This is a genomic window from Catellatospora chokoriensis (assembly GCF_011297315.1).
Taxonomy (GTDB): Bacteria; Actinomycetota; Actinomycetes; order Mycobacteriales; family Micromonosporaceae; genus Catellatospora; species Catellatospora citrea.
Map to the genome: position 1 here is coordinate 115,343 of NZ_JAAOTI010000005.1, position 225,444 is coordinate 340,786.

208 protein-coding genes (1 of these 208 running past the window's edge) are annotated in these 225,444 nt (G+C 70.0%); 106 read left to right on the plus strand and 102 right to left on the minus strand.

All coding sequences use genetic code 11. From position 1 onward, the window contains the following. Window positions 1-305: the 3' portion of a GbsR/MarR family transcriptional regulator gene (locus HAV39_RS09740; protein WP_191838836.1), read on the plus strand. Its footprint begins 169 nt before the window's first position; only the last 305 of its 474 coding nucleotides appear in the window; its start codon lies off the left edge, out of view; the stop codon is at window positions 303-305. A gap of 14 nt (window positions 306-319) precedes the next feature. Here HAV39_RS09740 and HAV39_RS09745 read toward each other — a convergent pair whose 3' ends face one another. Beyond that, window positions 320-922 (minus strand): class I SAM-dependent methyltransferase, encoded by a 603-nt coding sequence (locus HAV39_RS09745; protein ID WP_191838837.1) that lies wholly within the window; start codon window positions 920-922, stop codon window positions 320-322. Between the two features lie 160 nt (window positions 923-1,082). Between HAV39_RS09745 and HAV39_RS09750 the strand changes: the two genes are divergently transcribed. Continuing rightward, the gene (locus tag HAV39_RS09750) at window positions 1,083-2,171 is read left to right on the plus strand and encodes a mandelate racemase/muconate lactonizing enzyme family protein (protein ID WP_191838838.1); all 1,089 of its coding nucleotides are present in this window, start codon (window positions 1,083-1,085) and stop codon (window positions 2,169-2,171) included. Window positions 2,172-2,181: 10 nt separating this feature from the next. Here the strand turns inward: HAV39_RS09750 and HAV39_RS09755 are convergent, their stop codons facing one another. The 6 genes from HAV39_RS09755 to HAV39_RS09780 all read right to left on the minus strand — a co-directional run bounded on the left by HAV39_RS09755 (window position 2,182) and on the right by HAV39_RS09780 (window position 8,023). Next, on the minus strand, window positions 2,182-4,683 hold the full coding sequence (locus tag HAV39_RS09755) for a M48 family metalloprotease (protein WP_239120713.1): 2,502 nt from the start codon (window positions 4,681-4,683) through the stop codon (window positions 2,182-2,184). Then, complete coding sequence (locus HAV39_RS09760; RefSeq protein WP_191838840.1) at window positions 4,683-5,165, minus strand: hypothetical protein; 483 nt, start codon at window positions 5,163-5,165, stop codon at window positions 4,683-4,685. Before HAV39_RS09760 ends, HAV39_RS09755 begins: the two co-directional genes overlap by 1 nt. Then, window positions 5,162-5,782 (minus strand): hypothetical protein, encoded by a 621-nt coding sequence (locus HAV39_RS09765; protein ID WP_191838841.1) that lies wholly within the window; start codon window positions 5,780-5,782, stop codon window positions 5,162-5,164. Before HAV39_RS09765 ends, HAV39_RS09760 begins: the two co-directional genes overlap by 4 nt. Before the next feature lie 118 nt (window positions 5,783-5,900). After that, a complete protein-coding gene (locus HAV39_RS09770) occupies window positions 5,901-6,581 on the minus strand; it encodes a DUF4166 domain-containing protein (RefSeq protein ID WP_191838842.1) in 681 nt (226 codons plus the stop codon). Next, window positions 6,578-7,138, minus strand: coding sequence for an SRPBCC family protein (locus HAV39_RS09775; RefSeq protein ID WP_191838843.1), 561 nt, complete (start codon window positions 7,136-7,138; stop codon window positions 6,578-6,580). The genes HAV39_RS09770 and HAV39_RS09775 overlap by 4 nt, the downstream gene beginning before the upstream one ends. A gap of 84 nt (window positions 7,139-7,222) precedes the next feature. Continuing rightward, window positions 7,223-8,023 carry a helix-turn-helix transcriptional regulator gene (locus HAV39_RS09780; protein ID WP_191838844.1) on the minus strand — a complete coding sequence of 267 codons (801 nt, stop codon included), beginning with the start codon at window positions 8,021-8,023 and terminating at the stop codon, window positions 7,223-7,225. A 42-nt stretch (window positions 8,024-8,065) separates the two neighbouring features. Between HAV39_RS09780 and HAV39_RS09785 the strand changes: the two genes are divergently transcribed. Beyond that, window positions 8,066-8,635, plus strand: a complete 570-nt coding sequence (locus HAV39_RS09785; protein ID WP_191838845.1) for a TIGR03086 family metal-binding protein — start codon at window positions 8,066-8,068, stop codon at window positions 8,633-8,635. Between the two features lie 52 nt (window positions 8,636-8,687). Here the strand turns inward: HAV39_RS09785 and HAV39_RS09790 are convergent, their stop codons facing one another. Next, entirely contained in the window at window positions 8,688-10,760 is a 2,073-nt protein-coding gene (locus HAV39_RS09790) for an NPCBM/NEW2 domain-containing protein (protein WP_191838846.1), read from the minus strand. Between the two features lie 220 nt (window positions 10,761-10,980). Between HAV39_RS09790 and HAV39_RS09795 the strand changes: the two genes are divergently transcribed. Both HAV39_RS09795 and HAV39_RS09800 read left to right on the plus strand, forming a co-directional pair. Continuing rightward, entirely contained in the window at window positions 10,981-11,670 is a 690-nt protein-coding gene (locus tag HAV39_RS09795; protein ID WP_191838847.1) for a response regulator transcription factor, read from the plus strand. Between the two features lie 64 nt (window positions 11,671-11,734). Further along, window positions 11,735-13,372, plus strand: a complete 1,638-nt coding sequence (locus HAV39_RS09800) for a sensor histidine kinase (protein ID WP_191838848.1) — start codon at window positions 11,735-11,737, stop codon at window positions 13,370-13,372. A gap of 6 nt (window positions 13,373-13,378) precedes the next feature. Here the strand turns inward: HAV39_RS09800 and HAV39_RS09805 are convergent, their stop codons facing one another. Continuing rightward, entirely contained in the window at window positions 13,379-13,885 is a 507-nt protein-coding gene (locus tag HAV39_RS09805; RefSeq protein WP_191838849.1) for an NUDIX domain-containing protein, read from the minus strand. A gap of 111 nt (window positions 13,886-13,996) precedes the next feature. On the opposite strand from HAV39_RS09805, the gene HAV39_RS09810 reads away from it, so the two are divergent. Beyond that, window positions 13,997-14,890: a DUF3152 domain-containing protein gene (locus HAV39_RS09810; protein WP_239120709.1), complete on the plus strand. Its 894-nt coding sequence runs from the start codon at window positions 13,997-13,999 to the stop codon at window positions 14,888-14,890. A 95-nt stretch (window positions 14,891-14,985) separates the two neighbouring features. Further along, window positions 14,986-16,320 carry a serine hydrolase domain-containing protein gene (locus HAV39_RS09815; RefSeq protein ID WP_203736363.1) on the plus strand — a complete coding sequence of 445 codons (1,335 nt, stop codon included), beginning with the start codon at window positions 14,986-14,988 and terminating at the stop codon, window positions 16,318-16,320. A 13-nt stretch (window positions 16,321-16,333) separates the two neighbouring features. Here HAV39_RS09815 and HAV39_RS09820 read toward each other — a convergent pair whose 3' ends face one another. Both HAV39_RS09820 and HAV39_RS09825 read right to left on the minus strand, forming a co-directional pair. Continuing rightward, window positions 16,334-16,714: a hypothetical protein gene (locus HAV39_RS09820; RefSeq protein ID WP_191838850.1), complete on the minus strand. Its 381-nt coding sequence runs from the start codon at window positions 16,712-16,714 to the stop codon at window positions 16,334-16,336. Window positions 16,715-16,757: 43 nt separating this feature from the next. Further along, window positions 16,758-17,786 carry a LacI family DNA-binding transcriptional regulator gene (locus HAV39_RS09825; RefSeq protein WP_120315197.1) on the minus strand — a complete coding sequence of 343 codons (1,029 nt, stop codon included), beginning with the start codon at window positions 17,784-17,786 and terminating at the stop codon, window positions 16,758-16,760. Window positions 17,787-17,975: 189 nt separating this feature from the next. On the opposite strand from HAV39_RS09825, the gene HAV39_RS09830 reads away from it, so the two are divergent. The 5 genes from HAV39_RS09830 to HAV39_RS09850 all read left to right on the plus strand — a co-directional run bounded on the left by HAV39_RS09830 (window position 17,976) and on the right by HAV39_RS09850 (window position 26,508). After that, entirely contained in the window at window positions 17,976-19,871 is a 1,896-nt protein-coding gene (locus HAV39_RS09830) for a glycoside hydrolase family 127 protein (protein ID WP_239120708.1), read from the plus strand. Between the two features lie 67 nt (window positions 19,872-19,938). After that, entirely contained in the window at window positions 19,939-21,228 is a 1,290-nt protein-coding gene (locus HAV39_RS09835) for an ABC transporter substrate-binding protein (protein WP_203736362.1), read from the plus strand. 69 nt (window positions 21,229-21,297) lie between these two features. Next, window positions 21,298-22,257 (plus strand): carbohydrate ABC transporter permease, encoded by a 960-nt coding sequence (locus tag HAV39_RS09840; RefSeq protein WP_191838853.1) that lies wholly within the window; start codon window positions 21,298-21,300, stop codon window positions 22,255-22,257. An 11-nt stretch (window positions 22,258-22,268) separates the two neighbouring features. Continuing rightward, on the plus strand, window positions 22,269-23,078 hold the full coding sequence (locus tag HAV39_RS09845; RefSeq protein WP_191838854.1) for a carbohydrate ABC transporter permease: 810 nt from the start codon (window positions 22,269-22,271) through the stop codon (window positions 23,076-23,078). A 124-nt stretch (window positions 23,079-23,202) separates the two neighbouring features. Further along, a complete protein-coding gene (locus tag HAV39_RS09850) occupies window positions 23,203-26,508 on the plus strand; it encodes a discoidin domain-containing protein (protein WP_239120707.1) in 3,306 nt (1,101 codons plus the stop codon). 69 nt (window positions 26,509-26,577) lie between these two features. On the opposite strand, the gene HAV39_RS09855 is transcribed toward HAV39_RS09850, so the two are convergent. Together HAV39_RS09855 and HAV39_RS09860 are read right to left on the minus strand one after the other, a co-directional pair. Further along, complete coding sequence (locus HAV39_RS09855) at window positions 26,578-27,750, minus strand: serine hydrolase domain-containing protein (RefSeq protein ID WP_203736361.1); 1,173 nt, start codon at window positions 27,748-27,750, stop codon at window positions 26,578-26,580. A gap of 294 nt (window positions 27,751-28,044) precedes the next feature. Next, window positions 28,045-28,251 (minus strand): hypothetical protein, encoded by a 207-nt coding sequence (locus tag HAV39_RS09860; protein ID WP_191838856.1) that lies wholly within the window; start codon window positions 28,249-28,251, stop codon window positions 28,045-28,047. A 209-nt stretch (window positions 28,252-28,460) separates the two neighbouring features. Between HAV39_RS09860 and HAV39_RS09865 the strand changes: the two genes are divergently transcribed. The 3 genes from HAV39_RS09865 to HAV39_RS09875 all read left to right on the plus strand — a co-directional run bounded on the left by HAV39_RS09865 (window position 28,461) and on the right by HAV39_RS09875 (window position 32,049). Next, a complete protein-coding gene (locus tag HAV39_RS09865; protein ID WP_120315191.1) occupies window positions 28,461-29,666 on the plus strand; it encodes a helix-turn-helix domain-containing protein in 1,206 nt (401 codons plus the stop codon). Then, on the plus strand, window positions 29,663-30,409 hold the full coding sequence (locus HAV39_RS09870; RefSeq protein WP_191838857.1) for a TIR domain-containing protein: 747 nt from the start codon (window positions 29,663-29,665) through the stop codon (window positions 30,407-30,409). Before HAV39_RS09865 ends, HAV39_RS09870 begins: the two co-directional genes overlap by 4 nt. Before the next feature lie 176 nt (window positions 30,410-30,585). After that, window positions 30,586-32,049 (plus strand): hypothetical protein, encoded by a 1,464-nt coding sequence (locus HAV39_RS09875; protein WP_120315190.1) that lies wholly within the window; start codon window positions 30,586-30,588, stop codon window positions 32,047-32,049. A 304-nt stretch (window positions 32,050-32,353) separates the two neighbouring features. On the opposite strand, the gene HAV39_RS09880 is transcribed toward HAV39_RS09875, so the two are convergent. The 3 genes from HAV39_RS09880 to HAV39_RS09890 form a co-directional block, all read right to left on the minus strand. After that, entirely contained in the window at window positions 32,354-32,884 is a 531-nt protein-coding gene (locus tag HAV39_RS09880; protein WP_191838858.1) for a GNAT family N-acetyltransferase, read from the minus strand. 44 nt (window positions 32,885-32,928) lie between these two features. Then, the gene (locus HAV39_RS09885) at window positions 32,929-33,972 is read right to left on the minus strand and encodes a serine hydrolase domain-containing protein (protein WP_191838859.1); all 1,044 of its coding nucleotides are present in this window, start codon (window positions 33,970-33,972) and stop codon (window positions 32,929-32,931) included. 92 nt (window positions 33,973-34,064) lie between these two features. Further along, window positions 34,065-34,793, minus strand: a complete 729-nt coding sequence (locus tag HAV39_RS09890) for a hypothetical protein (RefSeq protein WP_239120706.1) — start codon at window positions 34,791-34,793, stop codon at window positions 34,065-34,067. A 189-nt stretch (window positions 34,794-34,982) separates the two neighbouring features. On the opposite strand from HAV39_RS09890, the gene HAV39_RS09895 reads away from it, so the two are divergent. From HAV39_RS09895 to dinB, 3 genes are all read left to right on the plus strand, one after another. Next, the gene (locus HAV39_RS09895) at window positions 34,983-35,537 is read left to right on the plus strand and encodes a TIGR03086 family metal-binding protein (RefSeq protein WP_191838860.1); all 555 of its coding nucleotides are present in this window, start codon (window positions 34,983-34,985) and stop codon (window positions 35,535-35,537) included. Window positions 35,538-35,647: 110 nt separating this feature from the next. Further along, window positions 35,648-36,013, plus strand: coding sequence for a nuclear transport factor 2 family protein (locus tag HAV39_RS09900; RefSeq protein ID WP_191838861.1), 366 nt, complete (start codon window positions 35,648-35,650; stop codon window positions 36,011-36,013). Window positions 36,014-36,063: 50 nt separating this feature from the next. After that, the gene (dinB, locus tag HAV39_RS09905) at window positions 36,064-37,254 is read left to right on the plus strand and encodes a DNA polymerase IV (protein WP_191838862.1); all 1,191 of its coding nucleotides are present in this window, start codon (window positions 36,064-36,066) and stop codon (window positions 37,252-37,254) included. Between the two features lie 38 nt (window positions 37,255-37,292). On the opposite strand, the gene HAV39_RS09910 is transcribed toward dinB, so the two are convergent. The 4 genes from HAV39_RS09910 to HAV39_RS09925 form a co-directional block, all read right to left on the minus strand. Then, window positions 37,293-37,910, minus strand: coding sequence for an MBL fold metallo-hydrolase (locus tag HAV39_RS09910; RefSeq protein WP_191838863.1), 618 nt, complete (start codon window positions 37,908-37,910; stop codon window positions 37,293-37,295). A 2-nt stretch (window positions 37,911-37,912) separates the two neighbouring features. Continuing rightward, window positions 37,913-38,278, minus strand: coding sequence for a VOC family protein (locus tag HAV39_RS09915; protein WP_191838864.1), 366 nt, complete (start codon window positions 38,276-38,278; stop codon window positions 37,913-37,915). 74 nt (window positions 38,279-38,352) lie between these two features. Continuing rightward, entirely contained in the window at window positions 38,353-39,888 is a 1,536-nt protein-coding gene (locus HAV39_RS09920) for an ankyrin repeat domain-containing protein (protein ID WP_191838865.1), read from the minus strand. A 326-nt stretch (window positions 39,889-40,214) separates the two neighbouring features. Continuing rightward, complete coding sequence (locus tag HAV39_RS09925) at window positions 40,215-41,129, minus strand: AraC family transcriptional regulator (protein WP_191838866.1); 915 nt, start codon at window positions 41,127-41,129, stop codon at window positions 40,215-40,217. A gap of 143 nt (window positions 41,130-41,272) precedes the next feature. Between HAV39_RS09925 and HAV39_RS09930 the strand changes: the two genes are divergently transcribed. Together HAV39_RS09930 and lpdA are read left to right on the plus strand one after the other, a co-directional pair. Further along, a complete protein-coding gene (locus HAV39_RS09930) occupies window positions 41,273-41,683 on the plus strand; it encodes an organic hydroperoxide resistance protein (protein ID WP_191838867.1) in 411 nt (136 codons plus the stop codon). 280 nt (window positions 41,684-41,963) lie between these two features. Next, on the plus strand, window positions 41,964-43,361 hold the full coding sequence (gene lpdA, locus HAV39_RS09935; protein WP_191838868.1) for a dihydrolipoyl dehydrogenase: 1,398 nt from the start codon (window positions 41,964-41,966) through the stop codon (window positions 43,359-43,361). Window positions 43,362-43,462: 101 nt separating this feature from the next. On the opposite strand, the gene HAV39_RS09940 is transcribed toward lpdA, so the two are convergent. Next, window positions 43,463-44,632 (minus strand): alpha/beta hydrolase, encoded by a 1,170-nt coding sequence (locus HAV39_RS09940; protein ID WP_191838869.1) that lies wholly within the window; start codon window positions 44,630-44,632, stop codon window positions 43,463-43,465. A 243-nt stretch (window positions 44,633-44,875) separates the two neighbouring features. Here HAV39_RS09940 and HAV39_RS09945 point away from each other — a divergent pair, with 243 nt between their 5' ends. Next, window positions 44,876-45,787, plus strand: coding sequence for a LysR family transcriptional regulator (locus HAV39_RS09945; protein WP_191838870.1), 912 nt, complete (start codon window positions 44,876-44,878; stop codon window positions 45,785-45,787). 100 nt (window positions 45,788-45,887) lie between these two features. Here the strand turns inward: HAV39_RS09945 and HAV39_RS09950 are convergent, their stop codons facing one another. Continuing rightward, window positions 45,888-46,421 carry a hypothetical protein gene (locus HAV39_RS09950; protein ID WP_191838871.1) on the minus strand — a complete coding sequence of 178 codons (534 nt, stop codon included), beginning with the start codon at window positions 46,419-46,421 and terminating at the stop codon, window positions 45,888-45,890. Continuing rightward, entirely contained in the window at window positions 46,418-46,789 is a 372-nt protein-coding gene (locus HAV39_RS09955) for a hypothetical protein (protein WP_191838872.1), read from the minus strand. The genes HAV39_RS09950 and HAV39_RS09955 overlap by 4 nt, the downstream gene beginning before the upstream one ends. A 287-nt stretch (window positions 46,790-47,076) precedes the next feature. Between HAV39_RS09955 and HAV39_RS09960 the strand changes: the two genes are divergently transcribed. The 3 genes from HAV39_RS09960 (at window position 47,077) to HAV39_RS09970 (ending at window position 49,885) form a co-directional block, all read left to right on the plus strand. Continuing rightward, window positions 47,077-47,421, plus strand: a complete 345-nt coding sequence (locus HAV39_RS09960) for an ArsR/SmtB family transcription factor (RefSeq protein WP_191838873.1) — start codon at window positions 47,077-47,079, stop codon at window positions 47,419-47,421. A gap of 80 nt (window positions 47,422-47,501) precedes the next feature. After that, the gene (locus tag HAV39_RS09965; protein ID WP_191839032.1) at window positions 47,502-49,130 is read left to right on the plus strand and encodes a SulP family inorganic anion transporter; all 1,629 of its coding nucleotides are present in this window, start codon (window positions 47,502-47,504) and stop codon (window positions 49,128-49,130) included. Window positions 49,131-49,540: 410 nt separating this feature from the next. Beyond that, window positions 49,541-49,885: an ArsR/SmtB family transcription factor gene (locus HAV39_RS09970; RefSeq protein ID WP_191838874.1), complete on the plus strand. Its 345-nt coding sequence runs from the start codon at window positions 49,541-49,543 to the stop codon at window positions 49,883-49,885. 200 nt (window positions 49,886-50,085) lie between these two features. On the opposite strand, the gene HAV39_RS09975 is transcribed toward HAV39_RS09970, so the two are convergent. The 6 genes from HAV39_RS09975 to HAV39_RS10000 all read right to left on the minus strand — a co-directional run bounded on the left by HAV39_RS09975 (window position 50,086) and on the right by HAV39_RS10000 (window position 55,656). Beyond that, window positions 50,086-50,730 carry a hypothetical protein gene (locus HAV39_RS09975; protein WP_191838875.1) on the minus strand — a complete coding sequence of 215 codons (645 nt, stop codon included), beginning with the start codon at window positions 50,728-50,730 and terminating at the stop codon, window positions 50,086-50,088. Window positions 50,731-51,251: 521 nt separating this feature from the next. Beyond that, window positions 51,252-52,262, minus strand: a complete 1,011-nt coding sequence (locus tag HAV39_RS09980) for a zinc-dependent alcohol dehydrogenase (protein ID WP_191838876.1) — start codon at window positions 52,260-52,262, stop codon at window positions 51,252-51,254. 186 nt (window positions 52,263-52,448) lie between these two features. After that, window positions 52,449-53,090 carry a response regulator gene (locus HAV39_RS09985; RefSeq protein ID WP_191838877.1) on the minus strand — a complete coding sequence of 214 codons (642 nt, stop codon included), beginning with the start codon at window positions 53,088-53,090 and terminating at the stop codon, window positions 52,449-52,451. Between the two features lie 41 nt (window positions 53,091-53,131). Then, a complete protein-coding gene (locus HAV39_RS09990) occupies window positions 53,132-54,136 on the minus strand; it encodes an Acg family FMN-binding oxidoreductase (RefSeq protein WP_191838878.1) in 1,005 nt (334 codons plus the stop codon). Between the two features lie 197 nt (window positions 54,137-54,333). Then, complete coding sequence (locus HAV39_RS09995; protein ID WP_191839033.1) at window positions 54,334-55,323, minus strand: Acg family FMN-binding oxidoreductase; 990 nt, start codon at window positions 55,321-55,323, stop codon at window positions 54,334-54,336. 132 nt (window positions 55,324-55,455) lie between these two features. Beyond that, complete coding sequence (locus HAV39_RS10000) at window positions 55,456-55,656, minus strand: universal stress protein (protein WP_191838879.1); 201 nt, start codon at window positions 55,654-55,656, stop codon at window positions 55,456-55,458. A 6-nt stretch (window positions 55,657-55,662) separates the two neighbouring features. Here HAV39_RS10000 and HAV39_RS10005 point away from each other — a divergent pair, with 6 nt between their 5' ends. Then, on the plus strand, window positions 55,663-57,342 hold the full coding sequence (locus tag HAV39_RS10005; protein ID WP_191838880.1) for a sensor histidine kinase: 1,680 nt from the start codon (window positions 55,663-55,665) through the stop codon (window positions 57,340-57,342). Here HAV39_RS10005 and HAV39_RS10010 read toward each other — a convergent pair. Continuing rightward, entirely contained in the window at window positions 57,339-57,980 is a 642-nt protein-coding gene (locus HAV39_RS10010; protein ID WP_191838881.1) for a response regulator, read from the minus strand. The two genes, HAV39_RS10005 and HAV39_RS10010, sit on opposite strands and share 4 nt — an antisense overlap. Before the next feature lie 133 nt (window positions 57,981-58,113). Between HAV39_RS10010 and HAV39_RS10015 the strand changes: the two genes are divergently transcribed. The 13 genes from HAV39_RS10015 to HAV39_RS10070 all read left to right on the plus strand — a co-directional run bounded on the left by HAV39_RS10015 (window position 58,114) and on the right by HAV39_RS10070 (window position 67,971). Beyond that, window positions 58,114-59,091, plus strand: a complete 978-nt coding sequence (locus HAV39_RS10015) for an Acg family FMN-binding oxidoreductase (protein WP_191838882.1) — start codon at window positions 58,114-58,116, stop codon at window positions 59,089-59,091. A gap of 14 nt (window positions 59,092-59,105) precedes the next feature. Next, window positions 59,106-60,044: a universal stress protein gene (locus HAV39_RS10020; protein WP_191838883.1), complete on the plus strand. Its 939-nt coding sequence runs from the start codon at window positions 59,106-59,108 to the stop codon at window positions 60,042-60,044. Window positions 60,045-60,066: 22 nt separating this feature from the next. Then, entirely contained in the window at window positions 60,067-60,534 is a 468-nt protein-coding gene (locus HAV39_RS42195) for a CBS domain-containing protein (protein ID WP_203736730.1), read from the plus strand. Further along, on the plus strand, window positions 60,431-61,921 hold the full coding sequence (locus HAV39_RS10025; protein WP_203736731.1) for a histidinol-phosphatase: 1,491 nt from the start codon (window positions 60,431-60,433) through the stop codon (window positions 61,919-61,921). The genes HAV39_RS42195 and HAV39_RS10025 overlap by 104 nt, the downstream gene beginning before the upstream one ends. Window positions 61,922-62,044: 123 nt before the next feature. Next, entirely contained in the window at window positions 62,045-62,395 is a 351-nt protein-coding gene (locus tag HAV39_RS10030; protein ID WP_191838885.1) for a hypothetical protein, read from the plus strand. After that, window positions 62,392-62,826 carry a MerR family transcriptional regulator gene (locus HAV39_RS10035; protein WP_203736732.1) on the plus strand — a complete coding sequence of 145 codons (435 nt, stop codon included), beginning with the start codon at window positions 62,392-62,394 and terminating at the stop codon, window positions 62,824-62,826. The genes HAV39_RS10030 and HAV39_RS10035 overlap by 4 nt, the downstream gene beginning before the upstream one ends. Further along, complete coding sequence (locus tag HAV39_RS10040; protein WP_191838886.1) at window positions 62,823-63,089, plus strand: hypothetical protein; 267 nt, start codon at window positions 62,823-62,825, stop codon at window positions 63,087-63,089. The genes HAV39_RS10035 and HAV39_RS10040 overlap by 4 nt, the downstream gene beginning before the upstream one ends. A gap of 19 nt (window positions 63,090-63,108) precedes the next feature. Further along, window positions 63,109-63,447 (plus strand): YnfA family protein, encoded by a 339-nt coding sequence (locus HAV39_RS10045; protein ID WP_191838887.1) that lies wholly within the window; start codon window positions 63,109-63,111, stop codon window positions 63,445-63,447. A gap of 42 nt (window positions 63,448-63,489) precedes the next feature. Then, window positions 63,490-64,215: a hypothetical protein gene (locus HAV39_RS10050; protein WP_191838888.1), complete on the plus strand. Its 726-nt coding sequence runs from the start codon at window positions 63,490-63,492 to the stop codon at window positions 64,213-64,215. A 95-nt stretch (window positions 64,216-64,310) separates the two neighbouring features. Further along, the gene (locus tag HAV39_RS10055; protein WP_191838889.1) at window positions 64,311-64,718 is read left to right on the plus strand and encodes a Rossmann-fold NAD(P)-binding domain-containing protein; all 408 of its coding nucleotides are present in this window, start codon (window positions 64,311-64,313) and stop codon (window positions 64,716-64,718) included. A 202-nt stretch (window positions 64,719-64,920) separates the two neighbouring features. Then, window positions 64,921-66,234 (plus strand): diaminopimelate decarboxylase family protein, encoded by a 1,314-nt coding sequence (locus HAV39_RS10060; RefSeq protein WP_191838890.1) that lies wholly within the window; start codon window positions 64,921-64,923, stop codon window positions 66,232-66,234. A gap of 130 nt (window positions 66,235-66,364) precedes the next feature. Beyond that, entirely contained in the window at window positions 66,365-66,721 is a 357-nt protein-coding gene (locus tag HAV39_RS10065; protein WP_191838891.1) for a YciI family protein, read from the plus strand. Further along, a complete protein-coding gene (locus HAV39_RS10070) occupies window positions 66,718-67,971 on the plus strand; it encodes an RNA polymerase sigma factor (protein ID WP_191838892.1) in 1,254 nt (417 codons plus the stop codon). The genes HAV39_RS10065 and HAV39_RS10070 overlap by 4 nt, the downstream gene beginning before the upstream one ends. Window positions 67,972-68,008: 37 nt before the next feature. Here the strand turns inward: HAV39_RS10070 and HAV39_RS10075 are convergent, their stop codons facing one another. The 3 genes from HAV39_RS10075 to HAV39_RS10085 form a co-directional block, all read right to left on the minus strand. After that, window positions 68,009-68,710 carry a maleylpyruvate isomerase N-terminal domain-containing protein gene (locus tag HAV39_RS10075; RefSeq protein ID WP_191838893.1) on the minus strand — a complete coding sequence of 234 codons (702 nt, stop codon included), beginning with the start codon at window positions 68,708-68,710 and terminating at the stop codon, window positions 68,009-68,011. A gap of 10 nt (window positions 68,711-68,720) precedes the next feature. Then, window positions 68,721-70,658: a hypothetical protein gene (locus tag HAV39_RS10080; protein WP_191838894.1), complete on the minus strand. Its 1,938-nt coding sequence runs from the start codon at window positions 70,656-70,658 to the stop codon at window positions 68,721-68,723. A 396-nt stretch (window positions 70,659-71,054) separates the two neighbouring features. Further along, window positions 71,055-72,449, minus strand: a complete 1,395-nt coding sequence (locus tag HAV39_RS10085) for a selenium-binding protein SBP56-related protein (RefSeq protein ID WP_191838895.1) — start codon at window positions 72,447-72,449, stop codon at window positions 71,055-71,057. Between the two features lie 197 nt (window positions 72,450-72,646). Here HAV39_RS10085 and HAV39_RS10090 point away from each other — a divergent pair, with 197 nt between their 5' ends. Further along, window positions 72,647-72,937 (plus strand): hypothetical protein, encoded by a 291-nt coding sequence (locus HAV39_RS10090; RefSeq protein WP_191838896.1) that lies wholly within the window; start codon window positions 72,647-72,649, stop codon window positions 72,935-72,937. A gap of 13 nt (window positions 72,938-72,950) precedes the next feature. Here HAV39_RS10090 and HAV39_RS10095 read toward each other — a convergent pair whose 3' ends face one another. After that, on the minus strand, window positions 72,951-74,414 hold the full coding sequence (locus HAV39_RS10095; protein ID WP_191838897.1) for a M81 family metallopeptidase: 1,464 nt from the start codon (window positions 74,412-74,414) through the stop codon (window positions 72,951-72,953). 126 nt (window positions 74,415-74,540) lie between these two features. On the opposite strand from HAV39_RS10095, the gene HAV39_RS10100 reads away from it, so the two are divergent. Further along, window positions 74,541-75,239 (plus strand): copper homeostasis protein CutC, encoded by a 699-nt coding sequence (locus HAV39_RS10100; RefSeq protein ID WP_191838898.1) that lies wholly within the window; start codon window positions 74,541-74,543, stop codon window positions 75,237-75,239. A 3-nt stretch (window positions 75,240-75,242) separates the two neighbouring features. Here HAV39_RS10100 and HAV39_RS10105 read toward each other — a convergent pair whose 3' ends face one another. Continuing rightward, window positions 75,243-76,208, minus strand: a complete 966-nt coding sequence (locus HAV39_RS10105; protein ID WP_191838899.1) for a helix-turn-helix transcriptional regulator — start codon at window positions 76,206-76,208, stop codon at window positions 75,243-75,245. Between the two features lie 64 nt (window positions 76,209-76,272). Between HAV39_RS10105 and HAV39_RS10110 the strand changes: the two genes are divergently transcribed. The 3 genes from HAV39_RS10110 to HAV39_RS10120 are packed head-to-tail and all read left to right on the plus strand — an operon-like array spanning window position 76,273 to window position 78,608. Beyond that, window positions 76,273-76,734, plus strand: a complete 462-nt coding sequence (locus tag HAV39_RS10110) for a hypothetical protein (RefSeq protein ID WP_191838900.1) — start codon at window positions 76,273-76,275, stop codon at window positions 76,732-76,734. A 39-nt stretch (window positions 76,735-76,773) separates the two neighbouring features. Next, window positions 76,774-77,925, plus strand: coding sequence for a sensor histidine kinase (locus tag HAV39_RS10115; protein ID WP_191838901.1), 1,152 nt, complete (start codon window positions 76,774-76,776; stop codon window positions 77,923-77,925). Further along, entirely contained in the window at window positions 77,922-78,608 is a 687-nt protein-coding gene (locus HAV39_RS10120; protein WP_275413927.1) for a response regulator, read from the plus strand. The genes HAV39_RS10115 and HAV39_RS10120 overlap by 4 nt, the downstream gene beginning before the upstream one ends. Here HAV39_RS10120 and HAV39_RS10125 read toward each other — a convergent pair. The 7 genes from HAV39_RS10125 to HAV39_RS10155 all read right to left on the minus strand — a co-directional run bounded on the left by HAV39_RS10125 (window position 78,605) and on the right by HAV39_RS10155 (window position 87,887). Continuing rightward, entirely contained in the window at window positions 78,605-81,154 is a 2,550-nt protein-coding gene (locus tag HAV39_RS10125) for an ABC transporter permease (RefSeq protein WP_191838902.1), read from the minus strand. The genes HAV39_RS10120 and HAV39_RS10125 overlap by 4 nt on opposite strands. A gap of 3 nt (window positions 81,155-81,157) precedes the next feature. After that, window positions 81,158-81,916 (minus strand): ABC transporter ATP-binding protein, encoded by a 759-nt coding sequence (locus tag HAV39_RS10130; RefSeq protein WP_191838903.1) that lies wholly within the window; start codon window positions 81,914-81,916, stop codon window positions 81,158-81,160. A gap of 85 nt (window positions 81,917-82,001) precedes the next feature. Then, window positions 82,002-82,865 (minus strand): sugar phosphate isomerase/epimerase family protein, encoded by an 864-nt coding sequence (locus HAV39_RS10135; RefSeq protein WP_191838904.1) that lies wholly within the window; start codon window positions 82,863-82,865, stop codon window positions 82,002-82,004. A gap of 72 nt (window positions 82,866-82,937) precedes the next feature. Further along, the gene (locus tag HAV39_RS10140; RefSeq protein WP_191838905.1) at window positions 82,938-84,122 is read right to left on the minus strand and encodes a substrate-binding domain-containing protein; all 1,185 of its coding nucleotides are present in this window, start codon (window positions 84,120-84,122) and stop codon (window positions 82,938-82,940) included. 44 nt (window positions 84,123-84,166) lie between these two features. After that, window positions 84,167-85,180: an ABC transporter permease gene (locus HAV39_RS10145; protein ID WP_191838906.1), complete on the minus strand. Its 1,014-nt coding sequence runs from the start codon at window positions 85,178-85,180 to the stop codon at window positions 84,167-84,169. Window positions 85,181-85,235: 55 nt separating this feature from the next. After that, a complete protein-coding gene (locus HAV39_RS10150; protein ID WP_239120582.1) occupies window positions 85,236-86,237 on the minus strand; it encodes an ABC transporter permease in 1,002 nt (333 codons plus the stop codon). Between the two features lie 132 nt (window positions 86,238-86,369). Then, window positions 86,370-87,887 (minus strand): sugar ABC transporter ATP-binding protein, encoded by a 1,518-nt coding sequence (locus HAV39_RS10155; protein ID WP_239120583.1) that lies wholly within the window; start codon window positions 87,885-87,887, stop codon window positions 86,370-86,372. Between the two features lie 452 nt (window positions 87,888-88,339). Here HAV39_RS10155 and HAV39_RS10160 point away from each other — a divergent pair, with 452 nt between their 5' ends. After that, window positions 88,340-91,900, plus strand: coding sequence for a ThuA domain-containing protein (locus HAV39_RS10160; protein WP_191838907.1), 3,561 nt, complete (start codon window positions 88,340-88,342; stop codon window positions 91,898-91,900). An 82-nt stretch (window positions 91,901-91,982) separates the two neighbouring features. Here the strand turns inward: HAV39_RS10160 and HAV39_RS10165 are convergent, their stop codons facing one another. After that, window positions 91,983-93,245 (minus strand): AI-2E family transporter, encoded by a 1,263-nt coding sequence (locus HAV39_RS10165; protein ID WP_191838908.1) that lies wholly within the window; start codon window positions 93,243-93,245, stop codon window positions 91,983-91,985. 243 nt (window positions 93,246-93,488) lie between these two features. Between HAV39_RS10165 and HAV39_RS10170 the strand changes: the two genes are divergently transcribed. Both HAV39_RS10170 and HAV39_RS10175 read left to right on the plus strand, forming a co-directional pair. Next, a complete protein-coding gene (locus HAV39_RS10170) occupies window positions 93,489-93,644 on the plus strand; it encodes a hypothetical protein (protein WP_155389146.1) in 156 nt (51 codons plus the stop codon). A 92-nt stretch (window positions 93,645-93,736) separates the two neighbouring features. Beyond that, window positions 93,737-94,273, plus strand: coding sequence for an alpha/beta fold hydrolase (locus HAV39_RS10175; RefSeq protein ID WP_191838909.1), 537 nt, complete (start codon window positions 93,737-93,739; stop codon window positions 94,271-94,273). Between the two features lie 54 nt (window positions 94,274-94,327). On the opposite strand, the gene HAV39_RS10180 is transcribed toward HAV39_RS10175, so the two are convergent. Further along, a complete protein-coding gene (locus HAV39_RS10180) occupies window positions 94,328-95,080 on the minus strand; it encodes a class I SAM-dependent DNA methyltransferase (RefSeq protein WP_191838910.1) in 753 nt (250 codons plus the stop codon). Window positions 95,081-95,121: 41 nt separating this feature from the next. Next, on the minus strand, window positions 95,122-95,598 hold the full coding sequence (locus HAV39_RS10185) for a nuclear transport factor 2 family protein (protein WP_191838911.1): 477 nt from the start codon (window positions 95,596-95,598) through the stop codon (window positions 95,122-95,124). 200 nt (window positions 95,599-95,798) lie between these two features. Between HAV39_RS10185 and HAV39_RS10190 the strand changes: the two genes are divergently transcribed. After that, the gene (locus HAV39_RS10190) at window positions 95,799-97,088 is read left to right on the plus strand and encodes an aldehyde dehydrogenase family protein (RefSeq protein ID WP_239120584.1); all 1,290 of its coding nucleotides are present in this window, start codon (window positions 95,799-95,801) and stop codon (window positions 97,086-97,088) included. Between the two features lie 87 nt (window positions 97,089-97,175). On the opposite strand, the gene HAV39_RS10195 is transcribed toward HAV39_RS10190, so the two are convergent. Continuing rightward, the gene (locus HAV39_RS10195; protein ID WP_191838913.1) at window positions 97,176-97,697 is read right to left on the minus strand and encodes a GNAT family N-acetyltransferase; all 522 of its coding nucleotides are present in this window, start codon (window positions 97,695-97,697) and stop codon (window positions 97,176-97,178) included. A gap of 308 nt (window positions 97,698-98,005) precedes the next feature. Beyond that, complete coding sequence (locus HAV39_RS10200) at window positions 98,006-100,486, minus strand: DUF7617 domain-containing protein (protein WP_191838914.1); 2,481 nt, start codon at window positions 100,484-100,486, stop codon at window positions 98,006-98,008. A gap of 226 nt (window positions 100,487-100,712) precedes the next feature. Here HAV39_RS10200 and HAV39_RS10205 point away from each other — a divergent pair, with 226 nt between their 5' ends. Further along, on the plus strand, window positions 100,713-101,420 hold the full coding sequence (locus tag HAV39_RS10205) for a sulfotransferase-like domain-containing protein (protein ID WP_191838915.1): 708 nt from the start codon (window positions 100,713-100,715) through the stop codon (window positions 101,418-101,420). A gap of 21 nt (window positions 101,421-101,441) precedes the next feature. On the opposite strand, the gene HAV39_RS10210 is transcribed toward HAV39_RS10205, so the two are convergent. Further along, on the minus strand, window positions 101,442-102,341 hold the full coding sequence (locus HAV39_RS10210; RefSeq protein WP_191838916.1) for an aminotransferase class IV: 900 nt from the start codon (window positions 102,339-102,341) through the stop codon (window positions 101,442-101,444). Between the two features lie 71 nt (window positions 102,342-102,412). Beyond that, complete coding sequence (locus HAV39_RS10215; RefSeq protein WP_191838917.1) at window positions 102,413-102,904, minus strand: hemerythrin domain-containing protein; 492 nt, start codon at window positions 102,902-102,904, stop codon at window positions 102,413-102,415. A gap of 232 nt (window positions 102,905-103,136) precedes the next feature. Here HAV39_RS10215 and HAV39_RS10220 point away from each other — a divergent pair, with 232 nt between their 5' ends. Both HAV39_RS10220 and HAV39_RS10225 read left to right on the plus strand, forming a co-directional pair. Then, the gene (locus tag HAV39_RS10220; protein ID WP_191838918.1) at window positions 103,137-103,808 is read left to right on the plus strand and encodes an acetoacetate decarboxylase family protein; all 672 of its coding nucleotides are present in this window, start codon (window positions 103,137-103,139) and stop codon (window positions 103,806-103,808) included. Window positions 103,809-103,903: 95 nt separating this feature from the next. Continuing rightward, on the plus strand, window positions 103,904-105,553 hold the full coding sequence (locus tag HAV39_RS10225) for a sugar ABC transporter substrate-binding protein (protein WP_191838919.1): 1,650 nt from the start codon (window positions 103,904-103,906) through the stop codon (window positions 105,551-105,553). A gap of 6 nt (window positions 105,554-105,559) precedes the next feature. On the opposite strand, the gene HAV39_RS10230 is transcribed toward HAV39_RS10225, so the two are convergent. Beyond that, entirely contained in the window at window positions 105,560-107,368 is a 1,809-nt protein-coding gene (locus HAV39_RS10230) for an SIR2 family protein (RefSeq protein WP_191838920.1), read from the minus strand. A 230-nt stretch (window positions 107,369-107,598) separates the two neighbouring features. Between HAV39_RS10230 and HAV39_RS10235 the strand changes: the two genes are divergently transcribed. The 3 genes from HAV39_RS10235 (at window position 107,599) to HAV39_RS10245 (ending at window position 110,179) form a co-directional block, all read left to right on the plus strand. Continuing rightward, window positions 107,599-108,573, plus strand: a complete 975-nt coding sequence (locus tag HAV39_RS10235; protein ID WP_191838921.1) for a cation diffusion facilitator family transporter — start codon at window positions 107,599-107,601, stop codon at window positions 108,571-108,573. Window positions 108,574-108,628: 55 nt separating this feature from the next. Further along, window positions 108,629-108,967, plus strand: coding sequence for an ArsR/SmtB family transcription factor (locus tag HAV39_RS10240; protein ID WP_373311762.1), 339 nt, complete (start codon window positions 108,629-108,631; stop codon window positions 108,965-108,967). A gap of 213 nt (window positions 108,968-109,180) precedes the next feature. After that, window positions 109,181-110,179 (plus strand): Acg family FMN-binding oxidoreductase, encoded by a 999-nt coding sequence (locus tag HAV39_RS10245; protein WP_191838923.1) that lies wholly within the window; start codon window positions 109,181-109,183, stop codon window positions 110,177-110,179. Between the two features lie 23 nt (window positions 110,180-110,202). Here the strand turns inward: HAV39_RS10245 and HAV39_RS10250 are convergent, their stop codons facing one another. The 9 genes from HAV39_RS10250 to HAV39_RS10290 all read right to left on the minus strand — a co-directional run bounded on the left by HAV39_RS10250 (window position 110,203) and on the right by HAV39_RS10290 (window position 117,406). Beyond that, entirely contained in the window at window positions 110,203-110,469 is a 267-nt protein-coding gene (locus HAV39_RS10250) for a hypothetical protein (protein WP_191838924.1), read from the minus strand. A 129-nt stretch (window positions 110,470-110,598) separates the two neighbouring features. Continuing rightward, window positions 110,599-111,453 (minus strand): hypothetical protein, encoded by an 855-nt coding sequence (locus tag HAV39_RS10255; RefSeq protein ID WP_239120585.1) that lies wholly within the window; start codon window positions 111,451-111,453, stop codon window positions 110,599-110,601. A 23-nt stretch (window positions 111,454-111,476) separates the two neighbouring features. Next, a complete protein-coding gene (locus HAV39_RS10260; RefSeq protein ID WP_191838925.1) occupies window positions 111,477-113,432 on the minus strand; it encodes a recombinase family protein in 1,956 nt (651 codons plus the stop codon). Beyond that, the gene (locus tag HAV39_RS10265) at window positions 113,405-113,587 is read right to left on the minus strand and encodes a hypothetical protein (protein WP_191838926.1); all 183 of its coding nucleotides are present in this window, start codon (window positions 113,585-113,587) and stop codon (window positions 113,405-113,407) included. The genes HAV39_RS10260 and HAV39_RS10265 overlap by 28 nt, the downstream gene beginning before the upstream one ends. Before the next feature lie 468 nt (window positions 113,588-114,055). Continuing rightward, window positions 114,056-114,811 (minus strand): hypothetical protein, encoded by a 756-nt coding sequence (locus tag HAV39_RS10270; protein ID WP_191838927.1) that lies wholly within the window; start codon window positions 114,809-114,811, stop codon window positions 114,056-114,058. 126 nt (window positions 114,812-114,937) lie between these two features. Next, on the minus strand, window positions 114,938-115,159 hold the full coding sequence (locus HAV39_RS10275; RefSeq protein WP_191838928.1) for a hypothetical protein: 222 nt from the start codon (window positions 115,157-115,159) through the stop codon (window positions 114,938-114,940). A gap of 346 nt (window positions 115,160-115,505) precedes the next feature. After that, window positions 115,506-116,363: a hypothetical protein gene (locus tag HAV39_RS42595; protein ID WP_239120586.1), complete on the minus strand. Its 858-nt coding sequence runs from the start codon at window positions 116,361-116,363 to the stop codon at window positions 115,506-115,508. Further along, window positions 116,351-116,968, minus strand: a complete 618-nt coding sequence (locus tag HAV39_RS10285) for a hypothetical protein (protein WP_191838929.1) — start codon at window positions 116,966-116,968, stop codon at window positions 116,351-116,353. The genes HAV39_RS42595 and HAV39_RS10285 overlap by 13 nt, the downstream gene beginning before the upstream one ends. A gap of 48 nt (window positions 116,969-117,016) precedes the next feature. Next, the gene (locus HAV39_RS10290) at window positions 117,017-117,406 is read right to left on the minus strand and encodes a hypothetical protein (RefSeq protein WP_191838930.1); all 390 of its coding nucleotides are present in this window, start codon (window positions 117,404-117,406) and stop codon (window positions 117,017-117,019) included. Window positions 117,407-117,757: 351 nt separating this feature from the next. On the opposite strand from HAV39_RS10290, the gene HAV39_RS10295 reads away from it, so the two are divergent. The 11 genes from HAV39_RS10295 to HAV39_RS10345 all read left to right on the plus strand — a co-directional run bounded on the left by HAV39_RS10295 (window position 117,758) and on the right by HAV39_RS10345 (window position 126,787). Then, window positions 117,758-118,345: an SAF domain-containing protein gene (locus HAV39_RS10295; protein ID WP_191838931.1), complete on the plus strand. Its 588-nt coding sequence runs from the start codon at window positions 117,758-117,760 to the stop codon at window positions 118,343-118,345. After that, a complete protein-coding gene (locus HAV39_RS10300) occupies window positions 118,342-119,073 on the plus strand; it encodes a CpaE/TadZ family protein (protein ID WP_191838932.1) in 732 nt (243 codons plus the stop codon). The genes HAV39_RS10295 and HAV39_RS10300 overlap by 4 nt, the downstream gene beginning before the upstream one ends. Further along, on the plus strand, window positions 119,070-120,368 hold the full coding sequence (locus HAV39_RS10305; RefSeq protein WP_308440875.1) for a TadA family conjugal transfer-associated ATPase: 1,299 nt from the start codon (window positions 119,070-119,072) through the stop codon (window positions 120,366-120,368). Before HAV39_RS10300 ends, HAV39_RS10305 begins: the two co-directional genes overlap by 4 nt. A 2-nt stretch (window positions 120,369-120,370) precedes the next feature. After that, complete coding sequence (locus tag HAV39_RS10310) at window positions 120,371-121,192, plus strand: type II secretion system F family protein (RefSeq protein WP_191838933.1); 822 nt, start codon at window positions 120,371-120,373, stop codon at window positions 121,190-121,192. Beyond that, on the plus strand, window positions 121,189-122,094 hold the full coding sequence (locus HAV39_RS10315; protein WP_191838934.1) for a type II secretion system F family protein: 906 nt from the start codon (window positions 121,189-121,191) through the stop codon (window positions 122,092-122,094). The genes HAV39_RS10310 and HAV39_RS10315 overlap by 4 nt, the downstream gene beginning before the upstream one ends. Before the next feature lie 18 nt (window positions 122,095-122,112). Beyond that, on the plus strand, window positions 122,113-122,301 hold the full coding sequence (locus HAV39_RS10320; protein WP_191838935.1) for a hypothetical protein: 189 nt from the start codon (window positions 122,113-122,115) through the stop codon (window positions 122,299-122,301). A gap of 7 nt (window positions 122,302-122,308) precedes the next feature. Further along, the gene (locus HAV39_RS43245; RefSeq protein ID WP_191838936.1) at window positions 122,309-122,689 is read left to right on the plus strand and encodes a TadE/TadG family type IV pilus assembly protein; all 381 of its coding nucleotides are present in this window, start codon (window positions 122,309-122,311) and stop codon (window positions 122,687-122,689) included. Beyond that, on the plus strand, window positions 122,689-123,108 hold the full coding sequence (locus tag HAV39_RS10330) for a pilus assembly protein (RefSeq protein ID WP_191838937.1): 420 nt from the start codon (window positions 122,689-122,691) through the stop codon (window positions 123,106-123,108). Before HAV39_RS43245 ends, HAV39_RS10330 begins: the two co-directional genes overlap by 1 nt. Then, window positions 123,105-123,518, plus strand: coding sequence for a pilus assembly protein TadG-related protein (locus tag HAV39_RS10335; protein WP_191838938.1), 414 nt, complete (start codon window positions 123,105-123,107; stop codon window positions 123,516-123,518). Before HAV39_RS10330 ends, HAV39_RS10335 begins: the two co-directional genes overlap by 4 nt. Window positions 123,519-123,530: 12 nt before the next feature. Next, window positions 123,531-126,089, plus strand: coding sequence for an AfsR/SARP family transcriptional regulator (locus HAV39_RS10340; RefSeq protein WP_191838939.1), 2,559 nt, complete (start codon window positions 123,531-123,533; stop codon window positions 126,087-126,089). 299 nt (window positions 126,090-126,388) lie between these two features. Continuing rightward, the gene (locus HAV39_RS10345; RefSeq protein WP_191838940.1) at window positions 126,389-126,787 is read left to right on the plus strand and encodes a prepilin peptidase; all 399 of its coding nucleotides are present in this window, start codon (window positions 126,389-126,391) and stop codon (window positions 126,785-126,787) included. A 23-nt stretch (window positions 126,788-126,810) separates the two neighbouring features. Here HAV39_RS10345 and HAV39_RS10350 read toward each other — a convergent pair whose 3' ends face one another. The 5 genes from HAV39_RS10350 to HAV39_RS10370 form a co-directional block, all read right to left on the minus strand. Further along, the gene (locus tag HAV39_RS10350; protein ID WP_191838941.1) at window positions 126,811-128,886 is read right to left on the minus strand and encodes an AIPR family protein; all 2,076 of its coding nucleotides are present in this window, start codon (window positions 128,884-128,886) and stop codon (window positions 126,811-126,813) included. Between the two features lie 902 nt (window positions 128,887-129,788). Next, window positions 129,789-132,638 (minus strand): HsdM family class I SAM-dependent methyltransferase, encoded by a 2,850-nt coding sequence (locus tag HAV39_RS10355; RefSeq protein ID WP_191838942.1) that lies wholly within the window; start codon window positions 132,636-132,638, stop codon window positions 129,789-129,791. Window positions 132,639-133,247: 609 nt separating this feature from the next. After that, window positions 133,248-134,309 (minus strand): hypothetical protein, encoded by a 1,062-nt coding sequence (locus HAV39_RS42605; protein WP_239120587.1) that lies wholly within the window; start codon window positions 134,307-134,309, stop codon window positions 133,248-133,250. Window positions 134,310-134,479: 170 nt separating this feature from the next. Then, window positions 134,480-134,752, minus strand: coding sequence for a hypothetical protein (locus HAV39_RS10365; protein ID WP_191838943.1), 273 nt, complete (start codon window positions 134,750-134,752; stop codon window positions 134,480-134,482). 313 nt (window positions 134,753-135,065) lie between these two features. Further along, window positions 135,066-135,536, minus strand: a complete 471-nt coding sequence (locus tag HAV39_RS10370; RefSeq protein WP_191838944.1) for a hypothetical protein — start codon at window positions 135,534-135,536, stop codon at window positions 135,066-135,068. A gap of 242 nt (window positions 135,537-135,778) precedes the next feature. On the opposite strand from HAV39_RS10370, the gene HAV39_RS10375 reads away from it, so the two are divergent. Next, entirely contained in the window at window positions 135,779-136,630 is an 852-nt protein-coding gene (locus HAV39_RS10375; RefSeq protein ID WP_191838945.1) for a hypothetical protein, read from the plus strand. 200 nt (window positions 136,631-136,830) lie between these two features. Here HAV39_RS10375 and HAV39_RS10380 read toward each other — a convergent pair whose 3' ends face one another. The 13 genes from HAV39_RS10380 to HAV39_RS10440 all read right to left on the minus strand — a co-directional run bounded on the left by HAV39_RS10380 (window position 136,831) and on the right by HAV39_RS10440 (window position 152,039). Further along, on the minus strand, window positions 136,831-137,841 hold the full coding sequence (locus HAV39_RS10380; protein WP_191838946.1) for a C40 family peptidase: 1,011 nt from the start codon (window positions 137,839-137,841) through the stop codon (window positions 136,831-136,833). 141 nt (window positions 137,842-137,982) lie between these two features. Beyond that, window positions 137,983-139,143, minus strand: coding sequence for a MarR family transcriptional regulator (locus tag HAV39_RS10385; protein WP_191838947.1), 1,161 nt, complete (start codon window positions 139,141-139,143; stop codon window positions 137,983-137,985). A gap of 114 nt (window positions 139,144-139,257) precedes the next feature. Continuing rightward, complete coding sequence (locus HAV39_RS10390) at window positions 139,258-139,863, minus strand: hypothetical protein (RefSeq protein WP_191838948.1); 606 nt, start codon at window positions 139,861-139,863, stop codon at window positions 139,258-139,260. Further along, window positions 139,860-140,609, minus strand: coding sequence for a hypothetical protein (locus HAV39_RS10395; protein ID WP_191838949.1), 750 nt, complete (start codon window positions 140,607-140,609; stop codon window positions 139,860-139,862). The genes HAV39_RS10390 and HAV39_RS10395 overlap by 4 nt, the downstream gene beginning before the upstream one ends. 98 nt (window positions 140,610-140,707) lie before the next feature. Then, on the minus strand, window positions 140,708-141,415 hold the full coding sequence (locus HAV39_RS10400; RefSeq protein ID WP_191838950.1) for a hypothetical protein: 708 nt from the start codon (window positions 141,413-141,415) through the stop codon (window positions 140,708-140,710). A 240-nt stretch (window positions 141,416-141,655) separates the two neighbouring features. After that, window positions 141,656-142,549 (minus strand): replication-relaxation family protein, encoded by an 894-nt coding sequence (locus HAV39_RS10405; protein WP_191838951.1) that lies wholly within the window; start codon window positions 142,547-142,549, stop codon window positions 141,656-141,658. Between the two features lie 185 nt (window positions 142,550-142,734). Then, the gene (locus HAV39_RS10410) at window positions 142,735-145,185 is read right to left on the minus strand and encodes an ATP-binding protein (protein WP_191838952.1); all 2,451 of its coding nucleotides are present in this window, start codon (window positions 145,183-145,185) and stop codon (window positions 142,735-142,737) included. A 1-nt stretch (window position 145,186) separates the two neighbouring features. Then, entirely contained in the window at window positions 145,187-146,932 is a 1,746-nt protein-coding gene (locus HAV39_RS10415; RefSeq protein WP_191838953.1) for a VirB4 family type IV secretion system protein, read from the minus strand. Next, a complete protein-coding gene (locus HAV39_RS10420) occupies window positions 146,929-147,816 on the minus strand; it encodes a PrgI family protein (protein ID WP_191838954.1) in 888 nt (295 codons plus the stop codon). The genes HAV39_RS10415 and HAV39_RS10420 overlap by 4 nt, the downstream gene beginning before the upstream one ends. Before the next feature lie 61 nt (window positions 147,817-147,877). Then, window positions 147,878-148,756: a hypothetical protein gene (locus tag HAV39_RS10425; RefSeq protein ID WP_191838955.1), complete on the minus strand. Its 879-nt coding sequence runs from the start codon at window positions 148,754-148,756 to the stop codon at window positions 147,878-147,880. A 1-nt stretch (window position 148,757) separates the two neighbouring features. Then, on the minus strand, window positions 148,758-149,066 hold the full coding sequence (locus HAV39_RS10430; RefSeq protein WP_191838956.1) for a pilin: 309 nt from the start codon (window positions 149,064-149,066) through the stop codon (window positions 148,758-148,760). Window positions 149,067-149,256: 190 nt separating this feature from the next. Then, complete coding sequence (locus tag HAV39_RS10435; RefSeq protein ID WP_191838957.1) at window positions 149,257-150,093, minus strand: hypothetical protein; 837 nt, start codon at window positions 150,091-150,093, stop codon at window positions 149,257-149,259. A gap of 293 nt (window positions 150,094-150,386) precedes the next feature. After that, window positions 150,387-152,039 carry a hypothetical protein gene (locus HAV39_RS10440; RefSeq protein WP_191838958.1) on the minus strand — a complete coding sequence of 551 codons (1,653 nt, stop codon included), beginning with the start codon at window positions 152,037-152,039 and terminating at the stop codon, window positions 150,387-150,389. A gap of 299 nt (window positions 152,040-152,338) precedes the next feature. On the opposite strand from HAV39_RS10440, the gene HAV39_RS10445 reads away from it, so the two are divergent. The 13 genes from HAV39_RS10445 to HAV39_RS10505 all read left to right on the plus strand — a co-directional run bounded on the left by HAV39_RS10445 (window position 152,339) and on the right by HAV39_RS10505 (window position 163,328). Continuing rightward, window positions 152,339-152,923, plus strand: coding sequence for a hypothetical protein (locus HAV39_RS10445; protein WP_239120588.1), 585 nt, complete (start codon window positions 152,339-152,341; stop codon window positions 152,921-152,923). Next, a complete protein-coding gene (locus tag HAV39_RS10450) occupies window positions 152,920-153,765 on the plus strand; it encodes a TRM11 family SAM-dependent methyltransferase (RefSeq protein WP_191838959.1) in 846 nt (281 codons plus the stop codon). The genes HAV39_RS10445 and HAV39_RS10450 overlap by 4 nt, the downstream gene beginning before the upstream one ends. A gap of 561 nt (window positions 153,766-154,326) precedes the next feature. After that, window positions 154,327-154,566 carry a hypothetical protein gene (locus HAV39_RS10455; protein ID WP_191838960.1) on the plus strand — a complete coding sequence of 80 codons (240 nt, stop codon included), beginning with the start codon at window positions 154,327-154,329 and terminating at the stop codon, window positions 154,564-154,566. 96 nt (window positions 154,567-154,662) lie between these two features. Beyond that, window positions 154,663-155,844 carry a hypothetical protein gene (locus HAV39_RS10460; protein ID WP_191838961.1) on the plus strand — a complete coding sequence of 394 codons (1,182 nt, stop codon included), beginning with the start codon at window positions 154,663-154,665 and terminating at the stop codon, window positions 155,842-155,844. Window positions 155,845-155,941: 97 nt separating this feature from the next. Then, window positions 155,942-156,583 carry a hypothetical protein gene (locus tag HAV39_RS10465; RefSeq protein ID WP_191838962.1) on the plus strand — a complete coding sequence of 214 codons (642 nt, stop codon included), beginning with the start codon at window positions 155,942-155,944 and terminating at the stop codon, window positions 156,581-156,583. Next, window positions 156,531-157,865, plus strand: coding sequence for a hypothetical protein (locus HAV39_RS10470; protein ID WP_191838963.1), 1,335 nt, complete (start codon window positions 156,531-156,533; stop codon window positions 157,863-157,865). The genes HAV39_RS10465 and HAV39_RS10470 overlap by 53 nt, the downstream gene beginning before the upstream one ends. 84 nt (window positions 157,866-157,949) lie before the next feature. Next, window positions 157,950-158,402 carry a hypothetical protein gene (locus tag HAV39_RS10475; protein ID WP_191838964.1) on the plus strand — a complete coding sequence of 151 codons (453 nt, stop codon included), beginning with the start codon at window positions 157,950-157,952 and terminating at the stop codon, window positions 158,400-158,402. Window positions 158,403-158,460: 58 nt separating this feature from the next. Continuing rightward, window positions 158,461-159,450, plus strand: coding sequence for a hypothetical protein (locus tag HAV39_RS10480; RefSeq protein WP_191838965.1), 990 nt, complete (start codon window positions 158,461-158,463; stop codon window positions 159,448-159,450). Continuing rightward, the gene (locus HAV39_RS10485) at window positions 159,447-159,959 is read left to right on the plus strand and encodes a hypothetical protein (RefSeq protein WP_191838966.1); all 513 of its coding nucleotides are present in this window, start codon (window positions 159,447-159,449) and stop codon (window positions 159,957-159,959) included. Before HAV39_RS10480 ends, HAV39_RS10485 begins: the two co-directional genes overlap by 4 nt. 164 nt (window positions 159,960-160,123) lie before the next feature. Further along, the gene (locus tag HAV39_RS10490; RefSeq protein WP_191838967.1) at window positions 160,124-160,684 is read left to right on the plus strand and encodes a hypothetical protein; all 561 of its coding nucleotides are present in this window, start codon (window positions 160,124-160,126) and stop codon (window positions 160,682-160,684) included. Beyond that, window positions 160,681-161,205, plus strand: a complete 525-nt coding sequence (locus tag HAV39_RS10495) for a hypothetical protein (RefSeq protein ID WP_191838968.1) — start codon at window positions 160,681-160,683, stop codon at window positions 161,203-161,205. Before HAV39_RS10490 ends, HAV39_RS10495 begins: the two co-directional genes overlap by 4 nt. A gap of 144 nt (window positions 161,206-161,349) precedes the next feature. Then, entirely contained in the window at window positions 161,350-162,045 is a 696-nt protein-coding gene (locus tag HAV39_RS10500; protein WP_191838969.1) for a GGDEF domain-containing protein, read from the plus strand. A gap of 8 nt (window positions 162,046-162,053) precedes the next feature. Then, window positions 162,054-163,328 carry a hypothetical protein gene (locus HAV39_RS10505; RefSeq protein ID WP_191838970.1) on the plus strand — a complete coding sequence of 425 codons (1,275 nt, stop codon included), beginning with the start codon at window positions 162,054-162,056 and terminating at the stop codon, window positions 163,326-163,328. A 157-nt stretch (window positions 163,329-163,485) separates the two neighbouring features. Here the strand turns inward: HAV39_RS10505 and HAV39_RS10510 are convergent, their stop codons facing one another. Continuing rightward, window positions 163,486-163,962 (minus strand): hypothetical protein, encoded by a 477-nt coding sequence (locus HAV39_RS10510; protein WP_191838971.1) that lies wholly within the window; start codon window positions 163,960-163,962, stop codon window positions 163,486-163,488. Between the two features lie 492 nt (window positions 163,963-164,454). Between HAV39_RS10510 and HAV39_RS10515 the strand changes: the two genes are divergently transcribed. Beyond that, the gene (locus HAV39_RS10515) at window positions 164,455-165,264 is read left to right on the plus strand and encodes a helix-turn-helix domain-containing protein (RefSeq protein ID WP_191838972.1); all 810 of its coding nucleotides are present in this window, start codon (window positions 164,455-164,457) and stop codon (window positions 165,262-165,264) included. A gap of 49 nt (window positions 165,265-165,313) precedes the next feature. Here the strand turns inward: HAV39_RS10515 and HAV39_RS10520 are convergent, their stop codons facing one another. Then, complete coding sequence (locus HAV39_RS10520; protein ID WP_191838973.1) at window positions 165,314-165,805, minus strand: hypothetical protein; 492 nt, start codon at window positions 165,803-165,805, stop codon at window positions 165,314-165,316. A gap of 177 nt (window positions 165,806-165,982) precedes the next feature. Between HAV39_RS10520 and HAV39_RS10525 the strand changes: the two genes are divergently transcribed. The 6 genes from HAV39_RS10525 (at window position 165,983) to HAV39_RS10550 (ending at window position 172,730) form a co-directional block, all read left to right on the plus strand. Continuing rightward, window positions 165,983-167,143, plus strand: coding sequence for a PLP-dependent aminotransferase family protein (locus tag HAV39_RS10525; RefSeq protein ID WP_191838974.1), 1,161 nt, complete (start codon window positions 165,983-165,985; stop codon window positions 167,141-167,143). Window positions 167,144-167,361: 218 nt separating this feature from the next. Then, window positions 167,362-168,636 (plus strand): hypothetical protein, encoded by a 1,275-nt coding sequence (locus HAV39_RS10530; protein ID WP_191838975.1) that lies wholly within the window; start codon window positions 167,362-167,364, stop codon window positions 168,634-168,636. Further along, a complete protein-coding gene (locus HAV39_RS10535) occupies window positions 168,633-169,850 on the plus strand; it encodes an MFS transporter (RefSeq protein WP_191838976.1) in 1,218 nt (405 codons plus the stop codon). The genes HAV39_RS10530 and HAV39_RS10535 overlap by 4 nt, the downstream gene beginning before the upstream one ends. 43 nt (window positions 169,851-169,893) lie before the next feature. Next, on the plus strand, window positions 169,894-170,076 hold the full coding sequence (locus HAV39_RS10540; RefSeq protein ID WP_191838977.1) for a hypothetical protein: 183 nt from the start codon (window positions 169,894-169,896) through the stop codon (window positions 170,074-170,076). Window positions 170,077-170,192: 116 nt separating this feature from the next. Next, window positions 170,193-170,651: a peptidoglycan-binding domain-containing protein gene (locus tag HAV39_RS10545; RefSeq protein ID WP_191838978.1), complete on the plus strand. Its 459-nt coding sequence runs from the start codon at window positions 170,193-170,195 to the stop codon at window positions 170,649-170,651. 213 nt (window positions 170,652-170,864) lie between these two features. Then, window positions 170,865-172,730: an amidohydrolase gene (locus tag HAV39_RS10550; protein ID WP_191838979.1), complete on the plus strand. Its 1,866-nt coding sequence runs from the start codon at window positions 170,865-170,867 to the stop codon at window positions 172,728-172,730. A gap of 129 nt (window positions 172,731-172,859) precedes the next feature. Here HAV39_RS10550 and HAV39_RS10555 read toward each other — a convergent pair whose 3' ends face one another. From HAV39_RS10555 to HAV39_RS10575, 5 genes are all read right to left on the minus strand, one after another. Further along, entirely contained in the window at window positions 172,860-173,384 is a 525-nt protein-coding gene (locus HAV39_RS10555; RefSeq protein ID WP_191838980.1) for a hypothetical protein, read from the minus strand. After that, window positions 173,384-173,674, minus strand: a complete 291-nt coding sequence (locus HAV39_RS10560; protein ID WP_191838981.1) for a hypothetical protein — start codon at window positions 173,672-173,674, stop codon at window positions 173,384-173,386. Before HAV39_RS10560 ends, HAV39_RS10555 begins: the two co-directional genes overlap by 1 nt. A gap of 454 nt (window positions 173,675-174,128) precedes the next feature. After that, window positions 174,129-175,322 carry a pyridoxal-dependent decarboxylase gene (locus tag HAV39_RS10565; RefSeq protein WP_191838982.1) on the minus strand — a complete coding sequence of 398 codons (1,194 nt, stop codon included), beginning with the start codon at window positions 175,320-175,322 and terminating at the stop codon, window positions 174,129-174,131. Continuing rightward, window positions 175,319-175,987 carry a hypothetical protein gene (locus tag HAV39_RS10570; RefSeq protein ID WP_191838983.1) on the minus strand — a complete coding sequence of 223 codons (669 nt, stop codon included), beginning with the start codon at window positions 175,985-175,987 and terminating at the stop codon, window positions 175,319-175,321. Before HAV39_RS10570 ends, HAV39_RS10565 begins: the two co-directional genes overlap by 4 nt. A 112-nt stretch (window positions 175,988-176,099) precedes the next feature. Beyond that, window positions 176,100-177,554 carry an APC family permease gene (locus HAV39_RS10575; protein ID WP_191838984.1) on the minus strand — a complete coding sequence of 485 codons (1,455 nt, stop codon included), beginning with the start codon at window positions 177,552-177,554 and terminating at the stop codon, window positions 176,100-176,102. Between the two features lie 619 nt (window positions 177,555-178,173). On the opposite strand from HAV39_RS10575, the gene HAV39_RS10580 reads away from it, so the two are divergent. From HAV39_RS10580 to HAV39_RS10595, 4 genes are all read left to right on the plus strand, one after another. Continuing rightward, a complete protein-coding gene (locus tag HAV39_RS10580) occupies window positions 178,174-178,311 on the plus strand; it encodes a hypothetical protein (protein WP_191838985.1) in 138 nt (45 codons plus the stop codon). A gap of 260 nt (window positions 178,312-178,571) precedes the next feature. After that, a complete protein-coding gene (locus tag HAV39_RS10585; RefSeq protein WP_191838986.1) occupies window positions 178,572-181,496 on the plus strand; it encodes an orotidine 5'-phosphate decarboxylase / HUMPS family protein in 2,925 nt (974 codons plus the stop codon). Next, window positions 181,493-181,969: a GNAT family N-acetyltransferase gene (locus tag HAV39_RS10590; protein ID WP_191838987.1), complete on the plus strand. Its 477-nt coding sequence runs from the start codon at window positions 181,493-181,495 to the stop codon at window positions 181,967-181,969. Before HAV39_RS10585 ends, HAV39_RS10590 begins: the two co-directional genes overlap by 4 nt. 410 nt (window positions 181,970-182,379) lie before the next feature. Continuing rightward, window positions 182,380-182,679 (plus strand): helix-turn-helix domain-containing protein, encoded by a 300-nt coding sequence (locus tag HAV39_RS10595; protein ID WP_223124406.1) that lies wholly within the window; start codon window positions 182,380-182,382, stop codon window positions 182,677-182,679. A gap of 40 nt (window positions 182,680-182,719) precedes the next feature. Here the strand turns inward: HAV39_RS10595 and HAV39_RS10600 are convergent, their stop codons facing one another. From HAV39_RS10600 to HAV39_RS10615, 4 genes are all read right to left on the minus strand, one after another. Next, on the minus strand, window positions 182,720-183,859 hold the full coding sequence (locus HAV39_RS10600; protein WP_191838988.1) for an alkaline phosphatase family protein: 1,140 nt from the start codon (window positions 183,857-183,859) through the stop codon (window positions 182,720-182,722). Window positions 183,860-183,910: 51 nt separating this feature from the next. After that, window positions 183,911-186,568 (minus strand): alanine--tRNA ligase, encoded by a 2,658-nt coding sequence (gene alaS / locus HAV39_RS10605; protein ID WP_191838989.1) that lies wholly within the window; start codon window positions 186,566-186,568, stop codon window positions 183,911-183,913. A gap of 362 nt (window positions 186,569-186,930) precedes the next feature. Then, entirely contained in the window at window positions 186,931-187,806 is an 876-nt protein-coding gene (locus tag HAV39_RS10610; RefSeq protein WP_191838990.1) for a hypothetical protein, read from the minus strand. After that, window positions 187,803-188,609, minus strand: coding sequence for an aspartyl/asparaginyl beta-hydroxylase domain-containing protein (locus HAV39_RS10615; RefSeq protein ID WP_203736253.1), 807 nt, complete (start codon window positions 188,607-188,609; stop codon window positions 187,803-187,805). The genes HAV39_RS10610 and HAV39_RS10615 overlap by 4 nt, the downstream gene beginning before the upstream one ends. A gap of 339 nt (window positions 188,610-188,948) precedes the next feature. Here HAV39_RS10615 and HAV39_RS10620 point away from each other — a divergent pair, with 339 nt between their 5' ends. Beyond that, window positions 188,949-189,776: a hypothetical protein gene (locus HAV39_RS10620; protein WP_191838991.1), complete on the plus strand. Its 828-nt coding sequence runs from the start codon at window positions 188,949-188,951 to the stop codon at window positions 189,774-189,776. Between the two features lie 10 nt (window positions 189,777-189,786). After that, the gene (locus HAV39_RS10625) at window positions 189,787-190,533 is read left to right on the plus strand and encodes an MOSC domain-containing protein (RefSeq protein WP_191838992.1); all 747 of its coding nucleotides are present in this window, start codon (window positions 189,787-189,789) and stop codon (window positions 190,531-190,533) included. 626 nt (window positions 190,534-191,159) lie between these two features. Here HAV39_RS10625 and HAV39_RS10630 read toward each other — a convergent pair. From HAV39_RS10630 to HAV39_RS10645, 4 genes are all read right to left on the minus strand, one after another. Next, window positions 191,160-192,275 (minus strand): patatin-like phospholipase family protein, encoded by a 1,116-nt coding sequence (locus HAV39_RS10630; protein ID WP_191838993.1) that lies wholly within the window; start codon window positions 192,273-192,275, stop codon window positions 191,160-191,162. Next, the gene (locus tag HAV39_RS10635) at window positions 192,272-194,803 is read right to left on the minus strand and encodes an anti-phage 6A-MBL system cap2_3 protein (RefSeq protein WP_191838994.1); all 2,532 of its coding nucleotides are present in this window, start codon (window positions 194,801-194,803) and stop codon (window positions 192,272-192,274) included. Before HAV39_RS10635 ends, HAV39_RS10630 begins: the two co-directional genes overlap by 4 nt. Beyond that, window positions 194,800-196,098 carry an anti-phage 6A-MBL system MBL-fold protein gene (locus tag HAV39_RS10640; RefSeq protein WP_191838995.1) on the minus strand — a complete coding sequence of 433 codons (1,299 nt, stop codon included), beginning with the start codon at window positions 196,096-196,098 and terminating at the stop codon, window positions 194,800-194,802. The genes HAV39_RS10635 and HAV39_RS10640 overlap by 4 nt, the downstream gene beginning before the upstream one ends. A gap of 621 nt (window positions 196,099-196,719) precedes the next feature. Next, complete coding sequence (locus HAV39_RS10645; protein ID WP_191838996.1) at window positions 196,720-198,549, minus strand: choice-of-anchor B family protein; 1,830 nt, start codon at window positions 198,547-198,549, stop codon at window positions 196,720-196,722. A 262-nt stretch (window positions 198,550-198,811) separates the two neighbouring features. Between HAV39_RS10645 and HAV39_RS10650 the strand changes: the two genes are divergently transcribed. The 5 genes from HAV39_RS10650 to HAV39_RS10670 all read left to right on the plus strand — a co-directional run bounded on the left by HAV39_RS10650 (window position 198,812) and on the right by HAV39_RS10670 (window position 207,266). Then, a complete protein-coding gene (locus HAV39_RS10650) occupies window positions 198,812-203,089 on the plus strand; it encodes a bifunctional nitrate reductase/sulfite reductase flavoprotein subunit alpha (protein ID WP_191838997.1) in 4,278 nt (1,425 codons plus the stop codon). Window positions 203,090-203,170: 81 nt separating this feature from the next. Next, entirely contained in the window at window positions 203,171-203,815 is a 645-nt protein-coding gene (locus HAV39_RS10655) for a pyridoxine/pyridoxamine 5'-phosphate oxidase (RefSeq protein ID WP_191838998.1), read from the plus strand. Window positions 203,816-203,923: 108 nt separating this feature from the next. Next, complete coding sequence (locus HAV39_RS10660) at window positions 203,924-204,595, plus strand: maleylpyruvate isomerase family mycothiol-dependent enzyme (protein WP_191838999.1); 672 nt, start codon at window positions 203,924-203,926, stop codon at window positions 204,593-204,595. A gap of 29 nt (window positions 204,596-204,624) precedes the next feature. Then, on the plus strand, window positions 204,625-205,137 hold the full coding sequence (locus HAV39_RS10665; RefSeq protein ID WP_191839000.1) for a methylated-DNA--[protein]-cysteine S-methyltransferase: 513 nt from the start codon (window positions 204,625-204,627) through the stop codon (window positions 205,135-205,137). A gap of 227 nt (window positions 205,138-205,364) precedes the next feature. Then, window positions 205,365-207,266 carry a sensor domain-containing diguanylate cyclase gene (locus tag HAV39_RS10670; RefSeq protein ID WP_191839001.1) on the plus strand — a complete coding sequence of 634 codons (1,902 nt, stop codon included), beginning with the start codon at window positions 205,365-205,367 and terminating at the stop codon, window positions 207,264-207,266. Window positions 207,267-207,276: 10 nt separating this feature from the next. Here HAV39_RS10670 and HAV39_RS10675 read toward each other — a convergent pair whose 3' ends face one another. Next, window positions 207,277-207,714: a general stress protein gene (locus tag HAV39_RS10675; RefSeq protein WP_191839045.1), complete on the minus strand. Its 438-nt coding sequence runs from the start codon at window positions 207,712-207,714 to the stop codon at window positions 207,277-207,279. Window positions 207,715-207,957: 243 nt separating this feature from the next. On the opposite strand from HAV39_RS10675, the gene ykgO reads away from it, so the two are divergent. Then, complete coding sequence (gene ykgO, locus HAV39_RS10680) at window positions 207,958-208,080, plus strand: type B 50S ribosomal protein L36 (RefSeq protein WP_120315119.1); 123 nt, start codon at window positions 207,958-207,960, stop codon at window positions 208,078-208,080. Between the two features lie 124 nt (window positions 208,081-208,204). Continuing rightward, the gene (gene uvrA, locus HAV39_RS10685; protein ID WP_191839002.1) at window positions 208,205-210,736 is read left to right on the plus strand and encodes an excinuclease ABC subunit UvrA; all 2,532 of its coding nucleotides are present in this window, start codon (window positions 208,205-208,207) and stop codon (window positions 210,734-210,736) included. Window positions 210,737-210,800: 64 nt separating this feature from the next. Here the strand turns inward: uvrA and HAV39_RS10690 are convergent, their stop codons facing one another. Next, window positions 210,801-211,694, minus strand: coding sequence for a hemerythrin domain-containing protein (locus HAV39_RS10690; RefSeq protein WP_191839003.1), 894 nt, complete (start codon window positions 211,692-211,694; stop codon window positions 210,801-210,803). A 197-nt stretch (window positions 211,695-211,891) separates the two neighbouring features. Here HAV39_RS10690 and HAV39_RS10695 point away from each other — a divergent pair, with 197 nt between their 5' ends. The 3 genes from HAV39_RS10695 to HAV39_RS10705 all read left to right on the plus strand — a co-directional run bounded on the left by HAV39_RS10695 (window position 211,892) and on the right by HAV39_RS10705 (window position 215,075). Further along, on the plus strand, window positions 211,892-212,161 hold the full coding sequence (locus HAV39_RS10695; RefSeq protein ID WP_191839004.1) for a GlsB/YeaQ/YmgE family stress response membrane protein: 270 nt from the start codon (window positions 211,892-211,894) through the stop codon (window positions 212,159-212,161). A gap of 121 nt (window positions 212,162-212,282) precedes the next feature. Further along, window positions 212,283-212,753, plus strand: coding sequence for a YdeI/OmpD-associated family protein (locus tag HAV39_RS10700; protein ID WP_239120589.1), 471 nt, complete (start codon window positions 212,283-212,285; stop codon window positions 212,751-212,753). 138 nt (window positions 212,754-212,891) lie between these two features. Next, window positions 212,892-215,075, plus strand: a complete 2,184-nt coding sequence (locus HAV39_RS10705; RefSeq protein ID WP_191839006.1) for a COG1361 S-layer family protein — start codon at window positions 212,892-212,894, stop codon at window positions 215,073-215,075. A 24-nt stretch (window positions 215,076-215,099) separates the two neighbouring features. Here HAV39_RS10705 and HAV39_RS10710 read toward each other — a convergent pair whose 3' ends face one another. From HAV39_RS10710 to HAV39_RS10725, 4 genes are all read right to left on the minus strand, one after another. Continuing rightward, window positions 215,100-216,368 carry a WD40 repeat domain-containing protein gene (locus HAV39_RS10710; RefSeq protein ID WP_191839007.1) on the minus strand — a complete coding sequence of 423 codons (1,269 nt, stop codon included), beginning with the start codon at window positions 216,366-216,368 and terminating at the stop codon, window positions 215,100-215,102. Between the two features lie 59 nt (window positions 216,369-216,427). After that, window positions 216,428-217,057, minus strand: coding sequence for a cysteine hydrolase family protein (locus HAV39_RS10715; protein ID WP_191839008.1), 630 nt, complete (start codon window positions 217,055-217,057; stop codon window positions 216,428-216,430). A gap of 13 nt (window positions 217,058-217,070) precedes the next feature. Further along, a complete protein-coding gene (locus HAV39_RS10720) occupies window positions 217,071-217,832 on the minus strand; it encodes an SDR family NAD(P)-dependent oxidoreductase (protein ID WP_191839009.1) in 762 nt (253 codons plus the stop codon). An 82-nt stretch (window positions 217,833-217,914) separates the two neighbouring features. Further along, a complete protein-coding gene (locus HAV39_RS10725; protein ID WP_191839010.1) occupies window positions 217,915-218,670 on the minus strand; it encodes an SDR family oxidoreductase in 756 nt (251 codons plus the stop codon). A gap of 93 nt (window positions 218,671-218,763) precedes the next feature. Here HAV39_RS10725 and HAV39_RS10730 point away from each other — a divergent pair, with 93 nt between their 5' ends. Next, the gene (locus HAV39_RS10730; RefSeq protein ID WP_191839046.1) at window positions 218,764-219,246 is read left to right on the plus strand and encodes an RrF2 family transcriptional regulator; all 483 of its coding nucleotides are present in this window, start codon (window positions 218,764-218,766) and stop codon (window positions 219,244-219,246) included. A 50-nt stretch (window positions 219,247-219,296) separates the two neighbouring features. Here the strand turns inward: HAV39_RS10730 and HAV39_RS10735 are convergent, their stop codons facing one another. Further along, the gene (locus HAV39_RS10735; RefSeq protein ID WP_191839011.1) at window positions 219,297-219,926 is read right to left on the minus strand and encodes a hypothetical protein; all 630 of its coding nucleotides are present in this window, start codon (window positions 219,924-219,926) and stop codon (window positions 219,297-219,299) included. A 212-nt stretch (window positions 219,927-220,138) separates the two neighbouring features. Between HAV39_RS10735 and HAV39_RS10740 the strand changes: the two genes are divergently transcribed. Continuing rightward, window positions 220,139-220,912: a GNAT family N-acetyltransferase gene (locus HAV39_RS10740; protein WP_191839012.1), complete on the plus strand. Its 774-nt coding sequence runs from the start codon at window positions 220,139-220,141 to the stop codon at window positions 220,910-220,912. A gap of 22 nt (window positions 220,913-220,934) precedes the next feature. Here HAV39_RS10740 and HAV39_RS10745 read toward each other — a convergent pair whose 3' ends face one another. Next, the gene (locus HAV39_RS10745; protein ID WP_191839013.1) at window positions 220,935-221,684 is read right to left on the minus strand and encodes a MerR family transcriptional regulator; all 750 of its coding nucleotides are present in this window, start codon (window positions 221,682-221,684) and stop codon (window positions 220,935-220,937) included. 177 nt (window positions 221,685-221,861) lie between these two features. On the opposite strand from HAV39_RS10745, the gene HAV39_RS10750 reads away from it, so the two are divergent. Beyond that, a complete protein-coding gene (locus HAV39_RS10750; RefSeq protein WP_191839014.1) occupies window positions 221,862-222,224 on the plus strand; it encodes a hypothetical protein in 363 nt (120 codons plus the stop codon). A gap of 280 nt (window positions 222,225-222,504) precedes the next feature. Here HAV39_RS10750 and HAV39_RS10755 read toward each other — a convergent pair whose 3' ends face one another. Next, on the minus strand, window positions 222,505-223,059 hold the full coding sequence (locus HAV39_RS10755) for an XRE family transcriptional regulator (RefSeq protein WP_191839015.1): 555 nt from the start codon (window positions 223,057-223,059) through the stop codon (window positions 222,505-222,507). A gap of 258 nt (window positions 223,060-223,317) precedes the next feature. Between HAV39_RS10755 and HAV39_RS10760 the strand changes: the two genes are divergently transcribed. Beyond that, on the plus strand, window positions 223,318-223,506 hold the full coding sequence (locus tag HAV39_RS10760) for a hypothetical protein (protein WP_191839016.1): 189 nt from the start codon (window positions 223,318-223,320) through the stop codon (window positions 223,504-223,506). Further along, window positions 223,503-223,736 (plus strand): hypothetical protein, encoded by a 234-nt coding sequence (locus tag HAV39_RS10765; protein WP_191839017.1) that lies wholly within the window; start codon window positions 223,503-223,505, stop codon window positions 223,734-223,736. Before HAV39_RS10760 ends, HAV39_RS10765 begins: the two co-directional genes overlap by 4 nt. Window positions 223,737-223,790: 54 nt before the next feature. On the opposite strand, the gene HAV39_RS10770 is transcribed toward HAV39_RS10765, so the two are convergent. Beyond that, complete coding sequence (locus tag HAV39_RS10770) at window positions 223,791-225,224, minus strand: tetratricopeptide repeat protein (protein ID WP_223124407.1); 1,434 nt, start codon at window positions 225,222-225,224, stop codon at window positions 223,791-223,793. Between the last annotated feature and the right edge of the window lie 220 nt (window positions 225,225-225,444).

The following is a 225,444-nucleotide window of genomic DNA, read 5'->3' on the forward strand; positions in this document are numbered from 1 at the left end:
CTGCCGCCGCCTCCGAGGCCGTGCGCTACCTGGTCCAGGTCGGACTGGTGCTGCGGGAGCCGGTGCCCGGTTCCCGCAGCACCCGCTACCGCGCGGTCGGCAACTCCTGGTACATGGCCAGCGTCGCCAAGGGCGGCGTCTACAAGCAGGTGGCCGACGTGATGGGCGAGGGTGTCGCGGCGGTCGGCGCGGCCACCGCGGCCGGCGCCCGCATCACGGAGATGACGGAGTTCTTCCTGTTCCTGCAGGAGGAGATCGCCGCCCTGGTCGAGAAGTGGCAGGCCAAGCGGGCCGGCACGGCCTGAGCCGACCGGGCGGGTCAGGCAGGCCGGCGCAGCACCGTCACCGCGAAGTCGGCGTCCTCGCGCCACGGCCGCAGGTCCCACGTCGCGAAGCGGTGCTCCAGGACCAGCCCGGCGCCGGCGGCGTGGGCGTCGAAGTCGGACAGGTCGTAGCCGCGCCCGGTGCCGAAGCCGACCACCACCGGGCCGTCGGGCCGCACATGCGCGGCGACCTGGCACAGCACCTCGGCCTCGGTGTCCGGGGCGAGGTAGAGCATGACGTTGCCGGCCAGGATCGCGGCGTCGAACAGCCGGGGCTGCCCGTGCGCGCGCAGGTCGAGTTCGGTGAGGTCGCCGACGACCCACTCGATGTCCGGGAAGTCCTGGCGGGCCGCCTCGATCAGGGTCGCGTCGGCGTCGACGCCGAGCACGGTGTGGCCGCGTTCGGCCAGCGCGGCCCCGACCCGCCCGCTGCCACAGCCCGCGTCGAGCACCGTGGAGCCGGGCGCGATCATCGCATCGAGCGTCCGCGCCTCACCCGCGAGGTCATGACCCGCCGCCGCCATCTGCCGGAACCGGTCTGCCATCCGCTGCGCGTGCCCGCTCGCGGTCTCGGTCACCCACCGCGTCTGCCGTCCCATGCCCGCCCCCACTCCATCCGTCCTGCCCAGCCTCCCACCCCCGCTCTGCCCCGCGTCCTGCGGGCAGGCCGCCCCCTTGACAGCCGTGATCATCGTGCGCAGCATGGCGGAGTCCCACCCGGAGTCTCCGGCCCGTACGCGGGCAAGAGGGCGGCATCGCATGAGCACGATCACGCACGCGCAGGCTTACCTGGTCGACGTCGAGGTGGAGACGGTACGCACCGACGCGGTGCAGGCGTTCCTCAAGCAGGAGACGGTGTTCGTCGAGATCGCGACCGCCGACGGCGGCTCGGGCACCGGTTATACGTACACCATCGGCACCGGCGGCACCGCCGTCCTGGCGATGCTGCGCGACCACCTGCTGCCGCGCCTGCTCGGCGCCGACGCGCGCCGGGTCGAGGCGGTCTGGCACGACCTGTTCGCCGCCACCCGCGCGACCACGGTCGGCGCGATCACCTCGCTGGCGCTGGCGGCGGCCGACACCGCGCTGTGGGACTGGCGGTGCCGCTCGGCGGGCCTGCCGCTGTGGGTGATGGCCGGTGGCGCGAAGGACCGCATCCCGCTCTACGACACCGAGGGCGGCTGGCTGCACCTGTCCACTGACGAGCTGGTCGACGGCGCGAAACGGTCGCAGGCGGCGGGCCTGCCCGGCGTGAAGATCAAGATTGGGAAGCCTTCGGCGGCCGAGGACGTCGAGCGCGTCGCCGCGCTGCGCGCCGCGGTGGGCCCGGCGTTCGACGTGATGGTCGACGCGAACCAGTCGCTGACCGGGGCCGAGGCCGTCCGGCGGGCCCGCCTGCTCGAACCGTACGACCTGGCCTGGCTGGAGGAGCCACTGCCCGCCGACGACGTCGCCGGGCACGAGGCGCTGGCACGGTCGACCTCGATCCCCGTGGCCGTGGGCGAATCGCTGTACTCCGTCGGCCAGTTCCGGGAGTACCTGCAGCGCCAGGCCGCCGGCATCGTGCAGGTCGACGTCGCCCGCGTCGGCGGCATCACGCCGTGGCTCAAGGTCGCCCACCTGGCCGAGGCGTTCAACGTCGCGGTGTGCCCGCACTTCCTGATGGAGCTGCACGTCAGCCTGTGCTGCGCGGTGCCCGCCAGCCGCTACCTCGAACACATCCCGCAGCTGCGCGCGATCACCCGGGAGCCGATGGCCGTCGTCGACGGTCACGCCGTCGCGCCGAGCACTCCTGGCCTCGGCATCAGCTGGGACCGCGACCAGATCGACAACCGCAGGGTTGCCTGACGGCCCCGCATCACGACGCGGCCGACTTGCCCCTGCGGGTCTCGTACACGCGCTCGGCGGCCGCGACGATGACGCAGTAGTCGCCGATGGCCCGGTTGGCGCGATGGTTGCGGGGCAGATCCATGGCGCGGAGCGCGCGCATCGCCTCACCGCCCAGCGCCCGCAGCACGGCGTCGTCGGAGGACGCCGCGGTGACCGCCCCGGTGGACAGCCGGGACAGCCAGACGGTGTTCAGCTCGGTCAGGCCCACCCCGTAGGAGAGGTTGGCGCTGTACGCGCAGGCGGTCGGCCGGGTGATGCTGCCCGGCCGGATCGCCGCCGCGTACCGGTCCAGCTCGGCGACCTGGGCGTCGTCGAGCCTGGTGAACGAGTCGGTGCTCGCGACGAACGTCCCGGTGCCGGTCCACACGAGCGTGGCGACCGACAGCAGCGCGGGCAGCAGCGCCACGGCGACCAGCGCCGGGTGCCGCCGGCACGGCTCGTCGGTGCGGGTGCGCCGGTGCACCACCAGCGCGCCCGCGGCGGCACCCAGCGCGGCCAGCGCCGTCGTCACGGACGCGAGCGCGAGGATCGCCCCGCCGAACCCGTTGAGCTGCGGCGTCGGCACCCGGGACAGGCACTGTGGCAGGACGCCCGCCGGGCAGCCCAGCACGGCCAGGTGGGCGAGCTGCTCGACGACCAGCAACGGCGCGGCGGTCAGCGCGGCCGCCCCCGCCAGCACGGCCGCCTCGCCGACCCGCCGCCGGCCGCCCCGCCACAGTCCGAGCACGAGTCCGCAGGCCGCGGTGGCCGCGGCCGACCCCGCCCCCAGCACGAGGAACGCGGTCCACCACTGCCCGTCCCGGAGCAGGCCGGTGAGGTAGGCGTGCAGGGGCAGCAGCACCGCCGGGAAACCGGCCACGATGAGCGCGACCCCGGTGAGCCAGGCGCGCCAGGTGCCGCGGGTGGTGCGCAGCAGCCCGGCGAGCGGGTAGAGGCAGCCCCACGCGACGCAGGCGGCCAGCACGGGGTTCAGCACCGCGGTGCCCACCGCGATGCCGAGCGTCGGCCAGGTCGGATAGGACGACGACAGCATCGCCAGCGCCATGAACCAGGTGGACGCCCAGAGTCCGAACACGGCCGCCGACGCGGTCACCCCGAACGCGGCCGAGCGTCCCGGGCGTGGCGTGCTGCGCAGTCGGCTGTACGCGCTGAGCACCACCCAGCGCAGGTAGACCTGGCACAGCACGAGCAGGGCCAGCGCGGTGACCGCGCCGAACAGCGGCTCCGCGCCGGCGACCATCGCCCAGCTGCCCACCTCCGGCATGGCCGGCACGGCCACCTGCCCGGCCAGCACGCCGGCGGTCAGCGCGAGCGCGGCCCGCCACGTCGCCGGCGCGCGGTCGGCCTGCTCGGCCAGCGCGTGCTGGACCGCCCGCCAGGCCGACCCGGCCAGTGCCGCCGCCGCGCACGCGCCCAGGACCAGTCCCACCACCCAGTCCCGGACGAAGGTCGTGCCGGGCAGGACGTTGCCGAGCAGAAAGGACAGCAGCGGGTACGCGTAGCCGAGCAGCAGGCCCGCGCCGAGCGCCTCCCCGGCGCCGACCCGGAACAGCACCGGCTCGCCCCGCAGCGCCGCGACTCGGTCCGGGCCGTCGGGGTGGTTGGACACCAGTCGCCACCAGCGTCGGGGCCGGCCGGCGAGGGCCGCTTCGAGGCTCTCGGGGTCGCCGGTGGCGGCCGTCGCACGGGCGTCGGCGTAGTACTCGCGGGCGCGCAGCACCGCGGTCCGGGCCAGCCACAGCACCAGCAGGAACAGCCCGACGCGCCACCACACCTCGGTGATCATCTTGGGTTCCACGATCGCGTAGAGCAGCGCCGGCAGCGCCGCCGCGAGCAGGAACGCCCACCACAGGGCCAGGGTGAGGTAGGTGATGTCGATGTCGCGGTTGCGCACGTGCGCGAGCTCGTGGAACAGCACCCCGCGCAGGGCGCGCGGGTCGCGTGCGCCCCGGGCCAGCAGCCCGGCGTCCAGCAGCAGCCGGTACCGGCCCAGCCGCCCGTAGGCGCGCGCGCCGGTCGTCGGGCGCAGCGTGGCCACGTCGACGCGCACCGGCTGCCCGGCCTCGGCGAGCACCTCCCGGATCCGGTCGGCGGCCGGGGCGCCGCCCAGCGCGGCGAGCGGGACCACCGGCCCGCGGCGGACCAGCCACGGGGTCGCCAGGTAAGCCGCCACGGCGACGGCCAGCAGCAGCGCCACCATCAGCGCGACCCGTCCCACGGCCGACAGGTACGCCTCGTTGACGCAGTCGCCGAAGCGTTCGGTCAGCACCGTCTCGTCCACGGCCGGCACGCTGCGGCGGGCGTCGTTGACGCAGCCGACCCGGTCCACCGCGAGCGGGCCGCGGAACCGCCCGCCGGCCATCCCGGCGGGCCACAGGTAGACCAGCACCGAGCCGACGACGGTGCTGAGCATCAGCAGCGCGAACCTGGCCCCGGTGGCGCTGGGCAGCGCGAACGGATCCGGCCGCATCACGCCGGCCGGGTCAGTCGCGCCGCGATCAGGTTGGCCACCCGCTGTGCCCGTTCCGGATCCACCTTCGACTCGACGGCGAGCTGATACGCCAGCCGGCCGACCTCGGCCGCGTCCACGCTGGACAGCTGGGGCAGCGGCGTGTCGGCGCCCTGCGCGGCGACCCGGCCGGCCAGCTGCCGCCTCAGCTTGCGCCGCTGCCACCAGCCGGTGGTCCGGCTGGTGATCCCGGCGGCGAGGACCTCGCAGGTGACCCCGTTGAGGATGGTCAGGATCAGGGCGCTGAGCAGGGCGGCACCGGTCGCGGCGTCGAACCCGACCGGGTCGTCGCCGGTGCTGCCCGCCAGCACGGACCGCACCGCGCGGTCCCGGCCGGTCGCACTGCCGAAGAATCCCGCCGACACCACGCCGAGCAGGTCGGCCTCCTCCGGCGCGATCTCGTCGAGGATCGAGCGGGTGGCGTCGTGGATGGTGGAAGTCATGTGATCCCTTCGGCACGGGCGACGGCGGCACGGACCGCGGTCGTGGTGACAGCGGTGTCGAGCTGGTAGAACGCGTTGTGGGCGAGCAGGATCAGCAGCCCGCCCCGGCGCACCAGGACCTGGTCGGACAGGAACGGCGGGTAGCCGTCGGCGGTGGTGGTGAACCTGGTCGCGACGGTCTCGTCGCCGAGGCCGGTGATCGAACCGGCGGTGACCCGGGTCGTCAGCAACGTGCCGTTCATGTCCCGCAGCGTGTACGACGGGCACTGGTCGGTGAAGCGGCGCGCCGCCAGCATCAGCGCGGTGGCGTCGGCGACGCTGAGCCGGGTCAGCGTGGTGTGTACGAAGGGTCCGGCCTCGCCACGCCGGAACTGGGTGACCGCGTCGGGTTCCGGGGGGTCGAAGTCGCCGGCGCAGCCGGTTTCCCCGCTGGTCGGCTGTTCGAAGTAGTCGAAGTGGACGAACCCGGCGGGCAGGTCCGCTGCGGTGAGCAGCGCGGCCTGCAGCGGTCCGGCGGCGGGGGAGGCGACCGAGGTCGACGGCGTGGGCAGTGGCACCAGGTCGGGGATCTCCTGCGGCATGCAGCCGGACAGCAGCACGCAGCAAAGCAGTGACACGCGGAGACGAGGCCACTTCACCCAGTAGTTATAGGTCGACGCCGAAGGGTTCGGCACCCCCCGAACCGGTCGTCGTGGATGTTCACCCGGCGCGGCGATGGCGGCCGTGTCGCAGCGGTCAGTACCGGGCCTGCTCGCGGTAGGGCTTGACCGAGGCGGGCACGGGGGTGGCCTCGGTGTCGACGTAGCGCACGGTGAACGCGCCGGTGTAGCCGAACACCGGCCCGAACCACGGGTTGACCACCCGCACGTCGATCCGGAAGACGTCTGCCGCGTCGTCGTACCGCTCGTGGACCTCGGCGACCGCGGTGGCGGCCGGGGGCAGGGCCGTGTCGACGCCGGGGGCGCGCAAGCGCATCTGCCCGCTGCGCAGGTGCAGCCCGCCCTGCTCGTCGACGCGCAGGTGCAGGTCGGCGGCGATGTGCTGGTGGGTGCCGAGGTAGTCGACGATGACCTCGCGGTGCGGGTCCCAGACCATGGTGGCGTCGAACCGGCGGCGTCGCCGCGGCAGTTCGAAGGTGCGCACGAAGGTGAGCGTCTCGCGGCCGTACGAGTCGGGGTAGGCGTAGTTCTCGATGGTGAAGGGCACGTTGCGGCCCTGCTCCGGGAACATGATGTTGCGCATGGTGCCCAGCGCGAGGAACGGCCGGGTGTACGCCGGCCCGCGCCAGATGCGGTCCATGACGCCGTGGCCGACGCAGCCGCGCCGGTCGGTGCTGGTGAAGCCGAAGCGCTCGCGCAGGCGCGGGTGCAGGCGGTCGAAGTCGGCGCCGAGCGCGGTGTGGAACAGGGAGTTCACAGTGTCTCCAGCAGGGAAGGGGCGCGGCCGGCGATCCGGTCGGGCGGGGTACGCAGGCAGCGGCGGGCCGACGGCGCGCCCCAGCGCGGGAGCAGTCGCAGCGGCGAGCGCCGGGGTGGCACGGCGTCCTCCAGCCAGATGCGCAGGCGGTCGAAGGACCAGGCGGTGGCCCAGCCCATGAGCGGCCGCACGATCCGGTCGAGCAGGGGCCAGCGCGGGGTGTAGTCGTATCCGGTCAGGAAGCGCACCCCGGTGGGGGTGGGCACGTAGCGCCAGTAGCCGGAGCCGGTCATCAGCGGGGAGTGGAAGCGCAGCGCGGAGGTGCGGGTGCCGTCCGGGCGGGTGTGCTCGCCGGCGGTCACGCCCTCGCCCGCGACGGTGAGGCCGGGGGCGAGCCGGGTCGCGTAGCGGAAGCGCTGCGGGTAGGTGCCGGGGACGTAGTCGATGGTGGTGAACCGGGCGTCCCAGCGCTGGTGCAGGGCCGGGTCCTGGGTGAACTGCCACACCGTGTCGAGGTCGGCCCTGATGTGCACCTCGATGTAAAGCCCGCGTCCCATCGGTCCAACCTCCCTCTTGAGCGGTCGCTCAAACAGACTGTACGGCTGTTTGAGCGACCGCTCAAGAGGCGATTTCGGGCAGGTTCAGCGCAGCGAAGCCGCGTACGCGGCGGGCGACACCCCGATCGCGGCCGTGACCTCGCGGACCAGGTGCGCCTGGTCGCTGTAACCCAGCTCCGCGGCGACCGCCGCCCAGTCGACCTCGCCCTCGGCCAGCTCGATCGCCCCGTGCACCCGGTAACGCAGGATCACCTGCTTCGGTCCGATGCCGACGTACTGCGTGAACAGCCGTTGCAGCGAGCGCGCCGACATGGCGGCCTCCCGCGCCAGGTCCTCGACGCGGCGCAGCCCGCGGTCCTGCCGTACGCGGTCCACCAGCCGCATCGCGAGCCGCACGGACTCGTCCGGTTCCGGACGCAGGCCAAGCAGCAGCTCGTCGAACACCGCGGCCGCTGCCGGGTCGTCGGCCGCGGCGGTGAGCCGGTCCCCGGGGTCGGCGACCGGCAGCACCTGCGCCAGCGGCACCCGCCGACCGGTCAGCTCCGCGGGGGAGCGGCCCGAGAACGCCCGGAACGCGCCCGGCCGGAACTGCACGCCGCGCACCCAGCCCCGCTCCGCGAGCTTGATCGAGAACAGTTCCCGGGTGACGCCGGACACCTCCGCCGTCACCGGGTCGGCGGCGGTCGGGCGCAGCACGACGAGGTTCACCGCCGGGTGCCCGATGACGTGCTGCTCGTACGGCTGGTCCAGGTCCCAGTCGATGAACCAGTAGTGCTCGACCAGGTCCGCCAGCCCGGCCGCGGGCGCGAGCCGCCGGAACCGCACCTGCCGCAGCAGGCCGGCGGGGTCGACGATGCCCCGGGTGTCCCGGCGTGGCTGTCGCATTTGTTCAAGACCTTCCGAAGCGCCGCTGGTTAGCGTGGGCCCATGACCACGATCTCGAAACTACTGCGGGAATCCGCAGACGTCGCCCTGCCCGTGCTCCAGGGCATCACCGACGAGCAGCTCAGCGCCGTCACCCCGTGTGCCGAGTTCCGGGTCGGCGATCTGGTCAACCACCTGTTCCAGGTCGTCGTCAACTTCCAGGGCCTGGCCCGCCGCGAGGCGGCCGACTTCTCCGGCACGCCCGACGTGCTCGGCACGGACTGGCGCGCCCGCTTCGCGGCGGAGACGGACCAGCTCATCACGGCCTGGTCGGCCGAGTCGGCGCTGGAGGGCGTCTCGCCCGGCATGGGCCTGCCGCAGCCCACCGTGGGCCGCATGGCGCTGCTCGACCTGACGCTGCACCCGTGGGATCTGGCCGTGGCGACCGGGCAGCCGTATGCGCCGAGCCCGGCCGCGGTCGAGGAACTGCTGGTGATGGTCGACGAGATGGGGCCGATGGCCCGGGAGTGGAAGGTCTTCGGTGAGCCCGTGCCGACGGCTCCCGACGCGGACTCCTTCACGCGCCTGCTCGGCAAGACGGGCCGCGAACCCGGCTGGCAGCGGGCCGGGTGACGACCGGCGGCCGCATCCGGGCGGGTCACCACCCGGATGCGGCCGTGCGGGTTCAGCAAATGGCGGTCAGGGCCGCCCAGTTGGCGCGGTCGTTGTAGCCGCCGTCCCCGGCGTCGCCGACGACGAGGTCGAGCACCCTTACCCCGGTCAGGTCGACCGTGATCTGACGGGTGTCGTCACGGGTCAGCAGGCCGCTGTCGTACAGCGTCCGGCCGTCGCCGACCACCTGGAACGTCGACGTGGCGCCCTCGGGTCCGACGTTGCGCACCGCGTCGTCGAGGCCGATGGTCGCGGTCAGCCCGGTGCACCGGCCGCCGACGTAGTAGCGGATCGTCGACGGCGTGGCCACGCCGATGCCGGTCGGGTACACCGTGCCGAGCATGCTGATCGGCGACCAGCCGCCGACGCTCAGGTCGACGGTCGGGCTCATCCAGCCGCTGGTGGCGCTGATCCAGGTGTGGTGCGACAGGACGACCGAGCCGGTCGGCGGCGCGGGCGCCACCACGACCGGGGTGCCGGTCACCTGCTGCTGGCGCCCGTGCCCGAGTACGTCGTACGACGAGGTGGCGGTCAGCGTGCCGCCCCCGGGCGCGGCCGTGGCGGGCAGCGTCACCGTGAAGGCGAACGTCGCGGTGCGGCCCGGTGCCAGCAGCAGCGGGGCCTGGCCGAGTTCGCGCACCGTCCAGCCGGCGGGACCGGCCAGCTTCGCCTTGGGCAGCATCGCGGGCAGCAGCCCGTCGTTGCGGACCAGCACCTCGACCCGGGCCTGGTCGCCACCGGCGAGCACCGGCGCGGCCCCGGCCGGCAGTGCCACCGCGTTGACCTGGGTGACCTGCGGGAAGCCGGCGGTCACGTGCGGCACGCCGGGCAGGCCGCGGGCCGGGGCGACCCGGAGCAGTGCCGCGCCGTGCGCGGGCACCGCCGCGCTGAGCGTGCCCGCGCTCTCGGTGTCCTGGCCGGTCCACGCGTTGCGGACGGTGAACCGCGAGCCGGCCAGGCCGGTGGCGGCGGCCTGCGCGGTCAGCGTCTGCGCGAGGTCGCCGCGGTTGAGCAGCACGACGGCCCGGTCACCGTTGGCCAGGCGCTTGACCCAGGTCTCCGTGGTGCCCGCCGGTCCGATGCGGACGGCCTGCACGGCGGCCCGGTCCTGGTTGATCGCGAGCACGTCGCGGTTGGTCAGGATGTCGACCGAGGTCTGGCTGAGCTTGCGGACGTCGCTGCCGACGACCAGCGGCGCGGCGGCCGCCGCCCACAGCGTCATCTGGGTGCGGAACTCCTCGTCGGACATGCCGAGTCCGGGCGCCAGGTAGTCGGGGTCGTTGTAGTGGCCGGGACCGGTCGCCTCGGGGTGCCGGGCGTTGGCGTCGTAGTTGCGCAGCACGTCCTTGAACTTGATGTCACCGACGAAGCCCACATCGGTGTACGTGCGCCAGGACTGCGCGATGCCCGGCGCGTAGCTCCAGGAGTAGGTGGACTGCTGCTCCTCGGGGTAGTTGCCCCAGTCCGGCGAGGTCACCGGGTTGCACAGGTTGAAGATGATCGGCCGTCCGCTGGCGTTGTCGCGCAGCGCCGCGGCGAACTCGGTGTAGACCGTCTTCGGGTCCAGGTTCGCGGCGATGCCGCAGAGGAAGTCCACCTTGACCGCGTCGAACTTCCAGGCCGCGAACTGGTCGGCGTCGCGCTGGTAGTAGCCGCCGCCGCTGCCGAGCCCGCACTTGCCCGGGATGTACGGCCCGGCGTCGGTGTAGATGCCGGCCTTCAGGCCCTTGGCGTGGATGTAGTCCACGAGCGGCTGCAGCCCGTCGGGGAACCGGGTCCGGTCGGCCTGCAGGTCGCCCGCGGCGGTCCGCGGCTGCGGGTCCTGCCAGCCGCCGTCGAGCCACACGATGTCGTAACCGGCCCGGGCGAGCCCGCGGTCGACCAGCGCGTCGGCGACCTCGCGCACCGACTGTTCGGCGAAGTCGCCGCCGAGGCCGAAGTAGGTGTTCCAGCCCTGGTAAGGGGTGGGGCTGAGGAGTTCCTGGCGGGGCCGGGCGGGCGCGGGGGTGGTGGCGGCGGCCGGCGGCGGCGCGATCAGCAGGCCGGTGGCCAGGCAGAGCAAACCGGTGAGCACACGTCGTTTCACATCGGATTCCTTGCTGCGAAAGGGGTTTCCACGATCTTGTGGTCTGTTACGCGCGTGTGTCAAGAATAATTCATAATTTATGTACGAAGCCGTGGTGCATGCGCCATCCCGTGAAGAACCGATGAAGGACCGATGCGAGCGCGATGAAGGGCGCGACCACGCCGATGCCCCCGTGCTGACCAGCGGCTAAGGTCGGTAACTCGCAGAACGGGAGGCCGCAGTGAGCGCGCGGGTGCTGATCGCCGAGGACGACCCCAAGCAGGCCCACCTGCTCCGCGTCTACCTCGAACGGGAGGGCCACAGCGTGCAGGTCGTCGGCGACGGCCTCGCCGCCCTGGAACGCTGCCGGGCGTACCGGCCCGACCTGGTCGTGCTCGACGTCATGATGCCGACCCTCGGCGGCCTCGACGTGTGCCGGATCCTGCGGGCCGAGTCCGACGTGGCGATCCTGCTGCTCACCGCACGCAGCACCGAGGACGACATCCTCGTCGGCCTCGACCTCGGCGCGGACGACTACGTCACCAAGCCGTTCAGCCCCCGGCAGCTCGCCGCCCGGGTGCGGGCGCTGCTGCGCCGGACCCGCCCCGGCACCGCCAAGGAGGAGATCCTGCGCGTCGGCGACCTGGAGATTGACGAAGGGCGGTTCGAGGTCCGGGTCGGCGGCCGGCTCGTCGCGCTCACCGCCAAGGAGTTCGGCATCCTCGCCGCGCTGGCCGCCGCCCCCGGCCGGGTGTTCTCCCGGGCGCAGATCATCGACCGGGCGTTCGGCTTCGACAACCACGTCGAGGAGCGCACCGTCGACGCGCACGTGATGAACCTGCGCCGCAAGATCGAGGACGACCCGGCCGAGGCCCGTTACGTGCAGACCGTCTACGGCCGCGGCTACCGGCTGGCCGAGCAGCCGGGATGAGCGAGCGCAGGTCGCGAATCAGCGGACTCGACGATGCCGCCGACGAGCGCAGCGAGGAGAAGGCATGAGCTTCCGACTGCGGGTCGTCGCACTGGTCATGTTCATCGCGGTGACGGCCACCGCGGCCACCGCCTGGCTCACCCTCCAGCAGGCGTCGCGCGAGTTCGACCGCACGGTCAGCGCGAGCGCCGAACAGCAGGCGCTGATCACCACCGGACTGGCCGACTTCGCCCGCACCCGCGGCGGCTGGGACGGCGTCGCCGAGCGGGTGCGCGAACTGTCCCTGCAGACCGGCCAGCGCATCCAGGTCACCACCGTCTCCGGCGCGGTCGTCGCCGACTCCGACACCCTCGCCGGGACCGCGGCACGTGGGGTCACCGGCCCTGCACTGCTCGTCGACCCGCGCCCGACCTGGCAGCCGCTGCCCAAGAACGACACGTCCATCGGCTCCAAGACCGTGCTGCTGGCGTCGTGGGAATACCGGATCGGCCTGCACCTGGCGTCCTGCCTGGCCAAGGCGGGCATCGGGGTGCGCCTGGCCGACGACCGGCTGGGCATCCCGGTGCCTGTACCCGTGACGTACAGCGCCCAGTCGAAGGCCTGCGAGGTCGAGTCACGCGCCCAGGTCACCCTGGACCGCGATCCGGCGTTCGAGCACGAACTGCAGGCCTGCGACGCGAACCGGTCCGGCCAGACCGTCCCGTGCCTGCAGGACGCGTTCTCGCGGGCCGTCGGCGCGTACGCGCCCGCGCAGATGCGGGTGTACGTCGGTGCGGCCGAGCAGCCGCGGCCCCGCCTGCCGGTGAAGTCCATCGTGCTGACGGCCGTCGTCGTCGCGCTCACCGCGGTCGGTGCGTCCTGGCTGCTCAGCCGCCGGGTGCTGCGTCCCATCGGCGCGCTGACCGCGGCCTCGGCGCAGGTCGGCGACGGCAGGCTCACCGAACGCGTGCCGGTGCGCGGCCACGACGAGCTCGCCGGGCTGGCCCGCTCGTTCAACCGCATGGCCGACTCCCTGCAACGCAGCGAGGAACTGCAACGCCGCATGATCTCCGACGTGGCGCACGAGCTGCGCACACCCCTGGCCAATCTGCGCGGTTACCTGGAGGCGCTCAAGGACGGCGTGCTGCCGCCGAGCCCGGAGCTGTTCGAGTCCCTGCACGACGAGGCCGTGCTGCAGCAGCGCATCGTCGACGACCTGCAGGACCTCGCACTGGCCGAGGCGGGCGCGCTGACATACCAGCAGACCCGGCTCGACCTGGGCGAACTCGTAGCCACCTGCAAGACGGCCCATGCCGCGCTCGCGCACACGTCCGGGGTGGCCCTGACGGTCGAGAGCACCGGACCGCGCTGGGTGCACGCGGACCCCGACCGGCTGCGCCAGGTGATCGGCAACCTCGTCCGCAACGCGGTTGCCGCCACCGCGGCCGGCGGCACGATCACCCTCACCGTCGCCGCCGACGGGGACCGTCACGTCGTGCGCGTCGCCGACACCGGCAGCGGCATCGCCGAGGCGGACCTGCCGTTCCTGTTCGACCGGCTCTGGCGGGCCGACCGCGCCCGCGGCAGGGCGGGGCAGGGCACCGGCTCCGGCCTCGGCCTGTCCATCGCGCGGCAGATCGTCGCCGACCACGGCGGGACCATCGACGTCGTCAGCGTGCTGGGCGTCGGCACGACCTTCACCATCTGGCTGCCCGCCGCCTGATGCCGGTCACAGCCCCATCGGTATGGGCTGCCGGGGCGGACCATCTGCGAGCAGCGCGGCCAGCGCGGCGGGCAGAGCCCGTGGCGCGAACACGTCGGTACCCCGGTACTGCGCGAGTTCCTGCTGCGTCCACCAGCGGAAACCGGTGATGTGCTCCCCGGCGAGCTCGTCGTCGGTCCACGTGCCGCGCGGCGCGAACGACGTCGTGCGTACCAGGAAGATGTCGTTGAGGACGCCGTCGTAGCCGTCGAAGTGGCCGGCCCGGACCACCTCCTGATGCCACACGTGTGGCGGATCGGCGGGCAGGGCCAGCCCGATCTCCTCGGCGAGTTCGCGCCGGAGCGCGGCCAGCAGAGTCTCGCCAGGCTCGACGCCGCCGCCCGGAGTGCCCCAGACCACGAGCAGGCCTTCCGGATCGTCGAAGGCGAACCGGCAGAGCAGCACCCGGTCCTGCTCGTCCAGCACGAGAGCACGCACACCGGCCCGAAGCCGGGGGGAGGCGGGCGACAGCATGGCCACGAACCTACCGCCGATCACGCGGGCGCGCGGTCCGCCGAGACCACGGCACGGCGGGCGCACTGAATTTTCACAAGTTCTTGATCGCCCGCTGCCTACCGTCCCCCGGTGCCGAACGTTACGCAGCCCGCCCTCACCGGGGCCGTTTCCGATGTCGTGGTCCGCCAGGGCCGGTCGGCGCGATCAGGCCCCGTCGAGCCGAAGCGTCGCCGACCCCATGGCTGGATCGCGCTGGTGTGCCTGGCGGTCGGAGCCGTGCTGGTCGGGCTCGCACTGCTCCGGGGAGCCGCCGACGCTGTCGCCGGGGCGCATCTGGTGCCGGGTGGTGTGACGACGCCGTCGCCGGTGCCGTCCGCTCCGGCGACGGCGAGTCCGTCGGCGTCGCCGCTACCGGTCTACCAGCTGCCCGGAGACTTCCCGGCTTCCGGGCCCGGCACGTGGCGGTACGCGACCGGCATGGGCGGCGTGCTCGGCGGCTCGGGCGGGCTGCGGCGGTTCCGCGTCGCAGCCGAGACGAACCTCGCCGGGGCCGAACTCGCCGAGTTCACCCGCATGGTCGACCTGACCCTCGGTGACCCGCGCAGCTGGATCGGCGGTCAGCGCCGCCTGCAGCGGGTGCCCGCGGGCTCGGCGTACGACTTCACGATCTACCTGGCCACCGGCGAGACCACCCGCAAGCTGTGCGCCACGGGCGGGATGGACACCAGGCTCGACGGCGTCTCGTACACGTCGTGCCGCCTGCCGGGCCGCGTCGTGATCAACTTCAACCGGTGGCGGCTGTCCGTGCCCGACTACGTCGAGGGCCACGTCGAGCTGGCGTTGTACCGCAGATATGTCATCAACCACGAGGTCGGCCACGAACTCGGTCGCAACCACGAGCGATGCCCCGGCCGCGGCAGGCCCGCCCCGGTGATGCAGCAGCAGACGTACGGCCTGCAGGGTTGCCGCGCCAATCCCTGGCCCTACCTCGACGGCAAGCGCTACGCGGGCCCACCGATGTGAAGCCAAGCTGGTAAAATTGCCCCGATATTTGCGATTCTTCGACCTGGCCGTCACCGCTGGGTGCTCGGCTCCCGGGCAGAGGCTGTGAAACGCCGATGATGAAGATCTCCTGGGCGAAGGACGGGTTCGCGGCGCGTCTGGCGGAACTTCGCCGCCGGGTCACGCGCCCCGTCGGCTTCGCCGGACTCGCGGCCTGTGCCGCGTTCCTTCTCACGGGCTGCTCGGTGGCATCCACCGTCCCGAGCACGGCCGCCGTCGCGCCCGGCGCGGGCTCCGTGCCGGGGCGGCTGCCGATCGACCAGGCCGCACTTCAGGCCGCGGTGGAGACGGCCGCCGACCAGATGATGGTGCCCGGGGCACTGGTCCTGGTGCGTACGCCGCAGGGGACCTACCGCGCGGTCGTCGGCACCACCGAGCTGGGCGCGCAGACACCGCCGGCCGGCGACACGCACTTCCGGATCGCCTCGAACACCAAGACCATGACGGCCGCGCTGATCGTGCTGCTCGCCCAGGACGGCAAGCTGAAGTTCAGCGACCCGGTGTCGAAGTACGTGCCGGGCGTGCCCAACGGCGAGCACATCACCCTCGCCGACCTGCTGAAGATGCGCAGCGGGCTCTACGGCTACACAGGCGCACCGGAGATGGCCGCGGCCATGGACGCCGACCTGGCGAAGGTCTGGACCCCGCAGGAGGTGCTGGACATCGCGTTCAAGCGGCCGCCGAACTTCGCGCCGAACACCGACTACGAGTACAGCAACACCAACTACGCGCTGCTGGGCCTGGTCGCCGAGAAGGTGGGCGGGCGGCCGCTCGCCGAGCAGTTCACCGACCGGCTGTACGCCCCACTGGGCCTGCGGCAGACGTCCCTGCCCGCCGCCACCGACGACACGCTCCCGCAGCCGTTCTCGCGCGGCTACATGTACGGCGGGACCGCGTACGCCCTGGTCGACGATCCGTACCCGGCCGACATGCAAGCCGCGATCCGCGCCGGGACGCTCAAGCCCATCGACTACACCAACCAGAACCCGTCCTACGCGACCGCGGCAGGTGGCGCCATCTCGACCGCCGACGACCTGGCCAAGTGGATCGACGGGCTGGTCTCGGGCAAGGTCCTCAACGCCGACTTCCAGCAGCAGTGGCGCGACAGCCTGCAAGCAGAGGACCCGGCCACACCCGACGGCCAGCAGTACGGGTACGGCATCTCCTACCAGCGGTTCGCGCCGAACGCCGCGATGTACTACCACGGCGGCGAGCTGCCCGGCTTCAACTCGTTCATGGGCCACGACGTCGACAACGACGTGACGGTGGTGATCTGGACGAACCTGACCGTCTCACCCGAGGGCAAGACCACCGCGCAGGCCCTGCTCCCGATCGTCCTCGACGAGATCTACGGCCTTGACCTGGTGCCCGCGCCCACTCCGACCCGCTGACGCGGTGGCCGGGTCAGGACTCGTGACGCGCGTGCCGGCCCGCGCTTTCGGGTGCGGGCGGCAGCGATTCGGGCTCGGTGTAACCGAATGCCCGCTCGGCGAGCATCTGGCCGAACACGCCGTTGAGGCCGCCGCAGTCGCGGCACTGGAAGTTCTCGTCGAGCCGCGGCCCGCCGCAGTGGTCGCAGTATCCCTGGTCACGGGGGTCGTGGTAGTCCTGCAGCGCCAGCCTGAGCGCCTGGACGACGGGCTCGCTCAGCATGAGGCGGGACTCGCGGCCGTCGACCCGCACCGTCAGCTCCGTGCCCGCGGGCGCGTGCGGATCGAGCGCGTGAATCCGCGCCACGAACCCGTTGATCTCGCCCAGGATGTCCTTCGGCTGCTCAGTCGCCATGGCATCGACCGTACGACATCTACGTGCATGAGTCGGTGGTGCGTCAGCCCTGCTGGGGGAGGGGGCCGGTGGATTCGCGGACGACGAGGCGGCAGGGCTGGCGGATGACGCCGGAGGACGGGGTGCCGTCGAGGGCGGCGAACAGGTGCATGACCGCGGTCGCGCCGAGCTGTTCCAGGTTGAGGTCGACCGTGGTCAGCGGGGGTCGGCAGTCGGCGGCCATCTCCTCCCAGTTGTCGTAGCCGATGATGGCGACGTCGTCGGGGATCCGGCAGCCGTGCTCCTGCAATGCCTGGGCGGCGCCGGCGGCGATCTGGTCGTTGCCGCAGAAGATCGCGTCGATCTCCGGGTGGGCGGTGATCAGCATGCGGGCGGCGTGACGCCCCCAGCGCTGGGACCATTCCCCGTACAGCGGCTCGCCGCCGACCAGCTCCAATCCGGACTCGGCCAGCACGGCCTGCAGGCCGGTGACGCGGTCGCGGGCGGCGCGGTAGCTCTGCGGCCCGGTGATGTGCGCGATGTTGCGCCGGCGCAGGCTGATCAGGTGTTCCATGGCGAGCCGGCCGCCGCCCTCGTCGTCGGCGAGCACGCTCAGGTCGGCGGGGTCGGTGGACTGGCCGTACACGTACACGACCGGGACCGGGATGTCGCGGCTGAGCGAGGGGCGCAGGTCGTTGCTGTCGCCGAGGATGATGAACCCGTCGACCTGCCGCGCGAGCAGGGTGCGGATGTAGTGCTGGCGGCGGATGGCGTCGCCGCGGGCGTCGCACAGCAGCACCGACATCTGCTCGTTGCCGAGAGCGTTTTCGGCGCCGAGCAGGATGGGGATCGAGAAGCGGCCGCCGAGTTCGTCGGTGAGCAGGCCGATGGTGCGGGTGCGGCCGGAGATGAGCCCGCGGGCCAGCACGTTGGGCTGGAAGCTGAGCTGGTTGGCGGCCTGCAGCACGCGCAGCCGGGTGTCGGGCGCGACCTCGCCGCGCGCGTTGAGTGCCTTGGAGGCGGTCGCCACGGACACCCCCGCCAGCCGTGCCACGTCGGTGAGTGTCACCGACGTCGATCGCCGCCTGCCCACGGAAAGCCTTTCGCTCGTTTTTCGACAACGTGTCGGAGCTTAACCACGCGAGCGTTGCTGTGTATAGCCCCGTCCACGTTATCGAGATGTAACACGACGACCATCTTGCCGAAAAGGTTTTCGGGATTCATGGTTGCTCCAACGCGGAAGTGACCGCGGTCACGAGAGTTGTTGGAGGCGGAGATGACGGTGGCGGCGCGAACCGCCGACCTCACCGGAGGTCGGCCCGTGGTGCCGTCGCGAGGAGTCCTGCGACCGCTGGGCCTGAGCGAGGTTCGGATCACGGGGGGCTTCTGGGCGCAGCGGCAGGCGACCAACGGGCGGGCGACGCTCGACCACGGTCGCGAATGGATGGACAAGCTCGGCTGGACCGGCAACTTCACCGCTGAAGTGGGCCACGGCAGCGCCGAGCGGCGCGGTCGCGAGTTCTCCGACTCCGAGGTGTACAAGCTGATCGAGGCGATGTCGTGGGAGACCGGCCGGCAGGCCGACCCGGCCCGCGACGCCGAGATCACCGAGCTGACCGCGATGATCGCGAGCGCACAGGCCGAGGACGGCTACCTGCACACCGCGTTCGGCCGGTCCGGCCAGCGCGCCCGCTACGGCGACCTGGCCTGGGGGCACGAGCTCTACTGCGCCGGGCACCTGCTGCAGGCGTCGGTGGCGCGGGCGCGTACCAGCGGCGACGACGCGCTGCTCAACGTGGCCCGGCGGGTCGCCGACCACGTGTGCGAGGAGTTCGGGCCGGCCGGCCGCGACGCGGTCTGCGGGCACCCGGAGATCGAGCCGGGTCTGGTCGAGCTGTTCCGGGCGACGGGGGAGCAGCGCTACCTGGACCAGGCGGCGCTGTTCGTGGCCCGGCGCGGCCGGCGCACCCTGCCGCGGCACGAGTTCGGCTGGGCCTACTTCAGCGACGACATCCCGGTGCGCGAGGCGAAGGTGCTGCGCGGCCACGCCGTGCGGGCGCTCTACCTCGCCGCCGGGGTCGTCGACCTGGCCGTGGAGACCGGGGACGACGAGCTGCTGGAGACGGTCGCGGCGCAGTTCGACCGGACCCTGGCCCGGCGCACCTACCTGACCGGCGGCATGGGCTCGCGGCATCTCGACGAGGCGTTCAGCGACGACTTCGTGCTGCCCGCCGACCGGGCTTACTCGGAGACCTGCGCCGGCATCGCGGCGATCATGGTGGCGTGGCGGCTGATGCTGGCCACCGGCCAGGAGCGCTACGCCGACGTCATCGAACGCATCCTGTACAACGTCGTGGCCACCGCGATCGGCGACGACGGGCGGTCCTTCTTCTACGCCCACACGCTGCACCAGCGGTCGCTGACCCCGGTGCTGCCCGGTGACGTGGAGCAGCTCGGCTTCGGCGGCGGCCCCCGCGCGCCGTGGTTCGAGGTCTCCTGCTGCCTGGCCAACACGGCCCGGATGCTGGCCAGCCTGTCCACGTACGTGGCCTCGGCCGACGACGACGGGTTGCGCGTGCACCAGTACGCCGACGCAGACCTCGACACAACGCTGGCCGACGGGCGGCGGGTCGGGCTGCGCATGCGCACCGGCTACCCGGACGACGGCACGGTCGGCATCGAGGTGACCGCGGCCGAGCCCGGCCCGTGGACGCTAGCGCTGCGGCTGCCCTCGTGGGCGGCGGGTGCGACCGTCACCGTCAACGGGCAGCCGCAGCCGGTGTCGGGAGACCGGGCGGTGCTGCGCCGGGACTTCGCCGTCGGCGACCGGATCGTGCTCGCGCTGCCGATGCGGCCCCGGTTCACCCGCCCCGACCCGCGCATCGACGCGGTCAGAGGCTGCGTGGCGGTGGAGCAGGGGCCGGTCGTGCTGTGCGCGGAGTCGGTCGGCGGCGCGCTCGACCTGGACAGCCTGCGGGTCGACGCGGGCACCGACCCGGCCGCCGACGGCGGCGTCACGGTCCGCGGGCTGACCGAGGAGCTGCCCGAACGGCAGTGGCCCTATGCCGACGCGGGACCCGTCGGTCAGCGCACCACCCGGGACGTGCCACTGGTCCCGTACCACCGCTGGGCCCGCAGCGGACCCTCCACGATGCGGGTCTGGCTGCCCACCACCTGATCCATCACGGACGCACCACCGCACCTCCGCTCCACTGCTCATCTACATACCGATGGAAGGAGAGATTGTGAGATCTAGAGGACTTCGGGCACTCGCCGTCACGGCGGCGGCCCTGCTGGTGACCGCTGTCGCCGCGTGCGGCGGGGACGACCCGGAGGCTCCGGGCGCCTCGGGCACCGCGGGCGTCGACGACGGCGCGCAGCTGACGCTGTGGACCCGTGCGGCCACCGAGTCGGTGTCCAAGGCGTACGCCGAGGCGTACAACGCCAAGCACAAGAACAAGGTGACCGTCACCTCCTACCCGAACGAGGAGTACCCGGCGAAGCTGGCCTCCGCGGCCGGCGCGAAGGCGCTGCCCGACCTGTTCGGCGCGGACGTGGTGTTCGCGGCGCAGTACGCCTCGCAGGGACTGTGGACCGACCTGACCGAGCGCCTGGCGGCCAGCGGCCTGAAGGACAAGGTGTCGCCCGGGCACCTCAACGCCGGCACCTGGGAGGGCAAGAACTACGCCGTCCCGCACACCGTCGACATGTCGGTGATGCTCTACAACAAGGACCTCTACACCAAGGCCGGCCTGGACCCGGAGAAGGGCCCGACGTCGCTGAAGGAGTTCGCCGAGCACGCCCGCAAGATCGACAAGCTGGGCGGCGACGTGAACGGCACCTACTTCGGCGGCAACTGCGGCGGCTGCGTCGAGTTCACCTTCTGGCCCTCGGTCTGGGGCGCGGGCGGCGACGTGCTCGACGCCAAGGGCGAGAACGCCAAGGTCGACTCCAAGGAGATGTCCGACGTCTTCGCGCTCTACCGGGCGCTGTACGACGAGGGCGTGGCGGCTCCGGCGTCCAAGGACGAGGCTGGTCCGACCTGGCTCGGCGCGCTGCAGAGTGGCAAGATCGGCATCGCCCCCGGGCCGTCGGTGTGGCTGGGCCTCATCGAGGAGAAGGGCGTGAAGATGGGCGTCGCGCCGATCAGCGGGCCCGACGGCGGCGACTCCACCTTCATCGGCGGTGACGCCATCGGCGTCGGCGCGACCAGCACCAAGGCCGCCCAGGCCTGGGACTTCCTGCTCTGGACGATGTCCGAGGAGGCCCAGGTCGAGGTCATCGCCAAGGGCAAGGGTGTGCCGATCCGCACCGACCTGGCGTCGAACAAGTACTCCTCGGCCGACCCACGCATCGTGCTCATCAACAGCCTGGTCGCCAAGGGCAAGACGCCGTACGCGAAGAACTTCAACGCCTCCTTCAACGACCCGCAGAGCCCCTGGCTGCAGACGGTCCGCGGAGCGCTGTTCGGTGACGCCGCCAAGTCCCTGACCGACGGCAACACCGCGATCACCAAGTCCCTCCAGCAAGGCTGACCCGACCCGGCCCGGCCGCCGCACCCCCACGGGCGGCCGGGCCACCCTCGACACCGACCCGGAGAAGCGATGTCCACGCTCACGCCGTCCCGCAGCGGACCGGCACGCCCGCTGCCCGCGCCGGAGGCGCCCCGGCCGCCCCGGCGGTTCCGGCGCAGCGCCGCCCGCAGCCGCGCCGCGCTCGGGGCCCTCTACGCGACGCCCACCGCGGTCATGGTCGGCCTGTTCTTCCTGGTGCCGCTGGTGCTGGTCGGCTGGATGTCGCTGCACAAGTGGCCGCTGCTCGGCGCGCCGACGATGAACATGCCGGGCAACTACACCCGCATCGCCGACAACGAGCTGGTCGCCTCCGCGGTCTGGTTCACGGTCAAGTACACGGTGCTGATGACGGTGCTGCTGTTCGCGGTCGCGTTCGGGCTGGCCCTGCTGGTGCAGCAGCGCCGGCGCGGGGTCGGCTTCCTGCGCACGGCGTTCCTGCTGCCCATGGCCGTCGGCTTCGCCAGCGCCTCGCTGCTGTTCCTGGGCCTGCTGTCCGACGAGATCGGCCCGATCAGCGACCTGCTCCGCAAGCTCGGCGTGATCGACGGCTACGTCTCCTGGACCAGCGGCAGCTCCGAGTCCGCGCTCGGCTCGGCGATGGTGCTGGTGCTGTGGCGCTTCGCCGGGTTCAACATGCTGATCCTGCTCACCGGCCTGCAGGCGATCCCGCTGGAGGTGTACGAGGCGGCCCGCATCGACGGCGCGAGCCGCTGGCAGACCTTCCGCCGGGTCACCATCCCGCTCATGCGGCCCACCATCGCGCTGGTCCTCACCATGATGATCACCGGTTCGCTGCTGGCCTTCGACCAGTTCTGGATCCTCACCCGCGGCGGCCCGGACAACAGCACCACGTCGCTGGTGATGGTGATCTACCGGGAGGCGTTCATCCGCCTCGACCTCGGCTCCGCCGCCGCCATCTCGGTCGCGCTGCTGGCCGTGCTCGTCGTCTTCAACGTCATCCAGCTCGGCGTGCTGCGCCGGCGCTCCTAGGAGAGGCAATCATGACCAGGTCATCCCTTGCGGGCCGGTGGAGCTATTACGTCACCGGCACGGCGCTGGCGATCCTGTTCCTGTCGCCCCTGCTGTGGAGCGGCTGGGCGTCGCTGCGCACCGGCACCGGCTTCGGGCTGGAGAACTACGACCGGCTGTTCACCTCGGACAACGGCATCCGCGTGCACCACGTGGTCAACAGCCTCACCGTCAGCGCGCTGACGGTGGCGGGCACGCTGCTGGTGGCCACGCTGGGCGGGTATGCCTTCGGCCGGTTCCGCTTCCCCGGCCGGGACCTGCTGTTCCTGCTCACCCTGGCGATCCTGATGGTGCCCTACGCGACCATCCTCATCGCCCTGTACGTCCTGCTCGGCTGGATCGGCCTGCAGGACAGCCTGATCGGCCTGAGCCTGGTGCTGATCATGTTCCAGCTGCCGTTCTCCATCTTCATGATGCGCAACTCGTTCGAGGCCGTGCCCCGCGAGCTCGAAGAGTCGGCGCAGGTCGACGGCTGCAACAGCGTGTCCACCCTGCTCCGGATCATGCTGCCCGCGGTGAAGCCCGGCCTGGTCACCGTCGGCCTGTTCGCGTTCCTGACCTCGTGGAGCGAGTTCTTCGCCCCGCTGATCCTGCTGAACTCCACGGACCGGTTCACGACCACCCTCGCCGTGGTCAACATGCGCACCGCCAGCCACGGCTCCATCGACTACGCCGCGCTGGAGGCGGGGGTGGTCTTCATGGCCGTGCCCTGCCTCCTGCTGTTCGCCTTCATGCAGCGCAGCTACGTACGGGGGTTCACCTCCGGCGCGCTGAAGGGCTGACCAGCGACGAAGACCCCCGGCCGCGCCCGCACCGCCTACCCGGCGGGCGCGGCCGGGTCACCGACCTCTCACCGCCGAACACTCACCGCGTCCCACAACCGTCCCCCATGTGGAGGTGAACACCATGCCACTGCTTTCGCGCCACCGGCGCCGAAGCCTGGCACTCGGCCTGTCCGCAGTACTGGCCACCGGAGTGATCGCCGTACAGGCGAACAACCCGGCGATGGCGGCACAGACCATCGGCTTCCCCACGTTCAGCGGCCCGGCGATCCCCGCCCCGCCGGTCGCCTACACCAGCGGCAACATGATGCAGGCCATCTACGACGCGGAGTCGGGCGGCACCGACTTCTGGATGGACCGGCTGCTGGCCCGCCCCGGCAACGACCCGGCCGGCACCTGGCTGATGACCCGCGGCCGGGCCCTGTACATGAAGACGCACACCCCGGGCACGCTCGGCTTCGCCGGGCAGGCCGCCTACTGGGAGAGCATCAACAACAGCAACGCGTACACCATCGCGGTCACCCCCGGCACGTTCACCGAGCAGGTGGGCTCCCGCTGGCAGGCGCCCAGCCACTGGAAGAGCGTGCACACCAGCGGCTCGATCACCATCAACCAGACGAAGTTCATCACCGACAACAACGTCGCGGTGACGAACCTGTCCATCACCAACGGCGGCAGCAGTTCCACCACGCTGCAGCTGCGGGCGACGTCGCCGTTCGCCACCTCCGGCAGCGGCAGCGAGCTGACCGGCCAGGTCAACGCCTACAACAACCTGACCACGCTGTATCCGCGCATCACCGGTGACGGCTTCACCGTCTCCAGCGGCGGCCTCAACCGCTCGGTGACCATCGCGGCGGGCGCGACGGTGACCGCCAAGGTGGTCATGGGTTTCGTCACCAACGAGATCCCGGCGTCGCTGACGGAGTACAACACCTACGCGGGGTACAGCAACGCCACGGCGTTCGCGACCCACGTGCGGGCGTACAACCTGTGGTGGGCGCAGAACCTGCCCTACATCGACGTCGCCGAGCCGGCGATCAAGAAGAACATCTACTACCGCTGGTGGCTGATGCGCTTCAACAACCTCGACGCCGACATCCCCGGGCAGAACTTCCAGTTCCCGACGTCGACCGAGGGTGTGCTGGGCTACAACAACGCCATCGTGCTGACCCAGCCGATGCACATCGACGACCTGAAGTACCTGCGCAACCCGATCTACGCGTACGGCAACGTGCTGTCGACCGGGCAGGTCTCCAAGGGCGGGCGCTTCCTGGACAACCCGGGCGACCCGGAGAACTGGTCCAACAGCTACACCCAGTACATCGCCGAGGCGGCGTGGAAGGCCTACCAGATCTACGGCGGCCAGCCGGCGATCGCGGGCAACATCGCCAAGTACGCCGAGGGCGACGTCAAGGGCCAGCTGGCGTTCTACGACACCAACAACAACGGGCTCATCGAGTACGACTGGGGCGCGCTGACCGGCAACGACGCCGACGCGGTGTCGTTCCACTACCGCTCGGGCCGGATGGACCGGGCCGAGTCGGCCTACCAGTACTCGGGGGCGCTCGCCGCGGCGCAGGCCTACGACGCGATCGGCAACACCACCAAGGCCGCCGAGATGCGCACCCTGGCCACCCGGATCCAGAACGCGATCACCAGCGTGCTGTGGAACTCCAGCCGGCAGCTGTTCGAGCACCGGTACCCGGACGGGACCTTCAACCCCTGGAAGGAGATCAACAACTACTACCCGTTCGCGGTCGGCGCGATCCCGAACACCGCCACCTACCGTGAGGCGCTGCGCCTGTACGACAACCCGGCGCAGTACCCGATCTTCCCGTTCTACACGGCCAACCAGGTGGACAAGGCGGCCGCGGCCGCGCAGGGCCAGCCCGGCTCGAACAACTTCTCCACCATCAACTCCACGGTGCAGTTCCGGCTCTACTCCTCGGTGCTGCGCAACTACCCGAACGCGTGGATGAACGCGCAGGACTACAAGAAGCTGCTGTACTGGAACGCCTGGGCGCAGTACCCCAACGGCAACACCCAGTACCCGGACGCCAACGAGTTCTGGGCCGACTGGAACGGCAGCTCGATCACGTACCGCTCCTGGATCCACCACAACATCCTCGGGTCCAGCAACTGGACCGTGATCGAGGACGTGGCCGGCCTGCGGCCGCGCAACGACAACAAGGTGGAGCTCTCGCCGATCAACATCGGCTGGACCCACTTCGCGATCAACAACCTGCGCTACCGCAACGCCGACCTGTCGATCGTCTGGGACGACCCGGCCGACGGCGTGGTCCGCTACACGGGCATCCCGCAGGGCTACTCCATCTTCATCAACGGCAACCGCGTCGCCACGGTCAACAGCCTGGTTCCGTTCACCTGGGACCCGGCGACCGGCGCGGTCACCACGAGCGGCACCGTCGCCTTCAACACCGCGGTGTCGGGCCTGCAGGCCCCGACCCAGGTGGTGCAGACCGAGGCGCGGCTCACCGACATCATGGCCAAGGCCGGCGTCGACCTGACCGCCAACCTCACCAACCTGGCCACCGGCGCGACCGTGTCGGCGTCCTACAGCGGCTCCGGTGCGGGCACCGGCGGCGCGGTCGACGGCTTCCCGATCAACGAGCCCTTCTGGGGCGCGGGCGGCTCGCCGAACGCGCAGGACTGGTACGAGGTCAACTTCGGCACCGCGCGGACGCTGAACGAGGTGCGGCTGTACTTCAAGGACAGCCGGCCGCAGTCGGCCACCTACCGCGCGCCGTCGTCGTACAACATCCAGTACCTCAACGGCAGCACCTGGACGAACGTCGCCAGCCAGGTCAAGTCTCCGGCCGCGCCACGGGCCAACTACAACCTGGTCACCTTCCCGGCGATCAGCGCGCAGCGGGTACGCGTGCTGGCCACCAACGCCTCCGGCGCGAAGACCGGTCTCACCGAGATCAAGATCTTCAACCGTGGCGGCGTCCAGCCGCCGGACCCGCCGGTGTCGACCAACCTGGCCCTGTCGGGTTCGCCGGTCTGCTCCTACACGTCCTCGTGGGAGAGCTGCGCGGCGATCAACAACGGTGACGAGCCGACCAGCTCCAACTACGGCGGCACCAACCAGGGCAACCGCTGGGGCACCTGGCCCGAGACGGGCACCCAGTGGGCCGAGGTGCAGTGGTCCTCGGCGCAGTCGGTGAAGCAGGCGCAGGTCTACTTCTTCGACGACGAGGGCGGCATCGACATGCCCTCGACCTGGAAGCTGCAGTACTGGAACGGCAGCGCGTACGTGGACGTGCCCGGCGCGAGCGCGTACACGCTGACGAAGAACGCGTACAACACGGTGAACTTCACCTCGGTCAGCACCACCAGACTCCGGGTGTCGCTCACCGCGACCGGCACGGCCTCCCTCGGCCTCCTCGAGGTCAAGGCCTTCGCCTGAGCAAAGGAAGGGCACCTTCACATCGCCATGCGATGTAGAAGGTGCCCTTCCCCTCATCCGGGCTGCGTTTCACCTGGTCGGGCTGGGTGCCGGGTGCGGGGAGGGCGCGGTCGGCAGGTTGAGGCCCGCGTACACCTGGTTGAGGACCGTCGGCACCAATGCGATGGCCGTCTTCTGGCCGCCCGGGTCGATGGTCAGGTTCGTCCAGATCACCATCGTCACGTCGTTGGCCAGGTCATGGGCCATGAACGAGTTGAAGCCCGGCAGCTCGCCGCCATGGAAATGCAGCGCCACGTTCGGCGCGATCGGCTGGTAAGCGATGCCGTACCCGTATTGCTGCCCAAGGGCCCCGGCGTCCGGGTTCTCGGCTTGGAGGCTCCCCAGCCACCGCTGCTGCATGTCGGCGTCGAGGACCTTGCCGGTGGCCAGCGACTTGATCCAGGTGGCGAGGTTCTCGGCGGTGGAGATCGCTGCGCCTGCGGCGCCTGCGTACGACGGATTCTGGTTGGTGTAGTCGATCGGCGCCGACGTGCCGTCCCGCATGGCGGCCTGCATGTCCGCCGGGTACGGCTCGTCGGTCATCGCGTGGGCCGAGCCGCCGTAGAGGTAACCGTGCGAGCCGGGGGCCGGGATGGCGGTGTCCTCGGGTGCGGGCAGCGAAGTCTGGTCCAGCCCGAGCGGGGCGTACAGCCGCTCCTGGAACTGCCTGCCCAGCGGCGCACCGCCGACCTTCTCCGCGACCAGGCCGAGCAGGAGGTAGTTGGTGTTGTTGTAGTCGTACTCCGTGCCCGGTGCGGAGTTCGGCGGGTGCCGGAACGCGAGGGCCAGCAACTCCTGCGGCGTCCACGCCTTCGCCGGGTCGGCGTCCATGGTCGCCGAGAGCTCCGGCGCGTCCGTGTAGTTGTACAGGCCGCTGCGCATCTTCAGCAGCTGCTCGATGGTGATGTTCGCGCCGTCGGGCACGTCCGGCACGTACGCGGAGATCGGGTCGCTGAGCTTGAGCCTGCCCTCCTGGGCCAGCTGCAGGACCGTCGCCGCGGTCATGGTCTTGGTGTTGGAGCCGATCCGGAAGTGCGTGCCCGTGGCGGGCGGCGTCTGCGCGCCCCGCTGCAGGGTGCCGGACAGCACGGCGTGGCTGCCCTGCGGTGTGCAGACCAGCACCACCGCCCCGGGGACCAGCATCTGCTTGACGGCGGTGTCCACGGCGGCCTGCAGGGAGGCCTGGTCGATCTGCTTCAGCACGGATCCGTTCGGTGGCGGTGTGGCCCCCGCGACGGGTGGGGCGCATGCCTGTGCGACCGGCGCGACGGCCGGAGGGGCCGCGTGCGCCACACCCGGCGACACGGCCGCCACAGACCAGCTCACCACCAGCACCGCCGCGCACGCCCGAGAACGTCTCAACATCGCCATCACGGCCCTCGTCGTGGACTCCGTGCCGGATACGCCGGTCGTGTCTGACCCGTCGACGGCACGTCAACCCATCGTAGTTCCGGACGTCGGCTCGTTTCTCCTGGTCACGGCATTGATGCGGGAAGTTCAACCGTCTCGGCGGCGTACCGCGGCCTGGCGTTTGTGCTCGTGGCACAGCGCGGCCGTCGGCTGGCCGCAGTTGCCGCACCAGGTGAGCGGCACGTCGTCGGCGGGCATGGTCGCCTTGCGGCGCCGGTGTGCCAACCACAGGCCGGTCAGGACGCCGAGGGCCAGGCCCGCGATCGCTCCGGCGAACGTGTCCAGCGCCGACATGGTCCGTCCTCCGTTCGCCGTCGTGGTGCCGGGACGGATGAAGCGCGAGCCATGGCGTCACGGCACCGGGTGCCGGGTGTGCGCGCCGCGGGCGCGTACACCGGCCCTGCCTCCCACCGTATTGAGGTTCACCGTTGTGGGTGGCACCATTTGGCACCGCGGGCTCTAATCTGGAGTCGACGCCCTTCGCCCACCTCGTAGGACACGCGATGAAGTCACCCGAACGCCCCTCACCCGAGCCGATCGGCGACAAGATCAGACGACTGCGCGACATCCGCGGCTACTCGGTGCGGCACGCGGCGGCACTGGCGGGGATCTCCCACACCCAGTGGGGGCGCATCGAGAAAGGGCAGCGCAGCGCCGACAACAGGTTCCAGCTGGCCGACATCGCGCAGGCGCTCAAGGTCTCGCTGTCCGACCTGACCGGCGCGGCCGGTCTGGTGGCGGGGGACTACGCGCACACCCGCACCGCCGTCGCGCAGACGATGCAGGCCGTGATCGAGGCCGACCTCGAAGATCCGCCGCTGGCCGAGGCGGTGCCGATGGACCTGCTCACCCAGCGCCTGGAACTGGCGCAGAGCCTGCGCTTCAAGTGCGACTACACCGGCGCCTCGACCGTGCTGCCGGAGTTGTTGAAAGGCCTGCACGCGGCGTCGTTCGGGCAGGATCGCACGCCGGCCCTGCGGGGCCTGGTCCTGGCGCAGGAGACGGCGTCGTTCGTGGTGCGTTACCTGGGCGACCCGGCCAGTGCGGTCATGATCGCCGACCGGAGCCGGCAGGCCGCGGCGGCGCTCGGCGATCCGGTGATCATGGGCCTGTCCGCGTGGACGCAGGCGCACGCCGCCGCCGGCTGCGGCCTGTACCCGCGGGCGCAGCGCATCGCCGACCGGGCGGTCGCGGACCTGGAGCGGGCCGCCGGCCTGCCGGACGCGCGGGAGATGCTCGGCCAGTTGCTGATGGTCGCCGCGTTCACCCGGTATGCGCAGGGCGACGTCGGCGGGGCCGCGAGCGCCGTCGCCGAGGCGGAGCGCCTGGCCGAGCTGACCGGGCAGAGCGCCGCGCTGGGGCTGAACTTCGGCCCGACGAACATCAGGTTCTGGCAGGTCAACATGGACGCCGACGGCGCGGACCCGGGCCGGGCCGTCCAGATCGCCCGCGGCGTGAACCCGAACGACGTGCCCGTCGTGTCCCGGCAGGCCGGGTTCCACATCGACGTGGCGCGGGCACTGGCCAACACCGGCCAGGACCAGGCCGCCATCCGCCAGTTCCTGATGGCCGAGCGCATCGCGCCGCAGCGGGTCCGCATGTCGCCGATCGTGCAGGAGACCGCGCGGGGCATGCTGGAGCGGGCACGCCGCGGCACCGGCTGGGTGGAACTGCGGGGCCTGTGCGAGCGGGTCGGCGTCGGCCTGTGACGGCGCCGCAGGTCACCGTCGTGTACGCGGGCGAGGAACCGCCCGCCGGCTGGCACGCGTCGGTCTTCGTGGCGGGCCCCATGCCGCGCGATCCCGACACGCCGTCGTGGCGGCCCGAGGCGTTGCGACTGATCGCGCGATGCTGGTCCGTCGACGGCTCGCTGGCGGTGTTCGTGCCGGAGCCGCGCGACCGCCACCGTCCCCCGGTGGGTTACGTGCACCAGCTGTGGGAGGACCGGTGGATGTCGGTCGTCGACGCGATCCTGTTCTGGGTGCCCCGCGAGCTGCCCGGCACCCCCGGCCTGACCACCAACGTCGAGTTCGGCCGGTACGAGGGCAGCGGCCGGGTGGTGCTGGGCATGCCGCCGCACGCGCAGAGCGTCCGCTACCTGCGGCACTTCGCCGACCTGCACGAGGCGCCGGTGGCGGACACCCTGCCGGAGACGGTGTCGGCCACGCTCGATCTCGTGGGGTGCGGGTCGTGGCGGGAGGCGGGCACCCGGGACGTGCCGCTGCTCGTGTGGCGCACCTCGGCGTTCCAGACCTGGTGGAGTGCCCTGTCGGCGCGTGGCGAGGAGCTGCGCCGGGCGCGGGTGCGCTGGACCTCGGGTTCCGGCGCGGTCTCGTGGGTGGTGGACGCGACGGTCGCGGATCGGGCCGGTGTTGTCGAGCTGCGACGGGTGATGTGCCTGGACGGCTCCAGCGGTCCGGCCACCGCCGTGGTTCAGGTGACGGCTGCCTGACCCGGTCGCGGCCCCTGGCCGGGGCTGCGCATCGCGACTCGTCGACTTGTTCGCGCCGAAATGCCGTATCCGCCGGACAGGGAGTGTTCAGGCCGTTACCGTTTGGGCATAATGTCCCACTTTGGCGGTTGCTGTTCTCTGTGAGGCGCACCATGCACGTATCTCGGCTTCGTCCCATGCTGCTCGCCGGCGTCCTGCTGGCCGGCGGCTGCACCGCGGCCTTCAACGCCGACGCCAAGGCGGCGTCCCGCACGGTCATGCCGGCCGAGCTGACCACAGTCGTGGCCGGCGCCACCGGCGCGGAGCTCGCGGTCCAGGCCAGCCGCTCCCTGTTCAGCCATGCGCCGGCGGTCATCCTCGTCGGGGAGCAGGACGCGCCGAGCATGGCCCGCGCCGACTCCGCCGCTGTCGAACTCGGCGTGCCCGTCCTGCTCACCGCCGCGGCGGACGGCACGGCGGCCGCGGTGCGCGAGGAGCTGGGCCGCCTCGCGCCCAAGACCCTGATCCCGATCGGCGACGCGGCCACCGGCTGGGCCAAGGACCACGCGACCGAAGGCCAGGCGGTCAAGCCGTTCCAGGGCTCCGGGCTGCCGCGGCTGGGCTCCGTGGCCCCGCTCGACCAGCTGGTCGTGCTGACCCTCGACCGGGCGGACGCCGCCGCGGCCACCGCCACCGCCAAGGCGAGCCGCGCCCAGGTGCTCGTGCTCAAGGACCCCGACCCGCGCGCCGACGACGAGGTGATCAAAGCGCTCACCGGACGTCCGGCCGCGCACGTGATGGCCCTCGGCAGCGCCTTCGGCCCCGCCGAACGGCTCCGCAACCGGATCGCCACCGCCGCCACCGGCACGCTGCTGCCCGGCGGCCGCCAGGTGGTGTACCCCAACCGCCGCCTGATCGCCCTCTACGGCCACCCGGGCGACTCCGGTCTCGGCTCGCTCGGCGAGCAGGGCGTCGAAGCCGCGGTCAAGCGCGCCCGCAAGGTCGCCGGCCAGTACGCCGAGATCGACAAGGGCCTAGTCGTGCCCGCCTTCGAGATCATCACCACGGTGGCGTCCAGCGACCCGGGACCCGACGGCGACTTCTCCAACGAGTCGACGGTCGACCATCTGCGCCCCTGGGTCGACGCCGCCGGCGCCGCGGGCATCTACGTCCTGCTCGACCTGCAGCCCGGCCGCACCGACTTCCTCACCCAGGCCAAGCGGTACGAGGAACTGCTCGTGCAGCCGCACGTCGGGCTCGCGCTCGACCCGGAATGGCGGCTTTCGCCCGGCCAGCGCCACATGGTGCAGATCGGCTCGGTCGGCTCCAGTGAGATCAACAAGACGGCGGCCTGGCTCGCGGAGCTCACCCGCAGCCGCCACCTGCCGCAGAAGATCCTGATGCTGCACCAGTTCCGGACCGACATGATCACCAGCCGGCAGAGTATCGACACGAACTTCGACGAGCTGGCCGTGGTCATCCACGCCGACGGCTTCGGCTCGGCGAGCGAGAAGATGGCGACCTGGGACAACGTCCGCGCCGAGGCGCCGAACCAGGTCTGGTGGGGCTGGAAGAACTTCTACGACGAGGACAAGCCGACGTTCTCACCGAAGCAGACCATCGCCATCGAGCCGTCCCCGGTGTTCGTCTCGTACCAGTAGCGGCCAAGGCCGTCGTGGAGCGACGCCGCCCCTGTCGTCTCGACGGGGGCGGCATCGCCGTTTCACCGCGACCCGGGCTGGAACGGCCTTGTCACCTGCCCGGAGCCGACTGCCACAGCGCGGTGGTGCGGGGCCGGATGAACGCCCTGTCCCGGGTGGCCAGGCGGTCACGTGGCCAGCAGGTCGGCGGTGCTGTCCGGGCGCGGGGGCAGGACCAGGAAGTCGGCGGTCGGCTCGGCGATGGTCATGGCGCACGATTCTCGCGATCAGCCGTGCGGCCGTCGCGCGATCATCTTCGGCGCGGTCAGCGGGGGAGCTTCTCGAAGAGTTCGTTCGAGGTGTCGTAGTACCGCGTCGTGCGGCCGACGTGGGTCATGCCGAGCCGCCGGCAGACGGCCTGTGAGGCGTGGTTGCCGGGAGCCGTGACGGCGAGGACCCTCGGCACACCCCGGCTGAGCGCGTCGTCCAGGACGGCCCGCGCGGCTTCGGTGGCGTAGCCGTGCCCCCAGGCGTCCGGGTGCAGATGCCAGCCGATCTCGATGTCGGCGGGCTCCGCTCGGGCCTTGCCCGCCGACACCGGAATCGGCTTGAGCAGGAGGTTGCCGACCAGCCGGCCCTCCGCGGCCGTCGTCATGGCCCAGATGCCGTGGATCGGGTGGTCGAGGGCACGGCGGCGAGCGATCGAGGCGAGGGCGTCGGCGCGGGTGCGCATGGCCGTCGGCCGCGCGCCCAGGAAGCGGACCACCTCCCAGCGCGACTCCAGGTCGAGGAGGAAGTCGGCGTCGTCGTCCTGCCAGGGGCGGAGCAGGAGCCGGTCGCTCGTGATGGTGCGCACGCGACCGAATGTAGGCGATGTCGAGCGGGCCGGCCGTCCCGTCGTCAGGCGTGATCGTCGAAGACGAACTCGAAATGCCGCAGGACCTGCTCCGTGGTCGGGGACCGGCCGCTGTCGGTCGTCAGCGAGACGGTGAGCTGCCGAGACGCGTCGGGGGAGTGGAACGAGAACGTGTCGTAGCCGAAGAACCCGCCGTGCTTTCCCCAGACGGCCGTGCCGCCCGGCAGGTGGACCCGGACGAGCCCGAGCCCGCTGTCCGTCGACGGCGTCACCCAGGGTGTCGGCGTGAGCATCTCCCGCAGCTCTGCCCGGCCGAGCAGCTCGCCGCGCAGCAGGCCGGCGAAGAACAGGTTGACGTCGCGTGCCGTCGAGACGATGCCGCCCGCCGCCCAGGCCGTGGAGCGGTCGAAGACGCTGACGTCGACCGGCCCGCCGGTGCCGGGCAGGTAGCCGTGCGCGTGCGGGTCGGGCAGGTGCGGGTCGTCGTCGCGTACGACGGTGCCGGTCAGCTGCAACGGCGCCAGGATCCGCGTCGCGACGTGCTCGGCGTACGGCAGACCGGTAGCGCGCTCGATGATCATGCCGGCCAGGATGTAGCCGGTGTTGTTGTAGGCGATGGCCGTGCCGGCCGGGAACCGCGCCCCCCGGCGTTCGGCGAGGGCGACCGTCTCCTCCGGACGGACCCGCAGGTTCCGCCGCGACAGCACCACGTCGACGTCCAGTTCCCCGGCCACGGCCCAGGCGTCGGTGTAGTTGTACAACCCGGCCGTGTGCATCAGCAGGTGACGGACGGTGACAGCGTCCCCGTCGGCGAGCATGCCCGGCAGCCACCGTGCGACGGTGTCGTCGAGGCGCAACGTGCCGTCACCCGCCAGCTGAAGCACGGCGGCGGCCGTGAACGTCTTGGTGACGCTGCCGATCCGGAAGTGGCCGGCCGGGTCGACGGGGATGTCGGTGCCCCATGCGGACACGCCGCTGGACAGCGCCACCTCGCCGGCCTCGTCGCGTGCGTCCGCCAGCGCGCCCACCGCCCACTCGGCCACGATCGCGTCGAGGGTCGTCTGCAGTCGAGCCGCGGAGATACGCATGACCCACACTAGGCGCGGGCGTTCTCAGCCAGAACGCGGGCTGCCCGCCCGTGATCGTCGACGGCGAGACGACGGTCCCTCGGCGACGGCGTTCACAGGACGGCGACGGTGAGCCAGTCGGCGGAGCGCGCCTTGTAGCCCAGCCGCGTGGTGAGCCCCTCGACGATCGCGGCGACGTGTCCTGCGCCGTAGACCACCGCGACCTCGATGGGCTCGTCGCCGCGCTCCTCGTGCAGGCGGTAGAGAGCTGCCAGGAGCCTGTCGTCACGAGTGCCGGCGAAGGCCGCGTCGACCTCGGGCGGCAACGCGTCCGCCCGGTCCTCTTCCTCCGGCGACGGCAGATCGTTGACCTCCATCGACTTCGACCAGATCACCCGGGTCCCGCCGAACAGGCGCACCAGCACGACGACCGGCAGGACGCACCACACCGCCAAGCGGTGGCGGAGGGGCACCTTGTGCCAATCGTCGGCGAACTCTTCGGTGGTGACGTCGGGGTTGATCACCGGCACGTCCAGCACCCGATAGTCGATGGCCTGCTTCACCAGCTTCATCCGCCGGTTGAAACGCAGCGCGGTGTAGCTGAGCGTCAGCGCGCCCAGCAGCGGGGAACGCCGCCGCCCGTTGCCCCGGATCCCCTCGGCCAACACGACGTCGGCCTTGCCGAGCCGCGCGGTGACCGCCTCGTAGAACGCCGGCTCGGCCATGTGAACCATGGAGTAGATGACGAACTGCAACGGAGATTCGCGGTGCCGCAGCCGGATCACTGCAGACCGGACCCAGAACTCCGTCACCTCGATGATCTGCATACGGCTGTCGGGCATCCTTCCTGTGGATCAGGGCCGTCATGGTGGCAGCCGCTGTCCACCGTCACCGGCCAGGGCGACCGCCGTTCGTGCATGCGTCGAGGTGTCCCAGCCCCGCAGTAGCCTGTCAACGGCCTGACCGCACCGAGCGGCGAAGCCGGGTCCCGCACGTGCGAGATCGGCCGGCCGAGCCGAAGGAGCTTTGTCATGATCGGTCCCGCTGAGGAACACCGCCGCACCGCCGAGGTGTTCACCGCGCGCGTGCGCGGCGTCGCCTCCGGCGACTGGGATCGTCCGGCGCCGTGCGAAGGCTGGGTCGCCCGTGACGTGGTGGGCCACCTGGTCGAGTGGTTCCCCGGTTTCCTGCGGGCGGGTGCGGGCGTCGACCTGCCCAAGGGTCCGTCCGTCGCGGAGGATCCGGTCGCCGCCTGGACTGTCCACAGCGACGGCGTGCAGGCCTTGCTCGACGACCCCGCCACGGCGGAGAAGGTCCTCAGCAACCCGAACATCGGTGACATGCCGCTGGACCAGGCGGTCGCGATGTTCTACACCACCGACGTCTTCCTGCACACGTGGGATCTCGCCCGGGCCACCGGCCAGGACGAGCGCCTCGACGCCGAGCGGTGCGCCATGCTGCTGGAGGGGATGCTGCCGATGGACGCGGTGCTGCGTTCCAGCGGGCACTACGGCCCGCGGGTCGAGGTCCCCGACGACGCCGACCCGCAGACGCGCCTGCTCGCCTTCATCGGCCGCACTCCCTGACCTACGCGGTTCCGGGGCGGGCCGCCGGGGCCGTGTCGGCGGCGGTCGGGTGGTCGTCGGGCGCGTAGGCTGCGCCGGGCGGGACACGTGTCGATCAGGAGGGCGTAGCCATGTCGCGGAACCGGCAGACGGTGGAGACCTATCTCGAGGGCTTCCGCAAGAACGACCACGCGCAGATCCTGTCGTGCCTCACCGATGACATCGAGTGGACCGTCTACGGGGCGTTCCACCTCACCGGCAAGCAGGCGTACGACGAGGCCATCGACGGTCCCGCGTTCGTCGAGCCGCCGCAGCTGGAGATCGTCCGTTTGGTCGAGCAGGACGACGTGGTCATGGCCGAGCTGACCGGTTCGGTGCTGCGCCCCGACGGCACCACGATGCGCATGTCCATGGCGGAGGTCTTCGTCATGCGTGACGGTCTGATCGCCGAGCGGCGAGCCTGGGTGATCGAGCTGAGGGAGAACGACTACCGCTGAGCTGCGGGTGCCGATTCCCTTTCTCGTACAGGCGTACTAAACTGCTGGTCGTGACCAACTCGGCGACGATCCTGCACGCGGATCTCGACTCGTTCTACGCATCCGTGGAACAGCGGGACGCCCCGCGGTTGCGGGGCCGTCCCGTGATCGTCGGCGCCGGGGTGGTGCTGGCCGCCAGTTACGAGGCCAAGGCATACGGGGTGCGCACCGCGATGAGCGTGCGCGCCGCCCGCGACCGGTGCCCGCAGGCGATCGTGGTGCCACCGCGGATGTCGGCGTACACCGAGGCCAGCCGGGCGGTGTTCGAGGTCTTCGACGACACCACGCCGATCGTCGAGCCGCTCTCCATCGACGAGGCGTTCCTCGACGTCGGCGGCCTGCACCGGATCGCCGGCACGCCCGTGGCGATCGCGGCCCGGCTGCGCGGGGACGTCCTCGAACGGGTCGGGCTGCCGATCACCGTCGGGGTGGCGCGCACCAAGTTCCTGGCCAAGGTCGCCAGCCGGGTCGCGAAGCCCGACGGCCTGCTCGCCGTCGAACCCGCCGACGAGCTGACGTTCCTGCACCGGCTGCCGGTCGAGGTGCTGTGGGGCGTCGGCGAGGTGACCTCCGGCAAGCTGCACCAGCGCGGCATCCGCACCGTCGGGCAGGTGGCCCGGCTGGGCGAGGCCGCGCTGGTGTCGATGCTCGGCCAGGGCGCGGGTCGCCACCTGCACGCCCTCGCCCACAACCTTGACCCGCGACCGGTCGTCACCGGCCGCCGCCGCGCGTCGATGGGCGCGCAGCGGGCGCTGGGCCGCGGCCCGCACACGGTCGAGTTCCTGGAGGCCGCGCTCGCCGGGCTGGTCGAGCGGGTCACCCGCCGAATGCGCAGCGCGCAGCGGCCCGGCCGCACCGTGGTGCTGCGCCTGCGGTTCGCCGACTACACCCGGGCGACGCGGTCGTCGACCCTGGCCAAGGCGACGTCGCAGACCCAGGCGGTCCTGGACACCGCCCGGGCGCTGCTAGCGACCGCGTCGCCGCTGGTGGCCGAGCGCGGCCTGACGCTGATCGGCGTCTCGGTGGGCAACCTGGACCGGACCGGTCACGTCCAGCCCGAACTGCCCTTCGACGACCTGCCCCGCGACGCGCTGGACACCGCGGTCGACGCGGTGCGCCGCCGGTTCGGCACCACCTCCCTGCAGCGCGGCACGCTGCTGGGCACCGACACCGGCCTGGTCATGCCGATGCTGCCGGACTGAACCCGCCTCACCGGGATGCCCGGCCGGGCCGGAGCGCCCTACAGGGTGACGGTGTCGCCCAGCGGGATGCGCGCGTAGCCGATGCCCTCCTCGTCGCCCAGCCAGGCGTCGAACTGGTGGAGTCCGAGGTCGTTGAGCACGCCGTCGTGGATCGGGAACGAGCGGCGCGGCCGGACGGCCCGGGCGAACCGGATCGCGTCGCCGATCTTCAGCCACGGCCCTGCTGCTGGGATGAGCAGCGTCTCGACCGGCTCGGACGGCACGAACAGCGAGTCGCCGGGGTGGTAGACGCCGTCGACGACGAAGCCGACATTCGGGCAGCCGGGCAGGCCGTCGATGATCTCGGCATGCTCGCCGCCGACCGCGCGCACCGTGAACCCGGCCGTGGTGAAGACGTCGCCGGGGGAGACCGCCCGCACGCCGTCGCCCAGTTCCGCGGCCAACGCGGGGTGGGTGTGGACGGTGAGTTCGGGGTTGCGCTCGCGGACCGCCCGGAGCAGGTCGAGGTCCACGTGGTCGGCGTGTTCGTGGGTGACGAGCACCGCTGCCACGCCGTCGAAGGACACCGGCTCGGAGTAGACGCCCGGGTCGATCACGAGGGCGCCGTCGCCGTTGTCGATGCGTACACAGGCATGGCCGTATTTGGTGAGGCGCATCGTCAGAACCCCCGCTCGGCCTGCGAGCGCAGCACGCAGAACTCGTTGCCCTCCGGGTCGGCGAGCACCGCCCAGCCCGTGCCGTCCGCGTTGCGGTGGTCGGCGGCCATCGTCGCGCCCAGGGCCAGCACCCGTTCGACCTCGACGTCGCGAGGCGTGTCGGACTGCAGGCAGAGGTGCAGGCGGTTCTTGACCGACTTGGGCTCGGGGACCCGCTGGAAGTACACGGTCTGGTCCGACGGGAGGTCGAACGCGGCCTCGTGGCCGTCGTCGAACGCGACCTCGCTGTCGAAGACCTGCGCCCACCAGCGCGCGAGGGCGCCGGGATCGGCGGCGTCGAAGGTGACGTTCCTGATGATCGTCGTCATACGGCCACTCTGTTGCCTCGACGGCCGCCTCGTCAAACGAGATGCGACGGGGAGCGCGTGCGTCCGGGCCGCACTCATGCGCCGTTCGGTGGGGGCGCCGTGACAGGTTCGAGCAGTGCGGCGGTCGACTGTCGATGGAAGTGCCTGGCCCAGCCGAGCGGAGTCGCGTCGAAGCGCCGGTCGCGGAGGTCGGGGTCCGCACCCAGGTCCAGCAGCCGGCGGGTGAGCTCGACGTTCCCGGTGACTGCGCTGTGGTGCAGTGCCGTCTCCCAAGCCTCTTCGACCGGGGCGTCGCCGCGCCCGTAGGCGTTCACGTCGAAGCCGAGCTCAGCGAGCAACGTGACCGTCTCGATGGGCGCCTGGGTCGCGGCCCAGACGATGAGCCCGGGGCGGCTGCGGCGGGCTCGGGCCACGGCGTCGGGATGCGCGGCGCGGATCCGGTCCAGGGTGGACCGGTCGGCGCGGAACGCCGCGGCGATCAGCTCGCGTACCGGGTCGGGGCCGAGCGGCTCAGCGCCCTGCGCGAGGAGGTAGTCGGCGATCTCGGTGTCGCCGTGGACGTGGGCCAGCTCGACCGGCGTCCGGCCGTCGCCGGGACTCCACGAGGGACCGTCCCCCTCGAACGGCGAGCGGAAGTCGACGCCGTGCTCGACCAGCAGCCGCACCCGGGCGGGCTGGTGGTGCTCGACCGCCCAGCGCAGCTGGGTGCGCAGCATCTGCGCGGGCGTGCCCAGGTCCGGGATCCGGTTCTTCCATGGGCCGCCGTCGCCGGAGCCGAGCCCGTATTCGAACAGCAGCTCCAGGTGCGAGTTGTCGGGCTCGAACATGCGGTTGTACAGGGTCTGGGCATCGTTGGGGTCGGCGCCCGCGTCAAGCAGCAGCCGGCCCAGCGTCTGCCAGTGCGGGTGGCGGGGCTGGCGCCGCCGGCCCAGCTCGCCGTGGCCGAACACCCCGGTCAGCAAGGTGAACGGTGACGGTAGGGCGTCAAAGAGGTAGCCGTCGTCGGGGTCGGCGCCGGCGTCGAGCAGCTGTCGGGCGGCTGCGAGCACACGCTCGGCCGGCACGGCCGGGTCGAAACGCGAGTAGACGAGGTAGTACAGCGGCCGCCACCGGAACGGGCCACCCCGCTCGGCTGCTCGCCGCGGCTGCTCGGCGAGCAGCCGAGCGACGTCGTCCGGGCGGGCAGCCGCGGCGGCGGCCCAGATGTTCCTCGTGGTCAGCGCGGGATGCTGAACCAGAAGTTGCCGGGCCTGCGCCCAGCGCGCCGGCCCGTCCTCGCGGCTGTACGTCAGGCAGGCGAGGCGGCAGAACTCCTCCGCCGGGTCGTTCACCGGTGCGGCACCGAGCGCGGTGTCCCAGCCGTGATCGGCCACGGTTTGCAGGTATCGCGCAAGCCGAGGCCAGCTGGCGAACCCGTATTCGCGAGCGACGACCAACTGCGCCGCGCTGAGCTGCAAGCCGCTGGCGTCGTCGGGCGCTCCACCCGGATGGTGGCGGGCCAGCCGCGCGATGGCATCGGGGTCGCCGGCCCGAACGGCCCGCTGCAGCGCACGGGCCTGCCGGCGGAAGCTTTCGAGGTGCGGATGGTCGGGCATGGCCAGGGTCGGCACAATGGCCTCCTCTCGTCTGCCTGATGTCCGCTTGGTCAGGTCGAAAGGAGAGCGCTCGTGACACATGACGCACACGCCAGGTGGGCTGTGCCCATTCCCGCGGACCGGTGGCTTCCTGGCAGCCGCCGAAATTATAGCCAGATCGCGGGTCGCGAGTCCCGGTTCGTGGGCAGCAGGCCGGAGTGGAGACCGGTTTTTGGTCCGTCACGCTTTCCCTCTGCGAGACGCGGGCGCAACGCGGCCCGAGACGCGGGACAGGCGCTGGGTCCCTCCTCTGCGCGGGCCAGTTCGTGGCGTGTGTCCACTGTCATGGCATGCTGACCGGACTACCTCCGCGACTGCTTGCGGTACCGGCCGGGGGCCACGCCGTATTCTCGTTTGAACGCTTTGGCGAAGGCGAATTCGGAGGTGTATCCGGTGCGCTGCCCGACGGTCTGCACCGGTTTATCGGTGTCGCGCAGCAGTTGCGCCGCCAAGGTCATCCGCCACCAGGTCAGGTAGCCCAGCGGCGGTTTGCCGACCAGCGAGGTGAACCGGCGGGAGAAGGCCGCCCGTGAAAGCCCGGCTTTCGCGCCCAGCGCTTCGACTGTCCACGGCCCAGCGGGTTCCTGGTGGATGTGGCGCAGCGCTGCGGTGATCGCCGGGTCGCGCAGCGTCGCGGCCCACCCGGTGGCCGGGCCGTCGTCGGTTTGCTCATCGAGCCAGGCCCGCAGGATGTAGAGCAGCATGATGTCCAGCAGGGCCGACACGACGGCTTCGGTTCCGTGGGCGGGGTTGGCGATCTCCTCGCCGAGCAGGTTGACGGCAGTATGCAGCGGCGTGCGGTGGCCGAGACGTGCCGGCAGGTGGATGATCTCGGGCAGTTCCTCGAACAGCGGATGTGGCCGGGTCTGGTCGAGCGTGTATGCGCCGCACAACAGGATCGTCGTGGCCCTCTCACCGTCGTCGGCGCTCGGCGCCATTTCCCGCAGGGAGGCCGAGGGCGCGCCCGTCAGGGGCGTCGACGGGCTGTCGGCCAAGGCGTGCCCGCAACCGTGCGGCAGGCACACCACATCGCCCACGCTCAGGGCGATCGCGGTGCCCTCCTGCGGGATCAGCCAGCATGTCCCTGCCAGCACCACATGGAAGCCGGCCCCAGAGAACGGCTCGGTCCGCACTCCCCACGGAGCGTGTTTACGGATCTCAGTGGAGTGCGGGCGCCCCGTACGCATGACGCCGATCGCATCGCTGAGCACGTCCATCGGCAGATCGTATCCCTATGCCGGCAGTCGGCAAGACGATCAGATATGAAACGGAGACGGTGAGCCATGGGAGGCGGTTCCTGATCTTCATACGCTGAAGGCGCCAAACAGATTGGCCGATCGGTTTACCAGAAGGGCAGGACATGAGTCAGTACACCGCCGTCGCGACTGCGACCGGCCGCGATGGCCGCGCCGTCAGTTCGGACGGCAAGTTGGACGTCAAGCTGGCCCTCCAGAAGGAGTTGGGCGGCACCGGCGACGGAACCAACCCCGAGCAACTCTTCGCGGCGGGCTACGCCGCCTGCTTCGCTACCTCCATGCAGCTGGTGGCGCAGAAGAAGAAGATCGACGTCTCGGGCATGTCGGTCACCGCCGAGGTCGGTCTCGTCCCCAACGGGCAGGGCGGCTTCCAGCTCGAAGTCGCCCTGCGGACGAAGCTGCCGGAGAACCTGCCCAGGAATGTCGGTCGAGAGCTCATCGAGGCCACCCACCAGGTATGCCCGTATTCCAGCGCCACGCGCGGCAACATCCCGGTCGAGCTGCTCACCGAGTAACCGACGCACGCTGAGCGCCACTGGACCGCAATCGCTTGCGCCGGAGGCAGTCGGGCGCACGGTGATCGATCATCGCCAGGCACATGACGTGCCGGTGATGACCGCTTGAGGCGGCGGCGGTGCTGCGACCGGGACCATTGCGGGTCCCTGAAGTGGTAGCGCCGCCCGCTTCTGAACCACGGCATGCTGCTCGTCGTTCGGCCCGACCGCCCTGACCGATGCCTGCAACGCTCAAATCCGCGGGACTCCGGCCGGGGCGCGAAATTGTAGTATCCGCTGCGTGAGTGCATACGATGTTGTCGTGTTGGGTGCCGGTCCCGGCGGTTATGTCGCGGCGATCCGCGCAGCTCAGCTGGGGTTGAAGACCGCCATTGTCGAAGAGCGCTATTGGGGCGGTGTCTGCCTCAACGTCGGCTGCATCCCCTCCAAGGCACTCCTGAGAAACGCCGAGCTGGCACACATCTTCATGAATGAGCGCAAGACCTACGGCATCGAGGTCGACGGCGAGGTTCGCTTCGACTACGGGCAGGCGTTCCAGCGCAGCCGCAAGGTCGCCGACGGGCGCGTCAAGGGCGTCCACTACTTGATGAAGAAGAACAACATCACGCAGCTCGAGGGCGTGGGCGAGTTCGTCGATGCCAACACCCTGCGCGTCGTGTCGGCCGGCGGTGGCACCGAGACCGTGACCTTCACCAGCGCCATCATCGCGACCGGGGCCACCCCGCGGCTGCTGCCGGGCACCCAGCTGTCCGACCGCGTGGTCACGTACGAGTCGCAGATCATGTCCGACGCCCTGCCGGCCCGCATCGTGATCGCGGGCGCGGGCGCGATCGGCGTCGAGTTCGCGTACGTGCTGCACAACTTCGGGGTCAAGGTGACCATCGTGGAGTTCGCGGACCGGATGGTGCCGATGGAGGACGAGGACGTCTCCAAGGAGCTGATCCGCCACTACCGCAAACTCGGCATCGAGGTGCGCACCGGCACCCGCGTGGTCTCCGTCGAGGAGGGCGCCGACGGCGTCCGGGTCGTGGTCGACAGTGGCAAGGGACCTGAAACCATCGAGACGGACAAGGTGCTCCAGGCCATCGGCTTCGCACCGCGTGTCGAGGGCTACGGGCTGGACCGCACCGGCGTCAAGCTCACCGACCGGGGCGCGATCGAGGTCGACGGCCGCTGCCGCACCAGCACCCCGCACATCTTCGCGATCGGCGACGTGACCGCCAAGCTCATGCTGGCCCACACCGCCGAGGCCATGGGTGTCATCGCCGCGGAGACCATCGGCCAGGCACCCACCATGGAACTCGACTACATCATGATCCCCCGCGCCACCTACTGCCAGCCCCAGATCGCCAGCTTCGGCTACACCGAGTCGCAGGCCAGGGCCAAGGGCCTGGACGTACGGGTGGCCAAGTTCCCGTTCAGCGCGAACGGCAAGGCGCACGGCCTGGGTGACACGGCCGGCTTCGTGAAGCTGATCAGCGACGCGGGCAGCGGCGAGCTGCTCGGCGGCCACCTCATCGGTCCGGAGGTCACCGAACTGCTGCCGGAACTGACCATGGCACAGATGTGGGAGGCGACGGTGTCGGAGATCGCGCGCAACGTGCACGCGCACCCGACGCTGGGCGAGGCCGTGAAGGAAGCGGTGCACGGGCTCGCCGGACACATGATCAATATGTGAGCTCGGCCGTGGCCGACGCATCACGGTGACCTGTGCCGCCTGTCAGGACGGGCGGCACAGGTCACCCCGGCAAGACACCACTTTGCGATGGAGTTGCCAGATCAGGGCTGGGGCGTCCGTTCCCGTGATCTGACCCGGGCGGCGAAGGCCTCGATCGCGTCGATGACCGCTTCGAAGCGGATCGAGTGGTACAGGTCGAAGGCGTGGTGTCCGCCTTTCAGCTCGGCGTAGACGACGGGGGCGGCCGACGTCTGGCGCAGCTGGTCGGCGAAGTGCCGGGCGTGCGCCACGGGCACCAGCGTGTCCTTGTCGCCGTGGGCCAGGAAGAAGGGCGGTGCGTCCGGCGCGATGTGCGACTCAGGCGAGGACTCGGGCCCCTGACCGAAGTACGCGCGGTACCAGGCGTTCAGGCAGATGGCGGCGCTGACGGAGGTGTCGGCGTGCTCGAAGCCTGGCTGGAAAGCGGGGTCGTTCTGGGTGAGTGCGGCCAGTGCTGCCATGTGCCCGCCGGCCGAGCTGCCCGCGACGAACAGCGTGGTCGGATCGGCCCCGTACTCATGGGCATGCTCGCGCGCCCAGGCGATGACCTTCTTGAGGTCGATCAGATGGTCCGGATGCTGTGCCTTGGGCCGTAGCCGGTAGTTGGCGCTGATGCACACCCAGCCGTGGCCGGCGAGCCGGTAGAGCATGGGAAGCGACTGGCTGTTCTTGTGGCCCCCGGAGTAGTGGCCTCCGTGCATGTGGATCATGATGGGCGCGCCGGCCGGCCGCGTGCGGTGGTGGTAGAGGTCGAGCTGGTTGCGGCGGCCTGCGTCGCCGTAGGTGAGGTTGGCCACGCGCCGGACGTCTGGGCGTCGCTTGAGGATGGGCAGGAACAGGATGCGGGCGAGCGGGAGGCGCCGTCGCAGTCGTGCGGCGAGATCGGCGTCGATGGCGGCGCGCCATCCCTCGCCCAGTCCCTCGGTCATGGCGAGCTCGATCCTGTCCCTGTCGCCCAGCGCGCGGTGGGCGACGACAGCGAGCCCGGGTATGGTCGCGGCGGCCAGCGTGACGGCCGCCCAGCCGCCCGCCGAGTCGATGTCGCCCTGGGCGAACGCCAGTAGTGTCGAGGCTCCCAGCCACCAGATGGCCGCGAAGAACGGCAGCTCGTTCACGGCCAGGCCGAAGTAGTAGCTCACGGTGGCGAGCGGCTGCGGCCGCCGCACCGGCGCCAGCGCGAACAGAGTGCCCACCGCGACGCAGGCCACCGTGAACACATAACCGACGGGCATGGAACCTCCAAAGACGGCAGTTGCGGGCATTTCCCGATCGTTCAAGCAGGGGGCGAGGTCCGGTGATCCCCAACGCAATCTCCACCATCGATGTCATGCGCGCCCTTCGCCCCAGCCGATGGGCCCTCGGCCCGCAGTGCAGGCCGTGAACACCTCTACACATTCCTACGAAACCCGGTCGTTGATCAATGCAGACCTGTGCGACGATCATGAAGCTGAAGTTCACGATGCGGAGTGTGGTGGATGCCTGAGCGGCACGAGATCGAGGCGTTCTTGACGCTGGCCGAGGAGCTGCACTTCGGCCGGACCGCCGAGCGGCTGCGCGTCTCCACCACCCGGATCAGCCAGACGATCAGGAAGCTGGAGCGAGGCATCGGGGCCTCGCTGTTCGACCGCACCAGCCGCAGGGTCACGCTCACCCCGATCGGCAGGCAGCTACGCGACGACCTGCAACCGGCCCACGAACAGGTCCTGCAAAGCTTCCGGAACGCCATCGCCGCCGGCCGCGGTGTCACCGGCGTCCTGCGTGTCGGATACTTCGGATCCGACGCGGCCCAAGTCCTGCACGCGGTGACCGACACGTTCTGCCGCCAGCACCCCGATTGCGCCGTGCAGATCGTAGAACTGCAGCTCAACAACGGGCTCGCGGCGATGCAGACCGGCCAGGTGGACATGGAACTGATCCGCATGCCCGCCGACCACCCCGACCTCGTCGGCGGGCCTGTGCTGTTCACCGAGCCAAAGGTGCTCGCGGTGTCCTCACGGCACCCCTTCGCCCGCCGTCCGTCGGTGTCCCTGGAAGACCTCGCAGACGTCCTTGTGCTGCAGAACCCCAGCGCCATCCCGGACGGCTGGGACGAATTCCACTCCCCGAAACACACTCCGGGTGGTCGGCCCATCCAGCACCTACCGGGCGCCGACACCTTCGTGGGGATGCTCGCGCTCGTCGGCGCAGGGAAGGGTGTCTACCCCGAAGGGGGCCGGGCGATGCGGTTCTACGCCCGCCCCGACATCACCTACGTGCCCTTCCATGACGCCCCGCCCCTCGAATGGGGACTGGTATGGCTCAACACAAGGGAGACCGCCCGTATCCGCGCCTTCGACCAGACCGCACAACTCGTCCTGGCCGACCTGCCCGTGTCACCCGCGTCCTAGACCCGCTGCGGACAGGGCGGCGCACCCGGCTCGACGTCGCGCGCACCCCTGGCCGGGCGTGGGCCCGGTGACGGCTCCTATGGCGGCAGTCGCGGCCGGGCTACGTCGGGGTGGAAGACGTCGTTCCAGGCGGCGTACAGCGAGTTGGTGAGGTGGACCCGTCTGCCGCAGCGGGATGGCGCCAGGTTGCCAGCAGCACGAGCAGTGCGGCCTGGGCGAGAATGCCCGGTGCCAGCGGCGGTGCGGCGCCTACTGTCTTGGTGATCGCGTACCACCAGCGGGTGCCGGTGCCGAGCGACTGCCAGCCCGCGGCGTGGAAGGCGTCGAGCCATCCCGCGTTCAGGTTGGACTCGACGTGCTCCCAGATGCCGTACAGCGAAACGAGAAACACGACGGTGATGAGGGTGCGCGCGGCGGCCAGCGACGCGCGCCTGGGCCGCCACGCCGTCAGTACCCACGCAGCGGCGACCATGGCCAGCGCGAACCATGGGATCAGCTGCACCGCCCCGTTCCAATGGCGTTCCGTGGCCAGCTCGATCGCGGTCCCCGCTGTCGCCACCGCGGCCAGGACGAGCAAGCCCGCGCGCAGGTTGGTGGCGGTGTCGGTCGTACGGACACGGTCGCGGACCGTCACGGCCGCAGCGCAGCCAGGATCTTGTTCATGGTCTCCTCGCCCGGGTTGTACTTGGCGAGCTTCTGCCGCAACCGGCTCAGCGCCGTGTCGTCGGTGGCGTACGGGCGGTATTCGACGACCTCCTCTGCCCACCGCTCGGGGCTGGAGACCCCGGCCGCACGCAGCGCTGCGGCGATCTCCGGCTCGGACGCGGTGTTGGCGGAGATCTTCGTCGCGGTCGCGGCTCCTCGCGTGGCGGACGCGGCGGCAGCGACGGCGGACGTGGCGGCAGAGGCGCCGGGTGTTTCATCGCCGGACGCGGCGCACCCGGACAGCAGCACCCCTGTCGTCAGCGCGGCCAGGCCGAGGAAGGTCACGGACTTCGTCACAGCACAACCTCATCTCACGGTGATGGTTTGATCCCAAGCTGTTAACGGCGCTGAACGTAGGACGATGCTGTCACCGGCTGTCGTGGCGTGCCCGCAGCTGCGTGCGGCATCGCTGAGCCCGGAGTGGAAGACGCTGGCGAGGCGTTGCGACGGCGCTCCTTCCCGGGTGGCCTGGGAGGTGGGACGGGGTGATGTGTGTCACATAACATGCGCAGTGAAGCTGATATGCAATTGAAGAGGTGTTCAATTACGCGATTAGTTCATCGCGTAGGTGAGGTTGCCGGACTGTGGGTGTGCCCCTGTATGAGAGCAAGGCGGAGTTCTTCCGCACGCTGGGCCACCCGGTGCGGATCCGGGTCCTCGAACTGCTCGGCGACGGCCCGAAGGCGGTGCGGGACCTGCTCGCGGATGTCGAGATCGAGGCGTCGAGCCTGTCGCAGCAGCTCGCGGTGTTGCGCCGAGCCGGGATCGTGGTCTCCTACCGCGACGGCGCGTCAGTGATGTACACGATGGCCGGACCTGACGTGGCCGACGTGATGGCGGCGGCACGCCGGTTCCTGACCGAAATGATCGCCGGCCAGGTCGAGCTGCTGGACGAACTGCGCGACACCGAACCTGCGACGGTGGCGTAGTGACCACTGGTGCGGCGCTGTTCCGTGGCGGTTGGATCCGGGTGATCGCGCTGCTGCCCGGGCGCGCTGACTGGACGGCGATGCGCCGCAGGCCGCGCCGCGACGTGATCGCGGGCCTGACCGTCGCGGTCGTGGCACTACCCCTCGCCCTGGGGTTTGGTGTCTCCTCCGGACTCGGCGCTGCGGCGGGGCTGGCGACCGCAATCGTCGCCGGTGCGCTGGCGGCGGTGTTCGGCGGGTCGAACCTCCAGGTATCAGGCCCGACCGGGGCCATGACAGTGGTCCTGGTGCCGATCGTGCACCGGTTCGGGCCCGGCGGGGTGCTCACCGTCGGGCTGATCGCCGGAGTGATTCTGGTGGCTCTGGCCCTCGCCCGAGCAGGCCGGTATGTGCGTTACGTCCCCGCCCCAGTGGTCGAGGGCTTCACCGCCGGCATCGCGGCAGTGATCTTCCTGCAGCAGGTGCCCGCCGCGCTCGGCGTGCCCGCCCCGGACGGGGAGAAGGTCGCCGTCGCCGCCTGGCATGCGATCGGCGAGTTCGCCGCGCATCCGCGGTGGACCGCGGTGGCGCTGGCGATCGGCGTGGCGGCGGCGATGCTGGCCGGTGCCCGGTGGCAGCCGGGTGTGCCGTTCTCGCTGGTGGCCGTCGCGACGGTGACCGTCGTTGCGGTCCTCGCGCGCCTGGATGTGGCCCGGATCGGGATGCTGCCCCCGACGCTGCCCGCGCCGTCGCTGTCGTTCCTCGACCTGGACGCGGTGCCGATGCTGCTCACCTCGGCGGTCGCCGTGGCCGCGCTGGCTGCGCTGGAGAGCCTGCTGTCGGCCACCGTCGCGGACGGCATGACCGTCGGGCAGCACCACGACCCCGATCGGGAGCTGTTCGGCCAGGGCGTGGCGAACCTGGTCACGCCACTGTTCGGCGGGGTGCCTGCGACGGCCGCGATCGCGCGTACCGCCGTCAATGTCCGCACCGGCGCCGGCTCCCGGCTGGCCGCACTGACCCACGCCCTCGTCCTGGCCGGGATCATGCTCGCCGCCGCTCCGCTGGTCGCGCACATCCCCCTGCCCGCGCTGGCAGGGGTACTGCTGGCGACGGCTGTCCGCATGGTCGAGGTGAGCTCACTGCTCGCACTGGCCCGCTCGACACGCTCGGACGCGGTCCTGATGGTGCTGACCGCGGCCGCGACCCTCGCCCTGGACCTGATCGCGGCGGTCGGGATCGGGCTGGTCCTGGCAGCTTTCCTGGCTGTGCGCAGGATCGCGCGGGCGGCGACGCTCGAGCAGGTGCCCCTGGACGTGTCCGATCACCACGCGGAGGAGGCTGCGCTGCTGGCCGAGCACATCGCGGCATTCCGGTTCGACGGTCCGCTGTTCTTCGCCGCCGCCCACCGGTTCCTGCTGGAGCTGACCGAGGTCGCCGACGTGCGCGTGGTCATCCTGCGCATGTCGCGGGTGTCGGCGATCGACGGCACCGGAGCGAGCGTGTTACGTGACGCCATCGAACGTCTCGAGCACCGGGATATCACGGTGTATCTGTCAGGCCTGCGGCCCGACCACGAGCGGGCGCTGGCGGCGCTCGGCGCCCTGGCACACCTTCGGGCGAAGGGCAGAGTGTTCGCGCACACCCCCGACGCGATCGCGGCCGCCCGTGCGCTGCTGCACCAGAGCGGTGCCATTCCGGCTGCCGAGCCGGCGCTGAAGGCGGCGTGACGGGCTGTGCGGTCGCATAGGCGCGCGGCGTGGCACTGCTCCCTGGCGATCGCGGCTCGGGCGGATGCCATGCACCACTGCGGTGATCACGCCGGGGCGGCGTTGCTGCTGCGCGCACTGGCGCCGCGGCTGTTCGCGATCTCGAGCAGCCCGAGGTGACCGCCTGGCGGGTCAGGCCGATGAATGCGGGGTCCACCATGCCGCGAACACGCACGTCGATACGTACGGGGTCGGCGAGCTCGGTGCGGGCGACGGTCAACGGGTTGTCCTGCCGGGTTGGCGGTCCGCCTGGCCGTGCGGCCCGGGTACAGCCCGCTCAGGAGCTGCCTCGTCTCCACCGGGGCGATCGGCCCGCCAGCACCCGACCTGCCCGGGCGGGTACGGTTTGCTGCAACGAAGGGGGTGGTTCAGTGAGCAAACCGCTGTATCAGGCCAAGGCGGAATTCTTCAAAGCGCTCGCGCACCCCGCCCGCATCCGCGTCCTGGAGCTGCTGTCCGAGCGGGAACACTCCGTCGGTGAGATGCTGCCCGAGGTCGGCCTCGAATCAGCTCACCTCTCGCAGCAACTGGCCGTCCTGCGCAAGATGAACCTCGTCGTCACCCGCAAAGAAGGCTCGACCGTCTACTACTCGCTGGTCAGCCCCCAGGTCGCCGAACTGCTCGCCGTCGCCCGCCGCATCCTCACCGAGGTCCTCGCCAGCCAGGTGGAACTGCTCGACGACCTGCGCGCCGCGCAGACAACCGGCCGTTCTTAGCCGTCCCGACGCAGGGATCGGCACCACTTCCGGACCGGGCGGGCGCTGGTCCCACCTCGCATGATCAACGCACAGCCCTGTCCGGCCTGCGCCGCCACCGGAGCGGACGGGCACGCCGAGGGCTGCGAGTACGGCTGAACCGGCACGCGTTTGCGGGGCGGCGCGCCTTTCGGCGTGCCGCCCCACAGGGCGCCGGGTGTTCAGGCGGTGATCTTCTCGCGGGCGGGGGCCGTCTCGACCGGGGCGAAGGCCTCGGTGCGGGGGGTGCGGAAGGCGTGGACGAAGCCGGCGATCGACAGCAGCGCCATCACCAGGGCGGCGAGGTAGGCAACCAGTGCGGCCTGGCCGGCCTTGACGCCGAACTCGCTGAAGCCGTAGGTGGTGAGCAGCAGGCCGCGCAGGGTCTCGCCCTTGAACATGGTCTCCCGCTGGGCGGTGACTTCGGTCAGCTGCTGCTGCAGGGCGGCCAGGTTCGGGTCGTTGTTCTTGGTCGCCTCGGCGACCTGCGCCCGGAGCTGGCTCTGCGGCACGCCGAGGTCGGCGTAGGTCTTGCCGCCGGCGGTGTTCTTCAGGTGCAGGCCGATGAACTGCAGGGCGTACACCTCTGCCTGCTTGCCGGTGGTCAGCTTCTGCCCGGCGTACTCGACCAGGCCGGGCTGCTCGCGCTCCTCGGGGGTGAGGGTGTCGAGGGTCTTGAAGGTGATGTTCTGCTCGGCCAGCTGCGAGGTGACGTAGTCGGTGGCGAAGTTGGCGTTGGCGGTCAGCACGACGCCGGCGACGGTCAGCAGGATGGCGATGGCCACGCCGCCGAGGCTGAACATCAGGTCGAGGGTCCTGCGCTTCATGGTCGTCTCCTTGGGGGATCGGGGTCTGCCATCAGAATCCCGTGCGCCCCACCTGTCCCAGCAGAGTTGGAGGGCCCGTCGTCACGGGACCAAAGACACCCGGCCGAGATGCCGTCCGGCCAGCGCGCGAGCCCGCGGTTGTCGATGGGCGGCGTCGAGGATCTGCACGCGGGCGTGGACGGGGACCGGCGCCGGGTAGAACGGCTCCCGGTTGCTGAACCGGCGTTCGACGGCGGCGAACAGCGCCTCCTCGGCCGGGGTGAGCAGGTCCGGGCTGGTCGGGTGGGCAACGACTGCACACGTGCGGCCAGGCCCGTGGCGGCCAGTGCCAGCCGGGCGTTGAGGGTCGCGGCTCCGCAGGCGATGCGCAGGGCCCAGCCGGTGGGGTCGGCGACGGGCAGGCGGCGGGCGGGGCCGGCGCGGACCTCGATGGCGCCGTTGCGGTTGCGGAACCGCCAGGGGTGGCTGTTGTGCGGCACGGCGAGCCGGGCCGCGTGGTGGCGGCCCGGCCGGCGGTGAGGCTAGAGCCGGAACACGACCCGGGCGGTGACGGCCGAGGCGAGGACTTCCTCCACGGCCTCGTTGATCTCGTCAAGGTCGCGGATCTCGTACTGCACGGTGGTGCGTCCGGCGGCGTGCAGGGCGAACACCTCGGCGAGGTCGGCTCGCGTGCCGACGATGGATCCGATGATCGTCAGGCCGCCGAGGACGGTCTCGAACACCGGTAGCCGCATGATGTTGTCCTTGGGCAGGGACACCAGCACGAGCCGGCCGCCGCGGCGCAGACTGGCGTGGGCCTGCTCGAGCACGGTCGGGTTGGCGGCGAGCACGACGGCGACGTCGGCGCCGCCCAGGGCCTGGATCGCGGCGACCGGGTCGGTGTGCGCGGCGTTGATCGTGTGGGCGGCGCCGAGCTTGCGGGCCAGTGCCAGCTTCTCCTCGGTGACGTCGACGGCGATGGCGTCGCCGCCGAAGATCTGCGCGTACTGCTGCGCGAGGTGACCCAGTCCGCCGATCCCGAAGACGGCGACGCGTTCGGTGGGCCGGACGCCGGCGACTTTGATCGCCTTGTAGGTGGTGACGCCGGCGCAGGTCAGCGGGGCGGCGTCGAACGGGCTGACGCCTTCGGGGACCCGCACGACGTGGCGGGCGTACGCGACGGCGAACTCGGCGTGGCCGCCGTCGATGCCGTAGCCGGTGTTGCGCTGCGACTCGCACAACGTCTCGCGTCCGCTGACGCAGTACTCGCAGGTGCCGCAGCTGTAGCCCAGCCAGGGCATCGCGACGCGGTCGCCGGCGGCGACCTCGGTGACGCCGCGGCCGAGGCGTTCCACGATGCCGACGCCTTCGTGGCCGGGGATGAACGGCAGTTGCGGTTTGACGGGCCAGTCGCCGCGGGCGGCGTGGATGTCGGTGTGGCACAGGCCGCTGGCCTCGACCCGGACCAGGATCTGGTCGGGGCCGGGCTGGGGGACGGGCACGTCGCCGACGGTCAGTGGGGCGGCGAAGTCGGTGACCACGCAGGCGCGCATGTCAGGTCCTTTCCTCAGCACCTCTCGGTGGCTTCACCTCTGAGCCTCGTCCGCCGAGGTGTCGCGGTCACGAGACGGTGGACCTGTGTAGTGGGACGTTCGTCCTGGCTGGGTCGCCGGCCATGCGGACAGGCCCGGCCGGGCCGCCGGATCGGGGCGACGGGGCCAGGTCTGGTCGGGGAGAGGTCAGCGCGGGGCGCCGCCGAGGAGGCGCACGGCGAGGACCGCAGCCTGGGTGCGCCGTTCCAGGCCGAGTTTGGCCAGGATGCTGGTGACGTAGTTCTTGATCGTCTTTTCGGACAGGAACATCCGCTCGGCGATCTCGTGGTTGGTCAGGCCCTCGGCGATGTGGCCGAGGATGCGCCGTTCCCGCTCGGTGAGCCGGGCGAGTTCGGGCGGCTGGGGCACGCCGCGGCGGATGCGGTCGAGGACCTGCGCGGTGACGGCCGGGTCGAGCAGTGTCTGGCCGGCGGCGACGCGGCGTACGGCGTCGAGCAGGTCGGTGCCGCGGATCTGCTTGAGGACATACCCGGCGGCTCCGGCCATGATCGCGGCGAACAGGGCCTCGTCGTCCTCGTACGACGTCAGGATCAGGCCCTGGATGCGCGGGTCGACCGACCGGATGTCGCGGCACACGTCGATGCCGTTGCCGTCGGGCAGCCGGGCGTCGAGGACCGCGACGTCAGGTCGCAGTGCCGGGATGAGCCGAGAGGCCTCGACGGCCGACCCGGACTCCCCGACGACGTCGATGTCGCCGGGTTGCTGCAGCAGTTCGATGAGGCCTCGGCGGACCACCTCGTGGTCGTCGAGGACGAAGACTCGGATCATGGCGGGTTCCTGTCCAGGCCGGCCGGGTGTTTCCGCGCGGGTCACCGGCCGGTCTGGTCGATGGTGGCGGTGGCGTCGAAGGGCAGTCGCGGGGTGTGCCCGGGCAGCGCGTGCTCCGGGTCGGCGACACCGAGGCGCAGAACGAGGTAGGGGTAGCCGAGGTTCGACAGGATGCGGCGCATCATGACCCGGGTGCCGTCGACTTCGACGACCTGGCTGAACGGCAGCACGGCCAACCCCTGCATCGTGGCGTGCAGCCATACCGCGGACAGGGCCTGCCCGGCGCGCAGCCATGCGGCCCGGTCGTCCTCGGTGCCGAACAGCACGACGTAGGTCGAGGCCTTGTCGTGGCCGCCGCCGACGGACAGGGTGCCGCGGGCGCCGAAATCACGCTCACCGACGTCGGTCTCGGGCCGCCGATCGGGGATGACCTCGGGTGGCAGGCCGGTGCCTGCCGGGCGGCCGGGACCGGTCCAGCGGTGGGTCTCGGCCAGGACGGCCGGTTCGGCCGCGGCGGCGTCCTCGGCGTGCGACACCGCGACGGCGAGGTCGGTGACCTGGTCGGGGGTGAGCCGGTGCAGATGCACCCCGACGGCGTCGGCGATCCGGCGCAACTCGTCGACCTGCTCCGCGGTGACCGGGACGTCGACGGTCGGCCGGCGGTCGGTGTGGCGCAGCTGCATGGCCTGCACAAGTCGTACCGCATGGGCGGTGACCGGCGTGCCGCCCGTGATGGTGACGGTCGCCAGGTGCTCCGGCAGGCCCGGGTCGGGCAGTGGACGTACGGCGACGTCGTAGCCCTCGGCGTGCAGGGCGACCTGGGCGTGGTGCAGTGCCGCCCCGCAGCTGACCAGCAGCATCCGCTCGTCCGGGTCGGTGCCGGGCAGCGCCCGGGTGGTGTCGGCGTACAGGTCGAGCCGGTCGGGGTGGATCTGCCAGTGCCACGGCTGGGTGTTGTGGATCGAGGGCGCGTGTCCGGCGGCCTCAGCGGCCTGGGCGTAGGCCGCAGCCGTGGGACGGCGGTGCTCGCGGGTGGGAGTGGTCATGGTGTGCCTCCAGCAGTCGTCCCGTCCAGTTCACGCCGCGTGTGCTGTTCGAGCCAGGAGCGAAGGGTCTCTTCCGGTCGGGACTTTCGACCCTGTCGACCGGCCGGCCGCCGGCCCTGATTCGGGCCGGTGACGACGTCCGCGGGCGCGGCTCGGCGCGTATGTGCCCCGGTGCCGGCGGAGCTGTCCCGGCGGGACTAACGCCTCGCGCCTTGGAGGACTGTCGGTCTGGACGTCAGCACGTCTGCCAGTGGCCGGCGTGGTGTCGTGCCGGTGGCCACGGCGTAGCCGGCACGCAGCAGGATCTGCGGCGGTGCGCCGCGGTGCAGGCCCAGGCGCAGCTGTTCACGGATCGCGGGCACATCGACGGGCTGCGACATCAGCGACGTCGCCAGGCCGTGCGCGGTGGCGGTCAGCAGCACCCGCTGCAGTCCCTGGCCCGCCTGCAGATCGTCGTGCGGCAAGTCGCCGTATGCGCCGAGCACCGCGACGAACGGATCGGTCTCGTAGTCACGGCCCGGCGGGCGTGGCGGGCCGCCGAAATCACGGCGGGTGAGCAGGTCCTGCGGCTCGGGCTTGGACCCGCCCGCCTCGCTGGGCACTCCGTCCGGACTCGGCTGCGCACGAACCCACGCGGCCAGTTCGGCTCCGTAACCGGGTGTGGCCCGCAGCAGCTGGTCGGCGGCTTTGACGAGCTCGGCGACCATGTTCTGGGCGACCGGTCCCACGATCAGGTCGAGCCAGCATCCCTCGGCGCGGGCGGCGTCGACCAGCCTGGCCCGCACGTCCAGCGGGAGGGCGGTGTCCATGAACGGGCCGCGGTTGCTGTGCCTGCGCCCGATCGCGGTGAACAGTTCCTCCTCGGCGGGTGTGGCAGCACGCGGGCCTGTCACGCGGATCTGGGCCAGGTGCAGCGTGTCGTCCGGTTCCGGCCGCAGGATCGTTTCGCTCGCCCAGCCCAGGTGGGACAGGGCGACGCGGGCGTTGAAGATCGCCGCACCGCAGGACAGGCGCCTGGCGCGTCCGTCAGGGTCGGAGATCGGCAGCAGGCGCTCCGGGTCGGCGTACACGTCGATGGCGTCGTCGCTGAGGCGGAACCGCCACGGCTGGGTGTTGTGCACCGACGGCGCCCGCACGGCGGCGCTGACCGCCGCAGGCAGGGCCGTCTGCAGGGCTGTTGGCGTCATCATGTCCTCCACTGTCTTCGCTGCGGCGACAGCAGGTCAGTGCCGTTGGTCCTGACTCTGTGGGACCTGTCCCGGGCTCCACGGAGTCCGTTGCATCGGCAGGCCAGGTTGTCGAAGCGGCGCCCGCTGAGCTCAGCGGACGACGGCGACCGGGCAGCAAGCGTGGTCCAGCAGCGCCTGGCTGACCGAGCCCAGCTGCACACCGACGGCACCGGCGTGGCCACGGTTGCCGACCACGACCCAGACCGGCCTCGGCCGACTCTTCACATGACGGACAGGAGGCTGCCCGGATCGCACTGCGAACCGGACACGACCGCGCCCGACCCGGGCCATAGCATCATGGCTGTGGAACAACAGTGGGCATCGCTCGGCCTGTCGCCCCTCTCGCGCGTGCAACTGGACGAGCTCCTGCAGGAACTGCTGGACCGGGTGTCGGAGGTCATGGCCAGCCGCGAGCGGCTGCGCAGCCTGCTGGACGCGGTCGTCGGCATCGGCACCGACCTGGACCTGCGCTCCACCCTGGAACGGATCGTCGTGGCCGCGTGCCGGCTGGCCGACGCCAGGTACGGCGCGCTCGGGGTCCTCGGCCCCGACGACCGCCTGGTCGAGTTCATCACCCACGGCATCTCCCCGGAGCAGCACGCCGCCATCGGCGACCTGCCCACCGGTCACGGCGTCCTAGGTCTGCTGATCAGCCATCCGGAGCCGGTGCGGGTGCCCGACATCTCCGCCCACCCGCGCTCGGTCGGGTTCCCGCCGAACCACCCGCCGATGCACAGCTTCCTCGGGGTGCCGATCCGCATCCGCGACCAGGTGTTCGGCAACCTGTACCTGGCAGAGAAACGCACCGCGGCCGAGTTCACCGACGACGACCAGGAGATCACCATCGCGCTCGCCGCGGCGGCCGGCGCCGCGATCGAGAACGCGCGGCTGTACGCCCTGGCGCAACGCCGGCAGCACTGGCTGGCCGCCACAGCGGAGATCATCAACTCGCTCGGTGAGGACACCTCGACCGCCGAAGCCCTGGAGCTGGTCGCCCGCCGCGCTCGCGAGGTCGCCGGGGCGGACCTGGTCGCGGTCCTGCTGCACGACGAGGACGACGCGACCCTGACCGTGGCCGTCGTCGACGCCGCCGAACCGGTGCCCGGCCTGACCGGGGCCGTCCTGCCGGTGGGACAGACCGGCTTCGCGCCCGTGCTGGCCAACCAGCAGGTCGTTTCCCTGGACCAGCTCGGCAAGGCCGCGCCCTGGCCGGTGGCGGTGCCCGACATCCGCGGCATCGCGGCGCCTTTCGCCGCCGGGCAGGGCGTGCTGCTGGTCGCCTACGCCGGCGCCGCACGCGCCGACGACGAGCTGCTGCTGACCGCCTTCGCCGGGCAGGCCGGCCTGGCGCTGCTGCGTGCCCGCGCCCGGGAGGACCGCGAGCAGCTGCTGGTGCTGTCCGACCGGGAGCGCATCGCCCGCGACCTGCATGACGTCGTCATCCAGCGACTGTTCGCCACCGGCCTGCAGCTGCAGACCGTCGCGTCCATGGCGTCGACCCGCCCGGAACTCGCCAATCGGATCGGGTCCGCAGTCGACGCACTGGACAGCACCATCCGCGACATCCGGGGCGCGATCTTCGAGCTGCGCAGCCCGGCGGGGCAGTCGCTGCGTGCCGAGCTGCGGACGCTCGTCGACGGCGCGGCGGAATCGCTCGGCTTCCGCCCCGACCTGGTCCTGGACGGGCCGCTGGACAGCGCCGTGCCCGACGAGCTGCGCGCCGACCTGCTCGCCGTGATCCGCGAGGCGCTGTCCAACGTGGTACGTCACGCCCACGCCGGCCGGGTCCAGGTCGCGATCACGATCGGTGGCGGCCGGCTCAGCGCGACCGTCACCGACAACGGCGCCGGCGGTGCCATACCGCGTGGCGGGCTGCTCAATCTCGCCGAGCGCGCGGCCTTGCACGCCGGCCGGCTCACCGTCGAAGCCGGTGAGCCGGCCGGCACGGTGCTGCGCTGGAGTGTGCCTACCAGCTAGCGGGGCGGCTGCCCGGTCAGCTTGACCGCGAACACGGCGGCCTGGGTGCGCCGCTCCAGGCCCAGCTTGGCCAGCAGGCTGGACACGTAGTTCTTGACGGTCTTCTCGGCCAGGAACATCTGCGCCGCGATCTGCCGGTTGGTGAGCCCGTCGGCTACGTAGCCGAGGATCTTGCGTTCCTGGTCGGTCAGCGACTTGAGCTGGTCCGGCTCGTGTTTCGGGTTGCGGATGCGTTCCAGGACCCGCTGCGTGACGGCCGGGTCCAGCAGTGACTGCCCCGCCGCGACCCGGCGTACGGCGTCAACCAGGTCGGTGCCCTTGATCTGCTTGAGGACGTAGCCCGAGGCGCCTGCCATGATCGCGGCGAACAGTGCCTCGTCGTCCTCGTACGACGTCAGTATCAGCCCCTTGATCTCCGGGTCGACCGATCGCACGTCACGGCACACGTCGATGCCGCTGCCGTCGGGCAGCCGCCCGTCGAGCACGGCGACATCGGGACGCAGCGCGGGGATACGCCGGGTGGCCTCCGCCGCCGAACCGGACTCGCCGACCACCTCGATGTCGCCATCGGCTTGGAGCAGGTCGCGCAGGCCGCGACGAACCACCTCGTGGTCGTCGAGCAGGAAGACACGGATCACACCCGTATTCTCCGCCTTGCCGGGCGCGGCGGGGAAGGGACCAAAGACCCGTCCGCACACGGGACCCCCGCCCCTGCTCCGCCGGGCCCGCCGGCACTGACCCGGCGCGACTCCGCAGGCGGACAGTGAGGCCATGACAGGCGAGACGATCGGAGCCCAGGCGCTGTATGACGCGGCCCGCACCGCGCTCGCCGCGCCGTCTGTCTTCAACACGCAGCCGTGGCGCTGGCAGGCCGGCCCGGACCTGCTCCGGCTCTACGCCGATCGGCAGCGCCAGCTGCTCACCGCCGACCCGCAGGGCCGGCTCCTGACCGTCAGCTGCGGGGTGGCACTGCACCACGTCCGCACCGCGCTGGCGGCTGCCGGCCACGAGGCCGTCATCCGCGTGCTGCCCGACCCGGCCGACCCGGACCTGCTCGCCGAGATCCGCACCAACGGCACCCACGAACCGACCCTGGCCGAACTGCAGGCCTGCGGCGCGATCAAACGGCGGCACACCGACCGGCGTCCGTTCACCACGCAACCGGTCGCCGACGCCACCTGCCGGGCGCTGATCGTCGCCGGGGAACTCGAGCATGCCCACGTCCACCTGGTCGCCGCCGAACAGGTCGCAGTCCTCGCCTTCGCGGCGGTCCGGGCCGGGGCGCTGCAGCTGTCCGACCCGGAGTATCGGGCCGAACTCGCCGACTGGACGCACCGGCCCCCGTGGAGCGGCGAGGGCGTGCCCACCGCCACCACGGTGCCGGCGGTCCCGCGGCGGGTGCCGATCCGCGACTACGCGCCCTTCGGCGGCGAGACGATGCACCCCGGCCGCGACACCGACGCCGGAGCCCGCTACCTCGTCGTGTTCACCGACGACGACACCCCGGCCGCCTGGCTGCACGCCGGCCAGGCGCTGTCCGCGGTGCTGCTCACCGCGACCGTCCAGGGCCTGGGCACCGCGCCCATCAGCGACGTCACCGAAGTGCCCGGCAGCCGCGACGAGCTCCGCCGCCTGCTGCCCGGAGTCGGTGAACCACAGGTCTGCGTACGCGTCGGCTACGCCCCACCGGGCCCACCGGCACCGACCACCCGGCGGCCCTACGAAGAGTCCATAGATACCGCACCCTGAACAGGAGACCGAACATGACCATCCGGCCGATCCTCGTCGGCGTCGACGGCTCGCCGTCCAGCCTCGCCGCCGCGTCCTACGCAGCCGACCTCGCCGTGCGTCGCCAGGCGCCGCTGTATCTGGTGTGCGGCTACCTCAGCCCCCTGTTCGGCTTCGGCACCGCAGGGCTGGCCGAGCCCTACTACGACGAGACCGACACCCGCGACGCCATCGACCGCAGCCTCGCCGACGCCGTCGAGAAGCTGCGCAAGCAGCACCCCGAACTCGGCGAGATCCACGCGCGGCAGATCACCGGAGGCCCCGCCCCGGTCCTGATCGAACAGTCTCGCACCGCCGCCGTGACCGTCGTCGGCTGCCGTGGCGTCGGCGGGTTCGCCGAACTGCTGCTCGGGTCGGTGTCGGCACAGGTCGCCGCGCATGCCCACGGCCCGGTCATCGTGGTTCGCCCGGCGGTGCCCGACGACACGACCGAGCCGGGCTCCGACGAGCCGAAGCCCGCCGACCTGCGAGACGGGCCGGTCCTGGTCGGCGTCGACGGCTCCGTTGCCGCGCAGGCCGCCCTGACCTTCGCCGCCGAGGAAGCCATCAGCCGCGACACGGCGCTGGTCGTCGCACACGTGTACTGGCCGCAGCCCTGGTTCCAGCTCGGCGCGGACGACGTCGACCGGCAGGCCGAAGCCGAGCGCGCCGCCGAGCACCGGGCGCAGCGCCTGCTCGCCGACGCGACCTCCGCGCTGATCACCACCCACCCGCGGCTGAAGCTGGAGGCCCGGGCGATTCGCAGCCTCAACAGCGAGCACAGCCTCGTCGAGGACTCGCGCGGGGCGACGCTGACGGTCGTCGGGTGCCGTGGCCGCGGCGGATTCGCCGGACTGCTGCTGGGCTCCGTCAGTGGCGCCCTGGTCCACCACGCCCACAGCCCCGTCGCGGTCATCCACCCGACCGAGCACTGAGCCCGGTGACGGGGGAGCGGACATGGAGACCACTTCAGCTGCGCGGCGTGACATCGGACGCGCCGGGCCGGCGGGACGGGCCATCCGTGAGGTGATGACCACCGCACCGCTGTGCGTCGACAGCAGCACCTTGCTGGGCGACGCGCTGGCCGAGACGGCGACCGCTTCGCTGCGGCACCTGGTCGTCGTCGACGGCGCCGGCCGGCGCGCAGGGGTCCTCGACGACCGCTGCATCGTCGCGGCCTGGGCCGCCGACCCGGCAGCCCTGACCCACCGGCGCATGTCCAGCCTGCTGGACCGACCTCGGCGAGCCGTCCGGACCGATGACCAGGGCCGGGGTATGCATAGGCGTGATCGACCAGCGCCACCGCCGCCAGCCTGCCGGGATGTCTCGCCGTTCGCTGCTGGCCTGCGCCGCCGCGGCGGGCCTGACCCCATTGGCGGCGGGCGCGGCGGCTCCGCGGCGGGCACTGCGGTGGACCGCTGGTGACCACCATGTGCACACCAAGTACAGCGGCAGCCCCGACGCCCCGTACCGCATCGAGCAGCACGTCGACAAGGCGGCCGGGTTCGGGCTCGGCTGGCTGGTCGTCACCGACCACCCGGGCCCGGTGCACCAGCGCCACGGCCTGGACAGATCCCTGGCGGACCTGCGCCGCGCCCGTGCCGCCAACCCCGGAATGCACCTGTTCCAGGGCATCGAGTGGCGCGTGCCGGCAGGCGAGCACGCCACCGTCTTCACCCCACCGGGCCCGCATGAGGCGAGCCTGCTCGCCGACTTCGAAGCCCGCTTCGACACCGGCTTCAGCGACATCGGCGCGGGCGCGGCCGGGCAGGCCGAAGCTCTCCGCGCGCTGAACTGGCTCGCCGCGCAAGTCCGTGCCGGCCTCGCTCCGATGGCGTTGTGCGTCCTCAACCATCCCAGCCGAGCCGGCACCTACGGACCAGCGGAACTGCGCGCACTGCGCGACGCCAGCCCCATCGTCATCGGCATGGAAGGCGCTCCCGGCGGTCAGGCCAACGCCATTCCTGCCGACCGCGGGGGAGTGGGCGGCGACCGCGGCGGATACGGACGTGGGCCGTTCCGCACCTCCTATCCCGGCTACCCGGACGAGGCCTACCGCACCTACGGCGGCTTCGACTGGATGACCGCCACCGTCGGCGGGATGTGGGACGCGATGCTCGCCGAGGGACGCCCATGGTGGATCACCGCCAGCTCGGACGCGCACAAGGTGTACGGCGAGCGCTGGCGCAGCGGCGGAGCACCCGGTGCCGACGGGATCTACCCTGACCCGGTGCCCGACCCGTCTCCGGGCCCGGCGGGCGGATTCTGGCCCGGCCAGTACAGCCGCACCCACGTCGGCGTCACCGACAGCGGCGCGCTCGCGGTGATGCGCGCGCTGCGCGACGGCCGCGTCTGGGTCGACCACGGCCACCTCATCGACGCCGTCGAGGTGGCGGCAGGCCCGGCGGGAGCGACATTCGGCGAGGTGACCACCGCCGTCCGTGGGGACGGCGTCGACGTCGACATCGCGGTCACGCTCGCCTCGCGTGACAATGCCAACGGCGACCGACCTCGGCTGCGTCGCGTCGACCTCATCGCTGGCCCGGTCACCGGGCCGACCGAGCCGGACCGGCGCACCGCGCCGCAGACGCGGGTCGTCGCCTCGTTCGACGTCGGCGACCGCAGCGGCACGGTGGCGTTGCGGCACCGCTTCGGCGACGTCCGGCAGCCGTTCTACCTCAGGCTGCGCGGCACCGACGGCAATGCCAGCGCGCGCGACTCGATCGAGCCCCGGCCGGATCCGACCGGAGACGCCGACCCGTGGCGCGACCTGTGGTTCTACACCAACCCCGTGTTCGTGGACGTGGCCTGACCGCAGGTCACGGCAGCAGGTTGTCGACGACCATCAGCACCGTGTCATACGCATGCTACGAAGCGCGACCGCGCTGCCCGGCAGGTTGCACTCGGTACCCAGGTACAGCCTTACCGTTGCGTCATGACCGAACAGCTCCCGGATCCGGTGTGGGTGCCGAACGCGTGCACCCTGCCGACAGCGCAGCAGCCGTTGCGTCTGGCCGAGTTCGACGCCCTGTTCACCGCGGCCGTGCGGGCCGCCGAGCGTCTCGATCAGACGCACCTGCGGCTGACCATGGCCGGTGGAGCCGACCTCGAGGCGACCGTACGGGACCTGGCCGCCAGCGAGAGCGACTGCTGCTCGTTCTTCGCCTTCACGACCGCCGCGGCCGCGCCGGGGCAGGTGACCCTCGACATCGAGGCCCCGCCTGCGCACGCTGACGTGCTTGCCGCGCTCGCCGAACGCGCCGACACCGTGCGCGGCCGACCGTGAACCCGGGCCTGCGCAGCGGACAGCTGGCCGAGGCGGCCGGCGTCAACCCGCAGACCCTGCGCTACTACGAACGCCGCGGCCTGCTGGCCGAACCGGCCCGCAGCCCCGGCGGGCACCGTCTCTACCCGACCGAGGCCCTGACTCTGCTGCGAGTGATCAAGACGGCGCAGCGGCTCGGGTTCACTCTCGCCGAGGTCGCCGAACTCGTCGACCTCGGCACCCGCCGCCACGGCCGCCGCACTGACACCAGCCTGCAGAAACGCGCCGCGACCAAGCTCGTCGAGATCGAGACGAGGATCGCCGACCTGCAGACCATCGCCGCGAGCCTGCGCATCGCCCTGGACGCGGGCTGTGACGACCTGGCCACCTGCGCCACCACCGACTGCTGCCCGATCCCGCTTGCCGGACTCGACCACGGAGACAACAAATGATCAGCAGACTGCGCGCGTTCCTTCCCGGCGGCCTCGGCGGGCTCACGGGCCTGGCCTGCGCGCTGTGCTGCGCCATCCCGCTGCTGCTGGCAGCGGGTGTCGTCGGTGGCGCAGGCTGGGCCGCGCTTGGGCAGGTCATGCCTGGTGTCGCCCTCGTGCTGGCCGCATTGACGGCCCTTGCCTGGTGGTGGTCCACCAGGCGCCGCACCGCCCACGCCGCCGGGTGTTCGGGTGGCGCCTGCTCCTGCTCTCGGCCGTCGTGAGCCTGGTTAGGCTGCGGGCATGATGCTCGCCCGTTCTGTCGTCCTCTTCGCACTGGCCGCGCTGCTGGAGATCGGCGGGGCGTGGCTGGTGTGGCAGGGCTGGCGTGAGCACCGCGGCCTGTGGTGGATCGCCGCAGGCGTCATCGCCCTGGGCGCGTACGGGTTCGTGGCGACGTTCCAGCCCGATGCGAACTTCGGCCGGATCCTTGCCGCCTATGGCGGAGTTTTCGTTGCCGGGTCCCTGGCCTGGGGCATGGTCGTCGACAAGTTCCGGCCGGATCGCTACGACGTGATCGGCGCGGTGATCTGCCTGGTCGGCGTCGCGGTCATCATGTACGCCCCGCGTGCCGCCGGCTGAATGCCACCGGCGGCGCAGCGGTGACGGCGACCGGATGCGAGCATGTTCCGGGACCGCTGTTCAGATGAAGAAGGTGCGCTGTTGGCGACCGATGTCGATGCCGGGCGGCTGGGTCCTGTTGCCGGCGGTACCGCCCGCGTTCACGCGATCCTGTGGCCGGGGCTGCTCGTCATGGCCGGCGTTGCCGCAGTCGTCGAACCCAGCGTGTCGCGGTTGCTACCGGACCCAGCCCCGCAGCAGGCACCCACCATCGGCGAAGCCCTCACCAGCGCCGGCGGCAACTGGTTCCTGTTGACTCTGCCGTTCCTGCTGGTCGGCGCTCTGGCCGTAGGCTGGGGGCAGCGACCAGCCGCCGATCCGGTGGCGGTGTCGCTGGCTGTGGGCCTGGTGGCCGGCTCGACAATGGTCGAAGTCGTCGGGATGGCAGCCAGGCAATGGCTCCACTGGTCCGGTGTCGACATAGCACCCGAGCTGCTGTACGCGGTGTCGTCGACCCTGCTGGCCGCAGCATGGTTGACGGTACGTGGCCGGCGGCCGGTGGCCCTGCTCGCCAGTCCACTGGCCGGGGTCGTGTCATGGTTCACCATCCCCACGGTCGACACCGCGCTCTCGGACCGGATTCGCGACCTGTTCGGGGTGGGCACGCCGGCCATGTTCGTGCTTGTCGTCATGGCGTACGCGCTGTCGGCCTTGGCGATCAGCGCTGCGACGTTCGCAGTGGCGATGTGGCGACGGGCGCAACCGACCACGGAGTTGCGCACCAGCTGACGCTCGGAAGGTCCTTGGCGACCGAGACGCCGGGACGCGCGGCCCGTGTGGCGCGGCGCACCCGGCCGTCACCGTGACGTCAAGACTGCGTCGGCGTGCGTACGCACCGCGCCACCGACCTCGACTGGACCGACCCGCAACTGCAGCTCGCCTACCGCCCCCGGGTCGCCTACGCGCAGTCGAAGCTGGCGCTGACGATGTTCTCCCGCGCGCTGGTCCAGCGGGAACCGCAGCTCACCGCGATCAGCGTGGACCCCGGCAGCACCGGCACCGCCTTGCTGCCGTCCTACGGCGGCATCGGGCAACCGGCCACAGCCGGCGCCGACGCGGTGCTGCGGCTGTGCTCGGCGCGGATCCGCGTGCGCACCGGCGCCTTCTACCCCGGGCTGCAGATCGGCGTCCCGAACCCGCTGGTCCATGACGACACGGCCCTCGACCGGCTGTGGCGGCTCAGCACGGCGATGGTCGGCCGGGACCGGGCCATCGCGGCGAGGGCGGCATGAACCCGCCGCCGTCAGGACGTCAAGAAACCGCCCGCCGCCGTAGTGATCACGTCAACGCCCTGGCCGGTGGCCGTGGGCACGTGTGTCATGGAGGCGTGACACCCACCGCATCCTCATCCTCGCCGGAGCCTGCCGAAGCCGCGGCCCAGCAGCCCGTTGCCGTCCTCCTGGCCATGACAGGACTGCTGCGGGAGGGGTCGCGATGACCCTCGCCGACGTCATCCCGTCACTGCGCTCCTCCCTGCCGCCTCGCGGGCTCGACCGCGAGCTGTGGCCACTGACCACCGAACACGGCCGGGGCGGCATCAGCGTCGGCGGCGTGCCGCTGATGGAGATCGAGCAGGAGTACGGCACGCCCGCCTACGTCCTGGACGAGGCCGATGTCCGGGAACGCTGCGCGGCCTACTGCGCGGCCTTCGGTCCCGCTCACGTCGTGTACGCCGCGAAGGCACTGCTCAGCCGGGGCCTGCTGCGGTGGATCGACGAAGCGGGCATGGGCCTGGCCGTGTACTCCACCGGCCAGTGGCAACTGGCCCTGGCCGCGGGCTTCCCCGCCGAGCGCGTCGTCGTGCACGGTGACGTCGACGCCCGCGGCGCGGGCCGGGTCGTCATCGAGTCCGCCGCCGACATCGCCCGCCTGACGTGCACTCGGCGTCCGCAGCGGCAGAAGGTCATGCTGCGGCTGCTGCCCGCCCAGCTCGGCTTCGCCAAAGCCGGGCTGCCCGCCTGCCCCAGCCAGGACCGGTTCGGCGTGCCGACCGACGGCGCCGAACTGGCCGAACTCGTCGCGGAGATCACCTCGAACCCGCTGCTGGAGCTGGTCGGCCTCGACGTCTACCTCGGCTCGCAGCTGGCCCAGTTCGGCGGCTACGAGCACGCCATCAGCCAGCTCGTGGCCGCCTGCGCGGATCTGCGCCGCAGCCACGGCGTGCACATCGAGGAGATCAATCTCGGCGGCGGGTTCGCCGTGGCGCACACCGGTCAGGAGACCACGCTGCCCGTCGACCCGTTCGCCGCCCGGATGCGCCGGGTGCTCGCGCTGGCGTGCGACCGGGCGTCGGTGCGGCCGCCGCGGCTGTCGGTCACCCCCGGGCGGGCCATCGTCGCCCGCGCCGGGGTGGCGCTCTACCGCGTCCTGGCCGTCCGCCACGAGCAGGGCCACCAGCTCGTCGCGGTCGACGGCGGCCTGAGCGACAACCCTCGCCCGGCCCTGTACGGCGCCCGTTACACCGCGGTCCTGGTCGGCCGGCCCAGCACGGCGGCGACCGTGCCGACGACCGTGGTCGGCCGCCACGACGAGGCCGGTGACGTGCTCGTGCGCGACGAGCCGCTGCCCGACGACCTGCGTCCCGGCGACCTGATCGCGGTGCCCGGGTGCGGGGCCTACCACTTCCCGCTCGCGTCCAACTACGACCTGGTCGGCCGACCGCCGCTGCTCGCCGTCCGCGACGGGCGGGCGCGGGTGCTCGTCCGCCGGGAGACCCTCGACGACGTCCTGCGGCGCGACGAGGAGTGACCCGGGGCGGCAGGCGTCCCCGTCCGTCCGCGCCTGTGCGATTCTTCGCGCGCGGTGTCGATCCGAGGGCGGGCCGGTTCGTCGTTCTTGCGGATGGGCCGCAAAGGACCCCGACGATGGGACGTATGACATGGCGAAGTACCTGCTTCTGATCTTCGGCGACGAACGCGTGTGGGCCGGCCGCTCCCCGCAGGACCGGTTGCGCAACGACGAAGGCCACCGGGCGTTCGCGGCCGCCGCCGGCACCGCGGTCCTCGGCGGCAACGAGCTGACCGAGGCGTCGGTGGCGACGACGCTGCGTGCCGACCCGGCCGGCCGGATCACCGTCACGGACGGCCCGTTCCTGGAGACGAAGGAAGCACTCGGCGGGTACTACCTCGTCGAGGCCGCTGACCTGGACGAGGTGGTCAGGCTCGCCAGGCTCCTGCCGGAGCTCGCCGACGGGCATAGCGGCGTCGAGATCCGTCCGGTCGTCGAACACGGATGAGCGACGACGTCGTCGCGGCGGTGTCCGAGGCACACCGCCGCGAGTGGGCCCAGGTGCTCGCCGCCACGGCATACCTGACACGCGATCTCGACCTGGCGGAGGAGTGCGCCCAGGAGGCATACGCGCAGGCGTTGCGGACCTGGCCGCAGACCGGAGTGCCGGACCGGCCGGGCGCCTGGCTCACCACGACGGCCCGCAACCGGGCGGTGGACGCCATGCGCCGGGACGCGCTGCTGCGCCGGACGCTGCCGCTGCTGGTGTCCGACGGCGCGGCGCCGGGGCCGGAGGACGGACTGCTCGACGACGACCGCCTGCGGCTCGTCTTCACCTGCTGCCACCCGGCACTGTCCCGCGACGCGCAGGTCGCCCTGACGCTGCGGCTGATCTGCGGCCTCTCGACGGCCGAGGTGGCCCGCGCCTTCCTGACCCAGGAGGCGACGATGGCCGCGCGGATCACGCGGGCCAAGAAGAAGATCGCCGCGGCCCGGATCCCCTACCGCGTGCCCACGCCGGACCAGCTCGCCGAACGGGTGGACGCCGTCCTTGACGTGATCCACCTGATCTTCACGACCGGCCACACGGCGCCGATCGGCCCCGACCTCGTCCGCCGCGACCTCGTCGACGCGGCGGTCAACCTGGCCCGCATGCTGCACCTGCTCATGCCCACCAACGGCGCGACGGGCGCACTGCTCGCGCTCCTGCTGCTCACCGACGCCCGCCGGGACACGCGCGTCGACGCCGGTGGACGCCTGCAACTCCTGGCGGAGCAGGACCGCACCCGGTGGGATACCCGGCAGATCGGCGAGGGGGTGGCGTTGGTGACCGACGCCCTGCGGCGACGGCCACCGACGCGGTATGCCGTCGAGGCCGCGATCGCCGCCGTGCACGCCGAGGCCCCCAGCTGGGAGGACACCGACTGGCCGGAGATCGTCGGCCTGTACGACGTACTGCTGGAACTGTGGCCCTCGCCCGTGGTGGCGCTGAACCGGGCCGTGGCCGTGAGCTATCGCGACGGCCCACTCGCCGGGCTCGCCCTGTTGGAGTCCCTGCTCGCCGAGCCCGCCCTGGCTCCATACAGCTACCTCAGCGCCGCTCGCGCCGACCTCCTCCGCCGACTGTCCCGATGGGAGGAGGCGGCCGCGGCCTACGCGGAGGCGCTGGCGCTGACGGACAACGACGTCGAACGCGAGTTCCTGCTGCGGCGGCTCGCCGAGGTGCGCAGTCACCTCATGAAGAGACCCAAACTGTAGGATGTTGCGCACCATCGATCGATAGGGTGATGCGGCATCATCGATCTCGGTGGGGAAGCAGCACCGCCGCCTGATCACTGCCGCGAGCCGTTGGCACCTGCGGTGATGTCGGCACCGCAGTTCTAGGTGGCGACCGACGACCCGTCGCAACGAGAATCGCCTCCCAAAGGTCGTGGCGCTCGGGAGGCAAATGCAGGTATGGCATGCCTTCCGCGAAGGCGACTCCTAGAACGTCGAGTTCGCAGGGTCGGTAGGGCCTGCCGAGCGCGCTGGCCACATCCCAGGCGTGGACGTGCCACTCGACTGCGTACACGCCTATGCCGCTGCCCACGGACCAGATCGCCTCGCCGTAGCTGTACAGACTGCGGTTCCATTCGATCAGCGCTCGGCTGAGGTAGGACCGACTGAGCATCTCGAAGAGCCGGACTCTTCCGAAACTGGATGTGATCCGCAAGCCAGACAGATCAACGGCGTTCTGCCTGGCAAGGTCATCCTCTTCGAGCACTGGGACTGGGTGGAATCTAACTGCCTTAGCCATCGTCCGATGGGCGTCGATGGCGGTGCAGGCGAGATGTCCGACCAGGTCAAATAGGTTCCAGGCGTCGCACGGGGTGCTGTGCATCCAGTCTGCGGGAGTCAACGCTCGTGTCATTTTCAAGATCGCGTCGACTGCCTCCAGGTAGGCCGTTGAGATGATTCCGCGATCGAGGGTGCATGGTTGCGTTGGCGGCAATGTCATCGTGTAGAGGTCAGCCCTCCGCAGGATGTCTTGGTGCCACGAGCTCGATTGCCGGAGGGCTGACGTCGGGGTCGCCTGCCGTGGCCACGCGGAATCCGGCCGCGTCCCATGTCCTGCCGCCAATTATCAGGCGCCAGAGTCCGTTCAGCGACCTACGAACGAACTTCCGCAGGCTCTTGGCCGAGTCTTTGATGTCGCGATAGGAGCCACTTCTCAGCATCGTGTAAAAGGTGCCGACGAAGAGTACGGTCAGTCCACCTAGGAGGGGGCTGCGCGCTCCCATCAGATGAGCGGCGATCACCCCCGTGGCCCCGGTCAGGATGGTGATCAGGTAGCGGGTGCCTGTCCCTGGCGCGAGTATGAGCAGGGCGGCGGCCATGCCTGCGCCTATCCCCACGAGGAGGTAGTCGGGCCTTGCCGGCGGCTGCGCCAATGCCATGCCCCAGCTTGCCGATACGATGAAATTCGCGAAGATGGCAATGTTCCAAGGCGCAAAGACTCGGCCGCGCGCTACCAGAACGCGCTGGTGGCCTCCGTTCGGTGGAGCGTGCTCCCGACGTGTGCTCAGTGTGGCCACGATACCGAGAGGCTTCAGTAGGGCGAGCAAGTGGGGCTTGTCGACCAGACCGGACTGGTAGGTCCATTCTCCCGATGGTGTCACCGTGCAATAGCTGGTCGCTTCCGAGGCCCAGTTCAGGAGCACGAACATGATCCCGTAGATGGCAAATGCCAGATACCCCAGGGTCGCTGTTTCGTCCAGCCAGGACAAGCCGGCGAAGTGTATGCCCAACGCAGCCCTAATGGCATAGCCGACGCCTACGAAGGTCCACACCGGCAGCACCATCCGTGCAGCCCGCAACCCTTCGTATATCAGGGCAGTCCCGAAGACGGCAACGATGAATAGACACATCAGCATGAGCTCGTCAGCCAGGACGCCGATGACGACGGCGACTGCCAATCTAATCACGATACCGATGGCGCTGGCCCGTAGATTGTTGCGGAATGTCTCCTGGCTGTTTCCGTGCGGCAACCGCCCGCGCGCCACCCGCTCAGAATGAAGGTCGTCCTCCGGCGCACCACGGAGGTCGTTCAACTGATAGCGCGCCTGGAATACCAGATATTCCACTGAGATCCACATGACGGCAAACCGCCAGAAGTCTCCGGAGCCGGTTGCGAGATAGGTGACAAGCCACGCACCAGGGGCATTGAGGAACTTGATCCAATCTTCCGGTCGTGGCATGAGCAGGTAGCTGCCGATGCTCCGTTCCCCGTCGCGCGGCGCACCATGATCAAGCGAGGGTAAACCCACCGGTGTTCGAACGAACTTGCGGGCTGCGTAGGCAAACAGGCCACGCCCGCCAACTGTTGCGGCTTGCAGTTCGATCAGGAAGAGGAGCAGCATTGCTCCATAGGCGACTATCATGACGAGAGCGGTGCGAGAATCGACGTGTAGTCCGATTCCGATCGTCAGCACGAGAAAGGCGGCGACAACCACAACGAGGAACATGTTTGAAAGGATTCGGTAGCCTGCCCTGCCACGGCGCTGGCTACTCACTTCAAGGGTGATTCCGGTGAGGGACGGATACGCGACGCCGGGGAGGCTTGACAGCTGGTTGCCGTACTTGCGGAGTTCGGTCTCCAGCGCGCGGAGGTAGAAGCCCCGAATTGTTCCGACAGTTCCCAGCATTTGAAAGAATGCGAAGATGGCCAGTGGCACCATGGGCGCTGCGGCCAATATCTCGTTCGGTAGCCTGACGCAGTTGGCGGTCTGGCCGAATTGACAGGTGGTCCCGACCAGGGCGATCATCGCGCCAAGCAGGGTGATGTCAATGCTCAGGCCGGCGGCCTGGACGCCCAGGATTGATCTATCGTCATCCCGGGCCATCTGATAATCGAGCAGAAGAACCGACAGCTGTGAACCACTGGCTTCGTCGACCTTCGGTTCCATTGGGCCTCTCGGGTGGGGACACGGAGCGCTCGTCAATTGGCTGGCACGATGATACGTCGCTGAGGCAAGGCTGGATACGTCAAGACACAAACACCTGAATTTGCGCTTTTCGGCGTCTTGGCCACATTGCACGGTGTGATTTGGGCATCGATCTCTTTTGTCGTATTCCGCGTCGATGGCCGGCAGATTGGGCCTGGTGTTGCGGGTGGATGCACCTTGCACGGGTCGGAACGCTTCAGCCGCGAGCGGGACGTCGCTGGGCGTGTAAGCGCTGGCGTCGTGCTAATGCGCTGATCGCTCAAGCCGGGGAGTTCTGGTGCGGTCTGTTCCTCGGCGATATGGATCGTCTCCGCGGCAATCCAGATAGGTGGGTTCGCTGAGGTGGTCGGACCCAGTTCAGGCGGTGAAGCAGTACGAGTCGCTGGAGGCGTCTCCGCCCTGCAGCCGCACCTGGTGCACGCGCAGCCCGCGGAAGTCGTCGGTGTGCCGGAGGAACCGTTCGTCCGCGGTCAGCCCGCCTCGCTCGACGTCGGCGTCGAACTTCGTCAGCCAGGCGCCGACGCCGTCGGGGTAGAAGACCTCGTCCCAGGCGGCGTACAGCGAGTTGGTGAGGTAGACCCGTTTGCCGTCGCGACTTATCTCGATCATCTGCGGTGCCCCGGACAGGGGCAGGTCGGGTGCCGCCGGATGGGCCTGCCGGCGCACGATCCCGCCGAGCCGCACGGACGCGGTCTCCCGGGGGTGGAGCGGGTCGCTCACGTCGTACTGCTTGAGTTCTCCCGTGCCCCAGCACGAGACGTAGAGCCAGCGGTCGTCCACGGACAGGTCGATGTCGGTGACCAGCGGTGGCACCGCCCCGAAGGGCTGGAGCGCCGGGGGTAGCCGCGCCGGGTCGGCCGGTTCGGCCGGGATCGTGATGATCTTGTGTACGGTGAAGCCGTCATCGCCCTTGCGCCACAGCCACACCGATGCGGACAGGTCCTCGACGCTGATGACGACGCCAGCGAAGCCGTAGGCCTGTGCCGGGTCGTGAGCCGGACGCAGCTCGAGCACCATCTGATGTTCGTCGCCGAGGTCGATGCGCTGCACGAGGCGGCGCTCGGACATGCTCCAGAAGTTCAGGTGGTGACCGAATCTGCGGCCGAGCAGATCCTCCGGACGGAGACCGTTCTCGATCATCGACGGGGTCCCCCACTCCGAGGTGATGACCGTGTCGTGGTTCAGGTGCCACCACACGTCGTAGGCGAAGTACTGATCGCCGCGGTCCTGTTCCCATGCCCCGATCACGTCGAACGTCTCGTGGTCGAGCAGTGCCACACCGCCTGGACCGTCGCCGTCGGCGCCGCCCAGCGCGGACATGAAGATGGCGCCCGGCCCGCAGTGCAGGGTGTGCGGCCGGGAGTAGCCGGCCTTGGCGGCGAGTTCGCCGGCTTCGATGGTGCGGACCACCGTCGGCGCCCGCGGGTCGGGTTTGGTGTCGAGGAGGTAGGTACGCGACGAGCGCAGCCCCGGGACGATGAGGTACCTGCGTTCGAGGTGGCCGGCGTGCCCGCCGTGACAGAGCGCGCTGGAGCAGGCGTTCCAGCCGAAGTGGTGCAGCTCGTTCCCGGCGGTCGGCAGCTCGGCCCAGCCGACGACTTCGCCGTACGTCGCCGAGCCCGCGTCGCAGTCCAATACGGCGATGGCGTCGTGCTGCCGGCCCGCGGGGTCGAACGCCGCGACATAGGCGAGTTTTTCCGTCGGCCCGGAGATGGCTTCGCGAGGGCTGCGGTAAAAGGTCGGATCTGTCATTCGGTCAACCTCCTGGAGGGCCGATGTGCCCGCGGAACGGCGCCGATGTCTCCGGGTGTCACCCCATGTGCGTTTCGAGCCTGAAGATCATCACCTAATTCTAGGTATCTCGACGGCGTGGGGTGGCCTTAAAAGGGTCTATATAGCAAAGTTCGCGATTGCCGCATGAAAGAATTTTGTGCAGGAAAGGAGTGCATATGTATGCAACCGTACGCCGTTACGAGGGAGTGACCGACCCCCCCGAGGCGGGGCGGCGCGTGCAAGAGGGGTTTGTCCCGATCATCAGCGCGGTTCCGGGCATCGTCGCCTATTTCTGGGTCGACGCTGGAAACGGCGTGATGCTGTCGACGAGCGTTTTCGAGAGCCGGGACGGCGCGGAGGAGTCGAACCGGAGGGCAGCCGACTGGGTGAAGGAGAATCTGGCGTCGCTGCTTCCGAACCCGCCCCAGATCACCGCCGGAGAGGTCGTCGCGCACCGGGCGAGTTGAGGGACCGTCGTGATCACCCGGTCACGACGGTCAGGTCCGCGGTGAAGTCGCGGTCCAGGGGGAACATCGGCCGCGCCACGTTGCGGTACGGCAGCCGCGCGAGATCCTGGTCGACCCCGCCGGGGGTCAGCGCGAGCAGCCAGTCACCTGCCGCGTCGAACAGTTCGGGCTCCAGGTAGCCGATCTTCACCACCACGACGTCGACCGCGTCGACCGCGACCCCCAGCCGGGCGTACGACTCCAGCAGCCGGTACTGCATCCGCCGCGAGGTGAGGAACACGCTCAGCCCGCCGACGCGCACGCTGACGCACCGCCCGCCGTCGGGATCGTCGGCGACGGCCTCCAGCACACCGTCCAGCAGCAGCGGCCCCGGGTCGCGCGGGTCGATGCGCCCGCCGGCCGTCACCCGCACCGGCGAGCCGAGGGGCCGGTCGGCGACCTCTGCGACGGCCTGCGGGTCCACCAGCGAGGCGAACACGGCCCGCCGCGAGCCGTCGCGGATCTCGGGCCGGGCCAGCAGGCGTGCCACGGCGAAGGTGACGTCGTCGGCGCCGCCGGCCCCGGGGTTGTCACCGGAGTCGCTGACGAAGAACGGCCGCCGAGCCGGGTCGGTTACCGCGGCCAGGGCGGTGTCGAGGCATTCGTCCATCGTGCCGGTCGGGGCGACGAACGCGAACTCGTCGCGGGCCGCCCAGAAGCGCTCCCCGAGTTCGCGGGCCGCGTCGGCGGTCGCCTCCGCGTCGGTGCCGGTGACGACGACCGCGCCCTGGCAGCGGGCCTGGTCGGCCCAGGCGTACCCGATCCAGACCGCCGCATCGACGATGCCGTCGCGGGCCTCGATCTCCGGGACGCTCGCGTACAGGCCGAGCGCCGGCTCCTCGCGGGTGCTGGTCATCTCACCGGGCAGCAGGATCGGCACGTGGACGAGGGCCTTGTGCGGCCGCTGCCCACGGCGCAGCGCCTCGACCAGGTTGCGGGCGGCGCGTTCGCGGGTCTCCCACACGTCGACGTGCGGGGCGGTCCGGTAGCAGGTGAGCAGGTCGCAGGCGTCGAACAGCACCCGGGACACGTTGCCGTGCAGGTCCATCGCGGTGGACACGTACGGCTGCGTCCCGAGTGCGGAGCGGATGGCGGTGATCAGGTCGCCCTCGGCGTCGTCGCGCCCGACGACGCTCATCGCTCCGTGGAAGTCGACCAGCATGCCGTCCAGCGGCCCTGCCGCGGTGAGCCCGTGCACGATCTCGGCCGCCCACGCCTCGTAGGCCGCCGGTTCGACCGCCCCGCCGGGCAGGGCACGGGCGTGCACGAGCGGGATCCACTCGACGTCGGCGGCCCACGGCCGGGCGAGCCAGTCGTAGCGTGCCAGCAGGGCGTCGCCCCGGGTGACCTCGAAGTCGTCAGCAGTGCTCAGGTGCGGGGAGAACGTGCTGGACTCGATGTGAATGCCACCGATGGCGATGCGAAGGGGGCGGGACATGGTCGGCTCCTAGCTCGGCGAAGGCGTACCGTGATCGGCCGGACTTGGACCGTATCCTGCTGAAAGCGACCGATTGACGGAGGGTGGCCTGCACTGCCGCCGTGCCTCGGGGATACATTCTGCGCCGTGACGACGGTGGAGATCTGCGTGAGCGATGTGCCGACCGCGCTGGTCGCCGAGGCGGCCGGAGCCGACCGGCTGGAACTGTGCGCCGATCTCGGCCAGGGCGGCACCACGCCCAGCCTGGGCGCCGTCGAGGTGGCCCTGCGCTGCCTGCGCAGCGCGGGACTGCGGGTCATGGTCCGTCCCCGCGGTGGCGACTTCCGGGTCAGCGAGGTCGAGGAGCAGGTCATGCTCGCCGACATCGCGGCCGTTCGCGCCCTGCCCAACCCGCACGGGCTCGCGCTCGGGGTGGTCGTCGGCGCCGTGACCGGCGACGGCGGCCTCGACCTGCCCGTCCTGCGCCGCCTGATCGAGGCGGCCGGGCCGCTGCCGGTGACCGTGCACAAGGCCTTCGACGAGGTCGACGACCAGCTCACCGCGCTTGAGGAGATCATCGACCTCGGTGCGGACGCGGTCCTCACCTCCGGCGCGGCCCCCACCGCGCTGGACGGCGCGGCGCGCATCGCCACGCTGCGGGAACACGCCGGCGACCGGCTGCGCGTGATTGCCGCGGGCGGCATCCGATCGCACAACATCGAGCTGGTGCTCGCCCGGACCGGGGCACGGGAGCTGCACCTGCGCGCACCGGTGCGCCGCGACGGCCGCGAGGCCACCGACGGCGACGAGGTACGCCGGGTCGTCGACGCCGTCCGCGCCGCCTGACCCTCAGGGACGGGGCGGGTCGGCGTACGTCCGGGCGAGTGCGGCGACGGTGGCGGCGATGCGCCCGCGCAGCACCGCCGGCGCCAGCACCTCGACCTGCGCGCCCAACCGCAGGAACTGCATCTCGGCGTGGCGGTCGGTCTCGATCGGCACGCGCGCCACGATCCAGCCGTCGGGCTGCCGCTCACCGGCGGCCACGGCGTCGGCGACGGCCTGGCCCATCAGGTGCGGCAGCAGCTCCAGCGCCTCGGGGGAGAACCGGGCCAGCGCCTCACCCCGCACCAGCCGCGCGCGGAAGTCGGCGATGTGCTCGTGCCAGTGCGCGACCAGGTCGAACCCGTCCGGCCAGGTGAACTCCTCCGCCAGCACGGTCAGCTCCCGGATCTGGCTGACCCGGAACGTGCGCAGGCCCCGCGCGGCGCGGGCCACCAGATACCACTTGCCCGCCTTGAGGACCAGCCCGTACGGCTCCAGCCGGTGCTCGGCGGAGCCGGTCCAGTTCTCGTAGCTGACGGCCAGGGTGCGCTGACGCCATACGGCGTCGGCGAGGGCGGCCAGGTGTTCGGAGCTGTCGCGGTCGGCGTACCAGCCGGGGGTGTCGAGGTGGAAGCGCCGCCGCATGCGGGCGGTGCGCTCGCGCAGCGCGTCCGGCAGCGCGGCGGCGAGCTTGAGTTGCGCGGCGGCCACCGCCTCGGCCAGGCCGAGGTCTGCGGCGACCCCGGGCAGCTCGGCGAGCACGAGGCCGCGGGCCTCGGCGGCGGTGAGCCCGGTCAGCTGGGTGCGGTAGCCGTCGATCAGGCCGTAGCCGGTGATGTCGCCGTAGACGGGGATGCCCGCCGTGCCCAGGGCCTGCATGTCCCGGTAGATGGTGCGGGCGGAGACCTCCAGCTCGGCGGCGAGCTGGTGGGCGGTCTGCCGGCCGCGGCTCTGCAGCAGCAGGACGATGGAGAGCAATCGGTCGGCGCGCATGTGCCGAAGTCTGCCGCCGAGCACTGACAGAACATGTCAGGGGTGCGGCCATAGCGTCCCCTCCATGACGAACACTGATTTCGACTTCCTCGCCGGCACGTGGGACAGCGTCCAGCGCCGCCTGGTCAAGGTGCTGGCCGGCCAGGACGAGTGGTACGAGTTCGACGCGACCCTGGACTGCCAGGTGCTGTTCGGCGGCACCGGTGTGCTCGACGTGCTCCGCGCCCCGGAGCGTGGCTACGAGGGTGTCGCGCTGCGGCTGTTCAGCCCCGACGAGCAGGTGTGGCGCATCTGGTGGGCCTCCAAGAACACCGGCGGCGTGCTCGATAACCCGGTCGTCGGCCGTTTCGAGGGCACCGTCGGCACGTTCGAGTGCGACGACGTGTGGGAGGGCACCCCGATCCGGGTCCGCTACCGCTGGTCGCAGACCGACACCGAGCACCCCCGCTGGGAGCAGGCCTTCTCCACCGACGACGGGGCCACCTGGGAGGTCAACTGGACGGCCGACTTCACCCGTCGCGCCTGACCCGCGCCGCCGACCCGGGACGGCGACTACTCTGGGCGCGTGCCTGCCGTCCTGTGGACCCGCCGCGCGCTCGCGTTCGATCTGCTGGTCGGGTTCGGCGTGCTCGGCCTGACCCTGCTGGAGATCCGCAACCCGCTGTCCCCGCCCAGCCTCATGTGGCTCGGCGCGGTGATGGCGGCCGCGATCGTGCTGCGCCGGCGGCTGCCGCTGACCGCGCTGGCGGTGATCTCGACCGCGGCCCTGGCGCAGGCGCTCTTCTACGCGCCGGAGAACCAGCCGCTGCCGTTCGACCTGGCGGTCCTGGCGGGCATGTACGCGGTGGTCAAGTACGGCCGCAGGATGTGGCACGCGTATCTGGCCGCCGCCGTGATCGCGCTCGGCATAGCGGTCGTGGTCGCCCGCCAGGGCGACGCGACAAGGTGGTGGGCGCTCGCACTCTGGTACGTCGGGGTCTGCGGCGGGGTGTGGCTGATGGCGTACACGATGCGCCAGCGGCGGATCTACGTCGCCGGGCTGGAGGAGCGCGCGGCGACGCTGGAACGCGAACGCGGCCACCTGGCCCGGATCGCGGTCGCCGACGAGCGCGCCGCGATCGCCCGGGAACTGCACGACGTGGTTGCGCACAGCCTCGCCGTCATGATCGTGCAGGCCGACGGGGGCCGCTACGCCTTCGACGCCGATCCGGGCAAGGCCCGCGAAGCGCTGGCGACGGTCGCGGCGACCGGCCGCGACGCGCTGGAGGACATGCGCCTGCTGGTCGGCGTCCTGCGCGGGGCGGGCCCGGAGGCCGAGCCGCAGTCGCGCCGGCGGGTCACCCTGGCCGAGATCGACGCCCTGGTCGACGGGGCCCGGTCGGCCGGTCTGGCGGTCACCGTCGACACGCGGCTGCCGCAGGCCGTGACCCCCGCCGTCGAGCTGGCGGTCTATCGCATCACCCAGGAGGCGCTGACCAATGTGCTGCGTCACGCGGGCCCTGGCGCGGCGGTGACGCTGTCCCTGGTCGAGCAGGGCGGCGCGGTGGCGGTGTCGGTGGACGACGACGGCGGCGCGCGCCCGCGCGTGCCGGCCGCGCGCGAGGCCGGGCACGGCCTGACCGGGATGCGTGAGCGGGTGGCCGTGCACGGCGGGGTGCTGACGGCCGGGCCGCGGCCCGGGGGCGGCTGGAGCCTGCGGGCGGAGGTGCCGCTGTGAGGGTCCTCATCGTCGACGACCAGCCCCTGGTCCGGGCCGGGCTGGAGATGATCCTGTCGTCGCAGCCGGACATGACGGTGGCCGGGCAGGCCGGCGACGGCGCCGAGGCGGTCCGGCTCGTCGGCGACCTCGCCGGGACGGCGGCCGCCGTCGACGTCGTGGTCATGGACATCCGGATGCCGATCATGGACGGGGTGGAGGCCACCCGGCTGCTGAGCGCCGCCGGGCCGACGCCGCGGGTGATCGTGCTGACGACGTTCGACGGCGACGCGGACGCGTTCGCCGCGCTGCAGGCGGGCGCGAGCGGGTTCCTGCTCAAGAACGCCCCGCCCGAGGAACTGCTCGCCGCCCTACGCGCGGTCGCGGGCGGCGACGCGGTGGTCGCGCCGCGGGTCACGCGGCGGCTGCTGGAGCATTTCGCCGGCCGGTTCGTGCCGCCGCCCGCGCCGGACTCCCGGGTGGCCGCGCTGACCGACCGCGAGCGCGAGGTCGTGCTCGCGGTAGCCGCGGGGCTGTCCAACGCGGAGATCGCCGGCGAGCTGGTCGTGGCGGAGGCGACGGTGAAGACGCACGTGGGACGGATCCTGACGAAGCTGGGCCTGCGGGACCGGGTCCAGGTCGTCGTGTTCGCGTACGAGTCGGGCCTGGTGCGCCCGGGTCCGGGCGCACCAGGCGGCCGTTAGAGGTCGGCCATCGCCGCCACGATCGAGGCCTTCGCCGCGCGCCGAGCGGGCAGGACCGCCGCGGCCGCGGCCGCCGCGGCGGCGAGCGCGACGAGCCCGGCCAGCCACCCCCACGGCACGACGACGATCGGCCCGACGGCGCCGAACTGGGCCCTGACGATGAGCGGGCCGTAGCTCAGCCCGAAGGCGATACCGATCACGGCGCCCACGGCGCCCATCAGCAGCGCCTCGATGAGCAGCGTGGCACGCAGCTGGGCACGGGTCAGGCCGATGGCGCGCATGGTCGCCGACTCGCGGGTCCGTTCGACGACCGACAGCGACAGCGTGTTGGCGATGCCGAACAGGGCGATCAGCACCGCGGTGCCCAGCAGCCCGCCGAACAGGCCGAGCAAGGCGTTGATCTGGGTGGCCAGGTCGCGGGTCAGATCGGCGATGCTGTTGATCTCCAGCAGGGGGTACGCCGTGGCGACCTGATTCAGGGCGTCGCGTGAGCTGGTGGCGCTGACCTGCGGGGCGGCCTTGGCCAGCACGACGGTGTCGTCGCCGGGGCCGGCCAGGTCGGTGAACCGGTCCCAGGACACCAGCGCGTCGATCTGCTCGATGCCGGGGATCGCCAGCGGCGCGGTGCCGGCCACCGTCAGGGTCTGCGTACGCGTGCCGACGGTGACGGTGACCGAGTCGCCGACCCGCAGGTGCTGCGTGACGCGGTTCGCGCTGGAGACGACGACGGTGCCCGCGTCGAGGGCGTGCGTGCCGCTGGCCGTGGACGGCGTGATCAGCGTGCCGTACGCCGACGGGTCGACGGCGGCGATGACCGCGCGGGCGCCGTCCAGTCGCGCCTCGCCCTCGCGCGCCTGCGCGATCCCGCTGAACTCGGGCCGGGCGCGCAGCTGCTGGGCGAATCCGGCCGGGATGGCGGCCTGCCGGTCGTTGTCGTAGCGGACCCCCGCCATCGCGTAGTCGACCGGGTAGTGGCCCACCAGCTGGTCCTCGGCGGTGGCCTTGAGGCTGCCCAGCAGGACGCTGCACAGTGCGAGCAGCCCGATGCCGATCATCAGGGTGGCGGTGGTAGTCGCGGTGCGCCCGGGGTTGCGCCGCGCGTTGGCCACGGCGACCTTCGCGGGCGTGCCGAGCACCGCCGCGAAAGGCCGGCCGACGGCGGCGGTGACGGCGCCGATGTACAGCGGCGCGGCGATCAGCACGCCGAGGAACGCCAGCACACCCCCGCCGACGATGGTGAACGTCGCGACCTGCGAGTCGCTCGTGCCGACCCCGGCGACCGTGACGGCGATCCCGCCGCCCGCGGCGAGCAGTGCCGCGAGCGCGCGGACGATCCGCCGGGCGCGGCCGGTGACCACGGCGGTGGGCAGCTCCCGCAGCGCCGCCAGCGGCGACGTGCGGGTGGCCCGCAGCGCGGGCAGTAGCGCCGCCACCACGGTCACGCCGAGCCCGATGGCGAACCCGGCGAGCACCGGGCCAGTGCCGACCACGACCGGGTGCGCGGGCAGGTTCGCGTGCACGGCGTCGTTGAGCAGCCCGAACAGCGCGTAAGCGACGCCGATGCCGAACAGGATGCCGCCCGCCGCGCCGACCGTGCCGATCAGGGCGGCCTCGGCCAGCGTCGCGGTGAACACCTGCCGGCGGGTCGCGCCCAGGCAGCGCAGCAGCGCGGTCTCCCGGATGCGCTGCGCCAGCAGGATCGCGAACGTGTTGTAGATGACGAACGCGGCCACGACCAGCGAGATCACGCCGAAGATGAGCAGCGCGGAGGTGAACTCCGTCGCGACGGACGTCGCCTCATCGGCCAGGTCGGTGCGGCGCTGGTCGCCGGTGGACACCCGTGGCCCGGCCCCCAGCGCGGCCTGGACCTGCCGGGCCAGCGCGTCCTGGGCGACGCCGCCGGCCGCGGTCACCGTGATCTCCTCGTAGCCGCGCACCCCCGTCCGGGCGGCCAGTTCCGCCGCGGGCAGCCCGACCACGGTCGACCCGGAGTAGGTCATGGACACCCCGAAGTCGATGAGCCCGACCAGCGTGTACGAGTGCCGCGCCCCCGCCGCGTCGACCACCACGACGCTGTCGCCGGTGCGGTAGCGCTGGTGGGACGCGGTCTCGGTGTCCAGCACCGCTTCGCCCGGACCGGCGGGCACCCGGCCGTCGATGTCGAACGGCCGGGTGCGCGGATCGCCGTCGGTGGACACCGCCACACCGGCCCGGGAGAAGTTCGTGATCGGACGCCCGGCGGGGTCGAGCAGCGCCAGCGGTCCGCTGGACCGTCCGTCGGCGCCGGCCACGCCCGGCACCGCCCGCACCGCGGCGAGCTGGGCGTCGGTGAGCAGTTCCGGCTGCCCGCCGGAGCCGGTCGGGGCCAGCACGGCGACGTCGACGTTCTGGGCCAGGCGGGCGAAGGTGTCGTAGAAACCGGCCCGCGCGGTGTCCCCGAAGATCAGGGTGCCGGCGACGAAGCCGACGCCGAGCACGACCGCGATCAGGGTGGCGAGCAAACGCCGGGTGTGGGCGCGCAGGCCCGCCAGGACTGTCCGCAGCACCGCTCACGCCCCGAGGTTCTTGAGCGCGTCGAGCACGCTGTCGGCGGTCGGGTCGGCCAGGTCGCCGGCGAGCCGGCCGTCGGCGAGCAGCACCACCCGGTCGGCGAACGCGGCGGCGTTGGGGTCATGGGTGACCATGACGACGGTCTGGCCCAGCTCGCGCACGCTGTGCCGCAGGAACCCGAGCACCTGCTGTCCGGCGCGGGAGTCGAGGTTGCCGGTGGGCTCGTCGGCGAAGATCACATCAGGCCGGGGCAGCATCGCCCGCGCGCACGCCACGCGCTGCTGCTGGCCGCCGGACAGCTGGCTGGGCGTGTGCCCGAGGCGGTCGGCCAGGCCCAGCACCTCGACCACCGTCGCCTCCCAGGCCGGGTCGGCGCGCCGTCCGGCCAGGTCGAGCGGCAGCAGCATGTTCTGCCGGGCGGTGAGCGTCGGCAGCAGGTTGAACTGCTGGAACACGAACCCGATTCGGGTACGCCGCAACCGGGTCAGCGACGTGTCGTCCAGGCCCGTCAGGTCGGTGGCCGCACCGGCGGCGTCGAACAGGCGCACCGTGCCGGTGGTGACCGTGTCCAGGCCGGCCGCGCAGTGCATCAGCGTCGACTTACCGGAGCCCGACGGGCCCATGATCGCGGTGAAGCGGCCGGCGTCGAAGGTGACGCTGACGTCGTCGAGTGCGGTCACGGCGGTGTCGCCGCCACCGTAGACCTTGGTCAGGCCGGTGACCGCCACCGCCGGGCGGGTGATCGTCGCGGATGTCATGGCTGTCGACCGTAGGCGGGGCGCGGCGGGTCCACATCCACAGCGAGGACGTACCGCTCGTACGACCTGGGGCGTACGGGCGGGGTCAGGGGCGCAGGGCGGCGGTGACCTCACGGAGGTACGCGAGACCGGCGGTGGCCAGCTCGTCCTGGGTGGGGGCCAGCGGACGCCAGATGGCGGCGGCGACCGCGATGGCCTCGTTCTCCCCGGTGAACGACTCGATGCAGATCGGGCCGCGGTATCCGGTGCCGGCCAGCGCGCCGAGCCAGCGCGGCCAGTCGAGGTGGTCGCGGCCGGGCGCGCCGCGGTCGCTGCCGGAGACCTGCACGTGCACGATGCGCGTCCCGGCCAGGGTGACCGCGGCGTACGGATCGGACTCCTCGATGTTCATGTGGTAGCTGTCGAGCATGATGCCGACGTTGTCGGGCAGGCCGTCGATCGCCTCCAGGGTCTGCGCCATGGTGTTGACGACCGAGGTCTCGTACCGGTTCAGCGCCTCGATCCCGACGGCGACACCGCGCTCGGCGGCGTACTCGGCGATCGGCTCCAATGCCGACCGCAGCTGCCGGTAGCAGTCCAGCCGCTCGGCGGGCGACATGCGCCAGAGCCGCCCGACGGCCGCGTAGACGGGACCGCAGACGCTGGGCGCGCCGAGCACGGCGGCCGCGTCGACCAGCCCGCGCAGGTAGTCCTGCGAGCCGCGTACCGTCTCGGCGTCGGTGCAGACCAGGTCGCGGCCGGGCGGGGTGACCGCGAGCACCGCCGCGGCGGCCAGGCCGTGTTCGGCGAGCAGGTCGCGGACCAGGCCGGGGGACCAGTCGCCCGGGTTCTCGACGGGGATCTCGATCGCGTCGAAACCCCAGGCGGCGATGCGGGGGACGAGTTCGCGCAGCGCGTCGTCGTCCACGGGTGAGGTCCAGATCCACGGGTTGGCTCCGACGGCGAACACGACGCACCTCTTTCGTTGGCGAGAAAGGCGGCCGCCCCGGGAGGAGGGCGGCCGCCGTGGTGACTCGGAGGGTTACTTGCCGCCCCAGTCCTTGGGGTAGCCGGGCAGGGTGGCGCAGCCGCACATGGCGTAGTGCAGCGGCGGCATGTCCGCCTGCACGTACTGGCCCAGGTTGTCCTGGGTGATGGTCGGCTGGGGCAGCTTCCAGGGGCTGGCCACGGCCTCACCGTTGAGGATCTTCAGCGCCGCGATGACCGGGGTGCGCCACTGGTAGGTGGGGTAGGTCGGGGCGATCGCGGTGAGCTTCTTGTCCTGCCACATCTTGAGGAAGTCCTGCTGGTCCTCGCCGACGATGGCCGGGAACGGCTTGCCCGCGTCCTCGAACGCCTCCGCGGCCGCGACGGCGGTGGCGCCGGCGTCCATCCAGATGCCGTCGATGTCGCCGAAGCGCTGGAGGTAGTTGCTGACGATGGTCTTGGTCTTGGCCGCGTCACCGTCGGTGAACTCGACGCCGACGACGTCCAGGTCGGACTTGTCGAAGACGACCTTCGCCGCGCCCCAGCGGGCTTCGAGCACGTCGACGCCGGGCAGGATGCGCAGCGCGAGGATCTTGCCCTTCGGCTTGACCTTCTCGACGAGGAACTCCGCGCCGGTCGCGCCGAACGCGTACCCGCCGATGGGGTTGATGAAGGTGACCGGGCACTTGGTGTTGACACCGCGGTCGAACACGATGACCGGCACCTTCGCGCACGCCTGCTCGACGGCCGGGGTCAGCGTCGCGGTGGTGTTGGGGGAGACGATGAGCGCGTCGCAGCCCTTGCCGAGCAGGTCGGTGATGTCGGAGATCTGCTTGTCGTCCTTGCTCTCCGCGTCGGCCACGGTGAACGTCTTGATCTCCGGGTGCAGCTTCACCTCGGCCTGCATGTTCTTGAACCCGACCTGCCGCCACGGGTTGCCGACGCCGGCGTTGGAGAAGCACAGGTGGTACGGGCCGGCCTTCTTGTACTTGGCGGTGTCCACGGTCTTCGGGTCCAGCGCCTGCTCCCACGGCTTGTCCGCGGGGCCGGTGGCCGACTTGGTACGCAGCGCCAGCTCGTTGTCGTGGTCGGCCTGGACGAAGAACTTCGACGTCTCGCCGGTGCCGGCCCCGCTGGGCCCGGCGCTGGGCGACGCGCCGGGCACGTCGCTGGTGCAGCCGACCACGCCCACCGCCACGGCGGTGCACACGGCCAGCAGGAAGGGTGTGCTTCTCCTCATGCGCGTTCCTCTCGGTTTCATCTCAGGGCGGTTCAGTAGGGCGTTCAGGTACGGCGGCGCAGCGTGCCGACGGCGACGGCGGCGAGGATGATCAGGCCCTGCACGGCGGAGCTGAGCGCGCCGGAGACGCCGAGCAGGTTGAGTAGCGTGAGCAGGGTCTGCAGGGTGAGCGCGCCGAGCATGGCCCCGGCGACCGAGCCGCGCCCGCCGCCGAGCACCACCCCGCCGAGCACGACCGCGGTGATGGCGGTGAACTCCAGTCCCTGCCCCACCTGGAAGGACACCCCGCCGAAGCCGCCGAGCAGGATCGCGGCGACGGCCGCGGCCAGGCCGCTGGCCAGGAAGGCGATGGTGCGCACCCGGGCGGTGCGGGCGCCGGTGACCCGGGCCGCGCGCGGGTTGTCGCCGACGGCCAGCAGCACCTTGCCGAAGTCCGACCGCATCGCCAGCACCGCGAGGACCGCGATCCCGGCCAGGACCAGCACCGCGTACGGCAGCTGCCCCAGCACCGGCACCCCGTCGATGCCCCGGCGGCCGAACTGCCGGAACTCCTCCGACAGCGCACCGCGCGGCGAGCCGCCGGTCCAGGTGTAGACCGCGCCGACGAGCACCAGGTACATGCCGAGCGTGGTGATGAACGACGGCACCTGCAGCAGCGTGGTGACCAGGCCGTTGACCAGGCCGATGAGCAGCCCGAAGCCGAGCAGCAGCGCGATCACGGGCCAGGTCGCGGCCGGGTCGCCGTCGATGAGCCGGGCGGCGATCACCACCTCGGCGGTGACCAGCGAGCCGACGGACAGGTCGAAGTCGCCCGCGACGATGACGAAGTACTGCCCGGCGGCCAGGATGATCAGCGGGGCGGCGCGTTTGAGGAACGCCAGCAGCACCGGCGGGTCGTAGAAGTCGGGCTGGCGGATGCCGACCGCGATCAGCAGCAGCACCAGGATGATCAGCACCGGCCGGATGCTGCCCACACCCCAGCCGCTGCGCCCGCCGCCGCCCAGCCCGGAGGAGACGGCCGGTGCGGAGCCAGTGGGTGTGGCGAGTTCGGTGCTCATGCCTTCTCCTCGCTGCGCTCGTCGGCGGCATGTCCGGACCTGCTGATTCGCTCGCTCATGCCACGGCCGCCTTCCGCCGGTCGGAGGTGCGGCGCAGGCGCAGCGCGTACACCGCGACCGCGGCGACGATGACCACGCCGCGGACCATCTGCTTGAAGAAGGAGTCGACTTCGAGCTGGTTGAACACGCCGTCGATGACGGCCAGCAGCAGGACACCGCCGACGGTGCCGGTCACCCCGCCCCGGCCGCCGGCGAGCACCGTGCCGCCGAGCACCACGGCCGCGATCGACTCCAGGTCGTAGCCGCCCTCCGCGCCGACCCGCGGCGCGCCCGCGCCCAGCCGGCTGGCCAGGTAGAGCCCGGCGATGCCGGCGCACAGCGAGCAGATGACGTGGGTGCGGATCAGCACCCGTTCGGTGCGCACGCCGGACAGCCGGGCGACGTCGAGGTCGCCGCCGGTCGCGATCAGGTGGTGGCCGTAGCGGGTGCTGCGCAGGGTGAACCAGACCGCGGCGGCCACGGCGGCGAACAGCAGGAACGACAGCGGGATCGGGCCGACGCGGTCGTAGCCCAGGTGCTGGAACGAGGTGGGCACGCTGCCTGCCGGTCCGGCGTACCCCTGTTCCAGGTAGCCCTTGATGAGCAGGCCGACGCCGAGCGTCGCGATGAACGCGTTGATCCGCAGCTTGGTGATCAGCAGGCCGTTGAGCAGCCCGATCGCGGCGGACACGGCCAGCACGGCGAGGATCGCCGGCAGCACCATGCCGTCGGAGCCGGCCATCGTCTCGGCGGCGACCAGCGACGTCAGGCTGATCACGTACGCCACGGACAGGTCGAGCGAGCCGGCGAGGATGGCGATGGTCTGTCCGACCGCGACGATGCCGAGCCCGGCGGCGCGCTGGAGCAGGCTGATCATGCTCGACTCGCTGAACAGCGAACCGCCGTCGAGGGCGACCAGCGTGCCGCCGACGATCAGCGCCACGGCCAGGGCAGGCCACACGCCGTTGGTGGCGTCGAGCTGCGGCAGCCGCAGCCGGCGCACCATGTCCTTGCTCATGCCGTCTCCCCGCTGCGCTCGTCGGCGGCATTTCCGGGCCTGCGGATTCGCTCGCGTTGCTCGCTCATGCCGTCTCCTCGCTGCGCTCGTCGGCGGCATTTCCGGGCCTGCGGATTCGCTCGCGTTGCTCGCTCATGCCGGCACTTCCGTGTTCGTGGCGGCCCCGGTGGCCAGGCTCATCACGGCCTCCTCGCTCGACCCGGCAGGCAGCTCGCCCGCGATCGCGCCGTCGCGCATGACGACGATGCGGTCGCTCATCCCGATCAGCTCGGGCAGCTCCGAAGAGATCATCAGCACGGCCGCGCCGTCGGCGGCGAGCTTGCGGATCAGGTCGTGGATCGCGGCCTTCGCGCCGACGTCGATGCCTCGGGTGGGCTCGTCGAACAGCAGCACCCGCGGTTTCATCGCCAGCCAGCGGGCCAGGATCACCTTCTGCTGGTTGCCGCCGGACAGGTAGCGGATCTCCTGCTCGGTGCCCGCGGCGTGCACCTCGACGGCGTCGAGCAGCTCGCGCACGGTGGTGGCGCGGGCGTTGCGGGCGAACCAGCGGGGGGTCACCGCGCGCTGGGCGAGCAGGGCGTTGTCGAGCACGGACTGGCTGAGCGCGAGGCCTTCGCCCTTGCGGTCCTCGGTGACGTACGCGATGCCTGCCCGCACGGCCTGGCGCGGCGAGCGCACCCGCACCGGCACCCCGTCGAGCAGCAGCTGCCCGGTGCGGAAGCCGTCGATGCCGAACACGGCGCGGGCCAGCGCGGAACGGCCGGAGCCCTGCAGCCCGCCGACGCCGAGCACCTCGCCGGAACGCAGTTCCAGGTCGACGGGGCGCAGGCGGTCGTTGCCGGCGGCGGACAGCTGCAACCGGGACGCCCCGGCGCTGCCGGGTGCGGCGCGCTCGGGGTAGTAGTGCGACAGCTCACGGCCGACCATGTGCCGGACCAGGGTGTCGGCGGTCGCCTCGGCGGTGTCGAGGGTGGCCACCCGGCGGCCGTCCTTGAGCACGGTGATCCGGTCGGACAGGTCGAAGACCTCGGCGAGCCGGTGCGAGACGTAGAGGATGCCGATGCCGCGCTGCTGCAGTCGCCGGACGAGGGCGTAGAGCAGCTCGACCTCGTGGTCGGCCAGCGAGGCGGTGGGCTCGTCCATGATGAGCACCCGCGCGTCCAGCGCGAGCGCCTTGACGATCTCGACGACCTGCTGCTGGGCGACGCTGAGCCGGCCGACCTTCGCCTGCGGCGCGATCGCGGATTCGCCGATGCCCGCCAGCAGTTCGGCGGTGCGGGCCTGCATGGCCCGGCGGTCGACCAGGCCGCGGCGCGACGGCTCGCGGCCGAGGAAGACGTTCTCGGCGACGGTGCGCTCCGGGAGCAGGTTGAACTCCTGGTGGATGATCCCGACGCCGGCGGCCTGCGCGGCCCGGGGGTCCGGCAGCGTCACCGGCCGGCCCGACAGTTCCAGGGCGCCGGCGTCGGGCTGGTACACCCCGCTGGCGATCTTCATCAGGGTGGACTTGCCGGCGCCGTTCTCGCCGACCAGCGCGTGCACCTGTCCGGGGTGGAGGTCGAGGTCGACGTCGTCGAGCACGCGTACCCCGAAGAACGACTTGCCGACCCCGCGCATTCGCAGCAGGGGCTGGTCGCTGTCTGGCTGCACCGCACCTCCTCGATCGTTTCGGGTTGAGGCCGGAGGCTTCCCGTACTTTCGTTGGTGTAGCAAGAACTTTTGCTGTCCTGATCGGAAGTCTTGGCGTCGGACGTTAAACGTTGTCGCTCGATCTAGCAAGCCTGTAACGAGCTAGAAATGGTCACGGTTCTGCATTGATGCATCTAGCAGGGGGGATGTGAGCGCTCACGTGGCTTTCTCCGGACTGGACAGTAGTTTTGCCGCTCGGACAACTAACTTTCCGTGGTTCTTCTAAAACTGGCACCGCCGAAATATTGACGCGGTCCGCTGGCTCGCGCCATGCTCGGCATCGCGCTTTCGTTAACCAAACCGACACATGTCGATGCCGAATCCCTGTCCGGCATGGAAGCGCTGCACGGTCATGTGTCGCGGCGGACGCATGACGGACCCGACCGTCCTTTTAGGGGTACGAAGGAGACGGCATGAGCCGCCGCAGACCTGTCCTTGGCGCGTTCCTCGCGCTGGCCACCGCAATAGCCGTAAGCGTGCTCCCCACGGGCACCGCCTCGGCCGCACCGGCGTTCCGCGCGCTGGTGTTCAGTGAGACCGCCGGCTACCGGCACGGATCCATCGCCGCGGGCGTCACCATGTTCAACCAGCTCGCCGCGGCCAACAACTTCGAGGTCGTGTTCAGCGAGGACTCCAGCGTCCTCAACACGTCCAACCTCAACACCTTCGACGTGCTGATCATGTTCCAGACCTCCGGCATGGTCTTCGACAACGACGCCCAGCGCACCGCCACGCAGAACTTCCTGCGCAGCGGCAAGGGCATCGTGGCCATCCACAACGCCACCGACATGGGCATCGAGTCGGCCTTCCCGTGGTGGGACGCCACCATCAACGGCGGCGCGCACATGCCCGAGCACTCGCCCGGTTCGCTGCAGGGCTACGCCCGGGTGGCCGACAAGGTCCACCCGTCCACGGCGGGCCTGCCGGACAACTGGCAGCGCACCGAGGAGTGGTACAACTTCGACGCCAACGCGCGCGGCAACGTGCACGTGCTGGTGACCGCCGACGAGCGCACGTACAACCCGGGCAACTCGGCGATGGGCGCCGACCACCCGATCTCCTGGTGCCGCGAGGCCGAGGGTGGCAAGGTCTGGGCCACCGCGATGGGCCACGACGACGCGTCGTACAGCGAGACCAACTTCCGCAACCACATCCTGGGCGGCGTGCGCTACGCGGCGGGCAACCTGTCCGGCGACTGCGGCGGCACGGTGTGGAGCAACTTCGAGAAGGTCACCCTCGACTCCAACACCGTCGATCCGATGGCGATGGACATCGCCCCCGACGGCCGGGTGTTCTACGTCCAGCGCGGCGGCAAGGTCAGCGTCTTCAAGCCCGCGCAGCAGCAGACGGTCCAGGCGGCCCAGCTGTCGGTCTACACCGGCGGTGAGGACGGCCTGGTCGGCATGGCGCTCGACCCGAACTTCGCCTCCAACGGATGGATCTACCTCTACTACTCGCCCGCGTCGAGTTCGACGGACGTCAACCGGCTGTCCCGTTTCACGGTCAGCGGCGACACCGTCAACCTCTCCACCGAGCAGGTCCTGCTCAGCGTGCCCGCGTACCGGGACCGCACCTTCAGCGAGCCCGGTCATACGGGCGGCTACGTCGCCTTCGGCCCGAACGGCAACCTGTTCCTGTCGACCGGTGACGACACCCCGCCGAACCTCGACCCGGCCTGGCAGGGCTACGCCCCGCTCGACTGGCGGTCCGGCAAGAGCTTCCTGGACGCGGCCCGCAGCGCCGGCAACACCAACGACCTGCGCGGCAAGCTGCTGCGCATCCACCCGGAGAGCAACGGCACCTACACGATCCCGAGCGGCAACCTGTTCGCGCCGGGCACCGCGTCGACCAAGCCCGAGATCTACGCGATGGGCTTCCGCAACCCGTTCCGGTTCGAGGTCGACATGCAGACCGGCTGGGTTAACCTGGCCGACTACGGCCCCGACCGGGGCGGCTCGACCACCAACCGGGGTCCGGAGGGCCTGGTCGAGCTCAACGTGATCAAGCAGGCGGGCAACTTCGGCTGGCCGTTCTGCCACGGCAACAACCAGGCGTACGCGCCGTACAACCCGGACACCGGGGTCGTCGGCTCGAAGTTCAACTGCAGCGCCCCGGTCAACGACTCGCCGAACAACACCGGCCTGCGCACGCTTCCGGCGCTGGTCCAGCCGCAGATCTGGTACGGCTACGGCGTCTCGCCGACGTTCCCGGAGATGGGTGAGGGCGGCGCCGCGCCGATGGGCGGCCCGGTCTACCGCTACAACGCGTCCAGCACCTCGGCGACGAAGTTCCCGGCGTACTACAACGGCGTGCACTTCTTCTACGAGTGGGCGCGCAACTACATCAAGGAGATCCACTTCGACAGCTCGGGCAACCTGGTGAAGATCAACCCGTTCCTGCCTGGCGGCGGCTTCATCAAGCCCATGGCCATGCGTTTCGGCGCGGACGGTTCGCTGTACGTGCTCGAATGGGGTTCGGAGTTCGGCGGCGGCAACAACGACTCCGGGCTGTACCGCATCGACTACGTGCACGGCGGGCGCGCCCCGATCGCCAAGGCCACCGCCACCCCGACCAACGGCCTCGCCACGCTGAACGTGACGTTCTCCAGCGCCGGCTCCTACGACCCGGACGCCGGGGACACCATCACGTACGCCTGGGACTTCGACAGCAACGGCAGCACCGACTCCACCGCCGCCAACCCGACCCGGGCGTACACCAGCAACGGCAACTACACCGCGAAGCTGACCGTCACCGACAACACCGGCCGGTCCTCGTTCGTCAACGTGCCGATCACGGTCGGCAACAACGCCCCGGTCGTGAACATCACCTCACCGCCCAACGGCGGCATGCTCGACTTCGGGCAGGACGTCGCCTACAGCCTGAGCGTCACCGACGCGCAGGACGGCACGATCAACTGCTCGCAGGTGTACACCAACCCGGCGCTCGGCCACGACGACCACGCCCACCCGACCACCGACCTGCCCGGCTGCTCCGGCACCATCAACACCGGCAACCTCGGCGGCCACCCGGACGGGGCCAACCTGTTCTACCTGCTCAACTCCCGCTACCAGGACAACGGCAACGGCTCCGTGGCGCGGCTGACCGGCTACGCCAACGTGGTGCTCCAGCCCAAGCACAAGCAGGCGGAGTACTTCACCAGCCAGTCCGGCATCCGGGTGATCGCGCAGTCGGGCGCGGAGAGCGGCAACCGGATCGGCGACATCAGCAACAACGACTGGATCATGTTCAATCCGATGAGCGTGCAGGGTATCAGCAGCGTCAGCTACCGGGTCTCCTCGCCCAGCGGCGGCGGCAGCATCGAGCTGCGCGCCGACTCGCCGACCGGCACCCTGCTGGCGACCAACACGATCGCGGCGACCGGCGGCTGGGACACCTACGTCCAGCAGGCGGCCTCGAGCGTGGCGTCGCTGTCGGGCACGCACCAGCTGTACATGGTGTTCAAGTCGAGCGCGAACAACGGCTTCGACGTCGACTCGTTCACCTTCGCCGGATCCGGGGTGGGCACCACCCCGAGCGGCGGGATCGCCGGCAAGACGTACACCCTGACGGCCCAGCACAGCAGCAAGCTGGCCGACGTCAGCGGGGTGTCCACGGCGGACAACGCGACCGTGGTGCAGTGGCCGTCCACCGGCGGCAACAACCAGAAGTGGCAGGCCGTGGACGCGGGCAGCGGCTACGTCTACCTCAAGGCGGTGCACAGCGGCAAGTGCCTGGCCGCGTCGGGCGGCTCCACCGCCGACGGGGCGGCGATGGTCCAGCTGACCTGCACCACGAACAACAACATGAAGTGGCAGGCGGTGCCCACCTCGACCACGGGGGTGTACCAGCTCAAGGCCGTGCACAGCGGCAAGTGCCTGGACGTCAACGGCGGCTCCACCGCCGACAACGCCGCGATCATCCAGTGGGCCTGCCACACGGGGGCCAACCAGACGTGGCGGCTGACGCAGGTGTGAGACCCGCCGGCTCGGTCACACCTGGGTGACCGGGCCGGCGCCCGCGGCGGGCAGGATCAGGGTCCTGCCCGCCGCGGCTTGCTCAGGGTGCCGGGTCGGCGCTGACCACGACCGCGTCCGGGGCGCGGGGCGGCTGCCGGTGCATCAGGTGGCGCAGCGCGGTGTTGAGCACCGCGATGATCGGCACCGACACCAGCGCTCCGATGATCCCAGCGACGGCGATGCCGGCGGCCAGCGCCACGATCACGGCCAGCGGGTGGATCGCCACCGCCCGCCCCATGATCAGCGGCTGCAGCACGTGGCCTTCCAGCTGCTGCACCAGGACGACCGCGGACAGCACGATCAGGGCGGTGAGCGGGCCCTGGTCGACCAGCGCGACGAGCACCGCCACCGCGCCCGACACGGTCGCCCCGACGATGGGGATGAACGAGGACAGGAACACCAGCGCCGCCAGCACGAACGCGAACTCGACCCGCAGCAGCACCAGGGCCAGCCCGATGCCGACCGCGTCGATGAACGCCACGATCACCGTGGCGCGCACGTACGCCACCAGGGTCAGCCACCCGGCGTCGCCGGCCTCCAGCACGGGACGCCGCGCGCGGCGCGGCAGGGCGAACGTGGCCAGGCGCCACAGCCGATGACCGTCGCGCAGGAAGAAGAACGTCACGACGATGACCAGCATCGCGGTGATGAGCACCTCGAATCCGGCGCCGGCCGTGGCGAACAGGCCGCTGGTGAGGTTCTGCCGGTTGTCGCTCACCCAGGTGCCGGCCGCGTCGAACGTGCCGTCGAGCTGGCGGGTGGACAGGTGCAGCGGGCCGGTGCGCAGCCACTCCCGGACCTGCCGCAGACCGGCGGAGGCGTTCTCGGCCAGGCCGGGCATGCCGTCGACGAGCTGTGTGACCAGCAGGGTGAGGAAGCCCACCGTCAGCAGCACCCCGCCGAACAGGACGATCGCGGTGGCCAGCGACGCGGGCAGCCGCAGCCGCTCGCGCAGGATGCGCACCATCGGCGCGAGCAGCGCGGCCAGCAGCAGTGCGATGGACAGCGGCACCAGCACCTGGGCGAGCCGACCGGCCAGCGTCAGGACCACCCAGCCGACCCCGGCGAGCACCAGCAGCCGCCAGCCCCACGCGGCCGACACCCGCAGCCAGTACGCGACGGCGAGGTCGGGGTTCTGGTGCGAGTCGTCCTCGCCGTCCGAGGCGTCCCCGGTGTCGGGCAGCAGCGGCGGCACGGAACGGGCCGACTCCAGCCGCTCGCGGGCGGCGCGCAGACTCGCCCGCCACCGTGCTGCCTCGGTCGAGGGGAGAGCCGTGGTGGCGGCGGGTTCGGAAAGCGACATGAGGGACCTCCGGGCAGCGGTGCGGGGGATCGGCGACGGCCGCCCGGCACGAGCGGAGGGTGACCGGCTGATCCCACGGTTACCCTCGGCGACGGCCGGCAAACGGCAACCCGCTGTCCGATGGTTTCCGTTACCGGCTGTTATCTGTCGCACATCCCGGGTACCGTCGTCGGCAGGTGCCCCGGATTTCGGGCCCTGCCCCCAGCTGTTGATCCACTTGGAGCATGTGTGTCCGCTGCATCCGTGAACCGTCCCGACCGGCCCAACCCGCCGGCCACGCTGGTCTTCAGCGCACCGGAGGAGCCCCGGACCGACACCCGCGACGCCGCCGAACCCCGCCCGGTCGTGCTCGACCCGTTCGCCGTGCCGGCCGCCGGCAACGCCCACACCGGGGCCTGATCGCAGCCAGACCATGGGCAGGTGGTGCCCGACCGCCGAGCCGGAGATCTGACCAAGATCCGTCCCGGCCGCGGCTGGGTAGGGTGGTCCGCATGACTGATGCTGTGGTGATTCCCGGCGGTATGTTCGGGCCGGGTGCCCCCTTGCTCATGTATGCCGGAGATGTGGCGGAGCAGCGGGGTGCGACGGTACATCGATACTCGTGGTCCCAGGGATTTCCGAAGCCTGATCAGCCGGAGATCGAGGGCTGGGTCGGTGGGGAGATCACTCCGGTGATCGACACCATTGGCGGCCGCCCGCTGCTGATCGGCAAGTCGCTCGGCACGAATGCGGCAGCGATCGCCGCCGAAAGATCCTTGCCCGCCGTGTGGCTGACCCCCTTGCTCACCCTGCCGTGGGTGGCTGCCGCGCTGGGCCGTGCGACCGCGCCGTTCCTGCTCGTGGGCGGCACCGCCGACCGGGTATGGGACGGTGACCTGGCCCGGCGGCTGTCACCCCATGTGCTCGAAGTCGAAGGCGCTGATCACGGTATGTACGTGCCCGGCCCGCTCACCGAGTCGATCGCCGTACTCGGCCGGGTCGTGGTCGCCGTGGACGAGTTCCTCGACGCGATCGGCTGGCCGAGCTAAGCGACCACCCTGAAGGCCGTCCGCAACCCCGGGGGTCGGGCACCCGACGGGCCGTCAGCTGTCGGCGCTGTCCATCGGCTTGCGCCAGACCGAGATGTGGCTCTCGCTGTCGGACGTGAACGGCGCCTGCGCCCAGTCCGCCACCCGCTGTTCGAACACCAGCCCGGCCAGCCGTGCCATCAGGTCGCACTCGGCCGGCCAGATGTAACGGAAGTTGCTGCAGCCGTACCGGGCGCTGCCGTCGTCGAGCCGCCGGTAGTGGTGCGACGTGCCCTGCTGCGTGACCATGTCGTACGTGTCGAAGCCGACGTGCTGGTCGGTCACCGCGAACGGCACGGCCGACTGTCCCGGCGGGAACCGCCGGATGCCCGGCACCCACAGCTCGATGACGAAGCGGCCGCCCGGCGCGAGGTGCCGTGCGGCGTTCTGGAAGCATCGCACCTGCTCGTCCTGGGTGCGCAGGTTGCCGATGCTGTTCCACGCCACGTACACGAGCGAGAACTCGCCGGGCACCGTGGCGGTGGCCATGTCGCCGATCACGACCGGCACCTCGTCCGCGGACACCTTGCGGCGTAGCTGGTCGACCATCGGCTGCGACAGCTCTATCCCGCTGACGTGGACGCCCCGGGCCGCGAGCGGGACGGCCACCCGCCCGGTGCCGATCGCGAACTCCAACGCGGGGCCGGCACCGGCCAGCCGGGCGAGGAAGTCCACCGCCGGGTGGAGCACGTGGGGTGCGAACATCTCGGCCGAGGTGGTGTCGTATCGCGCCGCCGTGTCCTCGTCCCAAAGATCACTGCTCGTCATGGGCGTGATCCTGCCCGCCTCGATGCAGGGCCGCCATCGGTTTACGAAGGGCTCGTCCAGCCGTCGGCGACGGTCAGGCCTTCTCGCTCGTCGTCCCAGGCGGCGGCGCTGATCCGCCATCCGGCGCCGGTCCGGACGAATTGGATCGTCTTCATGCCCCGGCCGATGAACGCGGTGCCGTGCTGCGTGCCGGACTTGGCGTAGGCGCAGAAGTGCTGGGCGATGTCACCGAACACCTCGGTGCGTCCCGGCAGCGCCCACTCCCGGAATTCGGTCAGCGTGCCGCCTGCCAGCAGGGCCTGCCGGGGCGCGATGAAGCCGTCGACGCCGTACACCGTCGGCTCGCCACCGCAGGTCTTCACGATCACCGCGCCGGGCAGGAACAGCTCCCGGAGCGCGTCGAGCCGCGCGGTGCTGTCCGGGCCGGAGGTGAACGCGGCGAAGAAGGTGCGCACGATGTCTTCGATCGCGGACCTGTCCGTGTCCTGGGCGGCGGTCGTCGGCTGGGGCGAGCTCATGGGTTCCACCATCCATGCGAACTTTTCGGGAGCGTTAACGGTCTTGTGTCACAAATGTAGACAGAGCGGCGTCAGCGGCCCCGACCGGGTGGACAGGGTCCAGGGAGTGTCGCGTTTCGGGACGCGAAAGGGTTCAGGAACGCGACATGCCCGCTGGACGTGTCATTGTGGACGCCTACGTGACCCGAGGAGTTCCGATCGTGACCGTGTCCACCGCCGTGGCGCAGGCCGTCGCCGCCGCACCTCACCTGGCGTCGCTGAGCGGCGAGCTGCGCCGCACCATGCTGCACGCGTGCGCGGACGCGCTCGCCGCAGCAGGCCGCGAGATCGTCCCGACCGCGCTGGAGGAGACCGGGCTGACCATGGCCCGGCTGCGCGGCGAGCTCCAGCGCACCACCGACCAGCTGCGGCTGCTCGGCGATCACGCGGCCCAGCCGTGGCGGCGGGTGTCCGCCGGGGTCGCCGCGGGCGGCGGTGACGTGGTGACCGTGCCCGTCCCAGTCGGACCGGTTGCGGTGTTCGCCGCGTCGAACTTCCCGCTCGCGTTCGGCGTGAGCGGCGGCGACACCGCTTCGGCGCTGGCCGCGGGGTGCCCGGTGGTGGTCAAGGCGCATCCGGCGCAGCCGCGTACCGGTGAGCTGCTCGGGCAGATCCTCGCCCGGACCCTGCCTGACGGCGCGTTCTCGCTGGTTGCGGGCGGGCCGGAGGTGTCGCTGGAACTGGTGCGGGCGGCGGGGATCCGGGCTGTGGGCTTCACCGGCTCGCTGACCGGTGGTCGGGCGCTGATGGACGCGGCCGCGGCCCGGCCCGACCCGATCCCGGTGTACGCCGAGATGGGTTCGCTCAACCCGGTGCTGGTGCTGCCCGGCGCGGCCGTCCCGGCGACCGTGTCGGCGCTGGCGGCGGCGGTCACCGGCTCCGCAGGACAGCTGTGCACCAAGCCGGGCCTGGTCGTGACGGGGTCCGCGGCGTTCGCCGACGAGCTGGCGGACGCCGTCGCGGCCGTGCCGGTGCACCGGATGCTCACCGACGGCATGGCCCAGGCGCACGAGAAATGGCAGGCGCACGCGTCGGCGGCGCACCGGGTCGTCGCGGGTGCGGGCTCGCCCGCACCGTTCGCGGTGGTCGTGAACGTCGACGACCTGGCGGGTGAGCTGCTGGAAGAGCACTTCGGGCCATCGGTGGTGATCGCCGTGGGCGCGGCCGAGGACGTGCCGTCGCGGTTGGAGGGCTCGTTGACCGCGTCGGTCTACGCCGACGACAGCGACCGTGAGGCCGCCCGTGCGCTGCTGCCGGGGCTTCTGGCGCGGGCCGGGCGCATCGTCTGGAACGGCGTGCCCACGGGCGTCGCGGTCTGCGACGCGATGCAGCACGGCGGGCCGTGGCCCGCCACGTCGGCATCCTGGTCCACCTCGGTGGGCACGGAGGCGATCGAACGATTCCGCCGGCCCGTGGCACTGCAAGGCCTCCCGGCAGAACTACTGCCCTGACCCTGACAGTACGGAGGAAGGGCACCTTCTTCTACGCGGAGCGATAAGAAGGTGCCCTTCCTCCGGCTCCAGCGGCAGGTGGGCCGGTCAGTCGGCGAGGCTGATCCAGTAGCGGCGGACGCGGACGTGTCCGGTGTCGAGGATGCCCTGGAACACGCCGCCCTGACTCTCGATGGTGCGGGCGGAGGCGATGTTGTCCTCCAGACACGGGATCAGGACGCGTTCCAGGTCGAGCACGGTGCGGGCCTCGCGGAGCATCTCGCCCAGGGCCCAGCTCGCCAGGCCGCGGCGGCGCGCGGACGGGCGAACGCCGTAGCCGATCTGGCCGAGGTCGTCGTCTTCCCAGTGCCGCATGGCGATGCCCCCGAGCACCTGGCCGTCCTCGACGATCCACCGGCAGGACGCGTGCCGCTCGGCGGGGCAGGGGACACCGGCCCCGTGGTCGAGCCGGTTGCGGCGGCGCACCCAGTCGGCGAAGCCGTCGGGGGAGTCGAGGTCGTCTTCGGGGCCGATGCCGAAGCCGTCCTCGTGCAGACCCGGTCCCCAGTCGGCGCGGCAGTCCTGGAAGGCGGCGTACAGGCTGGCCGTGGGGGATATCAGAGTTGGCATGCTGGCCACCGTAGCCACGGCCCCGGCCCTCGGCGACCCCATCGACTCCACCGTGGACCCTGCCCACAGGCCGCCTGTGCCGCCAGAGTGGTCGCTCCGTTTGGGGGAGCACGAGCGTGCTTCGCCGGACGATCCTCGGCGACTACAAGGCCTCTGTCGGGTGGTGCGTCGCAAGAGGCACCCCGGCTCGGGAAGCATCTGCGATGTGATCCGTGCCACAAATGAGTCGCGGCACCCGGGTGGGTGCCGCGACTACTTCGTGTGTCCGGTGCTCTCCGCCGGGGGACCACCGGCGGAGAGCTGCCGGGTCACCGGGCGCGCAGTTCCGCGGCCCGGTCGGGGGAGCCGAGGATGCACAGCAGCGAGCAGGCCGTCGCCGACGACGTGCCCGACGTGCTCGGCGGGGTGCCCGGCGGCGCACCGGCCGCGCTGTAGTTGACACTGGCCGTGTTGGTCAGCGGCAGCAGCAGCAGGAACGTCGAGCAGTGGATCTGCTTGCTCGCGCCGGCGGCCACGGTGAACGTGCCCGCAGCGGTCACACAGCCCGGCGCGACCGAGTCGTTCACGGACACCCCCACCGCGTCGACCGGTCCGGAGTTGGTCACCGTGATCCGCCAGTACGCCGTGCCGAGGATCCCGAGCAGCCCGGCCGGGCTGGTCTTGCCCCAGGGCCCGACGCCGCCCGGCCCGCACCGCGAGGCACGGGAGTCCCTGCAGATCTCCTTGTTGACCGAGATGTTCGGCTGGCAGGCCTGGCCCGGGTTGATGGGCTGCTGGACGGTGTTGGAGGTGAGCGCACCCCCGGCGTCGGTGCCGGTGGCGGTGTTGGACACGGAGTACACGCCGCAGTCGCTGCTCAGCTTGGTCTGGAAGCAGATCTGCGGCGGGTCGCCGTCGAAGCCCGCGACCAGGTGCGGCTCGTTGCCGCCGCCGAAGTCGTCGACGTTGAGCAGCCGCAGGCTGGCCTCGATGACCAGCGCCGGATGCGTGCTCGGCGAGATGCCGGACAGGTCGACGCTGCCGTCGGGCGCGAACGGCAGGGTGGCGATCACCGTGTTGTCCGGCTTGCTGATGGTCGCGGCGGAGTTGGCCAGGTCGATGTTGGCGATGTCGATGTCGACCAGGCGCGCGTCCTGGTATCCGGTGATGTGCCCGGACGCGCCGTCGCAGTAGAAGTCGGGCGTGGTCAGGGTGAGCGACGCCCCCGCGCGGAAGCAGGGCGACGCGCCGGTGATCGGGTCCATGGAGAACAGCAGGCCCGCGTCGCCGAGACCGAGCAGGCATTCGCCGGCCTGGTCGTAGTCGTAGCCGTAGTCGCGGGTGTTGCCGCTGCCGCCGACACCCGGGTGGGTCTTCGGGAAGGCCATGCCGGCGCAGGCCGCGTCGGTGTTCCAGTCCCAGCAGCCGGTCGCGCCGGAGATCGGCCCGCCCCAGAACGGGAAGTAGCTGCGCAGGTGCCCGTCCGGCCCGGTGATGACCTTCGGGTTGAAGGTCAGCACGCCGTTGGGCAGCGCCGGGAACGCGGGCGGGGTCAGGGAGGCGCCCGCGATCGTGTAGCAGTGCAGCTGGTAGACGCCGCCCGCGGGCGGCACGCAGACACCCTCCTCGTCACCGGTGGTGGTGTACGTGGTGAACACCCCGTAGGTGATCAGGCCCGCGGGCCCGGCGGCCTTCGGTGTCGCCCAGCCGGTGCAGGCGGCGTTGGTGGCGGGGTCGAAGCAGGCGAGCTTCGCACCGCTGGTCGGTGAGGACGAGATGAAGACCTTGCCGCCGGCGAGGGTGGTGGAGCCGAAATACTGCGTGGCGGTGTTGGGCGCGGTGTCGCTGTGCGGCGCGACGATCCCGGTGTACGGCTGCCCGGCGCACGGCGTCTGCGTGGCCATCGTCAGGCAGAGCACCGATCCGTTGGTCGACGCGGCGTACAGGTTGCCGTTGACATGGGCGAGTCCGGCGATGTTGTTGCTGGCCGACGGGCTGCCGCCGGTGGGGGTGAGCGGGACGAAGCCGCAGTTGGCGCGGGCGTCCAGGTCGAGGCAGGCGACGCCGAGCGCGGCCGTGGTGTGGGCGGGGAAGTAGACCTTGCCGGGGCGGTTCGGGTCGAAGACGAACTGCGGGGCCATCGGGCTGCCCAGGTCACCGGTGTTGCCGGAGCCGAGCGGCCCGGCGGTGCTGTTCAGCGGCCGTGGCCAGGGGCCGCCCGCGCAGGGCTGGGCGGTCAGCAGGTTGATGCAGACCACCTTCGGGGCCGTCGGGACGAGGTGGTGGTAGATGTTCCACGACTCGACCGCGCCGTTGGCCGACCGGTACAGCACCGGGCTGAAGCCGTCGCCGCCGGTCGCGGTGGTGGTGGGCTGCACCGGGGGCAGCAGCAGCCGGGTCAGGCTGGTGCCGCCGGGCTGCAGGTCGGGGTTGGTGCCGCGGACCGCGACCACGCCGGAGCCCGGTTCGGTGGTGGAGAACGTCGTGCCGTCGGTGGACCAGGACTTCACCCAGTCCGGCGGCACCCGCAGCGAACCGGGGACCAGCGCCTGGCCGGCGCCGATCGGGTCGGTGACGGTCACCGAGCCGCCCACGCCCGGGTCGTCGTAGGACATCACCCAGTTGACGACGTCACCGTGGTCGGCGGGGTTCGAGCCGGGATCGGTGACGTTCTGCACCGATTTGGCCAATGTGCCCGGAGCGAGCGGCGGCGGGTCGGCCGAAGCCGTCACCGCCGGCGGCGCGAAGGTCAGGGCCAGGGCAGTGGCCAGGAGCAGGATGGGCCGGGTACCGACTTGTGATCGTCGCACGGTGACGCCTCTCTGGACGGAAGCCGTGGCGTATGTGCGGGCGGTGGCCCGTCACGGTGCGCCAGGTAGTGGACGCCGACCGTAACCCGGTTAAATGTATGGATTGATGAATGAGATCATGAATGGGCACGCTCTTCACCGGTTCGGGTGTCGTGTCCGGCGTGGCGTCGCCCGCCCGCTGGTGATCTTTCGCGGGTACGCTGCGTCACGGATACGAGGAGGCGTCATGGTGACCCGGGTGGCGATGTGGTCGGGGCCGCGCAACGTGTCGACGGCGCTCATGCGCAGTTTCGGCGCACGAGCGGACACGCTGGTCGTGGACGAGCCGCTGTACGCGCACTATCTCGACGTCACCGGCCTGGACCATCCCGGCCGCGCCGAGATCCTGGCCAGCCAGCCCCGGCGCTGGCAGGACGAGGCCGCCGCGCTCACCGGCCCGCTGCCGCCTGGTGTCGAGGTGCACTACCAGAAGCACATGACCCACCACCTGCTGCCCGACGTCGGCCGTGACTGGCTGGGCGAGCTGGCCAACGCGTACCTCATCCGCGACCCGGCGCACGTCGTCGCGTCGTACGCGAAGGTCCGCGGCGAACCGACCCTGGCCGACCTGGGCTTCACCCAGCAGGCCGAGATCTTCGCGGCGTACGGCGGCCCCGTGGTCGACGCCGCGGACCTGCTCCGGGACCCGGCCGGGGTGCTGGCGAAGCTGTGCGCGGCGCTGGGCATCGGCTGGGACCCGGCGATGCTGAGCTGGCCGTCCGGCCCGCGCGACACCGACGGCGTGTGGGCGCCCCACTGGTACGCCAATGTGGAGTCGTCGACCGGTTTCGCCGCCTACGACCCGTCCCCGGCCGTGGTGCCCGACCACCTGCGCCACCTGGTCGACGCGGCCCGGCCGTACTACGACGAGCTGCACGCCCACCGGCTGAGGTGACCCGGCCCGGCGGGGCGCGGCTCAGACGACCACGGTGCCCGAACTGCGGGCGTGCGCGAGGAAGATGTCCGCGATGCGCTTGGTGACCGGGCCGATCGCGCCGTCGCCGATGGTGCGCCCGTCGATCTGCGCCACACCCGCGATCTCGCCCATGGTGCCGGTGCAGAAGACCTCGTCGGCCGAGTGCATCTCGGCCAGGGAGATGTCGCGCACCTCGACGTCGATGCCCGCGTCGGCGGCCAGGGCCAGCACGGTCTCCCGGGTGACGCCCTCGGGGCAGGCGACGGTGCGCGGGGTGGCCAGCTGCCCGCGCACCACGGCGAACAGGTGCGTGGCGTTGGTCTCGGCGACGAAGCCACGCCCGTCGAGCATCAGCGCGTCGTCAGCCCCGGCGAGCGTGGCCTCCATCTTCGCCAGGATGGAGTTGATCAGATTGTTGTGGTGGATCTTCGGGTCGAGCACGTCCGGGCCGGGCCGCCGCACGCTGGAGGTGGCGAGCTTCAGGCCACCCGTGTCGTACACCGGGGCCTTGTGCTCGGCGAGCACGATCAGCGTGCACCCGGACTGGTTGAGCCGCGGGTCCATGCCGCTGGTGACCTTCACCCCGCGGGTCAGCGTGAGCCGGACGTGCACGCCGTCGGTCATCTCGTTGGCCCGCAGGGTCGCGGTCAGCGCGGCGGTGATCTCGTCGTCGGAGGGCACGGCGGCGAAGCCGAGCGCGGCGGCCGAACGGCGCAGCCGCGCCAGGTGCGCGTCGAGGGCGAAGATCCGGCCCTGGTACAGCCGCAGGCCCTCCCATACCGCGTCGCCGCCCTGCACGACGGAGTCGAACGGGGAGATCCCCGGCTCGTCGCGGTGGCGCAGCACGCCGTTGACCCAGTACTTCAGGTCGGCGTTGCGCTGGTCGTAGCGCTGAAGCATGGCGGGCCCCTCCCGGTGCGGACGTCTTAGGAGATCATGGGCGGTCCTCGGCCGGATGCCCGGGGCGGAGGTCAGCCCGTGCCGCCGCGGAACCGGAACACGGGGTCGGACCAGCCGGTGTCGGACGTCGTCCGGTCCAGCGCCTCGCTGAGCACGCGCTCCTCGAAGTTGAAGTGCGAGTCCATGATGGCGGTGAGGCCGTCGAGCTCGCGGCCGATCGCCTCCAGGTCCGCGCCGGGCGACTGCGCGGCCTGCGCGGCCAGCCCGCTGACGCGGGAGAGGATCGACGTGATCCACCCGTGGTCCTCGACGAGCTTGGCGACCGTCGGGGCGAGATCCGGCCGGGCGCGCAGCACGTCGGCGAACATGCCGTCGTCCTCACCGCGGTGATGCTCGGTCAAAGCCGTGCAGAAGGCCAGGCAGTGATGGACGAGGACGTCGTCGGGCAGGGTGTGGTTCCCGATGCCCGCCCTGATCTCGCGAACCCGGCGGCGTAGTTCCTGATGCGCCCGCTGGAGCTGCAGGCTGAAGGCGACGGTGCGGTCGCCGTGGGGGAAGGCCATGAACAGGCGGACCCTTCGATGCGACACCTCCATGCCTGGCGCAGTCCGCCACCGGCACGCGATGCTCCGCCCATCCGATCATGGACGGGGGAGACCCCGCAAGCGGCCGGACTGTGACGAACGCCAACCGCGAACTATCGACAAGAAGACAAAGGTCGATACTCGATTGTCGGCCCGCGACGGCTGCTCGTAGCGTTCTGGCTACTTACGGCAACGTCCAGGAGAGTTCTCGATGTCCCAGCTCGCAGCCCCTCAGCTCGTCGTCAACAGCCGGATGCTCTACTTCGGCTGGGTGCCCGCCGACCCCGACGCGGTCGCGGCACTGGTCCCGGCGGGCCTGAAGCCCATGGCCAACCGCCAGGTCTTCATGAACCAATACGTGGTCGACTCCCCGGAACAGACCTCCGGCTTCGGCGCGTACTCGCTGACGTACCTCGGCCCCGACCTGGAGGACGCCTACGCGCCCGACGGCGTCACGCCCGGCCGCTGGTGGACCCACTACTTCAACTCCAGCGCCGTCGTTCGCGACTACGCGTCCGCCCGTGGCGTGCCCGCGACCGTGGGCACCACGACCATCGAGATCCACGGCAAGAAGCTGATCGCCACCACGACCTCCGACGGCGTGCCGGTCATCCGTACCACCGTGCGGGTCGGCCACAAACTCGGCGAGACCGCCCGCGGCCAACTGCGCTACCTCACCGAGGTCGGCGGGAGGTTCGTCGCGGGCAACTACCCGTTCATCTCCGAGCCGGTCGCCGACTTCGCGGTCGAGAAGCTGGAGTTCCTGGACCAGACCCATGCCGTGTACGCGCTGCGCCCGGCGAACCCGCTGGAGATCACCTGGGGCTTCTACGCCCCGCGGGCCTCCTTCGCCTACCCGGGCGGCGAGACCGTTCTGGACTGAAACGCCGTCAGCGTCGGTTACCGCGTCCGCGCCTTTTCCGGCTGCATATCACCGCTGTTCGGGGGTGGGGGCCGTGGCGGGGATTCGCTAGTTTCATGAGCATGGATGCGATGATCGTCGCTGCTGCACCCGACGGTGTCTGGGGCGATGTGCCGAGCTGGGTGGCCGCGGTCGCCACCGTGTTCGCCCTGGCGTTCGCGGCGGTGGCCGCACAGGCGGCGCTGCGCACGTACCGCATCGAGTCCGAGCGTGATCGCGTCGACGCGGAATCCCGGCGCGCACAGGACGACTACCTGCGCCGCACCCAGGCGGCCCTGGTCTCGGCGTGGTGGGGCGAGTCGCCCGACCAGCCGGGTGTCTGGGGAGCCCATCTGCGCAACGCCTCCGGTGCTCCCGTCTATCAGGTCTACTGCACGGTGGTCGATGCCGACGACGACGCCGAGGAACGGCGGATCCACCATCCGGTCGTCCCGCCCGGCACCGTCGCCCAATTCTCCGGCCTGGTCAGGCCCGCTGAGGTGCCCGTCCTCGAACCGGTCCGCCGGGTAAAGGTCAGCTTCACCGACTCCGCCGGCATCCGCTGGTTGCGCGACCAGTACGGACGGCTGATCGAACTGCAGCCCACGCTGCGGGTGAAGGCCGACCGGGCACGCACGGCGGTGCTGACCCGGTTCGAGGCCAAGTTTCGCGCCACCTACGGGGTGACGGTGGCGTTCGAGGTGGATCCGGAGGGCCACCCGCAGGACGCGTTCATGGCCGACGTGCGCCGGACCGACGTCGCCGACGCGCTGGTCTGCCCGCACGACTGGATCGGCGTGCTGGCCCGGGACCGGGTGATCGAACCCGTCGTGCTGTCGGCCGAACAGCGCTCGGCATTCGCGCCCTGGACGCTGGACAGCCTGGTCCACGAGGGACGGCTGTACGGCGTCCCCACGACGATGGACACCACGGCGCTGCTGCGCAACACCGAGCTGGCCCCGCACGCCCCGGCCACTTTCGAGGAGCTCGTCGCGATGGGGGAGGAACTGCTCCGGCAGGGACGGGTCAGCGAGGTGTTCGCCACCCGCATCGGTGACCGCGGTGACCCGTTCCAGACCTGGCCGGTCTTCACCAGCGCGGGCGGATGGCTGTTCGGCCGTGATCCGGACGGGTCGTGGAATCCCGGCGAGGTCGGGTTGGACAGCCCGGGATCCGTCGCGGCCTTCGAGTGTTTCAGGATGCTCGGCGAGCAGGGCATGCTGCGCCGCGGAGTGGACCGGCTGGCCGCCAGGCGGGCGTTCAGCGAGGGCCGCACGGCGTTCCTGCTCACCTCCTCGGACGGCTTGCAGGAGGCGCAGGCGGCGAAGATCCGGGTGTCGGTGAGCGCCATGCCGCCGTTCGCCCAGGGCCTGCCCGCTCGTACGTTCAGCCTCGTGCACGGTCTGACGATCGCTCGCGAGGGTGCGAACAGCGCCATCGCCCACGACCTGTTCGCCGACTTCCTGACCCACGGCCATGTCATGACCGCCTTGTCGCAGGCGGTGCACTGCCCGGTGGCCCTGCTCGCCGGCAGTGGCGAGAGCGAGGCGGTGCAGCAGTACCGCCGACTGTGCGAGGTGGCGGACCCCATGCCGACCTTCGCCTTCATGCGCCGAGTGTGGGACGTCCTCGGCGAGGCGCAGGCAGATGCCGTCGCGGGGGCGCGAGGCGAGGTCGTCGGACGCCGGGCCGCGGCGGCCGTGCGCGACGCGGTCCGCGACGGCTGACGCAGGTCAGTCGACGGGTCGCCGGTGACCGGCGGTGCGCAGCTGCTCGGCCAGGACGGCGAGCCTGCGGCCGTACGCCTCGCCGTCCCGGCGCCCGAGCGGGGTGCGCTCCCAGATGTCGCGGTCAGCGTTCTCCCGGAAGTCGGCCTCCCAGTACAGGGTGCCGTCGGCGGCCCACTGGGAGTCCACGGCGAACCCGCCCGGTGCGGGCCCCAGCCCGTCGCCGACGCCGAACAGCGACTGCGCCAGCGCGGTCCGGTACTCGGTGCGGTGGTAGAGCTGCAGGAACGAGTCCTCGTCGCCGACCAGCGGCAGCAGCACGGGCAGGGTGTCCTCGCGCAGCAGCCGGCTCTGCGGATACTGCCAGGTGACGCCCTGCCAGCGGGGGAACGTGTTGACGGTGTCGAAGTCGAGCACCCGGCAGTCGTGCAGCGCGTCCATCGCGGCGACCGGCCGGTGGCCGTTGCCGGCCCGGATCCGCCAGGTGGGGCGGCGCAGCAGCCGCAGCAGCACATCGTCGTGGTAGCACGCGACCGCGGCCAGGCTCGCCGTCTTCAGCGCCAGCAGTGCCGGGTAGTGCTGCAGGTTCGCCCAGCGCGGGTCCGGCTCGCCCTCGGGGCGGCGGCGGGCGCGCATGAGCTGCTCGATGACGCGTACCCACAGGGCGGTGTGCTGCCGGTCGCGGTCGAGGTAGACCCCGTGGGCGAGCAGCCGCATCAGGGTGTCGCAGCGGGCGCGCACGTCGTCATGGGCCCGTTGCAGGGTCGCGGGGTCCTGTGCCGGGGGTGCCGGAGGCAGGTTCCGCAGGTAGTCGCGCAGCCGCCGGATCTCGGTGTCGAACAGGTCGGCGACCTCGATGTGCTTGACCGGGTCGGGCAGCAGCCGCTTGAGCCGGGCCACCGCCATGGCCTTGGTCAGCGGCGGGTCGGCGAGGTCGTCGAGGGCTTCCAGCCGGTTGACGAGGTCGGGGAAGAACTGCTCGGCGGCGGCCCCGGTGATGACGTGGGCGCGGTGCTGCGCGACCAGGCGCTTGGCGATCTGGCCCAGCTCGCCGCGGGAGGCCCAGAACAGCGGGTAGCGCCGGGACCGGGTGCCTTCAAGGGCGGCGACCAGGCCGTGGTCCCAGTCTCCGGACCAGCCGTTGACGATCAGGCCGTACTCGTCGAGCACGCGTTCGAGCAGCCGCTGCCACGGTGCGGAGTAGACGCTCAGCTCCTCGACGGTGTTGAGCTGGTCGGTGCGGGCGTAGTCGCCGTGCAGCTTGACGACGGTGCAGCGGGCGTGGGGCAGCGGCTCCATGCCCTCGATCGCGGCCGGGCTGGCGATGACCTGGGGGAAGATGCCCTCGGCTTCGAGCGCCTGCTCGATGAGCCGGTCGAAGTTCGTGGTGATGATGACGCGCACGGCACCGCGGGCGACCAGTGCCGCGATGGCGCGGTGGGCGGCGCCGGGGACCTTGATGCCTTGCTGGCGCTCCTCGGGGGTCGGCTCGAAGAACGACGCGAGCAGTGCCCGCCGCGCGGCCGGGGTGCTGGCCAGCGATTCCAGCAGCGCGGAGTAGCCCAGTGGCGCGCCGTCGCCGTGTTCGGTCCACCACTTCTCGATGTCGGCGTCGGTGGGCATGGCCTCGCCGGCGGCCGCGGCGACCTTCGCGACCAGCGCCGTCACGACACCCCAGCCGGTGGGCACGCCGGCCGCCGTGGAGGTGCCGGACCCGAGCAGCAGGGCGTACACGCCGGGCTGCGCGTGTACGGCGGTGGCCAGGCTGATGCGGGCGTCGAAGACGGGTCGGCGGGGAGCGAGGAGGTCGTCCATGGCGTGAACCATAGACATCCGTGGCGACAGAGTGGAGGGTGCGTCCGCGGGACGACAGCACGGGGTCGTGCGCTTGCGTACGGTGGCGGTGCGGCGATGACATCCGTTCTCGTGTTCATGTTGCAATGAATTCATGATTCGCTGTACCGTCGGGTGCCGCGCGCGTCGGGGCGGCTGTTTCCCCTGCTGGGGAGCACGATGTCAGCATTCCGGGCACGAGGTGGACGACAATGCATGACGACCATGGACACGACGGGCACGTTCACGACGGGCACGCGCACGAGGGGCACGGCCACTCCCACGGGGTGAGCCGCGACGCCGACCGAAAGTGGCTGGCGATCGCGCTGTCGGTCATCGCCGCGTTCATGGCGGTCGAGGTCGTCGTCGGGGTGCTCGCGCAATCGCTGGCCCTCATCTCCGACGCCGCGCACATGCTCACCGACGCCGCCGCCATCGTGCTCGCGCTGGTCGCCATGCGGTTCGCCGCCCGGCCCGCCGGCGGTCGCTACACGTTCGGCCTGGCCCGGGCGGAGATCCTGTCCGCGGCGGCCAACGGGTTGAGCCTGCTGCTGCTGGCGGGCTGGCTGGGCTACGAGGCGATCACCCGGCTGGCCGAACCGACCGAGGTCACCGGGTGGATGGTCGTGGTCACCGGACTGCTCGGCCTGGCCGTCAACGTGCTGGCCGCGTGGGCGATCGGCAAGGCCAACCGGTCCAGCCTCAACGTCCAGGGCGCCTACCAGCACGTGCTGATGGACATGTTCGCCTCGGTCGCGGCGACGGCGGCGGGCCTGGTGGTGCTGCTGACCGGCTGGGCCCGCGCTGACGCCATCGCCACGCTGGTCGTGGTCGTGCTCATGATCAGGGGTGGCTGGAACCTGCTGGGCGAGTCCGGCCGGGTGCTGCTCAACGCGGCGCCCGCCGGGGTGCGCCCCGACGTGATCGGGGTGGACATGCTCGCCGCCGACGGCGTCGTAGAGGTTCACGACCTGCACGTGTGGACGATCGACTCCGGGCAGGCGGCGCTGTCGGCACACGTGCTCGTCGACGAGCCCGCCGACTGCCACCTGGTGCGGCGGGAACTGGAGCGGACGCTGGCGGCGGAGCACGGGATCACTCACACCACGCTGCAGGTCGACCATCACGTGCGGGAGAGCGCCGACGAGCACTGCGAGTCCGCGCACGGCCAGGTCCACCGCCGCTGAGGCGTACACCAGGCATTTGTTCAGCTGGCGATGTACTGTTTCGGCCGTGGACACGATCGCCTCGCCGCCGACCTACGGGCAGGTGCTGGCCCGCTTCGGGCACGCGCTGTCCGACCCGACCCGCGCCCGGCTGCTGCTCGCCCTGCGCGACGGCCCGGCCTACCCGGCGGACCTGGCCGACCTGCTCCAGGTCAGCCGGCAGAACATGTCCAATCACCTCGCCTGCCTGCGCGGGTGCGGCCTGGTCGTCGCCGTGCCCGAAGGCCGCCGCTCCCGCTACGAGCTGGCCGACCCCCGGCTCGCCCACGCCCTCGGCGACCTGCTCGGCGTGGTGCTGGCCGTCGACCCGGCCGCCTGCCGCGCCGCGGAGACCGGCGACCTGCTGCGAAGCTGACCCCGGCACGCATAGACTGAAGGAGCCTCGCTGTACGCGTCCGGAGACCGTGCGGCGGGGCTTTCTCCTTTCCGCGGATAGTGCGAACCTGCTGCACGCGACAGGTCAGGGCGGGTATTCGTAGGAGAGCAGGGTCGCCGCGCCCGGCCGGGAGCCCGTGTTCGCCTCCGGTCGCGGCGGCCACGGGCCGGCGAGGCACTGGAGGCACCCGACATGAACACCACCGCCGGACACCACGACCGGTCGCCCGCGTCCGCGTACGCCCAGGCGGCCGAGGCTGCCGGCCGCGCCCCCTCGATCCACAACACCCAGCCCTGGCACTGGCAGGTCCACCCCGACCGCCTCGACCTCTACGCCGACACGTCGCGAGCCCTGCCCGGCATCGATCCCGACGAGCGGATGCTGCTCGTCAGCTGCGGCGCCGCGCTGCACCACGCCCAGGTCGCGCTCATGGCGCAGGGCCACACGGTCGAGCTGCGGCCGCTGCCGGACCCGGCGCAGCCGGACCACCTCGCCACCCTCGTGATCAGCGGGGACGCGCCGGTGACCGCGGAGGCCGTACGCCTGATGCAGGCGCTGCGGCTGCGGCACACCGACCGTCGCCCGACGGTCGACACCCCGGTCACCGCGGAGCAGGTCGACGAACTGCGCCGGCTCGCGGGCGAGTTCGACGTGCATCTGCACCGGCTCACGCCCGACCAGGTCAGCGAACTCGCGGTGGCCGTCTCGCACGCCGAGGAGGCCGCGGCGGCCGAGCCGGCGTGGCAGGCCGAGACCGCACGCTGGGTCGGCCCCGGGCGTCCCCCCGGCACCGGCGTTCCGCCGGAGGTGCTCCCCGACAAGCGTCCGGAGACCGATGTCGGCGAGCGCGACTTCGGCGCCCGCGGCGCGCTGGCCGTCGGCGGCGGCCACGACAAGTTCTCGACCTACGTCGTGCTGTTCGGCGACGGCGACGACCGGGCGGCGTGGCTGCGCGCCGGGCAGACCCTGTCCGCGGTGTGGCTGCACGCCACCGGCCAGGGGCTGGCGGTGCTGCCGTACAGCCAGGTCATCGAGATCGACGGCACCCGGGCGATGGTGCGCCGCATCCTGTCGAATCTGGGCTACGCCTACATCGTGCTGCGGCTCGGCGTGGCCGACCCCGACCAGCCGCTGCCCGGCCACACCCCTCGGCTGCCCTTCGACGCCACCACCACCGTCGACCCGGACTGAGACACCCCCGGTGTCCGGATCGGTCAGTCGTCGTCCAGGCCCAGGCTGTCGGGCAGACCCTCGACGAACGCGGTCATGTGCGGGTGCGCGGCCGCACGGGCGCGGATGAGGGCGGCCAGTCGACGTCGTTGCTCGTCCGGGAGCTGGCCGAAGTCGTAGGAGAGGTTCTCCAGTTGCTTGAGCGCGATCCGGCCGTCCATGAACTCGTCGTGGACGTGCTCGTCGAGCAGGGCCACGCAGCTGATGAGGCTGTCGAGGACCACGTTCAGCACCGGATCGTCGTCACGCATCGCCGCAGGATAGCGACCCCGTCCCGGTCGCACCACGTCGTGTGGACGTACTCCGGTCCTGCAGTTTCGGGGAATCTGCACGATGGGGCGCGTGCCTGGCTGCAGGTTCCCCGAAACTGCAGCGGACCGTCAGGTGACGAAGACGGTGAAGGCGGTTCGGTGGATCTGGCCGGCGACCTTGAACTCCAGGTAGAGGCGTTGTTCGCCGCGGTTGGCGAACTCGACGTGGAAGGTCAGGGTCGCGTCGGGGGCGTCGGCGGCCGCGTGCGCGTGGGTCAGGCCCAATGTGCGCACCTCGAAGGCGGACAGGTGCGCCATCGCGCCCAGGTGGGGTTCGAGGACGGGTGGCCCGGTGGGGGAGGAGACCTGGACGCGCAGCAGCTCGCCCCGTCCGGCGCGCAGGTGGGTGACCCCGTCGAGCCGGGTCAGGGTGAAGCCGTCAGCGGTCGCGGTCGGGGCGGGAGCGGGCAGTGGGGCCAGCTTGGTGTCGCCGGTGATGAGAAACGGCAGGCCGAGGACCGTCGGGTGGCCGAGGGCGTCCTTGCCGCGCGGGACGAACTCGGCGTAGAAGCGGTACGCGCCGCCGTCGGTGACGTCGACCTTCGTGGTCCACGTGTCGTCGGTTAGTTCGGGGTGCAGGTGCTGGTAGCCGCTGGCGTCGTCGCGTACCAGGTAGAGGTGTAGTTGTCTGGTCTGGATCGTCTCGTAGGTGCGCAATGGCAGCCCGTCGGGGCCGAGGACGCGGAAGGCGACCGGGATCGCCCTGCCGCGCTTGGCGGGCATGGTGACGGGCTGGATGAGGTAGCCGTCGTGGCTGTCGGACAGCCCGTCGCTGTGCATGAACGGGGTGGGCGACGGCGAGGCCGCCGGAGCCGCGCCGGACGGGGTCGCAGGCAGCTCGTCCAGCACGTACCCGACGGTGATCGCGGCGGCGGTGACGAGCACCAGGTAGGGCAGCAACCGTCGCCAATTGCCAGCCGTCACGGCAGGTCCCTTCGGGTGAGGGGTTAAGAAGGGCACCTTCTTCTACGCATAGGGGGTTGACGCACATGCGCCCGAACCGTGGGCTGTGCGTCAACCCCCGACGCGGTCGCATGGTCGTGAACCCTATTGACCATTTCAACCATTTCGCCGTTGTTTGATCCCGTCAGGGTAATGCGTACCGCCCCGGTCGTCCGGCTGGTCATCTCAACCTCCAGCCTCAGCGCGTCATACAGCTCGCGTTGCAGTTCGATGGGCGCATCCACCAAGGCGACTGTTGCCATTGGCAGCACTTCCAGCAGCGAAGTGTCCTGTTGCCCGACGACGGGCAGTTGGCTCTCAAGCTCTGTGACCCGTTGACCGACCTGGAGCCGTTCTGCTTCCAGTTCGTTGAACCGCACGCGCAGCTGCCTGCGCCACGCTTGCTCATCGGGGTCGGCGTCTTCTAGATCGCGGGTTAGCGAGGTCTGCTTCCTCGTGATCTCCGCGAGCCTGCGCTGGCTGGCTTCCAGTGCTGCCTGGTGATTCGCGATCTCCACAGCAGGCGTGGACGCTAGTTGCTTGGCCAGCAGCTCGGCTCGATCCGGACCGAAGACGCGCTCGGCGATGGCTGCGGTGACAGCGGCCAGGAGGCTGTCCTCGCGGATGTATAGGGTGCCTGGGTGGTCGGCGGCGCTGGGGAGCAGCTTGTCTTCGCTGTTGCGAGGGCCTTTGCAGCTCATGTAGCGGTTGGCTCCCTTCACGCGTCCCACCATGCGTCGCGAGCAGTGCGGGCAGCGCACGTATCCCCGTAGGGGGTAGTTGTTCTTCGTAGCGGGGTGGGTGTTGGGCTCGGAACCGCTGCGGGAGCGGGCATGCCCTGACCCCATCCGCTGCGCCGCTCGATATGTGTCAAGGCTGACCAGGGCGGCATGGGAGGGCTGTTCCGACCAGACCCACAGGCTCGGGTGCTGCGCGCGCTTCTTCTTCTTGCGGGCAACCGTGGCTCCCTGGCGCGTGGTGTGACGGTTCCACACCATGTGCCCGGTGTACTTGGGATTCTCGATCATCGCTCGGATGACCGGCCCGCGCCACCGGCGCTCGACCCCGTCGCGCATCGGTACGGGCGGCGGGTAGCGTCCGGGGTCCTCGTTGAAGATCCTCGCGATCTGCGGGTAGGTCATGCCGAGGTTCACGCGAAGCCGGAACATCTCACGGATTACCGGTGCGCAGACCGGGTCCTCGATGAGCCTGGTGCGGGTCGCGCCCATGGAAGCGCGTGCGGGTGCCGGGTGGGGTTCGCGTTGAGGAAGGTAGCCGTAGGGCGCGCGACCGATGTTGTAGCCGGATTGGGTGTGTCCAACGCATCCGTCCCAAGCCAGTTCCATGATCTGGAGTGCCTGTACCTCGGCCATGGCCTGCTTCATGCGCCGGCCGAGGACGACGGTGGCCTTGCGCGCGAACTTGTCCTGGGGTTCGTCGGCGGCGACGAGTTCGACGCCCGCCTTTTCGAGCATGTACTCGATGCGGGTGCCGTAGTAGGTGAACCGTGCCAGGCGGTCTGCGCCCTCGCAGATGATCATGTCGAAGGGTTTGTGCTTGGCTTGCGCGTCGGTCAGCATCTCAGGCAGGCCGCCGAGCCGCGTGAACGGCAGTTTGGCTAGATCTGGGTGGTCGAAGGTCGACTGGCCGCGATCGTCGAACTCCATGCGGCCGGACTCGAAGTCGATGTACGCCCCGTCGAAGATCATGTTTGGGGTGTGTCGGGCCATGCTCCGGCGGTGCTGGCGCATGGCCGACGCGTACAGGTTCTGAAGGTCCTGCGTCGACACGCGGTAGACGTGCCGGACTCGGACCTGCTGGTTCGGGATCGAGGTAGCCGCGGTTCTCCAGGGCGAGGGCAGAACGCCCGACCCCGGGCCGTAGAGGTCCGGGGTCGGGTCGGGGGTCTGCGGCGGCCGGGCTGGACCGCCGGTCATTTCTGGTTCCTGGTCGTGAGCCATGTGATTATCTCCTTGATGGCGAGGCTCTGTCGTTCGTGCAGGAGTTCGGCCTGTTCACCGGTGATGGTGGTGATCTCGACCGTGACGTTGACGGGCGTTCCTTGTGCGCGGCGCCGGGAGGTGTTCCCTGGGTCGCCGCTGGGGGTGGTGGGCATAGAAGCCTCCAGGGGCTTGGGTGGTGCGATTGGCGCGGGAAGGCGCTGCTCATCGGGGTCTCCTTCGGTTGCTGCCTGCAGCGGGCACGGATAGGGGTCGCACTGGGGGGCATGGGCCGGCACGGTGGTTGTCCCTCGTCGTGAGGCCTGCCTGTATTTGACGAGGTCAGTGCGAGTTGGCGGGTAGGCGGAAAATGTCGAGCATGTCGGGTCGTCCTGACAGCGCCAGTTACGGCGATAGCTGCTGACCAGCGATGTCAGGATCGGGCGCGTGGCTGTCAGGTTCTGTTGGATTCAGCGGCGCAGCGGGCGTGATGCGACCATGGGCCGGATTTCACTAGGGCTGTAGACGCAGGTCAAGCCATGTCCGCGAGCGTGGCTGGCGGTGTGAGCAGGACTCGCACTGGACGCGGTGGGCGCATCCGCCTCGAGGAGAATTGCCTGGCCAGGCGACGCAAAGGGGGCGAGTCAGACAGCGCGCAGGTGCCTGATGGGCGATGTGGTCGGCGCAGGACCGGCGGACAGCGGCAGCCGGATGACCGTGTCCCGTTGCCTACCTGCGGCTCCTCGGCCGCGGCTGTTGACGGTGAGATCGGCGTAGCGAAGTCGGCCGTATCCCTGACCGAGTCCGTACCACTGCCTGTCTCCTACTTCCAGCGTGAGGTCCGCGCTAGGCCAGCGGTCGGTGACGGACAGCAGGACGCATCCTCGTTGCCGGGCGCGGGCGGCCAGCGCGGCGGCGACGCGGTCACTGGGGGGTGTCGGCGGGCGGGCGACGACCACGTCGAACCCGTCTATCAGCGCGCTGGCCGCCTCGGCCCACAGCGGTCCGGGATGAGGGACCAGGGCAAGTCGATCGAGGACGACTCCGGCCTCGGCCGCCGCGACCATTCCGAGTTCGGGCATGCCCACCACGGCGCACCAACTGCCCTGTGCCGACGCAGCACCCAGCATCGCCAGTAACAGGCTGGCTGAGCCGAGGACGGACACGACTGAGCCTCGGCGCAGGCCGGGCCACGGCAAGAGTTCGCGCAGGCCGTCGTGCACCGGCAACATCGGGTCAAGTTTCAATGCGTCCAGGGCACCTGCGGTGTCCACCGGCCTTGCCATTGATGCGGTGGTCGCCCGGCCCGCGCTCTGCTCGCGCACGACGCTGAGAGCGCGCGCCACGTCGGCGGCGTCGCAAATGCGCGCGCCGCCGCTCGATGGTGCAGGCGTGGACATGGCCGCTCCCTGACGATGGACACAGCACGTTATCGAACGCGTGTTCGAATAGCGTAACGGGGTGGCAGGCAAACGGTGCGCAAAAGGCAGGGTCGTGGCCGGTTCGGCGGTCAGTCTTGCCTGGCGTCAGTCACAGGGTGCGTTGTTGTACGGCCCGCAAATGTCCGGATGCGTCTTGGCCCACTCGTTCAGGTCGACCACCTCGCACCGGCCGCCGCCCTGCGACGTAGTGGAGGGGTTGCCCTGGGCGTCGAAGCAGACAGTGCCCCAGAGAGGCTCGGGATCAGGTTCGATGCCCAGGCCCGCGTTTAGCATGAAGAGAACGGCCCCAAAGATCATCGCCCGCATCGCAGCGTCTCCGTTTCGCCGACGATCACAGATCACCCCATTCTCGTCGATCCGCGATGCGAAGGGCGAAGGGTTACAGATCTTGAGGCGAGATCGCAGGTGGTCGACTAATCATGGGAGATCAGGCGGCAGTCACCGCACATCCGTCAGCCGATCGCGCTCGCTAGCCGGATTGGGTCGCAGCCGTCGAGCCCGGCCAGACGACTAACGGCCCGCCCCCGACCACCAGAAGCGGGAGGGCGGGCCGCCTCCCATGGCTCGCACCGAGAGTCAGCTTAGTCGATGAGGCTGTCTGGGTCCACCTATGCTGTTCAGTGTCAAGGCTGACGACGGGCGTCGCTGGGGCTCAGGCTCGGATGAGCGCCCGGACCTCGGTGACGCGTATGCCCGCTGCGGTGGTGGTGATCAAGGACGGTTCGGTGCCGCTCATTCCGGCGCCGCTCCAGCTGATCCGCCACGTGGCGACGGCGGAAAGGGTGAAGATCCCGCCCGGGGCGGCCTCGGAGGTGCTGGTGTAAGTGTGCCCGCACGTCGGTGACTTCGCGTCCGGCGCGGAGACGGCAGTCCAAGCGGTTCCGGCGTTAGCGCAGATGACCGTCTTTCCGTCGCCTGTGTGCCAGGTGATGGTGACCGGTTCGGCTCGTGCGGTGATGGTGATGCCGGGTACTGATGCCGTCGCGGTGCGGGCGGTCCACCAGCCGGGTTCGATCCACAGCCACGTGGGCAGGTGGACGATCTGCGGGGTGTTCAGGTCCGGGCTGGTGGCGATGGCAGGGGTGGGCAGTGCGAGCCGGTCGGTGGCGCGGCGGGTGATGGCGGCGAGCGCAGACGGGGTCTGGGCGAGGTAGACCGTGCCGAGAGTGCGCCAGTCGCCGGTGGCCGGGTCGTAGCAGGTCTTGATGTAGTAGTGGTCGGGAAGGTGGTTGTAGCCGTCTTTGCCGTAGTAGCAGCCGCCGGAGCCGAGCCAGCCCCAGGCGTTGTGGCAGTCGACGACCTCGCCGGCGACTCTGCAGACGATCGTGCCGTTGCCGCCGCTGGTGGTGTTGTCGCCGCCGGTGTAGGTGACGACCACTTCGCACGCGGCGGAGTTGGGTGCCTGTTCGCAGTTGGTGTCGCCCCAGTTGTCGGCGTGCGCGGCGGGGGCGGTCAGCAGCAGGGTAACGAGCGCAAGGGTGGCGACCAGCGCTGCTCTTATGGTTTGCATGATCCCACCTTGTGAATGGCCAGGCCGGTCACCTTCCAGGTGCCGGAGGTGATCTCCAGGTCGGCGAGGACGAGCCGGAAGCCGCCAGGGGCGTCGTTGAACGCCGAGCCATCCGCCTTGTAGCGGCTGCTATCGCGGGTGTCCATGCAGTCGCGGACGCGGATCTTCGTCGGTTGCTGCGCGGGCTGCATGCTGTCTACGGCCGGGTGGAACAGCGTCTCGCCGCGACCGCGTAGGCCCTGCTCCTGCATGGTGGTGAGGGCCCCTTGCAGAAGCTTGAGCGCCTGTCCAGCGGTGCGCTCGGTCAGTGCCGGGAAGTTGGGATCTCCGGCCCGGCTCGCTGCGACGAACGCCCGCTGTGTCACAAGATAGGCGTCGATGGCCTGGCGGGCAGGGTCACGTTGCGGATCGCTGGTCGGGCTCGGCGAAGCCGGGGCTGCGGTCGTGACACTCGGCTCGACCGTGGGTGTGGCTGCGGGCTCGCTGGTGCCGCAGCCGGCCAGGGCGGCGCAGATCGAGGCGGCAAGAAGCGTGGTGGCGGTGGCACGGTTCATGTTGGTGTCTCCATCCTTCGGTGGTATCCGGCGCGCAGCGTTCATCGCCACGACCAGTTGTGTACGGACATCGATGTCGGCAGGGCTCGCCGTGTCGGTCTAGGCGGCTTTGGAGTCGCGCTGTGCGCCGATGTCGTGCACGGTCGCGGTGGTGCTGCTGCCGGCCGCGGCCTGCGAAGTCTTGGCGTACGCGGCGAGGATCGCGCAGTAGACCGCGTGGCGCTGGTGGCCCTTGCGGGTGATCCAGTAGTCCGGGAAGTCGCGGCGTCCGGCCATGTTGCTGGCCTTGACGATGAGTCCGCGTTTGGTCAGCCCGGCCAGCGCCCGGGTGATCGCGTTGTCGTCGAGGTGCCCGCCGAGCTGCGCCAGCAGCTCGGTGCCGATGCCCCGGAACTTTCGCGGTGATTGCGTGGCCAGTAGCGCGAGGATCAGCGGTTCCAGCCGTCGCCGGAACAGGTCCGCCACTTCGTCCAGTTGCCCGATGTCCATATTGGCCCCCGTTACGTGAGCAAGTTTCGACCGTGCCCCTTGATCGCCGCCGAGGCAACTGGCCGCGCCGCCTCAGCCAGCCCTTCTGCCCAAAAGGACGATGGCTTGTGGCTCATTCGGCCGATGCTATGTCGGTCTAATCCGGAATCGGCACAGACATCGGTGTACGTACACGCGCCTACGGACCTCGACATGCGTACATAACTGGTCGTGGCAGGCATGTCCGCCAGTCCGGTACCACGGATCAGGTACCGGATCTAGGAGGAACCCATGCCGTCGATCGCCGACGTTTCGACCCGACTTGCCCGTGACACCCGAGCGGCGAGCCCTCCGCGCTGGCCGAGGCGGCGGGTGTCCCAACTGGTGGTGAGTCTGCTGCTGGTGGTGGTGTCGGCGGGCGGGTTCGCCCTGTGGCAGACCAGCGCCGAGACCCGCACGCAGGTGCTGGCCGTGGCCCGTCCGGTCGCGGCCGGTCAGGTACTGTCGCGGGCGGATCTGCGGACGGTGCAGGTGGACGTGGCTGCGGGGATCTCGCTGGTGCGTGCCAGTGAGCTGCCGACGCTGATCGGTTTGACGGCGGCGGTACCGCTGGCGCAGGGATCGCTGCTGACGCGCTCGCAGCTGGGTCCGGCCGAGTTCCCGGCCGCTGGTAAGGCGGTGGTTGCTGTCGGTATCGCGGCGGGGCGGCTTCCGCAGGGTGTGGTCGCCGGGACTCGCGTGCGGCTGGTTGCCGGCGCGGCCGAGCCCGCGGTGCCAGCGCCGAGTCCCGCGCTGGGTGCGGTGTCGGCGGAGCCGGTGGAGGCGACCGTGCTGGCGGTGGTCGACGGGGTCGACGGCACCGGGACCATCGTGGTGTCGGTGCTGGTCGACTCCGCCGACGGGGTGCGGGTCGCGGCGATGGCCGGGGCGTCCGTGGTGATCGTGGGTGGTCAGCCGTGATCGTGACGGTGTGCTCGGTGAAGGGAAGTCCCGGGGCGAGCACTCTTGCCGTCGCCCTGGCGGTGGCCGATGGCTGGCCGCAGGACGTGCCGCCGGTGATGGTGGAGGCTGACCCCGCCGGGGGTGACGTGTCGGGCTGGCACGCTGTGGCCGACGCTCCCGGGCTGGTGACACTGGCCGCGCAGTGCCGCACCGGCACCGCCACGCTGGCCGAGCACGCCAGCAGGCTGGCGTGCTCGGCACAGGTGGTGGTGGCTCCCGGCGGGCGCCCCCAGGCCACCGCCGCCGTGGAGCTGCTGGCCGCCACCGACGTCCGGCTGTGGTCGCAGGACCGCACGGTGCTCGTCGACGCCGGGCGCTGGCACCCGCTGTCCCCGGCAGCACCGCTGATGACAGCAGCTGACGTGCTTCTGGTGGTAGTGCGCGGGGACGCCGGAGCGCTCAAGCAGGCCGCCGATGCCCGCCTGCCCGGCAACGCCGCGCTGGTGGTCGTCGGCGAAACGGTTTTCCCCGCCAGCGAGATCAGCGCCGTACTCGGCGCGCCGGTCATCGCCGGGGTTCCCCTGGACCGGCACGGCGCGGCCGTGCTCTGCGGAGCGCGCCCGCCCGCGCGGGGCTGGCGGCGAGTGGGCCTGCCCGCCGCCGCACGCGCTCTGGCCGAGGCGCTGTTGACCGACGCGGCGACGCGTGCGCGCCTGGCGCAGCCTGTCGGAGGTGAGTGGCCGTGACCGAGCGCGACCTTCTCGAACGGCTGCGCGCATCGGTCGCCGACCGAATGGCCGCTCATGCCGGCGGCGACAGGCTCGACGCCGCGGCGCGCCGGGAGCTGGCGCAGCGCTATATCGCGGAGGAACTCGACGCCCACGCCCGCCAATCGCTACACGACGGGCAGGCGACGCTGTCACCGCAGCTTGAAGCGCAGCTGGCAGCGGCGGTGGTCGACGCGCTGACCGGCGCGGGCCTCCTGCAGCAGCTGCTGGACGACCCGGATGTGGAGAACATCGACGCCAACGGCTGCGATCACGTCTGGGTACGCCGCACCGACGGCAGCAAGCTGATGGTCGGGCCGATCGCCGAGTCCGACGAGCAGATGGTGGAGCTGATCCGCCGTATCGCCACGGAGATCGCCATCGGTGATGGCGGGCAGGGCGAGGAGCGCGGCATCGACCGCAACAACCCGCATCTTGACCTGCGTCTGCGCGGCGGCTACCGGCTGCACGCCGCCGTGTCGGTGTGCGCACGGCCGAGCCTGTCGATCCGCCGCCCGACGCTGATCGCCACCGACCTGGCCGAGCTGACCGCCCGCGGCATGATGGATCCCGGCCTGGCGCAGGTGCTGCACGCGGCGATGGTCGCCCGGCTCAACATCGTGATCGCGGGCGGGACCAACGTCGGCAAGACCACCTTCGCGCGAGCAGCGGCTAGGGCGATCCCGGCCCGCGAGCGGCTGATCACCATCGAGGACGTCTTCGAGCTTGAGCTCTACGACCCGGTCGCGCACCCGGACGTGGTCGCGTTCCAGGCCAGACGGCCCAACCTCGAAGGCGTCGGCGCGGTCACCATGTCGGCGCTGGTGCGGGCCGGGCTGCGGATGAACCCCGACCGGGTCATCGTCGGGGAGGTTCGCGGCGACGAGGTCATCGACCTGCTCAAGGCGATGACGCAGGGCAACGACGGCAGCTTCGCCACGGTGCACGCCTCCAGCAGCGCGCAGGCGTTCGGCCGGCTGGCGATGTACGCGGTGCAGGCCCCCGAGCGCCTGGCACTGGACGCCTCCGCGATGCTCATCTCCCAGGCCGTGCACATGGTCGTCCACCTCGGCCAGACCCGCGACCGCGCCCGGGTGGTGACGTCCGTACGGGAGGTCACCGGCTGCGACGGCCGCGACGTCATCTCCAACGAGGTATGGACCCCTGGCCCGGACGGTCGCGCCGTGCCCGCCACGCCGCTGCGCGCGGCCACCCTCGACCGCCTCGAAGCCGCCGGGCTGTCCGCCCGCACGATCGACCAGGTGGGGTGGTAGCCGTGACCGCGCTCGCCGCGCTGCTCGGAGCCGTGACCGGCCTCGGCCTGGCTCTGGCCATGGCAGCCCTGCTCGCCCCGTCCGCGTCCGTGCCGCCGCCCCGCCGTGCGGCCTTGACCCAGCAGCAGCTCATCCGGATGGCGGTCGCTCTGGCCGCTGCCGTGCTCGTCGGCGCGGTTACCCGCTGGCCGGTCGGCGCGCTGCTTTCGGCGCTGGCCGTCTACGCGCTGCCGGTGGCGCTCGGCGGCGACCGCGGCGCCCGCCAGGCCCTGGCGCGTACCGAGGCGGTGGCGACGTGGGCGGAGATGCTGCGCGACAACCTGTCGGCCGCCACCGGGCTGGAGCAGACGATCGTGCTCACCGCACCATACGTGCCGGAGGCGATCCGGCCGCAGGTCGCCGACCTGGCCGCGGCGGTCCGGCTCGGCCAGCGGCTGCCCGCCGCCCTCGACGTGCTGCGCGAGCGCATTGACGACCGCACCGGCCGCCTGGTCGTGCGGGCGCTGAGCCAGGCGTCGCAACGCCAGTCGCGGCAGTTGGCCGAGCTGCTCACCGAACTGGCCGGGCGCGCGCGGTCCCGTGCGAGCCTGCGGCTTCGCATCGCGCCCGGCCATGCCCGCATCCGCACCAACGCCCGCATCATCGTGGGCTTCACCCTGGCCATGGCCGCAGGACTCGCGCTGGCCCGCCCGGCGTTCCTTGCCCCCTACGACGACGCGCTCGGCCAGCTCGTCCTGCTCGTCGTCGGCGCGGCGTTCGCCGCCGGGCTGACCGGCATCGCCCGCCTGGCCCGCGTCGGCACCGACGAAAGGAGCCCACGATGACGACCGCACTGCTGCTCGGGGCCATGTTCGGGGCCGGTCTGGCGCTGCTGGCCGCGTGGATACGGCCCGCACCGCTGAGCCTTGCCGCCGCGTTCGCGCTCATGCACCCCACCATCGCGAACGGCACGACCCGAGCAGGTCCGCTGCCAGCGCATCAGCCCGGCATCGTCTCGGCGCTGGGCAGGCCGCTGGCCCCACTGCTCACCCGCCTCGGCCTGCCCCGCCACCGCACCCGAGCCAACCTCACCGTCTGCGGCAAAGATCCGATCCGGCACGTCGCCGAACAGGCCGCCACCGCCCTGGCCGGGTTCCTGCTGCCACCAGCATTCGCCGCGCTCATCGGCCTCGGCGGTGTCAGCCTCGGCTGGCAGGTCCCGCTGTGGGCCTCACTGCTGCTGGCCGGGCTGGGCCTGTGGCTGCCCGATCTCGCCCTGGCGTCACAGGCCGCGCAGCGGCGCACCGCCCTGCGCGACGGAGTGTCGGCGATGCTCGACCTCGTCGTGGTGTCCCTGGCCGGCGGCGCCGGAATCGAGCAGGCACTACGCGACGCCACCGAAGACGCCGAAGACTGGGCCGCCCAGGCGCTGCGCCACGCGATCGAGGCCGCACACCTGCGCCGCCAGCCGCCCTGGCAGGCCCTCGGCGAGCTGGGCCAAGCCACCGGCGTCACCACTCTGTCGGAGCTGTCAGCCGCGCTGTCTATGGCAGGCACCGAGGGCGCGCGCATCCGCGCGACCCTCACCGCCCGTTCGGCAGCCCTGCAGACCCACCTGGTCGCCGAAGCCGAAGCCGCCGCGATGTCGGCCACCGAACGCATGGTCCTGCCCCTGGTCGCCCTGCTCGGCGGCTTCCTGATCTTCCTGCTGTATCCCGCGTTCGCGTCCATCCTGGGCGCGCTCTGACACCGGAAGGAACCGCACATGATCACCCTGTACGCGTACGCCACCGCCCGCCTGCACGGGCTGCGCGAGCGCATCCGCCAACTGCCCGACGACGGCTACTCCACCGAAACGATCCTGGTCACCGCGCTGCTGGTCGCCCTCGCCCTCGGCGCGGTTGCCATCATCGCCGCCAAGGTCTACGCCAAGATCAACGCCACGAATCTGTGAGGCCCCCGTGACCAGACCACGCCGCGCCCGCGACAGCGGCGCCGTCACCGTCGAACTCGCGGTGGCGATGCCCGTCCTGCTCCTGCTCATCCTGACCGCCGTGCAGATGGCGATCTGGGCCCACGCCGACAACGCCGCCACCGCCGCCGCCAACCGCGGCGTACAGGCCGCCCGCGCCTACCAGGCCACCACCGACCTCGCCACCGCCGAGACCAACATCGTGCTCGCCGCTGTCGGCGGCGAAGTCCTCAACGACACCCAGGTCACCGTCACCCGCACCACCACTGCGGCCACCGTGCGCATCACCGGCCACGCGCAATCGCTGCTGCCGGGTCTGCGCCTGCCGGTGGACGTCACGGTCACCGCCCCGCTGGAAACGGTGCGCTAATGCGAGCACCACGCACACCCCGCCTCGACGACACCGGTTCGGTGACCGCCGAGATCGCGACGTTCGTCGTGCCGTTCCTGCTCATCCTCGCCGCGTTCGCGGTCTTCGCCGGACGGGCCACCTCGGCGGTCATCGACGTCAACGCCGCCGCAGCCGCCGCGGCACGAGCCGCAGCCAACACCACCACCTCAGCGTCCGCACGAACTGCTGCCAGCGAAGCCGCCGCCGCGATGCTCAGCGACCGGCGCTGGACCTGCACCACCACCACCGACACCTCAGCCTTCGCGCGCGCCGGCGCGATCACCGCCACGACCACCTGCACAGTCACGTTCGCCGACCTCGGCCTGCCGATCAACGGCACCCGCACGGTGTCGGCCACCGCTACCGAGCCGGTCGACACGTACCGGAGTTGGCCGTGACGCCCGTTCGCTGGTGGCGGCGCGACGACGGCCAGACCACCGCCTTCACACTGATCATGGGCATCGCGGTGCTGGCGCTGGTCGCGCTCGTCCTGGACGCCGGCCTGGCCATCGGGACCAAAGTCGACGCGGTCGCAAGCGCACAAGCAGCCGCCCGCGCCGGAGCCCGCGAACTCGACCTCACCACGCTGCGCGTCAACGGCGCCGTCCGGGTCGACCCCGTCAAGGCCCGCGCCGCTGCCCAGGACTGGCTAAGCCGCGCGGAGCTCACCGGCACCGTCACCGTCGCTGGCGACCAGGTCACGGTAAGCGTCGCCACGAGCCAGCCCACGCAGCTACTGACGCTTATCGGCATCGACGCCATCGCCGTGCACGCCACCGCCACCGCACAAGCCGTCTCACCACCCTGAGGAGCACAAGTCATGGCACCGCTACGCCGCCACCTCATACGCCTGTCCGCAGCCCTGATCCTGATCGCGGTGGTCGCCGGGCTGCCCGCCGCCCTCGTGGCAGCCGTCGGCTGGCCGCTGCCCGACCACCTGCCCACCGCCGATGAGATCACTAACGCGCTGGGCAGCGAACTCAGCGACGGCATGATCCTCGACCTGCTGGCCGTGTCGACGTGGCTGCTGTGGATCGCCGCCACCCGGGCCATCGTGACAGAAGCCCGCGCCGCACTGCTTGGCCGACCGGTCCGCGCCCACCTGCGCCCCGCCGGGCCGCTACGCGCTGCCGCGTCGGCGCTCATCAGCGCACTCACCCTCGGCGTCGTACTGTCGGCCGCGAGCACCGCATCCGCCAGCCCCGCCCTGGCCAGCGAGCAGCCCTTCGCAGCCACCACCGCAGCAACAGCGAACGCCGCGGCGCCCCAAGCCCCGACGATCATCCAGGTCGGCAACACCCGCTACACCCACGTCGTCAAACGCGGCGAGTACCTGTCGAAGATCGCCGCCGCGTGGCTCGGCGACGCCGACCGCTGGCCTGAGATCTGCGCCCTGAACAAACACAGGCATTTCAAGACTGGCGGCAAGCTGCGCGACTGCAACCTCATCTACCCCGGCTGGGACCTCAAACTGCCTGCCGACGCCCGCCCACCGGCCACCGCCAAGCCCGCCGCGCCACCAGCTCCCCAACCGCGCACGCCCGCCGCCGCGCCACCCGCCGCCGCCACGCCTCCGGCCGCTGCCCCGAGCCACGTCCCAGCACCCGCCGCGCCGACCAGCCCGGCGCAGTCGGCACCAGCGAGCGCATCCCCCGACCGCACGCACACCGCCCCGGCGCCGCAGGCACCCGCCGCCCGCCACGACGGCCTGACCCTGCCTGACGGCAGCTGGATCCCCTGGGCACTCGCCGCAGCGATCACTGCGGCATCGGCGATGGTGTGGCTCCAGCGCCGCCGTCGCTACATCCCTGGCACCGAAGACGACCTCACCGAACTGCCGACACCCGTCACCAACATCGGAACACAGGTCCGACGCAATCCCGACCTGCCCATGCCGGTGGACACAATCGCTCTGGCCACGACCGTGCCACCTCAGCAGACGCCGCCCGCCGGTGGGATCGGCCTGACCGGCGACGGAGCCCACAGCGCCGCCCGCGCCGCACTCATCACCGCCCTGGCAGCTGGCAGCCCCGAGCACCCCGACGCCCGTGCCGAAGTCATCATCGACGCCGCAACCCTGGCCAACCTCATCGGTGCCGACGCCGTCACCCTCGGCCCCTGGCCCCGGCTACACATCGCCGACAACGTCGACGACGCCCTCACCATCGCCGAATCCCAACTTCTGCACCGCAGCCGCATCCTCGACGAACACGCCGCGACCGACCTCGACGAACTACGCCGCACCGCGCCCGACGAAGAAACCCTGCCGCCACTACTGCTCCTGTGCGAAGCACCACCACCCGGCGCCCGAATGCGCGCCAAGGTCACCTTCAGCCTCGGCGAACGCCTCGACCTGACCGCGCTACTACTCGGCGAATGGGCCCACGGCGCGACCATCGACGTAGCCGCCGACGGCCGCACCACCACTACCGCCAACACCCTCGACCGGCCCCTGCCAGACCCCATGGCCGTGATGCAGCCCGACACCGCCGTAGCCGTCCTGACCACACTGCGCGAGGCACACACCGGCCAACCCACGATCACCCCCGCGCAGCCTCCCTGTCCCGCCATCCCCGCGACGGACGAAACCCCCGAAGCCCAGCCCCAGCCACTGCAGGTCATCACATCGACTGCCGACCGGACCACGGGCAAGGCCCGGCTGCGAGTGCTGGGCGCACCACATATCGAAGACCCCAGCCGCGCCCTGCGCACCGGCGCACTGGAACTGGCCGTCTTCCTCGCCGTCCACCCCGACGGCATGGCCACCCGCGACATCGGCGAACAACTCGAACCCGACTCCCGCGTCAACCAAGCCGACCAGCTCGTACACACCAACGCCAGCAACCTGCGCCTGAGCCTGGCCCGACCCGGCCACGCCGCCAAAGGCGCATACGTCATCAAGACCGCAGGCCGCTACCGACTAGACCCAGCCAACGTCGATGTCGACCTGTGGCAGCTGCGCGACCTGCTACGCGCGGCTCGCCCCGCCACCGCAGACACCCGTCGACGGCTGCTCCAACAGGCCTGTGACGTGTATACCGGGCCCCTCGCAGCAGACCGGGACTACGAATGGATCACCCCGTACCGCGAAACCGCCCGCCGCTGGGCCACCGAGGCCCACCTCCTGCTCGCCGAAGACCTGCTCACGGACGATCCACAAGCCGCGTCCGACCTACTCGACAGGGCGATCAAACACGACGAGTACAACGAGCAGCTCTACCGGCTGGCCATGCGCGCCCGACACGCGCTCGGAGATCCCGACGGCATTCGCGCGCTGCTGCGTGCACTGGCCAAGGCGCTGACCGAACTCGACGCCGAACCGTCCGAGGAGACACAGGTCCTGGCCCAGCAGCTCCGAATCTCTTTACAGCGACGATGACGACGGCTCCGAAGGTCATAAGCGCGGGATGGGTCTACGCCCTCATGGTGACACCGGTCCTGAGATGGCTGGTCATCCACCACAGCACGGCCCAAGGCCAGCCTTGGCGGACGGCCTGCCCTACCTGCAATACACAGGCCTGGCCTGCGGCTTGTCGGCCGCAGGCCCGCTGCGCCGGCTGCGGTCAGTTCCAGGGAGCGCGCCCCTGGTCCCTGGAACTGACCACTGTCTTGCTGGCCGCCGCGGTGGCCGTCAGCGGGCAACGAGGCTGGGCGCTAGTCGCTTTCAGCTGGTGGGCTGTGACAGCTGCCGTACTGTGGCACGTTGATCTCGTAGTACGTCGGCTGCCGTTTCGGCTCACCGCATCGATGTCGTTGGGCACCTTTAGCGCGTTCGCACAGGTCGGCAATCCGGGCGCGATCGTTCGTGCTGCCGCCTGCGCGACGGCTGCCTTGCTGTTCTTCAGTTTTCTCGCTATTGCATCAAGGGGTGCGATCGGACGCGGCGACGTTGCACTGAGCTGGCCGATAGGAGCCATTCTAGGTTGGCTGAGCTGGGTGTCTGCCTACATGGGTGTCATCTGCTCTTTTGCCATCGCTGCGGTCGTTGCGCGTTGCGGCCGGGAAAACGGACGTGACCGAATCGCATTTGGTCCGTACCTCATCGCAGGCGTGACCATCATGATCCTAGTCCGCTGAACAGGTCAATCCGGCCAGCTGACCTATTCAGTTAGGTCCTCGCGAACAAGGTTAGCGATGTCCACCAAGGTACCGCGGCCGTGGACAGTCCACCGGCTCGTGCCTTGGACCGTCTTGGGCGAGGATCCGGTGGCCTCGATGAACATGTGTAGGACGAGCGCGGTCGGCGCGTACTGTTTGCCGTCACCTTCCCAGAGCAGCGGTGCGCGGCGGTCGTTGACCCATGTGGCTCGACCGCGCCTCGGATCCTCGGTCAGCCACAGCAGGAGTTCCCGACGTTCGCGGCCCGTTTGAGCGCGGAATTCCAGAGATGTGCCGTCGGAAATGGCGTTTGCGTCAACCAGCACTCCCACCGCGTTGCTCTTGCGTTCTGGCTTCGTGGCCCGGTAGACGTCGGGCAGAGTAGCCATGTAGTTGAAGGTGGTTGGTCTGGTGGTGGAATGGTCGCCGAGGATCTGGCGCGCCTTCTCCTCGCTCTTGAAGATCGTCTGAACGTAATTGTTCGGTGCGTGGAGATCCACGCTCAAGATGACATTGGCAAGGGTGGGTGCTGCGAGTTTCCGGGCTTGTTCGACAATCGTTGCCCAGTCGACATCCGCGTCTCCGATTCCCCGCAGGTCCAGTTGCCGAGACACGAGGTTGACGACCGCGAAGTCGCCATGAGTTGCCACCTGTGATGCGCGGCCGATCAGCTCATCCTGCGCCGCTGCGATCTCCTCTTTAACGGCACGGAGAAGTGAGACTGCCCGCCAGACGCGGTAGGCATTCACCTTGGGGCCAAACAGCTTCTCGTAGGTGTCGTCGCGCCAGAGACGTTCATGTCCCTGTTTGGCGCGTGCAACTATCGCCGGATCGCGATGAATGCTTGCGAGCGCGAGAGCCGCTTCGACGACCGAGCAGCCAGCGTCCGGTTCAGGTTCGCGCTCACCTCTGCGGATTACGTAGGACTTGTGGAGCGACAACGCGAACTCGTCGCGGATGCGGGCCTGGTTCTGATCTAGAGAAACAAAGTCACGCGCCTCCACCCTGTTCTGAGTGTTGGTTGCCTTTGTCACCTCCTCGGCAAAGCGATCAGGGCAGTTCTCGAGCGATATCACGCGAACCCAGATCCGTGCCTTGCCAGCGTTGTCAGGATCACGGCGCATAGCCTCGGCCACACAGTGGACGGTCTGAGCGCCGTTCACCACGCTCGCACCTTCCAGCACGAGATCGGCCGGGCCGTGTGTATTCATTGCGTGGCGCGCGGTTCGACCAAGGTTGTCGCACAAGATGGTTATGCCGTTATTGAAGTACAGGAAGTCTTCAGGACGAGAGAGCAGCGTATCCAGAAGAGCCTGGTTAACTTCAGTCAGGCCTAGCGCAGCTCGAATGTTCTTATCGAAAAGCCGGTTGCCGTAACGCTCAGACCAGTCCGCAACCTGCGACGCGTTTACCAGCCCCTGGTAGACCTTGTACGGTTCCTCCGTATAGCCAGGACTGTCTAGCCGCAGATCGAGATTAACGCTGGCGTCGCCAACTCCCGCAGCGGATCGAACTATGTCGTGAAAGTCCTGCAGGCCGACGACACGAATGCTGACTAGATCTCGTGCGTCGCGCATTATCTTGTCGAAGACGGCCTGCACAGCCGCAGATAGGACGTTGTCGCCCAGCAGGGCCACGACAAGTACGATCTTGACCTGCGGGTTGCTGATCACTTGATCGATGCTGGCCTCTAAAGCGCGGAACCGCGAGTTGAAGCCAGCGAATTCTCCGTTGGTGATGTTGTCGAGCGCCTCACGCAACTTTGCCGCATCGCCTACGCCGAAACCGGCGTTGCCCCTCTCGTTCCACTTTGATTGAGCAAGCCAAAGCACCGGAGGCCGGTCTTGTGACAGCACGACGTCGACATGGCCGTCATCAAAGCCGTCGACGATGGCGCCTACTGCCACGCTCTTGTCACAGCCGCTCAGATGCTGGACCGCCAGGGCCCCGAGCGCACGGCTAAAGAACGCACTCTCCTTCTCGCCGGCGGGACGCCCGTCTAGATCAGACAGATCTACGAGGTCGCGGTACTCCCGATCAAGGTAGTCACGAACGTGCCGCACGTGCAGTTGGCTCATGAACCCTCCGTCTGGCGCGGCGACCACCGACAGGCCGTCGTAAGCAAGCGATCAGACTAGCTCACGGCCGCACGTCGCTGTCATGGAAAGTCGCGAAGGTGCCTGGCCGAAACTGACTGGACGGGTGGTGGGAGGAGCACGGGTGCTCCAGATGGACGACGGCGCTAGGAAGCGCGTCGCGGATCGGATCCCGCGACGTTATTTGCACCTTGCGGACATACACCGTGACCTGGAAATATCGTCTTGCGTTGGCCATGCCCGTCCGGGGAACGGTTGAGAGCTGTCGGCAAGCAGTGTTCTAACCTTTACAAATGAGTGCGTACCTCGTGGTCCTCGGGCATCGTGACGCTATTCGGTGGGTTTTGAACGCGCAGCGGATGGCGTTCCCGGCTACACCCCGGGCGGAACTCCGCGCCTTGAAGAACGGTGACCGCCTCTACCTCTACGCCACACGGGGGGCCTGGAAGAACCCGAACCGTGACCGCGGTCGAGTTATTGCCAAAGCAACTGCTACGAGCTCGGTCGAGGCGCTGGAACAGCCAGTCGAGTTGGCCGGCAGGTCATTCACGTCCGGCTGCGACCTCGCCATCGAGGGTGTAGTGCCGTACCCCGGGGGCGTTGAGCTTCAACCTCTTGTGGCGCAGCTCGAAGCTTTTCCTCGCCCCGAGCACTGGTATTTCTATCTACGCCGAGCCCTCGTGCCACTCTCTCGTTTGGACGAAGCAGTTATCGACTTACATTTGACAAATCTGTCAGTCGAGGCATCGCTAGCCTTGGAAAGCTACCCCGCCGGACGCCTCTCCAGGTCCCACCGACACAGCCAGACAGCTTTATTGCATCAGGAACTGAGTGGGCGCGACCTATCGGATCACGCCCACTCGACAGAGCACGCAAACGGCTGACTAGGCCAGGCGGACCGACTTACTCCACCTTCCAGCTTCTTCGAGCCGGCTGCGAATGTTGTCCAAGCGCTTGGCGGCGTCTGCAATCTGCCGCTGCCTGACGATATCGAATGAGCCATCTGCCAGCACTGGTACCTCTATGCTCAGCTGGCTGACACGCTTCGTGTACAACTTGGCCTCGTAGAGATATCCGCCCTGGGCGATAGTGCGGCCGAGGGCGACCGCCAGATAGTTCAGATCTATCTGCTCGCTTGGCAACGCATCTGCGTTTACGGCGTCATAACTGGTGAACGTCAGAGGGTCGACCTCGTCTAGTTCCTCGTCAGATATCTCGTCTGCCGGAACTTCGAGCTTCTTCGCCAGTCGGTACCTTAGCCAGTCCCGCTCGTCCCGGCGAGACCACGGTTGGACGAGGACAACGTCGTCGGTCACCACGCATCCGTTCTCGCGGGTGAACACGGTTCCGACGGCGGACGCACCGGTCGCCATGACTGTTACCGATGGGAAAAGCTCGGGGCGGATGTACCGCTCGGTAAGCCAGTTGTGAGCAATCCGCCCCTTGATCGTGTCCTGTCTCGTGAACACGCTGTAGACCGGGATGTTGCCAGGGTTCTCTCTCAGATCGACATTCCTGATACGAACTCCAGATCGAATCTGGAAGTACCTAGAGTTCGACAGACTAAGTGAAGTCATCTCACCGGCAGTCAACCGGTCGATCTCCTCGCGGGCTTGCCGGAGTTCGTCGAGCAGTTCGACGAGCGTGTCCTCCGCGAGTTTGATGAAATCAGCCGTGTCTATTGTCTCTGCTCTGACGCCGAGCGCTACGTATTCATCATCGCTCCAGTGACGGATCACGTCCCACCGTTCATCCGCGCCGAATTCAGCGGATGGCACGAGCTTTGCGATACGGCTGCCTTCGTACGGTGTCGCTCTATCAACTTTTGACGCCGGGTTAGCTCGGAAGTGCACGAAGAGTTCTGCGAGATCTGCCAGGTCGTTCTCACCCGGAGTTGCGACTCGTTCGTGGTCGAGGGTCTCTCCGATTGTTCGCGCCAGACCGCAGAATACCGCCGGTCGGTGTTGGTTCGGAACACGGCGCTTTTCCAGAATCAAGATATACGTCGGCTGCGCGGTGTTGAAGAACGCCCCGCGGGGAAGTTGGATACTGCCTACAATGTTGCACTCGGAGAGAAGGTTGGACTTCATGAGGCGGGCAGTGCGGTTCAACAACCCGAGCGGGACAATAACCAGAGCTATGCCGCCGGGGCGTAGTGCACCCGAGATGTAGCGCAGGAACAATGCCTCAACGCCAAGACCGCCGTTGTCGTAGTAGTCCTTGAGGAAAACGCCGTTGCGCAGACCTTTGGAGTGCTCCATCTCTTTGCGGTAGATCGCGGAGCCCTGAGTGACGTACGGCGGATTGGTGAGAATGACGTCTACCGAATCGCGTGGCGGGTACTCCAACGCGCCGAGCGTTTCATTGCCGTTGAGAAGGATGAAGGTGTTCGCCATCGCCTGATTGAGCGCACTGGGGGTCGTGCTGGGATCGCGGACTGACTCGGCGAGGTGCAAAAGCATGTTCGCCTTCGCGAGAATATTTGTGTCCTTGTCGACATCAACCCCGATGAGCTTTACGCGCTGGTGGGGCTTTCCGTCCTCGAACCGCACGTTTCCGGGTAGAGCATCCGAGAACAGAAGGGGTTCGAGGAGGAATCCTCCTACGCCTGCCGCGGGGTCGAGCACAACGGCGTCGTCTGCGAGCTTGTTCAACTGTGCCATTTTGATCATGGCTTTGACGATGTTGCGGGGCGTGAAGAACTGGCCCAAGCGCTGTTGCTTTGCGCTTCGCCTCAGGAACATCTCATAGAGTCGGAGCTTGAACTCTGGTTCGATGTTCGTCAGTGCCCCGAAATCCTGGAACGACTGTAGGATTTCACAGAATGTGCGGTTGTAGCTGGAGGGCGCCTCATTTGACGAGGACCGCAGGAAAGCGAATCCATTAATGATGGATGTCGTGGAGTTCAAGCTCTCGTTCTCGAGCCCGAACACGGCTCGTACGACCTTGTCGTCTACGGGCAGACGTTCTACGAAGATCTCTTTGATCTTCGGCCTGATGTGGCTCACATAGTATTCGATCTGAGTTTTGCCCTTTTGCCCTACGAACGACTCCTCGTCAGGAAGCAGTGCATCGAAACGGTAGTCGGCCGGCAGAACCGAAAAGGGGAGGTTGTCGCTGAGGAACTTCAGCATGAAGATCTCGACAAAGGTAAGGAGACAGTCTTTCGGTTCCGCCTTTGTCGCATGCCACACCGTCTGCCAAACGTTTTCGGCTAGCGCCTTGGGGTCTCGAACCAGTCCGCTCTCGCCACGGTAAAGGTCGGCGAGCACGCCAGGGGCGAGGTCCCGGACCTCCTGGTACTCCACGATCTCGCCTGCTGCGGCGGAAGCTGCTGCATCGATGTACCTGAATCTGCGGCCGTCCGTGGTAATGGCGATGTTCACGCCCATGGATAGGGCTGCGACTACGGCCTGCTCGGCCGCTTCAAGATCCTCGTCTTCGCTGCGTAGCCGTGACTTGTCCTTCCATTCGGCTACAGCAACGGGCAGCAGGCGGCTTCCGACGCGGTGAAGGTAGACCGAGTCGGGCCGTGTGAGTCCGGGCTTCTTAGGCGGCCGGTACCTTGTGCAGGGGAAGGGGACGCTCGCCGCGACCGTGAAGTCGAGGCCCGCCTTCGCGAGGGTCGCCACGGTGGTGGAGCCGAGTTCGAGCAGTTCGAAGTCACCGAAGCGTTTGCCGCGTATACCGCTAGAGGTGAGGTACCCCTTCTTAGCGAGTTCTTCTTGGCTCACGCCTTCTCCCCTGGTCGTCACAGCGTCGAGCCAGACTGTATCGGGCGCTGGGTGCAAGGACCCACTGGCCGTGGCGGCAGTTACGTCGCTCGGGTGCTCGGAGTCCTGTGAGCTGGCCGTACGACCTAGTCTGACCTCGCAGGCGCCAGGCTCGTCGGCGCTAGTGTCGACACGCCATATGTGTCCAAGAATGACCGCGTTTGTTGCCATATCGCTATTTTCGTAGTTCACCCCCGAATTCCCGCTCTATCTGTGCCGCAGGTCAAGCCGTGTTGCCCGATCCGACCTCATCGCCTGGGCGACACTCTGGTCACAACGCGGGCCGGTTGCCGACAGGCGCGACCTCGCCGCCGAGCAGCGGTGCCGGACCCGTGCGCGCATGCAACGACCCAGCGGCGAGGCAGTCGCTCTTCATCGATCTTCCGTCGTTGCCGGCGTGTGTCTGCTACCAGGACGGTTGTATCCGCTGAGATCCTTCCGACGGTGACTCATGGTTGTCGCGAGCGTGGCCTTGGGCGGCCCACTATGAGCGGAAAGTGAGACGTGCACGCCGTTGATCTGCGTGCTGAACGGCACCTCCGGTCTGGTGGCCAGAGCACTGACGGCGGCTCATGTTTCGTTCGCCGGTGCTACCAGCGCCGGGGAAGCGCGGTTCGCGAAGTCTGTATCCCACTCGGCGAGAACCATGACGACGAAGTGATCGATGATGGGCTGAATTGCTTCGCGCGGCGCGTCGAGATCAAGGCGAAGGATCAGCTCCTCATACAGATCACGTAGGTGGGTCTCCCGATCTTGTGATGCCTCGCCTGGACCTGCGCTAGCCAGATAAGCGCGCACCTCTTGAGCCCGCTTCACGATCTGAAGGGCATCGGCGATGCTGATCCTCCGAGCCACGCCCTTGCCCATGGTAAACAGCATCGGCGGCAGTACCCGCCAGGCGTGCCCCTCGGCGTAACGCACGAACAATGCTGCGGGCGCCGAGACCCGCTCGGCGATGGCACCAGCCAGCAAGCCGACACATGCATCGGCGAGCCGGACAGGTGCCCGGCGAGCCCATGACTTCACCGGCCGAACGGTGCGGCGGTGTCCAGAGGTGACGTGCCGCAGCAGCGACGAACTCGTGGCATGGGTGAAGTAGTGGGATGCGTGACGGTACACCCCGTCGTACAGCGCGACGGCCAGGCTGCCACTGGTTGCGGCGTCGATCTGAGCCGCCATCGACCGCACATCGAGAAGTTTTTCCGGTTCGCCGAGGGTGCGCACGGCCTGCCGGATCAGCGTGTCGGGGATCAATCCAGCACTCGATAGAAATGCCAGCATGGCCGGCATGGTCTTGATCTCTGCGGCACGCAGCTTGCTGACGGCATCAGGGTTGTGAAGGCACCACAGGCCCACGATGCAGGTCTCTATAGACACTCGCGCCAACAGCGCCGCCGCCTCGCGCTGGCGGCTCCGTACCGCACGGCGCGTCTCCTGTTGCAACGACAGCACCCGCAGCAGCGCCAGCTGGGCGAAGTCCAGCCCTGTGACGGCCGTGTCGTCCTGCGGCCAGGGATCGCGGGCAGCGAGGTCGCGTGCACTGCGCCGGACACGGACACGCCGCAGAACGTCTGGATAGGGCAAGGTGCCACGAAGGACAGTACGGCCAATCGTCAAAATGGCGTGCTTCACAGCAGACAGCATCGCAGGGAGTGGCCGCCGTCCACTCCGCAATTTCCGCGGTTCCCCCGATCGAACCGCACTGGCGTGAATGCATCCGCAGCGGGGGCATTCTGATGAGGCGTAGGCAGACAGGGGCGAGTGCGGGGGCCAGCGCGACTCGCGCTGGCCCCCGCATCGTTTCAGGCGGGCGAAGTCGGCAGATGACAGGTGCAGGCGCAGGGTTCTCGGACACCGGCGTCGCTTCGTGGCTTCATGGTGCCGGGGCACTTGTCGCACCACCTGCGAGCGCAGGCCTTGGTATGGGCGACTGGTATCGGATCGTCAACGGAGTCGATGGCCAGTGCAACGCGGCTCACGCCGGTGTCTGCGATCCAGTAGGTGTCCCATCCCTTGCTGAAGCGCAGCACGAAGGCGTATATCGACACCTGCATAACGAGGTCGGGGTCGGTCATGTCGGCGGGCATGTGGTGGCAGCGCCAGCGGTCACACTGGCAGTCGGGCACACGGAGCCATCGGGTCGGGCTGATTCCGAACCGGGCCGTGTGGCGACCAAACGAGGGTTCTTCGAGTACGGCCTGGATGAATAGGCCGGGCGACATCGGGAGCTGGGGCTCGTCGATGGGTCGGAACCATCGCATGTCTCCCGTCGCCGCTCGCACGTCGCTGCGTCGTTGCTCGGTAGTGGTGTAGCGGGCACCCGCGATGGTCCATGAGCGGGTGCCGCCGTCGATGGGTTCGGTGAGCAGGTAGAGGGCTTCGGGGTTGTCAGCCGGACAAGTCGGCGCGTGGCCTATCGGTGTGGCGCATACCAGGCATGGCGTGCCTGATGAAGGCGAGTGACGCAAGGAGGCTCCTTCGGGTGTGTTGGCGGCCCGTGTCGTGGGCGCGCGGCGTGGGTGGTAGCCGTCGCCGGATGGACCGGGCGATGGCGGTGGCACCGGCAAGCAGGTTGATGCCGGTGGTCATGTGGCGGGCGCTGTCGGCGGCCAGTTCGGCGGCCCGTTCGAGTGCCTCGCCCGTGCCCGGTTCGGCTATGTCGGCGCGGGTGGCTGCGACTTCGAGCAGGACTGCGGCCAGGTCTGTGATGTCAGCGGCGGCGTCGAGCAGCCCTGCGGCGTCATCGCAGAGGTCGACGGTGAGTCGTTGGCGGCAGTTGGCGACGGCTGCTCGGACGTCAGCCAGTGCGCAAGCGATATCGCTGGTGGGGCGTGTCCAGACACCGATGTTGTTGATCATTTTGCTCCTTGCAGGCGGGCCGGGGGTGTCAGCGGATTCCCGCTCCATCAGCGGCGCAGGTCAAGCCATGTCCAGTGACTGCCTCGGCAGGCACACAGGACGAGGTAGAAGGCTTTAGATCATGTCAAGAGGGGAATGCAGTGGACTTGTTATTGGGCTAGCGCAGGCCGCCGGTCGGCCGATTGGGCGACGAAGTCCCGCGCGCTCACCTTTCGACGCGCCGACATGACACAATCGCATCCATGGCGCGACTGGCGATCTTGCAAGAGACAATCAAGAAGCTGTACCTGTACTCCGGTAACGAGTGCGCATTCCCGGGGTGCAGTGCTCGCATCATTAATAACGACGGCGACGTTGTCGCACAATTGGCGCATATAGCGGCAGCTGAAGAAGGAGGTCCTCGATACAACCGTTTCCAGAGCGACGAGGACCGCCGGCACTACAGCAACTTGATGTACCTGTGCTATCCGCACCACAAGAAGACAGACAGCCCGGCCTACTCTGTTGAAGATTTGCAAAGCATGAAAGCACAACATGAGGCCAGGTTTGGCGACAACGCCGTCCGGCGAATGCAGGAGGCCTTGCAGGATCTAACTCAGGCTACGAGACCGGTGGGTGCTTTCACCTTGGGAGCGCTTGCGAAGCTGGAAGACTACAGCCTTGAACCGGGATCACCCGAGCTGCAGAGCACTGCAGAGGGTCTCAAGCAGTTCGCCGCCAAGCTGGCTAAAATTCCGCTCCAGCATCGCAGCATCCTGCAGGTCATCGTCGAATCCGGGTTTCCCACGCGCGATCTGACGCGCAATTATGAGATGCAAATACACGAACTCGAACACCGGTTGGGAATGGATTACACGGAGCTGGGCCCGCGGCTAGACCTATTGGAGCGCCATGAATTGGTAGAGATCGACGCCGAGTACCGGAACTTCCCAATGGTGCAGACGCGCGAACAATACATCACTAGTCGCGAAGCGGGTAGCAGGGAACTCCCGGTGGAGACGGCCGTATGGGAAATCCTTGCGGACTTTTGCCAAGCGACCGGAACGCCACTCAGTGCGTTCTTTATCGACCTGAACTTTGCTGCGCTCGACTAAGCTGTTCGGCACCACTGTCCGGGGAAAGCCGAATTCTACCTTATCGTGCCGCGATGAGGTCGGTTGCGTTTAATGTGTGACGCCGTCAACACATCAATCTGTCGCAATCACCTGATGCGATTTGAAGCCCGCCCCGAACTGTCTCAACCGCGCGAGCATGATCTGCGTCGACCCGGCCTCCGACTGAACGTGAATCATTCTCACTTAGCGATGCGCCGGATCGCGGCGATCTGGTCGGCCCATGACGACAGCGGTACGACTTTAACTACGTCGCCGGTCCTGGGTGCTTGGACGATGAGGCCGTGGCCGAGGTACATGCCAACGTGGCGGGGCACAGCTCGGGTGCCCTGTGATCCGGCGATGAGGATGAGGTCTCCCGGTTTGAGTAGCCCGACGCTTGGCACGGCGGCTCCTGCGTGGACTTGGCCGAGCGTGGTCCGGGGGATGCTGATCCCTGCTGCCCGGTACGCCTGCTGCATCAGGGAGGAGCAGTCACATTGCCGGTCGGGCTTGCCCGAGTGCGGATCGGTGCACGAACCGCCGTAGTGGTAGGGGGTGCCCAGCTGCGCGAGTGCCCAGAAGATGGCGGTGGTGACCGCCGGCGGGGTCCCGATCGGGAGGGTGTAGTCATCGGGCAGCGCGTCGTGCGCATCGGTCAGGCAGTTAGTGAGAGTGTCGGCGATCGAGGACACCAGCCCTAGCGCCTCGTCGGCCCACTTGTCGTATGCGTTGGGGTACGCCGAGATCTGTACGGCCTGGGCCGCGCGGGCCAGCGGCATCTTGTCCCAGCCGGGGATTTTGAGGAGTTTTTCGTAGAACCGTCCGGCCTGGTAGGCCGGATCGGCGAGCTGTTTCGGGGTGCCCCATCCCTGGCTGGGGCGCTGTTGGAAGACGCCGATGGAGTCGTGGTCGTTGTCGTCGCCGAGGTGGGGCAGGTTGTGCAGGCCGGATTCCTGTAGCGCGGTGGCGATGGCCACGACCCAGCCCCAACGTGGGACGCCCTTGTCGACGCCGACGTCGACGATGGTCGCTGCGATGGCCCGTTGTCCGGGATCGAACTCGTTGTTGCCGGCGGAGGGCGTGGGCCCTGCGGCGGGAGCGCAGATCCCGGGCCCGAGGCCGCTGCCGGTGACGGCGGCAGCGAGCAGTATGGGCAGCCCGATCAGTGCGATTGCGGCGGCAGTGGCGACGCCGATGAGCATCCGATTCATGATCATCTCCTGGGTATGAAAAGAGACCTGGTGGGCCGCCGTGAGGCGGCCCACCAGGTCTTCGGGTGCCGCCCGGCGGGCGGCGGTCTGCCATGCGGGATCTGGCGGCGGGACCGGTGGGTCCGTTCCCGCCGCGAGCTGCTACTTGTCGTCGTCGGTCTCGCTGCCACCGTCCGGAGTGCTGTCGGTGGCGGGGGCCGGGTTGGCGGTGACGGTGTACGGCTCGTCGGTCACCAGCTGGCAGTCCCCGGCGGCGGCCAGGCTGGCGCAGTTGTTGCGAACGGCACCGGGGCTGATGGCGCGACCGAGCCGGACCTGAAGCTCCCGCTGGATCGTCCCCACGGTCAGCTCGTGGCCCGGGTGCTCGTTGATGAACGCCTTGACCAGGGCTCGCAGCTCGCCTGGGCCGAACTTAGCGCTGCCGTCGCTGTTGGTGGTGGTGCCCTGCTGCCGTGGCGTCCCGGTGCCCGCGCTCCTGGGGTTTGCGTTCTGTCCCTGGCGGATCACCTGCTGGCAGGCCGGGCAGCGGGGCGGCTCCGGCGAGGGGTCGACGTCGGCGGGGTTGGTCTCGCCGAGCAGCCACAACTCCTTGTCGTTGCCCTTGGCCGGGTCGGGCTTGGTGCGGATCGCCGCGCCGGCCTGTTCCATCGCGGAAAGGATCTTCTTCACCGTGACGGGGTGCTTGCCGGAGATCTGCACGATGGTGGTGGCGTCGATTCCCGTCGGGAAAGCGTTGAGGATTCCGGCCAGCAGGAGCACTACCCGGTCCGGGATCCGCGACGGCAGCGCCGGTGCAGCGGAAGTAGGTGCGGCGTCGCTCTTCCTCGCCTCGCGCTCGTCGTCGTCTTCGTCGTCGTCTTCGTCGTCTTCGTCCTCGTCCTCGTCGCCGTCCTCGCCGTCGCCGTTCCCGTCGCCGTTTCCGTCGTCGTTCTGGTCGACGACCTCGTCGTCCTGGTCCTCGTTGTCATGGTCGTCGGTCTTCCCGATACCGGCGTCGGCGTCCTCAACGGTGTCGTCGCCGTTGTTGTGGTGGTCGGCCCCGGGGGCGTCCACGGTGTCCTCCGTAGTGGGGCCGTCGGCCGTCGTGGTCGGGGTGTAGCGGGTCGGGGTGCCCTCGGCGGGGTCGGCCCCGGTGTCGACCACGGTGATCAGGCCGGCGTCGGCGAGCTGCTTGAGCGCGCGGTCGGTGGCCGAGCGGCTGCGTCCGCTGCGGGCGCTGATCTCGTGGGTGTTGCCCTGGCCCAGTGCGGTGAGCGCGTCGAGCGTCTCCGCGGTGGTGGGGGTCAGTTTGTTGGCGTCCACGGGGTTCCTCCTTGTGGTGTGGACATGGCGAAGCCCGGCACGTCGTTGTGCCGGGCTGGTTTGTGTGGCGTGCCGCCGGGCGTCGGGTTTAGCGGCGCGCGGCGGCGTGTCTTGTCAGTCGTGCGGGGTAGCGCGGCTGGTCAAGACGTAGAGCTGCCGGGTGAGTGGGTCGGTATGCACTCCGGCGTCGTGGTGGGTCAGCCGCACGGGTTCGTCGTCACCGGCGAGCAGTTGGCTGATGGGGTCCTCGTGGACGATCTGCGCGCAGTCGGTGAGCACGAGCATGAGGTGCTGCTTTCCTGCGATTCCCGCCGCGACGTTGGCCGTGGTGCAGGGCAGCTTGACGCGCGTGTTGCGGCCGTGGCCGGTCTCGTGGCGGGTCGTCGTCCGCGGCATGTGGGTCCTGGCGTGCTCGGCGCGTCCCCGGTCGTAGATCAGCCGGTCGAGGTCACGGCGTGCCAGGTCGTGCTCGTTGACGGTGCCGGTGACCTCGGCGAGCGCCGTCGGCAGCGCCTGGTCGTCGGTGCCGAGGTCGGTTCCGTTGACCAGGATGTTGCGCAGCGTGTCGGCGGCCAGGGTCAGCTCGTGTCGAGACCGGCGTAGGCGGGACGCGGCGGCGGGGATGTCGGCTGCCAGAGGATGTCCATCGACGGCGTGCTGGTCCGGGGTGCGGCCCGTGCGGTCGGCGATGTACAGGGCGACGATGTCCAGGTCGTTCATCGCGTCCGTGCCAGGGGTGCCGTAAGGGTGTGGAAGCCGTCGCCGCTCGTCGGGTCGCAGGGCCGTCCCATGTGCCACAAGGCCCACCAGCGAAGCAGCATCCGGCAGGCCACGGTGATGTCGTCGTGCACGGGCAGGTGGTGCATCTGCTCGGCGGTGACGCTGCCGTGTTCGGGCTGCAGGTACGCCGTGGGCAGCCAGCCCTCGCCGTACACCTGCACGGTGCCGATGACCCTGTCGGGGAACGGGGCCTCGTGCTGGTGAGCGGCCACCGTGTCGGGCACGACGGCCCATGTCTCCCTTTCGGCGTGGCGACGCAGGAGCTTGACCACGCCGTAGGCCGGGTCGCGTTCCTGGATGAGCAGCATCCGCACGTCGGGGTCAGCGGCGTCGGGACGGTGCGCCCGCCATGCGCGGTAGGCGTCGAGCAGCATCTCCTCCAGGATGCGGTGGCGTTCCATGGAGGTGAGCAGGTCGGACAAGGCGGTGTCGAGCATGGGCGCGGTGTTGAGACCGGCTCGGCCCAACAGGGACTTGTGTACCGCGCCGGTCGCCTCGCCGAGGCGGGTCAGGATCCGGGTGAGCAGGGTGACGTTGTCGTTGAACCCGATGGCGGCTCGGTGCAGGCGCTTGGCGTTCTCGGCACGCCAGTCGTTGCCGTCGGTGTCGTGGCGCCAGATGTGCTCGGGCCAGACTTCGCCGGTCGCTGCGGCGATGGCTTGCAGCGCGGAGGTGGACAGGATCACAGGGGTGGTTCCCTTCGGTTGGGGCCGCTTCGGGCCTCGGAAATGGCCACAGCCGGCCACCTGGTAGGTGACCGGCTGTGTGTGGGTGTGAAGGTTGGTCAGTCCACGTTGAGGGCGACCAGGTACTGGTCGGCCTTCATCGCGTGGACGTACTGCGAGGCCTGCTGCAGGTAGCGCAGCCGGTCGGCCATGGAATCACTGGCGGGCTTGAGCACCTGACCCTCGGCGGTGATGAGCACGTGACCGGCGATGGCCTGCTGCCAGGACATCGCCGTGTACGCGTGCTGACCGGCCTGGTAGGCGGCCAGCTCATCGGGGTCGAACTGGTGCGGGGCGGTGCGGTGATCGGACAGGCCGATCATCGCCACGACTCGCGGCTGCTCCTCGAACTGGCGCTTGGCGTCGGTGAGGGTCAGCTTCTTCGGGTCCTTGCGTTGCAGGGCCAGGTAGTGCTCCCAGGGCTTGGCCTGCGGCGTGGTGCGCCGGATGTGGAAGTCCCACGCCAGCCATCGCGCGTGGGCGTGCGCGGCGGCGGCCAGAGCCAGACCGCTGAGGTCCAGGCGGCTCAGACGTCCACCGGTCGCGGTCCGCACAACCCCGAAGCGCCGGGTGGCGTTGACCAGTCGGCCGGTCATCCACCGGGTGACGAGTCCGACGATCCGCCGATGGCGCACGCGGTAGCGCTGCGTGGGCACACCTGCGGTGCCGAGCTTGTCTGCGACGATCTCCGACGCGGTGAACCAGTCAGGTTCCTGCAGGCTCGCGCTGATGCACACGATCACGGTGCGAGTGGTAGGGGTGGGCATGGGGTGCTCCCTTCGCCGGAGGCGGACGGATGGACACCGTCAGGCCGGACTGCCGCAGATGCGCGGGCGAAGATCACGAGCCGACCCTCGGGTGGGCTATGGGTGATCTCGCGCTGCGCGGGCGAGCCGGGTGGGTGACGATGTGGAAAGGAAGGAAGCCGCAACGTAGCTTCGCGACCTGACAGCCCCATTCCTGACAGATGCCCCTGACCTGCGATGTCAGGTTCGGCGCGAGTGCTGTCAGGACCCGTCAGGTCCGGTGGAGCCGATCGGGCCGGTCAGGTCCAGCACTCCGTGGCTGAAGTTCGGGTTGGCGGCCGAGTCGAAGCCGTGCTCGCTGTGCAGGTCGCACAGCCGCACCCGGCGGTGGCCGTCGGTGGGCAGCCAGATTGACTCCGCCGGGTCGGTGTTTTGGGTCGCGGTGGCCACAGGTACTCGTAGCCGCAGCCTGCGCAGCATGGTTTGCAGGTGCTCCTCCCGGCGGGTGCTGGTCAGCCAGAACAGCACCGGGTACGAGATCCCCGTGGTCTGGGTGAGCCGGGCGTAGGCGTCGAGCTTGTCGACCAGCCGGGCCAGGGTCTCGGTGCCCTGGTCCGCCTCGACGAAGAACCCGACCGCGCGGCCGGCGACGTGCCAGATCCCGTGGCCGTCGGGCCGCACCGGAGGGAACCTGCGGGTGCTTTCCCGTTCCGACCACCACCGGGTCAGCCGCGCTCGCGGGTCCCGTCGTGCCGTGTGGGTCAGCCGGACGAAGAACTCGTTGGCGCTGACCAGGTGTGTCAGGTGCGGTGAGGCGGTCAGTCGCAGCAGCTGGTCGGTGTGCGCTCTGACGGTCGGCGGGTTGTCGCCGGTGGCGGCGGCGTGCAGCCTGGCACCGGCCAGGCCCAGGGTCCAGTGCCACGGGTAGCTGCCGCCCTCGAAACGCCCGAACCGGAATCGCTCGAGCACGCCCAGGGCGCGCAGCTCAGTCAGGCGGATCTGGCAGGTGCGCAGCGCGCGGAACCCGATGCGGTGCAGCTGCCCGGTCGTCAGCACCTGATGCCGGGCGAGCAGGTCGATGATGTGCCGGTCACGGCCGGTCAGATGCGGGTAGACGGCCAGCAGGCCGGATGCGGATGTAGAGCTGGGTTTCATAGGGCGTCACCCCCTGGAGAGGACTCCCCGATGGGGAGTCGGGATCGGTTACAGCTGGTGTCGTCGGCCGCCGCGCAGGTCAGCCCTGTTCGCGGCGGCTGTGTGGGGGCACGTCGGCGGCTCGTCTCGGCAACACCCCCGGGCGAGGACGGGAGCGAGGACGAAAACGAGCCGCCGAACGAGGATCATGCTTGTGAGCTGCTGCGACGTGCTGTCGCGGCACGGGCCACCCGCTGCATCGCAGGTTCCGGCTCGGGCGGGTGCGCCGCGGCGCACGCCTGCCGGATCGCGGTGGCCTCACCGACCACCGCAGGCGGCGGGTTGGTCAGGAACGTGAAGGCGGGCAGCTCCCGGTTGCCGACCAGCAGCCGGGCGGCGCCGGTGAACGCGTCCAGGTGCGACAGGTCGTGCTCGTCGAGTTCCGGGCGCGTGTGCCGGGCCAGTTCCTTGGCATCTGACGGGTCGATGTTGAACGCGAGTTTCGTGCGGGCGTTGGCCGAGATCGCTGCGAGGGTCTCCTTGGGCAGCTGCTCCAGGTTCTGATGCGCCAGCACCAGTCCCAGCCGGAAGCCCCGCGCCTCGGCCAGCATGTCATCCACCGAACCGGGCAGATTAAGAAAATTCTGACATTCATCAATATATAGGGTGGCGTCTTTCCTTTCGGCTTCGGGGGTGTTGGCTCGGGCGATGGCGGCCTGCCAGGTGCGGGCGACGATCAGCGAGCCGAGGATGCGTGCGGTCTCCTCGCCGAGCACGCCTTTGGGCAGCCGGCACAGCAGCAGTCCGCCGTTGAGGACGTCGGCCATCTTGAAGCTGGACTGCGCCTGGCCGATGACGTTGCGGACGAAGTCGCGCAGCAGGAAGGCTCGCAGGCGGGCGAGGACGGGGCCGATGACCTGGGCACGTTGGCCTTCGTTCATCGAGTCGTACCAGTTCCAGAACCCGCCGAGGCCTTCGGGGTCGGACAGGTTGTAGACGAACCGGCCGCGGAACTGGCGGTCGTTGAGCAGCGGCGGGACCATCGCCAGCGTCGGCTTGGCGTGCTTCATCAAGGTCAGGCACGCCACCCGCAGGGTGTCGTCCATACGCGGACCCCAGTGCCGCTGGAAGATCTTCGAGAAGATCCCGACCAGGTTGTCGACGGCCAGGTTCGGGTCGCCGTTGTCTTCGAGGGGGTTGAAGTGGGCCGGGTTGTCCTGGCTCGGGTCGATGAGCACGATCCGCTTGGCGTAGGTGGCGGGAAGCCGGTCCAGCACGTCCAGCACGAGATCGCCCCGGGGATCGATGACCACGGTGCCGCGACCGGCCTTCACGTCGCCGAGGATCATGTTGAGCAGCAGCGTGGACTTGCCGACACCGGTCTTGCCGAGCAGGTGCACATGCTGGCGGGAGTCGACCACAGGAAGCCCGACCGTGTGCCCGCCGACCTGCGCCCGGCCGAGCAGCTTCACGCCCCTCCCGCCGCCGGGCACGGCCACGGGCGCGGGCATGGCCTTGGCTCGTGCGCGGTCCAGGCCGGCGACAGCGACGTCCTGCGGAAGCGCCGCCAGGGCGGCGACCTCCTCGACCGTGGCCAGGAAGCCGTTGCGCATCCTGCGCCCGGCCAGCACCGCCACCGGCTGGGCCATCTTCATCCGCCGCAGCCGCCCCGGCCCGGTGTAGGTCGCCGCCGCGGCGGCCACTGTGTGGGCGAGCCCGACGAGCCGCTCGTGGATCTGGCGCTGCCGTTCGCGGCCGGGCGGATCGCGGTGGGCTGCGGCGGCGACCGCGTAGCGGACCGCGATCTCCAGGTGCGGCACGGCTACCGCCTTCTCAACGGCCTTGCGCGCGTCGGCGTCGCGCACCGGGTCCGGTGCCGCCGGGCGGGGTTGCTCAGGCCGGGTGGTGGTGCGCCGGGCAGGGCCGGGCATGATCATCTCGACCAGCCACAGCAGCGGCTCCACGAGTCCCCGTGCCGCGCCACTCGCGATCCGGGCTCCCGCGTCAGGCCGTCGGGAGGCCCCACTCGATGCGGCGGTCGAGGCCATCCGTCGTGCCGTCCTGACCCGCCGGGCCGTGGCCGGGCGGACCAGGACCTGCACACAGGCGTGCTCGCGGTCGGTCACCTCGGCCCCGGCCGCCATGAGCGCGCGCAGCGGGTCGGCGTCGTGGTCGGTGCGCAGCGGCAGGCCGTCGTGCTGGGGCCAGTGCGCCCCGCCGACCGCGTCGGGCGTGTCGGCGGGGATCGGCGCGTCGGCGTCGGTAGTGGTGACGATGCAGGCGGGCCACGCGCCGCGTACCGCAGCCTCCACGGCTCCGGCAGGGACGCTGCCGGGCACCCACACCCGGATCGACAGCGCTCGGCCGGTCCAGGTGTACTCCCACGCCAGGTGCGGCGTGCCGAACACCCGGCGGCGCCACACCGACGGCGTAAGCACGCCGATGGCAGTGCGCCAGTACGCGGCTGCAGCCTCCGGGGTGACCTCAGGCGGCACGGCGATGGTGACCCAGCGCGCTCCGGACGCCATCCGCCGGTGCCGCCACACCAGCACCTGATCGCGGCCGATGACCGCGCCGACTGCCGCCAGCGCGACGAGCACGGCCAGCCACGGCCGGGGCGCTGCCCAATCCCACAGTTCCGTCAGGATTCTCGGCATCTCAGGCCACCTCGCCCAACCCGGTCACGGCGATGGCGTGCTCTGCGGCCGAGCCAGTCGAACGGAACGGCACCCGCTGCCGGCCAGCAACGAGCAGGCCCTGGCCCCGATCCGCGGCCAGCAGCAGCCGAGCCTCGCCAGCGGTGAGCCCGAACGCGTCGGCGACCGCGTCGATGGCCTGCGTGGACTGGCGCAGCAGCACCTGCGTGGCAGCATTCGACACCACAGCAATGCCTAGATCGCTGGCGAGCACGTCGGCGGCGTCCTGGGTGACCACGGTCAGCCCGGCGGAACGCTTGCGCGCCGCCTTGGCCATCCGTGCCAGGAACCGCGCGCCCTCGCCGTCGCGCATGAGCAGCCACGCCTCGTCGACCACGACCAGCCGCCGCGTCCGCGACCCGGCACCGGGGGCGTCGATCGCGGCCCAGATCGAATCCAGCGCGAGCAGCGTCCCGACGGTGCGCAGTTCGTCGGACAGGTGCCGCAGGCTCCACACCACCAGGTGCCCGGCGGGCGCGCTGGTCGTCGGGCCGAACAGCGTGGAGAAGTTGCCCGTGGTCCACGGGGCCAGCCGCGCGGCGAGCTCACCGGCGGCCGGGTCGCCGTCAGCGGCCAGGGTGTCGACCAGATCGACCAGCTGCGGTGCCGGAAGCCGCCAGGTGCCGGGGTCGTTGGTGATCCCGGCGTGGGCATACGTGGCGGTGATCGCCCGGTCCAGCGCAGCGCGCTCGGCAGGCGGAGGCGGCGCGCCGAGCATGACGGCGACGAGAGTGTGCAGGAACAAGCCGCGGCGGGTCAGGGTGTCGGGCCGGTCGTCGCGGGGCAGATCGAGGGGGTTGACCTTCACCCCGTCGGCGCCCAGTTGCACGACGGTACCGCCGACGTGCTCGGCCAGGGGCCGGTACTCGTCTTCGGGGTCGATGACCGCGACCTGCACGCCCTGGTACAGGTTGCGCAGCACGTCCAGCTTCACGAAGTACGACTTGCCGGCACCCGATCGGGCCAGGACGACCGAGTTGTGGTTGTCCTGCGCCCATCGGTCCCACATCAGCACCCCGGCCGAGGTCGTGTTGACGCCGTACAGCACCGCATCGGTGCCGGTGATCTCGCCCGGCGCCGCAGCAGCCAGGTCCGCCGACGAGAACGGGAAACTCGCCGCCAGGGCGGCGGTGTCGAGGATGCGGTACATCCGCAGCCCGTCGACGCCCAGCGGCAGCGTCGACTCCCAGCCCTGCTGCTGGCGGAACGTCGCCGGTTGCAGATCGAGCAGCACCCCGGCCGCCGCAGCCTTGACCCCGGCGCAAGTGGTGCGCAGTTCATCGAGGCTGCGGGCGTGCACGGTGACGTAGACGCCCACCTTGAACAGCTTCGACGCCCCGCGCGCCACCCTGTCGGCCAGGTCGGCGGCGTCAGCGGCTGCGGCGTTGACGACCGGGTCGCCGAGCTTGCCCGCACCGGCGTCCACCCGGCGGGTGGACTCCAGTCGGGCGCGCTGGCTCTTGAGCATCGTCGCGGCGATCTGTGCGGGGATCGGGACAACGTGTACGGCGACGTCGGCCCGGCCCGGGTAGGACAGCAGCGGATCGAGCCAGGCAGGTCCGACCTCGGCTGGATAGCCGCACACGGCGTAGGTCGTGGCGTACCCGTCACCGGCTTTGACGTGGGACGGGCTAACCTCAAGTGCGGCCGGGGCGGGTACGGCGTCGAGATTGCCGGCCGACGTCGGACGCTTCAGCGTGAAGATCATCGGTTGCTCCTCAGGGTGACGGGGATGCCGGGCACGGCTCGGGGGCCGGGCACGGGCGGTTCGAAGGGGTCCACGGCTGCGGCCAGCGCGGCGGCGACCGCCGGGCCGTCCAAGACGGTCGCGGCCAGGCCGATGCCGCCCAGCGCACGGGAGGTCGCCTCGCCGCTGTGCTCGCCGGTGACGACGGTCAGCACCTGTCGCCGCAGCGGGTCGCGAGTGTCGTCGAGTTCGAGCAGGTAGGCGGCGTAGTCGTCGGCGGCAGCCTGCAGCGCCGGATGCGGCAGGCGCGGCGCGGCGTCGACGACGGCTTGGGCATACGGGGTCAGGTCGTGGCGGTGCGCGGCCACGACGATCTGCGCCGGCCCGGTCAGGGCGTTGAGCATCCGCCCGAACCCCTCCAGCAGCGCGGCCTGCTCGGCTGAGGTGCGCAGGTGGATGTTGGCTGTGCCGCAGGCCAGCATCAGACGCGCCGAGCCGCTGGTGGTCAGCACGCCGGAGGCGGTCAGGGACGTCAGCGCCGGTCGTAGCGGGGCGGGCACCACGGGTTTGGTGGTAGTGGTGCTGGTCGCCGAGCTGGGCTGGCCGGGGGCCAGCGTGCGTGGGCTACGCGACAGGGTGATCGCGTTGCGCAGCCACACGTCCAGCGGCAGTCCGTCGCGGCGGCCCAGTGCCACCACGATCGTGACTGCGCCCACCAGCAGTGCGGCGCACAGCCACACCGGCAGCGGGAGCAGATACTCTGCGCTGCGGTAGACGGCCCAGCCCGTAAACCCGACCGAGCCGATGATCGCCAGCTGCCGGAACGTCAGCCCGAACGCGATCCGGTCTGGCTGGTCGACGTCGGCCGACACACGCGCTCGGGGAATGTCGTCAGGGGTGTTCATGAATGCCTCCAAGTGGTTGCGCCCACTCGGTACGGCGGGCGCCAGATTGAGGAAGTAGGCGTCAGCGCAGGCGGCTCGTCAGCGATTGCACGAAGACCGTGCGGACGATGACCCCGCCGACGTTCGGGCCGCCGTGCTGAGTCACGAACCGGCGCATCAGGCTGGGGATCTTGACGGTGACCCAAAGGATCACCACCACGATCAGCAGGTTGACCATGTCCGTGGCGGGCAGCCCGAGGATGATCGGCAGATTCGCGTCGGAAGTGGTCAGCAGCCCCATACCGGCCGACAGCGTGGTCGCCTGCAGGGTCGGCGTGCCCAGACAGCCCAGCACCGAGCGCCACCACAGCTGCGCGACAGGAGAAGCCGCTTCCAGGCAGTAGCACGCCATGGCGAACGGGGCGATCGAGGCGAGAATGACCAGAAGGAAGACGCGCACGATCCACGACACGGCCAGGTAGTAGCCCAGCCCGACGACCAGCAGTCCGATGACGACTCCGACGAGCAGGGTGAGCGGATTGCTCAGGATCGAGGAGAGGTGTGCCTTGGTCGATTCGATGGCTGTGCCGGCAGCCGACTCCTGGCCGACCATCGCCACCGTCAGAGCGTTGGCTGTGGTGACGAGCGCCGAGGTGAGCGGAAGCGCGAACACCGATGCCACGAACGCGACGACCAGCCGTGGCAGAGCTGCCTTGGCCTGAAAGCGCATCTCGACTGTTGAAGCGGTCATGGTCATGACACCAGCGGCGATGATCGCCAACACGAAGCTCGCGTTGACGACCATCGCCGCCTTGTCCGCTAGGTGGCGCACCTGCGGCAGTCCGGTGACGTCCGGGCTCAGGAACATGCCGGAGGTCAGAAAGGCCAGCAGGCCCGAGATCATTTTCAGGACCTGCTCGGCGAACCACTCGATGACCGGATCCATCAGGTAGGAGCCCATGTCAGAGGCCTGTCCCGACGATGCTTTGCAGGGCCTTGAGGATCAGCGGGCTGAGCACCGCCAGGCCGTAGCCGAAGCAGGCGGACTTAAAATTGCCCTTGGCCTGCTCGACCTGGGCGGGGTCGCCGCCGGCGGCGATGTAGCGCAGCCCGCCGACGACCAGGAACAGCGTCGCGATGGCGGCGAGCAGACCCATGACCCAGCCCTTGATGTTCTCGATGACCTGCGCGAGCGAGGCGGGCGCGGCCGGGGGCTCCGGTGGCGGCGCCGCGGCGAGGATGTCAGTGATGAGGGAGACGGTGGTGTGCATTGCGGACTCCACAGGATGTGTGGGGGCCGCCGCGGTGAGGAGCCTTGCGAGTTGGGCTGGCCGGGGACGCTCCTCCCTTGCGTTGTCAAGGTCGGGGGTCAGTACGCCCGTGCCGTAACCGGCTTGGCCCGCCGGGCTCCTCACCGGGCGGACATGCCGTGAATGGCATGCACCGCCCAGTCATCTTTTGTCAGGCCGCTCGAACCCGCCTCGGACCTGACGCGACCTGACCGGACCTGACAGCAGCAGCCCCGTGCCCGGCAGAGGCGGTGCTCGCCCGGCTCGCGGCGCACATCGCCGCGCCCGGCCCGGTGACGTCACCTGCCGCGATAGCACTGGCAAGTCGCCTTTCGGCCCGGCGGCGTCGCATCCTGAGCACCGACGCCGTCACTCCCTCGACCGCCGCGAGCTCGTCGATGAGCGCGTCGCCCAGCCGGGTCGCCGAGATCAGCTCGGCCTGCGCCGCAGTCAGCACGCCTGCGGCGACCGCCCGGCCCAGTACGAGGTCAGGGTGTCCATACGGGCGCAGCGGTGTACGCGAACCCGAGGCGAACTCCGCGGGCATCGACTCGGTGTCCTCGACCCGGACCGTGCCCAGCGCCGCCCGCCATGCCGTCCAGCACCACCGCTGCCACAGGCGCGGCTTGGCCAGGTCGGCGTGGCGAACCTCGTTGAGGAACGCCGTCAGCAGTTCAGAGTCGATCTCATCGGCGCATCCGGGATGCGCTCTCGTCAGGGCAGCGGCCATCCTCGTCAGGCCCGGCAGCGCCACGCCGATGGCCGCCACGACCCACCCCGGCCCCCAGCTCCTGGCCTGCAGCGCGAGCTGCCGCCAGATGCCGTCAGTGACGGTGGAGTTCAAGCGGCCTTTGAGCACCAGTCGGCGCAGCTCCTCCAGCGGCAGCGGCTCGTCTGGCAGTCCCTCGACGCAGCGCGCGTCGAACAGGATCGGCGAGGGCTCGCAGACCAGCATCGCGAACGCCTGCTCGGCCTGGCCAAGCGCGGAGGTTGTCCCAATCAAAGCCATCGCAGTTCCTCTCGAACCATCCGGCCGTCGGTCGGCCGGCATGGACTCGATTGGGTCATGGCGACCTGACACCACGAGCTGTAGTCAGGCGCTGTCAGGTCAGGTCAGGTTCGGCTGGTTGGCAGACAGGCCACCGCCGATGGCGGCGAAACCGAGTTCGGGGTAGCCGCCTCGCACGGTCGCGCGACAGCGCAACGCCGCGCCGCACAACCAGTCACCAACGGCGTGCCACGGCTCCGAGCACATGACCGACGTCGCGGGTGCCGCGCGGCAGATCCTTCACGATCGAGGAGCTACTTCTTACTGAAGATGCGGCTCGCACCGGCGATGACTGCGGCGACGAGGAACCAGCCTGCGATGGTCAGAGTGATCATCATTGCCTTGGTGCAGCCTGCGGTCTGGTACGCGTTGGCGTAGCCCAGGTCGACTACTGGTGCAAGAACATCCACCGTGTAGAGGAACGGGTCCCAGGTGAGGGCTTCATCGGCTTTAACCGGCGTGAGCGGGTGGCCCGAATAGAACGAGCAGCCCGCTAGGGCATACAAGCCCAACCAAAGCATGGCGAGCTGGGGCCTGTAGCCGTAGCCGATGGTGACATCGAGCAGCGTTCCCCAGATCTTGCCCAGGGGCCCCTCCTGCTGCGTTCTGCGGACCTCGGCGGCGTATCGCAATCGACGCGCGGTCACATCGTCGCCTGCCGATTGGCATTGGGTTGCGAACTGTTCGAAAACGCTCATCGGGGCTGGATCCGCGTACCTGTCGATCCAGTCGAGCCAAGGGCGTAGGCCGTCAAATCGGTCGCCTGAGGGTGAGGTGTGGGATTGGCGCGCCGATACTGGGGGCTCGGTGCCCCGAATGATCGCATCAGTGAGGTTGACGCGGCTGTCAGCCGGCCAGCTCTCCAGGTCGAGCGCCAGCGTCGCGACATCGGCGGCGGACATCTTGACGTGACCGCTGGCGGTGAACCCTCGCCGCATGAACAGCGCCCGGCTGATGACAGCGTGATCGAGCGTCAGTGCGTTGCCTTCGGTGCCGGGGCTGATGTTGCTCCCGTCGAGGTTGAGCGATCCGCCGATCCGAGCGCCGACGGCACCCACCCCTTCGATCTTTGCGTCGTCAATGCGTAGATCATCGCCAATCGAGCAGTTATCGATCACCAACGCGTGGCTGTCGCCCTGCTCATTGCGGGCTCGAGCGATCTCCGTGTTGCGGAAGTCGAGATCGGCCCGAATGACCGAGCCCTGCATGAAGACGACGCCGTCGATGCGTGCTGACCTAGCGAAGACTGCGGCCCCCACGTGTATTCCTGGGGCCTGGAGTGCACGGCCTGTCGGACCTTGCCCGGCTGTCAGCCTTGTGTCCTCCATGACGACCATGCCAGCAACCTGGGCCGAGTGGAGGCCTAGGCCGCCATTGATGTCGGAGCCACTCAGCACAAGGTTTCCGTCGACGGTCAGCCTGTCGGCCATGACGGCGAAGTCAGTGCCTTGGCTGGGATTAACCTGACAACGACTGACCGTGAGATCGCCGCTGAACTTGCCGCCGTGAAGGACCAGTCCTTCCGCAATATGCGAGTCAACAAGGTGAAGGGTCCTAGCGTGAAGACCGATCGCGCTGACGCGGCGAAGCGCCGAACGGTTGATCAGGATTGTGCCAGCTGTCGCGCCTTCGAGGTTGACCAGATCCGTGAACTCACAGTCAACGAACGCCGCCGCGCCTTCAACAACGCACCCTGCCAGGTCGAGCTTACCCACGATGAGTGCGCCCCACAGGCGCGGCTGCTCGCGTACCGCATTCTCGGACTGGGGCGGATCGACCAGTAGCTGACGTACGAAGCCGGCATCCAGTGGAGCCCGCTCACCGCCGTTGATTGTTCGCAGGTTGAGCGGCTTTCGCTGCCGTACGTGTTCTCGAATCCGATCATGTATCGGATTACCCTCGGCCATCCGCCGCCTTTCGACGAACCGCTGACATGTCGATAAGTGTCGTCGGTATATGAAAGAGTCTCGCTATCTCACCACACACCATTCGGCATGTCGAGCGGTTGCCGGTGCTGGTAGCTCGCAACGTAGGCGCTGGCCCGGGTCTGCTCCCAGTTGACGAGAACGCCATTTGCCGGAGGCGCAAGGCTCAAGCGGCCAAGGCCTGTCAGGTTCTGTTAGGTCGGCCGCGGGTTCCACCGGCCTGACACGGCGCGTCTGAGCATAGGTCAGTACGCCTGCGCCGGTTCGGGGGCCACACACCCATGACCGACGCGACACCCCGCCACAACAGCGCACCCGTCCCGATCGGCGACGTCGTGCCCGGCGACCCGCCGGTGCCGATCACCGTCTGGAACCTCGCGCCGCCGCACTCCGGCGAGACCCTGTCCAACGCGATGGGCGTGCGGCTCATCGCCAACTACACTCACATCTCCGACCTGATCATCGACCTGACCGACGGCCCGCAGCTCGCGCGGGGCATCATCGCCGCCGGTCGCCGCATCCTGCTCCAGCACCACGCCACCTTGCACCACGGCGGCGAGCAGGCCGCGCTCATTGTCACCGGCTGGCCGGCACCCGACGCACCGGCCGAGCAGTTCCTCGCCGAGTGCAGGCAGCGGCTGCTGCCCGGAGGCTGCGTCGCCGCGGTCATGGCCACACCCGACCCGATGTTGTACGCCGACCTGGTCGCCACCGCCCGCGAGCACGGCTTGGTGTACTTGCAGCACATCGTGGCCGCCACCGGTCTGGGAACTCCGACCGGTGGGCTGGACGCCAATCGGCGCAGCCTTCGCGTGCACACCGACATCCTGGTCCTGGCTGCGCCGCGCGAGGACGGCCGCCGATGACGATCCTGCCGATCACCTCGGTGTGGCTCACCGGCCAGCAGCCTGCCCGCATCCAGCGGGCGGGCCGGTACGTGCCGCACACCTCCATCCATCCCGGCAAGATGCTGCCCGACGTGGCAGCGCACGCCATCACCACCTACACCAACCCCGGCGATCTGGTGCTCGACCCGATGTGCGGGGCGGGCACGACTCTCGTCGAGGCGGTACGGGCCGGCCGCGACGCGATCGGCGTGGACATCGAGCCGCGCTTCGCCGAGCTAGCCGCGGCGAACCTGGCGCTGGCCGAGCAGCACCAGGCACCCGGCGTCGGGCTTGTCGCCACCGGCGACGCGACCCGGCTCCTGGACGTGATCCCGCCGGACGCCATCGGCCGGGTCGCTCTGGTGCTGACCTCGCCGCCGTACGGGCGAGGCACCCACGGCATCGTCCGCATCACCGACAAGCGGGTCACCAAACGCGACCATGTCTACGGCGACCGGGCACAGGGCAACCTCGCCTACGCCGGGTGGACCCGGCTGCTGGCGGGGTTCGCCATGATCATGGACAACTGTCGGCAGGTTCTCGCGCCGGGCGGCACGGTGGTCATCACGAGCAGGCCCGTGCGCCGCACCCGTGACGACTTCATCGACCTGCCCAGCGAACTGCTGCGTATCGCGGTCGGCGCCGGGCTCGAACCGGTCGAGCGAGCTGTGGCCATGCTCGCGGCTGTCCGCGACGGACAGATCATCCACCGGGCCAACATGTTCGGGCTGCTGGCCGCACGGCGGGCGCGGTCGGAGGGCATACCGGTGTCGCTCGTGACGCACGAGGACGTCTTGGTCCTGAAGGTTAAGGCCGCCTAGCTGGGATGTCAGGTCGTGTCAGGACGCCACGGTGTCAGGATCGCAGCGCTGTCAGGTCACGAAGCTAGCCTCGGCGCATTCTCTCTATTCCTGCACACCGTGTCGTCCCGACACCCGCCGACGCTTCGGCATCATGCCCACCCCACGTGGTCGGCCGCCGAAGCATCCGGGATGTCCCACGACGTCACACTCACCACCTCGCAAGCCCAGTCTCCGGCGATGCCGGTCGCACACCGCAAACCGAGCCCCACCATCGGCACTCGTGCCACAGCCGTTCAGGCCCAACGTGCACCTCGCACGCCTGCCGGCGACACCCGAAGCCGAGAGGCTACGCCTTCCAATCCGGGCCGGGCTCGCACTGAGCAGCTAACCGAAACGTATGCCGAGTCACCCACACCGGGAACCGGCTGCGGCGGCGAGCCCGCGCACTGTGTCGGCAACGGCGGCAAAAAGTCGTCATCGGCTACATGCCTGCGTCTGCCGCGACTCTGCCCCACCCGGACCCTGCCCTGCGCGCCTGTCTGCAACAGGCGTGCCCAATCCATGTCCCTAGGGAGATCCATGACCAGTCCGACAGACAACGCCCCTGAAGGTGGTTCGCCCACCCGAGTCACTGCCAACTTCACCCCACGCGCGATGCGCGCACTCAACGACGCGATGGCAGCCACCGGCGACAACCGCACCGATGCGCTCAACCGCGCCGTGGGCATCCATGCCTTCCTCCTCAAATACACCCAGCCCGACGGGACCCTGCACGTGCTCAGCCCCGACGGCGAGGAGCAGATCATCCACCTGTTGTGACACCGGTGTCGCTCGGCCGCCCGGCGGCAGCGACGCAACCCATCTCGAAGGCGGGCCTCAACAGGCCCGCCTTCGCCTGTTTCAGAGGAGAACCAGATGAACGAACCAACCGGCAACCCGGACAAGATCACATCACTGTGGGCCCAGGCCGAAGCCGACCGCGCCGAACTCGCCCGGCTCAAGACCGGCGTCCGGCGCCGAATGCTGCTCGCCGTCCGGCTCGGTGTCGTCGACATCGAACGTGCCTGCTCGATGTTGTCCGCCTGGGGCCTGCCGCAACTGCCACGCCGATGGGCGGTGTCGTGCGAGCTGCTCGCGGTGGCGCGGTGCTGGCAGACGGGCGCGGACCGCGCAATCAAGCACATCCGCGACATCGCCCCCGAGCAGTGGCAGCAGGCCGCCGGGCCGGACGACTCGGTGCACACCGTCTGGCCGCTGGAGGCCAGGTTCGACCCGGCCGCCATCGCCGACAACGACATCCGGGCCTACGTCGTGACGGCCAGACTCGGGGCCTGCGTGTGGGTCAGCGCCGAGTCGCGCCAGGCCGCAGTGACGCAGGCCCGTGCCCGCCTCGTGCAGATCCAGCACGACCTCACTGAGATGACCATCGACGCCAGCGTGTTGGAGCGCATCGAGGCCGACGAGGAACGCACACGGCCGCAGCCGCTGCGGCCGCCCCGCGATGCTCCGCACCGACCGCCGATGCCCAGCCTGCCCCCGCCGCTGCGGCTGGCCGACGCCATCCGGGCACAGCGACGCGCGCGCCGTGAGCTGGCCGAGTTCGTGCGCGACATCCGGGCGCGGGTGATCGCAGCGCTGTCGGACGCCGAGGTGCACGGACGGGGCCACCGCGATCCGCATGACCTGGTCGACTGGTTCATGGTCAGCAGCGGCTTGGCTGGCTTGCCCCGGTCGCAGCAGTTCGCGGTGACGGCCACCGTCGCCATGACCATAGAGGCCACGAGCGCCGAGCAGGCACGGTCGCTGTCGGTGCAAATGCTCGCCGACTCCTGGCCACACTATCCGCAGCCGGGCCTGCCGATCACGTTCAGCGACCACCGCTCCGTGGCCGAGGTCGCCGCAGGCCAGGGCGGATTCCAGGTGGTGTGGCGGGTGACCTACCTGGTGTGCCAGCGCGCTCACCGCAGCGCCGCGCTGGCCAAGGAAGCCGTCCGGCTGCAACTGGACACCGCCGCCCTCCGCGCCGCCGACGTGTCACTCGAGGTCGCGGAACTGGGCCTTCGCCCGGATCGGCGCCTGGACCCGTACCAGGACTGAACCAGCACCGCCGACCAGCTCGACTCCGGCGGCCACCGCCCGGTGGCCGTCACCTCACCATGCCCGCGGCCATAGCGCCGCGGCGAAAGGAGACACCATGTCATCGACGCCCGTGAGAATAGGCCGCGGCTACCTCGACATCGATCCGGCTGCCTGGATCGACCGCAGGGTCGGCGACTGCGTTGCCGAAGCCACCACCGCGCTGCACGAGTACCTGCGCCACCCGATCTTCAACACACCGCGAGTGGCGCTCGACCGCACCGAGCGAGTGCTGCTGTGGTGCGCCGCGCGGCAGTGGCAGGTCACCGACGGACACGTCATCCACCACGACGAGTCCACCGGCCTGACCGAGCCCATGTCGGTCGTGCTCGCCGACGCCGCCGACCTTGGCGCGCTGGCGATCATCGAGTACGGCCAGCGGTGGCCCACGGTCTACCGCGACGTCACGACGGACCCCGGCCACTGGCTGACGGTCGCCACCGTGAGCCTGACGTGCCCCAGCGGCCACCTGTGGGAGTGGTCCGACGGCCACATCACCGAAATCGGCGCAACCATCGGGGCGCAGCAGCGCTGGCCCATGGCGCCCTGCCGGGAGTGCGCCCCGTCCGAGGTCGAAACCAGCCAGGCGGACTGCCCGGACTCGGGCGGATGGGCGATCTACTGCCCGCGCTGCGACGGCCGATGCCGTGTCGACACCGCCGAAGTGCCGACCCTCAACCCCAAGCTCTGGGCGCTGTAGCGGCCCGACGCGACCGTCGCACGACGGCCGCCCACGACAGACGCGATCCCGCTGCCGCCCATCGGGGCGGCAGCGGCTCACCCACAAGGAGAAGAACTTGACCAGCCAATCGCCCGAGGGCGCCGCAGTCCCACCCTGTCCCGAGGACCACCTGACGGCCGTGCAGCGCGCCATCCTCGACGTGGACGAAGCCATCATCCGCCTGGAGGAACGAGCCCGCCACGAGCTGACGCGGGCCGTCGTCGAGAAGTACCTGTGCGCTGACGGCACTTCCAAGGCCCTGGCCAATTGGGCGATGCAGCCTCTGCCGACGCTGTGGCCAGTCGTGGCCAGCCTGACCGCGACCGTGACCGTTGCCGGTGAAGACCCCGACGCGGCTCGCGCCCGCGGCCGCGAGGAGATCCGAGCTGCTGTCACCGCACGGTTCGGCCCGCAAACCGAACTGCTGCACCTGCGGACCGCCATCAGCCCCCCGGCCGACGGCCAGCAGGTGTGGGGCGCACAGGCGAGTGTGACGGTGCAGTTCGGGACCAAGGCGGTGACCCGCGACGGTGCCATCGTCAACACCAACCGGCTATCGCAGGGCACGCAGGACAACGTGACCCTCGACGTCGACCAGGACGGGCCGCGAAGGATCGGCAACCCGATCATCCTGACCACCGAACTCGACCCGGACACCGACGCGCCGATCACAGCCAACCCCCGGCCCGCGGCCGAAACCGTCGCCTCGCTCGACGATGACACCGCCCGTGAGGTGCTGGCCCTGCGCCGCAGCCAACTCGCGCTCACCCAGGCCGCGATCAGGACGACGACACTGATGTTCGTCAGAAGCGTGCATCACGTCGAAACGGTCTACGAACGCGCCGACGTGTTCCTGACCGGCCTCGGCCTGGCCCCACTTCCCCGGGCCTACCGCATCGATCTGCACGCCACCGTCGACGTGCTCATGATCGCCGACACCATGGCCGACGCGCTGACGCGCTGCTGGCAGGCCGACCAGGTCGCCGAATTGCCGACAGCGCCCCGGCTCGACACCGACAAGCCGAGACTGCTGCCCGAGGCGGTTCACCTCGGCAACCACGTCTGGCGGCAGACGTTCGAACACACGATGCGAGCGTGGATCCGCGACGCCGCTGACCTGGACACCGCCAGAGCCCAAGGCGTCGCCGCGGCAGCTGACTACCTGATGCGGCTGCGTCCGCCAACCCAACCGGTCGTCACCGTCACCGCCGTGTCCCCGGAGCCGGTCATCGACCACCTGCTCGACCCGGCGACCGACTGAAACACCTCACCCCACAGCGGCAAAACCCCGAGGCGGCCCACCCGAGGCCGCCTTCGTCGTCTCCGATCAAGGAGGGCAACCGCAATGCTCCGACCAGCTTCGTACCTCACCGACGAGGACTTTTTCGCCACCCTGGCCGACGCGCCACGCGCCGACGGACTCAAGCCCGGCATCCTCGCCCAGCCGCTGAGCGACGAGTACACGTTCACGCCCGCGCACACCGTGCACGCCGTGCACGCCGTGCACACCTCGATCCTCGCCGCAATCTGCCTCCGCGAGGCGGCCGAGCTCCCCAACCACAGCATCGGCAGCACCCGCGAGCTGCGGCGGCTGATCGCCGGGCTCAACCTCGCCAGCGCCTACCTCGCCCAGACCGCCGAGGCGCTGGCCGAGCAGGCGCAGCGAGGCCTCGTCGACGTCGATGCTCAGCACGCCGACCGCCTCGGCATCTGTCTGGCGCTGGCCGGCCACGGCTGGCAGACCGCGGCGCACCGGCTGCGCGAGGCGCACCTGCTGCTCGGCAACCAGCAGCACTGACCACTCCGGGCGGCCCGCCACATCGGAGGGCCGCCCCTTCTTCCACGAAAGGTGCACCATGCAAACCGTCTTCATCCCCGGTCAGGGCTGGAAGCCCGACGACCGCTACCGCACCGTCATCACCGACCGGCTGTGGCGCTACGACGACCGGCTCCGCCATGCCACAACCCTCGCCGTGATCGTCGACGGGCTCAGCGTGCCCGACCTGATCGGCGGACCAGCGCCCACCGGACCCGAGCTGTGGATGCTCGACACCCCGAGCGGCGCCCCCGTCATCGACACCATCATCGCCGACCCCGACACCAGCAGGAACCTGGTGCTGCATCCCAAGCCCTGCCAGGTCTCAGGCACCCGCAACGCCTGCCCGTGCCGGATACTCGCGCTACGGTCCCGCGTCCCGCTGGACGACGGCGCGCTACTGCGCAAGTCGACGCTGCCGTACTGCAGCGGCTGTGGCCGCCCGATATCCGGACTCCACTTCGACGGCCTGCGGCCGTACGGGCTGTGTGACCAGCGCCGACCGACATGCGCCGCGACCGCCGACAGACACCCGGATGCGCGCCTGGATCCGGCCAGCCCGGCCTACGACCCGCGCGGCGTCCGGCTACGCGACGCCGTGGACACCTTCGTCGCCGACGTCACCCTCACCGGCATCGAGCCCAGCCCCGCCAAGCTGCGCACCGGCCTGGAGATGACCATGGCACTGGCTGGATGGATGCGCGCGACCACATCCCGAGGAGACGTCGAGCTGGCCGTCGCCGATCTCGACGACCTTGCCCGGTTGCTGACCGGCCTGCGTGTCGTCGGCGAGCAACTGGCCGCCACCGCAGACCAGGCCGCCTCACACGCCCTCAGGTTGCTGCCCGACGGCGACGGCGAGAACGCCGACACCCTGGGCTGGCAGGCGGCCATCACCACCTGCCTGGTCGACGTCGCCGAGCACTACACGGACGCCTGCCTCGCCGCCGGATCTGCCGGCGAGCTGCTCGACACCCACCACCCGGCGCCCAGCGACGAGGTTCGGCAGCTGGCCCAGGAGTCGTCATGACCGCCCCGGACGTCAGGATCGTGCTGCGGCGCGTCGAGCATCTGGCACCGGGCGACGTCGTGCGGCTCCATCACGAGGTGCTGGTGCCGCAACTGGACAACGGCGTGTGGCGGTGGGTGCCGTGCCTGCCATGGCAGCTGGCACGTGCTCGCGCATGGCGGCGGGTCAGTACCACCTCCGGCACCACGACGAGCCTGCCGGGCCTGCCTGAACGGCTGCCCACGGGATACGTGCTGCTGCGCCTGTCAGACGACCATCTCGACGCCGAACCGAACGCCACGGTACTGCTCGCCGCGCGCGGTCTCGACCCCGCCGACGTGCAGGTGCTGCAGGACCCCGCCGCGGTCCCGGCTGCGCCACCGCAGGCATCGGCGCTCGCTCGGTGGTCAGCGGGCGCTGCTTCGGCACTGGTCGCGCTGATGCTCGGTGTCCTGCTGGCCGCCACGGGCACCATCTCGCAACCTGCGTCACCAGCGGGAGCGACCACAGCGGCTGTCACCAGCCGGTGAACACGCACCACACGCGCCATCAGGCCCGTGGGCCGCCCCACGGCCCCCGAGCCAAACGGCAACCAACCGCACCCCTGGCCGATGCCCGGCCACCCGCGCGATCAGCGCACCCCGGGCACGGCCGCCTGGCCGTGCCCGGTTCCTCCACGAAGTCAAGGAGAACCATGGGCACCTCGCCCCCGCAACCGGAGCCCGCCGGCGGCCGAGCCGCAGCGCCGCCCATCCCGATCCAACTCGCGCACCTGCCGACCCTCGGCGGACTCGCCGTGCCGTGGATCACCGCGACCACACCCGACGGCCGACACCGCCTGGGCGCAATCGATCAGGTCCGCAGCCGCCAGTGCCTGACGCACCGTCTGTGCCAGGTCTGCGGAAAGCCACACCAGGGCCGCATCGTGTTCGCGATGCGCGAACGGGACCTCGCGCGAATGATCTCACCCGAGCCCGGCATGGACCCTGTCTGCGCTGCGTACACCAGCACGGCATGCCCGATGCTCGCCGGGACGATGTCGCACCACGCCAGCCACGCCTCATCCATGTTCGCGGGGATCGCGATCAGCGGAGGCGACCCGGTCGGGCTGCGGCCCGGCCGTCCCGCCGAGCCTTGGCATTACCTGTGGGCCAGCGGCTACCGGCCCATCACCGACCCGGACACCCTCATGCCCGCTGCGCTGCTGATCCCGGAGCAGATCCTCAAAGTCCGGCCGATCGGCGGGCCGAGATGACCGAGCTTCCTGCCGCGCTCGCGGCCCGGCCCGTCGAGCCGCGCCGGGGCCTGCCGATCCCGTACGTCAGCGAGCATGACGGCCGGGTCGACTTCGCCATGCTCAACGGCCAACGCGTCCTGGACTGCGCGCAGCGAAGGCTGTGCGGGCAGTGCGGCACGCCGCTGGACTACTGGATCGCGTTCGTGGGCGGCCCAGCGGCGTATCGGCAGCGCACCTACTCAGATCCGCCGGGCCACCCCGCGTGTATGCGGGCGGCGGTCGACCTGTGCCCCTACCTGGCGATAGAGCGTCACCAGCGGCGGCGCAGCGACGGCGGCGACGTTCCCTGCGGGTTCACCGTCGCGCAGTTGCGGCAGGTCGTGCTCGCCACCACGCGCGGCTACCGGTGGAGCTTCGATAGCGACACCGGCTCGGAAAGGGCGGTGGTGTTCACGCCGGCGCCGTTCAAGAACGCCGTCAGGTTCGAGTACCGCGACGGTGTCCTAGCCGAACTCGGCCCCATCCCGATCCCGGGCTGACAGCCTGCACGGATCGGTCACCCCGCGGGGGTGTGAAGCACGAAAAGCGGCCCGCCATCCGGCGGGCCGTTCGTCATATACGCCCGGGACGCCGCGCCTAGACAACGAAGGCGTCCCGGGCTCTCCACCGAATGGAGAACCCAAGTGTTCCACATCATCATGTTCGTCTTATGCGGCGGCGTGCTGCTCGCCGTGGGATTCACCGCCGGGCTGTTCTCGACCCTGCCAGCCCTGCGTCGAATGCATGAGCAGGTCGAGGGCGCTGCCTGGTCGCTGACGCGTGACCAGTTGACCGAGCAGCTCAACCGCACCGGCCTGCTCATGCTCGAACACGAGCCGCGCTGGCACGGTGCCAGCATCGTCATGCTCGTCGACGTCGACCTGTTCAAGCAGGTCAACGACACCTACGGTCACCACGTCGGCGACCAGCTGCTGCGCGTGGTCTCCCAGCGGCTGGCCCGGGTCGCCGAACGGCACGCCGGGGTGGCTGCCCGGCTGGCTGGCGATGAGTTCGCCGTGGCCCTGCCCGCCCGCCGTGATGTTGCCGCCGTGGCGGCCTCGGTGGTGGCGGCCACCGCCCGCCCGGCCCACGTCGAGACCGACGAAGGGCTCGTGGTCCTGCGGGTCGCCGTCAGTGTCGGGGCCTGCTGGATCGACTCCGGCGACTCGATGGAGGAGGTGGGCCTGCACCGCGCCGACATCGCGATGTACCACGCGAAGAAGCGGCACGGTGGTCCGGCGTACGCGGTGTACGAGCCGGGCATGCAGATGCCCGTCCGGTCGCCGCGGCGCGGACCTCGCCTGCGCGACCTTCGCCGCACCCGGCGGCGGTCGCTGTGAATCTCGACATGATCCGGCCGTGCCTGACCTGCGGCTTGCCGCTGTCGGAGGCCGACACCGACCTCGGCGTCGCCGCCGAGCACCCGCTCGGCGCGCGTGGGCACGCCCCATTCCCTGGCCTGCCACTTACCGACTCCGACGCCAAGCGGGTCCTGCGCTGCCACTTCTGCAACGGCCCGCACCCGGTGTGGATGTACGAGACTGCCGACCTGTTCACCGCCGACGACCACAACAACATCCAGGAATACGCGAACCTGTGGCACGCCTGCTACCGGTGCGCAGACCTCATCGAACGTCTCCAAGCCGCCGAGCTGGCCGAACGGTCACTTGCCGCATCGCGGTGGCAGGTGTCCGGCATGGCGGAGAAAACGCTGCGCCTATTCCAGCAAGCCCTAGTGCAGGCGCGCTACCCGTACCGGACGCTACTGACCGTCACGCGGTGGCCAGCAGCGAAGCTGTCCGCCGACAGCCTGCCGAAGATGCGCGCCCGGCTGGCCAACCTGCTGCGTGGACCGGCCCTGCTGCCGCAGCCGCTGCAGGGCGCGCGGCGCCTACTCGCCGACGGTCTCGACCGCGGGCAGCTGCTGTGGGTCGACGACGAGAACACCGACCTGGCGGAGTCGGTGTGCGCCGATCTTCCCGAGGCCGTGATAACTGACGACATCCTGCCCGCGCCGGACGGTCTGATGGTCTGGCCCCGGCCCGTCGGCGGCGAGCATCCGATCGGCGCAGTGTCGTGGACGGCACACGAGCAGGGATGGCTCATCGCCTGCTACCGCAGCATCGCCGCCGTCCTCGACGACGACCTGATGCCGCAACTGCGCCAGGACATCGGCTGGCTGCTGCCCGTCCACGTCGAGTACGTCTCGGCCGAGACCGTGATCGACGGCAGTCACCCGCTCGCCCCGGCAGTTACGACGTGGCTGCTGATCGACCAGACGATCGCCGAGGTCGCGGCCGTGCCGGTGTCGTCGAGCAAGCGGAAGTCCTACCAGCGCGGGCGCGCTCAGCCGCCGGAGGTCAAACTGGTGCGCATCAAGGCACGCACACAGCCCGGCCGACAACCGGGCGTGAGCTCCGGCGGCAGCACCCGGGCCGAGCCCGACCACCGGTACTGGGTCAGCGGCCACCCACGCAACCAGCCGTACGGCCCCGGGCGAAGCCTCCGCCGCTTGATCAGGATCAAGCCGGTTCTGCGTGGTCCTGAAGACGCGCCGATCCGCCTGAGCACCACCGTGCGGGTGCTCGGCTCGATCCAGCGGCAACCGTCCGACCTCAAGTAAGGGCGCAGGTGTGCGGCGGCGACTCTCCCTCGCCGCCGCACGCCGCAGCCGAACGCAGAAGTAGCCCTTTCTGCGTTTCGGCGCTCTGCGTGCCAGTTCCCTGCGCCGCCCAAGCGCGCCGAGGGTGGCGGGGGTAAGACCACCTCGGCCCACGTTCCTACGGGGCGGTGACGACGTCGGTCATGGCAGCGTCGGCGATGACGGCCAGTCCATCGGCCAGATCATCGAAGAAGATCTCGACGTCGATCGTGCCATCAGAGTCAGCCAGTCCCGTGCCGACACCGATCACACAACGCGTCTCGTTGCGCCAGCGCGCATCCACTGGCAGAGCGCATCTGCCGAGCAGGAGCCCGAACAGGGTCACAGTCGCCGCTTCCCCGCTACGTTGAACGCGCAGCCCTGGATGAACCGCGACGATCACCGGATCGTCCCTGACGTTGGCGAAGTTGCGTGGCGGGAACAAACTCCGCGGTACCTCGACGATCAATATCAGTTCGTCGGTGTACGGCGTCGTCGTGGCCAACAACGCAGTGGCAACCGACCACTGCTTGCGTAACGGATGCTCGCTGCCAGCCGCTGGTGTGCCGCGTCCCGTCGGTGGGCGCTGACGTTCCTGCATGGTCGGCTTCTTCACGCACAACCCCCTCGTTGTCAACTCCACCGCACGCCAACGCACCCGGGCAGCCGAACCGGCCACCCCTGGGGTGGGGCGACGACGACTACCCGGCGTCGGCGGGCTTGGTAAGCCCCCGACCCGGTCGAGTCTGGCTACAGCCAGCAACGGTGTGCAGTTGACAGCGCCGACAACTGCACTTGCGAAGTGCATTTGCGTGCGGCCAGTCCAGGATGGCCGATGCGAGCACCCTGGACAAGGTCCACTACCAAAATGCACATTGGCAGTGCCTATTTTGCTCGCGGCCATCGCCGTTGTGCGGCACCGCTAGTCTCCGGAGCGTGACGGCGGACGGGGCAGCAGCAGACCCGGGCCAGCGGTAGGCTGTTGCGCTCAGTGACAGCTGGTAGCGACGTGCGTCCGATGCGGCTCGTCGCCTCCGCTGTTGGACGGGGGATGACGTTGAAGGGGACCAGGCACAGACCGGCGGCCCGCTCACGTGGGCCTTCGCGGTTGAGCACCCGCGCGCTGGGTGCGAGCGCGGAGCTGAGAACGCTGACCCGGGGCTGGCGTCTGCGGTTGGACCGCCGCACTGTGCCAGGCCTGCCCCAACGAGAAGGCAAGCGCCAGCGTGTGTCGCAGGCCGAGGTCGCGAGCCTGGTCGGTGTGTCCTTGACCTGGTACGGCGGCCTTGAACGCGGCGAGATCAATCCCGGCTACTCGGACGCCTTCCTGGACGCCGTCGCCGATGTACTGCGGCTGGACTGCCACGAGCGCAACGTGCTGTACCAGCTGGCAGCCGGCCGCGACGCGGTGCCAAGCCAGCGGCCACCGGCGTTGGAAGTGGACGAGACGGTGCAGCGCATCATCGACCAGAGCGGCGTCCCGGCCTGGTGCCAGACGCCCGCGGGCGACGTCGTGGCATGGAACGCCGAAGCCGCCCGCTGGTTTCCACACCTTTCGTACGAGCGCAACATGGTGCGTTGGATCTGCGTGTACCCCGAGGCGCAGACGAAGCTGCTCGCCTGGGAGACCGACTGGGCGATGCCGATGATCGCTCAGGTACGCGCAGCATTGCCGCGCTGGGGCAGCGACCCCATGAAGGACGTTCTGGCCGAGGCCGTCAATGCGGTTCCAGCAGCCAGGGCCGGGTGGCGCAGGACTCCGTGCATCATCGACCACCTCGACGACCGGCCGCGAGGCCTACACGTGCCGTTCCAGCAAGAGCCGGTGGTGGTGCAGGTGATAGTCATGGACCTGCCGCAGAATCCGCGAATCCGAGTCATGCAACTTCTGCCGCAGGAGCAGCAGCCGTCGGCGTGACGTGCGGCATGCTACCCGTGTTGGCCTACACGAGCGGGCCGGGCCCCAGCTAGCCGTCGCGGCCCGAGCGGCTCTTGCGCAGGCCCTTTCGCGCCTCCTCGACGGTGTCGTCCCAGTAGGTCTCGTACCGCTCACGGACGTTCGCGCGGTCGGGCTCGACCTGCTGCCGGATGAACTCGTACATCAGCAGTTCGAGCCGAGCGGCCGGATGCATGCCCTCGATCTCACACCGCGCGTTGAACAGCGCCTGCAACTGCGGCGGGACACGCACCACCATCACGTTGAGCGGATTCAGCCAGGACGGCAGTTCCTCGGGCACCTCTTTGCCGTGCGACGCGCTCCAGCGCCGCATCCAGTCCAGCGCCTCGTCCTCAGTGACCGGCTGGGTATCGGACGGCTGCCGGGTGAGGGCGTCGGCGGGCATCTCGGCGAAGTCCGGGTGCTTGCGCCTGCTGGCCCGGCGACGGTCGGCGGGAGGCCCCTCGTATTTGGCCTCAAATCTGGGGTCTTGGTGCGCCAAGTCCACCGCAATGTCCCCCATCAAGGTAGGCAAATCGGGATCTAACCAATGCGCTGACGGCTGATCGTATGACCTACACGGAGTTTATATAACCCGCCAGAGCAAGATCAAATCGCACAGAACGGTTGACGGAGAGCGACACTCGTGCTTACGTATTCTCTATAAGAGTTACAGAGGATACGTAGTGAGGTGATCGAAGTGCTCAGGAACGGAACCGGCGCGCTTGGCGGCGCGGTCCCGAGAGACCGTCTGATGTGGGAGGTCGAGCGCGTCGCCGACCTGGTACGCCGCCAGCAGACTCCCGCGAGCCCACTGGCGCCAGCCCCGGCGGTGGACCTGGCGCCGCTGGGCGCGTTGTGGCCGCTGACCCTCGACGGTGCCGACCCCGCCGACCGAGCCGCACCGCCGGCACCTGCGGCGGGAATGGAAAGCCAGCTTCTCCAGCTCGCGGCCGAGCTGTTCCGCGCGCCGCCGAACTGGTGGGGTCGAGTCATGCCAGGCACGTACGAGGCGACCACGGCGGCGCTGCATGCGGCCTCCTGCGAGCACCCTGGCGCGATGGTCTACTGCACCGCCGACACCGTCGCCGTGGCCAGGGCGGTCTCGACGGCGGGCATGCCCGCACAGCTGATCGCGACCCTGCCGACCGGCGAGATGGACTACGACGACCTCGCCCGGCGGCTGCTCACCTACGGGCACCGCCCCGCCGTCATCGTCGCCAACGTCGGCTCAACCACCTCCGAGTCGGTCGACGACGTCACCCGCATCGCGCTGCTGTGCCGCGACCTGAACGTCACCCGCCGGTGGATCCACGCCCACGCGCCGCTGTCCGGCCTCACCCTCGCCACACTGCCGACCCGCGCCCGGCCCGGCTTCGACTTCGCCGACGGCGCCGATTCGATCGCCATCGGCGGGCAGGAGTTCCTGGGCACCCCCATGGGGTCGGCAATCCTGCTCGCCGCGCCCGGCGACGCCCACGGCTCTCGCACCGACGAGTCCTGGGCGCTGGCGTTTCTGCCCCGGTCCCGCCACGCCCACGCCACGGTCGCGCTCTGGTACATGCTGCGCTCACTGGGCTTGCCGGGGCTGCGGCAGATCGTGGAGACCGCACTCGACAACGCCCGCTACGCCGCCGCGAGCCTCAACGCCTCCGGCTGGCCAGCGTGGCGGCACAACCACGCGGTCACGGTCGTGATGTCGACCCCGGCGGCGCGCGTACGCCACGTCTGGGAGCTGGCAGCGGTGCCCGGCACGAGCCACCTGATCTGCACCCCTGCGCTTAGCCGCCGCGACATCGACGACGTGATCGCGCAGCTGACCGGCCGCACGCGCCGAGCGCACCTGACCATCGTGCGCTGACCCACAACACACCGCTCCGCCAGCACCGCTGACACATCCATCGCACCGAGGGGCGGCTTCGCCATGCCCGAAAACAGCACCAGCACCCCGACCCCGATACCGCCCACGACACCCGCCGAGCCCCGCCCGACCGGGACGCCTCGGCCTCGACCGCCCGTACCCGCCGCAGGCGCAGGAGACCTGCCGGTCAATGCCTGCATGAAATGAGGAGTGACCCCGTGACCGTGCTCGTGCTGTCCAACCAGACACCCACCATCGAAGACCAACTCACCGCTCGTGGGCAAGACGTGATCGTCTGCCTCACCGCACCGAACGCAGCCGCCCGCCTGGCCGCCCGGCCGCCGTACGAGGTCATCTCCATCAGCTCCTGGACCTCCCACGCCGAACTCGCGCAGATCGCCAAACGGCTGCGCGGCCGGGTCCGGCAGGTCGCCACCGTCTGGGAAGGCGCGCTGATCGCCGCTGGGACCTTGCGCGAGCTGATGGACCTGCCCGGCCAGACCGAGGGCAACGCGCTCGGATTCGTCGACAAGTCGATCATGAAGGACGAGCTGTACGCGGCCGGCGTCGACGTCGCCTCGCACGAGGTCGCCTACAGCGCCGCCGACGTCCCGGCCGCCGCAGCGCGAGTCGGCGGGTTCCCCGTCGTCGTCAAGCCGGTACGCGGTTTCGGGTCGACCAACACCCACGTCGTGCGCAGCCTCGAACACCTCGCCCACCTGGAGCGGCAGGGCGTGTTCACCGCCGACCTCCCGACCAGCCCCTTCTTCCGCGCCGAACCCGCGTTCCGCGGGCTGGCGGCCCAGGGCGGGTTCATGGTCGAGCAGTACATCCACATCCTCGACGAGTTCCACGTCGACGCCTACTGGATCGACGGCGAACCGGTCTACCAGGCACCCATGGTCTACACCGTCCCAGCGCTGCACGGCATCGGCGGCGTGCTCGGGTCCGTGCTCATCGACCAGGAGCCCGAGGCCGGACCGGTCCTGGCCCTGGCGGAGAAGGCGTGCCGGGCACTGCGGGCAAGCACGTGCTTCACCCACACCGAGATCTACCTCGCCCGCGACGGTCAGTGGCTGGTCGGCGAAGTCGCCGCCCGCCCCGGTGGCGGCGGCATCCAGACCACCCTGGCCCACGCCTACGGCATCGACGTTGCGTCGCTATTGGCCGACCTGGCACAGGGCACACCCACCCGCCCGCAGATCACCCGCGCCGACGGCGTCTACGGCTGGGCCGGACCCTACGTGCCACCCGGCACCGTCACCCGCATCGCCACCCGCGACCAGATCATGGCACTCCCCGGCGTCATCGACGCCCGCGTCGTGACCCGCGTCGGCGATGCCGGTGGGCCCACCGGCTCCGGGCAGTGGGGCGGGCTGGCCGGATACGTGTGGATGCGCGGCGACGATACCCGCAAGGTCCTCAACGCCCTCCCGGCCGCCACCGACGCCTTCGACATCGACATCGCCGCGGACGACGGTGACGAGGCATGACCACGCTCGTCGCGGCGCCGCACTACCGCGGCAAACACGCCCCGCCGCCCATCCCTTCCCTGGGCCGCACCTGCTGGACGCTGCTGGCCGCCGTCGGCACCGCCCGCCTCGGCTACTTCGTCGTCCCGTTCCTGTCCTACTGGCTGGTCACCGACCGCGCCCTCACCGCCACGCAGACCAGCCTCGTGCTGACCGCGTTCGGCCTCGGCTGGGCCGCCGCGACACCGCTGGGCGGCTGGCTGTCCGACCGATACAGCCGCCGCCACGTCATCATCGTGTCCGCGTTCGGAGCCTCGGCGGCGTACCTGGCACTCGGGCTGTCACACAGCCTGTGGTCGCTGACCGTCTTCGCGGCGCTGGCCGGATGCATGTTCGACCTGTACCGGCCCGCCTCCCAGGCCCTCATCACCGACACCGTGCCCGAGCAACGCCGGGCCCGAGCCCTGGCCGCCCTTTACCTGGTCATGAACACCAGCCGCGGTGTCGCCTGCATCGTCGGCGGCGCGCTCGCCGAGAGCAACTTCGTCGCCCTGTTCGTCCTCAACGCCGCCGCCAACGCCGCGTTCGGCATCATCGCCGCCGCCGCACTGCCACCCGACCCCGCCCGCGCGCCTGGACAGAAGTCCCGATGGGGCGAGGCGCTGGCCGACCGCAGGCTTATCGCGTTCACCGCGATCACGGCCGTGTTCTTCACCATCCACATGCAGTCGATGATCACGATCCCGGTCGTCGCGGCCGAACTCGGCGCGACCCCGGCGCTGTACGGCCTGATCCTGGCCGCCGACCCCGCCGCCGTCCTCATCGCCCAACTCGCCATGCAACGCCGCCTGGAACACCAAGACCCCATCCGGGTGTGCGCGATCGGCATCGCCACCGTCGGCACCGGCCTGGCCATCACCGGCATCGGCACCTCGGTGACCTGGCTCATCCTCACCACCCCGATCTGGGTCGCCGGCGAGGTCGCATTCTTCGCCGTCGCACCCGCCGTCGTCGCATCGCTGGCCCCCGACCACCTGCGCGGCACCTACTTCGGCATCTGGGGCTCCGCGATGGGCCTGTCCGCCGTAGTCGCCCCGCTGGCCGCCGGAGCGGTGACCGCCATGTCCGGCACCGCGGGCCTGTGGACCTTTTGCGCGCTCGGCGGTCTGGCCACCGCGGCCGGCTGCCTGCGCCTCGGAGGTCGCCTGGCCCCGGCGCTCAACCCGCTCACCTAAACCACCCGGCCTCGAACCGCGAGGCCAGACCACTGGAGGATCAGTGTGGAAATCACGCAAGAACCGGCAGGGACTTCTGACCGGCTACGGCAGCCGGCGCGACCCGCGCCGCACCCCGCAGAGCGCCAGCAAGGTCGAGCCGAGACGGGCCGTGGCGACCCCGATTCGGGCCGACGACCCGAACTGGCCCGACCCGGTCACCTGGTTGCTGAGGCAACTGCGATGACGGCGTCCGAAGTCAGCACGGCCGCGATTGCCGCCGCCGAGCCCAGTCGCACTATCGGAGGCAGGGCGCGACTACTCACCACCTGGGGGCTCCTGGCGGCGCTCGTCACAACGCTGGTGACCATCACCGCATCGCCGGCACAGGCCGCGACACCCAAGTGCAACGGCCTCGGCTACGTCGTCGGGACCTGGGTCCAGGACTGGGACATCGAGCACGACATGGTCGGCTACGCGCCCGTCTACAACCCCGGGCCGAACATGACCTGGAAATGCACGATGGCACCCGGCCTGACCAACCACTGGGGCGTCCGAGCCCTGCAAACCTCACTCAACTCCTGCTACCTCAGCGTGATCAAGACGCCACTGAAGGTCGACGGCAGTTACGGCCCCAAGACCAAGGCCGCCGTCGACCTGGCGCAGAAGTGGCACAAGATCACCAGGGATGGCATCTACGGCCCGCAGACCGCCGCCGCGATGTACCACCGCACCTGGGCCATCGAAGGCCCGCCCGGAGCCAAGAACGCGCCCGGACACTGGGGCTGCGCACGCCTCGGCGTGATCCAGTCCGGCGTCTGACCCGTCCGCAGCCCGTGACCACACAGGTGGTCGCGACGCGCACCGCGAACGCAGCGACCACCGCCCTCTGCCCGGTCGGCAGCGGACATCACATCCTCCCCGAGTGATGGCTGCTGCCCGCTGACCGGGCAGGTGAGGGCTGCCCTCCACCTCCGCGTGGGCGGCAGCCCTCACCCATTCACACCAGACGGGGGCGCGCCTGCCACTGCCGTGATGCCCGCCGAGCAGAAGACGACCGGGAAACCGTCTCGCATCCATAAGACCGTCATAAAGGAAGGTCCGATGACACCTGCCATGACTCGCCGCCAGGCATTGCGGGCAGCCGCTGCCGCTGCGATCCTGCCCGCCACGGCAGCCGCGGCTGACCCCTCGCGTAACGCCGATGTTCAGGCTGACCTTGTCATACACAATGGCAGCGTCCACACTCTCGACCGTCACGGGCGCCGCGCCCAAGCTCTGGCAATCAAGGACGGCCAGATCGCGGCCGTAGGCGACGACCGAGACATGCGCAGGTTGATCGGAAGGCGAACCGAGGTTATCAATGCTGGCGGCAACACCGTCATGCCCGGCATCAACGACAGCCATCTGCACCTCACCTCCTACGGTCTGACGTTTCCTCCGCTTTCCGTTGATCTCGACACGGAAACGCTCGACGAACTCATCGCCCGCGTCGCGGCGGCAGCCGCACAGACCCCGTCCGGTGAATGGATCAGAGGACGGGGCTGGTCCGAACTCCGGCTGCCACGAGCTCCCACGCGTCACGACCTCGACCCCGTCACGGGAGACAGGCCGACCATCCTCGTGGACTTCACTCTCCACACGAGCACAGCAAATTCCGCCGCGATCCGACTCGCGGGCATCACCCCCGAGACGGTCCCTCCAGCAGGCGGCGTCATCGAGCGCGACCACGACGGACAGCCGAGCGGGGTGCTACGCGAAGGCGCTCAGCAACTGCTCCAACGCGTTGTGCCTCCGTACAGCGGTGCCGACCTCGTCAAAGCTGTCAAACTTGCAAGCGCCGCCCTGAACGCCCGCGGCATTACCAGCGTCACCGAACCCGGCATCGATCCACGACTCGCTGCACTCTACGAGCAGATGGCGGCAGCAGGCGACAAAACAGTGCGCGTAACGGCACTCCTGCACGCAGGCGCTTCGCCGACAACCATGGACGAGACGCTCGCAGTCCTGCGCGGCTGGCGTTCACACGCGTCACGCCGTTGGTTCAGGCTGGCCGGTGTGAAGATCGTGGCTGACGGAGTGCCGACTCAGGCCCGCACCGCGTGGATGCATACGCCCTACACCGACGGGATGTACGGCAGCCTCACGATCGCCGGCGGCAACGTCGCCGAGCAGGTCGCGAACCTGAACCGCATGATCGGACGCGCTCACCGCGCTCGGGTTCAGATCGGCACCCATGCGTGTGGTGACGCCGCCATCGACGCCGTCGTCGCTGCCTACGTAGCAGCGTTGAGGAACCGTCCCAACTCCCACCGCCACTACCTCATCCACGGAGACATGGTGTCCCCGTCGACTCTCGCACGCATGGCCCGCCATGGCATCGACGCGAACTTCAACGCAGAGATCAAATACCTAATCGGCCGCGCGCTGGCACCGCTCATCGGCGACCGGCGGACCGACTACCACTGGCCGTACCGCACAGCCCTACAGGCTGGCGTGCGGATCTCCTCCGGGTCGGATGCCCCGGTCACCGACCCACAGTGGCTCCACGGCTTGACCAGCATGGTCCTCAGAACTGGCAACGATAACGCCACCTCAGGGCCTGCGCAGCGCATCGGCCTCACCGACGCGCTGCGCACATACACCTCCGCCCCTGCCCGACAGGATCACGCCGAACAATGGAAAGGGACCTTGGCGCCCGGCCTGGCCGCCGATATCTGCCTCCTCGATGCGGATCTCCAATCGATCGAACCCGGCGAGTACAATGGCGCGAGCGCGACCGTTGTGATAGCAGGCGGGCGGGTGGTGTACGAGCGCAACGCCTTCTCCTCGGCGGTACGGCCCAGACCGACGACTCCGGGTCGGTACCTATCCGGAGGTTGTTGTGCACTCTCTCGGTGATATTCATGTCCGCTGGCGCTCTGGGGCAGGGGTGTCGATCACATACGCAGGTTCTTGGGCACGCTCCTGTCCAGGCCGGTCGCCATGCGGCGCGCTCGTGGGTATGTGATGGTGCGCGTCCTGGGATACTTATCGATCGTCCTGGCCGCTCGTAGCTGCATGGAGCAGGTCGGGTAGCTGCATGGCGTTACGGGCGGGATCGCCGCCACTCGTCAGCAGGGCAGTGATCGCGATAGGCCGGACGTCGAGCACTGCGAGAGTGTCGGCGGTGAACGTCATCGCCTGCAGCGGATGCCGTCGGATGGGATGGCTGGCGCGATTGGTGATGATCTGTGTGCCGGTGCCTGGCATTTCGGCGGCGTAGACGGCGGCGCGTCCGTGTGCGCGGCTTGGTTCGAGGACGGCGACCAGGCGCAGTTGTGTCGGTTCGACGCCGAGCTCATCGCGGGTCAGTTTGCGTGCTAGCGGTGCCAGGTGCATGCGCGGCAGGGTTCGTGGCACGGTCGGGAAGGTCCAGTACGCCCCGCGTGCGAGTTCGTGGCGCAGCAGTAGGAGCTGCCCGTCTGCGCTGACGGGTATGACGAAGACACGCTCAACTCTGGTCAGGGCACGGATCAAGTCGGTGCGGGCGGCGCGCGGTTCGGTGACGGTCATCATGTACTCCGTTGGTCGTGGCTGGCGGGGACGAAACGCACGGTCGGCCTGTCGCCCGGCTGAGTGATCGACACGTGGTGCACACGCCACTTCAGCCGGACCTGCCTGAGCTGGGCGGCACCGATAGTGACCGCGTCCAACACGTTCGGGATATCGGCGAGCCTCACCCGGTGGTGCAGCGCGTCGAGAACATGGCGTTCGAGCCAGTCGGCGTCGACGGGGTGCTTGCGGCTGCACCGTGGCGGGCACTGGTAGCCCCGTGCGCCGTCGATGCCGCTGACGGCCGCCATGGGGCCGCTTCACCAGGCGCAGCGCACCAACTCCTCGAAGGAAACGGGCTGGCGGGCGGGCCGTCCCATGATGGGCAGATAGTCGCTGGTCACCTGGTGTCCTTTCAGTCTTGGCGTGAGGCAGGGCGAGTGGGAGGCATCTGACTCGCCCTGCCTCAGCCCCGGCAGGTTCGCGGCGGGTGACCGGACTTTGGCCGCGGGGCGACGTTGCGGGCGCGCCCGGAAGCTGCCGGAGTCGTTTGGGGTGCGGCGGCCCAGACCCGCACAGCGCTGGCGGAGGTGTCCGGCTCGGTCAGCGCTGCACGCGGGTCTGAACCGCCGCCCGGGGCCCCTCGTCCCGGGCGATCCGTCGCACCCCCTGCGGGCGACGGAGATTTCGGCATGGCTGCTCAGCCAGTGGGTGCCCCCGTGAAGCAGCCGATGCCAGGCACTATGTTGGCGCGTTGGCCGGCGGTTATGGCCCACCCTTCGTCGCGGCGGTGCCGAGCAGCCGTGCGAGCTTGCGTCTCGGCGCGGGGACGGGCCGCATCAGCAGCTGCCAGTCCGTGACCAGCTCGTCGAGCTGCTCCGCTTCCGTGCCGGGCATCACGATGATGTGGCTGTACCGCTCGTCGCCGGTCACGGTCCATTTCTTAAGCAGCTCCGGCGGCGGGGGCGGGAAGTAAACCGTGAAAGCGTGCGGGTTGCGCTGGGCGTCGACACCGATATCAGCCAGCCGTGCGCGGGCTTGCTCGGCCAACTGGCGTGCGGCGTCGAAACGATTGGTGTGCAGGTCGCTGCCCAGCCCGGCCAGAACGCTCCACAGCAGCAGCGGCGTGTGGCCGGACCGAGATCCGGTGATAGTGACGTCACGGGTGCCGGTGTAGGAGACACGGGCGATCGCCGCGGCGTACGGTGCTTCGGCGTAGACGATCACCCCGCAGGGCATCAGTGTGCCGAGGCTCTTGTGTCCGCTGATGCCGATTGACGTCGCTCCCGCGGTGAAGTCGAATGCTGGGCGGACGGTCTCCGGCAGCAGCGCCAGGGGCGGGCCAGACAAGGCGGCGTCGACGTGGATGCGGCGGCGGGTCAGCGCGAGCCGCCGGCAGATGGCGGTGATCCCGGCGACGTCGTCGACGGCCTCGGTCACGGTGGTGCCCGCAGTCGCGACGATCATCGCGGGTCGGTCGCGGCGCCGCGCAAGCTCGCCTTCCAGATCGGTCAGGTCCATCTGCCCGGTCGGGGTGGAGGCGACCGTCACGAACGGCAGCATCAATTTCCGGGTGATCTTGGCTACGGAGTAGTGGGCGTCGGCACTTGAGTAGACCACCAGGTCGGGAAACTGCATTCGGGCGTTCAGCAGCGCGTGCTCGGTGCACTCGGTCGATCCGCCGGTGACGTATCCCCACCGCGTTGCCGGGGCCCGCATCATGTCGCCGACCATATCGACGACCTCGACCTCCAGGCCCTTGGTGTGATTGTGGCCGTGGCCGCCGTCATACGGGCTGCCGACGTTGTTGAGCAGCTGAGTGGTCATCAGCTCGGCGAGGATCTGATGGGTCAGGTCGGTCGCACCAGGAAAGGCCAGGTTGTAGCGCTGCCCGGCGCTGGCCTTCTCCAGCAAATCCCGCAGGGTGGGGCCGGTATCGCGGGCCGGGATCAGGGTCATGCCCGCCTCCGCCCCGGTTGCCCGCCTGCGGCCCGCGTCGACAGGACCCGCCTATTGTCGGCCTGCTCAAACGTGTCCGACAGTGCCGCCAACCAGCGCAGCGGATCGCGCGGGTCGTCAGGGTCCTTACTCAGAGCGGCCCGGGTCACCGCGGTCCACGAGTACGGCGAGTGCCCCGGGGCGTAGTCCAGGTCGTGGGTCGAGCGAACCTTGAACATCCCCAGCTCGGTGCTGGCACCCCGATCGCAGAGGACGACGGTGCCGTCGGTCAGGACCACGAACACCCTGCCGGGGATGTCACCCTCCGACGCCGCGGCCCGTCGCGCCTGAACCCAAGTTCCCTTCTCGGTGTCCAGGCTCGACACGGCGACACCCGCATAGACCGCCTTCGCCGACATGGTCTTGTCCCGGCCAGTCATCAGCTCGTCTCGGATGTCGAACCCGTCCAGCACCGCTCGCGGGGCGAGTTGATGGTGCAGGTCGAACAACAGGCGTGGCAGGTCGGTGGCTTCCGGGCCCTCCAGCCACAGCCGCCACGCGGCGCTGAGCAGGTATCGCTGCTCGCGCTCGGAGTCGGGCTGCACGTATAGGACCGCCAGGGAGTGCGGGGCGATCGGGTCGCGGTAGCGCTGGTCCCAGGCGTGGCGGGCGTGCAGCGCCGACATACGCCTCATCCGCTGGACCGCCTGCCTGCGCACATCCGACCGCGACGGGTGCTCCACCAGAGGGTTTGCGGCGTGAGCCGCGCCCTGATCGTGAAGTCCTGGGGTGGTCATCTCACATCTCCAGCGTCTGCAGGCGCGACACATCCGCGGTCAGTGGATGCGGCACACCGCGCCCGACCTGGCCCCACCGCACCGGGTCGGCCCGGTGCAGCAGCGCGCCCCACACCGCCCCGGCCGCAGCGACCACCACGATCAGCGCGACGACGAGTAGCGGCAGCCGCGATCCCGTCGGCAGGCCGAGCAGAGAATGCAGGCTCGCCAACATCATCGCGATCATCAGGACACCGAGCACTAGGCCAGCCATCGGGGCGATCTGCCGGACGAACACGCCCTCGGCTGCGCCGTAGCCGTGGGCGAAGAACCGCAGCGCCGCGCCCGATGCGGCCACCAACAGGACCAGGACCGTGACTGCGCCGATCGTCGACAGCCACGTGAACATGGTCGCCATCGGGTCCGCGTCGAAATACGCGAACGTGCCGATCAGCACGAGCGTGGACGCGGAGTGCACGAGCGAACCGCCGCGCGGCGCGCCGCCCATGCCGCTGCGGCTGACCGCCGCCAAGCCGGGCGGAAGCAGACGCTCGCGGGCCATCCCGAACACATAGCGGGCGAACGTCGAGTGAAACGATACGATCGCCGCCAACACGCTGGTCACCAGCAGCAACGTCGCGATCGTGGTCACGCTCGACCCGTAAACCCGGCCCAGTAGCACCAGAGGCCCGCTCTGGGGGTCTCGGGAGGCGTCGACAACCCCACCCGGGCCGGCCGTCACCGACATCGAAAGCGCTGCCAAGGCATAAAATGCGCCTAGGAACAGTACCGCCGACAGCATCGACCGTCCCACCGTCCCCGGACGGGCTTCCTCCCCGTACACCGGAGCCGTCTCCGCGCCGACCATCGCGGCCATCCCGAAGGCCAACACACCAGAGACACCCGTCACCACCAAGTTCGACGGCGCGAGTGCAGCCAGGCTGACTTGCCCATCGGCCGGGTTCGACCAGGCCGCGATGTTGTAGAAGACGATCACCGCGATCTCCACCGCCAGCAGCGACCCGAGCAGCCGCGCATTAGCGACCCCGCCCTGCAGGCCGACTACGGCTACTACAGCCCACGCGGCAAGCGCCCACACCAGCCAGCTGCCGCCGACTAGCCCGGCCAGCGTCGCGCCGATCAGCCCGTACAGTGACACCCCGATGGCGAGATAGCCGAGCTGGCTCAGCAGACCGCCGACCAGCGCCACCGTTGGGTTGTAGCCCCGCGCCAGGATCGCCACGAACGGTGCCGGGTGAGGAACGTGCCTCGACACCGCGCCGTACCCGACGACCAGCAAACCCACTACCAGCGTGATCGCCACGAAGCTCGCTGGCACGCCCACGACGCCCGTCGCCGTGTAAGTCGTCGGCAGGCCGCCCACCAGCACTGTCAACGGCGACGAGGCACCCACCGCGTACACCCACAGAGCCGACGAACCCAACGTCCGCTGCGCCAGCGCCACACGCACGCTCATCACGCCACCTCTATCAGCGGAGTAGGTGCAGCTGAGGGACAGTCAGGCGCCGAGCAGTCGGGTCGGCGACGATGAATGCGCAGATCATTTGCACTGATCGCCACCACACTCAACCGAGGCCGCACCGGGCTGCGGCGCCAGTACCTGCCGTCGGCGACCGCCTCCCGGCTCGCAGCGGCCTCCGTCAGCCGCGCCAGAACGAATTCGTGCGTACGTTGATTCGGCCAGTCCCTACGGACCGCGAATAACTCCTGCGTATCCGGCACGCGGCACGGCCGTAGCCCGTACCAGCCCACGCCTACCAGCAACCCGCTCACTTCACGCCTCGCGACGTTGAAAGATGGCGGCCGTCGACTGCGCACTCGCCGGAGGGCACCGCCATAGGCAGCCAAGAGCCCGTCGTCCCCAGGTCGTCGCACCTCACTGCGACCGCCTCCCCACATCACAACGTCGCAGGAGGCCGACCCGGCACACGCCAGTCACATCGTGTGACGGCGCTCGCCAGCCGAGCCGGCACCTCCCGAGCCCTCGGGATTGAGAGCCTTGATCACCGAACGGCGATATGTAGCAAGCGTGGCGAGCGAATCCGGTGCAGATCAGACCGCCGTGGGGGTCTAAGATGGACCCCCTGCTGTTCCTGCGGGAACTGCGGCTCGCCGCCAACTGGCCAGGTCAGTCTGATCAGCTGATCCGCGACGAGGTGACGATGGAATGGCCTCGACACCATGCGCTCTCAAGGGTTCATCTTGATCTATGAAACCCATCCGGGAGATGATCTGACCTGGAGGTGACGTCTAGGTGCGTGCTGAGCCACAGGTCGACCCGCATTGGTGGTTGACGGAGTCCGTGGAAGGCGTTCGATTGCCTGACGTCCTCGCCCGTAGGGATGTCGGTGCGGTGTTCCGATTCCTCAGCGCGAGGGGATTCTCACGGTCGCGCCTAGCCGCCGCGACGGGTTTGCAGGAGAACCGCGTAAGCGCCATCGCCAAGGGCCGCCAAAGCGTTACCGCCTACGACGTGCTGGAGCGCATCGCCGATGGCCTGCTGATAGAGCGCGGGCTCATGGGCCTTGCCTTCGCTGATACCTCGGCACACGCGACGCAGCCCGCTACGGCCCAATCCGGACAAGGTTCGGCCAGTCGCTCTCGTGATCGCAGCCGCAGCATCATGGCGAACCTTCGCGCAGCCAACCTCGATGAGGGATATCTGCCACCGGTCGAGGCCACAACCGCGTTCTCGCGGTTCCTGGCCTCGGACTTTCGTACGTTTGTCATAGCTGGGTCGGCAGGGTGCGGCAAGACCTCGCTCGTGCGCTATCTCGCGGAGACTGAGCAGGGTGCGGTCTGGCAACTGCAGGCAGCGGACGGCGAGAATAACGACTTCGACCTAGCGACTGCCATCCTCCGGTATGGTTCAGCCGATCCCGGACCCGACCCGCTGCTCACGCTGGAGCGCCTGGTCACGTCCCTAACCGAACCGCACATCGTTGCGCTGGACGGGATCACAGCAGAACAGACGTTAGCTCACGTCTGCCAACAGGTTGATTCGATATTGCGGCAGGTTCGCAGCGTCAACCTGCGATTCGTGCTGGCCATTCGGACGCCCCCGACGTTCGACCTTTCGCGCTTTCCGATCCTGGCAGCTTCGGTCTTCCGCGAGAACGACGTGCCGGGCTCATCTGTCGTACTGGGCACATGGCCGTTGAGCACAGCGCGTGCCACGTGGGAAGCCAGCCGCGTCGGCAGCAGCCCGCGATTCGACGATCTACCAGCCTCGGTTCAGCAGTTGGCCACCGTTCCGCTCTACATGCGCCTGCTTCGCACCTCGGGCGCACCAAGACCCGCCGAGGCGAACGAGTTTCAGCTTATCGACCATTGCGTCGATGCGATCCTGACCAACGCCGGCCACCAACCCGAGGTCGCGAAGTCGCGTCTCGCCAAGTTCGCTCACGCACAGTCGCAGTCGGCCTCATCGAGGCCGTCGGCCAGGCTACGGCCAAGCCACGCGATCAACGAGGTGCAGATGGCGTTGATGGTAGCGCCCCCGTTGACTGCTTTCGTGGGCGACGAGCTCACCTTCGGCCACGACGTCATCCGCGAGTATTTCCTCGCTTTAAGCCTGTGCGACCAGATCACCGATGGCGGCCCGGCAACCGCCAGCGTCCTTCAGCTCAACGACCTCGCCACCAGGGCCGAGAGTTCCGCGAGCGTCCGCGGTGCGTTCCTGCTCACCGTTTGCGCCCTCGACCAGCGGAACCCCGAGATTCTCTCCTTCGTCGCCGGCTCGACGTTGACCAATGCTGAGTCGACCCTGACCCTCATGCTCGGACTGATCGACCAGACGCGCTTCGCGACCCAGGACGTGCTACGTCGCGCCTCCCGCAGGGCACGTCATGACACGCCGAACCTGGTCCGTGCGCTCCTAGCCACACCGTTCACGGCCGTCGCCCTGGGCGACGGCCACGCGAAGTGGTTCCTGGAACAGCTCAGATCCTTCGGCTCATCGGTCTGGGAGGACGCGGCCGCCCACCTTCACCACCTCGGGTTCGAGGCCGCCACAAGACTGCTCGACGAGGCCGATCTGCGCGTGCCCGCAGAGGCGACGTTCATCGCCAGGTACTACTACCTGTTCCCCAAGATGGGAGGTGCGAACGCCGATGTCGCCGAGGTGCTGTGCGCGCATTCGGACTGGCGGGTCCGTGCAGCCATGGCTACTGCGCTGCCAACCGCGATCACGTCCGGCACGGCTGACGGCGAATCCATCGCCACCATCCTCGCGACGGATCACGACTACAAGGTGCGTGCCGCAACTGCCGCAGGGCTCGCGAGCCTGCCAGATGATCTCGCCAGGCGGCTTCTGCCGCAATTCTTGATCGATGACAACTGGCATGTCCGGCGCAGCGCTCTCGACTCATTGATGGACCAACCTCAAGAGACGCCTGCTGCCGGACTGATCCCGCTGACGTTCGACGTCATCCAATCGCAGACAAGCTGGCGCAGCTGCCCGAGCGACATCGAAACCCGAGTGCAACGGCTGCGGCTGCTCACACCGTCCACGGACCATCCACCGGCACACGGGGCCGCCGCGGACCGGGCAGCGCTCATGCTCCTGCGTGAGTTCGCAGCTTCAGCCACCACGACCCCACCTCACGTCCACTCCAGCATCCAGGCGCTGGCGCACAGCACGCAGAGCTGGCTGCTGCAGCAGGAAGTGACCCGGGCACAGTCCAACGCCATGCGGGCCAATGCCAGGCGGGCATCAGGAGACGGCTTCCGACTACTACGCGACTCAAGAACATTGCAGGTAGCGCTGGACTTGCCGGACCTGGACAGGGCCGCCCACATCGCCGAAGACCTCGACCGGGCAGGAACACGGCTCATTGAAGTCGGAGATCCTTTGATCAAAGCCAACGGCGTCCGGGCGGTCGAGGAGCTCAGGCGTGCAGCCCCAGGTGCCGTACTCGTTGCGGAGATGATGTCGGCCGACTGGGGACGGGACCAGGTCGAGTCAGCCGCCGCCGCAGGCGCCGACGCTGTCCTGCTGATCGGCCCTGCGTCTATGGCGAGTGTCACGGCGGCGACCCGGGCCGCCCGCCGGCTCGGCGTTGCCATCGTTCTCGACATACCGGCGGCCCACGCCAACGAGAGCTGGGTGCGAAGCATGGAACGTGCGGGCGTCGACGCCTTTGCCATCACGACGAACATCGACCTCGGCGTGGGTGTTGACGACCCTATGGCCGGTGCCCGTTTAGTTCGCAGCTGGACCCGCCTGCCGGTCAGCGTGTCTGGAGGATTCAGCGCCAGCGACGACGCTATCGTCGCGTCCCGAAGCTGGGACATTCTCATAGTGGGCCGCAGTATCACCGAGGCGGTCGCGCCCGCCACTGCGGCAGCTGGCATGCTGGAGGCCATCCATAGACTCGAACCGGTAGGTGGGCCGTGAACATTCGACCGCTGTTTGTGCGTGACATCTCCGACGTGATCTCACTGATGGACATGGGCGCTCCGTTTATCAGGCCGAGGACCGAGTCTGACTACTGGATGTACGCCACGCTGTTCTCCTCAACATGCCTGATCGCCGCCGACGAGGGCCGGATGGCTGGCGCCATCATGGCATTCCGCAGCCAGGACGCGCCGGGCGAGATGTACATCCAGGATCTGATGATTCACCCAGACCACCGACGCAAGGGTGTAGCCAAGTCGCTCACGGCAGCGGTCGCAGATCACGGCAGGGCTTGGGGCTGCCAGTCAATCTTCCTTACGTCCGAGCCCGAGAACTCCGCTGCCCACGCAGCATGGCTTAGCCTCGGATTCGTCAACCGCACTGGTGATGTCTTGATCGGCGATGTACAGGTCGTCACCGACTTCAAGGGCCCTGGCAAGCACCGGGCGGTCTACGACCTCAAACTGGCGTGAACATCGCCCCCTCACCTCGGCCCGTGCGGCGGTCGCCCTGAAACCAACCTGGCATGCCGCACGAACCATGCGATAAGCGTTGTAGGTGCCCGCCGGGCTCTCGACCTCGGGACTACTCGCTGAAGATCTCCTCTCCTTCGCACACAGACACCAGCGTGTCTTAGCGTTCCGTCTGGCGCGAACGCACACGGGATTCCATGCCGCAGATCGATCAATCGGTGCCATCGAGCGCACAAGGAGGGGTCACCATGGACCCCCTTCGTGGTCTGGTCACGCTGACCTTCGTTCGGAGACGCTTACGGCCTGGCGACGCCCGTCGCGAGGCCTAGGCATACCAACCCGGCACCAAGTGATCACGATGGACCCTGGTTCTGGAGTGCTTTGACGAATCGAAGACCAGGGTCTGGCGGGTGACCCACATCGCTGGTTGGCAATATGGAGAGAAGGGCGTCATGGATAGCACAGCGCCGCTGACCGTCGTCCTATGGACTGGCGTTGAGGCACGCGTGTTGCGCGCCGCAAAGCGCATGAGCGTTCGGGCGTTTGCAGAGCATCTGGGCGTGGCTGCCCGTACGGTGTCGTATTGGGAGTCGGAGGGTCGTCAGATCACGCCCAGACCTGACATGCAGGCGATCTTGGATCGGGCGTTGGAGTCGGCCACCACCGAGGTCCGGCGCCGGTTCGCGCTATTGGCGCCGGACGCAGAGTAGGCAGTAGCTGCGCCGCGCTCCGTGCAGGGACCACCACGAATCACGCCGACACCGTGCCATCTCCCGCCACGGTGATCAGCGGAATCTGCTTCTCAATCGGTGTCATGCCTCCGTGCATGCCTATGAGGCGTGACTCCGCAGCTGGCTCACGTTTAGTCGCCACTAGCGCCCAGTCGTCTTCGCAGATGGCCACGACGTCGCCGATGCGGGCCCTGTGCTGGTCACGCACCAGGCCGAACAGGCCACGCTCCACGACCTGGTCTCGCAGGAGAACCTGCGCGACCGAGCCGAGCTTCTCCGTCCACCGCTCGTGCACGTCGCGGGTGGCGCCAGGCTCGGTGTACAGGTAGCGGACTCTGGCCTCGCCAGCAATGACCCGCAGTCCCTTGCAAAGGTCGGCGTCGTCGTCGATGTCGATGCGACGGCTTGCGGGGATGTCGAGCTGGCCATGGTCGGCCGTGATGATCAAAGCAGCGTCGGGCGGAAGCCCTTCAACGAGCCGCTGGACGAGTATGTCGGCGGTCTCGGCTGCCTTCCACCACTGGGCGGATGAGTTGCCGTGCAGGTGAGCGGCGGAGTCCATGCCGGAGTAGTAGCCGTAAACGAAACTGCGCCGCTCTCGCCGGACCGCGGCGATCATGCCCTCTGCCAAGGCCTCGGGGTCGGGTGCCATCACGTAGCCGCGTTGGCCCGTGGTCACCTGTGTCAGGCCGCTGTGAGCCAAATCCGGGCGGTTCACGATGGTGACTGCGATGTCGGCTGCCCGCAGCGCGTCGAGGATCGACGGGACCGGCTGCCAAATCTGCGGGTCAGGATCATCGGTCCAGCGTGTGTGCACCAACACACGGTCGGATTCAGGCACGTTGAGCGTGTATCCGAGAATGCCGTGTTCGCCGGCCAGAGCGCCTGTACACAGGCTGACGATGCTGGTGGCGGTGGTCGATGGGAAGCCGGTGCTGATCGGCCGCGCCGTACCGAGTCTTCCGGTCATGACGGCGTGGAACGCCGGCGTACGCTGAGGGTCGGCGGGGACGTTGTGCCAGCCCATCCCGTCCAGCAGAAGCAGCGCCACCCTGCGGGCACCCGCGATCTGGTGTGTGATGCCGAGCGGGTCTGCGAAGCCCGGCACGCCGAACGATGTGGCGACGCCCGGCAGGATCTTCGCGAGGTCGGAAGTCAATGGAGATCCTCTCTGTGGTGGGGGTCCCGGCGGGCCGGGACCCCCACAGGGTCAGCGCAGCGCGAGCAGTTCGCGGGCCGCGACGTCCGCCTCGCGAAGCGCTTCCGGCAGGCGGTCGGCGCTGCGACCGCCAGCGTTCGCGATGAGCGTGGTCCCTCCGGCCCCGCCGCCCACGGTCCTGCTGGCTGCCTGCAGTAGGCGGGCCGCTTCGACGCCGGTCTTGTCGTGGAAGGCGGTGTTGATGACCGCAACGAGGTTGGCCTTGCCTTCCTGGACGCAGCCAAGGAGCACCGCCGCAGGTTCGCCGGATGGAAGCGCCGACAGGACTACGGTTGCGATGCCGCGTAGTTCGGGCGCAGTTACCTCGGTCACCAACTCAGCCAGGATGCGCACCCCGGCGTCCGACCGGACGCGGTCGGCGAGGGCGCGCGCCATCACGTTGAGTTGATCCTGGCGATACGAAGTGAGCTGCTTTTCCGCTGCGGCCAGGGCGCTGAGCCGCTGGGTCAGCTGCTCGACGATCCGATCGGGGCGCGCGCCCAGCAACTCGCCGAGTTCACGCAGGACTGCGCGTTCGTGGTTGGCGTGACGCAGCGCGTCGACGCCGACAAGCGCCTCGACCCGGCGCAGGCCGGCGCCGATCGACGACTCGGTAAGAATGCGCACGGGTCCGGCCTGGCTGCCGTAGCCGACGTGGGTGCCGCCGCACAGCTCGCGGGAGAAGTCGCCGATGTCGACGATGCGCACGACGTCGCCGTACTTCTCGCCGAACAGCGCCGTCGCCCCGGCCGCCTCCGCCTCTGAGCGTGTCGCGTGCCAGACCCGCACCTCCGGGTTGCCCAGGACACGGTGGTTGACCTCGTCCTCCAGCGCCGCGAGCTGGTCGGGGCCGATGGCTTCGAAGTGGCTGAAGTCGAAGCGCAGTCGCCCCGGCTCGACCAGCGAGCCGTGCTGGCGGGCGTGGTCGCCGATGCGCTGGCGCAGCGTTGCATGCAGGACATGGGTCGCGCTGTGCGAGCGGGCGGTCGCTTGGCGACCCTGTTCGTCGACCGTCGCCACCACGGTCTGGCCGGTCGTCACCACACCGCTGAGGACGTGCGTGGTGTGCACGTGCAGACCGTCGATGCCGTAGCGGGTCTTGTCGACCTGCAGCACCGCCCCTTCGCCGGTGGTGAGGGTGCCGATGTCTCCGACCTGGCCGCCCGCTTCGGCGTAGAAAGGGCTGCGGTCGAGGATCACCTCGACCCGCTGACCCTGCACCGCCGCCTCGACCGGGCTGCCGTCGCGCAGCAGCCCGAGCACGGTCGCCTCACCCGCCAGATCGTCGTACCCGATGAACGCCGTGCGCCCGTGCCGGCCCGCGATCTCGCGGTAGACATCCAGCTTGACCAGGCCAGGAGTAAGGTCCGCGCGCGCTGCCTTCGCCTGGCGACGCTGCTCGTCCATGAGCTGCGCGAACCGGTCCCGGTCGAGGTCCAGGCCGGCGTCGGCCGCGATCTCCACCGTCAGGTCGATCGGAAAGCCGTAGGTGTCATGCAGTTCGAACGCAGTCTCCGCTGGCAGCGCGCCGCCGATCCGCGACTGCTTGATCGCGGTGTCGAGCAGCTTCGTGCCCTGCCGCAGCGTCCGGTCGAAGGTGTCCTCCTCCCGGGTGACGACCTTACCGATGAGCGAGCGCTGGCCGACCAGCTCCGGCCAGACGTCGCCGAGGTTGCCGATTACGCTGCCGGTGAGGTCGTCGAGGATGGGCTGTTCGACGCCGAGCAGCCGCGCATGGCGTACCGCGCGGCGCAGCAGCCGGCGCAGCACGTAGCCGCGACCCTCGTTGGACGGAAGGACACCGTCGGCGACCAGGAACGCCGCTGACCGGACGTGATCGGTTATCACCCGATAGGACACCTGCTGCTTCGGCGGCAGGGTGCTGTACTCCTCACCCGTGATCTCCTGTAGACGGTGCATAGTCGGCGCGACCAGGTCGGTCTCGCAGATGTAGCGCGCATCTTGCAGGATCAGCGCCATCCGGTCGATGCCCATGCCGGTGTCGATGTTCTTCGCCGGGAGCTCGCCCAGGATCGGGAAGCTGTCCTTGCCGTCGCCCGCGCCTCGCTCGTACTGCATGAACACCAGGTTCCAGATCTCCAGGAACCGCTCGCTGTTGACCGCTGGTCCGCCGTCGCGACCGTAGGAGTCGCCGCGGTCGTAGAAGATCTCCGAGCATGGCCCGCACGGGCCCGGCACGCCCATGGACCAGTAGTTGTCAGCCATATCCAGGCGTTGGATGCGTTCGGCGGGCACCCCGAGGCGGCGCCATAGGGAGATCGCCTCGTCGTCGTCGCGGAACACGGTCACCCACAGCCGCTCCCTGTCGAGTTGGTAGCCCTCGGTCACCAACTCGTACGCCCAGGCGATCGCCTCGGGCTTGAAGAAGTCGCCGAAGGAGAAGTTGCCCGCCATCTCGAAGAACGTGGCGTGCCGGGTGGTGTGCCCGACGTTGTCGATGTCCACGGTGCGCGCGCATTTTTGCAGCGACATCGCCCGAGGATGCTCCGGCACCCGCTCGCCGCTGAAGTAGGGCTTGAACGGCACCATGCCGGCATTGGTCAGCAGCAGCGTTGGATCGTCGGGGATGAGCGACCCGGATGGCACCAGGTGGTGGTCGCGCTGCCCGAAGTAGTCGAAGAAGGTACGGCGGATGTCGATGGAACGCATGAGTCGGCCTCGCTTGTCGGATGAGGGCCGACGCACCTTCAGAAACCCGCTCCGGCGCGCGTGCTTGCGCGTGGAATAGGGACCTCGCCGCTGACGTGTGATCAAGCCGTCTGCAGGTGCGTGCGGGGGAAGTCTGGGCAGGCAGGTCTCGCCGAGCCAGGCCGAGGGTCAGGCGAGGACGCAGTCCCCGGCTACCGGCTCGGCGCAGCTAGCTCGCCGCCCCACCGCGATCATCAGTACTTCCGTTCATCCGCTCCGGCGCCACAGACGCCGGGTATCGATCCCATTACTACCCGGTGCGATGCGGATGGTCAAGCGGGTTGCTGATGTGTCGCGATGAGGCAGCGTTTGACGTGGGGCACCTAGAGGTCGAGGTATGCCCGGTAGGAGGCGATCGCGTCAGCGAGCTGTGCGACGGTGGCCGGCGCGGCCATCTCCGCGATGTGCAGGCATCGTTCCACGAGGCTGTCCAGCTCCGTGCCGTTGGTCGGCGGTTGCAACAGCAGCAGGTCATGCAGGCTGCGCCCGCAGGCCCGGCCGATCGGCGTGGCTGACAGTTCCTCCTCCAGCCGGTACCAGCCCCAGTTCGGCGAGGTGGGCACCAGCGAGCTGCGCACCAAGTCGCGGACGGTCTCCCTAGCCATCACCCATTCGCCGTAGGCGGAGAAGTGCTGGCCGCGCCGCACCCGCTTGTACACCATCTGCAGCAGGACGAGGAGTTCCACCATCAGCTCGACCGAGGACCGGGGCCGCTCCGCCGTCAGTGCGACGTACTTGGCGATCTCCACACGCAGTGCCGCGTCGCAGGCTGGAACGTAATCCCGGGCGTGGAGGAGGCGTGCCCGGGTGGTGCGTGCGGGCACATCCTCGGCTCGGCTGGCCGGCACCAGATAAAAGTCGAGCTGGTAGAGCTTGCCGTCGTTCTCGACGAGGTAGACGTAGCCGATGCCGCCCATCTTGTTCACGATAGTGTCGCGCCAGCCGGGGAGGATCGCGTTGAACTCGGTAGTCATGAAGGTGTCGAGGGCCTCGTGGAAGTCCTCAAACCACTCGTCGGCGACGCCTGCGACGAAGTCAAGGTCGGACATCCGGTCTGCCCGGCCAGCGGCCAACGACCCGCGAACATAGACGTGGGTGACGTGCGGGCTGGCGGTGATCTTCTCCGTCGCCCGCTCCAGCAGGGTGAAGACGTGGGGGCGGCTCGCGGCGACGAGTTCGGCGATCGAGGCGAGTGTCATTGCCGACCCCCCTCATCCTTGGTTCCGAGCATCAGCATCTTCTTGGCCTGCCACGCCCGCGCTGCCTCCGGCTGCGCGAGCGTCATGTGCATCGTGGCGAGCAGGTCATACACGCGACCCTCGGGCAGGGCGTAGCGGTAGAACAGTCGCAGCAGGCTGCGCTCGGCCGTCTCGGTGTAGCCCAACCGCGCCAGCCTGACCGCGTCATCGACATGCCGGTCCAGCTCAGCGTCGGACGCGGACGGGAGCATGACGGCGTCTCCGTCGTCTAGGCGCGACCGGCCGGCAAGCTTGGCGAAGCCATCGTTGCCGTAGCAGTCCAGGATCAGGTGGATCCGGTCCGGGCCGAGCAGGTTGCACGCGCCGTGAGCGTTGGTCGGCACCAGGCGCCAGAGATCTCCGGCCGCCAGGTGGACCTTCGCACCGCCGAGCACCAACCCCGCGGACCGGTTGGTCTGCAGCGGGATGTGCAGCCGGTAGTGCTCTCGTTCCGAGAGCTCGCCGTAGTCGCGGTGCTCCCACAGAAATGAGTTCGGCGCCAGCCGGGCCAGCCGCACCCACATGTAGACCAACCCGAGGCCGTCCAGCAGGGCCCTGGTCGCCGGCATCCGCTCCAGCAGCGACGTCGGCACCGCCTCGCAGTCCGCGATCGTCACGTCTGCCGGATCGCCGGACGCGTTGAACAGCGACAGGGTCCACCAACCGCCGCTCTGAAACTCGCCGTACTCCGCCACCCAGGCGTTCGGCATCGTGAGCGCCTCGTGACGCATCCGGTCGAGCACCGCGCCATCGAGCGCGCACACCCTACCGACCTGCTCGGCGAGGCTAGCCGGTCTCATATCCCGTACTAGCACGTGACCGCCTCCTTCCATCGATGAGTCGTTCGCCCAGCCTGTGCGACACGCCTCCAATCGGAATAGATGCGACCGTTGCAGGCTCGTCGCAGGGGTGGTGCAGTCGCGCTGCAACACCGGGCAGACCTACGACGTCACTGCAACACGGATGCATCAGCACTGCGACGCACGGCGATTCCCTCACCACCACCGATGTCCCAGGCTGGTTCAAAGCCCGAAACACGGGGTCTCACGACGTCGGGCTGACCGCCATCGACGTGCATCCACGCGAGGTGAGGTGTCGCACTCATGAAAACCACAACAGTCGAGGCCGTGCGCTTCGACAGCTCGGACCTCCGGTGGGCCAGGGAGCTCACCGCTATTGCCGGAACCGCTCAGTACGGGCTACGCAGGTTCCCGGAACCGCCCGCCTACCACGCGGTAGTCGCGCGGCTGGCCGCACAGACGGAGGCACCCTCGCTGGGCCGGCTGTGCGCGCTCGCCCAGAGGGACTGGCACACCCGTGGCCAAAACGGCTGCCAGTTCGCCCGACTCGTCGCCAAGGACGCCGACACGGTCCGCTGGGACTACCACGTTCTCGACGTCAATGCGGATGCGAGCAGCGAGGCAGTGACTGCCGACGTATCCGAGCTGGTCGCCAACGCGTTGGTAGACCCCCACGTGCAGGTCGCCAGCATTCTCGCCCCGGGCATCGCCACGGCGGGCGGGCTGGTCGAGCTGATCCGTGCCCTGGTACGACGCGGGCCGTTCTGGCTGGAGCGCGACGACCAGGCCGACGGTCTGCATCGCTTCTTCGTCAGATACCCCTTAGACGACGACACGCAGGCGTGGGTCATGGCGTTCGCCCCGCTCGAGTTCATCCCCAACACCCGGCGCGGCCCGTACGTCGAGCTGGCGGTCCGGGTGAAGCCCAAGCCTGATTGGGTCTTCCACCGCAGCAGCCAGGAGCGCGAGATCGCGCACCTCGCCGACACTCCGCTCACGATGAGCGACCGCCACTGGGAAGACCGCTGGTGGTCGACCAAGAGGCGCACGGAGATGATCCTCGGCGCAAAGCCGGACGACGTGTCCGCGGCGAAGGCCACCCTGACTGTGCCAGTCCAATTCCTCGCATAGGCTCGACTACATGTCGACATCGCATGTCAGCCAGCTGTTTATCAAGCTAGCGCGCGAAGCTGACATGACCGAGCAGACCTACCTCGACGTCGATCCGGTGGCGGGAATCCTCCGCAGTTTGCCGACCAGCCCACCACGGCAAGTCAACATCACGACGGCCGGTTCGCTCCAAAACAATGATGTTAGCGCGGCCGGGTCACGAGCCAACATCATCATCAGCGGTGAGATGGGATCCCTAAGATCCGGAGCCCGCGTGACCATCGGCCAAACGCAGATGAGGATCACCTTTCCCTGCGAGCCGTGCGCCCACGGCGCACGGCTCGCAGGAACGCCGCTCGGCCGATTCAGGCAACTCGACCGGCATCTGGCCGTGATCACCTCACCAGGGCGGATCGGCCACAGCGAGCATGCGGCGTTCGAATACGACGTCTACCCGCCGGTACCCGGAGACTTCAAAGCCCGCGCGGCTTGGGCCGTAGGCCAGATCCCAGCTGGCACGGTCGTCCGGTCGCCTGAGTTCCTCACCGCCATTGGTGCCAGCAGGTCATACCATCGCGCACTACCCGGATGGCTCCGGCAGGCTGTGGACCGAGGCCTGCCAGGACATCGTGTGCTTCCGGCTGATCTGGCGCCGCCGTCCTGGTCACCCGAGGCCGTGCGGAAGCTCGCCGACGAAGGCTTACATCCGGGCGCATACGGCGCGGCAATCTGGCCATTGGTATCGGCGCTGTGGAGCAACCAGACTTCGGCGACCTGACGCTCTGCCGTGCGTCCGGCTTAGCGTCCGGCCGGGACTTTCTGAATGATCATGAACATCCGCGAAGCCGTGCGCGCCTTGTTACACGAGGAAAAGGTGCGCTACGCCGCAGCCTGACCGGACGACTTTGTCCTACCGATCAATAGAGCCATCTCCAGTTTCAATGGGCAAGCGGCCAGCCGCGTAATGCTTCGCCTGCCCGCCTGGAGCACCCTCCTTGGCATAGGCTGAGCGCGACGCAAAGTCGACGGTGCGGAGATGCCAGGGGTGTCGGGGGTCGGCGGTACTGTGCCCGCCGTGAACCAACTTCTCATCGAGACCAGCAATATGCCGGACAGCGCGCTGAACGTCGCGCGCGCCGTTTCGCAGGTGTGGACCCCCGAACACCTTGTACCTCTGCGGGAGGCAGTCCGCAGGAGCCACGGCCGCGAGCTTGGTCTTCTGTTCAGCGCGTTGCGAGAGCGATTCCCGGGGGCAGGTAGCCACTTCGGAGTGTTCCAAGCCGCGGCAGAGATGGCCTTGATGGAGCACGTAGCACATGAAGACGTCCCGACGAGCGACCGGAGGTTGCTGCGGCAGCTGTGGGAAGACCTACGACGCGCTGCGTAGAGGCCGATTCAACATGGTCAGACTCGTACGAGATCTGGGCAGTAGTGCGGCAACAAGGTTCGAATAAGCTGTTCACCTCGAGTGGAGATGAGGCGCAGGTTCTCTTGGCTCATGGACGCGAAATTGGTCGGGTAGGTGGCTACGTGCGGCTGCGCTACGAGGTCGCGTACCGGAACCGGCAAACGCCGGTCTGCCATACCGAGGTAGGCGTGCACGAAACCGTCGATGTGCCCAGCAGCCCGCGTTTGGTGCAAATGGGCTCGGCCGCCATCTTGAGCGCGGCGATGGGTGATCTCGAAGCTGCGCTTCATTCGGGCGGGCCAAAACTGTGCGATGTGAGGTTTCGGGTCACCCACGCCAGCGTCGCACGCGACGATGTACTTCACGTTGTAAATGTGAGGGGTGAACCCGACTGATCTGGTTGGGTCGAGGACAGATATGCCGAGGTTGTCGTAGATCCCGCCGTCAGTGAGTAGAACATCGCGTTGTTCTCGGCGCCCGTTGCGCTCGAAGAGGAAGCTTCGCTGCAAGGCGGGCAGAAGCACCGGAAACGCGGCAGATGCGCCCACTGCTTCCGCGACGGTGACCGGACTAACGATGGTGCCATGCGCAGTGCACGAACTGCAGACGCTGCCGAAGCGTACGGCCTTACCCGTGTTCAGGTCACAGGCGGTAAGCACGACGTCGAGCCCTGCGTGGGTGACGTCGGCCAGCTTCAGATCCGCGAATGCCCTGTCGCGAAGTGTTCCGATGAGGGCGTCGGTTCGGTGGGAGCGACGCAGCGCCCGCGGCTGTGCGCCCAGCGGGCGTGACGCGGTCAGTATTCCCGCCCGGGTGGCAGACATGAGGTTGCGCGCAACGGTCGTGGGCGGCCAGAAGGCCCGTAAGGCGATGTCTCTATGAAGGCCTCGACGTAGCAGCTCGGTCGTCGCGGCGTCGAAGTCCGAGAACTCCTTCGGACCATAGGCCCATAAGGCCGCCAGTAGGGAGCCACCGGAAATTCCGGACACGACTCGGACGCGGTCCAGTAGGTCCAGATCGTGCAGTGCACGAAGGCAGCCGAGGTGGAAGGCTGCGGCGCGGGAGCCTCCACCGGACAAGGCCAGCCCGATTGTTCGAGCGCCGCTGATCATTCGCTACCGCCTTCCGGTATCTGGAGTAATGCCAATCCGCCTCGGCCAGCCTGCCGCTCTCGATCTGTGCTGTACCCACCGTGCCACCACTCCCGTGGGGTGGCAGGTGGCAGGTGGCGCGCCTGCGCCTGCGCGGTGTCGGCGTGACGTTCGACGAGTTCGGCGTAGACGGCTGGGCGCGTGCCGTCGTCAAGCCACTCCTGCCATACAGATGCCACCCCGCCGACGATGATCATCAAAGCGCGGTCCGGCGCTTTCGCCACCGGTAGGACGAGCTGCGCCATCCCCTGTTCGTCGGTCGGGCTGGGCGAGGCGATCCCGAAGGGGTGGCTGTGCCACATGCCAATGAATCGGATTGCGCCGGCAGTGTGCCGGTCCCAGTGCTGTGAGATCTGTTCGACTCCGGACACGCCGTGCACGAAGAGCGTCGAAGACAGGCGGCTGTCTGGTGGCGGGCCGGTGGCGGCTGAAACCCATACGACTCCGACTGCATCATCGATCTGCCCAAGGAGCGTCCCACCGGTTTCCACGTTCGGTCGACGTGCCCGACGTCCGCGCCGGGCCTCGGCACGCATCTCCGCCAACGCCTCGGCGCTGACCCGGATCTCCATTCCCGAAGCGTCATCGGTCAGGGCCATGTCGTTGGGCCACGACAGAGTGGCGCCGGTACTGACCATGGCACCGCCAGACAGCCGCACAATCGCGGCGCTCATCGGAGCAGCGCCCTCGTCCGCGATCAGCCGTAGACCTGTCAGAAGCATTTGGCCAGCCAGCGCCGTGGTCTCGGGGTAGGAGCCGACGAATGTGGCCTCCGAGCAGCCGGGCTCCGGCTGGAAGAACGTCGTACGCGGCGACTCTGGGAAAAAGTCCTCAGCCACGTCCCGCAGCGCCGGATCGGCATGCACGGCGATACCGACTCGACGAAGCACGTCGTACCCTGCGCCAGTCGCCTGCGGTTTAGCTAGCGTGACGATGCCACGCTGCGCGTCGTGTCCGATGATCACAGACATCAGCGCTCGCCCGTGCTGCACATGGGCAAGCTCCAAAACCGCAGACACTGCTCGGTTCGCGGTCGCGTCGATGACAAGATCAGATACGCCGACAATATCGGCCAGCTCAAGGCCGCTGTCGACGACATCGACGGTCAGGCTTTCTATGTCGCAGGTGGGACGAACGCGCTTGAGACGATCGCGCAGGGCTTCAGCCTTATAGCGATGGACGTCGGCGTCCTCGTACAACTGGCGCACCAGAATGCCGGGGTTGACGCGACCGTTGTCGATGATGGCCAAAGATCGAACACCAGCGCGTACGCAAGCCTCGGCGATCGGACCGCCGAGCGCACCAGCTCCAAGGAGAACGACACGCTTGCCAACCAACCACTCGACGGGGCTGCCACTGTCCCGCCGAACGGTCACCTCAGGACGCTGCTCGTATACCTTCGCCCACTCCAGCTGAGCATCGGACAGCCATGCCTTACCGATTTCGACGACCTCCCTGCCGATGTCGGCTAGCTCGTCGTGGTCGGAATCCTTGAGTGACACCAACTCTGCGATCCTCGCTCCGACCCAAGGCAGCCTCCACGCCACAACATGGGTCAGCCGAACCGAACCGCCGGCGATGCCACGCGACGGCGTGCCGACCACCACGAAGGTGGGAAGCTCCAAAGCATCGTCAGTACCCGAGTCCCCGGTACGCCAAGGCTCCGACACCGCCTTGTTGTGGATGCCGATACGACCCAACAAGTCCAGCAGCCGCTCTTTATCGACGCCCTCCCCGTTAAGGGCATCAACCAGGTCAGCGGTCTTATCGGGGAACTCGAACCCGATCGGACGTGTGAGCACGACCGCGAGTGCGGCAAAGACTGCTCCGGTTCGCGGGTCATCGCTCGCCGCCTCAGACGTGATCGCACGCGGCAACGACTGGGTAATGTCCCGCCAGCCGATGACATCGGCGCGGGCGGGACTGACCCATCGCATAACCGCCACACCAAGCCACGGCGCCCCCTCGGCTGCTCGTGGGGCGTCCGCATGCACCACCAGACACCCGGCATCAGCAGTCGGGTAAGCGACAGGCGGATGCAGCGGCCGGCCATCCGGGTCCAGCTCACCCACTGACCCCAACTTCAGCCACGAGATCAGCCGTTCGATCAGACCGAACATGCCGTCGGCCGGCACCCACTCCGTCGCTGGCGACTGGTACAGGCACAACGACCTGCCCCACTGTACGTGTGGATGATCGGCGAACCGGCGGTGCGGCACCCACACCAGGGGATGCTTAAAGGGAAAGTTCTCCAGAACGCCGAGGCTCAGCCGCTCACGGCCGCGTAGCCGGATACCCCCGTCGCGATGTTCTGCACCAGCGCAGGCGAGAGAAATCTCCACCCACATGATTCCCGACTTGCTGGGTTCGCTCACCAACGACACGGTTAGCGAACCCAGCGACGACCGCTCGATCTTGTCAAGCTGGCGCAGCGCGAGCACCTGCCCCCGGCTGCGGCCACCCGACATGGCAACACTCGGGCCGCTCATCGGCCGAACCCCACCGCCGTAGCGGGAGCCGCGTCGGCACCGCGTGCCTGCTTGACCGCACTCTCGACGTCATCCAAGCCGCGGCGCTGACCGACGACCGCAGCCGCTGTCCCGACCGCGACAGTCGCGCCGAGGGCGGCCAACAGACCACCGCCTGAACGCCAACCGCTGCCGGACGCGCTCTTAGCCTCCGTGATCGCCGCTTCCACAGGGACGAGACGGAGCCCTTCGTGCGCCACCAATCCGAAGACGATGGGACGCGGCGCATCCGCGTTCGGGTACTCGCCGGTACACAGCACCCCGCTGGGCGCAATCTCCTCGTAACGGTCGCGAGCCTTGACATGCGGCGGGTTCGCGCTCGGCTTGTCCGAATCGGGGAAGGGCAGCGAACTGGCCACGACGCACGCCTCCGACCGAGCGTACTTCTCGAAGTCGTCGAGGATGTCGCGCTTGAACTCCTCGCCGCTGTCGCCGATCGGGTACATGACCTTCTTCGAGCAGTGATGAGCCGCAAGCATCACGTCCCATCGCAGCCGCTCGGGCCGGCGCGCCGAGGAGTAGTTGAAGATCTTTTTGATCGTGGTGTACGCCAGGTCGCCGAACAGCATCAGGTAACCCTCGGTGCTGCTCTGCTGGTCGCGCAAGGTGATCTGCATGGCCAGCGAGGTGTCATTGCGAGACTCGGCGCAGTCGTCCTTGAACGGGGCATGGATGAACGCCTCGAACCGATCGGCTACATCGTCGCCGTCGATCATCGTGATGGCCTGGCCCGGGATGGACAGGTACTTATCCGGCAATCCCGAATACGAGTAGTCATCGACGTCGAAGTCGTAACCGATGATCCGCACGCGGTCGCCGCTAGCCGGTTCTACGCCATTGTCGACCGCCTGCAGTGTTGCGGCGACGCGACGTTCAGCTTCCTCATGGAAGCGCACCGCGTCCGGGCACATCAACTGCTCTTCGTCAGCGAACTCACGCCACATTCTCGGTGTGGCCCAAACTTCGCCGATTACGATCTTCGAGTCGAGCAGGTCGCCGAACCCCTGGCAGTGGTCCTTATCGGCGTGCGTCAGCGCAAAGACGGCCAGGTACGGCTTGCCGTCTGCGGTCTTCGGCAGTGTCTCGGCGAGCCGATCAATGACCGCCGCCACCTTCGCCCCATCCTTATCGGCTGCCGCCATGTCTCGCAGGTCCACCTGAAGAACATGACGTGCACTCACGACAACGGTCGTGGAGTCGCCGGTACCAACCGGCCAGAAGACGACACCCTGCTCGGGCAGGTCGGTATGCGTCATCGGGCACCACCGACAGGCCCACCGAGCGCCAACCCGCCCACCGTTACCTCAATATCCAACGGTTCCGCCATCGCGGTCCTCCTCCGCACCTCGCGGTGCAGCTCAGGCCGCCGAACACGGGCAAAGGCGAAGATCACAGTTTCGCGGCGTACGCGCACAAAACCGTGGAGTCCGGGTATCGTTCGAGTTCCGACGCAAGAACGGCCCCCGGGCGCTCGTCGCCCTCGCGCGACGCGCCCGGGGTCTTTGCGATTCCAAGTCCCCTGAGGATACTCCTCGCCCCAGACATCTCCGCAACGACGCGTAGTGGAGTCCGTAAATTTATTCGGACATTGAGGGCATTGCGCGCATTGCAATGCCTCGATACGTGGCGTGTGTCACTGAGGGTAACTACTTAGAACGCTTGTACGCCTTACTTGCCTGCGGCAATGCCCCGATGTCTGCGGCCCCGAAGCCAGGAATTCGGCGTTCGGGGCCACTCGCGACTGTCGGGCTACTTCATCGGCCGCGACGGCTGGCTCTGCTGATGGCAACGTCCTCCACGACCGTCAAGACGGTGGGCGTATGCCGTTGGGCGGATGTAGGTCGACCCCCTATAGCGATAAGAAGGTGCCCTTCCTTTCACTGGCGGGTGATGGTTACGTCGTCGACGGCGGCTTCCAGGAGGCTCGCGCCGGACAGGTCGGCGGCCTGGACGAGGATCTGGACGGACTGGCCGGCGTAGGCGGACAGGTCCCAGCTGCCGGTGGTCCACGCGCCGTTGCGGTTGGACGCCGCTCCGGCCTGGTTGAACAGCTGGGTGGTGCCGCCGGAGTGGACCACCGAGACCCGGAAGTAGTCGGCGGTGGAGGCGTTGCTGCCGTGAGCCAGATACCAGGACAGGTTCAGTTTCAGCACGCCGCTGCCGGGCAGGGCGATCGACGGGGAGCGCACGCTGGTGAGGCCGCCGTCGACGTCGTAGTCGCCCGCCGCCGAGCCGGCCAGGCGGCCGGTGACCAGGTCGTTCACGCCGCTCACGGTGGTGCCGAGCTGCTTGGCGCCGCTGGAGGTGGTGGCCGCGGGGTCGCCGCGCTCCCAGACGCCGAGGGTGGCGGTGTCGGTGCCGGCGGGGTTGACGGTCCAGCCGGTGGCGGTCTCGAAGGTGTCGCTCCAGACCGTGGTGACGGGTGCGCCCGGGTTGTGCTTGACCAGCACCAGGCCCTGTTCGATGCCGCTGATCGCGATGGTGCCGCTGGCGAAGAACGGGTAGACGTTCCAGGCCCCGTTGAAGCCGGTGTTGTTCGACGCCGGGTAGATGTCGAAGTAAGCGATCTCGCTGAGGGAGTTCGACGCGATCCCGGTGATGTCCAGGATGCGCAGGCCCGCGCGGTAGCTGGCCTGGTAGGCCTTGGTGCCGATGATGTACAGGTTGTGGTCGGTGGCCTGGATGGTCGGCGACACGTGCACCCCGGTGTTGACCGGCGCGTTGAGGTCGGACACGTTCCAGATGAAGGTCTTGGTGCCGGGCAGGTCCGAGTCGGTCTCGTCGTCCATCAGCAGGCGGGCGTGGTCGCCGGTCAGCCAGCCCTGGTGGGTGTATCCGACGCCGACGTAACCGGTGCGCGACAGCTGCACGGGGGCGGCCTTGTTGGTCACGTCCACGATGGTCAGCGTGTCGACGTTGTAGTTGAAGCAGATCTCGTGGTTGGTGTATGTGGTGTCCGGCCCGTGGTAGACCACGCACTGGTTCTCGTGCACGTAGCCGTCGTTGCTGACGCAGCCCGCGTTGACCGGGACCTTCGGGTTCTGCACGTTGACCATGTGCACGCCGCCGCTGCACGTGTTGGTGCCGACGGCGTAGATGAACCCGGTCTCCTCGTTGACCGACAGCGTGTGCGAGTTGCCGAAACCGGTGTAGCGGGCGTCGGCGGCGAAGGTCTGCGGGGTGGTGACGGTGCGCAGCCGGGTGAGATCGAATACCTGCATGCCGTGCGAGCTGATGGAGTCCGCGCCGATGTAGGCGTGGTCGGCGTACACCTTGATGTCGCGCCAGGAGCTCGACGTGCCGTTGTAGGACGGCAGGTTGCCGAGGTAGACCGGTGCGGTCGGCACGGTCACGTCGATGAAGGCCGCGCCGGTGGTCCGGCCGAAGATGATGTACTCCTTGCCGGTGGTGCTGTCGGTCCAGCCCCACATGCTGTTGCCGTTGCCGCCGCCGATCGAGCCCAGGGGCAGCACGCTGAGCAGGTCGACGTTGCTGCACGGGTAGGTGCCGGCGAAGCCGCCGACGCACGGGGTCGCGGCGAGCGCGGCGGCCTCGGCCCGGACCGGAGCCTCGTAGTCCTGCATGATGCGCCGCATTTCCTCGCGGCCTTCGGCGCTGTTCGGGTCGTGTGCCCAGGCCGACCCGGCGGCCAGCGTCAGTGCCAGAACTCCCGCTACGAGCCCAGCTGTTCGCAAGGTCTTTCGCATGGCGCGGTCTCTCCCCTCGACGGTGCATCAATCGTCACATGCGAATGTTTCGAGGGCAATGGAGTGGTGGTGCGCACCGCTGGTGCGATGCCCCCTGCGTCGTATGCGCGACGATCACTCACACATGGCTGGTTGCCGATGTGTGGCGCGCGTAATGTCCAGGGGCGGGTGGTGTGACGCCTCGGTAACGGCGGGTTCCTACCGTCGGGAGGCATCACGGGGCGTCGCCCGGGTGCCTTCGCCGACACGTGGAGGAACAGGCATGGCGTCCGCTGACCGTGCTGGGACGTCCCAGGTCAGGACAGTGTGTTCGTACTGCGGCGTCGGCTGCGGGATGATCCTCCACATCGGGCAGGGCCCCGATGGCGGTCGGCGCGTGCTGAAGGTCTCCGGGGACCGCGAGCACCCGGCCAACCACGGCAGGCTGTGCACCAAGGGTGCGACCAGCGCCGAGATGCTGGCCGCGCCGGGCCGCCTGGCGACGGCGCGGGTGCGGCCGGTGCGCGGGGCCGAGCCGGTGGACGCGGGTGTGGACGAGGCGATCACCCGCACCGCGCGGGGGCTGCGCCGGATCATCGACGAGCACGGCCCGGACGCGGTGGCGCTGTACGTGTCGGGCCAGCTGACGCTGGAGGCGCAGTACCTGGCGAACAAGCTCGCCAAGGGCTTCATCGGCACCAACCAGATCGAGTCGAACTCGCGGCTGTGCATGGCCAGCGCGGGCAGCGGCTACAAGCTGTCGCTGGGCGCGGACGGGCCGCCCGGGTCGTACGACGACTTCGACCACGCGGACCTGTTCTTCGTCATCGGCTCGAACATGGCCGACTGCCACCCGATCCTGTTCCTGCGGATGATGGACCGGGTCAGGGCCGGCGCGAAGCTGATCGTGGTCGACCCGCGCCGCACCGCCACGGCCGACAAGGCCGACCTGTTCCTGCAGATCACGCCGGGCACCGACCTGGCGCTGCTCAACGGCCTGCTGCACCTGCTGGTCGAGGCCGGTGGCATCGACGAGCGGTTCATCGCCGACAGCACCGAGGGCTGGGCGGCGATGCCGGAGCTGCTGGCCGACTACCCGCCCGCGGCGGTCGCCCGGATCACCGGCATCCCGGAGGCGGACATCCGGGCCGCCGCGGCGCTGATCGGCGCGGCCCCGAACTGGATGAGCTGCTGGACGATGGGGCTGAACCAGAGCACCCACGGCACCTGGAACACCAACGCCCTGTGCAACCTGCACCTGGCGACCGGCGCGATCTGCCGGCCCGGCAGCGGGCCGTTCTCGCTCACCGGCCAGCCGAACGCGATGGGCGGCCGGGAGATGGGGTACATGGGGCCGGGCCTGCCGGGGCAGCGCTCGGTGCTGGTCGCGGCCGACCGGGAGTTCACCGAGCAGGAGTGGGGCCTGCCTGCGGGCGCGCTGCGCACCGAGGTGGGCAAGGGCACCGTGGAGATGTTCTCGCGGATGGCCGACGGGCAGATCAAGGCGTGCTGGATCATGTGCACCAATCCGGTCGCCTCGGTCGGCAACCGGCGCACGGTCATCGCTGGGCTGGAGGCGGCCGAGCTGGTCATCACCCAGGACGCGTACGCCGAGACCGAGACCAACGCGTACGCCGACGTGGTGCTGCCCGCGGCGACCTGGTCCGAGACCGACGGCATCATGATCAATTCGGAGCGCAACCTGACCCTGGTGTCCGCGGCCGTGCCGCCGCCCGGCCAGGCGCTGCCGGACTGGCAGCTCATCGCCCGGGTCGCCACCGAGATGGGCTACGCCGACGCGTTCGACTACGCCAGTGCCGAGGAGGTCTTCGCCGAGCTGCGCCGGTTCGCCAACCCGCAGACCGGATACGACCTGCGCGGCGTCACCTACGAGCGGCTCCGGCAGACCCCGGTGCAGTGGCCCGCGGCCCCGGACGGGCCTGCCCGCAACCCCGTGCGCTACCTCGACGGGCAGCTCGCCGGCGGCGACCGGCCGCGGTTGACGTTCCCGACGGCGAGCGGCCGGGCGGTGTTCCACCCGCGGCCGCACCTGCCCGCGGCGGAGCTGCCCGACGACGACTACCCGTTCGTGCTCAACACGGGCCGGCTGCAGCACCAGTGGCACACCATGACGAAGACCGGCAAGGTCGCCAAGCTCGGCAAGCTCAATCCCGCGCCCTTCGTGGAGATCCACCCGGCGGACGCCGCGGACCTCGACGTGCGCGACGGCGACCCGGTCGAGGTCGCGTCCCGCCGGGGCCGGGCCGTGCTCCCGGCGGTGGTCACCGAGCGGGTGCTGCCCGGCAGCTGCTTCGCCCCGTTCCACTGGAACGACCTGTACGGCGAGTACCTGAGTGTCAACGCCGTGACCAGCGACGCCGTCGACCCGATCTCGTTCCAGCCGGAGCTGAAGGTCTGCGCCGTCGCGCTGACGAAGGTGGCCGCACCGGCGGAGCAGCGGCAGCCATGGGACGGCGCGGTCGAGGCAGTGTCGGACGCCTGGCTCCTGCCACTGCCCGACGCAGCCGCGAGCGCGCTGCTGGCGGACGACGACCTGGCCCCGCCCGTGTTCAGCCGGGCCCAGCGACGCTACCTGGCCGGGTTCCTGTCCGGCGTCGCGGCTGCGCCACCGGCTCCGGGGACCGCGCCGTGCCTGCCGGGCGACGCCCCTTTCGACGCCGATCAGGCCGGGTGGCTCAACGGCTTCCTGGCGGGCAGGTTCGCCCGCACCCCGGCTCCCGGCGGTCAACCGGCCGTTGCCGACCGGCCGCATCCGGCTGTGGCCGACCGGGTTCCGCCGGTCGCGCCGAATGCGCGGGTGGTGGAGGTGCTGTGGGCGTCGCAGACCGGCAACGCCGAGGAGTTGGCGGCGACGGCCGCCCGGCGGCTGGCCGAGGCGGGCTGGCAGGCCCGGCTGCGCGGCATGGACGGCCCCGCGACCGACCTGGCGGCGGGCGAGGCGGCCCTGCTCGTGATCACGAGTACGTTCGGCGACGGCGACGCCCCGGACAACGGCGCCGGATTCTGGGACTTCCTCGACTGCCCCGACGCGCCCCGGCTCGACGGCCGCCGCTACGCGGTGCTGGCCCTCGGCGACTCGTCCTACGCCGACTTCTGCGGCCACGGCCGCCGTCTCGACAGCCGTCTCAGCGAGCTGGGCGGGCAGCGCCTGGCCGAGCGGGTCGACTGCGAGCCCGACTACGACGACGCCGCGCTGGCCTGGCTGGACCAGGTCGTCGCCGCGCTGGACGCCGCCGCGCCACCGGGTCGGGACGCAATGTCCGGGCCGGGCGCGATGGCGGTCCCGGCCGTGGCCCTCGTGTCCGACCAGGACATGTCCTCCACACCGGGCCGGTCGGCGGCCGATCGGAGGGTCGTCGGCGGCGCGGCTGCGGCCAGGTCGGATGGCCGCGCCAGGGGCTCGACGGCAGGCGTGCTGGATGCCCCGCCGACCAAGGCCAGGCCGATGACGGCCGTGCTGACCGGCAACCGGCTGCTCAGCCTGGACGGCTCGGCCAAGGAGGTACGCCGGTTCACCTTCGACACGAGCGGGGGCGCGCTGGACTACGCGGCCGGGGACGCCCTGGGCGTATGGCCGACCAACTGCCCCGACCTGGTCGCCGAATGGCTCGCCGTGACGGGACTGCACCCGGACCAGTCCGTCGACGTCGGCGGGCCGGTGCCGCTGGCCGAGGCGCTGCTGCGGCGGCTCGACATCACCCGGGTCACCCCGGGCCTGCTGCGCTTCGTCGCCGAGCGCGGCCACGACGCGCACCTGAAGACCCTGCTGCGGCCCGACAACAAGGGCGAGCTGGCGAAGTGGACCTGGGACCGGCAGGCTGTCGACGTCGTGGCCGAGCACGCCGTACGGGCCGCGGCGGCGGACTGGGTCGCGGTCCTGCCGAGGCTGCAGCCTCGGCTCTACTCGATCTCCTCGTCACCGCTGCTCGACCCGCGCCGGGTCAGCCTCACCGTGTCGGTGGTGCGGTTCGGCAACCACCGTGGACAGCCCCGCAAGGGCGTCTGCTCGTCATATCTCGCCGACGCCGCACCGGATACGCCGGTGCCGGTGTTCTTGCAGCGCACGGCGCACTTCCGGCCGCCCGCCGACGGAGCCACCCCCATGATCATGGTCGGTCCGGGCACCGGCGTCGCGCCGTTCGTGGCGTTCCTGCAGCAGCGGCGCGCGTCCGGCGCGCGCGGGCACCACTGGCTGTTCTTCGGCGAGCAGCGCCGCGCCACCGACTTCTACTACGCCGACGAACTCGCCGAGCTCGCCGCCGACGGCGTGCTGACCAGGCTCGACCTGGCCTTCTCGCGGGACCAGCGCAGCAAGGTGTACGTGCAGGACCGCATGCGCGAGCACGGCGCGCAGCTGTGGGCCTGGCTGCGCGACGGGGCGCACTTCTACGTGTGCGGCGACGCCGGGCGGATGGCCAGGGACGTCGACGCGGCGTTGCGGGAGATCGTGGCCGTGCACGGCCGCCTCGACCCGGACGCCGCCACCGCGTACGTCAAGCAGCTGGCGGCGGACCGGCGCTACCTTCGCGACGTGTACTGACCGGTCGCACAGCGCTGTTCGCCCGCTGAGGGCCTGGTCGCGTGCGGGCCGGGGGCGATCCGGGAGAATGGCGGCGTGTCCATGCGTGATCTTCTCCGAGGGCTGCCGGTCTTCGCCCAGCCTCTGCCCGCCTTCGACCCGGACGCCGCCGCGCCGGACCCGGCCGACCTGCTGGCCGCCTGGCTGCACGAGGCCGTCGCGGCCGGGGTGTCCGAGCCGCACGCGATGACCCTGGCCACCGCCGGGCCGGACGGCCTGCCGGATCTGCGGGTGCTGATCCTGAAGGACCTCGACGCCGAGGGCCTCTACTTCGCCACCGAGTCGATCAGCGCGAAGGGCGCTCAGCTCGGCGTCAATCCGCAGGCCGCGCTCGGGTTCTACTGGCGCGAGCAGGGCCGGCAGATCCGTGTCCGCGGCCCGGTCCAGCCGGCCGGTCCCGAGGTGAGCGCCCAGGACTTCCTGGCCAGGCCGATCGGCTCGCGCACGGCGAGCCTGATCGGACGCCAGAGCACGGTCCTGCACGATCCCGCCGACCTCGCCGCCGAGCTGTCGGCCGCGCAGGCCCGGCTGGAGGCCGATCCGCAGCTGGTCGCCGAGCACCACACGGTGTACCTGCTCAAGCCGATGAGCGTGGAGTTCTGGCAGGCCGATGCCGAACGGCGCCACGTCCGGCTCCGCTACCGCCGCACGGCCGACGGCTGGCGCACGGAGCGCCTGTGGCCGTGATCGCCCTGGCCGGGGGTTGCGGGAATCAGGGGCGGCGGCGACGATTGCGGGTCCCTCCGGGAGTCTCATCCTCGACCGGAATGCGCTGCCGACCGTAGGAGGACCCCGATGGCCCCGTCCCGAGACCGGGTACGCAACCGAGCCGAAGCGCCGCCCTGGGCGCGGATCCACGCCGAACGGGCGGCCCTGGCTGACGACCTCGCGCCGCTCACCGACGCGCAGTGGGCGACGCCGTCGCTGTGCGCCGGGCTGTCGGTGCGCGAGGTGCTGGCCCACCTCACCGCGGGGGCCAGCCTGAACCCGGTGCGCTGGATGGCCGGGGTGATCCGCTGCCGGTTCGACTTCGACAAGATGGTGGCGTTGCGCCTGGCCGAGCAGCTGGGCGCCGACCCCGCCGAGACGCTGGCCCGGTTCCGCCGCGTCGTGACGAGCACCGTCAAGGCGCCGATCCCCGTCGTGGCGGTGCTCGGGGAGGTGGTCGTGCACGGCGAGGACATCAGGCGGCCGCTGGGCATCCGCCGGGAGTATCCGATCGACACGCTCACCCGGTTGGCCGAGTACTACCAGGGCACCGACATGGTCGTGCTCGCCCAGGGGCGGCTCGGCGGGCTGCGGCTGGCCGCGACCGACGGCCCGTTCGCCGCCGGCTCCGGGCAGCCGGTGTCCGGCCCGACGCTGGCGCTGGTGATGGCGATGACCGGGCGCGAGGCGTACTGCGACGAGCTCGACGGGCCAGGTGTCGCAATCCTGCGAGACCGCTGCCGGTTGCCGGTGACATGATCGGCTGAGGCGACCAGGGAGGGCGGGCCATGAGCGCGCGGCACACGCGGATCGACACGGGGCTCGGCGAGCTGACGTTCGTCGCGGACGGCGACGAGCTGATCGGGCTGTACTTCCCGGGTCACTGGTACCCGCCGAAGCCCGAGGCGATCGGCCCGTACGTCGACGCGGCAGCCGACGCGCTGTTCACCAGGACGGCCGAGGAGCTGGCCGAATACCTGGCCGGGCGGCGTACGTCGTTCGACGTGCCGGTCGCGCTGCACGGCGACGACTTCCAGCAGCGGGTGTGGGCGCTGCTGCGCGAGATCCCGCACGGCGGCACCACCACCTACGGCGCGCTCGCGGCGGAGCTGGGCAACCCGGCCCTGGCCCAGCGGGTGGGGCAGGCCGTGGGCCGCAACCCGGTCTCGGTGATCGTGCCGTGCCACCGGGTGGTGGGCAGCGACGGCAGGCTCACCGGGTTCGCCGGGGGCCTGGAGCGCAAGCAGTTCCTGCTCGAACTGGAAGAGCCGGCCGAGGTCAAGGCAGGCAGGCTGTTCTGACGTGAGCCGTCGGCGGCCAGCCGTGCCGACGCGCCGTTCCCGGGCTGGTCGCAGGCGTTCCGTGCAGGCGTCTGACCGGGCTCCCAAGGCCGCGTAGCGTAGAAACCTGGCACACTCGGCCGCCGGAGCGCGCGGGCGAAAACGGGCGGACGATCCGGTCGTTCGTGACGCGCCGCCCGGCGGGCCCTTGATGATGCGTACGCCCACGCGGCGGTAGGGGGCTGCGGATGAACGGATCCGTGCCGCAGCGGCACGGGGGTCGAGTCCTGGACCCTGTTCTCGCTGCGCTGGCGGCGGTGTCGCTCGTGTCGATCGGCGCGCTGCTGCTGGCCGTGGTGCCCGCCGGAGTGGTGGACGCCGTCCAGGCGGCGGTGTGGCTGCTTTTCGCCTGGCTGTGCCGGCAGGTCGTCGCGAAGCGCCGGATGGCCCCGGCGGCACGGCGGTTCTGGCGCTGGATCGCCGTCGCCGGCCTCGTCTTCGCGGTCGGCAACCTGGTCACCCTCTTCGGCGGCCTCACCCGCCCGCCGCAGAACGAGCGCGCGGTCATCCTGTGGACGCTGCTCGTCGCCGTCGGGGTGGCGATCCTGGGCTGGGGCATGTACGCCTTCCCCCTGGTCATGCCCTGCCGGGCCCGGGCCCGGCTGCGGCTGGACGTCGCCGCGATCATGGTCGCGCTGGTCATGCTGGCCTGGCATCTGTGCGTGCCCGGCGGTTCGGCGCCGCTGAACACCGCACGGCTGTACGTCACGGTGCTGGCCAGTGCCATGGCCCTGCTCGCGGCGTTCGGGGCGGTGAAGCTCCTGATCAGCGGCAGCGCGCCGTTCACGCCCGGGGCGGGAGTGGCCCTGGCGGCAGGTGTGGTGGTCGGGGCGTGGTCGGTGCTGCACCTGCTCAACCTGAAGGAGTCCGACGCCCGGCTGCTGAACGCCGCCCAGCTGGCTTCGGCGCTGCTGTTCGCCGTCGCCGCACGGGCGCAGTACCTGCAGATGGGGGCCAGGCCCAGCGGACTGACCAAGCGGCGGCGTCCGGCGCACAGCCGCCTGCCCTACCTCGCCGTCGCCGCGACCCAGCTGATGCTGGTGGCCGAGGTGTGGCGGTCGGGGCTGTCGTTGCGCGGCTGGGGGATGGTGATCGGCGCGGGCACGGTCGTGACGCTGGTGATGTGCCGCCAGAACCTGGCCTTCGCCGACAACGCGCAACTGATGGACCGCATGCGCCATCAGGAGAAGCGCTTCCGGTCCCTGGTCCAGCACGCCTCCGACCTCACCCTGCTCGTCGACGCCGACGGTGTGGTCCGCTACGCCAGCCCCGCGCTGCGCGACCTGCTCGGCGTCGATCCCCGGCACGCCGTCGGCCGGCCGCTGACCGGCCTGCTGCGTCCCGACGACGTGCCCGCCGTCGAGAAAATGCTGGCCGACGTGCTCGCCGACCCCGAGGGCAGCGTGCGCCGGCAGCTTCGGGCGCACCACGCGGACGGCTCCCTCCGCTGGGGCGAGGCCATGGCCACCAACCGGCTCCAGGAGCCCGACGTCGCCGGTGTCATCATCAACATCCGCGACGTGACCGAAGCCAGGTCGCTGCAGGACCTGCTGCGCCACCAGGCCACCCACGACGAGCTCACCGGGCTGCCCAACCGGGCCCTGCTGAACGAGAAGGTCCAGCAGCTGCGGCACGAGCCGGTGCGCCAGGAGGCGGTGCTGCTGCTCGATCTCGACGACTTCAAGTCGGTCAACGACGAGCTGGGCCACTCCGTGGGCGACCAGCTGCTGATCGCCGTCGCCGATCGGCTGCGCCGGTGCGTCCGGCCGACCGACACGGTGGCCCGCCTCGGCGGCGACGAGTTCGTGGTCCTGCTGACGGGGACCACCACCGAGGGCGCGGTCGCGACCGCTCGCCGCATCCTGAACGCGCTGGCCGAGCCCGCGATGATCGACGGCCACCGGCTGTCGGCACGGGCGAGCATCGGCGTCGCGGTCGGGTCCGACACGGAGTTCGACGCCCTGCTCCGGGACGCGGACATCGCCATGTACGAGGCGAAGCGCGACGGCTCGGGCATCCAGGTGCATGCCCGGGTGACCGGTGTCGGGCGCCCGGACGCCACCGCCGGGGGAACCGCGCCCTGGCGGTGAACCCTGGCGGTCAGCTCGCCGTGGTGAGCCGGGCGAGCAGCTGCCGTGCCTGCTCGGCGTACTCGGCGGTGACGCTGACGGCGTACTCGCCCGCCTGCAGGGAGCGGCTGGACGTGAAGTCGCGCTTGCCGCGGGTCATCGCGTGCGCGATCGCACCGAAGATCGCGCCCCAGATCGCGCCGATCACCAGCGCGGTCAGCACGACGGCGAACCAGTTCGTCGGCACGAAGATGCCGAAGAGCAAGCCGATGAACAGGCCGAACCAGGCGCCGGCGCCCGCGCCGTACAGGGTGGCCCGGCCGGTGGTCATGCGACCGAGCACCTGCTCCACCATGCGCAGGTTGGTGCCGACGATCGCGCTGTGCTCGACGGGGAACTTGTTGTCGGACAGGAAGTCCACCGCGCGCTGCGCGTCGGCGTACTCCGGATAGGTGGCGACGGAGACCATCGCCCGGCTGGGGTCGACGGGCTGTACGGGCACCGGCTGTCCAGCGAAACCGCCGGCTCCCGCCGCGGACGACGTGCTCATGATGCTCCCTTGTTCGGCCGTGTCTGCTCATCCCGATCATCGCGCGTCTCATCGCCTGAACATGGTGTTTTGCCGGGTTTGCGCTAGCGGACGGTTGAGCTGCGGGAATGCTTGTCGGGCCGCCTCGGTTGTTGAAGGCGCAACCAGAAGGGCAGGTGCCACATGAAGGTCAGAAGCTCGCTACGCAGTCTCAAGAACCGGCCGAACTCGATCGTGGTGCGCCGCCACGGCGCCGTTTTCGTGATCAATAAGGCCGACCCGCGCCAGAAGACCCGCCAGGGCTGACCCGCGCACCGCCCGGCGGCCGCCGACGTGGCCGCCGGGCGTTCAGGCAACCCGGGAAGGCCCAGAATGTGGGCAATCTTCTCGATATGCTCGGCTGGGACCGAATCCGCCCCGGGAGGCGAGTGTGCCCAGGACGCGGCAGCCGAGCCCGTCGGCTCACGATCCGTTCGTCCGGGTGCGCGGGGCGCGGGTGCACAACCTGCGCGACGTGGACGTCGACCTGCCACGTGACGCCCTGGTCGCGTTCACCGGCATCTCCGGCTCGGGCAAGTCGTCACTGGCGTTCGCGACCATCTACGCCGAGGCCCAGCGGCGGTACTTCGAGTCGGTCGCGCCGTACGCCCGCCGATTGCTCAACCAGCTACCCGCACCGCAGCTCAAGGAGATCACTGGGCTGCCCCCGGCGGTCGCGCTGCAGCAGCGCCGCGGCTCGGGCGGGGCCCGCTCGACCGTGGGCACGCTGACCACCCTGTCGAACCTGCTGCGGCTGCTGCTGTCGCGCGCCGGCACCTACCCGGCCGGCACCACCCGGCGGCTGGAGGCCGAGGACTTCTCCCCGAACACCGTCGCGGGCGCGTGCCCGACCTGCCACGGACTGGGCCGCACGCACGTGGTCTCCGAACGGCTCATGGTGCCCGACCCCAAGCTGAGCATCCGCGAGGGCGCGGTCGCGGCCTGGCCCGGCGCGTGGCAGAGCGTCAATCTGCGCGACATCCTCGTCACGCTCGGCGTCGACGTGGACCGGCCCTGGCACCGGCTGCCGAAGGCGCAGCGGGACTGGATCCTCTACACCGACGAGCAGCCCGTCGTCGAGGTGCATCCGCACCGCGACCGCGGCGAGGCCGTCTACAACGGGCGGTTCTGGAGCGCCCGGTCGCACATCATGCACACGCTGACCGACTCCAAGAGCGAGCGCAACCGCGCCCGCGCGCTGCGCTTCGTGACGATCGGGCCGTGCCCCACCTGCGGCGGAACCGGGCTGCGACCGGAGGCGCTGGCGGTCGTGTTCGCCGGGCGCACCATCGCCGAACTCGTCGCGCTGCCGCTGTCGGAGCTGGCCGAGGTGCTGCGACCCACCGCGGAGTTGGCCGACCCGGAGCCGGCGTGGGAGTCGTCGCTGTCGGGGGAGCGCACCGAGGTCGCACGCACGCTCGCCGCCGACCTGACCGCACGGATCGACGTGCTGACCGGCCTGGGACTCGGCTACCTGCAGCTCAACCGGCCCGCGCCGACGCTGTCGCCGGGCGAGGCGCAGCGGCTGCGGATCGCCACCCAGCTGCGCTCGGGACTGTTCGGGGTGGTGTACGTGCTCGACGAGCCGTCGGCCGGCCTGCACCCCGCCGACGCCGAGCCGCTCCTGCAGGTCCTCGACCAGCTGCGCGCCGCGGGCAACTCCGTCTTCGTGGTCGAGCACGACATGGACGTGGTGCGCCGCGCGGACTGGGTCGTCGACGTCGGGCCCGGCGCGGGCGAGGCCGGCGGGCGGATCGTCTACAGCGGACCGGTCGCCGGGCTGCGCGACACCGCCGAGTCGGCCACCCGCCCTTACCTGTTCCCCGGCGGAGCCCGCCCGCGGCGGCGCGAACCGCGCCGTCCCACGGGCTGGCTGCGGCTGCGTGGCGTCAACCGGCACAACCTGCGCGACCTGGACGCCGACCTGCCGCTGGGGGTGCTGACCGCGGTGACCGGGGTGTCCGGGTCCGGCAAGTCGACGCTGGTCACGCAGGTGGTGGCCGAGGTCGTCGCCCGCCACCTCGGCGTCGCGGCAGCGGAGCCCGACGACGACCCCGAGGGGGAGCCGACCGTCGCGCCGGTCGACGACCAGGACGTCCTCACCGCCGACGTGCGCGGCCTGGAGCACTTCGACCGGCTGGTACGCGTGGACCAGAAGCCGATCGGCCGCACGCCCCGCTCGAACCTCGCCACCTACACCGGCATGTTCGATGCCGTACGCAAGGTCTTCGCGGGCACGGAGCAGGCGCGGGCCCGCGGCTACGACCCCGGGCGGTTCTCGTTCAACGTGCCGGCCGGCCGCTGCCCGACGTGTCAGGGCGAGGGCTTCGTCACCGTGGAGCTGATCTTCCTGCCGGGCACCTACGCCACCTGCCCCGACTGCCACGGCGCCCGCTACGACCCGGAGACGCTGGAGATCACGTACCGCGGCGCCACCATCGCCGACGTGCTGGCGATGACCGTCGAGCAGGCCGGGCGCTTCCTGGCCGACGTGCCCGCGGCCGCCCGCAGCCTGCGCACCCTGCACGAGGTCGGCCTCGGCTACCTGCGGCTCGGCCAGCCCGCCACCGAACTGTCCGGCGGTGAGGCGCAGCGCATCAAACTCGCGACCGAGCTGCAGCGCGCCCACCGCGGGCACACCCTCTACCTGCTGGACGAGCCGACCACCGGCCTGCACCCGGCCGACGTCGAACTGCTGATGGGCCAGTTGCAGGACCTGGTCGACGCCGGTAACACGGTGATCGTCGTCGAGCACGAGATGGGCGTCGTCGCGACCGCGGACTGGGTCGTCGATCTGGGGCCTGGCGGCGGTGACGCGGGCGGCCGGATCGTCGCCGCGGGCACCCCGGATCAGGTCGCCGCAGCCGGCGGGCACACCGCCCGCTACCTGGCCCGCAGGCTGCCCGTGCGGCGATTGCCGTAGCCGGTCCGGCCACGCCGCAGCGCCCGCCGGTCAGGTGCGCGGCGGGCGCTGCGGCCGGACGGGTTCACTTCACGGCATCGCGCAATGCGGCACGCACCCGGTCGGCGATGGCCGCCGGGGAGCCGTTCTGCGGGCCCGACGCGGGCATGTCCGCGTGCGGTCGGCTCGCGATCCGCTCGGCGGCGCGAGCCGCGGCGGCGAGGCCGATCAGCTGCTCGGTCGGCACGTTCTCGCGCAGGTAGCCGAACTCCTCGTCCTCCTCCAGCTCGGCGTGCTCGACGACGGCGTCGCGCAGCTCGATCAGACCGTCGTCGAACTGCGGGTGGTCGATGCCGATCTGGTACAGCCGGGACAGGTCCGCGATGGCCTGCTGCTCCTCCTGCAGCCGCGACTCGATCAGGTCCTCGCCGTCGGGCACCCGCCGCGCGACCAGCGGGTGGACCAGCTGCTGCTCGATGCTCTCGTGGAGCACCAGCAGGTCCTTCAACTGCCGCCAGGCCGCCTGCTTCTGCTCCCCGTGCGCCCGTGCGACCTGCCCGAACAGTTGCTTGATCTGCTCGTGGTGGGACAGCAGCAGGTCGATCACGTCGTCCGTGCGGCTCTCCCAGGCCGTCTCGCCGGCCCGGCCGGAGCTGATGTCGGCGCGCGGGCTCGCCGTGGCGTGGGCGGTCTTCTTGCCCGTGCTCGCGGCGGTCTTGTGGGTGGCCGCGCTGCCCGAGGCGCCCGTGCTCTTCTTGCCCGTGGCGATGTTCGGTGAGGCCGTGCCCTGGTCGGAGCGCATCGTCTTCACCGCCGCCTTGACCAGGTCCTCCTTGCGCATGCCGGACGTCCCGGTCACCCCGTGGTCCTTGAGCCAGCCGCGGAGTTGGCTGACGGTCATCGTGTCGATGTCGCCCGCCATGTCCGAGTGGTCGTGCCCTCGGGCCGCCGAACCGTCGCTGCTCATGTGCTCCGCCATCGTGTCGTCCCTTCCTCTGCGACCCCCACCCCCGTGGCGCCACTGTCCATCCTGATGGAAACGGCATGGCTGCGGGCCGGGTTGGCGAACCTCGGCACCTCCCGAGTGCGCGCTCGCGGAGCAAGGTTTGCCGTGGCGCGGATCCGGGCAGCAAAGCGGCGCGGAGAACCCCCGATTCACGCATTGAGGAGCACACCATGACCGTCGCCGGTATCATCTCGGCCATCATCGTCGGACTCGTCGTCGGCGCGCTCGGACGCCTGGTCGTGCCCGGTCGTCAGAGCCTGCCGATCTGGCTGACCATCGTGGTCGGCATCGTCGCGGCCGTCCTCGGCACCGCGATCGCACAGGCCGTCGGCATCGCCGTCACGGACGGCATCGACTGGATCGAACTCGTCTTCCAGGTCGGCCTGGCCGCGCTCGGCGTGGCCCTGATCGCGGGCGTGCGCGGCCGCGGCACGGTCTGACCCCTGCGGTGGCTGGCGGGCCCCGGACGATTTGTCGTCCGGGGCCCGCTCCATGCCGGACGAGGGTATTCGGGCGGCGCGTCTACCGGGGCCGCCGTGCCGGGTGCGAGGATCGGATGCTGTGGAACCTGTTCGTTTCGATGCGGTGGTCGCCGCCGCCGCCCGAGGTGGCGTCGTGGTCCCGGTGCCGTTCGATCCGAATGCCGTGTGGGGAGTCAAACCGCGCCACCACGTCGCCGGCACCGTCGGCGGGATGCGGGTGCGGGGCGTCGTCGAGGCGGTGGGGGACGGGTTCGGCTTCACGCTGGGCCCGGCGTGGCAACGCGACTGCGGTGTCCAGGTCGGCGGGACGGTGGCGGTCGAGCTCGTGCCCGAGGGGCCGCAGCGCGCGGACCTCGCCGAGGACGTGGCCGCGGCGCTCGACGCCCATCCGCGGGCAGGGGCGTTCTTCGACTCGCTGGCCCAGTTCTACCGCCGGGCGTATCTGCGGTGGATCGACGCCACCAAGCGCCGCCCGGAGCAGCGTCCGTTGCGGATCGCCGAGATGATCGAGCTGCTGGAAGCGGGCCGCAAGGAACGACCGTCGAGTTAGGGCCGGGCGCGAAGCGGGCGGGTGCGCACTGCCCGTACCATCTGGTTTCTTAAAGTAGTTAAGCCCTTACGCAAAGTGACCCTGGCGCGTTGATGAATTGGGTGACGCACCCAGATCAACCAGGACAGGGGGACACCGTTGTCTCGTAGACGCCTTCTCACCGCGCAGGTCGCGCTGGCCATGGCCGGCGGACTCGCGGTGGTCGCACCAGCGGCCGCGGCGGCCGCCGGCCCGTCAGGCCCGGCGCTCGTCAGCCCGCGTGCCGGAGCGGACCGGTCCGTGCCGGCCCGCGCCCTGCCGCACGCGGCGAACATCATCAGCAAGGGCGCGGGCACCACCCGCGCCGTCGGCCGGGCGCTGTCGAACCAGGCGCTCGTAGCCAACCTGACCATCACCAAGGTGGGGGAGCCAGACCCCGTCCTCGCCGGCGACGAGCTCACCTACACGGTCACCGTCACCAACACCGGGGATACCGTCGCGGGCCAGGTGACCGTCACCGACGTCCTGCCCGCCGGCGTCGAGCTGCTGAACAACTCGGCGGGGTGCACCAACAACAACGGCACGCTGACCTGCGTGCTGGGCCAGCTGGAGCCCACTCAGTCGGTGCCGCTCGTGATCCAGGTCAGGGTCCCGGCGAACTTCGCCGGTCTCACGCTCACCAACCGGGCCACCGTCACGGGGCGGGGCGACGAGACACCCAGCACCGTCACCACGACGACCGTGGTCCGCACCGCCGCCGACCTCTCGCTCAGCAAGGTGTGCAAGCCCGACGAGCCCGCTCCGGCCGGCGCCGAGGGCTACTGCGACATCTACGTCGACAACCTGGGCCCGTCGGACGCCCAGAACGTGACACTGACCGACGTGCTCACCTCCGCCGCGCCGTTCCGGGTGTCCCGGGTGCGGGTGAGCCCGGGGACCTGCTCGGCGATCCCGACCGAGCCGACCCGCGACTTCACCCTCAACTGCACGCTGGGCACGATCGCGGCCGGGACGCGGGGTGTGGTGCGGGTCGTCGTGACCGCCGAGGACGTCACCCAGATCAACGACACCGCGACGGTACGCAGCACGACCGCCGACCCGGACAAGGACAACAACAAGGCGACCGGCCGGGTCGACTTCCTCGGCTCGGCCGACCTGAGCCTGGAGAAGAGCGGCAACACCACCGTCGACGCGGGCGGCACCCTCACCTACACCATCACGGTGACCAACAACGGCCCGTCGACGGCTCGCGACGTGGTCGTGCGCGACACCATGCCCGCCGGGGTCGCCTTCGTCTCGGTGACGCCCTCGGTCGGCACGTGCACCAACGGCCAGCCCGACGGCGGCAGGCTGGAGTGCGGCCTGGGCAACCTGGCCAGCGGCCCGACCGGGACCGCGACCATCGAGGTCGTCGGCCGGGTCGCCGTGGACCTGGTGCCCGGCACGCGCCTGTTCAACGACGCCATCGTGTCCAGCGCCACCGCCGACCCGGACAACGACGACGTCCGGGCCAGCGTCCCCACCGACGTGACCGCGTCGGCCGACCTGTCGGTGACCAAGACCGACTCGCCGGACCCGGTGACGGCCGGCGAGCAGCTGAAGTACACCATCGTCGCCGTCAACGCCGGCCCGTCGAACGCGGAGAACGTCGTCCTCACGGACACGCTGCCCGCGGGCACGACGTTCGTGGAGAGCAGCGGCGACGCCGTGTGCACCGCGGAGGAGCCGGGTGAGGTCGTCTGCACGCTCGGCACGCTCGGCGTGGGCACGCCGGGCCGGACGGTCAAGCTGACGGTGGCGGTCGGCGCGGACGTGCCGGACGGCACGACGCTGCTCAACTCGGTGACGGTGTCCTCGACGACCGACGATCCGGACGACACGAACAACACGGCCACCACGGAGACCGCGGTGGAGACCTCCGCGGACCTCGCGATCGAGGCCGCGGCGACGCAGACCTGGCAGGAGCAGACCGCGGTCACGTCCGGCGACAAGAAGGACAAGGACAAGGGCACGATCGTGCTGCTCACGGTGACGGTCCGCAACCTCGGCCCGTCGGACGCGCAGAACATCACGGTGCTGGACACCCTGCCGCTGCGTCCGGACAAGGTCGCGGTGGAGTCGCTGCCGTCGGCCTGCACCTACGACTCGGGGCAGGACCACGTCGTGACCTGCACCGCCGACAGCCTGGCGGCGGGCGGCACGCTGGTGTTCCCGATCAAGCTGAAGGTGCGTGCCGAGGGCGAGCTCACCAACACCGCCACGGTGTCGAGCACGACCGACGACCCGAACCTCGACAACAACACGAGCACCATCCGGTTCTTCGTCTGGAAGAAGAAGAACTGACGCTCGGCCGACGCCTCCTGCCTCTCATCGATCCGTGGCGGGAGGCGTCGGCCTCAGCCCGTCGAGCAGCACCACGCCGACGGTGTCGCCGAGCACGGCGAGCAGGTCCCCGGCGGGGGAGAAGCCGCCGACGGCCCCGGCGGGTCCGGTCCACAGGAGACTTCCCGCGGCGTCGAACAGCACCGCGCCGTCGTCGTCGACGGCGAGCGCCAGGGGTCCGTGCCCGCCCCATACGCAGCGCGTGGACACCGCGGCGAGCGGCGACTGCCCGGACAGGTCCGGCGGCAGGCCCTCCGGCCGGACCAGGCGGCCGTCCACCACCCGGTCGCCGTCGAGCGTCAGCAGCACCGCGGCCGGGGCATCGTCCGGGGTGCCGCCCGCGACGAGCAGCCCGGTGCCGTCCGGGGCGAAGGCCAGCGCGTTCACGGCCGACAGCTCGGTGTCGTGGTGGAACCTGATCGTGCCGGAGGCCGCGTCGCGTACGACGATCGCGCCCGCCTCGCCGGCGTGGGCCAGCAGCCGGCCCGCGTGGTCGAGCGCCACCGGCCCGCAGGTGTCGACCTGCAGCTCGACGAGGACCTCGCCGGTCGCGGGGTCGATCACCCGCAGCCCGCGCCCCACGGATCCGGCCGCGACGCGCCGGCCGTCCCCGCTGAACCCGATCCGGACCGTCATGAGGGCCATGTCGAAGTCGTCGACGGACTCCCGCGCCGGTCCGAGGTCGAGCTGCCACAGCGCCTTGCCGTCGGGTGTCCGCCAGACGTGCAGGCGGCCCTCGACCGAGGCGACCGCGACCGAGCCGTCCGGGCTGAGCTGCACGTCCAGCGCCTCGTCGTGGAAGCCGCTGCCGTCGAGCAGCACCCGGCCGGGGACCTGCGGGCCGGTGCCCCACACCACGACGTCGCCGCCGCTGTGGTGCCACTCGGCCGCCGCGCACAGCACCAGCCAGGCCGGGTCCGGCGGGCACGCCACCGCGACGGCTCCCTCGCCGAAGTTGGCGAAGTCGTCCTCGCCGGGCGAGCGCGGGGTGCCGCCGCTCTGGACGTCGTCGAGGTCGCCGAGTTCGCGCCAGGCCGCCAGCCGGTGCCACGGCCGGTGCCGCCCCGCGCGCTGCTCGTCCCACCAGCCGTCGGGCATCGGCCTGCACCGTGCGGGCCAGTCGAGCAACCGCGCGCGGGCGGCGGCCAGGTCGTCGAGGTGCGCGCGTTCGAGCAGCGGCACGGCGTCCGCCCAGGCCTCGGCCGAGGGCTCACCGGCCAGGACCGTGTCCAGAGTGGTCACGCCGTCGTCCATGGGCCGCCTCCGCCGTCAGGCGCGCCGCCCGCTCGCGCCGCGCTGCGGCACGCACCGTATCAGCGGCGGGCCTCGTCGAGCGCCCGCAGGTACTCGTCGACCGTGCGGGTCGCGTGCGAGAACAGCGGATAGCGCGCGACCATGGCGTCGTACGCGGCCGGCCCCGCGTCGGACGCGGTGGCGTCCGGGATCGTCGTCACGTGGTAGCCGCGTTCCATCGCGGCGCGGGCCGTCGACTCGACGCACATGGTGCCGATCATCCCGGCGACGGCGAAGAACTCCACCCCGTGGTGGCGCAGCTGCGCGTCGAGGTCGGTGCTGGCGAACACGTCGATGTTCTTGTGCGGCGCGAGCGCGACCTCGCCGGGGCCCGGCGACAGCTCGGGGTGGAACTCGGTCGCCCAGCTGCCGGCCTCGAAGAGCCGGTTGTCGAACATCGCCCGGTGGATGCCAGTCAGCCGGCCCCAGCGGGTGTACTCCTCGTTGCTGTAGGACATCCCGGAGAAGAACACGGGCACGTCGCGTTCCCGGACACCGGCCAGCAGCCGGCGCAGGTTGCCGAAGGTGCCGATGCGGGCGAACTCGTCCTTGTACAGCGCGTGGCCCTTGCCCTTGGGGTCGAACACCTCGTTCACGGTGTCGATCAGCAGCAGCCCGCAGCGTCCCGGTGCGTAGTCGTCGCCGGTCATGGTCCCTCCTCGCTCAGATGAGTTCCAGGCCGCCGTCGACGGCCAGGATCTGTCCGGTGAGCCAGACCGCGTCGGGGTCGGCCAGCCGCAGGATCCAGGTGGCGACCTCGTGCGGTTCGCCGCGCCGGCCGAGCGGGATGCGTTCGGCCTCCTGCTTCTTGATCTGGGCGAGCAGCTCGGGGGACAGGCCGGCCGCGCCGAGCGCCTCGCTCTCGGTGGGCCCGGGCGCGACCGCGTTGACGCGCACGCCCGCGGGGGCCAGTTCCAGCGCCCAGCTGCGGGTGAGCTGCTCGACGGCGGCCTTGGTGGCGGCGTAGTGGGACGCGCCGGGTAGCGGCCGGCGGCCGTACGTGCTGGAGACGTTGACGATCGAGCCACGGGTCTCGCGCAGCTGCGGCAGGGCGGCGCGGGCGAGCAGGCTGGGCGCGGTGACGTTGACCTCGAACAGGTCCGTGATGCGCTCGGCGGTGGCTTCGGCCAGCGGCATCAGCGCGGTGACGCCCGCGTTGTTGACCAGCACGTCGATCCGTCCCCACCGGTCGGTGGCGGCCGCGGTGATGGTGTCGGCCGCGTGCGGCGCCCGGACGTCGATGGCCAGCGGCACGACCGCCGGGTGCTCGCGGGCGGTGGCCTCGAGGGCCTGCGCGCGGCGTCCGACGCCCAGGACCTGGGCCCCGTGCTCGGCGAACGCGAGCGCGGCGGCGCGCCCGATGCCTGACCCCGCGCCGGTGACGATGACGACGCGGTCGGCGAAGGATGGATCGGTGGATGACATGCGGTGTCGGCTCCTTACGGTGTGCTGGTGGTGAGCCGCCGCGCGTACGCCGGACGGACCGGCGTACGCACGACGAAGTCGCTCAGGCGGCGTCGCGGCCGGCGAACCACGTCGCGAAGTCGGTCTTGCCCAGGCGGGCCTCGCCGGCCGGCGCCAGCAGCGAGGTGTTGGCCACCGCGGCGCCGAAGTAGGTCGCCTCGGGGTCGGTGATCACCTGACGGTCGTCGCCTTCGGCGGCGAGCAGCCTGCGCACCAGGTCGTCCTGGGTGATCTTCTCCGGGCCGGCGATGTCGTAGGTGCCGTTGACCGCGTCGGCCTCGGCCGCGGCGGCGACGGCGGCGGCGACGTCGTCGGCGGCGATCGGCTGCATCACGGCCGGCGGCAGGTGGATCGCCTCGCCGCGGGTGCCGCCGTGCGCGATCGCGCTGGTGAACTCCATGAACTGGGTCGCCCGCACGATGGTGTACGGCACGCCCGCGGCCTTGATCAGCTCCTCCTGGGCGACCTTGGCGCGCATGTAGCCGCTGTCCGTGATGAGGTCCGCGCCGACGATCGACAGGGCCACGTGGTGGCCGACGCCGGCCTTCTTCTCGGCAGCCATCACGTTGCCGGTCGAGGTCCGGAAGAACTCCATGATCGCGTTGTCCTCGAAGTTCGGCCCGTTGGCCACGTCGACGACCACGTCCGCGCCCTTGAGCGCGTCGTCCAGGCCGGCTCCGGTGATGGTGTCGACCCCGGTGCTGGGCGAGGCGGCGAACACGTCGTGGCCGTCGGCGCGCAGCCGCTTGGCGACGTTGCTGCCGATGAGGCCGGTGCCGCCGATGATGACGATCTTCATGGTGCTTTCTCCTCCGCAAACTCGGATGTTTCTTGTCCGAGACAGTACTCGGACAGATTGTGTCCGAGTAACGGGTACACTGGAATTGTGAAAATGTCCTCAGGCGTCGAGTGGGCCCTGCACTGCTGCGTGGTCCTCACCGCGGCGGAGCGTCCCGTGCCCGCGTCGCGGCTGGCCGAGCTGCACGACGTCTCCGGCACCTATCTAGCCAAGCAGCTCCAGGACCTCTCGCGGGCCGGTCTGGTCCGCTCCGTCCAGGGCAAATCGGGCGGCTATGTCCTGACCAGGGCGCCCGAGGACATTTCCCTGCTCGATGTCGTCGAGGCCGTCGACGGCGCGCGGCCCGCCTTCGTGTGCACCGAGATCCGCCAGCGCGGCCCGCTGGCCACCCCCGCCGAAGCCTGCACCAAGCCGTGTCCCATCGCCCGCGCCATGGGCGCCGCCGATCAGGCCTGGCGGGCGGCGCTGCGCGAGACGACCATCGCCGACCTCGCCCGCACCATCACCGACGACAGCGGCCCGCACGCCTTCGACGGCATACGGGCCTGGCTCAGCGCGCCGGGAGGAAGGATCTGATCAGCCGTCCGCCTCGCGCGCCGGGGCGAACGCGGGTCAGACGTCCGCGGTCAGACGTCCGCGGTCGGTCGGATCGTGTCCACGGTGATCCGCGAGCTGTGCCGAGTGGCCTTGTTCCGCAGGCTCAGCTCGGGCACGTGGGCGCGGCGGTCCGGCACTGCCCGCCATCGGCAACCGGCCTCGGTGCAGATCGCCACCGATTCTGTTCCGGGCGAGCCGAAGTCGAGGATCTCGACGAGGTGGTCGGTGTCCGGCCGTCCGGCCCTGCGGTTCGACCGCCGCCGGCGCCGCACGTCGACCCAGCCCAGCTGGTCGCGGAAGGCCGGCGGCACCAGCGCACGCGGCCGGTTGTACGCGTTCACGACCCAGTGCAGCACGGTCAGCGGCGCCGTCAGGCCCATCAGGAGAAAGGCGCCCTTAGCGGGCGCGATGGTCAACGCGCCCACCACGAATTGCACCCCGAGCAGCAGGACGAAACCGGCGAACGCGGAGAGCGGCAGCAGCGCGGTCACGTAGCTGCGCGGGAAGACGTCGTACATCCTCACGTGGCCGACGGGCAGCGAACCCTCGTGCTCACCCCGCCACAGCGCCGGCACCACCCGCCAGACGTGCCAGAGGTACACCGGGGCGCCCACCACGGCCAGGAACCCCAGCGGGATCCGCCACCACATCGCTTCCACCCGCGAGACGATAGCCTGACCTGGGACTATTCACCTCGCCCGATCGCCCGATGCGAGGCCCGCCTTGACGGCGCACAGCCACTGGTGCGCCCCGGTAGCCCGGCGGCCGCAGCTGCGGTGGATCACACGGGATGCCGCCCACCGGCCGCGAGCTGCACCGGCGGCGACAGCTACCGGCCGAGCGCCAAAGATCAACACGATAGGGTTCCGGGATGCCCTTGCGCTCCGAGTACGCCGACTCCGTCACCACGCTGCTGCACGCCGACGACGGCACCCCGCTCGCCCGGCTGCGGCTGCGCGAGGACGACGGCACCCCGCTCGCCGAGCGCGTGCTGCCGGTGCCCGGCGTGGACCTCGCCCAGGTCGCCGCGCAGGCCCGCCGCGACCTCGCCGGACGCCGGCTGACCACGCCCGACGACGCGCTCGCCCGCGCACTGGTCGACGGCGGCCTGCGGCTGCGCCGGGCCGCCACGGAGATGCACCACGACCTGGCCGAGCTCCCGCCGCTGCCGCCGCTGCCCGCCGGCTGGTCGCTGCGGCCCGGTGGCTGGGACGACGACCTCGCCGAAGGACTCGGCGCGGCGTACGGCCCCGAGCACCCCGACGGTCGGTGGCAGGACAGCGACACCAAGCAGATCAGGGCGATGTTCGAACAGGGCGAACCGGTGCCGCCGCTGGCCGAGGCCTCGGCGCGGGTCGTCGGACCCGACGGGCGCAGCGCCGGACACGTGCTGTGCGCCGGGCCCGTGCCGTGGACCGAGGACGACTGCGCCTGGATCCTCAACCTGGGCGTCGCGCCGTCCGCGCAGAGCCACGGGCTCGGCCGGGCGCTGCTGGTGCACGCGATGCACGGGGCCCACGCGGCCGGACTGCCGCGACTCGGCCTGGAGGTCGCCGACGGCAACCACGCCCGCCGGCTGTACGACAGCGTCGGCTTCCAGGTGCGCGCCCGGGTGCTCGCCGTGGACCTGCCGCCGCTCGGCTGAACGCCTGCCGACCCGCAAGTTCTCAGTCGTCGAGGTTCCGCTCCGCGTAGACCTTCATCGCGTCACGGACTAGCACCGCCGTGCCCGTGCCGTGCCGGTCGTAGTTCGCGGTGAAGCGCGGGTCGGCGACGTACATCTCGCCCAGGCCGACGAAGTGGGTCCTCGTCGGCCTCGGCGAGATCGACAGCCAGTCGAAGTGGCGCTGGGTGATCGCCTGCACCTCGTCACTGTCGGCGGGCCTGCCGGCCAGCAGCGCCTGTGCGAAGTCCCTCGCGATGTCGAGTTGCTGCTGCTTGAACGCCGCCTTCTCCGCCTCGCTGAGGGATCGCCACCACCGGTCGGCCCGCTGGTAGGCCTCGCGTCCCCAACGCTCGGTCACCTCCTGCTCGTACTGCGTGTGGTCGAAGCCGTCGAATACTTCCTCTGCCATGAGCTGCTCGCCCTCCTCCGTCTTGCGCAATGTCGTCTTCACCGACTCGATCTGGCGCCCGATGCGCTCGCGCTCCCGTTCCAGCAGTGCCAGGTGGGTGTGCAGGGCAGCCGCGGTGTCCTGCGGCCCACCGTTGATCACCTCGGCGATCGCCGGCAGGCCTAGGCCGAGTTCGCGGAGCAGCAGGATCCGTTGGAGGCGCACCAGGCAGTCCTGGTCGAAGTAGCGGTAGCCGTTGCCGCCCACCCGGCTCGGTGTGAGCAGCCCCAACTCGCCGTAGTGGCGCAGGGTCCGGCTCGTGGTCCCGGCCAGCCGTGCGACATCCTGGATCGACCACTCCACCGTTGCGCCCCCCCGTTCTCGTCGGTGAACCCACCGTAGAAGTTGACGTAACGTCAAAGTCAACCTGCCAACGCTGAATGTGTTCTCGGACGCTCGCTCAGTTGGTACGTCCATTTATGCGTGCTTTGATCGGCCTGGCCGGAGGGCCGGTTGGCGCGCGGCTCTATAGTCACCGCCGTGCGTAGAAGCAGAAGTAATCTCGGGTTGCTCACGGTCGCCTGGTTGCTCTCCTGTGTCGTGCTTGCCGGCATATGGTTCTTCACCGGGTTCTCCATGAGGGGCGGTAGATCCACAGCCGAAATCCATGCGCAGGGGTTCTTGGGAATGTTGCTGTGCGGAGTGGCCCTGGTTGGTGCGGCAGCTCTGGGTCTGACCAGCGTGTCTTGGTCCATGCGTCGTACGGCCATCGCTTTCGGCATCATCACCGTCCTGCTCGTTTGCCCTGTGGGACGGGCCGCCATCTACTTCTACAAGCAACTGCGCTACCAGCCGTGCACGACTGTTTCCGTCTTGTGGGACTGTCCAACAGACCTGGATTAGCTCTCAGCGCGCGCCGTGGGGAGGGGCTTGACGCAACCACGGCACGGGCAAGGTCTTGCCACCCCGCTCAAGCGTTGACCTGCTCAACCCCAAAGCATGACGTCAAAGTCAAGGGCTTCCCGACCGAGGTCGAGTACGGCGGCCCGGCATGGTCGAGGCGTGGCTGGAGTCGCCGACGGCGACAAGCCCTGGCAATGGCGCCGATCCGGCGCGCGGTGACCCTCCGCGACGCTTGCCGCTGCTCGGTGGAGGGTCTGTCATCGCGATTGGCAGCCCTTGCTCATTCGTCGCGTGCGACGGCCCAAAGCTGTTCGAAATGGTCCGCGTATCGGTCGAACGCGCCGCCGGACTGTTGCCGACGCAGGTGCAGGGTGACTGAGTCCTGGCCCAGACCGTCGCCGATGTGCGTCGAGACGAGCATGTCGTCGTCGAACACCCACACCGACATCGCGATGTGGCGGTCGGACAGCCGGGTGGGAGCCCCGACTGCGTGCTTGCTCAGCTCGGCGCGTGTCATGGCGATGCGTGTCGAAACGGTCAGCGGCGTGGCCTCGATCCCTTCGCGATGCCGGGTGACGACGCTGTCCGGGTCGCCGAGGAGGAAGCGCACATCCGCACCCGCCGCGACCTTCGCTGCGAGCGTCTGGCCTGCTCCCTCGACGTCGAGCCAGACGAAGTAGGAGGTGTATCCGCCGAACCACAGGCGACGCTCGGCAGAACCTATGAGCTCGCCGAACAACGACCGGGGGAGGTCCAGGCGGCGCGGATACATCGCGATCATCTCTCGATCCGCGTCGAGCTTCACCGAGCGGCGGACCGCATCGGGCCACAACACCTCTACATCCTCCCTCGAGACCTCGGCTGTTCTCATCCGGTGCCGGGGGTGCGGGAGCCTTCCTCTGCTCACCCACCGCTCGACCGTCTTCGGATCAACGGCAAGTCTCGTCGCCAGGTCGACCGTCGTGAGCCCTGCGGAACCGAGCGCGGAGCGCAGCGCCTCGTTGCGAGCGCTCGCGGGACCTTTCGTAGACGTCCCCGAATCGTGGCACGTCGGTGGTGTTGACGTCTCCATCTGCGACAGACGATTTCTGGCATGGCTCGATGGGATGAATCGCCGAACCTGCCGGCGTGGGCTGATGAAGACACCGCCGAGTTCACCATCGCGGAACGGCTGAGGTACGACGTCGCTGAGTTCAACGCGGCGCACGGGTGGACCGCCTCGACGGGAGTGCTGCGCACAGTCGTGGACTTCCTCCGTGGCGACGTCGGTGAGCACAGATGAGTAGCCCGGCCTTCTGGTTTGCCGCCGATGGAAGCGCGGTCCGGCTCGGCGACACCGTCGCAATGGACCCGATCGCACTGAATCTGGATCGTGATGCCGTTGGCTCGATCGTGGGCGTGACCGTACTTGGCTGGCCGATTGTCGAGGTGACAACGGGCCGGCACGCGGGGACGCGTCTCGGCATACAGCCGGCTCAGATTCTGCTGCGTGTGCGGCGGGCACAGGGTTGAACCGTTCGACCGTCATGGTCAGCGAGCACGTCGCCGGCGATCGCGACCGACGTTCTAGCTCGCGGGACTCTCGCCTGCTTCATCCCGCCAATAAGCGAGGTTGTTGCGGGTGGTGAGGGTGTCGGGGTGGTCGGGGCCGTGTACCCGTATCCGGTCGGTGAGTAGTTGCTCGAATGCTGTCGCCGCACCCGCCGCGTCTCCGGCCTCGCCCTGCCAGGAAGCGAGGTTGTTGCGGGTGGTGAGGGTGTCGGGGTGGTCGGGGCCGAGCACCCGTATCCGGTCGGTGAGCAGTTGCTCGAATGCTGTCGCCGCACCCGCCGCGTCTCCGGCCTCGCCCTGCCAGGAAGCGAGGTTGTTGCGGGTGGCGAGGGTGTCGGGGTGGTCGGGGCCGAGCACCCGTATCCGGTCGGTGAGCAGTTGCTCGAATGCTGCCGCCGCACCCGCCGCGTCTCCGGCCTCGCCCTGCCAATAAGCGAGGTTGTTGCGGGTGGCGAGGGTGACGGGGTGGTCGGGGCCGAGCACCCGAAGGTGATCGGCGAGCAGTTGCTCGGACGCTGTCGCCGCACCCGCCGCGTCTCCGGCCTCGCCGCGCCAGAATGCGAGGTTGTTGCGGGTGGCGAGGGTGTCGGGGTGGTCGGGGCCGAGCACCCGCATCCGGTCGGTGAGCAGTTGCTCGAATGCTGTCGCCGCACCCGCCGCGTCTCCGGCCTGCCCCTGCCAGGAAGCGAGGTTGTTGCGGGTGGTGAGGGTGTCGGGGTGGTCGGGGCCGAGCACCCGCATCCGGTCGGTGAGTAGTTGCTCGAATGCTGCCGCCGCACCCGCCGCGTCCCCGGCCTCACCCCGCCAGGAAGCCAGGTTGCTGCGGGCGCGGAGAGTGTCGGGGTGGTCGGGGCCGAGCACCCGCATCCGGTCGGTGAGCAGTTGCTCGAATGCTGCCGCCGCACCCGCCGCGTCCCCGGCCTGCCCCCGCCAGAATGCCAGGTTGCTGCGGGTGGTGAGGGTGTCGGGGTGGTCGGGGCCGAGCATCCCAAGGTGATCTTCGAGCAGCTGCTCGAACGCGGCCGCCGCGCTTGCCGCGTCGCCAGCACGCCCCCGCCAGGAAGCCAGGTCGTTGCGGCTGGCGAGGGTGTCGGGGTGGTCGGGGCCGAGCACCCGCCTCCGGTCGGTGAGCAGCTGCTCGAATGCTGCCGCCGCACCCGCCGCGTCTCCGGCCTGCCCCCGCCAGTAAGCCAGGTTGCTGCGGGTGGTGAGGGTGTCGGGGTGGTCGGGGCCGAGCAAACGACGTGCGGTCTCGTAACTGTCTGCCGCACGGCTTGCGGCGGCAGTGACCAGACCCGCATTTCCGATGCTTGCCACCAGCCGGAAATGCACCGGGTGACCTTCAGGCTTCCACAACACGTCGCCGGCGTGGTCGGCGAGGACCACCGTGTTCGCGCGCAGCAGCTGGGCCAGCACGCCGTCACGTTCGACCTCGGGCCATGCCTCCAACAGCGCATCGGCTGCTACACGTGCAACAGCGTCAAACTGCTCGGTGGTGAGGCTGTCACGGACCACCCGCTGCACCACACCATGGACCATGACTGAGGTTCCCCCGATAATCCGGAGAGGTGGCTAGCAGGCTACGGCCTGCTCAAGGGTGGTGTTCACGGGGTCGGGTGTATCGATGTTCTTTGCGTACCAGGCGGCTTCGTACTCGTCCGGGGACAGC

What these genes read in the sequence shown, in the direction of transcription:
- HAV39_RS10270 (WP_191838927.1), bottom strand. Translation starts at nt 114,811, where the DNA reads ATGTCCACGCCTGCACCATCGAGCGGCGGCGCGCGCATTTGCGACGCC.
- HAV39_RS10725 (WP_191839010.1), bottom strand. Translation starts at nt 218,670, where the DNA reads ATGAAGATCGTCATCATCGGCGGCACCGGCCTCATCGGCAGCAACGTC.
- HAV39_RS10105 (WP_191838899.1), bottom strand. Translation starts at nt 76,208, where the DNA reads ATGCGCGCCGACCGATTGCTCTCCATCGTCCTGCTGCTGCAGAGCCGC.
- HAV39_RS10580 (WP_191838985.1), top strand. Translation starts at nt 178,174, where the DNA reads ATGGACCCCCTGCTGTTCCTGCGGGAACTGCGGCTCGCCGCCAACTGG.
- HAV39_RS09780 (WP_191838844.1), bottom strand. Translation starts at nt 8,023, where the DNA reads ATGCGACAGCCACGCCGGGACACCCGGGGCATCGTCGACCCCGCCGGC.
- HAV39_RS10450 (WP_191838959.1), top strand. Translation starts at nt 152,920, where the DNA reads ATGACGATCCTGCCGATCACCTCGGTGTGGCTCACCGGCCAGCAGCCT.
- HAV39_RS10160 (WP_191838907.1), top strand. Translation starts at nt 88,340, where the DNA reads ATGAGCCGCCGCAGACCTGTCCTTGGCGCGTTCCTCGCGCTGGCCACC.
- HAV39_RS10075 (WP_191838893.1), bottom strand. Translation starts at nt 68,710, where the DNA reads ATGACATTGCCGCCAACGCAACCATGCACCCTCGATCGCGGAATCATC.
- HAV39_RS09995 (WP_191839033.1), bottom strand. Translation starts at nt 55,323, where the DNA reads ATGACGCCAACAGCCCTGCAGACGGCCCTGCCTGCGGCGGTCAGCGCC.
- HAV39_RS10025 (WP_203736731.1), top strand. Translation starts at nt 60,431, where the DNA reads ATGTCTCGCCGTTCGCTGCTGGCCTGCGCCGCCGCGGCGGGCCTGACC.
- HAV39_RS10230 (WP_191838920.1), bottom strand. Translation starts at nt 107,368, where the DNA reads ATGGACGACCTCCTCGCTCCCCGCCGACCCGTCTTCGACGCCCGCATC.
- HAV39_RS10650 (WP_191838997.1), top strand. Translation starts at nt 198,812, where the DNA reads ATGGCGTCCGCTGACCGTGCTGGGACGTCCCAGGTCAGGACAGTGTGT.
- HAV39_RS09910 (WP_191838863.1), bottom strand. Translation starts at nt 37,910, where the DNA reads ATGCGCCTCACCAAATACGGCCATGCCTGTGTACGCATCGACAACGGC.
- HAV39_RS10690 (WP_191839003.1), bottom strand. Translation starts at nt 211,694, where the DNA reads ATGGCGGAGCACATGAGCAGCGACGGTTCGGCGGCCCGAGGGCACGAC.
- HAV39_RS09860 (WP_191838856.1), bottom strand. Translation starts at nt 28,251, where the DNA reads ATGTCGGCGCTGGACACGTTCGCCGGAGCGATCGCGGGCCTGGCCCTC.
- HAV39_RS10740 (WP_191839012.1), top strand. Translation starts at nt 220,139, where the DNA reads ATGCCCTTGCGCTCCGAGTACGCCGACTCCGTCACCACGCTGCTGCAC.
- HAV39_RS10455 (WP_191838960.1), top strand. Translation starts at nt 154,327, where the DNA reads ATGACCAGTCCGACAGACAACGCCCCTGAAGGTGGTTCGCCCACCCGA.
- HAV39_RS09820 (WP_191838850.1), bottom strand. Translation starts at nt 16,714, where the DNA reads ATGGCGACTGAGCAGCCGAAGGACATCCTGGGCGAGATCAACGGGTTC.
- HAV39_RS10440 (WP_191838958.1), bottom strand. Translation starts at nt 152,039, where the DNA reads ATGGCCGAGGGTAATCCGATACATGATCGGATTCGAGAACACGTACGG.
- alaS (WP_191838989.1), bottom strand. Translation starts at nt 186,568, where the DNA reads ATGCGTTCCATCGACATCCGCCGTACCTTCTTCGACTACTTCGGGCAG.
- HAV39_RS10670 (WP_191839001.1), top strand. Translation starts at nt 205,365, where the DNA reads ATGAACGGATCCGTGCCGCAGCGGCACGGGGGTCGAGTCCTGGACCCT.
- HAV39_RS10435 (WP_191838957.1), bottom strand. Translation starts at nt 150,093, where the DNA reads ATGGCTTTGATTGGGACAACCTCCGCGCTTGGCCAGGCCGAGCAGGCG.
- HAV39_RS10485 (WP_191838966.1), top strand. Translation starts at nt 159,447, where the DNA reads ATGACCGCCCCGGACGTCAGGATCGTGCTGCGGCGCGTCGAGCATCTG.
- HAV39_RS10245 (WP_191838923.1), top strand. Translation starts at nt 109,181, where the DNA reads ATGAACACCACCGCCGGACACCACGACCGGTCGCCCGCGTCCGCGTAC.
- HAV39_RS10655 (WP_191838998.1), top strand. Translation starts at nt 203,171, where the DNA reads ATGCGTGATCTTCTCCGAGGGCTGCCGGTCTTCGCCCAGCCTCTGCCC.
- HAV39_RS10150 (WP_239120582.1), bottom strand. Translation starts at nt 86,237, where the DNA reads ATGAGCAAGGACATGGTGCGCCGGCTGCGGCTGCCGCAGCTCGACGCC.
- HAV39_RS10765 (WP_191839017.1), top strand. Translation starts at nt 223,503, where the DNA reads ATGAGTAGCCCGGCCTTCTGGTTTGCCGCCGATGGAAGCGCGGTCCGG.
- HAV39_RS10465 (WP_191838962.1), top strand. Translation starts at nt 155,942, where the DNA reads ATGTCATCGACGCCCGTGAGAATAGGCCGCGGCTACCTCGACATCGAT.
- HAV39_RS10460 (WP_191838961.1), top strand. Translation starts at nt 154,663, where the DNA reads ATGAACGAACCAACCGGCAACCCGGACAAGATCACATCACTGTGGGCC.
- HAV39_RS10555 (WP_191838980.1), bottom strand. Translation starts at nt 173,384, where the DNA reads ATGACCGTCACCGAACCGCGCGCCGCCCGCACCGACTTGATCCGTGCC.
- HAV39_RS10645 (WP_191838996.1), bottom strand. Translation starts at nt 198,549, where the DNA reads ATGCGAAAGACCTTGCGAACAGCTGGGCTCGTAGCGGGAGTTCTGGCA.
- HAV39_RS10065 (WP_191838891.1), top strand. Translation starts at nt 66,365, where the DNA reads ATGGCGAAGTACCTGCTTCTGATCTTCGGCGACGAACGCGTGTGGGCC.
- HAV39_RS09885 (WP_191838859.1), bottom strand. Translation starts at nt 33,972, where the DNA reads ATGCGTATCTCCGCGGCTCGACTGCAGACGACCCTCGACGCGATCGTG.
- HAV39_RS10085 (WP_191838895.1), bottom strand. Translation starts at nt 72,449, where the DNA reads ATGACAGATCCGACCTTTTACCGCAGCCCTCGCGAAGCCATCTCCGGG.
- HAV39_RS10425 (WP_191838955.1), bottom strand. Translation starts at nt 148,756, where the DNA reads ATGGGCTCCTACCTGATGGATCCGGTCATCGAGTGGTTCGCCGAGCAG.
- HAV39_RS10710 (WP_191839007.1), bottom strand. Translation starts at nt 216,368, where the DNA reads ATGGACGACGGCGTGACCACTCTGGACACGGTCCTGGCCGGTGAGCCC.
- HAV39_RS10410 (WP_191838952.1), bottom strand. Translation starts at nt 145,185, where the DNA reads ATGCCGAGAATCCTGACGGAACTGTGGGATTGGGCAGCGCCCCGGCCG.
- HAV39_RS10195 (WP_191838913.1), bottom strand. Translation starts at nt 97,697, where the DNA reads ATGCCAACTCTGATATCCCCCACGGCCAGCCTGTACGCCGCCTTCCAG.
- HAV39_RS10405 (WP_191838951.1), bottom strand. Translation starts at nt 142,549, where the DNA reads ATGAAACCCAGCTCTACATCCGCATCCGGCCTGCTGGCCGTCTACCCG.
- HAV39_RS10375 (WP_191838945.1), top strand. Translation starts at nt 135,779, where the DNA reads ATGGCGCGACTGGCGATCTTGCAAGAGACAATCAAGAAGCTGTACCTG.
- HAV39_RS10640 (WP_191838995.1), bottom strand. Translation starts at nt 196,098, where the DNA reads ATGACGCATACCGACCTGCCCGAGCAGGGTGTCGTCTTCTGGCCGGTT.
- HAV39_RS09940 (WP_191838869.1), bottom strand. Translation starts at nt 44,632, where the DNA reads ATGCCCGTCGGTTATGTGTTCACGGTGGCCTGCGTCGCGGTGGGCACT.
- HAV39_RS10130 (WP_191838903.1), bottom strand. Translation starts at nt 81,916, where the DNA reads ATGACATCCGCGACGATCACCCGCCCGGCGGTGGCGGTCACCGGCCTG.
- HAV39_RS10665 (WP_191839000.1), top strand. Translation starts at nt 204,625, where the DNA reads ATGAGCGCGCGGCACACGCGGATCGACACGGGGCTCGGCGAGCTGACG.
- HAV39_RS09745 (WP_191838837.1), bottom strand. Translation starts at nt 922, where the DNA reads ATGGGACGGCAGACGCGGTGGGTGACCGAGACCGCGAGCGGGCACGCG.
- HAV39_RS09785 (WP_191838845.1), top strand. Translation starts at nt 8,066, where the DNA reads ATGACCACGATCTCGAAACTACTGCGGGAATCCGCAGACGTCGCCCTG.
- HAV39_RS10400 (WP_191838950.1), bottom strand. Translation starts at nt 141,415, where the DNA reads ATGCCCACCCCTACCACTCGCACCGTGATCGTGTGCATCAGCGCGAGC.
- HAV39_RS10340 (WP_191838939.1), top strand. Translation starts at nt 123,531, where the DNA reads ATGGCACCGCTACGCCGCCACCTCATACGCCTGTCCGCAGCCCTGATC.
- HAV39_RS10380 (WP_191838946.1), bottom strand. Translation starts at nt 137,841, where the DNA reads ATGAATCGGATGCTCATCGGCGTCGCCACTGCCGCCGCAATCGCACTG.
- HAV39_RS10145 (WP_191838906.1), bottom strand. Translation starts at nt 85,180, where the DNA reads ATGAGCACCGAACTCGCCACACCCACTGGCTCCGCACCGGCCGTCTCC.
- HAV39_RS10720 (WP_191839009.1), bottom strand. Translation starts at nt 217,832, where the DNA reads ATGTCATCCACCGATCCATCCTTCGCCGACCGCGTCGTCATCGTCACC.
- HAV39_RS10330 (WP_191838937.1), top strand. Translation starts at nt 122,689, where the DNA reads ATGCGAGCACCACGCACACCCCGCCTCGACGACACCGGTTCGGTGACC.
- ykgO (WP_120315119.1), top strand. Translation starts at nt 207,958, where the DNA reads ATGAAGGTCAGAAGCTCGCTACGCAGTCTCAAGAACCGGCCGAACTCG.
- HAV39_RS09865 (WP_120315191.1), top strand. Translation starts at nt 28,461, where the DNA reads ATGAAGTCACCCGAACGCCCCTCACCCGAGCCGATCGGCGACAAGATC.
- HAV39_RS10635 (WP_191838994.1), bottom strand. Translation starts at nt 194,803, where the DNA reads ATGAGCGGCCCGAGTGTTGCCATGTCGGGTGGCCGCAGCCGGGGGCAG.
- HAV39_RS10475 (WP_191838964.1), top strand. Translation starts at nt 157,950, where the DNA reads ATGCTCCGACCAGCTTCGTACCTCACCGACGAGGACTTTTTCGCCACC.
- HAV39_RS10660 (WP_191838999.1), top strand. Translation starts at nt 203,924, where the DNA reads ATGGCCCCGTCCCGAGACCGGGTACGCAACCGAGCCGAAGCGCCGCCC.
- HAV39_RS10575 (WP_191838984.1), bottom strand. Translation starts at nt 177,554, where the DNA reads ATGAGCGTGCGTGTGGCGCTGGCGCAGCGGACGTTGGGTTCGTCGGCT.
- HAV39_RS09800 (WP_191838848.1), top strand. Translation starts at nt 11,735, where the DNA reads ATGAGCTTCCGACTGCGGGTCGTCGCACTGGTCATGTTCATCGCGGTG.
- HAV39_RS10490 (WP_191838967.1), top strand. Translation starts at nt 160,124, where the DNA reads ATGGGCACCTCGCCCCCGCAACCGGAGCCCGCCGGCGGCCGAGCCGCA.
- HAV39_RS42595 (WP_239120586.1), bottom strand. Translation starts at nt 116,363, where the DNA reads ATGCAAACCATAAGAGCAGCGCTGGTCGCCACCCTTGCGCTCGTTACC.
- HAV39_RS09915 (WP_191838864.1), bottom strand. Translation starts at nt 38,278, where the DNA reads ATGACGACGATCATCAGGAACGTCACCTTCGACGCCGCCGATCCCGGC.
- HAV39_RS10625 (WP_191838992.1), top strand. Translation starts at nt 189,787, where the DNA reads ATGTCGACATCGCATGTCAGCCAGCTGTTTATCAAGCTAGCGCGCGAA.
- HAV39_RS10370 (WP_191838944.1), bottom strand. Translation starts at nt 135,536, where the DNA reads ATGATCAACAACATCGGTGTCTGGACACGCCCCACCAGCGATATCGCT.
- HAV39_RS10715 (WP_191839008.1), bottom strand. Translation starts at nt 217,057, where the DNA reads ATGACCGGCGACGACTACGCACCGGGACGCTGCGGGCTGCTGCTGATC.
- HAV39_RS10110 (WP_191838900.1), top strand. Translation starts at nt 76,273, where the DNA reads ATGACGAACACTGATTTCGACTTCCTCGCCGGCACGTGGGACAGCGTC.
- HAV39_RS10535 (WP_191838976.1), top strand. Translation starts at nt 168,633, where the DNA reads ATGACCACGCTCGTCGCGGCGCCGCACTACCGCGGCAAACACGCCCCG.
- HAV39_RS10175 (WP_191838909.1), top strand. Translation starts at nt 93,737, where the DNA reads ATGACTGATGCTGTGGTGATTCCCGGCGGTATGTTCGGGCCGGGTGCC.
- HAV39_RS10445 (WP_239120588.1), top strand. Translation starts at nt 152,339, where the DNA reads ATGACCGACGCGACACCCCGCCACAACAGCGCACCCGTCCCGATCGGC.
- HAV39_RS09975 (WP_191838875.1), bottom strand. Translation starts at nt 50,730, where the DNA reads ATGAAGCGCAGGACCCTCGACCTGATGTTCAGCCTCGGCGGCGTGGCC.
- HAV39_RS10610 (WP_191838990.1), bottom strand. Translation starts at nt 187,806, where the DNA reads ATGACACTCGCCTCGATCGCCGAACTCGTCGCCGCGAGCCGCCCCCAC.
- HAV39_RS10480 (WP_191838965.1), top strand. Translation starts at nt 158,461, where the DNA reads ATGCAAACCGTCTTCATCCCCGGTCAGGGCTGGAAGCCCGACGACCGC.
- HAV39_RS10070 (WP_191838892.1), top strand. Translation starts at nt 66,718, where the DNA reads ATGAGCGACGACGTCGTCGCGGCGGTGTCCGAGGCACACCGCCGCGAG.
- HAV39_RS10760 (WP_191839016.1), top strand. Translation starts at nt 223,318, where the DNA reads ATGGCTCGATGGGATGAATCGCCGAACCTGCCGGCGTGGGCTGATGAA.
- HAV39_RS09775 (WP_191838843.1), bottom strand. Translation starts at nt 7,138, where the DNA reads ATGGGACGCGGGCTTTACATCGAGGTGCACATCAGGGCCGACCTCGAC.
- HAV39_RS10060 (WP_191838890.1), top strand. Translation starts at nt 64,921, where the DNA reads ATGACCCTCGCCGACGTCATCCCGTCACTGCGCTCCTCCCTGCCGCCT.
- HAV39_RS10420 (WP_191838954.1), bottom strand. Translation starts at nt 147,816, where the DNA reads ATGAACACCCCTGACGACATTCCCCGAGCGCGTGTGTCGGCCGACGTC.
- HAV39_RS10040 (WP_191838886.1), top strand. Translation starts at nt 62,823, where the DNA reads ATGATCAGCAGACTGCGCGCGTTCCTTCCCGGCGGCCTCGGCGGGCTC.
- HAV39_RS10235 (WP_191838921.1), top strand. Translation starts at nt 107,599, where the DNA reads ATGCATGACGACCATGGACACGACGGGCACGTTCACGACGGGCACGCG.
- HAV39_RS10315 (WP_191838934.1), top strand. Translation starts at nt 121,189, where the DNA reads ATGACGACCGCACTGCTGCTCGGGGCCATGTTCGGGGCCGGTCTGGCG.
- HAV39_RS10675 (WP_191839045.1), bottom strand. Translation starts at nt 207,714, where the DNA reads ATGGTCTCCGTCGCCACCTATCCGGAGTACGCCGACGCGCAGCGCGCG.
- HAV39_RS10275 (WP_191838928.1), bottom strand. Translation starts at nt 115,159, where the DNA reads ATGCGGGCGATGATCTTTGGGGCCGTTCTCTTCATGCTAAACGCGGGC.
- HAV39_RS10165 (WP_191838908.1), bottom strand. Translation starts at nt 93,245, where the DNA reads ATGTCGCTTTCCGAACCCGCCGCCACCACGGCTCTCCCCTCGACCGAG.
- HAV39_RS10630 (WP_191838993.1), bottom strand. Translation starts at nt 192,275, where the DNA reads ATGATCAGCGGCGCTCGAACAATCGGGCTGGCCTTGTCCGGTGGAGGC.
- HAV39_RS09845 (WP_191838854.1), top strand. Translation starts at nt 22,269, where the DNA reads ATGACCAGGTCATCCCTTGCGGGCCGGTGGAGCTATTACGTCACCGGC.
- HAV39_RS10080 (WP_191838894.1), bottom strand. Translation starts at nt 70,658, where the DNA reads ATGGAACCGAAGGTCGACGAAGCCAGTGGTTCACAGCTGTCGGTTCTT.
- HAV39_RS10250 (WP_191838924.1), bottom strand. Translation starts at nt 110,469, where the DNA reads ATGCGTGACGACGATCCGGTGCTGAACGTGGTCCTCGACAGCCTCATC.
- HAV39_RS09805 (WP_191838849.1), bottom strand. Translation starts at nt 13,885, where the DNA reads ATGCTGTCGCCCGCCTCCCCCCGGCTTCGGGCCGGTGTGCGTGCTCTC.
- HAV39_RS09875 (WP_120315190.1), top strand. Translation starts at nt 30,586, where the DNA reads ATGCTGCTCGCCGGCGTCCTGCTGGCCGGCGGCTGCACCGCGGCCTTC.
- HAV39_RS09965 (WP_191839032.1), top strand. Translation starts at nt 47,502, where the DNA reads ATGCGCCGCAGGCCGCGCCGCGACGTGATCGCGGGCCTGACCGTCGCG.
- HAV39_RS10290 (WP_191838930.1), bottom strand. Translation starts at nt 117,406, where the DNA reads ATGGACATCGGGCAACTGGACGAAGTGGCGGACCTGTTCCGGCGACGG.
- HAV39_RS09850 (WP_239120707.1), top strand. Translation starts at nt 23,203, where the DNA reads ATGCCACTGCTTTCGCGCCACCGGCGCCGAAGCCTGGCACTCGGCCTG.
- HAV39_RS10505 (WP_191838970.1), top strand. Translation starts at nt 162,054, where the DNA reads ATGATCCGGCCGTGCCTGACCTGCGGCTTGCCGCTGTCGGAGGCCGAC.
- HAV39_RS10030 (WP_191838885.1), top strand. Translation starts at nt 62,045, where the DNA reads ATGACCGAACAGCTCCCGGATCCGGTGTGGGTGCCGAACGCGTGCACC.
- HAV39_RS10225 (WP_191838919.1), top strand. Translation starts at nt 103,904, where the DNA reads ATGAGCATGGATGCGATGATCGTCGCTGCTGCACCCGACGGTGTCTGG.
- HAV39_RS10550 (WP_191838979.1), top strand. Translation starts at nt 170,865, where the DNA reads ATGCCCGCCGAGCAGAAGACGACCGGGAAACCGTCTCGCATCCATAAG.
- HAV39_RS09755 (WP_239120713.1), bottom strand. Translation starts at nt 4,683, where the DNA reads ATGCGGCCGGATCCGTTCGCGCTGCCCAGCGCCACCGGGGCCAGGTTC.
- HAV39_RS10180 (WP_191838910.1), bottom strand. Translation starts at nt 95,080, where the DNA reads ATGACGAGCAGTGATCTTTGGGACGAGGACACGGCGGCGCGATACGAC.
- HAV39_RS10000 (WP_191838879.1), bottom strand. Translation starts at nt 55,656, where the DNA reads ATGGCCCGGGTCGGGCGCGGTCGTGTCCGGTTCGCAGTGCGATCCGGG.
- HAV39_RS09750 (WP_191838838.1), top strand. Translation starts at nt 1,083, where the DNA reads ATGAGCACGATCACGCACGCGCAGGCTTACCTGGTCGACGTCGAGGTG.
- HAV39_RS09890 (WP_239120706.1), bottom strand. Translation starts at nt 34,793, where the DNA reads ATGCCCGACAGCCGTATGCAGATCATCGAGGTGACGGAGTTCTGGGTC.
- HAV39_RS10520 (WP_191838973.1), bottom strand. Translation starts at nt 165,805, where the DNA reads ATGGGGGACATTGCGGTGGACTTGGCGCACCAAGACCCCAGATTTGAG.
- HAV39_RS10205 (WP_191838915.1), top strand. Translation starts at nt 100,713, where the DNA reads ATGGTGACCCGGGTGGCGATGTGGTCGGGGCCGCGCAACGTGTCGACG.
- HAV39_RS09840 (WP_191838853.1), top strand. Translation starts at nt 21,298, where the DNA reads ATGTCCACGCTCACGCCGTCCCGCAGCGGACCGGCACGCCCGCTGCCC.
- HAV39_RS10260 (WP_191838925.1), bottom strand. Translation starts at nt 113,432, where the DNA reads ATGGCTCACGACCAGGAACCAGAAATGACCGGCGGTCCAGCCCGGCCG.
- HAV39_RS10390 (WP_191838948.1), bottom strand. Translation starts at nt 139,863, where the DNA reads ATGAACGACCTGGACATCGTCGCCCTGTACATCGCCGACCGCACGGGC.
- HAV39_RS10020 (WP_191838883.1), top strand. Translation starts at nt 59,106, where the DNA reads ATGACCATCCGGCCGATCCTCGTCGGCGTCGACGGCTCGCCGTCCAGC.
- HAV39_RS10415 (WP_191838953.1), bottom strand. Translation starts at nt 146,932, where the DNA reads ATGATCTTCACGCTGAAGCGTCCGACGTCGGCCGGCAATCTCGACGCC.
- HAV39_RS10320 (WP_191838935.1), top strand. Translation starts at nt 122,113, where the DNA reads ATGATCACCCTGTACGCGTACGCCACCGCCCGCCTGCACGGGCTGCGC.
- HAV39_RS09945 (WP_191838870.1), top strand. Translation starts at nt 44,876, where the DNA reads ATGCCTGAGCGGCACGAGATCGAGGCGTTCTTGACGCTGGCCGAGGAG.
- HAV39_RS10560 (WP_191838981.1), bottom strand. Translation starts at nt 173,674, where the DNA reads ATGGCGGCCGTCAGCGGCATCGACGGCGCACGGGGCTACCAGTGCCCG.
- HAV39_RS10350 (WP_191838941.1), bottom strand. Translation starts at nt 128,886, where the DNA reads ATGAGCCAACTGCACGTGCGGCACGTTCGTGACTACCTTGATCGGGAG.
- HAV39_RS09980 (WP_191838876.1), bottom strand. Translation starts at nt 52,262, where the DNA reads ATGCGCGCCTGCGTGGTCACCGACTTCGCCGCCCCACTGACCGTCGGC.
- HAV39_RS09925 (WP_191838866.1), bottom strand. Translation starts at nt 41,129, where the DNA reads ATGGACGTGCTCAGCGATGCGATCGGCGTCATGCGTACGGGGCGCCCG.
- HAV39_RS09930 (WP_191838867.1), top strand. Translation starts at nt 41,273, where the DNA reads ATGAGTCAGTACACCGCCGTCGCGACTGCGACCGGCCGCGATGGCCGC.
- HAV39_RS10730 (WP_191839046.1), top strand. Translation starts at nt 218,764, where the DNA reads ATGTCCTCAGGCGTCGAGTGGGCCCTGCACTGCTGCGTGGTCCTCACC.
- HAV39_RS09895 (WP_191838860.1), top strand. Translation starts at nt 34,983, where the DNA reads ATGATCGGTCCCGCTGAGGAACACCGCCGCACCGCCGAGGTGTTCACC.
- HAV39_RS10045 (WP_191838887.1), top strand. Translation starts at nt 63,109, where the DNA reads ATGATGCTCGCCCGTTCTGTCGTCCTCTTCGCACTGGCCGCGCTGCTG.
- HAV39_RS42195 (WP_203736730.1), top strand. Translation starts at nt 60,067, where the DNA reads ATGGAGACCACTTCAGCTGCGCGGCGTGACATCGGACGCGCCGGGCCG.
- HAV39_RS10210 (WP_191838916.1), bottom strand. Translation starts at nt 102,341, where the DNA reads ATGCTTCAGCGCTACGACCAGCGCAACGCCGACCTGAAGTACTGGGTC.
- HAV39_RS10565 (WP_191838982.1), bottom strand. Translation starts at nt 175,322, where the DNA reads ATGACCCTGATCCCGGCCCGCGATACCGGCCCCACCCTGCGGGATTTG.
- HAV39_RS10185 (WP_191838911.1), bottom strand. Translation starts at nt 95,598, where the DNA reads ATGAGCTCGCCCCAGCCGACGACCGCCGCCCAGGACACGGACAGGTCC.
- HAV39_RS10215 (WP_191838917.1), bottom strand. Translation starts at nt 102,904, where the DNA reads ATGGCCTTCCCCCACGGCGACCGCACCGTCGCCTTCAGCCTGCAGCTC.
- HAV39_RS09760 (WP_191838840.1), bottom strand. Translation starts at nt 5,165, where the DNA reads ATGACTTCCACCATCCACGACGCCACCCGCTCGATCCTCGACGAGATC.
- HAV39_RS10005 (WP_191838880.1), top strand. Translation starts at nt 55,663, where the DNA reads ATGGCTGTGGAACAACAGTGGGCATCGCTCGGCCTGTCGCCCCTCTCG.
- HAV39_RS10620 (WP_191838991.1), top strand. Translation starts at nt 188,949, where the DNA reads ATGAAAACCACAACAGTCGAGGCCGTGCGCTTCGACAGCTCGGACCTC.
- HAV39_RS10050 (WP_191838888.1), top strand. Translation starts at nt 63,490, where the DNA reads ATGTTCCGGGACCGCTGTTCAGATGAAGAAGGTGCGCTGTTGGCGACC.
- HAV39_RS10695 (WP_191839004.1), top strand. Translation starts at nt 211,892, where the DNA reads ATGACCGTCGCCGGTATCATCTCGGCCATCATCGTCGGACTCGTCGTC.
- HAV39_RS09815 (WP_203736363.1), top strand. Translation starts at nt 14,986, where the DNA reads ATGATGAAGATCTCCTGGGCGAAGGACGGGTTCGCGGCGCGTCTGGCG.
- HAV39_RS10090 (WP_191838896.1), top strand. Translation starts at nt 72,647, where the DNA reads ATGTATGCAACCGTACGCCGTTACGAGGGAGTGACCGACCCCCCCGAG.
- HAV39_RS10220 (WP_191838918.1), top strand. Translation starts at nt 103,137, where the DNA reads ATGTCCCAGCTCGCAGCCCCTCAGCTCGTCGTCAACAGCCGGATGCTC.
- HAV39_RS09900 (WP_191838861.1), top strand. Translation starts at nt 35,648, where the DNA reads ATGTCGCGGAACCGGCAGACGGTGGAGACCTATCTCGAGGGCTTCCGC.
- HAV39_RS10015 (WP_191838882.1), top strand. Translation starts at nt 58,114, where the DNA reads ATGACAGGCGAGACGATCGGAGCCCAGGCGCTGTATGACGCGGCCCGC.
- HAV39_RS10265 (WP_191838926.1), bottom strand. Translation starts at nt 113,587, where the DNA reads ATGCCCACCACCCCCAGCGGCGACCCAGGGAACACCTCCCGGCGCCGC.
- HAV39_RS10365 (WP_191838943.1), bottom strand. Translation starts at nt 134,752, where the DNA reads ATGACCGACCCCGACCTCGTTATGCAGGTGTCGATATACGCCTTCGTG.
- HAV39_RS10095 (WP_191838897.1), bottom strand. Translation starts at nt 74,414, where the DNA reads ATGTCCCGCCCCCTTCGCATCGCCATCGGTGGCATTCACATCGAGTCC.
- HAV39_RS10140 (WP_191838905.1), bottom strand. Translation starts at nt 84,122, where the DNA reads ATGAGGAGAAGCACACCCTTCCTGCTGGCCGTGTGCACCGCCGTGGCG.
- HAV39_RS09985 (WP_191838877.1), bottom strand. Translation starts at nt 53,090, where the DNA reads ATGATCCGAGTCTTCGTCCTCGACGACCACGAGGTGGTCCGCCGAGGC.
- HAV39_RS10430 (WP_191838956.1), bottom strand. Translation starts at nt 149,066, where the DNA reads ATGCACACCACCGTCTCCCTCATCACTGACATCCTCGCCGCGGCGCCG.
- HAV39_RS10570 (WP_191838983.1), bottom strand. Translation starts at nt 175,987, where the DNA reads ATGTCGGCGCTGCACGCCCGCCACGCCTGGGACCAGCGCTACCGCGAC.
- HAV39_RS09990 (WP_191838878.1), bottom strand. Translation starts at nt 54,136, where the DNA reads ATGACCACTCCCACCCGCGAGCACCGCCGTCCCACGGCTGCGGCCTAC.
- HAV39_RS10495 (WP_191838968.1), top strand. Translation starts at nt 160,681, where the DNA reads ATGACCGAGCTTCCTGCCGCGCTCGCGGCCCGGCCCGTCGAGCCGCGC.